This window comes from Streptomyces sp. NPDC002566, assembly GCF_042889585.1.
GTDB lineage: Bacteria > Actinomycetota > Actinomycetes > Streptomycetales > Streptomycetaceae > Streptomyces.
The window spans coordinates 219516-450201 of sequence record NZ_JBIARD010000007.1 but is presented as its reverse complement, the minus strand read 5'-3'; the positions used below and the strand labels follow the sequence as shown (position 1 = coordinate 450201).

The following is a 230686-nucleotide window of genomic DNA, read 5'->3' as shown; positions in this document are numbered from 1 at the left end:
GGAGCACGGTGCGGGGATGGGCTGCCATGAGCCGGGTCAGAGCGGCGGGCAGCAGAAGCCTGCCGCCACTGGTGAAGGTGGCGACGGTGAGCTGGGTGCGGCCGGTGCTGAGCGCGGCGACCTGCTGTCGTGCGTGTTCGAGCTCCGCGGCGACGGATTCCGCGGTGCCGACCATGATCCGGCCGGCCGCGGTGAGGGTGACGCCCCGGGTGGTGCGCGCGACGACCTGGGTGCCGAGACTGCGCTCCAGGGCGGCCACTTGCTGGGAGACGGCCGAGGGGGTGAGACGGAGAGCCGCGGCCGCCTGGTTGAAGCTGCCGTGCTCCGCCACCGCCCGCAGGACCCGGAGCCGCTGCACATCGATCAACAGTTTTCCTTAATACGAAGACAGGAAGTCAGGACTTCTGGTGATGACGATAGATCTCCATGCTGAGGGGCATGCAAGAGATCTGCGTCATCGGCGGAAGCCGGTACTTCGGAAAGCTCCTGGTGGAGCGCCTGCAGGCCGCGGGCCACCGGGTCAGCGTGATCAACCGCGGCTCCGCCCAGCCGCCTGCCGGCGTCGAGCACCTCGTCGTCGACCGCAACGACGAGGCCGCCCTGACGGCCGCGCTCGACGCCCGCACCTTCGACGTCGTGGTGGACCAGGTCTGCTACACGCCGGTACAGGCCGCGGTCGCCGCCCGAGCGTTCGCACGCCGCACCCGGCGCTACGTCATGACCTCCACGATCGAGGTCTACGACCCCGCGACGGCCGCCCTGCCGGCCGTGCCCTCGGGGACGCCCGTGCCGGAGGAGAACGTGGACCCGACCACCTGGCAGGTGGCCATGGACCTGCCCTGGCACGACGACGCCTACCTGGAGGCGCACTACGCCGAGGGCAAGCGGCAGGCCGAGGCCGTCTTCGCCCACGCCGGCGACTTCGCCTTCGCCACTGTGCGCAGCGCCCATGTGCTCGGCGGCGGCGCGCAGGAATTCACCGGCCGGCTGGCGCACTACTGCGGGCGCCTCACCCGGGGCGAAGAGATCACTGTGCACGCGAAGGCGCTGCCCACGGTCTTCATCCACCACGAAGAGCTGGCGGACCTGTTGTCGTGGGCGACCGCAGCCGATTTCACCGGCCCGGTCAACGCCTGCTCCGACGGCCCGCTCGACGTGTACGACCTCGCGGAGATCGTCGCCGCGCAGGCCGGCCGGGAGGCCGTCTACCGGGCGGTCCCAGCGGGTGAGGAGGCTTCGCCGTTCTCCTTCGACCGTCACTACGCCATGAGCAACGCCCGCGCGAAGGCGCTGGGCTTCTCCTTCTCCCGCACCGCCGACTGGCTGCCCGGCGCCGTCGCCGAAGCCCTCGCCGTATCCGCCGCTCCCACCGATTGAGGAACAAGGCCACCATGCAGTACCGCACCATCGCCCACACCGTCGTCAGCGCCGTCGGCCTGGGCGCCATGCCGCTCTCCGTCGAGCACCGCCCGGACGAGAGGCGGGCCATCGCCACGGTCCACGCCGCCCTCGACGCCGGTGTCACCCTCATCGACACCGCCGACAGCTACCACTGGCACGCCGACGAGGCGGGCCACAACGAGCTGCTGATCGCCCGCGCCCTGGCCCGCTACGGCGGCGACACCTCCCATGTCCTGGTGGCGACCAAGGGCGGCCGCGGCCGCCCCGGCGACGGCAGCTGGACCGTCACCGCCACCCCCGCCCGCCTCAAGCGAGCCGCTGAAGCGTCCGCCAAGCGCCTGGACGTCGACGCGATCGGCTTGTACCAGCTGCACAAGCCGGACCCGACCGTCCCCTGGGCGGAATCCGTCGGCGCACTGCGCGAACTTCTCGACGCCGGCACGATCCGTGCCGCCGGCATCTCCAACGTCACCACCGCCCAGATCCGTAAGGCACATCAGATCCTCGGCGACGGGCTCGTCTCCGTACAGAACCAGTACTCGCCCGCCGTCCGCGACAGCGAGCCCGAGTTGCGGCTGAGTGAACGGCTGGGGCTGGCCTTCCTGCCCTGGAGCCCACTCGGCGGCATCTCCCGCAGTTCCCTCGACGGCCCCTCCGGTCCCACCTCCGCCGGCACGGCCTTCCACCGCATCGCCGCCGAACGGGACGTCAGCCCACAGCAGATCGCTCTGGCCTGGCTGCTCGCCCGCTCCCCGGCGGTGATCCCGGTACCGGGAGCCAGCCGCCCGGCCTCCATCACCGACTCCGCCAGGGCCGCAGAGCTCACGCTGAACCCACAGGAGCTGGCGGAACTCGAGGACGTCCGGCCGAGCTGAGCTGAGTCGCGGGCCAGGACACCGGGGCCGGCACCGGCGGGCCCCGCGCACCGGTATCGGGGCCAGGTCCCTCAGGGACCGGCGTCGCCGGCGTCGCCCAGCAGGTGTGTCCAGCTGTCCGCCAGCAGGGCGAGCGCCGCCGCGGAGTCCGTGTGCCAGCCGTGGCGCATCCAGTGCCGGGCCAGCTGGTCCAGCTGGCTCAGCGCCAGGAAGCCCCGCAGACGCCGGGAGGCCGGATCGAAGCGGTCCGCCTGCCGCAGACCCGTCTCGATGTCGGCGACGACCTCGTCGAACCACCGGTCCACCACAGGACGCAGCTCCGGCTCCACCACCGCCGCCTCGTGCGCGGCGAGGACGTACGGGCGGATCCGGGGCCACTGCCGGGCCGTCGCCCGCAGCCAGTCCTCGATGCCGTCCCGGTCGCCCCGGCGGACCACCGCAGCCAGCTCCCCGCCCCCCGGCCCCGTCCCGCGCCCCAGCAGTTCGTCGAGCTCGTCGACCAGCGCCCTCATCAGCGCCGCCCGCGACGGGAAGTACGCGTAGAACGTCACCCGGGTGGTGCCCGCGGCCTTGGCGATGTCGTCGACCTTGGTCCCCGCGTAACCCCGCTGCTCGAACAGCTCCAGCGCCGTCGACAGCAGCAGCCGGCGGGTCATCTCCTTCTGTGCGGCGCGCAGGTTGGCCACGGCAGGCGCTCCAGGTCGACTGCGAAGGGCCCGCTGACCTGCGAGGTAGCGCTCCCGGTGGACGTCCACATCGTACGCCACGGGCCTTCGGCGCCCCGGGGGCCCGCACAGGCGGGCGGGGCACGCCGATGGGTGCGACCGGAACGGGGGACCGGTCGCACCCCCGCGTGCTCTTACGCGCGCGTGCGGACCGGGATCTCCTGCCAGCCGAACGCGATGAAGGACGGCACCTGCCGCAGCCCCTCGGCCCCCGCCGCGAGACTCAGCTCCGGGAACCGTTCGAACAGCGCGGGCAGCGCGGTCAGCGCCTCCATCCGGGCCAGCGGCGCGCCGATGCACCGGTGCACGCCGATCCCGAACGCCAGATGGTCGTCCGCGCCGCGCGCCGCGTCGAACACGTCCGCGTCCGCCCCGTAGTGAGCCGGATCCAGGCCCGCCGCCGCGTACGTCGTGATGATGGCGTCCCCGGCCGGGATCGTCACCCCGCCCACCTCCAGGTCGCTCACGGCGAACCGCAGCGGCAGCGAGGCGATCGACGGGTGCACCCGCAGCGTCTCGTCCACGACCGCGTCCCAGCCGATCTCCCCGGCCCGCACCGCCGCCAGCTGCCCGGGCCGATCCAGCAGCGCCACCACCGCGTTGCCGATCAGATTCACCGTCGTCTCGAACCCGGCGCCGATCACCAGCAGCAGCGTGTACAGCAGCTCCTCGTCGCTGAGCCGGTCCCCGTCCTCGTCGCGCACCCGGATCAGCTCGGTCGTCATGTCGTCCCCGGGGTGCTCGGCCTTGTGCGCGATGAGCCCGCCGAGGACCGTGCCGATCTGCTCCTGCACGAACGCGGCGTGCTCCGGGCTCGGGTCCGAGGTGTCCATGATGGCCGCGATCAACCGGGCCACCGGCTCCCTCGACTCCTCGGGCACACCGAACAGTTCGCAGATGATCCGCATCGGCAGCGGATGCGCGAACCCGGCCTTCAGATCGACCACCGCGCCGTCCGCCGCACTGTCGCCGAGCGCGTCCAGCAGCTCCGCCGTGATCGCCTCCACCCGCTCCCGCAGCGCCTCGGTGCGGCGGTGCGTGAAGCTCGGCGCGACCAGTTTGCGCAGCCGCGCGTGGTCGGCGCCGTACGTGGAGAGCATGTTGACCACGCCCACCCAGCCCAGGATCCACCCCCAGGTCGGGTGCTCGCCGATCTCCGGCCACAGCCGCCAGTGCCGCCGCGGATCCTTGCTGACCCGCGGATCGAGGATCAGCTCCTTGAGCGTGTCGTACCCGGTGGGCGCCCAGGCCGGGATGCCGCCCGGCAGCTCCACCGGGACGACCGCGCCGAGGGCGCGCAGCCGGGCGCTCTCGGCGGCGATGTCGGCGCCCAACGGGTCGATGACCAAGCGCTGGGCGCGGGCGGCGGGGTCGGTGCTGTCGGTCACGGTCACGACGGGACTCCTGACTGGTCGGCGGAGCGTGGGCTGAAACGGACGGGCAGTGCGGTCAGCGAGCGGTGGAACGGACCAGGACGCCAGCTCAGGCGCTCACGGGGCAGCACCGGGTCCAGGTCGGGCAGCCACTGGGTGAGCCGCTCGATCGCCTCGGTCACCAGGAGCAGCGCGTGCTGCCTGACCGGGCAGGCGTGCGGGCCCGCGCCCCACGACAGGTGCGAGGCGTCGTTCGGCAGCCGCCCACCGGCGCCCTCGCGTTCGGAGAAGTGGCCGAGCGCCCCGTACGACACCACCACCGGCACCGCGTCGCGCAGCCACACCCCGTGGAACGACAGCGGGCGGCGCGCGTAGTAGACGCCGTAGTTGGCGAGCGGCGTCTCGTGGTGCATCACCTCCACCACCGCGTCCGTCACCGGGCGGGCGCCGCTGGTGAGGGTGGAGTAGTAGGCGGGGTTGCCCAGGATCCGGGACAGCGTGTTGGACAGCAGGTTCGCCGTCGGCTCGTAGCCGGCGCCCAGGGTGAGGAACACCTGCCAGGTGACCTCCTCGCGCGTCAGCCCGGCGGGATGGTCGAGGAGCCGGCTCGGCAGGTCGTCGCCGCGCTGCTCCGCCTTGGCGGCGATCAACTCCAGCACGTACCCGGCGTACTCCGCCTCGCCCTCGGCCGCGTCGGCGCCGCCCTCCATCATCTTGCCCAGGCCCAGATCGAGCCGGTCGCCCTGGCTGTCCGGGAGGCCGAACAGGTCGTTGAACACCAGCGCCATCAGCGGCCGGGAGAAGTCCGCGACCAGATCGGCCTCGCCGCGCGGCCCGATCCGGCCCGCCAGCAGCCGCACCGCGCGGTGCACCCGCGCCCGCAGGTCGTGCGGCTCCACCAGGTCGAACACGTCGATCAGGGTGGTGCGGTAGCGGAGATGGGCGGCGCCGTCGGCGAACAGGGCGTTGGGCCGCCAGCGCATCATGCCCAGCACCGGCGAGTCGGCGGGGACGGTGGTCTCCCACGCGCGCGGGTCGTGCGAGAACGCCTCCGTGTCGCGCAGCACCTCCAGCGCGGCCCGCCGGTCCGTGACGACGTACGCCGGCACGCCCGGCGCGAGTTCCGCCCAGCCGACGGGGCCCTGGGCGCGCAGCGCCGCGTAGTAGCGGTGCGGGTCCGACGCGAAGCCGTCCTCCCACAGCCGCACGGGCACGGTCCGGGTGAAGTCGTGCCGGTCGGCGGGGCGGGCGCTCACCGGGCCTCCGCCGGGTCGCGGGCGATCAGGTGGTCCACGAGGGCCAGCAGCGCGTCGATCGAGGAGTTCGCGTCCCGCGCGTCGCAGGTCACCATCGGCGTGTCCGCATCCAGGTCCAGGGCCCGCCGCAGCCGTTCCTCGCCGTGGCGGGGCGCGTCGGGGAACGCGTTGAAGGCGACCGCGTACGGCAGCCCGCTCTCCTCCACCAGCCCCAGCACGTCGAACGACGCGTCCAGCCGGCGGCTGTCGACCAGGACGAGCGCGCCGAGCGCCCCGTAGGCGATGTCGTCCCACAGTGAACGGAACCGCTCCTGGCCCGGGGTGCCGAACAGGTACAGCACCACCCCGCCGGGCAGGCTGATCCGGCCGAAGTCGATGGCCACCGTCGTCGTCGCCTTGTCCCGCACCCCGGCGAGATCGTCCACCCGGGCGGACGCCTCACTGAGCGGCTCCTCGGTGTGCAGCGGCCGGATCTCCGACACCGAGTCGATCAACGTCGTCTTCCCCACCCCGAAGGGGCCGGCGACGAGGATCTTCACGAGCGCGCGGGCGGTGTCGGGGAGGTGGACGGGGGTGTCGTGGGTGTCTGAGGTGTCGGGGGAGGCTGCGGTGGGCGTGTCGTCGCCCTGCGGAGGGGTGCGGGGTGGGGTGCTAGGGGTGCTTGAGGGCGCGGAGGCCATCGGCCACTCTCTTCAGCAGGTCGGGGTCGAAGCGTTCGGCGGGCGGGATCGGCTCGCGGGCGTGGACGAGGTCCCGGTCGGCGAGGTCAGCCGCCAGAACGCGCACCGCGGACACCGGCAGTCTGAGCAGCGCCGCCGCCTCGACCACCGTGAGCGAGCCGCCCTCCAGGGCGTCCAGCAGGGCGAGCCCGGCGGGGGGCAGTCCGGCGGGGGGCAGCCCGTCCGACGGCCCGGCGCGACGCCCGCCGGGCGCGGCTCCCGGGCTGCGGGAGAGCACCGACAGCCGCTCCAGCTGGGGGCGGCTGGGCCGGGCCACGCCGCCGGTCGACAGGTACGCGGGCACCAGGGGACGGCCGGCCGGGCGGCCGGTCATGCCGGAGCGGTGTCGTCGGCTCCTCGGGGCGCGGCCGTCATGGCCTTCTCGCCGAGCCGCGCCACCTGGGAGTGCACCCGGTGCGCCAGCAGGTCCAGGCGCACCTCGCCGTCCCCGTAGGCGGCGACGCAGGTGCCGTGATCCGTTGGCACGATCAGGACGTAGCCGTGGTTCGACTCGATGACGATCTGGCGCACCTCGGCGCGCTCGCGGTCGGCGAACGCGGCCGCCGCGGTGCGACACGCCCCCTGCACGGTGCTGGTGATGGCGGCCACCCGCTCGGCCGACGGCTGCGAGAGCGCGTCGGTGTACCCCGTCACGAGCCCGTCCCGGGTCAGCATGACGGCGGCGACCACGTGCGGCACCTGCAGGATCGGCTCCAGCACCCATGCGGTGTCGCCCGTGTTGCGGCTGGTCATCGGGCCGCGCCTCCTTCGTCGTCGGTGGTGGTGTCGTGCTCGTCGCTCACGCCGTCGCGCCCGCCCCCACCGACGTCCGGCTCATCCCGGCCGGCAGGATCCGCCCCGGCGAAGACCGTCGCGGCGGGGCCTTCGCCATCGGCGGGAGTGGCCCTGACCGAGGCCTCGCCGATGCGGTCGGCGTGGGTGGAGGTCGGCGTGCTCGGGGTTACGTGCGTGTGCGGGGGTTCGGCGGGAGTCGTCCTGGCGGGGGCAGCGCCCGTGTGCGCGGTGTCGGCGGGGGCTGCCGTGTGCGGGGGTTCGGCGGGAGTCGTCCCGGCGGGGGCAGCGCCCGTGTGCGCGGGTTCGACGGCAGCCGGCTTGGGCGGGGCATCGCTGGGGTGCGCGGTGTCGGCGGGGGCCGGTGTTGCGGGGACGTCGTTCGTGGGGGCAAGCCAAGGCGTGGCCTCGCCCGTGCGCTCGGTGTCGGCGGGAGTCGCCCTGACCGGGGCCTCGCCCGTGTGCGCGGGTTCGGCGGCAGCCGCCCTGGCCGGGGGCTCGCTGGGAGTCGTCCTGGCCGGGGTCTCGCTCGTGTGCTCGGCGTGGGCGGCAGTCGTCCCGGCGCGGGGCTTGCCCGGCTGCTCCGCGTCGGTGCGAGACGGTGTCGTCGGGGGCTGGGCACCGTGCATCGCGTTCGCCTCGGCGCGGGCCGCCGCTGTGCCGGATTGCAGTGCGCCCAGCGCGGCCGCGGCGTCCTCCGGGCGGCGCGCCGTCCGCTGCGGTTCGGGCCGGCTCGTCCGCTCGGCCGTCTCCGTCGGTTCCGTGGAGACGGCGACCCGGCTGCGGCGGCGGCGCTGCGGCAGCCCGTCGGCGTCGTACGGGGCGTGGTCCTGAGGCGTCTCGGGGACGTCAGCCTCGGGGCCGTAGGAGTGGGTGGGCGCCGCGCTCGTCCTGCTCGCGGTGCGGGTGGTGCGCGGCGCGCTCGCCGCCGGCGGGCGGGCGGCCGGGTCGAGCCGGCTGAGCAGGTGGCTGTCGACGCGCAGCACCGCGCGCACCCCGCCGTACGGGGAGGCGGACGAGACGTCGACGCTCAGGTCGAACTGCCGGGTGAGCCGGCCGACCGCGGCGAGGCCCATCCGGGGCGGGTCGCCCAGGTCGGTCAGCAGAATGGGGGTGTCGCCGGCCACCAGCCGCTGCGCGCGCTCGCGTTCCTCGCGGGTCATGCCGAGGCCCGCGTCGTCGACGGTGACGCACACACCGTGGTGGACGTGCTGGAGACTGACCACGACGCCGGTCTCCGGCGCGGAGTGGCGCAGGGCGTTGTCGAGGAGCTCGGCGACGATGATGGCGACGGGCTCCACCGCGTGCGAGACCAGGGCCGTGCCCGGCTCGAGATGGTTGTGGACCTGCACCCGGTGGTAGCCGGCGAGCCGGGCCTGGCCGCCGGTGACCGCGTCCACGAGGTGCGACTCCTCGCGCGCCAGTCCCACCCAGGCCCCGCACACCACCGCGGTGACCTGGGCCCGGCGCAGCGACTGCTCGTTCTCATGGTCGAGCTGGAAAAGCGTCTGGGCCAACTCAGGATCGTCGTACCGTTGTTGCAGACCGCGCAGGGCGTCCTGGAGCCGGTACAGGGCGGCCTGGATCTCCCGGGTGGCGCCGCGCATCCCGGCCTGTGCCGCCGCGTCGACGCGGGTCCGCTGTTCGACGACCTCCGCCTGGAGCGCCAGGAGCACGTTCTCCAGCGCGACGCCCATGGGCGTCCCGGCGGTCAGCGGCTGGAGGGGCCCCGGCACCTCCACATGCGGATGGGCCACCTGGCGGGCCGCGGCGGACACGCGCCGCGCCGCGAGATGCTCGACCTCCGCCATGAACGACCGGTGTGTGCCGTCGAGTTGCGTGCGCAACACAGCGATCTCGGCCCGCTGCCGGTCCCGTTGCCGGCGTGACCGCAGCAGCCCGCCGCCGAGGGCGAGCGCGGACAGTGTCCCGACGGCGAGGCCGCCGGCCACCAGGTCCGGTAGTTCGATCATCGATTCGGTTCCAGGAAGGGTCGGGCGTGCCGGGGCGGGTGAGGGCAGGGGCCCGGGGTGACGACCGGGTTACCGCAGCACAGTACACACCGTCACCGAGCGATCTTGCCCGCTCCTAAAGGACTTGGCTCCGAAAGTGACCGGTACTTGTTGGGTTCTGCGTCGACTGTCTGGATTGCCGTGTGCCGTAAGCGACTTGACCTGGCCACATTCCGTCCGGAAACCGGTTCGGTCCCCGGCCGGCCGGCAGGGTTCTCAGCCGCCGCCTGACCCACCCCTGGACACCGACAGCGGCGTCTCCGTCTGACGCAGCTCCGCCAGCAACTCGTTCTGGCCGGCGAGGAGTTCCGTCAGGATGCGGCGGGCCGCGCGCAGCAGTTCGGCGACGTCGCCGCCGGCGAGGGCGTAGCTGACGGTCGAGCCCTCGCGGATCGACACGACGATCCCGGAACGGCGCAGCACGGCCAACTGCTGGGAGAGGCTGGACGGTTCGATCTCGATCTCGGAGAGCAGGTCCCGCACCGCGACGGGACCGCCCTGGAGCAGTTCGAGGACCCTGATGCGCACAGGGTGACCGAGCATGCGGAAGAACTCGGCCTTGGCCTGGTAGAGGGGCACCTGCATGGCGATCGCACGCTCCCTGCCGCTTCGTGGTCCTGCGTGGTGTCGATCCTGGCGACTGAGGGCTCCGCACGCCCCGCTGATGCACTGATGTGGATGTGCCGAGTTGCAGAAATCTTCAACTCGCGGGCATGCGAAGCCGTCGCGAACGCCGTCTAGACCTCCAGTTCGGTCTCGATCCGCTTCAACTGGTGGCGGGCCATGGCCAGGTTGGAGCGCTCGCGGTCGAGGACGAGGTAGATGAACAGGCCCGCGCCCTGACGGCCCTTGAGCAGCCGGATGAGGTGGTACTGGCTGCCGAGGGTGATCAGGATGTCCTCGATGTCGCTGGTCACCCCGAGGTGCTCCATGGTGCGGACCTTGGCGCGGATCACGTCGGTGTTTCCCGCCGCCGCCACGTTGAGGTCGAGCTCCTTGCCGCCGCCGAGCGTGCCCAGCGCCATGCCGCTCGTGTAGTCCACGACGGCCGCGCCCAGCGCCCCCTCGATCATGGTCATCGTCTCCTTCAGGGAGATCTCCACATTCGCCAAGGCGACTCCTCCTGCCCGTTGCACGGGACCGGGCTCCTCCGGCCCCGCTCGTGCCCCGAACGTACGAAGCGGGCGGCGCCCGGCGGCGCAGGGCTCCGGGACTGGCGCAAGACGGTTCGAAAGAGAGAGATACCGAGTCGCTTTCTGATCGCGAACACGCGAAAAACGTCCGAACCGCCTGTGCCGCTGCTTGCGGCGGGGCGGGGGAGCGGGCAGGGTTCCGTCCCGTGGCCACCTTGCTGATCGTCCATCACACGCCGTCGCCGAACTGCCAGGCGATGTTCGAAGCGGTCGTCTCGGGCGCGACGGCACCGGAGATCGAGGGCGTCCGCGTGGTGCGCCGCGCCGCCCTCGCCGCCACCGCCTCCGACGTCCTGGAGGCCGACGGCTGTGTGCTGGGCGCGCCGGCCAACCTCGGCTACATGGCGGGCGCCCTCAAGCACTTCTTCGACCAGATCTACTACCCGTGCCTCGACAGCACCCGGGGCCGCCCCTTCGCCTACTACGTCCACGGCGGCAACGACGTCACCGGCGCGGTGCGCGGCATCGAGGCGATCACGACGGGCCTGGGCTGGCGCCGCGCGGCCGAACCCGTCCTGGTCACCGGGGAGCCCGGCAAGGCCGACCTGGAGGCGTGCTGGGAACTGGGCGCGGTGACGGCCGCGGGGCTGGCGCAGTGACCGTCAGCCCGGCGGTCGACGACGTGATACGCGGCCTCCTCCGCCCAAGCCCCCGCGGCGCACGCCCCTGTCAGTCCCAGAGCGGATACGTCACCACCCGCTCGAACTGGGCGGGACGGTCCCCGGGGTACTCCAGGGTGATCCGGCCGTAGCGCTCCACCCCGGCCCGCTTCTCCCAGGACTTCGGCTGGTCCAGCCGGACGACCACCCGGTAGGAGCGGAAGGTGCCCGCGGCGCAGTACGGCTTGCAGTCGTTGACGGCGTTGAAGCCCGTGGCCCGGGCCGAATCCGCGTCCCAGCGGTCCCATTTCAGCGAGAGGAGGCGGCTGTTGCCGTCGCCGCAGGCCAGGATGAAGTCATGGGGCCGCACCTGCGGGTCCCACAGGCAGTCGACCAGGACGGGCGTCGCGGTCTGCCGCGCGGCGGGCGGCGCGACGACGGGGGCGGCCGAGGCCGTGCCGAGCGTCGCGGTGACCCCCAGCGCGACGCCGAGCATCACCGCCGTTCTCGTCCTGTGTCCGCCCATGTCCGCTCCCGCACGCCGTCCGGGAGGCGGCCGTCCGCGTCCCGTGGAGGTTCCGTTCCGACGCTACGACGGCACGCGCACGCGGGCCACTCGAACGGCCCAAGGCCGCCCGGTCCGCACCTCGCCGCCCGGGTGTGCCCGGACGGGCACAGGCGGCGCACAGCGGCCGAAAAGAAGTGCCGGTCAGGGTGAACCCCCAGTGGGCAATGGTCATTTCCAGCCGTTGTCTTGGCAGTCTCATGACAAGAAGAGGCACTCGGTGTCACGCTGCTGCCGGACGTTCACCGTTCCTTCACGCGGACCACGTCCACACCACCCCCCACCTGTCACTCACCCCCCACCTCTCACCCCGCCTCACCCCGCCTTCCTCCTCCGGGCGCCCACAGACCCGCCCGCCTGCCGTGCCGCGCGTCCGGGCCGGATCCGACCCTCCGGCCCGCCCCCGTATCGGCCCGCACCCCGGGCCGACCGTCGCAGAAGGAGAACCCCCGTGCCCCGGCGACACCCCACACTCCACCGGCGCAGACGCGCCGCAGTCCTCGCCGCCACGACCGTGGGCGCCCTGCTCACGTTCGGCGCACCCGCGGGCCCGGCCGCCGCCGCCCCCGCCGATCCCGGCCCGGCCAAGATCAACGCCGTGCCGCGCGACGGCGCCGCCCCCGTCGCCCTCACCCCCGCCCGCCGGTCCGCGCTGGTGCGCGGCGCACAGGCCGCGGCCGGCGCCACGGCACACCGGCTCGGCCTCGGCGACCGCGAGAAGCTCGTCGCCAAGGACGTCGTCCAGGACGCCGACGGCACCACGCACACCCGCTACGAACGCACCTACGCCGGACTGCCCGTCCTCGGCGGCGACCTCGTCGTCCACGCCCGCGACGGCCGCACCACCGTGACCAAGGCGAGCGAGGCCGCCCTCACGCTGCCCTCCCTCACCCCCAAGCAGACGGCCGCGGCCGCCACCGGCCAGGCGCTCGCCAGCGCCGGGAAGGCCGACGTCGCCCGCGCCGAGGCCGGCGCGGCGCCCCGCCTCGTCGTGTGGGCGGGCCGCGGCAAGCCGGTCCTCGCCTGGGAGACGGTCGTCGAGGGCGTCCAGCGGGACGGCACCCCGAGCGAGCTCCACGTCGTCACCGACGCCGCCTCCGGCAAGGAGATCCTCGCCGCCGAGCACGTCCACACGGGCACCGGCACCGGCCAGTACAACGGCGCCGTCGACCTCGGCACCACCCTGTCCGGCTCGACGTACCAGCTCGTCGACCCGGGCCGCGCCGGCCAGCGCACTTACGACCTGAACCGGGGCACCTCCGGCACCGGCACCCTGTTCACGGACGACAACGATGTCTGGGGCGACGGCACCCCGGCCGACCGTCAGACGGCGGGCGTCGACGTGGCCTTCGGCGCCGCGGCCACCTGGGACTACTTCAAGGACGTACACGGCCGCAACGGCATCCGCAACGACGGTGTCGCCGCCTACAGCCGCGCCCACTACGGCAACAACTACGTCAACGCCTTCTGGCAGGACACCTGCTTCTGCATGACCTACGGCGACGGCGCCGGCAACGCCAAGCCGCTCACCTCGCTCGACGTGGCCGCCCACGAGATGAGCCACGGCGTCACCAGCGCCACCGCCAACCTCACCTACGCGGGCGAGTCCGGCGGCCTGAACGAGGCCACCTCCGACATCTTCGCCGCCGCCGCCGAGTTCCACGCCGGCCTCACCGCCGACGTACCCGACTACCTCGTCGGCGAGAAGATCGACATCAACGGCAACGGCACCCCGCTGCGGTACATGGACAAGCCCTCCAAGGACGGCTCCTCCCGCGACTACTGGAGCTCCACCCTCGGCAGCGTCGACGTCCACTACTCCTCCGGCCCCGCGAACCACTTCTTCTACCTCCTCTCGGAGGGCAGCGGCGCCAAGACCGTCAACGGCGTCTCCTACGACAGCCCCACCTACGACGGCAAGGCCGTCACCGGCATCGGCGTCGAGAACGCCGCCGCGATCTGGTACCGGGCGCTGAGCACCTACATGACGTCCTCCACCGACTACGCCGGCGCCCGCACCGCCACCCTCCAGGCCGCCGCCGACCTGTTCGGCGCCTACAGCCCCACCTACCTCGCCGTCGCCGACTCCTGGGCGGCGGTGAACGTCGGCAACCGCATCGCCCTCGGCGTGAACGTCGCCCCCGTCGGCGACCAGACCAGCGGCATCGGCCAGGCCGTCTCCCTCCAGGTGGACGCCTACACCACCAACGCCGGCGCCGCCCTCGCCTACGAGGCGAGCGGCCTGCCCGACGGGCTCTCCATCAGCGGGACGGGCCTGATCTCCGGCGTGCCGACCACCGTCGGCACCAGCGCGGTCACGGTGACCGTCACGGACGCCACCGGCGCGAAGGCCACCCTCGCCTTCGACTGGCGCGTCGCCTACGTCTACGCCTCCTCGGCCCGCGTCGACATACCCGACGCCGGCGCGGCGGTGGAGTCCCCGATCACCATCAACGGCCGTCCGGGCAACGCCTCGTCGGCCACCGAGGTGTACGTGAACATCGTCCACACCTACCGCGGTGACCTCACCGTCGACCTCGTCGGCCCCGACGGCACCGTCTACCCCCTGCTCAACCGCAGCGGCGGCTCCGCCGACAACGTCGACCAGACCTTCGTCGTCGACGCCTCGGCACAACCGGTCGACGGCACCTGGAAGTTGCGCGTCCAGGACCGCGCGTCGATCGACGTCGGCTTCATCCAGCGCTGGCAGCTGACTCCCTGACACAACGTCAACTCGACTGCGGCCGCCCGGGCTTCCCGCCCGGGCGGCCGCCCGGTCCCGCCAGCTCCGCCAACGGCGTCCCCCGGGCCCACAGCCGCAGCCGGGCGCCGTCCATGAGATACGTGCGTCCCTGGCGCGCGGCCCACACCTCGTCGCGGCGCGAGAACGTGCCGCGGTGCACGACCAGCCGCACCCGGGGCCCGGGCCGCGCTCGCGACCGGCACGAGCAGGTCTCCTCCTCGTCCGGCAGCGGCTCGGCCACCGGCCGGAACACCACGTCGAGCAGCAGCCCCCGGCCGTCCCGCGCGGCGAGGTGCGGGACGTCGTGCGCCGACGGCGGCAGCACCCGCCAGCCGTCCCGGCGCAGCATCCGCGCCACCGCGAGCACCAGCGCCTGCGGGTCGAGTTCCGCCAACTCCTCCGCCGTGTACCGGCCGCCGCGCCACCGGGCCGGCCGCCGCGACCGGCGGCCCGCCAACCCGGCCGTCGCGCCCAGCACCACGACGGCCACCACGGGAGCCCACACCCCCACCGCCCGGCCGGCCAGCGCCAGCGCCCCGACCGCCCCGCACACCAGCGCGACCAGCGCGGACAGACCGGGCAGCGCCTCGCGCAGCCGCGGCCCGTAACGGCCCGCCGCGCGCAGCTCGCGCACGGTCCGCCGGCGCCGGGCGCGCGGGGACTCACCCGCCGGCGCACGCTCCGCCTCGTGTCCCCCCAGGGCCGGCACCCCCCCACCCGAGCACCATCCGTGGAGGATTGCTACCCGCACGGTGACGGCGAGCCCCCCGTCCGCCGCTTTCGCGCCACGGCCTTGGCCGAACACAGCCCCCCGTTGTCAGTGGCGGATGTCAAGCTGCTGGTCATGGACGAGGCAGACTTCATGCGGGGCCGGGTCTACGGCGCCGACCACGACGACTCGGGACCCCGCCCCGACCGTGCGTACGCCGAGCTGGTCGGCGGCCCGCTCGACGGGTTGCTGCTGGATGTGACCGACCGCGCCGACGGCGCGCCGCACGAGGTGGCGCTGACGACGGAGATAGGCCGGTACGGGCCGGGCGGCCGCGCCCTGTATGCACGCCGCCCGGCGGACGGTCGCCGTTTCGACTGGCGCGGCGACGCTCCGGGCGCCCCCTGACCTGCGCGATCCGCCCCGGCCGCACGCTGGTGATGCTTCTGGGGCGTAGGAGCAGGAATCCGGGGTAACCGCGCGGACATGAACGGGGTGATGAAGGCGGTGCGGATGGAACCTGTCCCGCCCGGCGAAGGGTTCTTCGGGCCTGACGAGGGCCTGGTGGAGACGACGGCGGCGCTGGACGGCGAGGACGGCTGTATCGCGGGGGCGCGGCATCTGACGGGGGATTTCCTCGCGAGCGTCCAACGCGAACACGGAGTGCCGGTGTCGGCGCGGACCATGGACCTGTCCCAGCTGGTGGTGAGCGAACTGGTGACCAACGCGCTGCGGCACGCGCCCGGCCCGGTCCTGCTCCACCTGCGCGTCATCGGCGCGGCGGTGGAGATCGCCGTCTGGGACAGCGATCCCGGGATGCCGGCGCCGCGCGGCGCCGACCCGACCCGGGTGGGCCAGCACGGACTGGAGATCGTGATGGCCGTGGCCCAGCGCTTCCACGTCGTACGGGAACCGGTCGGCAAACGGATCGTGGCACGCCTGGACCTGCTCGACGGGCTGTGAGCGGCAAACAGGGGCTCAGCGGGCCGGGGCGGCCCCCCGCTCGACGACGCGGAAGGTCGCCCGGCCGAGGGCGAGCACCCCGTCGGACAGCGGGGTGCACCGAACGCCGCCCTTGCCGCGCAGAGCCCGCTGCGCGCCGGGGCCCACGGTCACCTCCATCCACGCACAGGGGCGCGCCGGCCGGTTGACGCCGAACGTCACGGGACCGTGCCCGGTGTCGAGAACGATCGTCGAGCCGACGTACGCGTCGATGTCCACGCCGCGCAGCAGGACGTTGCGGCGTGTGTGCCGCAGGTCCGCGCCCTCGGCGATGTGGTGGGGGAGGTTCTCGGCGGCCATCAGCGTGACGGCCGCGTCGCGGTGCGCGGCGCGGCCGTAGTAGCGGTCGCCGACGAGCCCGAGACCGCCGCGGACCCGCACGGACGCCACCAGCTCGTCGTCCGGGCCGTCCGCGGGTCCGTCCGAGGGCCGCCCGGCGAGCCGGTGCACCGGCGACACCAGCAACTGCACGACCTCCACCTCGACCGCGCCGTCCGCGCGCTCCATGTCCACCATGGCGTCAACCCTAGAGGGCGTCGACGCGGGCCCGCCGCCGACGGGAGGAAGGGTGCGGGGTCCGTCGGCGGCGGGTGCGGCGGCTCAGGGGCGCCAGGGCAGGGTGGTGCAGTTGGAGCCGGCCGGCCTGCCGCTCAGCCGGTCGGTCAGCCAGGACAGCGCCTCGCCCTGGTCGGCGAGAAGCGGGGTGACGTGGTTGAGGAGGCTGTTGCCCAACGGCAGCAGAGCGACCGACTTGTACGTGACGTCGACGCCCTTCGCGCACCAGTCGACGGCGAGCCGGCGCGCCTGGGCGTGCGGCACGAGGTCGTCGGCGAGGCCGGTGGCGACCCGCACCGGGGACGTGGGCCGGCCGGCGCCGATGCGCTGGTCGGCCAGGAACGCCTTGAGCAGCGGCTCGGAGCGGATGATCGCGCCGATGGGCTGTCCGTCCGTGGTCCAGGTGCTGCTGCGCACCCCGCTGTAGGAGAACAGCGCCTCGCCCACGCACATGGTCGACAGGTCCTTCAGGGCCGCCTTGCCGACCGCGTTGAGATGCGCGTCGGCGATCGGCCTCAGCTCCGGGTCCGACTGCATGAACCCGTTGATCGACCAGCCCAGCGCCCCGGCCAGGCCGCTGCCGTCGATGGCGTCGGTGACGGCGGCCAGGTCCGCGGGCGGAGCGCCGGCGTAGGTGCCGGCGAGCGGGACGTCGGGCGCGTAGGAGGGCTGGAGTTCGGCGGCGGCCGCGGTGGCGCCGCCTCCCTGGCTGTAGCCGTACAGCGCCACCCGTGAGTCGTCCGTGAGCGAGGTTCCGGGCAGGGAGCGCGCCGCACGCACGGCGTCGAGCACGGCGTGCGCCCCGTCGACCCGGTTGACGTAGGTGTGCAGCCGGTCCGTCGCGCCGAGCCCGGCGTAGTCGGTGACCACGACGGCGACGCCCTGGGCGAGCAGGCGGTACATCGCGAGGATCTCGTAACCCACGGACAGTGTCTTGCCGTTGAGGAGCAGCGGGTGCTGCAGGCCGAGGGAGGCGGAGCACTGGTCGCCCTGGCCCATGGTGCCGGGGGCCACGGCGACGAGCGGCCGGGGGCCGGCGCCCCGCCAGGCCGCGCTCGGTTCGATGTACGCGCCGGTGACGGCGACGGGCGCTCCGTTCGAGTCGGTGGACTTGTACATCAGCCGGGTCGCCCTTCCGGGCAGCGGACCGTCGAGGCCCGGCAGGCTCAGGGCGAGCGGCAGCCGTTCGCTGCGGACCAGGGCGCCGTCGGCGGCGGGCAGCGAGGCGGGCGGGTTGTAGAAGACGGGGATGGTGACACCGCGCGAGACGACGGCCTCGTCGGACGGCGACGCGGCGGCGGCCGGGACGGCCGTCGCGCCGAGACAGGCGGCGACCGTGACGGCCGCCGCGAGCAGGCGGGGGGAAGCGGGCATGGCGGACCTCCGGAGGGGGAGAAGGGAGGCCGAGCCTTCCTCTGCGGCTCGGGTGGGGCGGCGGCCCGGTGGGGGTGGGGCCGCCCGGCACGCGTTCGTTTCCGAATGCAGGCATTCGGCTCACTGCTGTTGGACGAACTGTCAGGACCGTAGCGGCAGCGGGGTTACCCGGGGTACTGGCCGGTAGGTTACGGTTCGGTAATATCGCTGTGATCGTCATGTCACATGACTCTGCGTAGATCCATCCGGCGGACGTACCCGCCGCTGATCGAGTGGTGACGGCCCGGGCGGGGGCGTACGGTCGAACGGTGGACCTGACGGCGGGCTGGAACCTCCCGCCGCTTCCTCCCCCAGGGGCCCGCACCCGAGCGGGCGACACGTCATGAGCAGCGCTCCGCAGCACACTTCCGCGACCGACACCGCCGCCCGTCAACAGGGCGGCGGCGCAGGCGTGATGGCGCTGCTGGTCATCGCCTCGTGCCAGCTGATGGTGGTCCTCGACATCACCATCGTGAACATCGCCCTGCCCGACATCCAGCGGTCCCTGGACTTCTCCACCACCAGCCTGTCGTGGGTCGTCAACGCCTACACCCTCACCTTCGGCGGGCTGCTCCTGCTCGGCGGCCGCGCCGGCGACATCCTCGGCAGACGGCGGGTGTTCGTCTTCGGAGTGCTGCTCTTCGTACTGGCGTCCCTGCTCGGCGGGTTCGCCCAGAGCGAGGCCCAACTCCTCGGCGCACGCGCCCTGCAGGGCGTCGGCGGCGCCATCGCCTCGCCGACCTCGCTCGCCCTGATCAGCACCACGTTTCCCGAAGGACCCGAACGCAACCGGGCGTTCGGGGTGTTCGCGGCCGTCTCGGCGGGTGGCGGCGCGATCGGGCTGCTCGCCGGCGGCATGCTCGTCGAATGGCTGAACTGGCGCTGGGTGCTCTTCGTCAACGTCCCCATCGGCCTGCTCATCGCGCTGGCCGCGCCCCGCTGGATCAAGGAGTCCGAACGCCACCCCGGACACTTCGACGTCACCGGCGCGCTGACCTCCACCGCGGGCATGGTCCTGCTGGTGTACGGCTTCATCCGCGCCGCCCAGGACGGCTGGCGCGACCCCCTCACCCTGGCGTCGTTCGCCGGCGCGGTCGTCCTGCTCGCGCTGTTCGTCCTGGTCGAGCGGCGTTCCAGGCAGCCGATCACCCCGCTGCACATGTTCGCCGACCGCAACCGCGCCGGCACCTACGGGATCATGCTGTGCCTCGCCGCCGCCATCTTCGGCATGTTCTTCTTCCTCACGCTGTTCGTGCAGAACGTGCTGGACTTCAGCCCGCTGCTGGCGGGCGTGGCGTTCCTGCCGGTCAGTGCGGTGATCGCGGTCGGCGCCGGGCTCGCCTCCCGCTTCCTGCCGGTGTACGGGCCCAAGCCCTTCATGGTGCTGGGCGCCGTCCTGGCCGCCGGGGGCCTGGCCTGGCTGACCCTGACCGACGTCCACTCCACCTACGCGGGCAGCGTCCTCGGCCCGATGCTCGTCTTCAGCCTCGGCATGGGCATGGAGTTCGTCTCGCTGACCCTGATGGCGCTGTCGAACGTGCCTACGCGGGAGACCGGCGCGGCCTCCGGACTGCTCAACGCCATGCAGCAGGTGGGCGGTTCACTCGGACTGTCCATCCTGGTCACGATGTTCGGCACGGCCAGCGGCAACGAGGCGAAGCGGCAGGTCCCCGCCTTCCTCGCCCAGGCCACGCCGGTCGAGCGACTGCGTTTCAGCCGCACCGGCGAACTCCCCCCACCGTGGGCCGACGAGGTCCTCACCGCCGGCGTCTCGGCGGCCTTCGTGATGGCGGCCGTCTTCACCCTCATCGCCGCCGTGATCGCCGTCGTCGTCATCCAGGTACGCCCGTCCGACCTGGAACGACTCAAGGGCGACACCCCGGGCCCGCTACCGGGAGCGTGACCCCGACCGGTGGGCTCGCGCATCACTCCGTCATGGGCAGGCACTCGGCGAGCAGGTCGACGACGTCCCGCCAAGCTCGCTGTGCGTGCTGAGGGTGAAAGCCGACCCCAGGAAGCACGACGTGGTCGACCGGTGGGTGATGGAAGGCGTGCAGAGCGCCGCCGTAGACCACGAGGCGCCAGTCGACGCCCGCAGCCTGCATCTCGGCAGTGAACGCCTCCCGTTGCGCGGGCGGCATGATCGGGTCTTCCGACCCGACCCCGGCCCACACCGGGCAACGAATGCGCGCCGTCTCGCCTGGCCGGCCCGTGGTCAGGCCGTTGACTGTCGCGATCGCGCGCAGGTCGACGCCGTCGCGCCCGAGTTCCAGCGCGATCGCGCCCCCGGTGCCGTAGCCGACGGCGGCGATCCGGTCCGGGTCGGCCCGCGGCTCGGCGCGGAGCACGTCGAGCGCCGCGTGGCCGATGCCTCGCATCCGGTCGGGGTCAGCGAGCAGCGGCATGCAACGGGCCAACATCTCCTCGGGGTCGCCCAGATAGCGCCCGCCGTGGAGGTCGAAGGCCAGGGCCACGTATCCCAGCTCGGCGAGCGCATCGGCCCGGCGGCGCTCGACGTCGCTGAGTCCCATCCCCTCGGGCCCGACCAACACCCCGGGCCGGCGGTCGACACCGGCCGGGAGCGCGAGATGCCCGATCATCGTCAGGCCGTCGGCCGCGTATTCGATCGTGTGCGTCGTAACCGTCGTCATGTGCTCGGACTGTAGTGATCGTCGAGCCCGGTCGGACCGGTGTTCTGCCGCCGGCAGAAGGCAGGCGGGCGGCTGGGCGAGGGGGTTCTTCGAGCCAGGTGGCCTGCCTGAGCCCTGGTCGCCGGCAGTCCTACCGCGCTTCGAGCGCGGCGCCGCACCGTCATGGGAAGCGCGGTCGAGAAAATCAAGGTCTGGTTCCGGTTTGTCCCTCGCGAGGGGTGGTTCCCACAGGACACCGAGGGACTGTGGGCAACGAAGCTCGGCGATGACACGGCCAGTGTGCAGAACGCTTCTCCTCGAGCCTGACCTGGCGCGGGGCCACTCTGTTCGAGCTGGGACTTGTCATGTCGTCTCGGGCTTGGTGCGGCGGGCGTAGGCGCGGGCGGCGCGGGCGCGGTCGCCGCAGCGGGTGGAGCACCAGTGGCGGCGGCCGTGGCGGAGCAGGTAGCGGTTGCAGGGTGGGGAGCCGCAGGCGGTGAGACGCTGCGCGTCGGGACCGGTGAGCAGGTCGGCGGCGTCGGCGGCGAGGGTGGCCATGGCGTGCTCGACGATCGCGGTGGTGGGGTGGGGAGTGGCGCGGTAGGGGCCGGTGCTGTCGTCCCACTGCAGCAGGGGAGCGGTGGGGACGCGGGTCATGGCGTCGTTGATGGCGCTGATCGCTGCGGGCAGGGCGGGCAGGCCTGCGGTACGGGAGGCGAACAGCGACCTGATCTGTTCGCGCAGCGAGCGCAGCTGTGATGCGCACATTTCCCGCATGCCGGCGTCGACGGGGGCCAGGCCGCGTTCGGTGAGCCAGTGGTTGGCCTGTGCGGGGGTTCCCAGGAGGTCGAGCGTGTGGCCGCCGGGCATCGCGATGGCGCTGTTGGCCAGGGCCAGGGAGAGGTGGTCGGCCTCTCCCTGCGCGGGCGGCACGGCGGGTTCTGTGATCACGGTCTCCCTCATACCTCTCATGTTACGGCTTGCCCCTTTCCGTGAGACGGGGCTACTGTCCTCTCACGGTTCAATCGAATCCATCCGTGAGGTGTTCTTCATGTCTTCGTCAGTGGTCGACCAGTTCCCCGTCCGTGTGTTCGGCGGCCCGACCGCCCTGTTCGAGTACGGCGGCCTGCGCTTCCTGACCGACCCGACCTTCGACGGCCCCGGCGAGTACGTCACGCCGGGCGGCCCGACCCTGGTCAAGACCGCCCCCTCCGCCGTCACTCCCGCCGGCCTCGGCCCCATCGACGTGGTCCTGCTCTCGCACGACGAGCACGCCGACAACCTCGACCACTCCGGCCGGGCCCTGCTCGCCGATGTGCCCCTCACCCTCACCACGCCCAGCGGCGGCGAGCGCCTCGGAGAGAAGGCTACGGGCCTGGCCGACTGGCAGTCCGTCGAACTCGACCGCCCCGGCGGCGGCACCGTCACCGTCACCGGCGTTCCCGCCATTCACGGCCCCGGCACCCGCGAGCAGGTCGAGCCGCTCTCCGGCCAGGTCGTCGGCTTCGTCCTGACCGGAGAGGGCCTGCCGACCGTCTATGTCAGCGGCGACAACGCCTCGCTCGACGTGGTCAAGGAGATCGCCGAGCGCTTTGCGCCCGTCGACACCGCCCTCCTCTTCGCCGGAGCCCCGCGCTTCCCCATGCTCCTCGACGGCGGGCTGATCGTCCTCGACAGCAACGGGGCCTGTGAGGCCGCCCAACTCCTCGGCGCCCGCCGCGTGGTGCCGGTCCACTACGACAGCTGGGCCCACTTCACCGAAGGCCGCAACGAACTGGAAGCCGCCTTCGCCGCCGCAGGACTGGCCGACCGCCTCGACTGGGGCCGACGCGCCTGAGCCGCCCCGGCGTTCGTGTCCGTCGTCTGACACCTCGAGTGCCGCGATGTCGGCGCTCTGGGCGATGCGTTTCGTCACGCACCCTCCTCGGAGGTGAAGGGTGTCCGGTAGCTGGGCGTGTTGGTGCGCAGGCCGAGCCGGAGGGTGAGCCGGATTCGTGTGGAGGCGGGCAGGTGGACGGTCAGGAAGGCGCTGTCGCAGGACTGCTCCGCCTCGGTGACCACCGGTTCCGTGTGCCCGTAGTCGTACATGTCCCCGATCCAGCCGTCGTCCGCGCAGGTCGTGTACCGGACAGCGATGATGGTGTGCTCGGCGAAGGCGCCCGCCTGGACGATCACCGTGCGCTCCGCCTCGGGGGCGAGGTTCACCAGTTCGACGGTGGTCGCCTCGGGGTCGATGGAGGTGACCAGGGCGGCCACGTCCGGGGGGAGGCCGGGGCGGCGGGCGCCGGCGTCGTGGTAGCGCAGCCGGGCCTGTTGGAGGCCGCCGTTGTACAGCACCTGGGGGCCGCCCCAGGTCAACTGGACGAGGGCCTCGGTGGCCACGGGGTTGCACTGCTGCCACACATGGATGTCGGCCTCGGGCACGTTCAGGTCGCGGTAGCGGTCGATGCGCCGCAGGCGGTGGCGGACCTGCGCCTGGGCGGTGGCGAGGATCCGCTCCGGGTAGCCGGGGTCGTCACCGGCGAGGAAGGCGAACCACGCCTTCTCGTGCCCGGACTCCTCCTTGGCGCGGAACGGCCGGACGGTGCGCCAGTCGATGCCGTCGGCCTCGCGCAGCGCCTCCAGCCGGGCGCGGTCGGCGTCGGAGGCCGTGTGGTGCCACAGGGCCACCGGGACCGGCGCGGTGGCAGGATTGTGGTCGAACCAGCCCGAGTCCTTGTGCCGGAAGGGGAGGTGGAGCGTGGGTGTGTGGATGTCGGGGCCCAGCTCGACCGCCCACTTGGAGGGGAGACTGGAGTCCGCCTCGGTGTGCGGCATCACCTTGGCCTGTCCGATGAGGGTGTCGAGCGAGGTCGCGACCATGGAGAGGTAGTCGTCGTCCCCGGTGACCGTGGCCGCCGCCAGCGCCGCCACACAGGCCGCGTGGCCCACGCTGTGCCAGCCGTGCGGCCAGGACCAGCCGTAGTGGCCGCCGTACCAGCGGCCCTCCAGCAGGCTGCCCACGACGCCGTCCGGGCCGGCGTTGTCCGGGAGGAGACCGCCGTTCGCCTCGGTGCGCTCCCGCCACACGCCGACGTACTCGACGATCCAGTCGCGGTAGCGCTCCTCGCCGGACAGGATCCAGGCGTTGAGGACCAGCCCGGCCGCGGCGAGGTTGACCGCGGTGTCGCCGACGCCCATCCGGTCCCGCATCTGCGCGCCGAGACGCGGGTCCGCGGAGAGCGGGTACGGGCCGCCGGCGGCCTCGGGGATCCAGTCGAGCGGGAAGCCGTACGTCTGCGCTTCCTTGAGCAGCCAGGGATAGACGTCGCCGTCGAACAGGCCTGTGCGGTCGGGGTCGCTGCCGTTGTGCGCGCGGGTGATGACGCGGTGGGCGGGGTCGTAGTTGCCCTTGGCCGGGTCGACGTACAGCTCGGCGAAGCGCAGGGCGCGCTCGGACCAGCGCTCGGGAGCGGCCATGCACAGGAAGTAGAGCAGCAGCAGGCTCTCGCCTTGGTGGAACCAGTCGTAGCCGCGCTCGAACTCGTCGCGCAGCATGTCGAGTTCGGTGAGCTGCCGGGTCACGCCCTCCCAGTGCTTCTCACTGGCGGGCAGCAGGTCGTCGGCGCCGCCGAGCAGATACAGCTGGGGCCAGTTGAAGAACACCTCGTAGAAGTCGTCCACGCCGTCGCGGGTGGTCAGCGGGCCGGAGTAGTTCAGGCGTCCGTCCGGGCCGGTGAAGTCGCGGGCGAAGCGCCGCCAGGCGTGGTCGAGGAGGTCGAACAGGGACCGCTGGGCCACCGCCCAGCCGGGTGGTTCGAGCAGCGGCACCTCCGCCTCGATCTCGGGCGGCCCGGCCGGATCATCGCGGGGAGCGTCCTCGGCCGGGGTGCCGTCGGCAGGGCTGCAGGGCATGGGGGATCTCCGTTCGGGTGGGCGGCGGGGCGGCGCACGCCGGGGACGGACGGCCGGGACGGGCCGCTATTCCTTGCTGGCGCCGGCGAGCATCCCGCTGACCAGGAAGCGCTGGGCGAAGAGGAAGACGACCAGCACGGGAGTGATGGCCACGAGTGTCGCCAGAGCCAGCTGCGGCCGCTCGATCGCGAGGGTGCCGACGGCCGGGTTGAAGGACGGCACATTGCTGAGCAGGGTTCCGACGCCGACCTGGATGGGCATCTGGCTGCTCTCGGGGAGCATGACGTAGGGCAGGAAGTAGTTGGTCCAGTTGGCGACGAAACTGAAGAAGCCCACGAGCGCGACGACCGGGGTCGCCAGCGGCAGCGCGATGTGCCAGAAGACGCGGAACTCCGAGCAGCCGTCCATACGGGCCGCCGCCAGCAGGTCCCTGGGTACGGCGGTGGTGAAGTAGATGTAGGTCAGGTACACGCCGAAGGGGTAGAACGAGTACGGCAGGATGATCGACCACATGGTGCCGATCAGGTGCACCGCGTTGATCTCCAGGAACAGCGGGACCACCAGTGTGGCGTTCGGCATGAGCATCACGACCAGGGTCGCGATCAGCAGGGTGTGCCGGCCGCGGAACTCGGTCATGGCCAGGGCGTATCCCGCGGGAATGGCCACAGCGAGTGTGATGACCAGCGAGATCACCGCGTAGAGGGCCGAGTTGCCCAGCCATTGCAGGACGGCGTCGTCCTGGAACGCCGTGAGCGCGTCCCAGTTGGCCTTCAGCGTGTGCCAGGACCCGAAGGACAGCGGGTTGTCATGGACCAGCTGCTGGTCGGTCTTGGTCGCCGCGAGGACGAGCCACACCACCGGCAGCACGAAGAAGGCGAGGAACGCGGCCAGTACGGAGCCGGTCAGCAGCCGGGAGGCCACGTGCCGAACGGGCCTGCGGCGGTGCGGCGGCTGGTGGTGAGTTCGGCTCGTGAGGGGCGCTTCCCGCTCCCGGCTCGCCGTTGCGGCGACTCGACTGCCGGAGGTCTCAGTCGGCATCGAAGAACCCCGACCGTGCGACGAAGAGGGCGGCGGCCGACAGGCTGACGACCAGGAGCTCCACCGAGACCGCGGCGGCGCCGTTGATGTTGTTCATCTGGAAGGCGAAGTCGAACGTCAGCTGGTTCAGCGAGTAGTCGCGTCCGGCCACGCCCACACTGGCGAGGGAGAGCAACTGCGGCTCCACGAAGAGCTGGGCGCCGCCCGCGAACGCCAGGATCACCATGTACACGATCCACTTGCGGAGCATGGGGATCTGCACGTGCCAGGCGGTCTGCCAGGCGCCCGCGCCGTCGATGCGCGCGGCTTCCATGACGTCCGTGGGAATGTTGTTGAGGGCGCCGTACATGACGACGATCCAGCCGCCCGCGCCGGTCCAGAACGCGATGACCGTGAACAGCAGGGGCAGGTTGCCGGGCGCGATCACCTCGCCGAAGGTGTGGAACCCCAGCGCGCCCAGCAGCGAACTGACCGGGCTGACCGTCGGGTCGAGCATGAACAGCCACACCAGCACACTCGCGGCACCGGCGAGCGCTCCCGGGATGTAGTAGAGGAAGCGCAGCGCCTTGCCGGCGGAACCCGAGGCCAGGCGGTGCAGCAGCAGCGCCAGCGCCACCACGAACACCACCAGGGACAGCAGCCAGAAGGCGAGGTAGACGACGACGTGGCCCACGGCGTCCATGAAGCGGAAGTCCTGCGCCGTGGTGACGAAGTTGGCGAAGCCGGTGATCCTGCCACCGGCGTCGGTGAAGGCGAAGTAGATCGCGTACGCGGTCGGAAGGACGCCGAAGGCGACCAGCAGGACCACGTAGGCGGCGACGAAGGCCATGCCGGCCCGGCTCTGCCGGGCGGCGCCTCGGCGGCGCCGGTGGGCAGAGCCGGACGGGGAGTGGGTGAGGGTCACTGGGAGACCTTGTATCCGTTGGACCGGGCGTACTTGACGATGGAGTCCTGCCAGGCCGGCAGCATCGAGACGACGCTCTTGCCCTGGGTCAGGCCGGGCTTGACGGTGGCGGCCCATATCGCCTCCTGGCTGAACTGGCCCGAACCCCAGCCCGGCCAGACCTGCGAGGAGGCGTTCTTGAGGGCGCTGAGGTCGGTGGCGAAGTAGCCGGAGGCGTGCTGTCCCTTCAGCCAGTTGTCCGCCGCCGGCGCGTAGGCGGGGAAGCCCGGCGCCTTCTCGCCCTGGTAGGCGTTGTCGGTGGTGACCCACTTCAGGAAGTCGGTGGCGGCCTTGATGTGCGCGGAGTGCTGGGACAGCAGCCAGGTGCCGCCGCCGACGTTGCCCGTGGACGGCGAGGTCTCTCCCTGCCACTGGGGGATGGGTGCCGCGCCGATCTGCTTGGCCGGGGTCTTGAAGGTGCCCTGGAACAGCGCGCCGCCGTACCAGGCCGGGCCCGGCATGAGCAGGATTCTGTCGGCCTTGTTCTTGCCGAAGTCGGTGCTGAAGACACCGCTGATCGACATGGACTTGTTCTCGATCAGCACGTCCAACAGCCTGGCCATCTTGGTGCAGGCCTCGCTGGAGGTGTTCACCGACACCGACTTGGGGCCGGTGATGTGGTTGGCGCCGCACTTGCTCGCCCACAGGTAGATCTCGGGGGTGAAGGTGTCGCCCGCGTCGCCCACGAGGTAGCCGGGGTGCTCCTCGGCCACCTTCTCGCCGAGCTTCTGGTACTCCTCCCAGGTCGTCGGCACCGTGTAGCCGAACTTCTTCAGCAGGGGGGCGTTGTACCAGAGCACCGCCTGGGAGAGGTCGTTGCGCAGGCAGTAGAGGGTGCCGTCGACCGTGCAGACGTCGTTGGCGCCCTTCGCGAACTGCCCCAGGGCCGACTCGGGGATCAGGCCCTTGTTCAGCGGAGCGGCGAAGTTCTGGTCGACCGCCCAGGTCACCTCGTTGTTCTGGGAGCTGAAGACGACGTCCGGCCAGCCCTTGCCGGTGCGGTTGAACAACTGGACCTTGGTCTGGAGGTAGTTCGAGCCGTTCGCGTCACCGTCGTAGCTGACGATGTCCATCTTCACGTCCGGGTGCTGCTGCTGGTACAGCTTCGCGGCGTCCATGCGGGTCGCGTCCACCCAGACGGTCAACGCACCCTCCTTCTGCGGCACTTGGGCGAAGCCGTCCTTGTTCGTCTTACCGGCGGTGCTGCCGCCACAGGCGGTCAGGGTCAGTGCCGCGGTGGCCGCGCAGCCGGCCAGCAGCGCCGCGCGTCTTGTGCTGGGCGCTCTCTTCGGGCCGGTCGAAGGCATGGTGACGGTCATGAGTGACTCCACTGGGTTCGCAGCTGCCCCGAGCGGGTCGGGGGTGGCGGCGGCTCGGACGGGCCGACGCCGGGCCGTCCCGGGCAGGTGTCGGACACTGAAGGCGGCTCTTCTACCACCGACATGAAAGAAATTAGCCGTCTTATCAAGTGGAGCGTCAAGGGTGCGTACGGCGTTCTTTTGGCGCACCCAGAGGTAATGGCGGGGTGTTTATGCGCGGTTATGGCCTATATAGGGCTTATGTGAGCTCGAATATCCATGCTTGCGTCATGGATCTTGGTCGAGATGAGTACGACTTATAAATTCCTGCCAGCTACAATGCTGTCTGCTCCACAGCGATCAGCCGCGGTCGCCGCAGCCACCCGGGAGGCAGCACAGATGAACGACACGCCAGCGAACGAAGCGGCCTTGCCGGCTCAGGCCCAGCCCGCTGCGCCCGCGGCGGTGAACGGCTCGGACGAGCGGCGTGACTACCGTCCGGGGTACGAGATCGTGGCGGAGCGGATCCTCGAGTACATCGCCGAGGAGCGGCTGGTGGCGGGTGACCGGCTGCCCACGGAGATCGACCTGGCCCGGATGCTGAGCACCAGCAGGGCGGTGGTGCGGGAGGCAGTGAAGATCCTTTCGGCACTGGGCCGAGTGCGGGCCCACAAAGGCAGGGGCCTGTTCGTCGCGGACGACGAAGGCATGCTCATCACCAGCCGCTGGGGCGGCTTCTTCCGTCCCGTCGACATCAACCACGTACTGATGCTGTTCGAGTTCCGCAGGGTCCAGGAGATGTCCGCCAGCAGTCTGGCGGCCAGCCGCGCCACCCCTTCGGAACTGCGCACCATCGAGGTGGCAGTGGAGCAGTGCCGGCACGGCTTCGTCCACGGCCAGGTCGACGTGTTCAACCAGGCGGACGACGACTTCCACGCGGCCGTGTCCGCTGCCTCGCACAACGCCTTCCTCGTCAGCGCCGTGCGGGACGCGCGACGTCTGCAGCGCCAGTCCAGCGCCATCGGTATCCATGACACGCTCGGCGAGAACACCAGGGCGGCCGTCGAGGAGCACGAGGCGATCTACCGGGCCATCCGTGACGGCCGCCCCGAGGGGGCGGCGCAGGCCACCGCGGCACACCTCGACAGAACCCTGGAGGACTACCGGCGCGAGATCCAGCGGCGCCTGTTCGGATAGCGCTGCGCGTCAGCGCGCCCTGCGCGCCCAGGGCTCTTCTGATGGCGCATCGACGCGGACACGACGTTCGAGTGCGCAACAGCCGGCTGACGCGGTGCCGCGTCAGCCGCTACCGCTGACTCCCGTTCCGAGACCCCCCAGGGGCCCTCAGTCGTCCAGCGCGTCCAGCACCTCGCCGAGGTCGACGAACTTGAAGTTCGTCGCGGTGCGGCCCTCGGCCTCGCCGGCGTCGTCGTGTCCGTCCTGCACCACTAGCAGGCCGCGCGGATACCTGCGCCCCAGCGGCTCGCGCAGTGCCGCCGCGCCGTCGCACTCCTCGGAGCCGTCCGGGCCCGCCGCCCTGGCCCCGACCCGGAAGCCTCCCTCGTACGCGAGGCGGGCGCCGCGTCCGCGGCCGTAGGCGGCGAAGGTGTCGTCGCCCTGGCTGGAGGCCAGCAGGTGGGCGTCACCGCCGTCCGTCCCGGCGACCAGCGTCAGGCCCTCCACGTCCGCCGAGAGCCGCTCGCCCCCGTAGCCCGGGTCGGCGCCGGGCACGCACTCCTCGGTGGTCTCGTCGTAGACCCCCGGAACGCCGAACTCCCGCACCCTGTCGAGGAGTCGGGGCTTACCGGTGAGGTCGGCGGGCACGCGCCAGATGCCGACGTCCTCCTGGGCGGCGTAGAGCGTGCCGCTCGCCGGGTCGACGACCATGCCCTCGACCTGCGGCAGCTCGCCCGGTTCCGCGCACGGCGACCAGGACGTGCCGTCCGGCAGGCGGAAGGACGACGGCAGGGTCAGGGTGCGGACCTTGCGGTAGCCGACCCTGCCTCCCGCAGTGGCGGTCAGTTCGAGCAGGGCGACGGCGGTGCGCTCACGCCGGCTCACCAGCGCGTAGGCGCGGCCGGTGGTCCGGTCGGTCCAGGTGGCGAGGCCGTACGCGGTGCGCTGGGCGTCGATCTCGGTCTGGTCGGCGGAGAAGACCGGCGGGACGGACGGGTCGGTGACGTCGGTGAGGGGGCGGGACGGGGTGCGCGGGTCGATGCGGTAGAAGCGCAGCCGGTCCGTGCCCCGGTCCGTGGTGACCGCCAGGTCGGCCCGGCCGGTGGACAGCCCGAGACCGTGGACGAGGTCGACGTTGTTGAAGCGGCCGGGGGCGTGACCGGGCCCCGGCCGGGCGGGCGCGGCGATCGACTGGACCAGGCGGGCGTCGAGGTCGTAGACCCGAAGGCCGCCCTGCTTCGCGGTGGCGACGACGAGGCTGGCGTCCGGGCGGGCGGGGTTGCGCCAGATCGCGGGGTCGTCGGCGTCCGCGTCGCCGCCGGCCTCGTCGTCGTACAGCGGGGCGGTCTCCGCGCGGGGCGGGACCGTCGGCAGGGCCGGGCCGGTGTGCGCGGTCGCGGGGAGCGCGGCGGTCAGGACGAGGGACGCCGCGAGCGAGGCTACGGCGAACGGTCGCGGAAGAGGTCTGGCCACGTCGACCTTCTTTCGGTAGCGGGCATGACAACACGGTGATCTTGGTGGCGCGGTCCGTCCGTGAGGGGACGGGCGGGTGGCGGACAGGTGCCCGGTGGGGGAACAACTCCCTTGCCGTGCAAGGAGTGTGGGCCTATGCCGTGGAGTGCGCCAGCAGGTAGTCGACGGCCGCGGTGACCTCGGTGACCGTGTGATGCGGGACGGCCAGGCCGTCCGGCCAGGGACGCCCGGCCACCCATATCGTCCTCAGGCCCGCCCGGTGCCCGCCGTCGATGTCCGCCCGCGGGTTGTCGCCCGTCATCCAGTCCCCGGCACTGAGCTGCGTGCCGCAGCGTGCCGCCGCCAGCTCGAACAGCCGGGGGTCGGGCTTGCGGACGTCGATGTCCCCCGAGGCGGCGATGCCGTCGACGAGATCGGCGAGGCCCGTGGCGCGCACCTTGGCCCGCTGGATGTCGGACGCCCCGTTCGTGGCGACGCCCACGCTCCAGCCCCGGTCCTTCAGCCGGGCGAGGCTGTCCAGCACGGCGGGACGGCAGGTGACGGCCGCCGCCATGCGGTCGACGTACACCCGCCACAGGTGCGCGGCCGACTCGCGCAGCCCGAACTCCGCGCGCAGCCGGGCGAAGTCGCCGCGCTCGGCGTGATCGGCCAGTTCCGTCAGCAGCCACCGCTCGATCTCCGGGCCGTATCCGTGGTCGTGACACAGGTCGGCGACGGCGTCCGTGAACGCGGCCGTACGGTCCACCAGGGTGCCGTCCAGGTCGAAGAGGGCGAGACGCATGCGCGAGACCCTACCCCGGTGAACTGCCGTGACTTCAGGCCGGGATGCCGTCGCGGGGAGACGTGTTTGCCGCACGGGGGAGCGGCAACGCGATGTCCATGAGTGAATCGAACGCCGAGACGAACGAAGAGCGAGAGACGAAGAAGCGGACCACCGCGGCCAAGGCCCGGCAGAGCGCCACGAAGGCGACCGCGCCGGCCTCGCGGGCGGCCGACGGCGCGGCGGCGAAGACCGGTGAGGCCGCCTCCGCGGCCAAGCGGGGCGCCGAGCGCGCGGCCGACGCGACGACCGGCGCCGCGCAGAACGCGGCCCGGACCGTCGAGGCGGGCCGCCAGGCGATCGTCGCGACCTCGGGGCAGGTCGCGGCCACGGCGAAGACGGCGTGGACGGTCATCGCCCAGCGCAAGCTGGTCGCGGCGGCCGCCGGCGCCGGTCTGACCGCGATCACCGCCGCCTCCTACGCGGCCGGCCGCCGCTCGGGCCGCCACACCCACGGCCCGATCACCCGCCTCACCGGCGGCCGCATCTGACCCCACCGGGTGAGTTCACAGTTCACTGGTCGGCGGACCCCAACCCCCTGAGGGGCGGGGTCCGCCGTCCGTGTGGCCCCGAGGGCGGCCCCCGCCGCCGACCCGAGCACCCACCTCTCAGCCGAGCCGCCCCCGTCCCCGCGCGGTGAAACCCTCCCCGCTGGGCACGAGCGGGAGTGATCTTCGTCGTCGAGGCCCACCCCGGAGGAACCGCCACCGTGACCGCGCCCACGCGTCCGCTGCCCCCCGCGCCGCGCCGTCGTTTCGATCTCCGGTCGACGGCGCTCTTCTTCGTCATCCTCGCCATCCTGCTGAGCCTCGCCGTCCTGACCGCCCGTACCGCGGCGGCCGCGGCCGAGCGCCGCCCCGGCTGGGCGGTGGCGCTGGCGCTGCTCACGGCCGGGGTGGTCGTGGCCTGCCGTCGCGGCCGCCGGCACTGGTCGGCGCGCAGGATGGTGCGGCGCACCGCCGCAGCCCTCGAACAGGCCGCCGAGACCGCGGCAGGCGAACTGCAGAACACGGCCCCCGAGCCCCCGCTCCCCGCCGCCGGGTTCCGTCCGGCCGAGGAGACCCTCGTCCCGGCCGAGCCGCCGACGGTGATCCCGCGACAGCCCGGCACCGAGCCCACGCTCCTCGATCCCGACCACGAACCGACCGTCGCCGCGGCGACCGTCGTCGACGTCGTGGACTACGACGCCCTCGACCCCGACGAGTTCGAGCAGGCGATAGCCGATCTGTGCCTGCGCGACGGCTGCACGGACGTGGAGGTGGTCGGCGGCGCCGGCGACCTCGGCGCCGACGTCACCGCCGTCGCGCCGAGCGGCCACCGGCTCGTCATCCAGTGCAAGCGCTACGGCGAGAGCCACAAGGTCGGCTCACAGGACCTCCAGCGCTTCGGCGGCACCTGCTTCACCGTCCACGAGGCCGACGTCGCCGTCATCGTCACCACCAGCGACTTCACCGCGCCCGCCGTCGAGTACGCGCAGCAGTGCGGCATCGTCTGCGTCGACGCCCGGGACCTGTGGGCCTGGGGCGCCGGCGCCGGCCCCCGCCCCTGGGAGCCGCGCCCCTGGGAAACGCCCGCCGCCGGGTGCTGAGCCGGGGCGGCTCGGTCCCCGCCGATGGTTCGCCCGCAGCGAAGTGGGCACTTGGCGGTGAGCTGTCGGCGAGCACGGGAGGCTGTTGTGGCGGTTCGGCATCACCTGATCAAGACGGACCCGGCGACGGTGTGGGCCGTCCTGGCCGACGGGACCCGCTACGCGGACTGGGTGGTCGGAACGGCCAAGTCCCGGCCGCTGCGCGGACAGTGGCCGCAGGTCGGCTCGTCGATCGCCTACGAGATCCGGCTGGGCCCCCTCAGCTTCTCCAACGAGACCGAGGTCCGGCGCTGCGAGGAAGGCCGCGAACTGGAACTGGAGGCCAGGGCGGGCGCGCTCGGCACCGCCAGGATCGCCATCGAACTGCGCCCCTGGGGCGAGCACTGCCTCGTCATCGTGGACGAACACCCCCTCCAGGGCGCGGGCGGCGCCCTGCACAACGCCGGCGTCGAGGTGCTGATCCAGGTGCGCCACCGCGCCATGCTGGCCCGCCTTGCCAAGGTCTGCGCCGCCGAGCGCGACAAGGCCGAGGCCGGAGCCGGCGCAGCGACCTCCGGTCACGGCGGCGGCCGCACGGCGTCCCAGGCGGCAGGGCGAGCCGCCCACGGAGGCGTCGATGCCTGACGCCGTCGTGATCGGAGCCGGGCCGAACGGCCTGGTCGCGGCCAACCTCCTCGCCGACGCGGGCTGGAGCGTGGAGGTCCTGGAGGAACAGCCCGAACCAGGCGGCGCGGTCCGCCACGACCGGGGCGTGGACCCGGCCTTCGTCAACGACCTGTTCAGCTCCTTCTACCCGCTGGCCGCCGCCTCCCCGGTGCTGTCGGGCCTGCGGCTGGGGGACCACGGCCTGCGCTGGAGCCGCGCCCCGCACGTCCTCGCCCACCCCCTCAGCGACGGCAGGTGCGCCGTACTGGACCGGGACCTCGACACCACCGCGGCCTCCCTCGACGTCTTCCACGCCGGGGACGGCGACGCCTGGCACCGGCTGCACGGCGTGTGGGACCGGCTGCGGCCGGACATCCTCGGCGCCCTCTTCACCCCCTTCCCGCCGGTCAAGGCGGGCGCACGGCTCGCGCTGCGGCTGCGCGGAGCGGGCGGACTGCGCCTGGCGCGCACCCTGCTGCTGCCGGTGCGGCGCATGGGCGACGAGGAGTTCGGGGGAGAGGGCGGCAGGCTGCTGCTGGCCGGCAACGCGCTGCACGCCGACCTCGCCCCCGAGGCCGCGGGCAGCGGAGGCTTCGGCTGGCTGATGTCCATGCTCGGCCAGACGTACGGCTTCCCCGTGCCCGTCGGCGGGGCGGGCGCCCTGACCGCCGCCCTGGTCCACCGGCTGCGGGCGCGCGGCGGCGCCCTGCGATGCGGGGTGCGCGTGGACCGGGTCGTCGTCCGGGGCGGCCGGGCCGTCGGCGTGCGCACCGCCGAGGGCGAGGCGGTCCCCGCCCGTCGGGCCGTGCTGGCCGACGTGTCCGTCCCCGCGCTCTACGGCCACCTGGTCGAGCCCGAGCACCTGCCGGCCCAGACGCTGGCCGACCTGAAGCGGTTCCAGTGGGACTTCGCCACCTTCAAGGTCGACTGGGCGCTCGACGGCCCCGTGCCGTGGGCCTCCGAGCAGGCCGCGCGGGCCGGCACCGTCCATCTCGCCGACGGCCTCGACGAACTCACCCGCTTCGCCGCCCAGATCGCCATGGGACGCGTCCCGGACCGGCCCTTCGCGCTGTTCGGCCAGATGACGACCGCCGACGCCACCCGCTCCCCGCGCGGCACCGAGTCCGCCTGGGCGTACACCCACGTGCCCCACGAGGTCAGGGCGGACGCCGGCGACGAGGGACTCACCGGCGCCTGGGACGAGAAGGAGCAGCAGATCATGGCCGACCGGGTGGAACGCCAGGTCGAACGGTTCGCGCCGGGTTTCCGCACGCTGATCCGGGCGCGCCGCGTCCTCGGCCCGCCCACCCTCCAGGAACTGGACGCCAACCTCCTCGGCGGCGCCATCAACGGCGGTACGACAGCACTCCACCAGCAGCTCGTGTTTCGGCCCACGCCCGGCGCCGGGCGCCCCGAGACACCGGTGCGCGGGCTGTTCCTCGCCTCCGCCGGCGCCCACCCGGGCGGCGGCGTCCACGGCGCCCCCGGCGCCAACGCCGCCCGCGCTGCCCTGCGCCGCAACCTGCCCCCGGGACTGCCCCGTCTCCAGCGCGCCCTCGCCCACCGCGACCGCACCGGCGACCGCACGCACTCCGCCCGCTGAGGCCGGCACCGCACGTCCCCCTCGGGCCCGCAGTCACCGATCGGAGCGCCCCATGGCGAACATCCCGCCCGCCCGCAGCCCCCTCGCCGACCGCACCGTCGTCGTCACCGGCGCGGCCCGCGGGCTGGGCGCGGCCCAGGCGCACGCCCTCGCCCGGCGCGGCGCACGCCTGGCCCTGCTCGGGCACGAGGGGCCGGCGCTGGAGGCGGTGGCCGCCGAGCTGCCCACGCCCGCGGTGGCCGTCGAGGTCGACATCACCGACGCGGCGGCCCTCGGCCGGGCCGCCGACACCGTCCGCGCCCGGCTGGGCCCGCCGTCCGTCGTCGTCGCCAACGCCGGCATCGCCGAGGGCGGCCCCTTCGAGACGGAGGACATGGACGTCTGGCGCCGCGTCGTCGACGTCAACCTCACCGGCAGCGCCCTGACCGCCCGGACGTTCCTGCCCGACCTGGAGGAGACCGCCGGCTACCACCTCCAGATCGCCTCCCTGGCGTCGATCGGCGCCGCGCCGATGATGAGCGCCTACTGCGCCTCCAAGGCCGGCGTGGAGGCGTTCGCGCACTCGCTGCGGGCCGAGGTCGCCCACCGGGGCGTGGCCGTCGGCATCGCCTACATCAACTGGACCGACACCGACATGATCCGCGACGCCGACCGGTACGCCGTCCTGCGCGAACTGCGCGCCCACATGCCCCCGCCAGCCCGGCACGTCTACCCGGCACAGGAGGTCGCCGAGCGGCTCGCGCGGGCCGTGGAGCGCCGCCGTACCGCCGTCTACGTCCCCCGCTGGCTGCGTCTCGCGCAGGTGACGCGGGCCGCGCTGCCGCCGCTGGTGCTGCGCCGCTGCCGGCGTGCGCTGCCCCGGCTGGAGGCGCGGGAGGCCTTCAGCCGGACGGGCCCGCTCGGCGCGGGCGGACGAGCCGACAGTGAAGCCGCTCACCTGAGCAGCCTGGGACGCAAAGGGTCGATCTGACGCTTACACCTGGGCCGTCCGGGGCACTCGGGGAGCCGATCACTCCGGGAGCCGCACCCCGCGGTGCGGCGGGGGCGCCGAAGCAGGGCGAGGGAGACGAACGTGACGGTGCGCATAGGCGTAGAGGAAGAGTTCCATGTGCTGGACGTGGAGAGCGGGCGGCTCGTGCCACGCGCCGACGAACTTCTCGGCCGGGCGGACAGAGACGGCTTCACCCGCGAGCTCCAGCAGACGGTCGTGGAGAGCAACAGCGGCGTCCACGACACCCTCGACGACCTCTTCAAGGACCTGTCGGGGACCCGGGGCAGGCTGGACGAGGCCGCCTCCTCCCTGGGGCTCGCCGTGGTCGCCGCCGGCACCGTCCCGCTGGCCCGCGTCACCTCCCGCGACGTCACCGCCGACCCCCGCTACCGGCGCATGGTCGAGGACTACCGCCGGGTCGCCGACGAGCAGCTCATCTGCAGCGCGCAGGTCCACGTCGACGTACCCGACCGCGACACCGCCGTGCGCGCCATGTGCCTGGTCTCGCCCTGGCTCGCGCCGCTGCTCGCCCTGTCGGCCAGTTCGCCGTTCTGGCTCGGCGCCGACACCGGTTACGCCAGCTGGCGGACCATGGTGTGGCAGCGGTGGCCCACCGCCGGCCCGGCCGGCTGCTACCGGGACGCCGCCGAGTACGACGCCGCCCTCGCCGAGCTGATCGCCTCGGGCGTCATCACCGACGCCGGCATGGCCTACCACGACGTACGGCCCTCCGCCCACCAGCGCACCCTGGAGCTGCGCATCTGCGACGCCTGCCCCCGGGTGGAGACCGTGGTGCTCGTCGCAGGCCTCTTCCGCGCCCTGGTACGGGACGCCTGCGACCGTCTGGCCCGCCACGACGGGCCGTTGTGCGACGGCCGCCACGACCGGCTGCGCGCCGCCACCTGGCGGGCCGCCCGCTCCGGTCTCGAAGGCGCGCTCGTCCACCCCGAGACCCACCGCGCCGAGCCCGCCGGCACGGTCCTGCGCGCGATGGCGGCCCGGCTGCGGCCCGCGCTGGAGGCCTCCGGCGACCGGAGCATCGTCGAAGCCCTGCTGGAGGAGACGCTTGCCGCGGGCAGCGCGGCCGACCGGCTGCGCCACGCGGCGCAGACCGAGGACCTCCTCGCCAGCATCGACCTGATGGTCGCGGAGACCCGCGGGACCCGGGCGACGCCCCGCCCGCCCAGGGCGACCCGCCCCTCCCGGCCGACCAGGGCCGCCGCCCGGCACGCGTACCCGCACGCCCCCGCGGCGGCCCCGGCAGGAACGCCCGAGCCGTAGGCCCGCGCCCCTGCCCGTCCCGTCCCCCACGACAAGGAGCGTCACTCCGTCATGTGCAGCACCCGGCCTTCCTCCAGGGCCTGTTGTGAACGTCCCGCCCGCCCCGCGACCCGCCCCGGACCGGAAGACTCCGACGATCCCGCGCCGACCGGCCGGGCCTGCGCGCCCGGCCCGCACGACCCCTTCCGAGAACGCGTTCCCCGCCCTGAACGCCAGGGCCTGACGGGACGGAGGGCCGCGCGATGTGCGGGCTGAGCGGCGAGATCCGCTTCGACGGCGGCCGGCCCGACATCGCGGCCGTGGAACGCATGACGGACCGGCTGGCGCCCCGCGGCCCCGACGGCCGCGGACTGTGGTCCCAGGGCCCGGTGGCACTCGGCCATCGCAGGCTGAAGATCATCGACCTGTCCGAGAGCGGCGCCCAGCCCATGGCCGACCCGGGCGCCCGGATCAGCGGCGTCTTCAACGGCTGCGTCTACAACTACCGCGAGCTGCGCGACGAACTGCGCGGCCTCGGCCACCGCTTCTTCTCCGACTCCGACACCGAGGTCGTCCTCAGGGCGTACCTGGAGTGGGGCACCGACTGCGTACGGCACTTCTACGGCATGTTCGCCTTCGCCCTCGTCGAACAGGACACCGGACGCGTGGTGCTGGCCCGCGACCGGCTCGGCATCAAGCCCCTCTACCTCGCCGAGAGCCCGGAGCGCCTGCGGTTCGCCTCCTCGCTGCCCGCCCTGCTCGCCGCCGGCGACGTGGACACCTCACTCGACCCCGCGGCCCTGCACCAGTACCTCAGCTGGCACGCCACCGTCGCCGCGCCCCGGACCGTCCTCAACGGCGTGCGCAAACTCCCGCCCGCCACGGTCCGCGTCATCGAGCCCGACGGCACCCGCCACGACCACCTCTACTGGCAGCCCTCCTACACCCGGCGCCCCGAGCACGCCGCGATGAGCGCCGACGACTGGACCGACGCGGTGCTCGCGGCGCTGCGCACCGCCGTCCGCCGCCGCATGGTCGCCGACGTCCCCGTCGGCGTGCTGCTGTCCGGCGGGCTCGACTCCAGCCTCATCGTCGCGCTCCTCGCCGACGAGGGGCAGAGCGACCTGGCGACCTTCAGCGTCGGCTTCGAGTCCGAAGGCGGCGAGGACGGCGACGAGTTCGCCTACTCCGACCTGGTGGCCGCGCACTTCCAGACCCGCCACCACCAGCTGATGGTGCCCTCCGACCGGGTCTCCGGCGCCCTCGACGCGGCGGTCGCCGCCATGAGCGAGCCGATGATGAGCCACGACACCGTCGCCTTCCACCTGCTGTCCGAGCAGGTCGCCAAGGAGGTCAAGGTCGTCCAGAGCGGCCAGGGCGCCGACGAGGTGTTCGCCGGCTACCACTGGTACCCGGCGATGGCGAACGTGCCGCGGCAGCGTGCCGCCGAGGCCTACATCGACGCCTACTTCGACCGCTCGCACGCCGACCTGGCCGGCATCCTCGAACCCGGCGTCCTGCCGGAGCACGACGTCTCCTCGGAGTTCGTCCGCGCCCACATGGCGGCCGACGGCGCGCAGACCGCGCTCGACGCAGACCTCAGACTCGACACGCACGTGATGATGGTCGACGACCCGGTCAAGCGGGTCGACAACATGACCATGGACTGGGGCCTGGAGGCCCGGGTGCCCTTCCTCGACCACGAACTGGTCGAACTGGCCGCCGCCTGCCCGCCGGAGCTCAAGCTCGCCGACGGCGGCAAGGGCATCCTCAAGGCGGTCGGCCGCAAGGTCCTCCCGCGCGAGGTCGTCGACCGGCCCAAGGGCTACTTCCCGGTCCCCGCCATCAAGCACATGGCGGGCCCGGTGCTCCAGCGCGTCCGCGAAGCGCTGAACGCGCCCGAGGCCAGGGCCCGCGGGGTCTTCCGGCGGGAATACGTCAACGAACTGCTCGCGGCGCCCGACGCGCACCGCACCAGGCGAGGAGCCAACACGCTGTGGCAGATAGCGCTGCTGGAAACATGGCTGCAGACGCACCGGATCCACTGACCGCGGTGGCGGACGGGCCGGGACACGCCGTCGCCGGCACGACCTCGTCCGATCCCCTCACGGCGGACGGGACGAGGTCGTCCGGCCTCCCGCCGACCGGCGCGGACCCGCGCGCCCGCCCCGCCCCCGTCGACGGGCCGGGCGGGCCGGACGGGCCGGGCGGGCCGGACGGGCCGGGCGGGCCGGGCGGGCCGGATTACGGGCTCGGCAACCGCCCGCCGGACGCGCTGGGCCCCGCGCCCGCGCCCCTGCCGCTCCCCGACACCTCCGCCGCGCACGGCGCCCCGCAGCCGCTGCTGTCCCACGGCTGCTGGTACCCCTCGGCCGCCCCGGACGGCCGGCACATCGCGTTCATCTGCGACCGCGCCGGCGTGCCCCAGCTGTGGGCGGGACCCCTGGGCGGGGAGGACGTGCGTCTGCTGGACGCCGACCCGCAACCGGTCACCGAGGTGTCCTGGTCGCCCGACGGACGGTGGATCGCCTACACCGTCGCCCCCGGCGGCGGCGAACTGACCCAGGTGCTGTGCGTACGGCCCGACGGCACCGACCGGCACCTCCTGGCCGGCGGCGAGCCCGGCACCTCCGCACACCTCGGCTGCTGGCAGCACGACGGCACGGCCCTCGCGGTCACCGTCACCGAACCGGCCCCGCCGGGCCGCCCGCACCTGGTGCACCCGGGCCTGCCGGCCCAGCAGGGCCCGCAGCACCGGGGCGCCGCCGCCGACCACGGACTGGAGGCCAGGACCCTGTCGGCATACCTCGTCGACCCCGACGGACTGTCAGCTCCCGTCCTCCTCGCCGCCGAACCCGCCGCGCCCACCCTGCGCGTGTGCGACCTCAGCCAGGACGGCCGGCTCGCCCTGCTGCGCCGGGGCCCGCGCGGCCGCCGCGAGGCCCTCGTCGTCCGCACCCGCGACCTGGCCGTGACCTGCGTGAAGCGGGTCGCCGACGGCGACCCGTGGATCGGCGCCTTCTCACCGGACGGCCGAACCGTGTGGCTGCGCAGCGACGACGAGCGCGAGTACGCCGCCCTCACCGCGATCCGCCTCGACCCCCGGGGACAGCCCCTCGGCGCCACTGTCGTCGCCGAACGCGACGGCTGCGGACTGGAGTTGCTGTACCTCGACCGCGAGAGCCGCAACGCCGCGCTGGCGTGGAACGCCAAGGGCGTCAGCGAACTCGAACTCACCTCGCTGCCCCCGGCCGCGCCGCCCGACGGGACGGTCCTCCCGCTGCGGCCCGTGGACCTCCCGCACGAGGTCGTCACGCGCGTCGCCCCGCTGACCGGCGCCGACGGCCCCGTGGTGGCCCTGTCCGGCTCCCGCCGCCGCCCCGGCATCTGGCACGTGCCGTCCGGCGCGCCCGTGCGCACCCCCTGGTCCTCCCGCGACGAGGACGCCGTCCCGCCGGGCCGGCCGCCCACCCGCCCGGTGCCGATGCACCCCGTCGCACGGGACGGCCTCACCCTCGGCGGCTGGTACTACCGCGCCCCCGGCCGCTCCCCGGGGGAGCCCGCGCCCTGCGTCCTGCATCTGCACGGCGGACCCGAGGAACAGGAACGCCCGGTCCTGCACCCCCTCTACCACGAGCTGATCAGCCGAGGCCTGGACGTCTTCGCCCCCGACGTGCGCGGCTCGTCGGGCCACGGCCGCAGCTTCGTCGACGCCGACCTGGGGGAGGGGCGGTTCGCCGCCATCGACGACGTCGCCGACTGCGCGGCCCACGCCGTCGCCGAGGGCCCGGCCGACCCGCGGCGGCTGGCCGTGATGGGCCGCTCCTACGGCGGCTACCTGGTGATGGCGTCCCTGGTGTGGCACCCGCACCTGTTCCGCACCGGCATCGCCGTCTGCGGGATGTCCGACCTCATGACGTTCTTCGCCGGCACCGAGCCGTGGATCGCCCGGTCGGCCGCCCACAAGTACGGCCATCCCGAACACGACCGCGACCTCCTGCGCTCGCTGTCCCCGATGAGCCGGATCGACGAGCTCCGGGCCCCGGTGCTGGCCGTGCACGGCGAACACGACACCAACGTGCCCCCGGCCGAGTCCGAGCAGTTCGTCCGGGCGGCCCGCGAACGCGGTCTGGAGGCACGGCTGCTGCTCCTGCACGAGGAGGGCCACGACTTCCGCCGCGCCGACAACCGCAGGCTCTTCCGCCGCACGGCCGCCGACTGGATGCAACGCCATCTGACCGGCTGACCATCCGTGGCGGGGCGCCGCGACACGTCACGGCACGTCCGCGTCCGCCCCGTCGACGTCCGACCTGCGGCGCACCACCATCAGCGCGGTGTCGTCGCCGGGGGTGCCGGCCGAGTGGCGGCGCAGGTCGCGGTAGACGGCGGCCGGCACCTCGCCGGGCCGCACCCCGGCCCACACCGGCGCGCGCTCCTCCAGCGGATAGAACGCGCCGGACGGATCCCGGGCCTCGGTGACGCCGTCCGTGCACAGCAGCAGCGTGCTGCCGTGGGGGAACGCGAACCAGTCGACCGTGCGCGGCGTGGGAGCGAGCGCGTCGAGGCCCAGCGGAACGTGCGGCTCGCCCCGCAGCGCCGACCCCGTCTTCTCCCCGTCGAGCAGCAAGGGAGCGACATGACCGCAGTTGATCGCCTGGACCTCGTCCTCGGAGTCGACGCCGAGGACCAGCGCCGTCACGAAACGCTCGCTCTCGCCGACCTGCGCGGCGAAGGAGTTGTGCCGCAGCACCGCCTCCTCCAGCGCGTCCACGACCGCGGTGAGCGTAGGCTCGGCCACCGCCGCCTCCCGGAACGCGCTCAGCACCGCGAACGCCGCGCTGATCGCGGGCAGCCCCTTGCCCTGCACGTCCCCGATGAACACCCGGCTGCCGTAAGGGGAGGCGACCACCTCGTACACGTCGCCGCCCACCCGGCTGTCCTCCTCCACCGGCTGGTAGAGGCCGTGCACGAGGAGCTGGTCCGTCACCAGCGGGAACGGCCGCAGCAACTGCCGCTGCAACGCGGCCGCGGCGGACCGCAGCCGGGCGATCTCGCCCTCGCTGCGCACGCGCTGCGCCGCCCGCGCGATGCTGAGCCCGTTGAAGACGAGCGCGAAGACGACGGTCGCCACCCCGGCGCCGACCGAGTCCTCCGCCCGGTCGAACAGCGCGGCGACGATCGTGAGCGTCACCCACACGGAGGCGACGACGGTCTGCCGTACCGTGCCCCGTCCGGAGAACAGCGCCGGCAGCACCACCAGGAACGGGGCGAGCCGGGTCTCCCGGTCCAGGAAGAGACCGATGACGGCCAGCAGAGCCGTCGTGCCGACCAGCCACCCGAGGACGACCGACCACCGCAACGGCGGCCCGGCCCCGCCCCTCACGGACGAGGCCTCGGGATCCAGTGACGTACCCACCAACCCTCCCGCCCCCGCGATCCTCCGGCGCCCCCGAGAAACGCCCTCCTCACCCATAATCGTCCCAAACCACCCCGAAGACCCACCCGACCCGACCCGAGGCCCGCCGACGGGCCCCACCCGACCGCCCCAGCCACACCACCGGGCCGCCCGAGCCCCGTCGTGGTGGAGTGGACAGGTGATCGTCCTCGCCGTGCTCTTCGCCGTCCTGGGCGCCGCCAGCAACGCCACCGGTACGGCGTTCCAGCGCAAGGCCGCCTCCACCGTGCAGCGCGGGGGCGGCCTCGCCCTCCTGCGCGCGCTCGCGCACCGGCCCGCCTGGGCGATCGGCGTCGCGGGCGTCGTGTGCGCCGCCGTGTTCCAGGCGCTGGCCCTGGTCAACGGGGCCATCGCCCTGGTACAGCCCCTCTTCGTCCTCGAACTGCCCTTCGCCCTGCTGATCGCCGTCCCCCTGCTGCACCTGCGCCTGTCCGCCGCCGCCTGGCGGGCTGTCGCGGCGGTGGTGGGCGGCCTGGCCGTGCTCCTCTTGTCGGCGGCGCCGGAGGAGGTCCGCGAACAGGCGCCCTTGGCCCGCTGGATCCCCGCGCTGACGCTGTGCGTCGCGGCCATGGCCGCCGCTGTCCTCCTCGCCCGCCCCGGCCGCCCGCCCCTGTTCCGCGCGGCCGTCCTGGCGTGCGCCGCCGCGGTCGGCAACGCCCTGACCGCCGCCCTGATGAAGTCCGCCACCGAACGCCTCGCCGACGACGGCCTCGTCGCCTTCCTCACCATCTGGCAGACGTACGCCTTCGCCCTCGCCGGCGTCTGCGCCGTCCTGCTGCTGGAGAACGCCCTCCAGGCCGGCCCGCTCAGCGCCTCCCAGCCGCCGCTCACCATCGGCGACGCGACGATCAGCCTCGTCCTGGGCGTCACCCTGTTCGACGAGCGCGTGCGCACCGGCTGGTGGCTGCTGCCGGAGGCGCTGGGCGCGCTGCTGCTCCTGTGGGGCGTCTTCCGGCTGACCCGCGTGGTGCCGAACCTGGCCGAGGTGGTCAGCTGAGCGCCCGGCGGGACGGCCGCCGCGCCCGGCACACCCCCGCCGACCTGCGCGCGCCCCGCCCCGGTGTGAGACTTGCCGCGAGGACGAGCGGCAGCCGGTGAGGCGGTGATGCGGTGTGTCGGCCGAGGCCAGCGACGAGCGGCTCAGCGAGTTCCTCGCCGACCCCGTCACCTCCACGCTCGAACTGAGCGCGGCGCTCGACCGCTGCACGAAGGCGCTCGACCTCCCGCACGCCGTCGTCTACCTCGCCGACCTGCAACAGCGCCACCTCGTGCCGCTGACCGACGTGGCGCCGCCCCTCTCCATCGACGACTCCCTCGCGGGCTGGACCTACCGCACCCAGTCCCTGCGCGTCCAGGCGCACGGCGCGGGCGGTGTGACCGCCTGGTTCCCCCTGCTCGACGGCGCCGAACGGCTCGGCGTCGTCGCCGTGCACGGGGAGGCGCTCACCGCGCGCTCCCTCACCCGGGGCCGGGCGCTCACCGCACTGCTGGGCATGATGCTCACGTCGAAACGGGCCTACAAGGACTCCTACGCCAGCCACATCCGCACCCAGCCCATGCACCTGCCCGCCGAACTGGTGCGGGCCTTCCTCCCGCCCCGCACCATCGGCGACGGCCGCGTCGTCTCCACGGCGGTCCTGGAACCCGCCTACCAGCTCGGCGGGGACGCCTTCGACCACTGCCTCACCGACACCCGCCTGCACGCCACCGTCGTCGACGCCATGGGCCACAACCTGGCCTCCGGGCTCACCAGCGCGGTCACCCTCGCCGCCTGCCGCAACGCCCGCCGCAGCGGAGCCGGCCTCGCGGAGCTGGTCGCCGGCGCGGACCGGGCGCTCGCCGAGTGGCTGCCCGACCAGTTCTGCACCGCCGTCGTGACCCAGCTGGACCTCGCCACGGGCATGCTGTACTGGAGCAACTGCGGCCACCCAGCCCCCCTGCTGATCCGGGACCAGCGGCCGGTCGTCGACGCGCTGGAGCGCGAACCGGGACCGCCGATGGGCCTGCCCGCGCTGCTGTCCGGGGAGCCGCGCGTGACCCACGAATACCCCCTCCGGCCGGGGGACCGGGTGCTGCTCTACACCGACGGCGTCACCGAGGCCCGCGTCCGCGACGGCAGCCTCTTCGGCCTCGAACGCTTCGCGGACTACGTCATCCGCGCCACGGCCGCCGGGGAACTCGCCCCCGAGACGCTGCGCCGCCTCATCCACTCCGTCCTGGACACCCAGCCGGAGGGCCTGCGCGACGACGCCACCATCCTGATGCTCGAATGGCAGCCGCCCGCCCGCACCTGACCGCACGGACGAACCGCGCCCCCACGGCCGACCGTCAGGCGTGCGACAGGGCGAAGGAGACGAGGAAACCGCAGACCGTGACCAGCCCGATCGCCAGATGCGCGTTCTCGAACGCCTCGGGGATCATCGTGTTGGCGATCATGGCGAGGATCGCCCCGGCCGCCACCGCCGTCACCGCGGCGATCACGGCGGGGGAGAACGCGCCCACCACGGTGTAGCCGAGCACGGCCGACACGGTGCTCGCGGCGGCGATCGCGCCCCAGACCCCGAACACGTACGCCTTGCTCCGGCCGGCCTTGCGCATCCCCGCCGAACTGGACAGCCCCTCGGGCACGTTGCTGATGAACACCGCCGCCACGGTCACCAGGCTCACCGCGCCGCCGTCGAGCAGAGAGACCCCGATCACCGCCGACTCCGGGACGCCGTCCAGCAGCGCCCCCAGGGCCAGCGCCGTGCCGGAACCGCCCTGCTCGCCCTCCGAGGGCTGCGTCTCGCCCTCCGCGGACCCGGAGCGCTTGCGATGCCGCGCGCCCCGGCGGGCCAGCCACAGGTTGCCGACGGTGTACGCCAGCGCGCCGACGAGCGTCCCCACGGCGGCGGGACCGAGCCCGCCCTCGTCGTACGCCTCGCCGACCAGCTCGAAGGAGACCGCCGACAGCAGCACGCCCGCGCCGAACGCCATGACCATGGCGATCACCTTCTGCGGGACCCGCACCCCGTACCCCACCAGCGCTCCCAGCAGCAACGCCGAACCGGCCACCAGTCCCCACAACCCCGCAAGCACCACATCAGACATGCTGGTCCGTCTACCCACGACACCTGCGGGGATTCACCGCTGCGGCGCCGGCCGGTAGGAACTGATGACGTACAGGGCTTCGTCGTCGATGGCGTTCTCCGACCAGTCCAGGGTGATCCGCACGGGATGCCCGTCGGCCGCGTACCGGGCCTCCGCCGTGTCCGCCCCCTCACTGCGGGCCGTGCGCAGCATCTCCAACAGGGCCCCGATGGTGGGCACTCGGCCGGTCAGCTCCCGAGTCCGACGGCGGCTGTCCGCGTCCAGCCCCTCGGCCGACGTCACCGCCCCGTCCCGCACACTCACCCGGAACGTCCCGGCGAGCACCTGGGTCGTCGACGTCAACGTGTAGCTGTAGGCGGCCGGTTCCTCCCACGCGACCTCCGGCCCACCGCTCGCCCCACCGTCCCTCCCGCCGCCCGGCGCACCGGACGAGCCGCAGGCGGCGACGGAGGACGACAACACGGCGATCAGCGCGGCGACGAAGACGGCACGGGTCCGCGGGCGCGCGGCAACGGTCATGACAGCTCCCTGTGTTCGGCTACCGCTGTGACGCCGTCCGGCCGCGAAACGTTCGACTCACTCCGTTGAAGAGCCCGTCGGCGGGTACGCGGACGGCAGAGAGAACGGCCTCACGGGAGGAGACAGGGATGAGCAGCGTCATTCAGCGCATCAAGGAGTTCGCGCGCAGTCCGCAGGGGCGGCGCACCATCGAGCAGGTGCGCCGGCAGGCCGCCGACCCCCGGCGGCGCTCCCAGGCCCGCGGACTGCTCGCCCGGCTGCGCACCCGGCACTGACACCGCTCGCACGGATCGGGTGACTGCCTGTTCTACAGTGACTGCCGTCAGTCAGTTCCGGAGGGATCCGGGAATTCGGGGAGGTAGTCGCCCACCATGTCGACGGAAACGTTTGAGTTCCAGGTGGAAGCCCGTCAGCTGCTGCAGCTGATGATCCACTCGATCTACTCGAACAAGGATGTCTTCCTGCGGGAACTCGTCTCCAACGCCTCCGACGCGCTGGACAAGCTGCGTCTGGCGGCGCTGCGGGACGAGGCGCAGGACGCCGACGTGTCCGATCCGCACATCGAGATCGAGACCGACGCCGAGGCCCGCACGCTCACCGTGCGGGACAACGGCATCGGCATGTCCCGCGACGAGGTGGCGGACCTCATCGGCACCATCGCCAACTCCGGCACCGCCAAGTTCCTCGAACAGCTGAAGCAGGCGGACGACCCGGCGGGCGCCGAGAACCTCATCGGCCGGTTCGGCGTCGGGTTCTACTCCAGCTTCATGGTCGCGGACGAAGTCACCCTCGTGACCCGGCGGGCCGGCGAGAAGCACGGCACCAGCTGGTCGTCCCGCGGCGAGGGCACCTACACCCTCGGCACGGTCGATGACGCCCCGCAGGGCACCGCGATCACCCTCCACCTCAAGCCGGCCGACCCCGAGAACCAGCTCCACGACTACACCTCCCCCTGGAAGATCAGGGAGATCGTCAAGCGGTACTCGGACTTCATCACCTGGCCGATCCGGATGGCCGCCCCCGCGCCCGCGGACACCACGGAAACCGCGGACACCGACGAGCCCGCCGAAGCCCCCGCGCCCGAGACCCTCAACTCGATGAAGGCCCTCTGGGCCCGCTCCCGCGACGAGGTGAAGAGCGAGGAGTACCACGAGCTCTACAAGCACATCAGCCACGACTGGAACGACCCGCTGGAGACCATCCGCCTCCAGGCGGAGGGCACCTTCGAGTACCAGGCCCTGCTGTTCATCCCCGCCCACGCCCCGCACGACCTGTTCACCCAGGGCTACAAGCGCGGCGTCCAGCTGTACGTCAAGCGCGTCTTCATCATGGACGACTGCGAGGCGCTGCTCCCGTCGTACCTGCGCTTCGTCAAGGGCGTCGTCGACGCCCAGGACCTCTCCCTCAACGTCTCCCGCGAGATCCTCCAGCAGGACCGGCACATCCAGCTGATGCACCGCCGGCTGGCGAAGAAGGTCCTGTCCTCGATCAAGGACATGAGGGGCTCCGCGCCCGAGCGGTACGCCACGTTCTGGCGCGAGTTCGGCTCCGTCCTGAAGGAGGGACTGGTCACCGACTCCGAGAACCGCGAAGCCCTCCTCGCCGTCTCCTCGTTCGCCACCACCCACGACAGCGCCGAGCCGACGACGCTCGCGCAGTACGTGGAGCGGATGAAGGACGGGCAGGACGACATCTACTTCATGACGGGCGAGTCCCGCGAGGCCATCGAGAACTCGCCGCACATGGAGGCGTTCCGGGCCAAGGGCATCGAGGTCCTGCTGCTGACCGACCCGGTCGACGAGGTGTGGACCGACACGGTGGGGGAGTTCCAGGGCAAGCGGCTGCGGTCCGTCGCCAAGGGCGAGATCGACCTCGACGCCGGCGCCGGGGACGAGCCCGCCGAGAGCCGCGAGAAGCGGGACGAGGAGTACGCCCCGCTGCTCGCCTGGATGAAGGAGCGGCTCGGCGAGGACGTCAAGGACGTACGGCTGTCCTCGCGCCTCACCGTCTCCCCGGCCTGTCTGGTCTCCGACGCGCACGACCTGACCCCGGCGCTGGAGAACCTGTACCGGGCGATGGGCCAGGAGGTGCCCCGCGCCCAGCGCATCCTGGAACTCAACCCGGAGCACACCTTGGTCAAGAGCCTCGACCAGGCCTTCAAGGGCAAGCCGGAGGACGACACCGCGCTCACCGAGACGACCGAACTCCTTTACGGCCTCGCCGCGTTGGCCGAGGGAGGCCGTCCGAAGGAGCCGGCCCGGTTCGTCCAGCTGCTGGCCGACCGCATGGAACGCGCGCTCCAGGCGGAGTGAACAAGGGGGTCGTCGACGGCGGCCGGACCGGGGCTCGGGCATCGATGTCAGTGCCGTGGTGGAAGATGCGAAGGAAATGAGATCAACTCCGGCCGGGCCGGGTAGGCGGTCTCGTGACCCTGCCACCGGAAAGGCCTCCGTTGATATCGCCCAACCTCCGTTCCGGCGCTCCGCTCAGCCCGGCCGCAGCCGACGTCCTGCGCATCGTCAACGATTCCGGCACGCCCGTTTTCGTGACCGTCCACGCGGACGGACGCCGCAGGTACAGCTACTGGCAGCCGCTGGACGCGCGCACCGGCCGGGGAGGCTGTTACACGGCCCTCCCCACCGCCGAGTGCGACCGGCTGCACTCCGCCGGCCGCATCACCCTCGGTGAGCCCCTCACCGACCCGACGAGGACGATCTACCGGGTCCGGCCGGCCCGCACCCCCGCGCCGCCCGCCCGCGCGGCGCGGACGGCCGCCCGTCCCGCCGCTCGCCCGAGGCCCGAGCGCGGCCGGCTGTGGGCCGCCTGACGGTGGCGGCCCCGGTGCGGCCGGCCCGGGATCAGAGCCCCGAGCCGAACGACTCCGTGGTGTACGCGCACTCCGTGTACACATAGCCGTTCTCCAGCTTCGCCGTGTCCGAGGCGGGCGTGGAGGAGGAGATGCTGGAGCCGTTCGACTTGTGCACGAAGTACGTGGTGCCCGGCGGCAGGCTGATGGTGCGCTGCGGGTAGTTCTTGCCGCCCTCGCACGGCTTGAAGTACGGGCTGACGGTGCTGCCGAGGGAGTAGGCGCGGCAGCCGCCGCACGCCTTCAGGGTGAGACTGCCGGTGACAGGCCCGGTGAACAGGACGGTCACCGCGTCCGGGCTGTCGTTCTTCACCGTGACGGAGATGCTTCCGCCGCTGCGCAGCGTGGGCAGCTTCTTGCCCGCCTCCGGCACCGTCTGGGCGACCTCCGCCGCGATCGCGATCTTCTTCGCCAACGGGACGTTCTTGGCCGCCCTGTTGGCCGTGACGTACTCGTTCATCGTGGTCAGCGCGGCGTCGAAGTCGCCGTCCCGGTACTGGTCCACGCCGCAGGTGTAGGTCCCCGAGGCCACCTGGGCCGTGGCCCGGCCGGCGTCCTTGGCGAGGGCCGCGTCGATCCCCGCCTTCTCGCCGGGCAGCTCGGTGATCCGGGTGGCGAGGGCGCGCAGCCGCTGGACCGCCGTGCACGGATCCGCCCCGCGCAGCCCCTTCTCCTCCCGGACGACGGCGGCGTTCACGGCCGGCTCCACCTTCGCGGCCTGCGCCGACTTCGGGAAGGTGGTGAGCAGTTCGCCGAACTGCGCCGCCCAGGTCGACTGGTCGGCCGCGAGTCCGGCCGAGGCGCACTCGTACAGCGAGGTCGCCAGCCGCTCGTCGGGCCACTTCTCCAGCTCGCCCAGCTCGGTCTTCTTCACCCGGTCGGGGACCGTGCGCAGATACGTCAGCGGCGCGATCGCCGTGCAGTACTCGCGCTGCTCGTAGGGGGCGCCGACCGTGGCGTAGTACGTCTTCATACGGCCGGGCACCCGTGCCGCCGCCCGCGAGTCCGGGTGATCGGCCACCAGGTCCTCGTAAGCGGTCAGCGCCTTGCGGTAGTCGGCCTCGGCCGCGGTGAACTCCTTCTTGCCCGCCGCAGCGACCAGCCGGTCGGCCTCCTCCAGCCGGTCCAGCAGCATCTGCTGCACCGCCTCGTCCCGCTCGGCGTCGTACCAGACCACGCCCCCGGCCGGCACGGCGAGCAGCAGCAGCCCCAGCGCCAGCGCGAGCGGCGCGCGGCCCGGCAGGGCCAGCGGCGTGCGCAGACCCACGCGCGCCCCGTGTGCCGCCGCCAGGACGAGGAACACCGCGTAGGCGACGAGCGCCCCCTCGGGGACGCCGTCCGGGTCGGCCGGCAGCGCCACGATCAGCAGGACGGCGGTGGCGATCCAGCACAGCGCCGTCAGGGCCCAGCGCCGCGTCAGCGCGTAACCCAGGCCCAGACCGCTGAGGTTGAGGACCGCGACCGCGACCGCCCGTGCGCCGTCCGCGGGCGGCGGCGGAGGGGCCGCCGGCATCGGTGGGACGAAGTAGCCGTTGTCGTATCTGCCGTACCCGCCGTCGGACATGGCGGCCTCCCCCGTCAACTCCGCATGCATGTCTGTGACTTGGCAGTGTAAGGGTAGAGGGGGAAAGCCGACAGAGCGGGGCGGAGCACCCGTTGGGGGCGACAACTGCCAGGTCGTGTCCGATCATGCCCAGTCATGATCACTCATGCCGAATCAGGTGGACGCCGACGACACGGACCCCGGACCGCGGGCACGCGACCGGCGTCCGCCGGCCCTCACCGGACGCGGTACTCGTCCCAGAACGGGCCGAGGTCGGCGTCCGTCGCCGCCTGGGCGGCCCGCTTGAAGTCGGCGGTGGTGGAGACGCCGTACCGGTGGTCGCGGACGTAGCGCCGGAGCATCCCCGCCATGGCGTCGGCGCCCAGGACGGCCTCCAGACGCGCCAGGACGCACGGGCCCACCATGTAGACGACGTGGTACTCGTCCCGGTGCTCGGACCAGTAGGCCATCGAGCGGGTCAGCTCGGCCTCCTCGCTCGGCCAGGAGATCTCCGAGCAGTCGAAGTCCTGCCAGCCGTGGAAACGCGCGTTGGCGTACTGGGCGAAACTCTCGTCGAGCCACGGCGCGGCGTACTGGTCGTTGCCCACGATGCCGTACCACCACTGGTGGGCGACCTCGTGGACGACGGCGCCGCCTTCCTCGGAGGTGCCGAGGAGGACCAGCCCGGGATACTCCATCCCGCCGCCGAAGCCGGCGGTCATCACCAGGTCGATCTCGCCGTACGGATAGCGGCCGAACTCCTTCCCGAAGCGGTCCACGGCGGCCACGCCGTCGCGCCGGTTGAGGCGCACGCCCTCGGCCGGAGTGTCCGGCGCCCAGTACGACCGCACGAGCACGCCCCCGGGAGAGGTCTGCGTCGCCGTGCGGAACGGGCCGGCCGCCCAGGCGAAGTCCCGCACCCGGTCGGCGACGCTCAGCGTGACCGTGCGCCCGGGGGCGCCGGGCAGGGTCCGGGTGCGGCCGGTCGCCGGGACCTTCAGGGCCGACGGGTGGTCCAGGCGTACCCGGAAGTCGCCCGCCAGGGAGTAGAAGCTCTCGCCCGTCGCCACGTACGGGTCCAGGTGCCATCCCTCGGCGTCGTGCACGGCGAGCACCGGCAGCGCGTTGCCCAGGAAGCGGAACGCGCCCTCACGTCCGAAGCGGGCGTTGCGCTCGGGCACCGTGACGGACACGTCGAAGGCGACGCTCGCGCGCCCGCCGTGCGCCAGCGGCTCCGGCAGCGCGATCCGCAGGGCGGTGCAGCCCACGCTGAGCGGGCCCGGCGTGCCGCCGCGCACCCGCGACACGTTGACGGGGGAGGGCGCGCCGGCCGTGCCGCACCCGTCCTCGCCGTTGCCCCACAGCCGCACGTACACCTCGCGCAGCGGCCGGCCGGAGGCGTTGCGGAACGACACCCGCTCGTGCCCGGTCCAGCGGGAGCCGTCCGCGTCGGCCCGCAGTGTCACGTCGTAGCTGAGGAGGTCGGGCGTCGCGGCCCCGGCCGCGCTCGCGGCCACCCCGGGTGCGGCGGCCGCTCCGGTCACCGTGGCGGCCACCGCCACCAGCGACGCGAGCAGCACGACGAGCAGACGGTGCAGGGGACTTGACGACCACACAGGTAACGGCGACATGGCAGCGGATCCTGCCACACAACCGCCCCGCCCGACCCTGCCGTGACCGATCGGGGACAGTCCCGGCGCGCCCGGCGCCCCTCCTGCGACTCTGGGACCGGACGGGGACGCCGATGCCTGCTTTCGGATGACTCATCCGTCTGTCGCCGAGGCCGCCGGTCCGGCATCCCGCACGATCGCTTCCGCCGCCCTTCCGCCCACCCCTTCAGCAGTCCGCCCTTCCCAGTCGTCCGCCCGCCCTTGCGTCCGTCCGGAGGCAGCAGTGCACATCCTGCTCGTGGCCAGCGCGTTCAACAGCCTCACCCAGCGCGTCCACGCCGAGCTGCGCGACCACGGCCACACGGTGGCGGTGGAACTCGCCCTGCCGGAAAGCTCGTTGACCGAAGCCGTACGGCGGCACGCCCCCCGCCTCGTCATCGCGCCCATGCTGAAGACGGCGATCCCACGGGAGGTGTGGTCGGCGTACACCTGTCTCGTCGTGCACCCCGGGCCCGTGGGCGACCGCGGTCCGTCCTCCCTCGACTGGGCGATCCAGGAGGGCGTGGACCGGTGGGGCGTCACCGTCCTCCAGGCCGGCGAGGAGATGGACGCCGGCGACGTGTGGGCCTGCGTGTCCTGCGCGCTGCCCCCGGCGGGCAAGAGCGACCTCTACCGCAACGAGGTCGCGGACGCCGCCCTCACGGCCGTCCTGCTCGCCGTCGAACGCTTCGCCTCCGGTACGTACACGCCCCAGCCGCAGGAAGCGGCGGCTCAGGGCCAGGCCGGGCCGCGCACCCGCCCCTATCTCGACCAGCGCGTCCGGCGCGTCGACTGGGCCGAGGACGCCACCGAGACCGTCCTGCGCAAGCTGCGGGCCGCCGACTCCCAGCCGGGCGTGCTCGACGTACTCCTCGGCGGCGAGTGGTACCTCCACGGCGGCCACCCGGAGAGCGAACTGCGCGGCCGCCCCGGCGCACTGCTGGCCACCAGAGCGGGCGCGATCTGCCGGGCGACCGCCGACGGCGCGGTGTGGATCCCCGAACTGCGCCCCCGCCGCGCCCCCGGAGCGCCGCCCACGTTCAAACTCCCCGCCGTCCAGGCCCTCGGCGACCGGCTGCCCGCCCTGCCGGAGGCCGCCCTGCCCCCGCTGCCCGAGGTGGCGCACCCGACCTGGGCGGACATCCGCTACCGGGAGGAGGGGGCGGTGGGCTTCCTGTCGTTCTCCTTCCCCGGCGGCGCCATGAGCACCGCGCAGTGCCGCCGCCTGCTGGACGCCTACCGGCGGGCGTGCGCCCGCCCCACCCGCGTGCTCGTGCTGGGCGGCGCACGGGACTTCTTCTCCAACGGCATCCACCTCAACGTCATCGAGGCGGCGGCCGACCCCGCCGCCGAGTCCTGGGCGAACATCGAAGCCATCGACGATCTCGTCGAGGCCGTCCTGACCACGACGGACCGGCTCGTGGTCTCGGCCGTCGCCGGGAACGCCGCCGCCGGCGGGGTGATGCTCGCCCTGGCCGCGGACGAGGTGTGGTGCCGCTCCGGCGCCGTGCTGAACCCGCACTACCGGCTGATGGGCCTGTACGGCTCGGAGTACTGGACGTACAGCCTGCCGCGCCGGGTGGGCCGGGCGGCGGCCGAACGCCTCATGAGCGAGGCCCTGCCGGTGAGCGCCGCGAGCGCCGAGCGGATCGGCCTCGTCGACCGCGTCGTCGCCGGCGGCCCGGCGGAGTTCGCCGCCGAGGCCGGCGCTCTCGCCGCACGCCTGGCCGCGCTGCCGGCGACCGCGTCCCGGATCGCCGCCAAGAAGGCCGACCTGGACCGCCTGCGGAGCACGACCCCGCTGTCCGAGTACCGCGAGCGGGAGCTGGCCCGGATGCGCGCCATCTTCCACGACCCCGCCGCCCCCTACCACGCCCTGCGCCGCGCCTTCGTCCACAAGGCACGCCCTCCTCGGGCGTCCTAAACCCCTTTCCCGCCCCCGGTTCGGACGTCACCGCAACGGCCCTCTCCGACATCACCACCCGAGCGGTCCGCTGGTACGAAGAACTCTGAGGTCGACATGCAGGCCTTCACCCCATTCCTCCCCAGGAGGCGGTCCCATGACTGAGGCGACGCCGGACACCGTCGGCGCTGCGGACGCCGCAGGCGCGCCCGCCGACGAGGCGCCCCCGATCCACATCCTCTGGATCAACGCCGGTCTGAGCTGCGACGGCGACTCGGTCGCGTTCACCGCGGCCATGCAGCCGAGCGTCGAGCAGATCGTGCTCGGCGTCCTGCCCGGCCTGCCGAAGATCGCCGTCCACTGGCCGCTGATCGACTTCGAGTGCGGTCCGGTCGGCGGCTCGGACACGTTCATCGAGTGGTACTTCAAGGGGGAGCGGGGCGAGATCGACCCGTTCGTGCTGGTCATCGAGGGTTCCATCCCCAACGAGGACATCAAGCCCGAGGGCTACTGGTGCGGCTTCGGCGACAACCCCGAGACCGGCCAGCCGATCACCACCAGCGAGTGGATCGACCGGCTCGCGCCCAAGGCCCTGGCGGTCGTCGCCATCGGCACCTGCGCCACCTACGGCGGCATCCACGCCATGGCCGGCAACCCGACCGGCGCCATGGGCGTCCCGGACTACCTCGGCTGGGACTGGAAGTCGAAGGCCGGCATCCCCATCGTGTGCGTCCCGGGCTGCCCCATCCAGCCCGACAACTTCTCCGAGACGCTCACCTACCTGCTCTACCAGGCGGCCGGCGCCGCCCCGATGATCCCGCTCGACGACAAGCTCCGCCCGACCTGGCTCTTCGGGGCCACCGTGCACGAGGGCTGCGACCGCGCCGGCTACTACGAGCAGGGCCAGTTCGCCCTGTCGTACGACTCGCCGAAGTGCCTGGTGAAGGTCGGCTGCTGGGGTCCCGTCGTCAAGTGCAACGTCCCCAAGCGCGGCTGGATGAACGGCATCGGCGGCTGCCCCAACGTCGGCGGCATCTGCATCGCCTGCACCATGCCCGGCTTCCCCGACAAGTTCATGCCGTTCATGGACGAGCCGCCCGGCGCCAAGGTCTCCAGCAACGCCAGCGGCGCCTACGGCGCGGTCGTGCGCAAGCTGCGCTCGCTCACCGCCAGGACCGTGGACAAGGAGCCCAAGTGGCGCCACACCGGCGACCGCATCACCACCGGCTACCGGCCCCCCTGGTGACGCACCCGCGCCGGTGCGCCCGCTGAACGGCGTCCCCGCACCATCCCGACCACCCCCACCAGCTCCCGCGCAAGCGCAACGAAGGGCACGGCACACACGATGGCACCGACGACGAAGACGCCCGGCGACGGCAGCGGCCTGGTGGAGATGGCCTGGGACCCGATCACCCGGATCGTGGGCAGCCTGGGCATCCACACCAAGATCGACTTCAAGCAGAAGCGGGTCGCCGAGTGCTACAGCACCTCGTCGGTCTTCCGCGGCTACAGCGTCTTCATGCGCGGCAAGGACCCCCGCGACGCCCACTTCATCACCAGCCGCATCTGCGGCATCTGCGGCGACAACCACGCCACCTGCTCGGTGTACGCGCAGAACATGGCGTACGGCGTGAAGCCCCCGCACCTCGCCGAGTGGATCATCAACCTCGGCGAGTCCGCGGAGTACATGTTCGACCACAACATCTTCCAGGAGAACCTGGTCGGGGTCGACTACTGCGAGAAGATGGTCAAGGAGACCAACCCCGGCGTCCTCGAACTGGCCGAACGCACCGAGGCGCCGCACGCCGGGGACCACGGCTACCGCACCATCGCCGACATCATGCGCTCGCTCAACCCCATCGAGGGCGAGTTCTACCGCGAGGCCCTCCAGGTCAGCCGCTACACCCGCGAGATGTTCTGCCTCATGGAGGGCCGCCATGTGCACCCCTCCACGCTCTACCCGGGCGGCGTCGGAACCATCGGCTCGGTGCAGCTGTTCACCGACTACCTCAGCCGCCTCATGCGGTACGTCGAGTTCATGAAGCGGGTCGTGCCCCTGCACGACGACCTGTTCGACTTCTTCTACGAGGCCATGCCCGGCTACGAGGAGGTCGGCCGCCGCCGCGTCCTGCTCGGCTGCTGGGGAGCCCTCAACGACCCCGAGTACTGCGACTTCACCTACGCCAACATGAGCGACTGGGGCCGGCGCATGTTCGTCACCCCCGGCGTGATCGTCGACGGCAAGCTGGTCACCAACGACCTCACCGACATCAACCTCGGCATCCGCATCCTGCTCGGCAGCTCCTACTACGAGGACTGGCAGGGACAGGAGCAGTTCGTCACCCACGACCCGCTGGGCAACCCGGTCGACCCCCGACACCCCTGGAACCAGCACACCATCCCCGCCCCGCAGAAACGCGACTTCGACGACAAGTACAGCTGGGTCATGTCCCCCCGCTGGTTCGACGGCAAGGACCACCTCGCCCTGGACACCGGCGGCGGCCCGATCGCCCGCCTGTGGTCGACCGCCCTGTCCGGACTCGTCGACACCGGGTACGTCAAGGCCACCGGCCACAGCGTCGTCATCAACCTGCCCCGCACCATGACCCGGCCCGAGACCACCTTCGAGTGGAAGATCCCGCGCTGGAGCAACGCCCTGGAGCGCAACCGCGCCCGTACCTACTTCCAGGCCTACACCGCCGCCGTCGCCCTGCACTTCGCCGAGAAGGGCCTCCAGGAGGTCCGCGCCGGACGCACCCAGACCTGGGAGAAGTTCGAGGTGCCCGACGAGGGCATCGGCGTCGGGTTCACCGAGGCGGTGCGCGGGGTCCTCTCCCACCACATGGTCATCCGCGACGGCAAGATCGCCAACTACCACCCCTACCCGCCGACCCCCTGGAACGCCAGCACCAGGGACACCTTCGGCACCCCCGGCCCCTACGAGGACGCCGTGCAGAACACCCCCATCTTCGAGGAGAACACCCCGGAGAACTTCAAGGGCATCGACATCATGCGCGCCGTGCGCAGCTTCGACCCCTGCCTGCCCTGCGGCGTCCACATGTACGTCGGCGGCGGCAAGACGGTGCAGAAGATGCACGTCCCCACCGGCCTGAGCGGACTGGGCGGATGAGCGCCACCGCGGCCCGGCCCGTGAACGCCGAGGAGACCGGCCGCCGGATCGAGGAGGTCCTCGACCGGCTGGCCGGCTCCACCGACCCGGCGGCCGCCCGGGGGGCCGAGGAACTCGTCCGCTCCCTCATGGACTTCTACGGCGCGGGACTCGCCCGCGTGCTGCGCCTGCTCTCCGCGAGCGGCGAACCCCTCGGGACGCTGCTCGGCGACCGGCTCGTCGCGAGCCTGCTCGTCCTGCACGACCTCCACCCCGAGGACCGCGACACCCGCATCGCCCGCGCCCTGGACGACCTCCCCGAACACCCCCTGGAAGTCGTCGGATTCGACGAGGACGGCGGCGTCCTGCGGCTGCGCTCCCGCTCGGGCGGCGGCTGCGGATGTGGCGGCTCGGACGTCCGGAGCGCCGTCGAGGAGGCCCTCGCCTGCTTCGCGCCCGAGGTCAGGTCCGTCGAGGTGCAGGCACCGCCCGCCGAACCCGCCCTGCTCCAGATCGGCGCCCGCCCGACAGCGGCGAAGGCCCGATGAACACGCCCCCGGCGACGACCCGGCCCCCGGGCCTGCGCAGGTTCCTGACCGGGCGCCCGCCCGAGCCCGAACGGTGCGAACTGTGCGCGGTGACCCTCGGCGAGAGCGACCACCGCCACCTCGTCGACACCGAACGACGCGCCCTGGCCTGCGCCTGCACACCCTGCGCGCTGCTCATGGAACGGCCCGGCGCGGCCGCCGGCCGCTTCCGCGCCGTGCCCTCCCGCTACCTCGCCGACCCCGAGCACCGCCTCGACGACCACGCCTGGGAGGCCCTGCAGATCCCCGTCGGCGTCGCCTTCCTCTTCCGCAACGCCGCGCTCGACCGCCTCGTCGCCCTCTACCCGAGCCCCGCCGGCGCCACCGAGAGCGAACTCGACCCCGCCACCTGGACGGACGTCCTCGGCGGCAGCCGTCTCGCCGCACTCCTCGAACCCGACGTCGAGGCCCTGCTCCTGCGCCGCGCCGGGGGCCGCTGCGACTGCCACCTCGTGCCCATCGACGTCTGCTACGAACTCGTCGGCCGGATGCGCCTGTTGTGGCAGGGCTTCGACGGCGGCGCCGAGGCCCGCGCCGCCCTGGACGCGTTCTTCGACGACGTCGTACGGCGCGCCCGGCCCGTCAGCGGGACGGGGGACGCGTGACGGAGCTGTCCTTCGCCTGCACCGGCGTGCGCGCCGACCGCTACGCCGCCGGACCGACCCTCGTCTTCCGGCTCCGCGTCACGGCCACGGGCGGCGTCCGCGTGCACGCCCTCGCCCTGCGCTGCCAGATCCGCGTCGAACCCGCCCGCCGCGGCTACACGCCCGCCGAGGCCGACGGCCTCACCGACCTGTTCGGCGAACGCTCCCGCTGGGGCAGCACCCTCCAGCCGCTGCAGTTCGCGGAAGTGCCGCTGATGGTCCCCGGCTTCACCGGCGAGACCGAGGCCGACCTCGTCGTGCCCTGCACCTACGACCTCGACATCGCCGCCGGCCGCTACCTGTCGGCGCTCACCGACGGCGAGGTCCCCCTGCTGATGCTCTTCTCCGGCACGGCGTTCACCGGCACCCGCGGCTTCCAGGTCGAGCCCGTCCCGTGGGACCGCGAGACGGTCTGCCGGATGCCCGTCGCCGTCTGGCGGGAGATGATCGACCAGCACTTCCCCGGCTGCGGCTGGATCCGGCTGCCCCGCGACACGATGGACGCCCTCCTCGCCTACCGCTCCCGGCGCGCCCTGCCCTCCTGGGAGAGCACCGTGCGCGCCCTGCTCGACGACGCCGGCGCCGCCGGCCCGCCCCCGGCCGACCCGTTCCACACCCTCACCGGCACCACCGGAAGGACGGACCCGTGACCGCGACCGCGTTCGCCCCGCACACCGAGGAACGGTTCGCGCTCGCCCGCCAGGTCGCCGACGCCGTCCTCTTCGAGGGCTACGTCCTCTACCCCTACCGGGCGTCGGCCGCCAAGAACCGGCTGCGCTGGCAGTTCGGCGTGCTCGTCCCGCCCGGCTGGGGCGCCGACACCGAGGAGCACGACTTCCAGCACACCGAGTGCCTGATGGAACCGAAGGCCGACGACACCCTCTCCGTCGAGCTGCGCTTCCTGCACGCTCGCCGGCGCACCGTGCAGCGGCTGCGACCCGACGGCGGCTTCGACACCGTCGACGAACTCCCCCTCGACGACCGGGTCCTGGTGCCCTGGGACGAGGGCGGCGAGGAGCGCGTCGAAGTCGTGGCGAAGGTCGCCGAACTCCTCGGCGACGGCGTCACCGTCCCCTTCGGCCGACCCGCGCGCGAGGAGAGCGAACCGGTCCTCGACGCGGCCGGCCGCACCCTCGGCCGCCTGGTGCGCCGATGCGAGGAGATCAGCGGTGAGCTACGGCTGTCCGCCGTCGAACTCGACGGCCCCTACCGGGTGTCGAGGCTCACCGCCGTCGTCGAGAACACCACCGCCTGGACCCCGCCCGACGGCGGCGGCGACCGCGACGCGGCCCTGCCGCACTCCCTCGTCGCCTCCCACCTCCTCATGGCCCTCAGCGCCGGATCGTTCCTGTCGATGACCGATCCCCCCGAATGGGCCAAAGGAGCGACCGCCGCCTGCCGCAACCTGCACACCTGGCCCGTCCTCGCAGGCGAACCCGGCCGCGGCGACCTCGTCCTGTCCTCGCCGATCATCCTGGAGGACCACCCGGCGATCGCCCCCGAGAGCCCCGGCGCCCTCTACGACGCCACCGAGATCGACGAGATCCTCGCGCTGCGCACCGCCGCCCTCACCGACGAGGAGAAACGCGAGGCCCGGGGCACCGACGAACGGGCCGCCGCCGTCATCGACCTCGCCGACACCATGCCCCCCGAGGTGTTGGAACGCCTCCACGGCGCGGTGCGCGGCCTGCGCGAGGCGACCCGCCCCGCCGCCACGGCCACCGCCGCGCCCGCCTCCGGCGGCTTCCCCGACGAGCACGGCGTGACCCGCCCGGAGATCCCCTGGTGGGACCCGGCGAGCGACCCCGGTTTCGACCCCGCCCGCGACCGCGTCCTCGTCGACGGCCGGTCCCTCGGCGCGGGCAGCCGCGTCACCCTGCGCCCCGGCCTGCGCCGCACCGACGCCCAGGACCTCTTCCTCCAGGGCCGCACCGCGCGCGTAGAGGCCGTCCTGCACGACGTGGACGGCGCGGTCCACCTGGCCGTGACCGTCGAAGGCGACCCGGGCGCCGACATCCGCCGCGAGCAGGGCCGGTTCCTGTACTTCCAGCCCGACGAGATCACCCCTCTGGAGGACGACGCATGAGCCTTCCCCGGCAGCCCGGCGCGCGGACCCTCGTCGCCGGCATCGGCAACATCTTCCTCGGGGACGACGGCTTCGGCGTCGAGACCGCCCGCAGGCTCGCCGAGCGGCCCCTGCCCCCGCACACCGAGGTCGCCGACGTCGGCGTGCGCGGAGTGCACCTCGCCTACCAGCTCCTCGACGGCTACGACACCCTCGTCCTCGTGGACGCCACGGCGCGCGGCGAAGCCCCCGGCACCCTCTACGTCATCGAGCACGACGGCCCCGGCCCGGCCGCGCCCGAGGCCGCCCCCGCGCTCGACGGGCACCGCATGACCCCCGACACCGTCCTGGCGCTGCTGCACACCCTGTGCGCCGGCGCCGGCGGCACCCCGCCGCGCCGCGTCCTGATCGTCGGATGCGAACCGGCCTCGGTGCGCGAGGGCATCGGGCTCAGCGCGCCGGTGGCCGACGCCGTGCCGCGGGCCGTCCGGCTGATCGAGGAACTGCTGCGGGACGACCGGCCGAAGGAACCCGCGACGCGGGCCGCCGCCGGCGAGGCATCCAGGTGAGGAGACACACCATGAAGAAGAACATCATCGTCGGCGCCGCCCTCGTCGCCGTGGGCGTCCTGGTCCGGGAATGTCTCCCCGACATCCGGCGCTACCTGCGGATCCGCCGCATGTGACCACGCCCGGCACCGGCACGCCATCGCACCGCGCGGCGAGCGGCTGCGTCGAACGGCGTACCCGGCAGCCGGCGACGGCGCGCCGGGATGCCGCCCGCCTCCCCCTCGCCTCTAATGGGAGACCGCCCAGGCCGGCGCAGGCCGGCCCGGCACCGGGAGGACCGAGACCGATGCACGAGATGTCCGTCGCACTCGCCGTGATCGACCAGGTCGAACAGGCCGCCGCACAGCACGGCGACGTCACCTCGGTGCGCTCCGTCCGGCTCCAGGTGGGCGAACTCGCCGGCGTCGTGCCCGACTCCCTCTCCTTCTGCTTCGAACTGGCCTGCGCCGGAACCGTGTTGGACGGCGCCGAACTCGTCACCGAAGCGGTGCCCGGCCGCGCCCGCTGCGCGCCCTGCGCACACGAGTGGGCCGTCGGCATGCCGCCGGCGCTGACCTGCCCCCGCTGCGGCGGGAGCGGCGCCGACCTGCTCTCGGGCCGCGAACTGAAGATCGTCAGCGTGCACTGGGAGGACGGCCCGACGCACGCGCGGACCCGCGAACCCGTCCCCGAGGAGTGCTGAACATGTGCCGTGTGGTCGACCTGCGACAGGCCGTGCTCGCCAAGAACGACACCTACGCGCAGACCCTGCGCACCGACCTCGCGGCGCGCGGTGTCGCCGTCGTCAACCTGCTGTCCAGCCCCGGGAGCGGGAAGACCGCCCTGCTGGAGCGCGAACTGACGCTCGCCCGCGAGCGCCGCGTGCCGGTCGCCGCGCTGACCGCCGACCTCGCCACCGAGAACGACGCCAACCGTCTGGCGCGTTCAGGAGCCCCGGTCAAGCAGGTCCTCACCGACGGTCTGTGCCACCTGGAGGCGGCCATGCTCGCCGGCCACCTCCGCGACTGGCTGCCCGACGACACCCGGCTGCTGTTCGTCGAGAACGTCGGCAACCTGGTGTGCCCCGCCTCCTACGACCTGGGGGAGACCCTCCGGGTCGTCCTCGCCTCCGTCACCGAGGGCGAGGACAAACCGCTGAAGTACCCCACCGCCTTCGGCCTCGCCCACCTGGTCGTGGTCACCAAGACCGACATCGCCGACGCAGTCGGCTTCGACGAGGCCGCCTTCCGCGCCCACGTCGAACAGGTCAACCCGGGCGCGGAGGTGCTGCTGACCTCGGCCCGCCACGGCAGCGGGATCGGCGCGCTGCTCGACCGGGCCATGGCGGCGGCCGAGGGCGCGCCCGTCCATGAGCCGGTCATGGCCCGCTGCACCACCGAGCTCACCCACGACCACGCGCACGAACACCACCACGAACACGCGCGCGCCCACGAGGACGGCGCCGACGCCCTCGCCCGCACCCACTCGTGAGCGGTTCCCCGCCCCCGGCGGACCTCGTCGCCTCCACCGAGGCCGGCGACCCGCCCCGGCGCCGGCGCGTCACCGTACGGGGCGTGGTGCAGGGCGTCGGCTTCCGGCCGTACGTCTACGCCCTGGCCACCGAACTCTCCCTCGCCGGGCACGTCACCAACACGCCGGAGGGCGTGGTGGCCGAGGTCGAGGGCGCCGCCTCGGCCGTGGCCCGGTTCTGCGACCGCATCGCCCCGCAGGCGCCCCCGCTGGCCCGGGTGGAGTCCGTCTCCCACCAGGACGTGCCCGTCGAGGGCGGCGGCCCCTTCACCATCCTCGCCTCCCGGACCGACGGCCCCGTAGGCACCCTGGTCTCCCCGGACACGGCCACCTGCGCCGCCTGCCTCGACGAGCTGGCCGACCCCGCCGACCGGCGCCACCGCCACCCGTTCGTCAACTGCACCCACTGCGGCCCGCGCTTCACCATCGTCACCGGCCTGCCCTACGACCGGGCCCACACCACGATGGCCAGCTTCCCCTTGTGCCCCGACTGCGCCCGCGAGTACGCCGACCCCCGCGACCGGCGCTTCCACGCCCAGCCCGTCGCCTGCCCCGCCTGCGGCCCCTGCCTGCGCCTGCTCGTGCCCGGACCGGACGGCACACCGCGGCAGTACCCCGGCGACCCGCTGGCCGAAGCCCGCGCGCTGCTCGCGCGCGGCGCGATCCTCGCCGTGAAGGGCCTCGGCGGCTACCACCTGGCCTGCGACGCCACCGACCGCACCGCCGTCACCCTGCTGCGCCGCCGCAAGAACCGGGGCGACAAGCCGTTCGCCGTCATGGCCCGCGACGCGGCGGACGTCGAGCACCTCGTGCGGCTCGGCCCCGAGGAACGGGACCTGCTGCACAGCGCCGCCCGGCCCGTCGTCCTGCTGCGCCGGCGCACCGGCGCGGCCCGCCCGGCCGGCGCCGCGATGCCCGCCGAAGCCGTCGCCCCCGGCAGCCCCGACCTCGGCGTCATGCTGCCGTACACCCCCGTGCACCACCTGCTCCTCGGGCTGCCCGGCGACCCCGAGGGCCCCCGGCTGCTCGTCATGACCAGCGGGAACGCGGCCGGAGAGCCGATCGTCACCGACGACGCCGAGGCGCTGGAGCGGCTGGCGCACCTGGCCGACGCCTGGCTCGCCCACGACCGGCCGATCCAGGTGCCGTGCGACGACTCCGTGGTCCGCGTCAGCGACGGCGAACCGCTCCTCCTCCGCCGCTCCCGCGGTCACGCCCCGCTGCCCCTGCCCCTCCCGCTGCCGGTCGGGCCGGCCCTCGCCGTCGGCGGCGACCTCAAGAACGCCTTCTGCCTCGGCGAGGGCCGCCGGGCCTGGCTGTCCGCGCACATCGGCGACATGGACGACCTCGCCACCCAGGCCGTCTTCGAGCGCGCCGCCGCACACCTGGCCTCCCTCACGGGGGTGCGCCCCGCGACGCTCGCCGCCGACCGGCACCCCGGCTACCGCTCCACCCGCTGGGCCGAACGCAACGCGGCCGGGCGGCCCGTCGTCCGCGTCCAGCACCACCACGCGCACATCGCCGCCGCCATGGCCGAACACGGGCTGGACGGCGACCGGCCGGTCATCGGCGTCGCCTTCGACGGGACGGGCCACGGCGACGACGGCGCGGTGTGGGGCGGGGAGGTCCTCCTCGCCGACTACGACGGCTTCACCCGGTTCGGGCGCCTGGCGTACGTCCCGCTGCCCGGCGGCGACGCGGCGGTGCGCCGGCCGTACCGGATGGCGCTGTCCCACCTGCGGGCGGCGGGCGTCGACTGGAGCGACGACCTCGCCTGCACGGCGGCCTGCCCGCCCGACGAACTGCGCGTGCTGTCACGGCAGTTGGAACGCGGCCTGAACTGCGTACCCACCTCCAGCATGGGCCGGCTCTTCGACGCGGTGTCGTCCCTCGCGGGCATCTGCCACCACGCGGGCTACGAGGCTCAGGCGGCCGTCGAGTTGGAGGCCGCCGCCCTGCACGCGCCCGCCGGGGACACCGCCGCCTACACCTTCGACCACGCCACCGAGGACGGTGTCGTACGGGCCGACCCCGCGCCCGTCCTCGCGGCGATCGTCGAGGACCTGAGAGCCGGCGCGCCGCCCGCCGTGGTCGCGGCCCGCTTCCACCGGGCCGTCACCGGCCTGGTGCGCCACCTGTGCGGCCGGGCGCGGGAACGACACGGCCTGGACACGGTCGCCCTGACCGGCGGGGTGTTCGCCAACGCCCTGCTCTCCACGGACTGCGCGACGGCCCTGCGCCGGGACGGCTTCACGGTCCTGCGGCACCGCCTGGTGCCGCCCAACGACGGCGGCCTGGCGCTCGGCCAGCTCATGGTGGCCGCCCGCGCCACGGCCAGGACCGCGACGAACCACTGAGCGAACAGCGAGGAGAGGCCCATGTGTCTGGCGGTACCCGGCAGAGTGCTGGACATCGAGGAACGCGACGGCACCCGGATGGCCACCGTCGACTTCGGCGGCGTCGTCAAGGAGGTGTGCCTGGAGTACCTGCCCGACCTCCAGGTCGGCGAGTACGCCATCGTGCACGTCGGCTTCGCCCTGCAGCGGCTCGACGAGGAGTCCGCGCGGCAGACGCTCGAACTCTTCGCCGAACTCGGCATGCTCCAGGAGGAGTTCGGCGACGCATGGGAGACGGCGGCGGCACAGGCGGGCGTGGACCCGGTGGAAGAGGTGAGCAACCCGTGAAGTACATCGACGAGTTCCAGGACCCGGACCTCGCGCGCCGGCTCCTCGACGACATCCACGCCACGGTCACCCGGCCGTGGGCCCTGATGGAGGTCTGCGGGGGACAGACCCACAGCATCATCCGGCACGGCATCGACCAGCTCCTGCCCGACCAGGTCGAACTGATCCATGGCCCCGGCTGTCCCGTGTGCGTGACCCCGCTGGAGGTCATCGACAAGGCCCTGGAGATCGCCTCCCGCCCCGAGGTGATCTTCTGCTCCTTCGGCGACATGCTCCGGGTGCCCGGCACCGGACGGGACCTGTTCCAGGTGCGCGGCGAGGGCGGCGACGTACGCGTCGTCTACTCGCCGCTCGACGCCCTGCGGATCGCCCGGCAGAACCCCGACCGCGAGGTGGTGTTCTTCGGCATCGGCTTCGAGACGACGGCGCCGCCGAACGCCATGACGGTCCACCAGGCCCGCAGGCTGGGCATCCCCAACTTCAGCCTGCTGGTCTCCCACGTCCGCGTGCCGCCCGCCATCGAGGCCGTCATGGCCTCCCCGCAGTGCCGGGTGCAGGCCTTCCTCGCCGCCGGTCACGTGTGCAGCGTGATGGGCGTGGGGGAGTACCCCGAACTGGCCGAGCGCTTCCGTGTGCCCATCGTCGTCACCGGCTTCGAACCGCTGGACATCCTCGAAGGCGTGCGCCGCACCGTCCACCAGCTGGAGCGGGGCGAGCACACCGTCGACAACGCCTACGCCCGCGCCGTCCGCCCCGAGGGCAACCCGGCCGCCCGGGCCATGCTGGAGGACGTCTTCGAGGTCACCGACCGGGCCTGGCGCGGCATCGGCGTCATCCCCGGCAGCGGCTGGCGGCTCGCTCCGAAGTACCGCGACTTCGACGCCGAGCAGCGGTTCGCGGTCGGCGGCATCCAGACCCGGGAGCCGGCCGAGTGCCGCAGCGGCGAAGTCCTCCAGGGACTGCTGAAACCGCACGAGTGCGAGGCCTTCGGCACCCTGTGCACACCCCGCACCCCGCTCGGCGCCACCATGGTCTCCAGCGAGGGCGCCTGCGCCGCGTACTACCTGTACCGGCGGCTCGACCTGACCGCCGGCACGGCCCGGGAGGCGACCCCCGTTGTCTGACACCACCGAACTGCCCGCCGCCGAGCACGCCGAGACGCCCGCGATCGACCCCGCGGCCTGGACCTGCCCGGCCCCGCTGCGTGAGACGCCCCGGGTCGTCATGGGCCACGGCGGAGGCGGGGCGCTCTCCGCGGAGCTCGTCCAGCAGATCTTCGCGCCCGCCTTCGGCGGGGAGACGCTCGCCCAGCTCGGCGACGCCGCCACGCTCTCCCTGGGCGGGGCGCGGCTCGCCTTCTCCACCGACTCCTTCGTGGTCCGGCCGCTGTTCTTCCCCGGCGGCAGCATCGGCGACCTCGCCGTCAACGGCACCGTCAACGACCTCGCCATGAGCGGCGCCCGCGCCGCCTACCTCTCCTGCGGCTTCATCCTGGAGGAGGGCGTCGAACTGAAGACGGTCGGCCGGGTCGCCGAGGCGCTGGGCGCGGCGGCGCGCGCGGCCGGGGTGGAGGTCGCGACCGGCGACACCAAGGTCGTCGAGGCCGGCCACGGCGACGGCGTCTACATCAACACCGCCGGCATCGGCCTCGTCCCGGAGGGCGTCGACCTGCGCCCGCAGCGGGTCGTCCCCGGGGACGTCGTGATCGTCAGCGGCGCCGTCGGCGTCCACGGCGTGGCGATCATGAGCGTCCGCGAGGGCCTGGAGTTCGGGGTGGAGATCGTCAGCGACTGCGCCGCCCTCGGCCCGCTCGTCGAGACGATGCTCGCCGTCACCCCGGACCTGCACGTCCTGCGCGATCCGACCCGGGGCGGCCTCGCCGCCGCGCTCAACGAGATCGCGGCGGCCTCCGGCACGGGCGTGGTCCTCCAGGAGCGCGCGGTCCCCGTCCCGGACGCCGTCGCCAACGCCTGCGCCGTCCTGGGCCTGGACCCGATGTACGTCGCCAACGAGGGCAAGCTGGTCGCCTTCGTCCCCCGCGAGCACGCCGACGCCGTCCTCGCCGCGATGCGGGCCCATCCGCTGGGCGCGGACGCGGTGATCATCGGCGAGGCGGTCGAGTCCCACCCGGGCATGGTGGTCGCCCGCACCGGACTGGGCGGCACACGGGTGGTGGACATGCCGCTGGGGGAGCAGCTGCCGCGGATCTGCTGACCCGAGGACGGGACGGACAGGGCGGACAGGGCAGGGACACGCCCTAGGGGTCCTGCGGGTCCACGCCAGGCCCTAGGGGTCCTGCCGGTCCACGCCAGGCCCTAGGGGTCCTGCGGGTCCACGCCGGTCTTCGCCGAGGCGTCGCGGGTGCCGCTGGGGCGCCGGGAGCGGCCCTTGGGGCCGGTGTCCCGCATCCCCGCCTCGCCCTCGTCGCCGTACTCCTCGCCGCGCTTGCTGTCGCTGCGGACCGTGTCACCCGGAACCGGCTTCGACTCCTGCGCCGACTTCTTCCGCCCGGGGCCCGGCTCGCCGGCGTGCTCCGCGTGGAAGGAGCGGCGGGCGCTGGGGTTGTCCTGCTGCCTCGTCTCGTCCACGTCGGGGGCCCAGCCGTGCTGTCCTTCGCCCTGGTGGCGGCTCGGTCCCTCGCCGTGCGACGGCTCGGACGAACGTGGTTTCTTCGGCATGGGACGACCTGCCTGTTCCGTCAGGGGACGCCGGTGGAGCGTCACCGCGATACGGCAAGTCTCCCACTTAGGGACATATCGGTCATGTCGATGTGATCGCCGCCGGGCCCCGGGCGCTACTGCCGCCGGAAGCCGCTGGTGATGCGCTGCCACGGGGAACGGGTCGCCCCGAAGCCGGTCTCATGGGTCCAGATGTGCGTGCAGGACGGGCACTGCAGGTGCAGCAGGCTGCCCGTGTTCGACAACAGGTAGCGCCAGTGCTCGGAGCAGGTGCGCCGCTCCTCGCACACCCCGCACCCCTGACTGTCGTCGCACCGCGGGCAGGCCACCCAGGCCCGCCGCCCGACGTCGGCCTGCGGATCAAGAGGCAGCACGGCCGCCCCTTCCCGCGGGCAGCACACCGGCCGACACGAGTTCCTCGTACAGCCGCTGCTGCTCCTCGCTGAGGCCTGAGTACAGCATGCCCTCGGCGGCCTCCTCGTCCCGCAGGACGGCGACGGGATCCCACCCGGGGCCGAGAGCGTCCAGGACGTGGGCGCGCCGCCGCATCTCGTGCGCGGCCAGATCCACGGAGAAGCCGACCGGGTCTTCGGGCAGGACGGGATTCTCGGAGCACATGCCCGCGAACGTAGGTAACCCTTCCGGCCCGGGGCAAGAGCCCGTGGGAGAAGTCACAGGAGCCCTGAAGGAGCGTGAGCGCTGTGAACGCCGTGAACGCGGACGGTTTCATCGATCGGCTCGATCCCGACATGTGCGTCGTGACCGCCGCGGCGGGCGGCGAGCGCGCGGGGTGCCTCGTCGGGTTCGCCGCGCAGTGCTCCATGCGGCCCGTTCGGTTCGCGGTGTGGCTGTCCAAGGTGAACCGGACCTACCGGGTGGCCCGGCACGCCGAGTTCCTCGCCGTGCACCTGCTGACCCCGCGGCAGTACGGCCTCGCGGAGCTGTTCGGCGGCCAGACCGGCGACGAGGTGGACAAGTTCGCCGGCGTGCGCTGGAGCGAGGCGCACGGTGGGGCCGTCGTGCTGGACGACGCGTGCGCGTGGTTCGTCGGCCGGGTCGAGCAGCGCGTCGACGCGGGCGACCACGTGGGCTTCTTCCTGGAGCCGGTCGAGTCGGGCGGGGGAGCGGAGGCCGGCGACGAGGAGGGCGAGCAGCAGCGGGGCACGGTGCTCCGGCTCTCCGACGTCCTCACGATCGACCCCGGGCATCCGGTGGACTGAGCCCCCTGCCGAGGGCCGTCACCCGTGGGGCGCGGGCACCGGCCGCCGCAGCAGATACACCGCCGCCGTCGACACGAGGACGGCCATCACCGCGATGAACACCAGCCCCGCGCCCTCCAGGCCCAGCGGTCCCACCAGCAGGCCCACGCCGATCACGGGCACCGAGATGCCCGCGTAGGCCACCAGGAACAGGGTCGAGATCACCGCCGCCCGCCGGTCAGCGGGGGACGCCGCCGCGACCGCCGACAGCGCACCGCGGAACGACAGTCCCTGCCCGGCCCCGCCGACGACCGCGCTCAGCACCACCAGGGCGAACGCGTCCCACCGCAGCGCGCCCGCGAGCAGCGCCAGCCCGGCCAGCAGCAGCGCGCAGCCCAGCGGCAGCGAGCGTCCGACGCCCACCGGGCCCACCGCGAGCTGCCCGGCGGTCGAGGAGAAGAAGGCCAGCGCGACGACCAGGCCGCTCACCGCGTGGTCGTGCACGTCCAGGGACTCGGCGAGGAACGCGGGGCTGACCGACGTGAACACCCCGAACAGCGCGAACCCCGCGAAGGAGGCGGCCGCCGCCGGCCCGAACACCGCCCGCACCTGCGGCGGCAGACCGGGCCGCTGCGGCCGCAGCGCACTCAGCGGCCGCCGCTCGCGCACGGTCTCCGGCAGCCACGCCAGGACGGCGACCGAACAGGCGACCAGGGCGAGATGGACGACGAACGGCAGATACAGCGGCCAGGGCGCGTACTGCGCGAGGATCCCGGCGAGCAGCGGGCCGCAGCCCAGGCCGCCCAGGTTCGCCGCCGTCGCCACGAACGTGGCCCGTGACGCGCCGCCCGGCGGGCTCAGGTCCATCACGTACGCCGTGGCCGCCCCGGTGAACAGACCGGCGGACAGGCCCGACAGCAGCCGCCCCGCGTACAGCCAGCCGAGTCCCGTGGCGCACAGGAAGCAGACGGCGCTGGCCGCCGCGAACCCCAGGCCGGTGAACAGCACCGGGCGTCTGCCCACACCGTCCGAGGCGTTGCCCGCGAGGAGCAGCATGCCGATCACTCCGAAGGCGTACACGGCGTAGACGACGGTCACCGTCAGCTCGGAGAAGTGGAACTTGTCCTGGTACAGCCCGTACAGCGGGGTCGGCAGCGTGGTGCCGGCCATGCACACGGCGAACACGGCCCCACTGAGCACACACTGTGTCCACCCTCGGCGATCACCGTCCATGCCGCCGACGGTAGCGCGCGGGCGCGAGGGGCCGGACCCGGCGCGCCCCGGCCGGGCGGGAACCGGACCTCCGGACGCCGCGAAGGCCCGGCCCCCGGCGGACGCGCGCTCGTCACGGCGTCCGTGCGGGGCCGGGCCTTCCTCGCCGCTGCCGGCGGCCTCCCCGGGATGCCCCGGGACCGGTCAGAGCTGGCCGGAGGAGGCGATGGTGATCTTCGCGGAGGTCGAGCCGCTGCGCGAGCCGAGCGCCTCGATCTTCTTGACGAGGGCCATGCTCTGCTCGTCGGCGACCTCGCCGAACACCACGTGCTTGCCGTCCAGCCAGTCGGTCACGATGGTGGTGATGAAGAACTGCGAGCCGTTGGTGTTCCGGCCGGCGTTGGCCATGGACAGCAGACCCGGCCGGTCGTGCTTGAGGGTGAAGTTCTCGTCGGCGAACTTCTCGCCGTAGATGCTCTTGCCGCCCGTGCCGTCGCCGCGGGTGAAGTCGCCGCCCTGGAGCATGAAGGCGGGGATGACGCGGTGGAAGGACGAACCGGCGTAGCCGAAGCCCTTCTCGCCCGTGGCCAGCGCGCGGAAGTTCTCCGCCGTCTTGGGCGTGACGTCGTCGAACAGGTTGAAGTTGATGCGCCCGGCGGGCTCGTCGTTGATGGTGATGTCGAAGTAAACCTTGATCGTCATACCCCTATCCTGCACGCTCCCACGGTGCCGCCGCACCGCGGGTGCCTGATAGGCCCGCGAATCCACCGAAAAAGCCCCCGATGACATGCGTCTCGCGCTAGTGGGTCATACGGCGTCGCCGCCCGGTCCGTCTGCCGGGTGGACGCCGTATGACGCACTACTTCGGGAGACACCATGCGCCTCGACCCGCGCGCCGCCCTCGCGGTGCTGACCGCCGCCCTGCTCACCGGCTCTGCCGCCGGACAGGCGACCGCCGACGGCTTCCAGGGCCCGCCGCGCGACCGCACGACGGCGGCCCGGACCGCGGCGGCCGACCGGATGTACCACACCTGGGCGACCGACGTGAACCTGCGGGCCAACGAAGCCGACCAGGCGACCTGCAGCCGCTATCCGTCCGTCAGCACCTGCCCGGACGTCCGCCAGCGGGTCCAGCCCCACCACCAGCTCTACGTCTACTGCCAGCAGCGGGGGCAGACCATCGGGGGCAACCCGTACTGGGTCCTCGTCAACGACTACACCGACTCCAACACCGGCTGGCTCGCCGGTTACTACATCGACTACCCGGACGACCGGCTGCCCGACGTCCCCGACTGCTGAGCGGGACGGGGCAGGAGCGTGCCGTCGACACGCAGATCGACGCGCTCGTTGTAGAACGCGACCATGCCCGCGATGCCGGCCACCGCGGGCGTGGGGAAGTCGTACGCCCAGGCGATGTCCTCGTGGGTGAGGACCTCGCCGTCGAACGACCAGTAGTCGCTCGTCGTGCCCTTGTACGGGCAGCGGGTCACCGTGTCCGAGTGGCGCAGACGGGTGAAGTCGACATGTGTGCGGTCGAGGTAGTAGCGGGTCGGCAGGCCGGTCTCGAACAGCTTCACGCAGTGCGGCGCGTCCGCGAGGACGACCCCGTCCAGCTCCACACGCACACCGCTGGAGGAGCGCAGCGCGTCGACGCGGGAGTAGGGGCTGCGGGGGTGGACGAACACCTGCTCGTCCTCCTCGAACCAGGCGTCCAGCGCGTTCCACCGGAAGCGGGCGGTGCCGTGAAGCGCCTCTGGCGCGCCGTCGCCCCACAGGCAGGCCGCGCCCTCGCACACCTCGTCCCCGAGGCGCAGGGAGTGCCGTCGCGCGGGGCCGGGGCCCAGCCGGTCGACATGGCCGTCGTCGGTCAGCTCACCGGCGATGTCCTCGACGGGGATGCTGAACTGGGGATAGGGCGGCCACTCCCACACGTACAGCGCCCGCCGGGTGTCGAAGACGACCCGCCCGCCGATGAATCCCCGGACCCGCCGGGGGACGGGCTCGACATGCCCCACCGGGACGATCAGCCCCGGATGCTTGACGCCCTCGTCCGCCATCGCTGATCCCCTCACGCCGAAGCAGTATCACCCGAAATGCTACCGACCCGACGGCGATCGAGCCCTCACGACGCCCCCGCCACGCCCCAGGACACCGGATTCGCAGGGTGGGCGGCGCGTCCCTCGCCGCCCACCCAACTCGCCCTGCGCCGGGCCGGATCCAGGTCTTCCTACGCGTCGGCGGGGACGGCCTGGGCCGCGTCCTTCTGCGACGACCCGGACGCCTCGGGCGCGTCGGTGGCGGTGTAGAAGACGGACGTCCCCTGCTTGGAGCGGTGCGCGTGGTTCCTGGCGACGAGTCCTTCGAGGGTCGTGCGGATCACCGTCGTCTTGACGCTGCGCTCCGGGTGCGCCTGGGCGAGGGCCGTGGTGACCTCGGCGGCCGAGCGCGGCTCGCTCTGCTCGCCGAGGTGCCGGCGCACCAGGTCGACCAGCGTCGGCTGCTGCGCGGTCTTCGCGGCGGCCGCGGACTTGCCCGCGGGCTTGGCGGAAGCGGCCTTCCCGCCTGCGGCGGCACGGGACTTGGCCGACGACTTGGCCGGCGCCTTGGCCGCGCCGGAACGCTTGCCGACGGCGGGCGCGGCCGCCTTGGCCTCCCTGGCGTTCTTGGTCGCCTTGGCGCCCTTGGACGTCCTCGCGTCGGAGGAGGTCTGCTTGCGGGGAGCCGGAACGGTGACGGCGTCGTCGGACTTCTCCGTCGTGTCCGTGGGAGCGGGCACCGCGTCGATGGCCTGCTGGATGCTGACGAGCACCGCGTGGTTGCGCTGCAGCGCCGCCAACTGCTCGTTGAGCGCGGCGATCTCGCCGGCGATGCGCTCCTGTTCCTTGGTGTTGCGTTCGAGGTCGGAGGTCACCTGAGCGGTGTACTGCGAGGACAGTTCGGTGATGGACGTGTTCTCGGACATGAGGCACACAACCCTTTCCGGTTCGGGGCGGGACATGAGGAACTGCCGCACATGTGTGTCCTCCCGGCTGACGCCGGCGGCAGTGACGGTCGACTCACGAAGCCTTGCCGTAGAGATAGTACGGACAACCGGAGCGAATCGTTCTCCTCTGTCACATCCTTGTCGCCCGCGATCGACCCTGCACCCACCGACAACCCGCCTTCGCCGACTGCGCCGTTGTGCCCGCGCATCACCCCGAAGGATTGCACGCACCCGTGCCGACTCACTCACCGGAGACCGCGCCGGGTTTTGTGCCGCCCGGGGGGCAACCCAGTTCGCTTTCGTTCTGTCTTCAATTGGTGACGGCTCTCAAGTGATCCGAACTGGGGGGAAACCACTCGGTGAACAGCTCTCACAGACCGACAGTCTCTGTGATCATTCCGGTCCACAACGCCATGCCCTACCTGGAGCGCACACTCGCCTCCGTCGCCGGACAGACCATCGGTCTGGAGGCACTCGAAATCATCGCCGTGAACGACGGCAGCACGGACGACAGCGGCGCCGTCCTCGAAGCATGGGCCGCGGGCAAACCGGTGAAGGTCATCCACCAGGAGGCGTCGGGCGGCCCGAGCCGGCCGCGCAACGTCGGACTCGACCACGCGACCGGCACCTACGTCTTCTTCGTGGACGCCGACGACGCCCTCGGGCCCGAGGCGCTGGAACGACTCGTCGCGCTGGCGGAGAAGAACGGCTCCGACGTCGTCCTGGCGAAACTCATCGGCGTCGGCAGACGCGTGCCCCGGCAGGTGTTCGCGAAGACGGTCGACAAGGCCGACCTGTCCAAGGGCGACGTGTACTACACACTCATGCCCTTCAAGCTCTTCCGGCGCAGCATGCTGGAAGAGCACGGGCTGCGCTTCCCCGAGCACATGCGCATCAGCGAGGACCAGCACTTCGTCGCCCGCGCCTACCTGCACAGCGAGGTCATATCGATCCTGGGGGACTACGACTGCTACTACGTCGTCCAGCGGGGCGACGAGGGAAACATCACCGCGAACGGCCTCGACCTGAAGACGGTGCTCGAACAGGCCGACGAAATGGTCGAGTTGGTGACCGGCATGACCGAACCGGGGCCACTGCGCGACCATCTGATCGGACGTCATGTCAGGGTCGAGCTGGTACGCCGCTTCGACCGGCGCTTCCTGGACGAGGACGCCGCCACCCGAAGAGAGTTAGCCAGGCTGGCCCGCCCCTACGCCGAGAAATGGATCAGCCCCGCCGTCACGGCCGCGATGGAGGTCCACGAGAAGCTGATCAGCCACTGTGTGCGCGAAGGACTCACCGACGAACTCACGTCGGTCGTGGAGTGGCAGCTCGCCGGCCGCCCCGGGAAGGCGATCGTGAGGGACGGCAGACTGTACGCGTCCCCGCCGTTCCCGGCCCCCGACTCGCCCCTTCACACGGAACTGTGCGACATCACCTCCGAGGTGCTCGCCGTCAGCCCGCGCCGCCGGGTGGACCGCCTCGCCTGGCACGGTACCGTCCTCGAACTCGCCGGGTACGCCTACCTCGACCAGGTCGACACCGACGACCTCAGCACCGAGATCGTCCTGCGCCACGCACGCACCGGCAAGGAGGTCGCCGTCACCGCCGAACAGGTGCCCTCACCGCATCTGGCGGTCGCCCGCGGCAAGGAGACCTACGACTACGGGCGGGCCTGCTTCCGCGCACAGGTCGACCTCGCCACCGTCGACGGCGGCAAACCCCTCCCCAAGGGCGACTGGCATCTCTCGCTGCGCTGCACCGCACACGGACTGACGGCACGCGGCGCCCTCGGAACGGCCCTCGGCGGCAAGGTCAGCCGGCGGGGCGACGAACACGCGCTGTCCCTCTCCGGGGCCGAGAAGCGCCTGCACACGGCTCGTGTCGGTCCCCGCGACGGAGAACTCGTCCTCCGGCTGAAGCCGGCCCCGTCCGCGGTGTCCGCTTACGCGTTCAGCTTCGGCTGGAAGGCGGCACGCGCAGTCCGCGCCCGCATCAACTGGTAGGGGAGGGCATGAAGCGGGCCGCCGGGCCGCGCGCGGATCGGTCAGGAATCGAGAAGCGGGCGCCGGCGGCCGCGCCTAGCCTGACGAACATGGACATCACCATTCACACGAGCGTTCTGCCGCACGACGATCCGGACGCGTCCGTCGCCTTCTACCGCGACGCCCTCGGCTTCGAGGTCCGCAGCGACGTCGGCCAGGGCAAGATGCGCTGGATCACGGTCGGCCCCGTCGGCCAGCCCAGCACGTCGATCCTCCTGGCGCCGCCGGCCGCCGACCCCGGTATCACCGAGGACGAGCGCCGCACCATCGCCGAGATGATGGCCAAGGGTACCTACGGCTGGATCCTCCTGGCCACCCCGGACCTCGACAAGACCTTCGAGCAGGTCCAGTCCGGCGACGTCGAGGTCGTCCAGGAGCCGACCGAGCAGCCCTACGGCATCCGCGACTGCGCCTTCCGCGACCCCGCAGGCAACCTCGTCCGCATCCAGGAGCTCCGCTGAGCCCCCTTCCGGTCATCGGGCCGGCCGTGACGGCCGGCGTCAACTGAACCCCGCACGGCGGTCGGTGCTCCCGGCCGCCGTGCGCGCGTTCACCCTCCCACCGACACACCTCGACGAGACGGAGTCCCTCCATGTGTCACCCCTCCTGGGGTCCCGCACGCATCGCCGCCCGACACCTCCACGACCTGGCCCGTCTGCGCCGCGTCCGCGACCGCATCGACCGGGAGCACGCGCGGCCCCTGGACGTGGAGGCCCTCGCCCGGGACGCGCACATGCCCCCCGGGCACCTCAGCCGCCGGTTCCGGCAGGCATACGGCAAGTCGCCGTACGCGTACCTCATGGCCCGCCGCGAGGAACGCGCGACGGCACTGAGGTGGCGCGGCACCGCAGGCGTCACCGGAGCCCGACCGGTCAGGAATCGAGAAGCGTCCGCACCGCAGCCGCGCCTAGCGTGACTGTCATGACTTCACACCTCACATCCCTCACCCTCGACGTGGCCGACGTGACGGCCGCCGCCCGCTTCTACTCCGCCGCCTTCGGCCTGGACGACACCCGGATCCGGCTGCGGGCCGCGCAGGCGCCCACGGAAGGGTTCCGGGGCTTCACCCTGTCGCTCACCGTGTCCCAGCCGTCCACCGTCGACAGCCTCATCGACTCCGCGCTCGCCGCCGGCGCCACGGCCCTCAAGCCCGCCGCCAAGTCCCTCTGGGGCTACGGCGGCGTCGTACAGGCCCCGGACGGCGCCGTCTGGAAGGTCGCCACCTCGGCGAAGAAGGACACCGGACCCGCCACCCGGGACGTCGACGAGATCGTGCTCCTGCTGGGCGTCGCCGACGTGACCGCGAGCAAGCGCTTCTACACCGGTCAGGGCTTCACCGTCGGCAAGAGCTTCGGCCGTATGTACGTCGAGTTCGCCGCCGGGGACGCCCCCGTCAAGCTCGCCCTCTACCGGCGCCGCGCCCTCGCCAAGGACGCCGGAGTGCCGCCCGAGGGCACCGGTTCGCACCGCCTCACCCTCACCGGCGGCACCGGGGCCGGCGCCTTCACCGACCCCGACGGCTTCCCGTGGGAGGCCGCGGCGCCGGCGCCGGCGCTGTGACGACCTGCTCCGGCGGGGCCGCTCACTCCTTCAGGGCCCGCTGGAGTTCGCCGGTCACCGCCCGCTCGTCGCGGCCCAGCACCACCTTCTCCAGGCTGTGGTCGTCCGAGCGGGAGAAGCGTTCGGCCAGGGCGACGTCCTCCTCGTCGAGGACGCGCCCGCACCACTCGCCCCGGCCGACGGTACGGTCGTCGAAGGGCACGGCGGCGCCCTCGCCGAGCACGCTCCATCGGCCGGCGCCGCCCTCGCCGGCCTCCCGGCGCAGGGCGAGAAGGTAGGTGTGGCCGGGCTCCAGGCGGGGCGCCTCCGGGGTCGTTCTCTTCACGCGTCCGCCGCTTCGGTACACGTTCCAGCCCGCCGCCACCATGTCGAACCCCTTGTCCACGGCGCGTCCGCGACCGGCCGCGGAGGACCACAGCACCCGGTCCGTGCGGAACGTCACCGTGCGGTCGGTGGCGTACCGGACCGGCCCCGACTTGAACTCACGTCTGTCGACCTCCTGTTCGCGTACGCCGGTGGCGACGACGACATGGTCCGCGGAGGACACCCAGTCCTTCGCCGTGACCGACGGCACCGCGTCATCGGCGATTCCGCAGCCGACCACGGTGCCCAAGCCGTCCTTGCCGACGAGCACGGCGGCGGCGACGCCGGCCAGGGCCGCGAAGCCGGCCAGGGACCGGCTGGTGAGCACGTCTCGAACGTTCACGGAGGACCACCGCTTTCGCGAGGGGACCGGCCGGCTGACGTCCGGCGTCAGCGACCCGTCCGAAGTGACAGGGCGCTGAAGTAGATGATCTTTCGCCCTGTCACGTGGCCGCCGGGACGGAATCCGCACAATGTCACGGCCCGGCCGCAGTCCTTGGAACGGTGCCCGGAGAGGGCCCCGCCCATATCTCCACGCCGCCGGGGCACTCGTCCCCCAGGACACGGATCCCGCGGGAGGGACCGGACGTGACGACGGCCGGCCCCCGGGCTGGAGGCGGCGGACATGGCGGTGAAGCGACTCGGCCTGGTCGTGCACGGCGGGCGCGCCGAGGCCGTGGCGGCGGGCGGTGTGGTCCGTGCCTGGTGCGAGGAGCACGCCGTGCGGTGCACGGACATCGACGTGTGGCGGGAAGGCGCGCGGCGCGGCGCGCGCGAGGAGGTCGAGGCCGCCGGCGATCCCGACCTCGTGGTCACCCTCGGCGGGGACGGCACCTTCCTGCGGGGCGCCCGGCTCGCCGTGGAGAACGACGCACTCGTCCTGGGCGTCGACCTGGGGCGCGTGGGCTTTCTGACACAGGTGTCGGCCGGCGGGGTGCGGTCCGCGCTGGACGCGGTGTGCGAGGGCCGGTTCGGCGTCGACCGCCGGATGCTCCTCGCCCTGCGCGCCTCGCGCCGCCTTGAGGTGCCGCCGGCCATGGAGGCCCTCATGGAGTACGGCCGCGGCCCGCTGCTGCCGCCGCCGAGCGTGCGCCCGGACTGCCGGGTCGACGAGGAGTGGGGCGTCCCCCTCGACGTGACCGCGCTCAACGACGTCGTGCTGGAGAAACTCGCCAGGGACCGCCAGATCTCCGTCGGGGTGTACGTCTCCGGCCGGCTGCTGGCGTCCTACTCCGCCGACGCGCTGCTCGTGGCCACGCCGACCGGCTCCACCGCGTACAGCTTCGCCGCCGGCGGGCCCGTCGTCTCGCCGCGCGCGGAAGCCCTCGTCTTCACCCCGGTCGCCCCGCACATGGCGTTCGACCGGTCCGTCGTCACCGCCCCCGACGAACCCGTCGGCCTGCGCATCCTCGAACGGTCCGGGCAGGCCGCCGTCAGCGTCGACGGCCAGGTGCGGGGCGTGCTCGGCCCGGGGGACTGGATCGGGGTGTACGCCGCCCCACGCCGGCTGCGGGCCGTACGGCTGGAGCGCACGGACTTCTACGGCCGGCTGCGCGAACGCATGAACCTCACCGACGCCCCGGCCGCCGTCGCCGACGGCTCCCCGGCGCCGCTGTGGTCGGTGACCACCCCGCCCCCCGGCGACCTCGCCCACCTCGCCCTGCTCACCGCCCCGGACGGCCCGTCACCACTGCAGTGAGGCCGGTGCCGCGCCGGGCACCCGGGCGGATCGTGCCGGCGTGCACCTCGCGGGCATGCACGCGTTCTCCCCGCTGGACGTGCACTCGGCACGTCCTCTTCCGACATGCCCCGGCGCCGTCGCCGGCCCGCGACCCGCACCGCCGGGCAGGCCTCAGCCGATCCGCTGCATCGCCTTGCGGTGCCGTTCCGCCATCGCGGCCCCCGACTCCCGGCGGGCCATCCTGCGCAGGACGGACGGTGCGAGGAGCAGCCCCGCGACCGCCCAGACGCCCAGCGCGGCCGCCGTCTCCGCGGTCCGCCACGAGTCGCCGACCTCGGCCGCGACCGCAGCCGCCGGCAGCAACGCGGCCCTCAGGCCCAGGCCGAGCCAGTACACCGGGAACACCTGTCCGACGATCTGCAGCCACTCGGGCATCTTCGACAGGGGGTAGTAGATCCCGGAGATCCCGATGAGGCCCATGACCGGGAGCATCAGCAGACCGACGGTGCGCGGGCTCGCGACCAGCGAGCCGATGACGGCGCCGATCGGCAGCGTGGCCAGCAGACCAAGCGGCACTGTCCACAGCAGCGTGAGCAACGCGCCGCCGCCGCGCGGGGCGACCCCGTCGACGAGGAACACGCCCACGGCGAAGGGGAGCGCCATGGACGCCAGCGCCGTACCCGACACCATGACGATCTTGCCGACCAGATGGCCGACCATTCCGTTGGGCACGGCCTTCGCCCGCAGCAGGGTGCCGTCCTCCCGCTCGGTCGCGAGCAGCTGCGCCGTGGTCATCATTCCGGTGAACGCCAGCGTCATCCCGAGCATGCTCGGCAGCATGAACGCGCCGGCCGAGATGCCCGCGCCCTTCAGCGGATCGTTTCTGCCCAGGAACAGCGGCACCATCAGCAGGACCGTCCACAGCACGTAGCCGAACAGCTCCTGCCCGGTGGTGAAGCTCTGCCGCAGCTCCGTCACGCCGCGCCGCAGCCCCACCCTCGCCGCGTACCACACCGGACTCATCGTGCTTCCTCCCCGAAGGCGTGCCCCGCCTGCTCGCCGGCGACCCGGCCGGCCTCCAACTCCCGCACCGTGGTCAGGTACGTGTCCTCTAGGCTCGCCCGGCGCACCTCCAGGCCGCCGATGGCCTCCCCGTGCTCCTCGAAGAGCCGACGGACGAAACGGGTGGGCTCGGCCGTCGACTCCTCGTAGGAGCGCCCCTCCCGCGTCCAGCGCACGGTCGCCTCGGCCGACGCCCGCCGCGACAGCTCCTCGGCGGATCCGTCGGCCACGATCCGGCCACCGGCCAGGATGAGGATGCGGTCGGCGAGCTTCTCCGCCTCCGCGAGGTCGTGCGTGGTCAGCAGAATCGTGGTGTTCTCGTCCGCGAGGCCGCGCACCAGGCCGTGGAACTCGCTCCTGGCCTCGGGGTCCAGGCCGGCCGTCGGCTCGTCCAGGAACAGCATCTCCGGTCTGCCCACGATGCCCACGGCCACGTCGAGCCGCCTGCGCTGCCCGCCGGACAGGGTCCCGACCCGCTTGCCCGCCTGCTCGGTCAGCCCCACCGCGGCGATCAGCTCCTCGACGTCCCACGGCCGCCGGACGAGCTCGGTGGAGTACGGCGCGTAGTACGAGCCGAGGTGGGCCAGCAGCTCCCGCACCCGCCACTTGCCGTGGTCGCGCCATGACTGCAGCACGATGCCCAGGCGCGCACGCCACTGCTCGTCCCCGCGGGCCGGATCGCAGCCGAGGACGCTCACGTCCCCGGCCGAGCGCATCCGGAACCCTTCGAGGATCTCGATCGTGGTCGTCTTGCCCGCCCCGTTCGGTCCGAGCAGCACGACGACCTCGCCGCGCCGGGCCGTGAGGGAAACTCCCTTCAGCACGTCCTGGGTGCGGTAGCGCATCCGCAGATCCCGCACCTCGATGACCGTGTCGCTCGCCGGCGGCGGGCTGCCCCCGGCCTCCGGCGAGGCGTGAGCGGTCGTCATCCATGTCCCCGTTCGTCTTGTGGTCGATACCGGGGACGGCCGAACCGGCGCGGCACGCTGCCTCGTCCTTGGTCGCAGGACGTGTCAACCTCTGCTCCTGACAACGCCGTTGGCGTCCGGAACCGGTCGTTCAGGTCCCCTCGGCGAACACATTACCGAACGGATCAGCGGCGGCTGACCGTCCGCCGCGCTCACGAACCGGTCAGGACCACCAGCCGCTGCGTCGCCCGCGTCATCGCGACATAGCGGTCCACCGCTCCCCGCACGCCGTCGCCGAACCTCTCCGGTTCGACCAGGACCACCAGGTCGAACTCAAGTCCCTTCGACAGGGCGGGAGTCAGTGACCGGACGCGGGGCGTCGCACGGAACGCGGGATCGCCGATCACGCAGGCGACGCCTTCGGCGTGCTCGGCGAGCCAGCCGTCCAGGACCGAGGACAGCTCGGACACCGGACCGTGGGCGACGGGAACCCCGCTGCTGCGGATGGACGTCGGCACGTTGGCGTCCGGCAGCACCGCACGGATGACCGGCTCCGCCTCCGCCATCACCTCTTGCGGCGTACGGTAGTTGACGCTCAGCGAGGCCGACTCGATCCGGCTGAACCCGACCCGCTCCAGCCGCTCCCGCCACGACTCCGTGAAGCCGCCCCGAGCCTGCGCCCGGTCCCCGACGATGGTGAAACTCCGCGACGGGCACCGCGAGATCAGCATCCGCCACTCCGCGTCGGTCAGTTCCTGCGCCTCGTCCACGACGATGTGCGCGAACGGCCCGGCCAGCAAGTCGGGCTCCACATAGGAGAGTTCGTTCTCGTCGACGAGACTCACCTGGGCGTCCTCGCCGCGCAGCATCGTCACCAGGCCCTCGCCGTCGTCGCCGTCGGCGCCGGAGTCGGCCACGGCCGCGATCAGATTGTCGACGACCTGCGTCATCCGCTCGCGCTGGGCGGCGAGAACGGCCGCCTGCCGGCGCTTGCGCCGAGCCGTCTCCGGGTCGCCGAGCCGCTGCCGCGCCGCGTCCAGCAACGGCAGGTCCGACACCGTCCACGCCTGCGGGTCCGCCCGCTGCAACCTCCGTACCTCGTCGGCTTCCAGCCAGGGAGCGCACATCCGCAGATACGCGGGCACGGACCACAAGTCGCCCACCAGATCGGCCGCTTCGAGCAGCGGCCACGCACGGCTGAACGCCGTGAGCAGCTCCCTGTTCTGCCGCAGCGCCCTGCGGAGCAGATCGGGCGAGACGTCCCCTTCGCCGTCCCGCGCCGAGGACTCGTCCTCGTGCTTGTCCACCAGGATCGTGAGCAGTTCCTCCCAGACCTGGCCGCGCGCCTCGTTGTGCGGGGTGCCGGGTTCCGCCGCGGCGAACGCCACGGCCCAGTCGTCGGCCCCGAGACGCACGTCGGACCAGGGGGTGGTGATCGTCATCCCCTCGGTGGGCGGCTCCTCGTAGAACGCGACCGCCTTCTCGATCGCCTTCACCAGGTCCGCGGACGACTTCAGCCGGGCCACCTCCGGGTCGGCCTCCACAGCAGCCGCTGCGCCCTCCGCGACGAGGTCCCGCAGCGTGCACGTCTGCACGCCCTCCTCGCCGAGGCTCGGCAGGACGTCGGCGACATAGGCCAGGTAGGGCCGGTGCGGGCCGACGAACAGCACACCGCCCCGACGGTGGCCGAGACGCGGGTCGGAGTGCAGGAGGTAGGCCGAACGGTGCAGGGCGACCACCGTCTTGCCCGTCCCCGGACCGCCGTCGACGACGAGGGCCCCACGCGAACTCGCGCGGATGACGGCGTCCTGGTCGGCCTGGATGGTGCCCAGCACGTCCCGCATCCGCGCCGAACGGTTGGCGCCGAGACTGGCGATGAAGGCGGACTGGTCGTCGAGCGCGGCGTGCCCGGCGAGCCCGTCCGGGGTGAACACCTCGTCCCAGTAGTCGCTGATCCGGCCGCCGGTCCAGCGGTACCTGCGCCGGCTCGCCAGGCCCATCGGGTTGGCGTGGGTGGCCCCGAAGAACGGCTCGGCGGCGGGGGAGCGCCAGTCCAGCAGCAGCCGGCGCCCCGTGGTCGCGTCGGTCAGGCCGAGCCGGCCGATGTACACCGGCTCGGAGCCGTCCGCCTCGACCATGTGCCCGAGGCACAGGTCCAGCCCGAACCGGCGCAGGGCGCGCAGCCGACCCGTCAGCCGGTGGATCTCCGCGTCCCGGTCCATCGCCTGCCGTCCCGTGCCGCCCGGCGCCCGCCGTTCGGCGTCGAGACGCCCGGTCAGCTCCGCGATCGTCTCCTCGAGACTTCGCGCGATCGCCGCGAAGTGCCGCTCGTCGTCGGCGATCAGCGCGGGGTCGGCCTTGAGGGAGAGACGGTCGGGAAGGTCGAAGGCGCTGGTGGTGGTGGGGGGTGTCACGTCACTGGCTCCGCATCTGGTGCGCGGACGGGGGAGGGGCGATGAAGTGCGACTGAACTGCCCCCCTGTGTCCGCAGGTTCCGGCCTCGGCCGGAGATTCTGCGCCACGAGGGGGGCCTTGCCACAAGCCCCCCGGTGCGCTATACGTTGAGAGTGGAAAGGAGCGACAGCCTCCTTTCCTTTTTTCTTTTTTCGCGCCCGGCTTCGCCGGCCCCTCGCGAGACCGCTTCGAAGGACCCCGCGCTCAAGCGCCCATGGCGCTCTCGCTGTCCGGGTGGAGCGAGAACACCTGATCCAGGCCGACGATGCGCAGGACGCGCAAGGTGTTGGCGGGGACGGCGGCGAGGGCGATGTCGGCGCGGGCGGCCTCGGCGTGGTTGCGGGCGGCTATCAGGGCGCTGATGCCGCTGGAGTCGCAGAACTCCATGCCGCCCATGTCCACGACGAGCCGCTGGCCCGCTCGCAGGGTCAGGGTGGGGAGCAGGTCGCGCAGTCCGGCGGCGTTGGCGTAGTCGAGTTCGCCGCTGATCTCCAGGACGGGACCGGTCGCGGCGTCTCGAGTGGTGATCTTCAGCGGGCTCATCGTGTGCTCTTCGGTGTCCGGTCGGTGTCGGTGTCGGTGTCGGTGTCGGTGTCGGTGTCGGTGTCGGGTTCGGGGTCGGTGGTCGGGGCCGTCGCGGGGGCTCCGAGGGCGAGGAGGGCGGTGTCGTCGTCGAGGCCGTCGCCGAACTCGTTCAGCAGTCCGGTCAGCGCCTGGACGACGGCTCCGGGGGGCCGGCCGGCATGGCGGGCGGCGAAGGCGCGCAGGGCCTCGTCGCCGTAGAGCCTGCCGTCGTCGCCGGTGCGCGCCTCGGTGATGCCGTCGGTGTAGAGGAGGAGGGTGTCGCCCACGCCGAGCGTGGTGGTGGCCGTGGTGAACCGTGCCTGCGGCAGGACGCCGACGAGGACGCCGCCGGGGGTGGGCAGGAAGTCGGCGGTGCCGTCGGCGCGCAGGACGAGGGCCGGCGGGTGGCCGCCGGAGGCGAGGTGGACGGCGACGCCGCCGGTGACCGGGTCGGGTTCGAGGACGCCGAATATGGCGGTGCAGTAGCGCGGGTCGTCGCCGGTGTAGCGCTCGTGGAGCACCGTGTTGAGGGTGGTCAGCGCCGAGACGGGGTCGGCGTCGTGCAGTGCGGCGGCGCGCAGCGTGTAGCGGGTCAGGGAGGTGACCGCGGCGGCCTGCGGCCCCTTGCCGCACACGTCGCCGAGGAAGAACGCGAAGCGCTTGCCGTCCACGGGGAAGACGTCGTAGAAGTCTCCGCCGAGACGGTCGGGCGAGGCGGTGTGGTAGTAGGCGGCCGTCTCCACACCCGGCACCTCGGGCAGCGCGGCGGGCAGCAGGGAGCGCTGGAGCACGGCGAGGGCGTCCTGGAGCCGCGCACCGTCGGCCTCCGCCTGCTTGCGCGCCTCTTCGGCCGCCTTACGACCGCGCAGGAGCTCCTCCTCGTAGGCGCGCCGGTCACGGGCGTCGAAGAGGGTGGTCCGGATCAGCAGCGGCTGGCCGGTGCTGCCGTGCTTGACCACCGCGGAGACCAGGACGGGCATCCGGCTGCCGTCCGCCCGCTTGAGGTCCAGGGCTATGCCGCTGATCTCCCCCTGCATGCGCAGCAACGGGGCGAAGTGCGTCTCGTGGTACAGCTTGCCGCCCACGGTCAGCAGGTCCGTGAACCGCATCCGGCCCACCACCGCGTCCGGCGCCGACCCGAGCCAGTTCAGCAGCGTCGCGTTGATCTTCGCGATCGTGCCGTCCATCAGCGTGGAGAGATATCCGCACGGCGCGCTCTCGTACAGCTCCTCGGCGCTGTCCTCCAGCAGCGAGGCGAAGACGGCCTGCTGGGTCGTCTCGTCGCCGGCTCCGTGCGGTTCGGGCTCCTGCCAGGTACGGCACATCACCGCAGCTCCGCCAGGAAGCCGGTGAGCGCCACGTTGGTGGCCTGCGGCGCGGACAGGTGCGGACAGTGCCCGGTCGCGTCGAGGGTGACCAGCGTGGAACCCGGGATCGCCTCGTGGACGAAGGCGCCCACCTCACGGGGCGCGATGACGTCCTGGACGCACTCCAGCACCAGCGTCGGCACCCGCACCGCCTTCAGGTCGTCCCGCGAGTCCGACAGGAACGTGGTCCGGGCGAAGACCCGCGCCATGTCCGGGTCCGTGGCGCAGAAACTGTTCGTCAGTTCCTCGCCCAGCTCCGGGCGCTCGCCGTTGCCCATGACGACCGGCGCCATCGCCGCCGACCAGCCCAGGTAGTTCGACTCCAGCGACTCGAGGAGCTCGTCGATGTCCTCGGCGCTGAACCCGCCCCGGTAACCGTCGTCGTCGATGTACCGCGGCGAGGGGGCGACCATCAGCAGCGATGCGATGCGCTCCGGCGCCATGCCGGCGGCCAGCACGCCGACCATCGCGCTGACCGAGTGCCCCACGAAGGCCGCGTCGCGCAGATCCAGGGCCTCGCACACCTCCACCACGTCGCGGGCGTAGCCGCTCAGCGAGGCGTACCGGTCCTCACTGAACGCGGACAGGTCGGAGCCGCCCGAGCCGACGTAGTCGAACAGCACCACCCGGTAGTCCTCGGCGAGCGCCGGCACCGTCAGACGCCACATGTTCTGGTCACAGCCGAACCCGTGCGCCAGCACCACCACGGGCCCCTCGGGGTTGCCCGTGACCGTGACGTTGTTCCTGCGCCGAATGTCCATACGAGCCATCCTCGCAGGCGACACCGACAGCCGAACCCCACCCCCCTCCGCCCCGCTCCCTCCCCACGACTCGACCGCGTTGTCAGTGCGGTCCGTTACCTTCGGGGCCATGTCGATCACCGCGCATCCGCGCCACTCGGTGCCCCTGCCGGGCGGGCGCGCACTGGTCAACGGCTTCGCTTACGAGAGCCGTGGGGACGGGCAGCGCCGCGCCCTCCTCATGCACGGGCACGAACTGGAGGTGCACGACGTCCACGAGGTCCTCGCGGGCGAGCGGGCGCCGACCGCCGTCTTCCCCCTGCCGTGGCCGGGCTGGGACCGCGGTGTCCACTCGGTGAGCCCCGACGGCTCGTTCGCGGTGTTCTCGGGGCAGCGCGCGATACGGGCAGTGGGCCGCGGCGGGGAGACGCTGTGGGAGTACCGGCACGGCTGCTGGGGTCCCGAGATCGGTCACCCGCACTCGGGCGACGAACAGGAGGTGTGCCGCGGCCTGGAGCACGGCTCGTGCCGGGTCTCCGACGACGGCGGGCTCGTCTGGGCGCACGTCGTCGGCGCGGAGGCGGACACCGGGGCCGGCGACGGGAACGGCGAGGGAGAGGACGAGAAGACCTGGGGGACCGAGCGCTGGGTCGTCCTGGACGCCCGGGACGGCAGGGAGCTGGCCCGCCTGCCGCTGGACAGCGTGGCCGCCGGTTCGCACCACCTCTCCCACCCGGACGGCGTCCACGTGGGCCTGTGCGTTGGGGAGGGGCAGGACGGCGTCCGGGTGTACTGGGCCCGCTGGGACGGCGAGAAGCTGACCGCCTGGGACGTCGGGACGCCCGCCGACCGCATCCTGGCGGACGTCCACCCCCGGCACGCGGGCTTCCTGACGGTCGACCACTACGGCTCGGACCTGCGCCTGCACGCCCTGGACGGCTCCGTCCTCGCCACGGCGGAGCCCGACCACGCCGGCGATGAGCCGCTCGGCTGGGACTACGGCTGCGGCTTCGTCGACGCCGACACCGTCATCGCCTCGACGGTCGACTCCGACGACGACCCGGACGCCGGCGCCCACTGGCTGCTCGACGCGCGCACCCTGGAGACACGCGGGCCGGTCGACTATCCCGCGAGACCCGCCGACGGCTGGGTGCGCCCGCTCGGCGACGGGACCTGGCTCACCTACGACGAGGAGAGCGAGACCCTGCACCGCTGGAGCGCGTCGGCGTCCTGAAGGGAGCTCACGCTCGTCGGTCGGCGTGCAGTGTGACCTCGATGGTCTTGCCGGTGATCGTCGGTGTGACCGTGACCTCTCGGCTGAGCTGCTGGATGAGGGGCCAGCCGAAACCGCCCGGAGCGGCGGGGTCGCTGCGGGGCACGGTGTGCGGGAGCGCGGGGGAGGCGTCGGTGACGCTGACGGTGAGGACGTCTCCGTCGAGGCGGGCGTCGAAGCCGGCCAGACCGCCGCCGTGCCGTACGGCGTTGGTGACCAGCTCGGTGACGACCAGGAGGGCGTCGTCGATGACGGTCCGGGGCGGGGGAGCGGCGAGGGTGTCCAGGAGCCGGCGTACGCGGGCGCGGGCGGTCGCGGCGGTGAACGGCTGCCGCAGCCGGCCGGCTGCGGGATCCATGGTGGTCACTGCTTCCTCACCCTCCCTCTGGTGCGTGGTCCTCGTGCGGCGCGTGCCCGGTCACGACGTACCGGACCGGCCGCCGCCGTGGGCGCGCACCAGTTCCACGGCGTCCGCGAGGGAGTCGGCGAGGGTGAACGCGCGGGCGGTGTCGGTGAGGTCCAGCAGGCGCCGTACCAGCGGGCTCACTGCGGCGAGGACGAACGGCAGCCCGGCTCGCCCGTGGTGCTGCTGGGCGGTCAGGAGCGAGTGGAGCAGGGAGGAGTCGGCGAAGGTGACCCCGGAGAGGTCGACCACCGTGGCGACGGCCGCTCTCTCGGAGGCCGCCGGTCTCTCCGAGGGAACGGCGAGACTTCGGGCCGCTGTGTCGGCCTCGTCCGCGTCGAACTCACCGCTGACGCGTACGATCAGCACGTTCTCGATCATGTCCACGGTGATCTCGGCTTCGTCGTCCATTCGCGCATTCTCACAGGACGCCGGGCGGGTGAGGAAGCCGGGGCACGGGCTGTCGTCCGATCATGCGAACAGACCGGCGGACGCCGGCCCGGACCCGGCCGGTCACGGGCCGAGCCGGCCGGTCGTCAGGAGCCGTGAGGCGCCCGGGGCGGCCGCGCGGACTCGGTCCGCTCCGGTTCGTCAGTGGTCGCAGCGCCCGCGGTCTCACCCTCGTCGGTGAAGACGTGGGCGGTGCCGGTCACCTCCAGGAGGCGTTCGAGGTGCGCGGGACGGTCGTCCAGGTGCAGTCGGGCGCCCACCGCGGTCGCCTCGCGCCGCACCATGAGCAGGGCGGCCAGGCCGAGCGAGTCGCACAGCGTCATCGCGGCGCACTCCAGACGCAGCTGACGGGGCGGCGGGTCCGCGCGCAGACACGCGCGGGCCGCCTCGGTGAGGTCGTCCGCGCTGTCCCAGTCCAGGTCGCCGGTGATGCGGATGCGGGCATCGCCGGCGGCGTCCACGGCGGTGGACAGGTCGAAGGTGTCGTCGGGTGTCGTGGTCATACGTCGTCGTGGGGTCCGGGGGCAGGGGGACGGGTGCCGCGCCGGCGCAGGGCGGCGCGGCCCAGGGAGAGGAAGTCGAGGGCTCGGGGGAAGTCCTTCAACTCCTCCTGGAGGAGGGCGAGGCCGGGGTCGAGAACCTGGGCGGGCACGCGCCGGGCCTCGAGGATGCCGCCCGTCCAGTCCAGGAAGCCGGTGAACAGCGCGCTGTCGTCGGTGTACAGGGCGCAGGCGAGGAAGTCGACGATGTGCGCGATGTCCTCGGCGGTGCGTTCGCGCTGGGCGTCGGTGTAGGCGCGCATCGCGGGCAGCCGTTCCTCCAGCCCGGCCAGCGTGCCGCGCACCAGCCGCCGCTTGCCGCGCGCCACGAGGGTGTACTCCTGGTCGCTCAGGTGCGGCAGGTCCTCGACGGTCTGCCGGACGGCGCCGGGCGACGGCCGGGTCAGTCCGCGGGCGAGCAGGCCGGCGGCGGCGCGGGCGTCGGGAGCCCAGGCGTCCGCGCCCAGCAGCCGGGCGTAGCGGCCGTCGGCGCCGAAGGCGGCGCCACCGGCGAGCACCGGGATGCCGACCGCCTGCACGGCCGTGATCGCGGTGTGCGCGGTGGGCAGACGGGTGGGGATGGAGGAGGACAGCGCCACGGCGGCGGGCGCGGTCCGGTGCAGATGGGCCATCAGATGCTGGGTGGGGACCTGCGCGCCGAGGAAGTCCACCCGGTGGCCGCGGTGGCGCAGGACCTCGGCCAGCAGCCGGGCCGGCAGCGCGTGCCACTCGCCGTCCACGCACGCCACGGTCACCGTCGAGGCCGTCGCGGAAGCCGGCGCCGCCGGGGTGCGGTGGGCCATGGCGGCGATGATCCGCTCGTGGATCGCCGTCGCGGCGTGCTCCTGAGCGACGGTGAACCGGTCGGCCGCCCACTCGGCGCCCACCTTGTGCTGCACGGCGGCGATGACGTCCAGCAGGACGTCCTCAGCGTCGGCGCCCGCGTCCAGGGCGGCGAACACGGTCCGGCCGGCGGCGAACTCGTCCCGCTCGCACACCGCCTGCCACAGCTCCTCGCGGGCCCGCGCGAGCAGCGCGCCCGCGTCCCTGACCATGGTGGTGTCCGTCATGCCGTGTACCTGCCCGGGGTGTGTCCGTCCACCGCCGTCAGATGCGTGGTGCGGGGCGCGGTGATCGCCAGGACCGCTATGTCGTCGTGCCGGTTGTCGCCGATCCATTCCGAGGTGAGCATCTGGATCCGCTCGACGACGGCCTCGGCGGGCATGCCGGCGCACTCGGCGAGCGCGGCCCTCAGCCTCGCGTCGCCGAACAGCACATCGCCCAGCGGACCGCCCCGCGCCTCGGTGACGCCGTCGGTGAACAGCAGGCACGTCTCTCCGGGTTGCAGGTCGACGTCGACGGTGTGCGCCCTGACGTCCGCCAAGGCGCCGATCAGCGTGCCCGAGGTCGGCGCCTCCCGGACCGTGCCGTCGTTGCGCACGACCAGCGGCGCGGGGTGGCCGGCGCTGGTCAGCCTGAGATGCGTGACGCCTCCGCGCCGCCGGACGGACGCCAGTACCAGGGTGGCGAAGCGGGTGTGGTGGCTGCTGAGCAGCGCCCCGTTGAGCAGGCGCAGCAGATGCTGGTGGTCGTCGGCCAGCGGCAGCAGCGCCTGCAGCGTGCTGCGGATCTTCCCCGTCAGCACGGCGGCCTGCAGCCCCTTGCCGCACACGTCGCCCAGGACCGCCAGCGTCTCCTCGCCGGGACCGGTGCCCGGATGGACGTCGTAGAAGTCACCGCCGACGCGTTCGGCGTCCTGCGAGGCCCGGTAGCCCGCGGCGAACTCCACGCCGTGCACCTGCCGCAGCGTCGGCGGGAGCAGCTCGGCCATGAGCGTCGCCGTGATGCCGCTCTGCTCCCGGTACAGACGGGCCGCGGACAGCGCGGCGCCCGCGCGGGCGGCGAACACCCGTGCGAAGACCTCCTCGGAGGCGTCAAAAGCGGCGTGGTCGTCGCGCCGCAGCAGGATCATCGCTCCCGCGGGGACCCCGTGGCCGGGCAGCGGAGTGACCACCACCGACCCCACGGGCCCGTCGAAGCCGTCCGGCGTCACCCAGGGCGGCAGTGAGGCCGGGTCGATCCACCGGGACGGCACCGGCGGGAACCCCTGCAACGCTTCGGCCAGCCCGGGGACGGCCGCCGGGTCGATCCGCGCCGACCGGTACGCGACCTCGCCGCCGACGCAGGTCGCCACCGGGTGACGCTTACCGGAGGCGGGCGCGATCAGGACGGCGGCGTCGGCCAGATACTCGGCCGCCAGCTCCACCGCCACGTCCATGCACCGCTCGACGTTCAGCGAGGCGAGCAGCCGGCTGGACGCCTCGGCGAGGAAACGGGTGCGCTCCTGCTCACTGCGCAGCGCCGCCTCGGCCAGCGACCGGTCGGTGTCGTCGACGAGCCACCACACCACCTGCCCGTCCGCCCCGGGCGTCGCGTGCGCCTCCAGCGTCCAGGGACCGTGCCGGCCGCGCACGGCGCTCACCGTGTCCTCGCCGCCGGCCAGGGCGATCCTGTGTCCCTCCACGAGCCACTCGGGCGCGACCTGTGCGAGCCGCGCTCCGGGGGCCGCGTCCGGGAAGAGCCGGGCGGCCTGTTCGTTGGCCTCGACGACGAAGCCGTTCGCGTCGGCGACCAACGCGGGATAGGGCGCCCGCATCCACGAAGCACCCACGGAGGACAACAGGCCCTGCGCCGTGCGCGAGGAGCCATCCACACTCGTCATGATCATCGGCCCCGTACTCGGCGGGGCCGGTCACCTTCCCACTGGAGGAATGCCCCACCCTCTCGCACAACGGACCGGCGCATCAACCGGCCCCCCGGTTCTTCACGTTTCGGTCACACGCGGCGGGCCGGGAGGGGGCCGGCGCCGGTTCCACCGGCCCCGGCCCCCTCCCTCTCACCGGGTGTCAGCCCTGGCCGAGGAGCTTCTTCATCTCGGCGATCTCCGCGCTCTGACCGGTGACGATGTCGTCGGCCATGGCCTTGGCGGGTCCGTAGGCGCCCTTCTCCTTCTGGGTGGCGGCCATCTGCACGGCGCCCTCGTGATGCTCGATCATCAGGGTCAGGAACATGGTGTCGAAGTCCGCGCCGGACGCCTTCTCCAGCCGGTCCATGTCCTTACCGTCCATCATCCCGGGCATGTCATGGCCGCCGGACGTCCCGCCCTGCCCCGAGTGGTCCATGCCCGGCATCGAACCGGTGCCGCTGGGAGCCTCCTGCCCCCAGGACCTCAGCCAGCCGGTCATGGTCTTGATCTCCGGGTCCTGCGCCTTCTCCACCCGGGCGGCGAGGTCCTTGACCTGAGCGGAGGACGCCCGGCCGGCGGCCAGACCGGCCATCTCCAGGGCCTGCCGGTGGTGGGGGATCATGCCCTGCGCGAAGGCCACGTCCTGGTCGTTGTGCGCGCCGGCCGCGGCGTCGGCGCCCGCCGAGGACGAGGAGGTCGCGGACGGCGCCGACGACGCGGAGTCGTGGCCGCCGCCGTGCCCACTGCCGTCGCTCCCGCACGCGGCGAGGACGAGGGCGGCGGTGACGGACGCGGCCGCGACGGCGGCCCGACGGGTGAGGGTGGTACGGGTGTTGCGCATGCTGGTACTCCTGCTGTGCTTCAGGGTGTGATCAGGACGTTCCGGCGGGCGCCGCGTCGCAGAGCTGTGGACGTGGCGCCGTGCGGTGTCTAGATCCGCAGGAGTTGGAGTTCCGCCAGGGACGGGGGCGCGCGGGCCCCGTCCGGGGGTGAGGTCGCGTACGAGCAAAGGGTGCTGACGCCTGCCGGCACGGCCGCCGGGTCGGGCACGAGGCCCGGCAGGACCGGCCCGCCGCTCACCGCCCCCGACGCGCAGGTGGGGTCGGCGTGCTGGGCGTGACCGGTGCCGCAGTCCCCCGAGCAGCCGTCGTGGCCTGCGCTGACGACCGTCATCTCGCGCGCGTGCGCGGCATGTTCGTGGAGCCCGCCGCCGGGCGCCAGCGCGTGCATGCCGAACAGCCCCGCCAGCAGCCCGAGCACGAGCAACGCCCGCCACCGCCCGAGGGGCGGTCGCGGGCTGCGCTGGGGCGCGCGGGCTGTCATGGCGCTCATCGTACGCAAGCCGGCGCGGCATTCCTGACGAAGGGTCGGCGTTCGGCGTCTTGCGGCTCTCTGCCGGCCTTGCTCGACCCGGTGGCTGTCAGTGGTAGGCGTGGACGACCGCGTGGCCCTTGCCTCGGCCGATCATCCACTTGTTGACGGGCGTGGTGACCAGGAACGCGATGGCGAAGCCGCCCAGCAGTGCCGACCAGAAGAGGCCGTCGGAGAGCTGGGCGTCCATCGCGCCCGGGGTGACGGCGATGATGGCGTTGTCGACCAGTTCCATGACGGCGATGGAGACGGTGTCGGCGGCCAGTGCCACCTTGATCGCCGACCTGAGGTCGAGGCCGGCCCGGCGGACCGCGAACAACGTGAGCGAGTAGCCGAACACGAACGCGAGCACGATCGCGAGGATCATCGTCGGCACGTTGCCCCACAGCAGGGCCGTGCCGACGGCCATCCCGAGGATCTCACCGACGGCGCACCCGACCAGGCAGTGCAACGTCGCCTTCGCCGCCGTGCTCCATGAGGCCCCGTTTCCCTTCGCGTGGCCGCCGTGATCGCCGCCGTGAGGGTCGGCCGTACGGCCGGTGTGGTCGTGCGCGGTGCCGGTGTGGTGATCGCCGTGAGTCATGGCTTCTCCCGTTCCCATCCCATCGTGCGTGGCTTGGACCTGTTCTTCCACACACGGGAACAGGATACCCCCGGGGGGTATTCCTACTCCGGGATCTCCGTCAGCCGATGATCGGCGCCACCGGCGGGGGAGTGCCGCACAGTGTGTGCACCGCCGTGCGGGTCGCCCGTTCCACGGCCGAGATGCCGTGGGACATGGTCGGGCTGCCGTGGGAGAGGACGGCGACATAGAACGTGCTTCCGTGGGCCTTGACCCGGCCCATGCTGTTGATGGCCCAGCGCTGGGACCGGGAGCGCTGGAGCCAGCCGTTCTTGAGCTGCCAGCGACTGCCTTCCGCGGACACCCCCCAGGCCTGGTCGGGGTCGATCCGCCCCATGAACCCCTGGATCAGGCGGCGTGAGGATTGGCTGAGCGGTGAGCGGTCCTCGAACACGGCTTTCAGCAGGGTGAGTTGATCGGCCGCGGTGGTGCGCGTCAGACCCCAGTGGCCGTCGGGTCCCGGTCGGGTCGAGGTCAGTCCCAGGGTCTTGTTCGCCTCGGCGAGTCCCTCGGCGCCGCCGATACGCCGCCACAGGGCGTCCGCCGAGTCGTTGTCGCTGCTCTGGATCATCGCGGCCGCGGTGGTGGTCTCCCACTCGGTGAGCGACCGCCCCTCGCGCTGGGCGAGCAGCAGCAGGGCCGCCAGGATGTTCACCTTCGCCACGCTCGCCGTGATGTGCGTCTGTGGGCCGTACACCGCTTGCCGGCCGGTGCTGGGCTCCAGCACCGCGACCGACACCTGCGTGCCGCCGTGCGCCCGCACCGGTTCGAGCGACCGGGCGAGCACACTGTTGGCGTCCCTCGGGTTCGGCCTTCGCCGGCCGGGCCCGGACGGTCCGTGCCTGCCGGGCGAGGCCGAGGCCGACGGCTTGCCCTGGGCCGCCCGCGCGGCCGCTCGCTCCTGCGCCGAGGTGCTTGCGTCCCGGTCGCCGGTCGCACCGTCACCGCCGGCGAAGCAGCCCGTGAGTATCACTCCGGCCGCCGAGCAGGCCAGCGCCAGGCGTATCCGCCCCCCGCGCGGACGGGCGCCGCCGTTGCCGCCGGCGGCGGGCGGGACGGAGCCGTGCCCCGTTCCGTGAGACGGGCGGGCGGCGGGGCGCGGAGTCATCGGGAACCTCGATCGCGTGAGGGGGCGGAAGCCGGAGGGGGTGAGCATGCCGACAGTCTTCGCCGGGGTGAGGCGCGCCGCATCCCGGAGCGGTTTCCCCCGAAAGGCGCAACAGGTATGCCGCCGAACCCGCCTGACGCCCCCTCGGAAACCGTGCGCCGCACCCGTGTTCCCCGCCTCGGCCCACCTGCCCGCGCCACCCCTCGGCCCTTCGCGCACTCCTCCGGTCGTGGGCGCCGACACCCGTCCGCGCCACTCTTGCCGGTGAGCGCCGGGCGGCGTTTGGGGGAGTCGAACGGCGTGGCGACGCGCGGGGGCGGGGTCGATGGGATCAGCGCGGCGCAACCACCGCCAGTGGGCAGGAGAGCGCTTGAATGGCGCTCTCCTGCCCGAGATCGGGCAGGAAACTGGATGTTCGGCGGCTCCATCCGTACGGTGAGCGACCATGATCGCCACGAACTCCTCGTGGCCCCCCCCGTGCACGACCACCGACGGAAGGACACGCGCATGCGCCCGCTCCCCACCGGCCCGGAAGCCGTCGTCTTCGACTGCGACGGCCTGCTGGTCGACACCGAGCCCTGCTGGACCGTGGCCGAGACGGCGCTCTTCGCCGCGCACGGCCACCCCTTCGGTCCGGAGCAGAAGGCGCTGGTCCTCGGCCGCACCCTGGAAGGGGCGGCCGAGGTGATGGCCGAGTACTTCGGCCGGCCCGGAGCCGGCCCCGAACTCGCCGCCGAACTCCTCGAACGGGTCAGCGCGGAACTCGCCCGGGGCGCGGCCGCGCTGCCCGGCGCGGTGGAGCTGGTCCGCGCCTGCCGGGCCGCGGTGCCCGTCGCGGTCGCGAGCAACAGTCCCCGGAACCTGCTGGACCGGGCACTGCGATCCGCAGGGCTGGCCGACTACTTCACGCACACCTTCGCCGCCGACGAGGTGAGCCGCCCCAAGCCCGCGGCGGACCTCTACCTGACGGCGTGTGAGGCGCTCGGCGCGCGGCCGGAGCGTTCCGTCGCCTTCGAGGACTCGGCGACGGGCGTCTCGGCGGCCCGGGCGGCCGGCCTCTACGTCGCGGTCGTACCGTCCCTCCCGCACACCGTCCTCGACCACGACTGGTCCGGCCCCACCCTCGCCGACCCCTCCCTGCAAGCCTGGGCCGACACCCTGGCCACACATCCCCCCACCCACCCGCTCCCGTCCGCCCACTGACCGCCACGGCGTCTTCGCGGCGGTGCGTCAGACGAGGTCGCCCGCCTCCCCGCTCCCGGGCGCCGACGCCGAGGAGGGCTGGAGGGCGACGGGAGCGGACGGTTCGCCCTGCTCCCGCTGCCACGTCCAGAGCGCGGACAGACGGTGGTCGATCGCGAAGCCAGGACCGGGCGGCGGTCCCACCCGTTCGATCGCCTCGCCGGCCCGCGGATCGTCCCGCCGGACGAGTACGTAAGCAGCGTTGAGCCGGGTGAGGAAGTCCTCCTCGTCGAGCAGGGCGACGAGGGCGTCTGCGACAGCCCCTGGGGGGCCCGCGCAGACCCCGCAGCCGCCGTCGCAGTTCCTGAGGTCCGCAAGAGTGTCCGCGACGGCGCCCCGCACCGACGCCTCCGGATCCCTGAGCGACTTGACGACGGCGGCTGTGACCGTGTCGCTCTTGTCGTGAGCCAGGCACAAGACCGATCCGGCTTCGGCGCGCACGCCCGGGTCCCGGTCCGCGGCGAGCGCCAGGAGGGCAGTCCGCGCCGTGACGTCCAGAGAAGGCCGCGCGGTGCCGCGATCGAGCAGAAGGGAGGCGGCACGGGCGCGGACGCGCGGATCCCGGTGCCCGACGAATCCAAGTCCCACCCCGGCTGACTCGGAACACATCGTCTCGCTCAGGGTGTACAACAGCTCGGCGAGGACCTCGGAGTCCTCCTCCCCCTCGTCGGCCCACGACAGGAGCAGGTGCGTCATCTCCTGCTCATGGGAGTCCCGTGGCCGGTGCCAGGAGAGCAGGGACATGTTGAGGGCATCGAGGACGAAGAGCCGCGCCTCGCGGGCCGGGGCACGTCGGTACGCCGTCAGGGCCGACCACGTCTGCCTGCTGCGGCGTTGCCTGAAGACCGACTGAACGGACGACCAGTCGACATGGCGACGGTCGCCCGCCCCCACGGCCCGGGCGACCAACTCGTCGACGGGCGTCAGGACGCGGAAGGCCCACTCGAGGTCCGTCAGGATCGCGCCGTGCCCGGCGCGTACCCTGTGGCCGCCGAGCGTCAGCTCGGTCACATGGTCGAACTCGTCGTCCATGACCCGTACGTGTGTCGCCGGGCCGGTCGCGTTCGTTCTCTCCCTGAGCACCTCTTCCGCGCCCCGCTCGTACCAGTCCCGGGTCACGGCGAGCAGCTGTGCTCTGTCGGCCTCAGGCAGGCGCAGCCGTGGCTCGCGGCCCAGCACGGCTGCCACCAGCGAGGGAGAACCGCTGTCGACCGCTCGGAGCAAGGGAGTCGTTCCGTCCGGCAGCCTGCGGTCCTGATCCGCACCGCCCTCGACCAGCACTTTGGCGACGGCGGTGTCATAGCCGGCGACCGCCAGGCACAGCACCGGCAGCCCGTCCTCCGCAGCCGCGTCCGGGGACGCACCCCCCTCCAGCGCGCGTCTCACGGCCTTGGCGTCGCCCCGCCTGACCGCCGTCACGAGCTCCCCGTCATCCATCCGCCGCACTGCCCCCGCCCCTCGTACAAGTCGCGCCGACCGCCCGGCCCCGGTCGCCGTCCGGTCAACGCCCCGGTCGGGGTACGGGTTCCCGCACTGCACCGCCACGTCCAGCAGGAGCAGTCCGGCGGCCAGTGCCACGAGCCCCGGCGCCCCGCCCAGCGAGTCCCCGGTGAGCACCGCCGCCGCGGCGAGGGCGGCCAGGGCGCACCACAGGTTCACCCGGTCCGCGCCCAGCCGGTCCACCCAACGCCCCGCCGCAGGCGCGCAGAACATGCTGCCCGCCCCTATCAGCGCCAGCAGCCCCACCGCCATGCGCGCCCATGCCGTACCGGGGGCCGGCGACCAGGAGAGCCAGCGCGGTCCAGGCGGCGCTGAACCCGCCGAAGACGGTGACCTGGAAGACCACCGAGCGCCGCAACTCCTCCTCGGTGCGCAGCATCCGGGTGAGCCGAGCCCGGGACAGAAGTAACCCCGCCGGCCGCTCCACAGGCCCTCGACGCCGGCGTCCCACCGTCAACTCGCCGCACCGCGCCACCGGATGACCCTGCCGACACATGCCCCCTCACCCGCCCGGGTGAATCACGGGCCCAGTCACGCGGCGCACCACATAACCGGGTCACGTGAGGGGAGAACACCGGCATGCGATGCAGTACCTCTTGACGGAGGGAGGCTGCGATGAGCGCAGTCGTCTTCACAGCTGATTTCGCCTCCGAGCGCCAATGGGTCGCCGGACGCTCCTGGGCCTATCCGGGCGGCGGTCCCACCAACCGGGGCGACAACAAACTCGACTACCTGACCGCGGACCCGTCGTACTCCCGCACCGGCACGTTCAGAGCCACGCGCAGACCCGACGGCCTGTGGGACACGGGCCTGCTGACCACCGAGGGGAGCGCCGACGGGTTCATGGTCCGCACCGGGGACCGCCTCGACGCCCGGGTGCGTCTGCCCACCGAAGTGGGCGCCTGGCCGGCGATCTGGACCTGGCGGGACGGCGACAACGAGGTGGACGTCTTCGAGTACCACCCCGACAATCCCGACCTGCTGGAACTGACCAACCACGTGCGGCCCGCGAACCGCTACCTGCGCGACCGGACCGTCCGCCCCGGCGGAATCGTCGATCTCAGCGTGACCTTCGGCCGGCGCAGCGTCGTCTGGTCGCTGAACGGCAAGCAGGTCTTCGCCGACGGACAGGGCGTCGGCCGCGAGTGGCGCGCTTACCTCATCGTCAACCTCTCGGTGTGCGCGGGCCGTTACCACCCGGCTCCGGGCCCCGCCACCACGAAGATGTCGTACGAGGTGAAGAGCCTCGTGGTGTACCGCACCCTCGACCGGTACTCCATCCCTGCCAGCGACGACCATGACCACGACGGCGAAGGCGACGGCGACACCGACGCCACGAGTCGGGAGACCTCACCGGAAGAGGTCTGAGCCACCGGCTCTCAGGCCGCCGGGCCCTTCCCGTCACGTATCGATTCCCACACCCGCGCGAACAGTTCGGGCAGTGCGCCGGGCAGGAGATCGAACTCCCGCACCTCTCCCCCGTCGGGGCTGAGCCGCGCCCCCAGCACGGGCGCCTTCCATGTCTCCATCGGCGGCAGCGGCTTCTTGGCCCGGGCCCACGGGCCGGGCAGGAACAGCGAACGTCCCGCACGGGCGCGACGATCCTCCACCGCCAGCCCCCGCGAGGCCAGTTCAGCAGCGGCCGTCCTGTGGCGGGCCGGCGTCCAGCCGTTCCAGCGCCGTACGTTGCGGTCCGACGGCACGGGCAGCAGCAGGAGTTGGAGATAGAGGACGGCGGCGTCCTCGGACAGTCCGAGGCCGGCGACGACGTCGGCGACCACCTCGGGGGCGCAGGCCCGCGGATCGGACTCGTAGCGCCCGGCGGGCAGGTCGTCGGCGGTGATGCGCGCCATGACGCGGTCGCAGGGGCCGCCCGTGAGCCAGTCCCAGCGCCGGCTGCCGCGGCTGCCGCGCATCACCCCCGAGTGCAGGATCCTGGCGGGCGAGTCCCCGCCCGCCAGGACCTTGCGCAACTGGCGGACGACCTCCGGCGCCCCGGCACGCACCGGATCGCCGGCCGGAAGGTCCGCGTACGCCCACGACAGGCCCGCGAAGACGGCCTCCACGAGGGTCTCGGAGTCGTAGGCGCTCATGACGTCCCACGCGGTGCGCAGTCGGCGGTGCTCGGGCGGGCACGGCCGGACCCGCAGGTAGAAACCCGACGGCAGGGTGGCCCGGGCCGGGTCGAGGAACAGGTGGCACAGATGGGTCGCCGGCATCCGCGTCCGCAGGGCGACCGCGGCCTGCCAGGTGCCGTACGGCGCGCTCGGGCCGGCGCCGTGCTGCTCGATCCACGCCTCGGCGGTGCGCTCAGCGACACGGGCGAGCCCGCCCGGCTCCCACAGGTCCGCCGGGTCCGCCGGCATCACGTCGGCCAGCAGATCGAGCCGGTCACCGTCGCGGAGCATCTGCAACTCGCCGCGCGCCGCATCGAGTTCGCCGACCTTGTAGCCCAGGACCGCGCGCTCGTGCTCGTCGAGGAACGGGGTGTAGTAGCCGCTCGCCCCGGGGTTTCCCCCCAGGACGAGGGCCGCGGCGGGGCGGCTCAGGCCGGTCGCCTCGCTCAGGGCGACGACGGCGTCCGCGTCCCAGGGGGCGGGCCCCCGCTCCCGGACCAGCTCCACCAGGCGCAGCAGTTGCCCGGGGTCGCCCCAGCCGCGGTGACAGTCCATGACGTCGAGCGGTTCCTCGGGGCGCGGGGCGGCCTCGCCGCCGGGCAGCAGCGCCTCGAAGTAGCGCGTCGTGCGCGCGGCCGGCAGATGCAGGCCGAACGAAGCGCCCCCGTCGTCGCGCACGCTGAACGAGGTCGTTCCGGCGAGCCGGCCCAAACGGAAACGGTAGGCCGGGTCGGCGAACGGCGTCCGCGCCCAGGTCCGCAGGAACTCCAGCAGCACCTCCCGGCGCTCCGGCCTCGTCGCCGGGGCGGCGGCCCGCAGCGCGAGCGCGCCCACGCGCCCTATGACCTCGGTCCAGCTGCCCGCCGCGGTCGGACGGACCTCGGCCTCACCCGGCCCGGGCGCCCAACTGCCCTCGATGAAGCGGCCGATGCGCGTGATCTCGGCGAAGCAGCCCGCGTGCCAGTGGCCCGCCGCCCCGACGAGACCCTGCAGAGCGGCGGGAACGGCGAACCGGTCCCACACGCAGGCGGCTCCGGGGGCGACCGTGTCGATCTCGTTCATGCCCCCGATCATGGCGGACGCCACTGACAACGCCGCCCTCACGGCCCCGCGCGAGGGGGGAAGAGGCGGGCGCGCACCCTCGTCCCGCTAGGATCCCGACCATGCCGCTGACCCTGCAGGACGTGGACCGGTTCGAGAGCGCGAGGCCCCGTCTGGAGGCCATCGCCTACCGCCTTCTCGGCTCCGCCGGCGAGGCCGAGGACGCCGTGCAGGAGACATACCTGCGCTGGCAGGCCGCCGACGTCGAGCGGGTCGAGGTCCCCGAGGCCTGGCTGACGAAGGTGCTCACCAACCTGTGCCTCAACCAGCTCGCCTCGGCCCGCGCGCGCCGCGAGACCTATGTGGGCCGCTGGCTCCCCGAACCGCTGCTGGACGGGGACCCGATGCTCGGCCCGGCCGCCACCGCCGAGCAGCGCGAGTCGGTCTCGTACGCGGTCCTCACCCTCATGGAACGGCTCACGCCGAACGAGCGCGCGGTGTACGTGCTGCGGGAGGCCTTCGACTACCCGCACCGCGAGATCGCCGAGATCCTCGACCTCAGCGAGGCCGCCAGCCAGCAGATCTTCCACCGCGCCAAGAAGCACATCGCGGACGGCAAGGCCCGCGCCGAGGTCGACGAAGCGGCCGCCCGCGCGATCGTCGAGGAGTTCCTGGCCGCCGCCACCAGCGGGCGGACCGAGCCGCTCGTGCGGCTGCTCACGTCCGACGCGGTCGCGGTCGGCGACGGCGGCGGGAAGGTCCCGGCACGGACCAAGGGCTTCGAAGGCGCCCTCGCGGTCGCGAAGTTCATGCGCGGCCTGTTCAAGCCCGCACCCGCCAAGCGCGCCCTCATCGGCGGCGCGGCCGACATGTACATCACGACGGCCAACGGCGGCCCCGCCGTCGTGGCGGTCGTCGAGGGCAGGGTCGTCGGCGTCATGTGCCTGGAGATCACCGCCGAGGGCATCGCGGCGTTCCGCAGCCAGGCCAATCCCGACAAGCTCGCGCGCGCGACCGAGGTGTGGGCCGCCGCCGATCACGGGGAGCCCCTGCTCCGCATGTTCTGACCGCGGTGCGGCCCACCGCCGACATGTGACGTGCTTCACATCTGCTTCCTGTCAGGAAACCGAGGGCTGCCCGGTTCAAGAGGCGAAACCGCGCAAGACCAAGGGCGGACCGCGCAGACAGGAGCACGCACATGCAGCACCGCATCATCGTCCTCGGCGCCGGCTACACCGGAGCGATCGCGGCCGGCCGTCTCGCCAGGCGGCTGCACCGGGACGACGTCCACATCACCCTCGTCAACGCCGAGCCCGACTTCGTCGAGCGGGTGCGGATGCACCAGCTCGCGGTCGGCCAGGAACTCAAGCCCCGGCCCTTCACCGAGATGTTCGCGGGCACCGGCGTCGAGTTGAGGCTCGCCCGGGTCACCGGCGTGGACGTCGACCGCAAGACCGTCGCCGTCGTCGACGCGGACGGCGCCGCAGGCGAACTCGACTACGACACCCTCGTGTACGCCCTCGGCAGCGGCTGGGACGACCTCGGCGTCCCCGGCGCCGCCGAGCACGCCCACGGCGTCGCCGGCCGCGCCGACGCGCTCCGGCTGCGCGACCGTCTGGCCGCCCTGGACGCCGGAGCGCCGGTGGTCGTCGTCGGCGGCGGCCTGACCGGCGTGGAGGCCGCGACCGAGATCGCCGAGGCCCGCCCGGACCTCGACGTCGCCCTCGCCGCCCGCGGCGGCCTCGGCGACTGGCTCTCGGCCAAGGCCCGCGGGCACCTGCGCGAGGTCTTCGGCAAGCTGGGCATCACCGTGCACGAGCACACCGCCGTGACCCGCGTCGAAGCCGACCGTGTCGTCACCGCCGACGGCGAGGCCGTCCCCGCCGCGGTCACCGTGTGGACCACCGGTTTCGCGGTCCACCCGATCGCGCGGGCCACCACCCTGGAGGTCACCGAACGGGGCCAGATCGTGGTCGACGGCACCATGCGCTCCGTGTCGCACCCCGACGTGTACGCCGTCGGCGACGCGGCATGGGCGCCGGGCCCCGACGGAAAGCCGCTGCGCATGTCGTGCGCCTCGGGCGTCCCCGCCGCCTGGCAGGCCGCCGACGCCATCGCGGCGCGCCTGACCGGCGGAAAGGTCCCCGAGCAGTCGATCCGCTACTTCAACCAGTGCGTCTCGCTGGGCCGCAGGGAAGGCCTCATCCAGTACGTCACCGCCGACGACCGAGCCGTCGACGCGGCCCTCACCGGCAGGCTCGCCGCCCTGTACAAGGAACTGGTGTGCAAGGGCGCGGCCTGGGGCGTCGCCAACCCGACCCTCGGCATGCCGGTACGCCGCCGCCGTGTCGTCGCACAGGAGGCGGCGGACCGCAGCGACACGCCGGCGAGGGCGTCCGTCTGATCTCCGGGTCAGATGACGGGGGCGTCGGTCCGGGCGTAGATCAGGCCGTTGCTGGTGCCGGCCGGGGTGACGACCGTGACGGTGACAGGACCCGACGGGCCCGCCGGGGCCACGGCCGTGATCTGGGTCGGCGAGACCACCGTGAACGAGACGGGCGTGGCGCCGAAGCGCACGCTGCTGGTCATGGTCAGGTTGGCCCCGGTCAGCGTGACGACGGCCCCGGCGTGCGTCGGCCCCTGCGTCGGCACCAGAGAGCTCAGCGAGGGCGCCGCGAGGTAGGCGTAGGCGAGGGGATTGCTGGTGCCGCCGGCGGTCGTCACGGTGACGGCGGCCGCGCCGGCCCCGTGCGCGGGGGCGACCGCGGTGATCTGCGTGCTGCTGTCGACGGTGAACGAGGTGGCGGCGATGCCGTCGAACCGCACCGCCGTCGCGCCGAGCAGATCGCTGCCCGTGAGCGTGACCGTGGTGCCGCCCGCCGTCGGCCCGAGGCCGGGGGTGAGCGCGGTCAGCGAGGGCGCGGCGGCGAAGAAGAAGTACGCGCTCGGATTGTCGGGGTTGCTGGTGCCACCGGGTGTCGTCACGGTGACGGCGGCGGCGCCGGCCGCGTGCGCGGGGGTGACGGCGGTGATCTGGGTGGCGCTGTTGACGGTGAACGAGGTGGCGGCGACGTCGTCGAAGCGCACCTCCGTCGCACCGGTGAAGTTGGTGCCCGTCAGCGTCACCGTGGTCCCGCCGGACGCCGGGCCCTGACTCGGCGACAGGCCGGTGACGGACGGGGCGGTGAGGTAGGTGAAGGTGAGGGCGTTGCTGGTGCCGCTGGGTGTCGTCACGGTGACGGCGGCGGCGCCGGCCGCGTGGGCGGGGGTGACCGCCGTGATCTGGGTGCTGCTGTTGACGGTGTACGAGGTGGCGGCGACGCCGTCGAAGCGGACCGCCGTCGCACCGGTGAGGTTGGTGCCCGTCAGCGTCACCGTCGTGCCGCCGGCGGGGAGTCCTTGGCCGGGCGAGATGCCGGTCAGGGTCGGAGCCTGCGTCGCCGCGTAGGTGAAGGAGACCTGCTGCGCGCTGGTGCCCTGGTTGGTGGTGACCGTCACGACGACGGTGCCTGAGCCCGACGGGGCCACCGCGGTGATCTGCGTGCCGCTGTTGACGGTGAATGAGGTCGCGAGCTTCGTCCCGAAGCGGACGGCGGTGGCGCCGGTGAATCCGGTGCCGGTCACGGTGACGGTGGTGCCGCCGGCGGCCGGCCCCTGATTGGGGCTGACCGAAGAGACCACAGGGGCAGCCATGGTGATGTACTCCTTGAGGCAGGCGAACGGGGGAGAGCAGTCACGGACGACGGGCCGGCTCGGGGCGCGGCCGCGTCGGGGCCCGCCCGGGCGGAGGGGGACTGCCGCCCGGACGGGGTTCACCGCCTCCTCGGGGCGGGAGGCTGACGGGCGGTCAGATGCCGGGGCCCGCCACGTAGGTGAAGGCGTCGGTGGCGGTGTCGGAGCCGGCGGGGTTGGTGACGACGACGTCGACCGCCCCGGCGGTGCCGGGCGGGGTGACGGCGGAGAGGGTGGTGGTGTTGATGACGGAGAAGGGCGCCGGGACGCCGTCGAAGGTGACGGAGTCGGTGGTGTCGAGGTTGGTGCCGGTGATGGTGACTGCGGTGCCGCCGGAGGTGGGTCCGGAGGTGGGGGTGACGGTGGTGATGGTCGGGGCGTCGACGTAGGTGTAGCTGAGGCCGTTGTTGGTGCCGCCCGCGGTGGTGACCGAGACGGAGACGGGGCCCGCGGCGGCTCCGGCGGGGACCGTGACGCTGAGGGAGCTGTCGGAGTTGACGGTGGGGGTGGCGGTGACTCCGCCGAAGGAGACGCTGGTGGCGGTGGACAGACCGGTGCCGGTCAGGGTGATGGTGTTGCCGCCGGCGAGGGGCCCGGAGGTGGCGCCGAGGGAGGACTTGAAGGGGGCGCCGACGTAGAAGAAGGGGACGGGGTTGCTGGTGCCGCCGGGGGTGGTGACGGTGACGCCGACGGTGCCGGTTCCCGAGGGGGAGACGGCGGTGACCTGGGTCGGGGAGACCTGGGTGATGCTCGTGGCGGACTTGGTGCCGAACTTGACCGAGGTGGTGTTGGCCAGGTTGGTGCCCGTGATGGTCACCAGCGTGCCGCCGCCGGTGGATCCCTGGTTCGGAGAGATGGGCATGGCAGTACTCCTCGCTGCTCGATGGGGACACACGAGGAACCGGCGAGAGCCCGACGGACGGCGCCACAGGAACACGATCGTCCCGTGGGCCAACAGAAAACCGGCGACAGCCGCCCGTCAGATTTCCCCGGCTCGGGGATGGGCGGCCCGCCGGTTCACACTCTCAAGTCACCCATAGGGCCGACTCAGTGACAAGAGTCCGTCAAGCGCATCACCCGAACGGAGTACTCGCAGGCTCCGTCAACCGCCCCCGCCCTGCCGGATACTCCGTTCGGGTGATGCGAATTGACGGCTCTTGTCTGCGAGTTGGGGCCTATGGGTCACTGGGAGGGCGAACCGGCGGGCTGCCCATCCCCGTGTCGGGGGACGTGAGACAGGCAGCCCTGCCGGTTTCTTCTTGTCCACGCCGAAGACGCGAGGCGTCGCGGGCCATGGGCCCGAACCCTCTCCAGGCGCCTTCACCCACCTCGCCGGTCCCGGCAACCGACCCGCCCTTCGAGCGACGGCCCACCGTCCGCCACCCCGGTGGGCCGTCCAGGCGCCCGCCCCGCGGCCCCCGGGCCGCACGGGCGGGCGCCGCCGGCCACAGAACCCGTTCGTCAGAAGGAGGGGACCGCCCGTGTCCGTCGATCTGCTTCCGTACCCGCGAGCCGTGAGCGTCACCGTCCCCGCAGACCCGGTCGCCGCCATCCCGGTGGGCGACGGTCCCCTCGTCATCGCTTTCGGCCGGGCCGGCCGCGTGGGTTACGTGACGAACTTCGACTCGGGCACGGTCACCGTCCTGGACCCCGTCACCCGGACCGCCACCGCCACCGTGACCGTGGGTTCCGGCCCCTGGGGAGTCGCCGTCAACCCCAACGGGAGCGAGGCGTACGTCGGCAACTTCGACTCCGGGACGGTCAGCGTGATCGACGTCCTGACGAACACCGTCACCGCGACGATCGAGGGGATCTCCGCACCGGTGGGCGTCGCCTTCTCCCTGGACGGCGCCCATGCCTACGTGGTGAGCCAGGACACCGACAGCCTCGTCGTGCTGGACACCGCCACGCGCACCGTCCTGACGACCGTGGCGGTGGGCAGCACCCCCTACAACGTCGTGATCTCCCCCGACGCCGCCCCCTACGTCTACGTCAGCGACTTCGGCAGCGGCACCGTCACGGTCGTCGACATCTCGACGTACACGGTCGCGGCCACGATCGGCGGCTTCGCCAACCCTCGTGGTATCGCCGTCAGCATCGACGGACAGCGACTGTACGTCGCCGACCAGAGCGGCGGCACGGTCAGCGTCGTGGACACCACCACGTACACCGTCGCCACCACCATCGGCGGCTTCGCCGCCCCCGTCGCGATCGCCATGGGCCCCCGTGGAGCGCTGGCCTACGTCACCGAGAGCGGCTCGGGTTCGGTCGTGGCGATCAACCTGGCCACCCACACGCGCGCCGCCACCGTCACCGGACTGAGCGCACCGAGGGGGATCGTCGTCACCCGCGACAGCCGGCACCTCTACGTGGTCGACAACGGCGCCGACACGGTCGTCGTGCTGAACATCCCGGTGCCGGTCTCACCCGACCAGGGCCACACCGGGGGCGGCGACCTGGTCATCCTCAGCGGAAAAGGCTTTCTGCACGCCACTCAGGTGCTGTTCGGAAGCCGCCCGGCCGATTCGTTCACGGTCGTGGACGACTTCACCATCAACGCCGTCAGCCCCGCCGGCACCGGCGTCGTCCCGGTCAGGGTCATCATCGCCGGCGCCACCCACCCCCTCGGCGCCTTCTTCTATCTCGACACCCCGCGCGTCCGCGCCGTCTCGCCCTCCACCGGGCCCAACACCGGCGGCAACACGGTCACCGTCACCGGCATCGGCCTGTACACCACCCGGGAAGTACGCCTCGGATCCACCAGCGTGTACCCGACCGTCGTGTCCGACGCCCGACTCGTCTTCACCGCGCCCCCCGCGCCGCCCGCCCCGCCCGGGCCCAGCATCCGGGTGCCGGTCGTGGTCACCACCCTGGGCGGCGTCGGCAGGGGCCCGACCTACACCTACCTCGACCCGCCCACGACCACGACCCTGAGTTCCTCTGTCGAGGTTCCGGTCGTCGGAGAGAGAGCGACGTTCACCGCGGCCGTCGCGCCCGTCGCCCCCGCCACCGGCACACCCACGGGCACGGTCTGGTTCGACTTCGGCGACGGCAGCGTCCCCGTCACCGCCGTGGTCGTGGACGGGCTGGCGACGGCGACGCACGCCTACTCCGGCACCGGCGGCAGCCCCTACACGGTCACCGCCGCGTACAGCGGGGACGACGACTTCGCTCCGTCGTCGGACACCGCCGAGCAGACGGTCGTGCGTGCGCCGACCTCGACGTCCGTCCTGTCCTCACCGGAGCCCTCCGCCCCCGACGGGGACGCGACCGTCACCGCGCGGGTCATCGTGGCCGCCCCCGGTGTCGGACAGCCCACGGGCACGGTGACCGTCGACTTCGGCGACGGCTCACCGACCGTCGTGGAGCCCCTCGTCAACGGGCTGGCCACGGTCGTCCACACCTACCCGGCCGACGACGCCGACTACACGATCTCCGCCGCCTACAGCGGGGACACCGACTTCGAGCCGTCGGGCGATGTCAGCACCCACCGGGTGCGATCGACGATCCAGATCACTACCACGACGGTGGCCTCCGCACCGGATCCGTCGACGACCTGGCAGCAGGTGTCGTTCACCGCCACCGTCACCGCCGGGTCGGGCACGCCGACCGGCACCGTCCTCTTCGACTTCGGCGACGGCACAGCGTCGGCGCCGGTGCCCCTGTCGCAGGGAGCCGCCGTCGCCACCCATGTCTACACGTCCGGATCCGGCAGCCCCTACCCCGTCCTCGCCACCTACGCGGGCGACGGCGCGACGTTCAGCTCCTCGGTGGGACACGACTTCCAGACGGTGAACCCCTCATCCACGTCCACCACGCTCAGTTCGTCACCCGACCCGTCCGTGACGGGCGAGGCGGTCACCTTCACCGCGACCGTCGCGGCGGACGCTCCGGGGGCCGACGTGCCGACCGGCACGGTGGTCTTCGACTTCGGCGACGGCACACCGCCGGTCGCCGCACGCGTCATCGACGGCACCGCCCAGGTCGCCCACACCTACGCGGCCGCCGGGTCCTACCCGGTCACCGCCGTCTATGACGACGACGACTTCACCGGCTCCTCCACGACGGCCACCCACACCGTGGGCCAGGCTCCGACGATCGTCGAGCTGACAGCCGTGCCGGCTCCGTCCCTGGTGGGGGAGGCGGTCACCTACACCGCCGTCGTCGCGCCCGTCGCGGCCGTCACGCCCTTCGCCCCCGGGGCCGGCGCCCCGACCGGCACGGTGACCCTCGACTTCGGCGACGGCACCACACCCGTCACCCTGCCGCTCACGGACGGCGCCGCCGCCACCACACACGTCTACACGAGCGCCGCCGGCAGCCCGTACCCGGTCACCCTCACCTACAGCGGGGACGCGGACTTCGCCGGCTCCACCGCGACCGAGGACCACAGGGTGCGCCGGACACTGACCCTCACCACCGTGACCGCGGCGCCGAGCCCGTCGGTGGTCGGCGAGACCGTCACCATCACCGTGACGGTCGACCCCGCCGGGCCCGTCGCCCCCGAGACCGGCCCTCCCACCGGCACGGTCGTCCTCGACTTCGGCGACGGCACCCTCCCGGTCACCGCCGCCCTGACCGGCGGCAGCGCCACCGTCACCCACGCGTACACCTCCAGGACCGGCAGTCCGTACACCACGACCGCGACGTACAGCGGAGACGTGGACTTCGTCTTCTCCACCGGCACCGACCTCCACGCCGTGGACCGGGCGCTCACCACCACGACGGTGACCGCGTCACCGGACCCCTCGGTGGTGGGTCAGCCGGTGACGTTCACCGCGACCGTCGCGCCGGCCGCGCCGGGGGCGGGCACGCCGACCGGTACGGTCACCTTCTTCCTGGGGGACGGTTCCACCCCGGCCACCGCCACCTTGACGAACGGCACCGCCACGGTCACCCGGGCCTACACCGACCGCAGGGACGGCCCGGACACGGTCATCGCCACGTACAGCGGCGACACCGACTTCGCGGGCTCCAGCGGCACCACGGTCCACACCCTGAACCGGACGTCGACCACGACGGCGGTGAGCTCGTCGCCGGATCCGTCGGTGGTGGGTCAGCCGGTGACGTTCACCGCCACCGTCGCGCCGGTCGCGCCCGGGGCGGGTACGCCCACCGGCACGGTCAGCTTCGACTTCGGCGACGGCACGAACCCGGTGACCGTCACCCTCGTCGACGGCGGCGCCGCCATCACCCGCCCCTACACGGCCAGGACCGCGAGTCCGTACACCGTCACCGCCACCTACGGCGGGAACATCTCGTTCGCGGGCTCCAGCGGTACGGACACCCACACCGTGAACCGGGCGTCGACGACGACGGCGGTGAGTTCGTCGCCGGATCCGTCTGTGGTGGGTCAGCCGGTGACGTTCACCGCGACGGTGGCTCCGGTCGCGCCGGGGTCGGGCACTCCGACCGGCACGGTGAGCTTCGACTTCGGTGACGGCACCTCGCCCGTCACCGCGACTCTGGCGAACGGCGTCGCGACGGTCACCCGTGCCTACGCGGTCAGGACGGGCAGTCCCTACACGGTGACCGCCACGTACGGCGCGACCGTGAACTTCGCCGGTTCCAGCGGTACGGACACGCAGACGGTGGACCGGGTGTCGACGACGACGTCGGTGAGTTCGTCGCCGGATCCGTCGGTGGTGGGTCAGCCGGTGACGTTCACGGCGACGGTGGCGCCGGTCGCGCCGGGGTCGGGCACTCCGGCCGGCACGGTGAGCTTCGACTTCGGTGACGGCACCTCGCCCGTCACCGCGACTCTGGCGAACGGCGTCGCGACGGTCACCCGTGCCTACGCGGTCAGGACGGGCAGTCCCTACACGGTGACCGCCACGTACGGCGCGACCGTGAACTTCGCCGGTTCCAGCGGTACGGACACGCAGACGGTGGACCGGGTGTCGACGACGACGTCGGTGAGTTCGTCGCCGGATCCGTCGGTGGTCGGCCAGCCGGTGACGTTCACCGCGACCGTCGCTCCGGTCGCCCCCGGGTCGGGCACACCGACCGGCACGGTCAGCTTCAACTTCGGCGACGGCACCTCGCCCGTCACCGCGACCCTGACCAACGGCGTCGCGACCGTCACCCGTGCCTACACCGTCAGGGCAAGCGGCGTGTTCGCCGTGACCGCCGCCTACATCGGCAGCAACGGCTTCGCCGCCTCCAGCGGCAACGACACCCAGACCGTGAACCGGGCCCTGTCCACCACCAGCGTCGTCTCCTCCCCCGACCCGTCGAACACGGGTCAGAAAGTGACCCTGACGGCGACGGTCACGGCGGTCCCGCCGGGAGCCGGCGTCCCGACCGGCACCGTCACCTTCACCCTCGGCAACCGCTCTCCCGTCAGCGTCACCCTCGTCAACGGCACGGCCACCACCGTCCACAACCCGTTGGGCCCCGGCACCCACGCCGTCACCGCCGTCTACTCCGGCAGCACGGAGTTCGCGGGCTCCACCGGCACCGACACGCACACCGTCACGAACTGACCCGGAGGGCGTCCCTTCCAGGCGACAAACGGCCTTCGCAAGCGCACAGTTAAGGAAGGACTACAGCAGCGGAGGCCACCGTGATCGTCCTCGGCATCATCCTGCTCATCGTCGGCTTCATCACCGGCGTATCCATTCTGTGGACCATCGGCATCATCCTCGCCGTGATCGGCCTGGTGCTGTGGGTCCTGGGCGCGGCCGGCCACGCGGTCGGCGGCCGTCGGCACTACTGGTGAGGACCGCGGGAAGACGACCGTGGTCGGGGCGAGCAGCCTCCGCACGTCGTCTGTCGGCCGGGCCGGGCCGCCGGCGTGGACGAAGGGCGCGGGGAGGTGGTCGGTGTGGCGTCCGACGACGGCCCCGACACGCTCTTCGGCCTCGACGCGCTCGATCCGGGGCCCGCGGAGCCGGACACCGGCCGACCGCGGGCCCCGGCCGCGGTCCGGCCGTCCTCCTCCCGTGACTCCGCCGCCGCACGACGCCTGCTGCCCGTCCGTGAGATCTACGCCGAACCCGCCGCAGCCGCCTCCCCGCGCGGCCGGCAGATCCTCGCCCGGTTCCCCGGCGCGCGGGTCGTCGGGGTGGAGTCCCACTGGCGCATCCCCGGACTGCACGGCAACGAGGGCAATGTCGAACGCTGGGTGAGGGTGAAGGGCGAGACGCTGGTCCTCGGCGAGCGCAAGTCGCTGAGCACGCGCCCCAACGGCAGGTCCGCGGACTGGATCGCCCCGGGCGCCTCCAACGGCTGCGCGATGGCCTGCGCCTACTGCTATGTGCCCCGCCGCAAGGGGTACGCCAACCCCGTCACCGTGTTCACCGACATCGACCGGAATCATCGCCCACATCGGCCGGCACATCGCCCGGCAGGGCCCGAAGCCCGAACCGAACCAGTGCGACCCGACGGCATGGGTGTACGACGTCGGCGAGAACGGCGACTGCTCGGTGGACGCCCTGATCAGCGACAACACCGCAGATCTCGTGCACGCCTTCCGGCTGTGGCCGACGGCCAAGGCGTCCTTCGCGACGAAGTTCGTCAACCCCGACCTGCTCGCACTGGACCCCCGCGGCCGCACCCGCGTCCGGTTCTCGGTGATGCCCCCGCAGGACGCCCGGCTGCTGGACCTGCGCACCTCCCCGGTCGCCGACCGGATCGCCGCCGCCGCGGACTTCCTGGACGCCGGGTACGAGGTCCACTTCAACCTCTCTCCCGTCGTCGTCCGCCCCGGCTGGGAGGAGTCCTGGACGGAACTGCTCGACCACCTCGACGACGTCCTGCCCGACCGGGTGAAGCGGCAGGCCGCCGCCGAGGTGATCATGCTGACCCACAACCGCGACCTGCACGAGGTCAACCTCGGCTGGCACCCCCGCGCCGAGGACGTCCTGTGGCGCCCGGACCTTCAGGAGACCAAGCGCTCCGGGAACGGCGCCCTGAACGTCCGCTACGAGGCGCGCGCCAAGGCCCGCGCGGTCGCCCGGCTGCGCGAACTGATCACCGCCCGCGCCCCGTGGCTCCGCGTCCGCTACGCCTTCTGACACGCCGCTCCGCGCGGCTCACAACCCGGTGACCTTGGCGCTCGCCGACACCTCGTAGACCAGGGTGACCGTGCGATGGCCGTCGGGCGGGAGGGGGACGTCCCAGCGGACGATACCGTCCGCGTCGACCTCGGCGGGCGGGGGCGAACAGGCCTCCTTGCGCAGGCGGACCTCGACCGCCGACACCTCGGAGACGGGGATGCGCTCGCGCAGGGTCACCGTCCGCTCGTCCCGCTCCCCGGGAGCCGAGAACCGGGACAGGTGCAGCCGGACCTTGTGGGTGGTCACCGTCCGCTGGGTGAGTCCGGCGGTGGCGTGGGACTCCTCGGCGTGCCGCACCACCCGGTGGTCGTCGCGGCTGCCGAAGGCCAGTTCCACGGGTGCGCCGGGCGCGGCGAAGTCCAGCGCGCCACGGCCGCTGACGCCGCTGCCGCGGACCAGGTCCACCGGCCCGGCGAGCAGCGCGTGCCCGGACAGGTTGTCGAACCGTGCCGTCTGGGTGACCAGCGGGGACAGCTCGGCCGCGCACACGTACTCGCTCCTCGCGGTCGTGCTGAAGGAGGAGAGCGGCAGCCGGTGGGCGCGGCCGTCCGCCGGCACGGAGACCGGCGAGGGGGCGTGCAGCACCCGGGCCTCCCCGCCGTCGGCCAGGCCGGGCAGACCGAGCACCGGGGTGGGACCGAGGTCCCCGACCTCCTCCTCCCGCAGCTCGACGTCGACCGTGCGGCGCTCGGCGGCGGTGCGGTCCTTGAGGGTCAGCCGGTCCTCGCGCAGGGTCGGCGGCTCGGCGGCCAGCGCCGAGCGGGCCGTCGACAGCGTCAGCCGTACGTCCGACCAGTCCTCGCCGGTGCGCTGCCAGACCATCGCGTCGGTCTCCAGCGTCAGCCGGTCCCCGTCGAGCACGGCCCGGTAGGCGGGACGCCACACCGCACACGAGGTGAGATGGCTCAGCCGCAGCTGCGCGGGGCCGGCCACCGCGCTCTCCACGGTCAGCTCGACATGCCCCACCAGCTCGGCGGGCTCCTCCTCGGCGAGGTCCATCGCCGTACGCACGTCCGAGAGTTCGGCGTCGAGAGCGGCCAGCCGGGCCTCGGCGGCGCGCAGTCGCTCCTCGTGCGTGTCGCGCTCGGCGTCCACCCGGTCGAGTTCGCGAGCCCAGCGGGCCCCGTCGGTCTCCCCGAGGCCGGCGCCTTCGCCGATCTCCCTCAGCAGATCGGCGGCGAGCCGGCCGAGCAGGTCAAGGCGGGACCGGAGCCGGTCGCGGCGCTGCCGGAGGGCGACCTGCTCCTCTTCGAGGGCGTGCGCGCGCTGCCGGAGGGCGGAGTCGTCGTCGGCGGCCCCTGGCCCGCGCGGGGTCCAGGCGCGGACGATCCGCGCGTCCAGCACGCTCGCCGGGTGGCCGGCGGTCAGCTCGGCGTGCAGGGTGCGGTCGACGGCCAGCGCGCTGACCGGCCCGAGCCGCAGCCGCCGGACTCCGGCCTCCAGGTCGAGCACGACGGTGCGCTCGACGTGGGCGCGGTCCTCCAGGCAGGTGACGGCGGTGACGGGGAGGGCGATCGGCTTCGGTGCCGTGGACATCGTGGTGTCAGCTCCTGCGGTTGCCGCCGACCAGGGCCTTGCCGGCCGGGAAGCGGATCTCGTAGCCGCCGTCGAGTGCGGTGGCGCCGCCGGCGGGCAAGGTAACCCGCCACACGCGGGTGCCCGGGGCGTGGCGGTCGGGCCCCGTGCCGTCGTCGGGCGTCGTCCAGTCCGCGCGCTCCTCGATCCGCACGTCGGAGTCCGAGGTGACCGGGACAGGTTCGCGGACCTCGACGGTGACGGGCCGCGCCAGCCGGTTGGCCAGCTCCACATGGACCCGGTGGTCCAGCACGGTGACGTTGTTGCGCAGTCCGGACGTCGACTCGTCCAGCGTCGTACGGCGCGTGACGCGGACGCCCTCGGCAGGACCGAGCCCCACCCGGCGCACCCCGCCCGGGGCGAGCGTGGGCAGCGCGGCGGTCAGCAGGAAGTCGTCGTCGACGGTGACCTCCACCGGGCCGGCGAGCAGCGCCTGACCGGTGGCGTTGGACATCACCAGCGTCGCGTACACGGTCGGCTCGACCGAGGGAACGCAGAGGTACTCGGTGCGCAGGCCGACGGGGATCTCGCCGACGGTGACGGTGTGCCAGACGCCGTCCGAGGGGATGTCGGCGCGGGCGGCGGCGTCGAAACGGTGGTCGAAGGAGCCCGCCGACTCGCGGGGCCGCACGGCGTGCCCGGGCAGCGGCAGCGCGGCCACCGCCTCGGCACGGCGGCGGAACTCGGTCGCCACCGGGTCGAAGGGGGCGTCCGGGAACAGCCGGCCCCTGCGGTCGGCCAGGTCGTCGGGGCCGCTGAGGACGAGCCCGGCGTAGTCCAGCTCCGCGCTGCTCGGCTGCGGCGGACCGGCCGCCGGCGGCCGCTGCGGCACCTTGGGCGCGGGAGCGGAGGCGGGTGCGCCGCCGACCGGAGGCCGTCCGGCCGTACGCGCCCTGCCGGGACGGGCGGGGGCGGACCTCTGCATCTCCCCGAAGGCGGCCGAAGGCGCAGCCATGGGGCCGGCGGAGCCGGGCGGCGCGGGCATCACCGGGGGCGGCCCGCCGTAGACGGCGGGAGCCGGCGGCGGGGCGGAGAGCGACGGTTCCGCGGCGAGCAGCGGTTCGTCGAAGTCGGCGTAGCCGGCGAAGGCGTCCCCGCCCACGGGTACGCCCCCGGGCCCCGTGCCCCCGACCGCGAGGGCCGGCGCCGCGTCACGCGTGACCGGCCCGGGGCCGGCCGCGTCGTACCCGGTGAACAGGTCGGCGAGCCCGGCCGGCGGCTCGCGCCAGCCGGACGGCGCCGGAGCGGGCTGACGGCGTCCGATGCGGATCGAGCGGAGCCTCGGCAGATCGGTGCGCCGCCGCAGGTCGGCCGTGGACAGAGAGACCAGGACACCCGTCCAGTCCTCCCCGGTGCGCTGGGCGACCGAGGCGCGCAGCACCAGACGGCCGCTGTCCTCGCCCTGGCGGTGGGTGAGCCGGTAGGCCGGCGCCCAGACGGCCCCCGGCACCCCGTACTCCACCTCCACGTCCACCTCGTCGTCGCCCTCACCGGCGCCGTCGAGAGTCAGGACGGCGCAGACCGTGGACGTGACGTGCGCCGACGGAGCGTCGGTGGAGGCGCGGGCGAGCCGGTCCACGGCGACGGCCAGCTCGTACTCGGCGCGCTGGACCGCCTCCTCGAACTCGACGAGGCGGGCGTGCAGGGCCGTGAGCCGCCGCTCGACGAAGTCGCCGAGCTCCAGCCAGGCGTCGACCGGGGTACGGCGGTGCGGATCGTCGCGTTTGCGGGGCGGGGCCACCGGGTGGAGCGCCTGGATCTCCTCGATCCGGCGGAGCTGCCGGTCCCGGCGTGCCTGCGCCGCCGCGTACGCGTCGCGCAGCTGGTCCACCTCGCGCCGCAGCCGGTCGTGAGTGTCGGCGTCCGCCGGTTCGGCGTCGATCTCGACCCGGGCTTCGACGACCCGCACTCCCGTGCCGCCGAGGACGGCGGCGCGCAGTGAACCGGGGTCCAGCGACCGGGGCAGCCCCGTCACCCGGACCCGCCCGTCCGCGGGCACGCGGCCGCGGGCCAGCCGCCGGCAGAGCGCGCCCTGCGCGTACACCACGACCGAATCGAGGGTGGACCCCCAACTCCGCGTCTCTTCAGCCCTCATGCCCAGCTCCCCGTACCGTCGGACTGCACCACACCCTACGCCCGCCGGTGCCAGGAATCTCTTTCGCGGGCGGGCGGGGGGGGAGTGCCAGCGGTTGAGCGGGGCGACGGTCACTTTGTCGATGTCGGGTGTGCAGGTCGCGGGGTTGCCGAAGGAGACGGTACTGGTTCCGGCCTTGAGCGTGACCGGGACCGGGAGGTACCGGAAGATGGACCAGCTGCAGGAGTTGCGGAACACGACAGACAGCCGTCGGACCACCGCAGCCCGAACACCCGGTAGGGGAGGACGCGTTGACCGCTGTCGTCGGATCCGTCGAGACGTCCCGGATCTGGTCGCACCAGGCACTCGGCCTGCACGCGCTCGTGGACGCCGCCGGGGCGGTGAGGCTGGGCGGGGACGGCGAGGACTGGGCCCGTCTGGTCCCCCTCGTGGAGGTCACCGCCACCGGCCACGGGCGCATGTGGTCGGGGGAACGCTTCATCGAGACGGCCGTCGGCGACCGCCTCATCTACCGCGGGCACGAGACGGTCCACGACGGCGGCTGCGAGCGCACCACGATCCGGCTGTCGGACCCCGTGACCGATCTGGCCGCCGACGTCACCCTGGAGACCGCCGCGGACGCAGCCGCCCTGCGCGCCCGTGTGCGCCTCGTCAACGAGGGCGGCGAGCCGCTGCGGCTGGAGAGCGTCTCCACCCTGACCCTCGGCGGTGTCGTCGACGCGGCCGGCGGCCTCGACGGCCTCACCCTGCACTGGGCCGACAACGACTGGCTCGCGGAATGCCGTTGGCGGCAGGCGCCCTTCCGCGAGCGGGTCGTCCCGCTCAGCCGGTCCGCCCACGGGCACGAGGGCCGCGGCTGCTTCGAACGGTACTCGCAGGGAAGCTGGTCCACCGGCCGCCATCTGCCCCTGGCCGCCCTCACCGACGGGCAGGGCCACGCCTGGCTGTGGCAGATCGAGTCCAGCGCCGGCTGGCGCTTCGAGACCGGCGAACGCGAGGGCGCCGCCTACCTCGCCCTGTTCGGCCCCGACGACGCCCACCATCAGTGGCACCACACCCTGGCCCCCGGCGAGGAGTTCCACACCGTCCCCGCCGTCCTGGTCCGGGCGCGGACGGGCGGTCTGGACGCGGCCTTCGGCCACCTCACCGACCACCGCCGGGCCGTCCGCCGCGAGCACCCCGACCACCGCGCGCTGCCGGTCGTCTACAACGACTACATGAACACCCTGATGGGCGACCCCACCACCGAACGGCTCCTGCCGCTCGTGGAGGCGGCCGGGCGGGCCGGCGCGGAGGTCTTCGTCATCGACGCCGGCTGGTACGACGACGACGCCCAGGGCTGGTGGGACGCCGTCGGCGCCTGGGAACCCGCCCCCCGCCGCTTCCCCGGCGGCCTGCCGGAAGTCCTGGACGCCGTCAGACACCACGGCATGACCCCAGGGCTCTGGCTCGAACCCGAAGTCGTCGGCGTCCGCAGCCCGTTGGCCCGCACCCTGCCCGACGAGGCGTTCTTCCGGCGCGGCGGCCGGCGCGTCACCGAGCACGGCCGGCACCACCTGGACCTGCGCCACCCGGCCGCCCGCGCCCACCTCGACCGGGTCGTGGACCGGCTGGCCGGCGAGTGGGGCGTCGGCTACCTGAAGCTCGACTACAACATCAACATCGGGCCGGGCACGGAGAACGACGGCGAGAGCCCCGGCGCAGGCCTGCTCGGACACCACCGCGCCCACCTGGACTGGATGGCCTCGCTCCTCGACCGGCACCCGCGTCTCGTCCTGGAGAACTGCGGATCGGGCGGCCTGCGCATGGACTACGCCCAACTGGCCGTGGCCCAGCTGCAATCCACCAGCGACCAGCAGGACCTCCTGCGCTACCCGCCCATCGCCGCGGCGGCCCCGACCGCCGTGACACCCGAGCAGGCTGCCGTGTGGGCCTACCCCCAGCCGGAGCACACCCTCGACCAGATCGCCTTCACCCTCACCGGCGCGCTGCTCGGCCGCGTCCACCTCTCCGGTTTCCTCGACCGCATGAGCGAGGAGCAGTTCGCCCTCGTCCGCTCGGCGCTCGCCGTGTACAAGGACCTCCGGCCGCGGATCGCCGAAGCACGCCCCATCTGGCCCCTGGGCCTGCCCGCCTGGGAGGACGCATGGATCGCCCAGGGACTGCGCGGGCGGGACGCCACCCACCTCACGGTCTGGAGACGCGGGGCCGCCGCCGCCCATGCTCCGGGCCGGGACGACGAGCGTACGCTCACCGTCCCCCACCTGCGGGGCGCGCGTCTGCGCCCGGCGGTGCTGTACCCCACCACGGCCGACGCCGGCGCTCGATGGGACGCGGCCTCGGGCCGGCTCACCGTCTCCCTGCCCCGCGCCGACACGGCCTTGCTCCTCGAACTCAGGCCCGCCGCCTCGGAGTGACTCGGGGGCACCGACGCCGGCCCCCGACAGGACGATCGGGAGTCCCGGCACACATGGGTGACGGCGGACCGGCGGGGCCTCAGCCCTTGACCGCCGAGCTGGCGACGCCCTGCACGAACCACCGCTGGAAGAACGCGAAGACGATCAGCACCGGCAGCACCAGCAGCACGCCGAAGGCGAGCACCTGGCCCCAGTCCACGGGCATCTGTCCCTGGAAGACGCTCATCTCCAGCGGCAGCGGACGCACCGAGGGGTCCGACACCATCAGCACCGGCCAGAGGAAGGAGCCCCACTGGGTGAGGAAGGTCAGGATCGCTACGGAGGCGAACACCGGCCTCGACATCGGGACGATGATCGCGAAGAAGGTGCGCCAGGGCCCGGCGCCGTCGATGCGGGCCGCCTCCTCGATGCTGGGCGGGATCGAGCGGAAGAACGTGGCGAACTGGTAGACGGAGAAGGCGTTGGCGACGAACGGGGCGGCCTGGACCCAGACGGTGTTGCGCTGCTCGTTGAGCAGGTAGAACAGCGGGACCGCCACCGCCTCGAACGGGACCAGCATCAGCAGCAGCACCAGCGCGAAGACGGCCTTCTGACCACGCCACCGCAGTCGGCACAGGCCGTAGGCGGCCATGGAGTTGACGATCAGCCCGCCGAGGACGACCACGGTGGACAGCAGCAGCGAGACACCCATGAAGCGCCAGAAGTAGCCGGTGGCGTCGGAGTCGAAGCTGTCCAGGACGGCGGCGTAGTTGTCGAACGACAGGTGCGTGGGCAGGAAGCCGGTCAGACCGCCGAGCACCTCGTCGGACGGCTTGAAGCTGCCGAGGACGAGGTAGAGGACGGGCAGGACGAAGACGAACGCGAGCACGCCCAGGACGGCGTGGTCGAGGATGCGGCGCAGGGGTGCGCGGGTCTGGGCCATGGGGGATCAGTCCTCGTTGCCGGTGCGGACGGCGCGGCGCTGGATGAGGGTCAGGGCGACGACGATCAGGAAGAACACGACGGTGATCGCCGACGCCTGGCCGATGTTGTTCTGGTCGAAGGCGGTGGTGACGGCCTGGTACATCACGGTGCGGGTGGCGTCCTCGTCGAGTCCGCCGCCCTTGACGAGGACGTACACCTGGTCGAAGACGCGGAAGGACAGCACCGAGGTGAGCAGGGCGACGAAGACGAGGGTGCCGTGGATGCCCGGCAGGGTGACGTGCCGGAACTGCTGCCACCGCGAGGCCCGGTCGAGCCGGGCGGCCTCGTAGAGCTCGCCCGGGATCTGCTGGAGGCCGGCGAGGAGGATCACCATCTGGAAGCCCACACCCTGCCACACGGACAGCACGATGATCGAGGCCATGGCGGTGAGCCCGTCACCGAGCCAGTCGAAGGCGCCCCAGTGGCCGAAACTCACGGCGTGCAACGCGGAGTTGAGCAGGCCGTCGCCGCTGCGGGCAAGGATCAGCCGCCAGATGACGGCGACCAGCGCCATGGGGAAGACCACCGGCAGGAAGAACAGGGACCGGTACACGCCGATGGCCTTGAGCTTGCGGTTCAGCAGGATCGCCAGCGCCAGTGCCAGCCCGGTCTGCAGGGGCACCACGAGCACGGCGAAGGTCAGGTTGTTCAGCAGGGCCCGCAGGAACGGGCCGGACAGGTCGGGGTCGGTGAAGATCCGCCGGTACTGCTCCAGACCGAAGAAGCGGGGCGGCAGCGGGGAGCCGAGGCGCACGTTGTAGAAGGAGAGCACGACCGCGTAGACGAACGGCACGCCGACGAAGGCGATGAGACCGCCGAGGGCGGGCGCGGACATCAGCAGCCCGTGCAGCCGGTCACGGTCGCGGCGTCCGGTCCGCGCGGACCCGGTCGGCTTCGGGGGCGGGGCCGCCTTCCGGCCGGCGGGCGCGGCGGGTGCGGGATTCACGGTGGTCACGGTAGAAGTCCTCTTCCGGGCCGGGAGGGCGGGCGTCGGTGGCAGCGCCCGCCCTCCCTGCTGCTGGATGCGGTTACGGCAGCTTGTAGCCGTCGTTGTCCGAGAAGTCCTGGTCGATGGCGCGGGCGGCCTTGGCCAGGGCGGTCTTCGGGTCGGCCCCGCCGTAGACGTCGCTCAGCGCCTGGCTGAACTTGGCGGTGACCGTGGGGTACCCGGCGGTGACCGGGCGGGTCACGGCCACGCACGACGTGTCGATCCGGGAGTCGCCGCACGGCTCGGCGAGCTGGTCGGCGAAGAGCTGGAGCGGGCCGCCCCGCTGGTACAGGGCGCTCTTGGCGAGCGCGGACTTCGTCCCGGGAGGGGCGCCGTTCGCCGTGGTCATCGCCGCGACGTTGGCGTCGTTCAGCAGGGAGTCGAGGAACGCGCCGGCCGCCTTGGCGTTCTTGGTGTTCGCGCCGATGCCCCAGGCCCAGGAACCCTGGCCGGTCTTGGGGCCCTTGCCGAAGTCGGGCATCGGGAGCACCACCAGGTCGTCACCGAGCGCCTTGCTGTAGGCCGGGTACATCCAGTGCCCGACCCAGCTCAGCGCCACACGGCCCTTGGCGAAGGCGTTCTGGTCGGTGTTGGGGTCCGTGTACTGCTTCCAGGACTGGAAGGTCTTCAGCGCCGCCGCCACGGCCGGGGTGTCCAGGGCGCCTTCCGCCTTGCCGTCCTTCAGGAGCGCCCCGCCGGCCGACCAGACGAGGGGGGCGAAGCCGTAGGTGCCCCACTCGTTGGCGAAGCCGCCGCTCTCCTGGAGGTCGAGGCTCTTGCCGTCGGGGTCCCCGGCGGCCAGCTTCTTGACGGCCGCGGTGAACTCCGCGGCGGTCCAGGCGTTCTTGACGCCGGTGGGGTACTTGATCCCGGCCGCGTCGAGCAGCTTCTTGTTGCCGTAGACGCCGAGCCCGGAGTCGTACATGCCCAGGCCGTAGTGCTTGCCGTCGATCTCGCCCTCGGCCTTGATGGCGTCGGTGGCGTTGGCCATGGTCGTGCTGGAGACGTACGTGTCGATCGCGGCGAGCTTCCTGTTGTAGACGAAGTTCGCCATGGTCGGGCCGTCGAACTCCAGCACGTCGGGCAGCTTGGAGGCGTCGGTGGCGGTGATGGTCTTGGTGTAGTCGCTGTCGGGGATCAGGGTCAGCTCGACCTTGATCTTGTCCTGGGAGGCGTTGAACGACTTCACCGCGTTCTGCACGGCGGCCGCCTCGCTCGCCTGGCCCTGATGGGCCCAGACGGTGATGGTCCCGGTGCCGCTGCCCTTCTCTGCGGTGGTCCCGGCGCCGCTGCCGCCCCCGCAGGCGGCCAGTGCGGCCAGGGGGAGGATCAGGGCCAGGGCTGTGCCGGCGGTCCGGCGGGTTCTTGCGCTTCCGGCGTTCACGGTGGGTGCCTCCGGGATGGGGTGCGGGAGAGAGGGAGTGGTGGGGAGGTGCTCGGCGAGGACCGGCCGGCGCCCCGGGCCGTACGGCCCGGTCGGCGGTGTCTGTGTCATGCGGGCCGCCTCGGTGTCTGCTCGTCGTCGGCGCTCGGCTCCTTGACCGTGAGGGGGAGCAGTTCCCAGGCCTCGACCGCGAAGCCGAGTCGGGCGCCGGGCGCGCTGCGGGCCTGGAGCCGCCACGGGCCGTCGCCCGTCGGGTAGAAGCGCAGGGTGAGCACCTGGCCGGTGGAGGTCAGGAACACCTCGGCGACGGAGTGGTCGACCACGACGCGCAGCTCGACCGGCCGGCCGGTGGGACAGGGCATCCGGTGGGAGCCGCCGCGGGCACGGTCGTCCCGCGAGGCGTGGTCGCGGTCGACGACGAGTTCGCCGGCGTCCGGGTCGAGGCGGATGTCGAGGTACTCAGAGCCGTCCGGGGAGGTCAGCAGCCGCAGACCGGCCGCCGCGTCGGAGTCCAGACGGGCCGTCAGGTCGAAGGAGCGGCCCACGCCGCCGAGTTCGACCGGCTGCGCCCCAAGGGCGACGCCTTCGGCGTGGACGGTGTGCTGCCCGCGCAGGGCGAGCAGCTCGGCGGCGGGCCGCTGCCGCAGCGTGCCGTCGGCGTGGACGGAGATCTCGCGGGGCAGGGTCAGCACCCCGGACCAGCCGTCCGCGGCCGCCCAGGACTCCTCACGCGCCTCCCACGACCAGCCCCACAGCAGCCATCGCCCGTCGGGGGCTCGCAGCAGCGCCGGCGCGTAGCAGTCGGGGCCGTGGTCGACGAGGACGGGCGAGCCGGACTCCAGGCGAGGGCCGTGCCCGTCGTCGCGTTCCTCACCGATCAGGGCTGCGACGCAGCGCGGGCCGTCGTCCTCGTTCCACGCGCTGAAGATGAGGGCGCCGGGCCGCCCGGATTCCGCCGGGAGGTACTGGGGGCACTCCCACCCTTCACCGGTGTGCTGCCCGGCGTCGCCGACCGGCTCCGGCTCGCGGGCGTCGAAGGGACCGAGGTACGTCCATGTCTCCAGGTCGGGTGACTCGTACAGCACGGCCGCGCCGCGGCCGTCGGCGAGGGCCGCGCCGACGAGCATCCGCCAGCGGTCGCCGTCCCGCCACACGTACGGGTCCCGGTACATGGTGCAGTCGTCGGGGAGTCCGGGGATGAGCAGGTCCCGGCGCGGGGTGAAGGTCCGGCCGCCGTCGACGGAGACGGCGGTGGTGACCGGCTGGTGCTGGAGTGAGCGGTCCCACCGGTTCGCGGAGTAGAAGACGACCAGCCGGTCGCCGTCGGAGACGGCGTTGCCGGAGAAGCAGCCGTCGGCGTCCTCACCGCCGGGCGTGGGGGACAGGGCGAGGGGCAACCGCTCCCAGCTCAGCAGGTCGGGGCTGCGGAAGTGGCCCCAGTGGATGTCGGCGTGAGTGGCGCCGTTGGGGTTGTACTGGTGGAAGACGTGGTAGTGGCCGTCGTGGAAGACAAGGCCGTTGGGGTCGTTGATCCAGTTCCGGGGTGGACGCAGATGCGCGACGGGCCGGTACGGGTCGCGGGACGCGGTGGACACACATGTGCCTTTCGGTGTGTACGGAGCGAGGGGCTCCGCCGGCATGGCGGCAAGAGGGCGCGACGGCACGAGGACATGACGGCAGGGTGCTGTGACGCGTCAGGTCCTGCACGGGCTCACTGAGGCGTGAGTCATGGACGCACGAAGTCATGGCCGCATGAAGTCATGGAGCATGACGTCACGGACACATGACGTCACGGACACATGACGTCACGGACGCGCGCAGCCACGGAGCATGACGGCGGCAGCGAGGTCCGGCATCGCGCCGGGGAGCGGCGGGACGGCGTTGCCGTCAGCACGCCCGCGACGCCCGCGCTGTTCGAGACTCTCGCCGTACTCGCTGTTCTCGCGGCCGCCGGGTCCAAGTGCCCGCGGCGCCGGGGTGGTTGCCGGGCGGCGTCAGCGGACCGTGCCGGCCCGGTGGTGCGTCGAAATCCTCGGGGGACATGTGTGTACCCTCACTGTGTTCATAGTGCTGACAGGGATGACGACCGGTCACGACGGTCGCCTGTCATGGTGTGAAGTGCTTCGCCGTCCCGGGGTCAGAGTCGGGGCGGCGAAGCGACCGATGCCCGCGCCACCAGCGGGCAAAGCAGCATCTCCTGGGTGTCCGGGCCCGGTGGCCGGCCCGGTGTCTCGGTGAGCGCGAGCAACTGGGCCACAGCCCGTGCCCCCATCTCGTAGTGCGGCAGCTGGACCGTGCTCAGCGCGGGGTGAACGGCCTCGCAGACCAGCTCCTGGTTGTCGAACCCGATGACCGACAGGTCGTCGGGGACGGACAGTCCCAACTCGGCGGCGGCGCGGTAAGCACCGGCGGCCATACGGTCGTTGAAGCAGAACAGCGCCGTGGGGCGCCGCTCCGCCGTCAGTAGGCGCCGTGCCGCGCGGTATCCCGCGTCGACGTCACCGGCGGTCGTGCCGAAGGGCACCGCCGTCTCGGCGGCGACCAGCGACGGGTCGTAGGGGACGCCGACCTCGGCCAGCGCCCTGCGGTAGCCCTCAAGGCGGCCCTGCTTGGCGGGCAGGTCGACGGTCTGCACGGTCACGCCGATCCTGCGGTGCCCGTGGTCGGTCAGCTCCCGCACCGCCGTGCGGCCGCCCTGGACCTCGTCGGGGATGACGAAGGGGATGGCCGGGTCCTCGGCGCGCGCGTCCAGCAGCACGGTGGGCGTCGAGCCGAGACTCGCCGGCACCCGTACGTCCCGGTGGTACATCGCCGCGTACAGCACGCCGTCCACCTGACGCTGGAGCAGCATCTCGATGCTGGTGCGCTCCAGTTCGGCGTCACCGCTGGTGTTCACCAGCAGCAGCACCATGCCCGCGGCGGCCGCGGCCTCCTGCGCGCCGAGGATCATCCGGCCCGCGTGGGGGGTGGTGGCGATCTCGTCGCTGACGAAACCGATGGTCTGCGAACGCCGCATCCGCAGTCCCCGGGCGAGGCCGTTCGGCGCGTACCCGAGTTCACGGGCGACCTGGAGGACGCGTTCCCGCGTCTGCGCGCTGGCCCGCTTGCCCTCGACCCCGTTCAGGATGTGCGACACCGTCGCGGTCGACACACCTGCCGCCGCGGCCACGTCCTTGATCCCGATCCGGCGTGCCATGAAACCTGCCCGAAGTAGTGGATTCCGGGTTGGTAAATCGTTTAGCCAACCGCGTGCACATGAGAGTGCCGACGGCTGGGGCTCCTGTCAATGGCTCGTGAGGTAACTGTTTCGCCCGTGTGTCCTGCGGGGCCGTGCTTCGCGGACCGGCCCTGTTCGGCAGGTTGGGTCCGGTAAGGCAGCCCCACCGAGCACCTTGTCGTCCTGGGCAGCGGACCGCAGGCGGCGTGGGAGCACGCCATGCAGCGCCCCGCCGCAGTCGAGCCACTGCTTCTCATGGATGCAGAGCCGCCGGACTGGCAGCGCCCTTGTCTCGCCGACGCCCGGACCGCCAACCTCCTCGATCCTCCCCAAGTCCTCCACGACGGACGGAAGCTTGCCAGCGCCCGGTCCAGCGCCGGCATGCTCAACTTTCATGCCGCCCACGTCCGCGCGGCCGCTCTGCTTCGCCAGGAGCTCGCACTGCCCGGACCACCCACCGCGACGACCGAAACGACCATCCTGCGCCACCGCACCGCCCAACTCCTCACCGGAGCAGGCGTGGACCAAGCCTTCTCAGCGGCCACAGCAGCCACCTGGCCGGGCACCGGCACAGTGATAGAGCCACTGCTCGACGGGGCGGAAGTCGTTGACGATCAGGAACTGCTGAGCGGGGTCGGCATTGGGCGGCAGCATCTCGGCGGCGCCGGGCTTGCCCGACGCCGCCCAGCGATCGCGATCCGCACCTCAACAGGCGAGGAAGCTGACGATGACTGGCGAGATCGGTGGTGCGGTCCGGACACCGGGACCATGGAGCCGCTCGAAGTCATCATGGGCTGGGTCTGGCACTGTTTGAAGCCCTCGGTCTCCCTGTCAGCAGAAAAGACGTCTCCCCGCGACACGCGGGTCTTCACTCCGATCCGCTGACCCCGCAGGCTCTCTCCTCGCCTATAGGCACGGGGGATTAAACGGTAGTTGGGGGATGTGATCCTTCCATTGACCGCGGGTAAGTGCACCTCTGGTGGATTGGCAAATTTGATTTTTTAGCGAATTCGCATTTCCCTCCAGCCTCCAAATGCGCACCGTAAAGTCATCGCTCCCACTGGCCAGAGTTTTCCCGTCTGCGCTAATATCCAGCGAATGGACGCCCGCGATGTGTCCGGTCAGGGGCCTACCTATCCGCAAAGGTACTGCTGGATTGCGAGCGTCCCACAGGCGAAGATTCGAGTCCTCGCTGGCGGCAGCCAGGTATTTCCCGTCAGGACTGAACAGTGCAGACGAAACAGTTCCGTTAAATCCGGCAAGGGCGGAGATGAGTTTTGGACGCACCGGGTCGCTGACGTTCCACAACCTCACCGTATTGTCGCTCCCGCCGCTGACCAGCAGGCGACCGTCGGGACTAAAGGAGACGGCGCCAACTGGTGCGGCATGGCTAGTCATGCGATTCCCCAGTTGTTTTATGCGGCCTGGATCTGTAATGTCCCATAGTCTCACCGCGACATCATTACTGGCAGTTGCCAGAATGCGTCCTTTTGGACTGAACGCCAGCGCCCAGACACCATCCATGTGGCCATCGATCGGCTTACCTAGTGGCCTGGGGCGGACCACGTCGGTGAGATCCCATAGCCTAACGGTTTTATCTTGGCTGGCGGTTGCCAGAGTGCGTCCATCCGGACTGAACCTTACAGAAGTGACAATATCGGCGTGGCCGAGGAGGGGTTTTCCTATGCGCTTGGGATTGGCAAGGTCAGCCACATCCCACAACTGGACCGTCTTGTCGTAGCTGGCGCTGGCAAGAGTGCGCCCGTCAGGACTGAAAGCGACAGAGACGACAGCTCCGTCGTGACCTGCAAGCGGCTCACCCAACGGCACTGGGTGGGCAGGATCAGCAATATTCCACAATCGGACTGTTGTGTCGCTGCTACCGCTGGCCAACGTACTGCCGTCGGGGCTGAATTCGACGGAGAGTACCGACCCGGAGTGGCCCGTCAGGACCGTCCGGGGGCGACTCCACAGTCGGATTGTCCCGTCCTGACTGGCGCTGGCAATGGTGTATCCGTCGGGGCTGAAGGCGACAGAGCCGACAGGTCCGTCGTGCCCTGCGAGCCACTCTCCCAATGGCATAGGTCCGGAAGCGCCTGATATGTCCCACAAGCGGACCAGTCCATCATCGCAGGCAGTGGCCAGGATGCGTCCGTTTTGGGCGAATGCCACAGACTCAACGATGCTCGGGTGGCTGAGTGCTTTGCCTTTTGGTACGGGGCGGGCTGGAACGCGGACATCCCACAACCGCACATTTCCGTCGGCCCCCGCACTAGCGAGGGTGCGTCCGTCCGGGCTGAATCGCGCGGACCAGACAGGACTACCATGGCCGGTGAGGGGCTTACCTATCGAGGCAGGGTGGATTGGATCCGCTAGATTCCATAGCTGCACAGTCCCGTCACGGCTTCCACTGGCGAGGATACGTCCGTTCGGGCTGAATTCCACTGAGTTGACCTCGTCGGCATGCATGACAATAGGCTTACTCAGCGGCACTGCTTGTGCAGGGTCTGCGAGGCTCCACAAGCGAACGGTCCGATCGGTGCTCGCGCTGGCCAAGACGCGCCCATCCGGGCTGAAGGCCATGGACGTTATGTCGCCGTGTCCCGTCACGGGATTACCCAGCGTTTTGGGGCGCGTCCGCTCACTGAGATCCCACAGCACGATCTTATTGCCTGCGGAACCCGCCAAAATTTTCCCGTCATGGCTGAATGTCACGGAGATGGCCAAGTGGTCCTCAGCGACCTGAAGCCGCCGTAAGCGTTTGGGGTGGCCGGGGCTGCTGAGATCCCACAGCCACACCTTGCCGTCGTAACTCGCGCCTGCCAACGTTTTTCCATCTGGACTAAATTCCACTGAAGCGACTTCGCGGTCATGTTCCAAAGGAATAGATAACGTCCTGCCCGCATCATTGATCAACTGTGTTTGCAGGTCCGCAGTCGGCCGCATGCGGTAGGCGACCAAATCCAGTTGCGCGGCAAGGGAGGGATCTGAAGCACGCAATGCGTCAGCCTCTGCGACAATTTGAAGATAGATTGCTTTGTCGCGCTCAGACCGTGCGGTGTCGCGTTGCTGGAACGCGACAACAGCCGCCATGGAGGCAACCAGGGTAAGTGCGGACAGTATCGCAATCACAGTGCTGCGGCGCCGCCTGCGCCGTCGTTTCTGCCGCACCGAAGCCGCAAGAAAGGCAGAGACATCGGGCGCAAGGGAATTATTCGGAACTGTGGCCGCCCAAGCGCAGGCCGATTCGAGTCGGCTACCGCGGTACAGCGCACCAGTTTCATTACGGTTGCGCACCCAGCCAGCGGTGGCCTCTTCAAGGTCTTGGCGAATAATGTTGCCGGCCCGATCCGCATCGATCCATCCGCTCAGGCGAGGCCAGGCATGTAGAAGCGCCTCGTGAGTGATCTCCACGGTCTCATGGTTCTGGGTCAGCAGGCGCCCTTCGGTGAAGGTATCAATTACCGCCTCGAACATTGCAGGATTGCCGCTCGAGCTCAAGATTTCCGAGCGGTGGACGCGTCGACGAGTATCGTCCACGCCCTCGCCGATTTTGACCAAGCGCAAGAAAAGCACCTGTGCCGCCTGCTTGCTCTCCGGGTCCAACCTGTTGAAGCGGTTTTCGGCAGTGGTAGCAATGGCGTGGCCGATGCCGCCGGTCGCCCGGTAGCCGTCCACGGTGAGGATGTTGCCACTCTTTTGTTGCCAGGTGGCCCGTAGCGCGTGGGCGAGTAGCGGCAGCCTCCCCGCCTCGTACCTTCCTGCACCGCCTATGCCCCCCGCGTCACCGCGGACAGCCAGGCCGAGATCCCGCAGCAGCAGTTCGATCAGACCCGGCTCGATCTCGAGACCCGCGTCCTGCGCAGGATACTGGATCGCTTCACGCAGCCCCTCCTCCGACAAGGGGCCGACAAGCACCTGATCGTTCTGCAGGGCCGCCCGAAGTTCTGGATAGTTGGCGCACTGGGCATAGAAGTCCGACCGCAAACCATAGACGACCAAGGCAGCTGGGTGGCTCCCGCCGTCCCCTGGAGCTGCTAGTGCCGCGAGGACACTGAGGAAGCGGCACCGTTCATCTTCTTCCTCACAGAGGGTAAACAATTCCTCCAGTTGGTCAACAACTATGACTAGCCGCCGAGCCGAGTCTTCCTGGCTGTCCACTTGCCGTTGGAGCGCCTCCCGCACAATCGCAGCGCACACTGTTGGTGGGGCCAACAACATCTCGTCCACTTGGTCAGGACTGCTGCTGATGACCTTGGCGAGTTGCGTTGCTAGCGCGTTTATCGGATGCCCTGTGGGTGTCATCAGCACGGACGGCCATTGCGCCGATCCTGCGACGGGCAGGGCTCCTCGCGCGATCGCCGGCAAGAGGCCAGCCCTGAGCACCGAGGACTTGCCCGCACCGGATGGGGCAACGACCGCCAGCGTGCCCCCTTGCCGGAGTTGTTCGTCGAGGCGAACCAGCAAGTCAGCGATCAAAGCATCACGCCCAAAGAACCACCGGGCCTGCGCCGCGTCGAACGGCAGCAGGCCCGGATAGGGGCATTTCGCTGGCTTAACTCCCGCTTCCACACGCCGTGCCCTGCGAACATCGGCTTGATAGTGCAGGTGCAGATCCCCATCTGATACGTATTGGTCTCTGCCGGCCTGATAGATCCGAGCCTGGTCGGAAGCCTCTGCCTGGAAGTGAGTCCCGTCTCCACCCGTCGGAGACTCGTCGACCGGCCTCATGACTCGGAGATGTGCTGATCACGACCTGCCTGGTATACCCTGCCGCGCCCAGAGGCTGTCGCCTTCGTCAGGAGTGATCCGATTCGAGCGTTCTCGCCGGGGGACAGAGTGGGTGTGAGTGCACTATCGAGGACTCGCCGCAATTCCGGCTCCAGTCCGGGATCATCTCGAAGCATCTGTTGCAGTCTTCGCTGCCAGGCCCCGGTCACAGCCTGCTCAGTGTCTGCATCCCCCGCCTCTCGCGCTGCGAGAATCCGGGTTCGAGTCTCTGTAAGGTCTGTCCCTACTGTTTCCGCCTCTTGGTCCGAACGCACCTGGCGCCACCACGAGACGACAGCGCCCCGGCTTTGCTGCCAAGCATCAGTGGCCATTGCCCCTACTAATGCTGTCGCCGCTGCGAGTGCCAGCTGATCCATGCTGCCCCCTGGGATAGAAACCGCCCCGACTACGCTATGGGCGGCGCGCTTTGATTGCCTATACCTCAGTGCCCCTACAGCAGAGGCTTTGCCTCAGGTTCGAAGGACGACCGACCGCACTCGAACAAGAACGAAGGGCGCACCCCCCCTCTCTGTCAGTGGAGACAGACCTGAACAGCGGAAAGAAGATCCGCGTCGTCGAGGAGGGGAGGAGTCTGGAGAGGGGCGCGCCGGGTCCCCACGACTACCGCGGGCGACTGCACGTCGAGGCTGGCGACGAGCCGGGCGGCTCCCGGCTCACCGTCGAACTGCACACCCAGCACACCGATGACGAGCAGGTCGACCACGGCCTGCGGGAGGCGCTCAGCGCGCCGAAGAACGCGGTGGAGTGCGCTGAGCGCTGACGGGGACGTCGGATTCTGATGCGGGGCCGTACCGGAGAGCGCGGGGCATATGTCCGAAAAGGTGGCGGGAACAGCTTTCCGGGCCTTTTCGACACGGACCGTGTCGTGCGAAGCTGCCGTTGCCGGTTCCTTGGCCCTCCCGTCCGGCACGTCGGCGGTTTACGGTGGAAGGCGCAACCTCTGCCGGGCCTGCGGCGCACCCCGTGCCGCAGCCACGTGCCGGCTCAAGTCGGCACGATGCGGAGGTGTGCCGTGTCCGAAAACAGTTGCTTCTCTCCCCTCGGCGTGGGCGTCGAGGAGTCGTGGCCGGCCCGGACGTGGCTGCGGGACGCCGCCTGCGTCGGCGAGGACCCCGAGCTGTTCTTCCCCCTCGCCGAGCGGGAATCAGATCCCCAGGTCGCCAGAGCGCTCGCGGTCTGCCGACGGTGCCGCGTCCTGCTCGCCTGTCGCTCATGGGCGATCGAACAGGGTGAGGACGCGGGCATCTGGGGCGCCACCACCGCCGCACAGCGCCGCGTCATCAGCAAGGAGGTGCGGGGCGGCGGCCCGGCCCCTCGGGCGTCGTCGGCGTGGCGGTCGACGCACGTACGGGACTGAAGCCCGTACGGGACTGAGCGCCGTAGCGGATGGCAGGCAGGCCTTACGGTCTGCCTGCGTGCCTGCGTGCCTGCGTGCCTGCGTGTCTGCGTGTCTGCGTGTCTGCGTGTCTGCGTGTCTGCGTGTCTGCGTGTCTGCGTGTCTGCGTGGTTGCGTGTCTGCGTGTTTTTAGGTGTTCGCCCGCCCGCCGGTCGAGTCACCCCCGTCGCTGCGGCACCCCGGCCCGCCGTCGGCTCCTTTCGGCGGCGCGTGCCGCATCCGGCGGCCCCGCCCGAGCCGAAGAGAAGGACGGACGCGTACGGAAGGAACGCCCATGCACTGGCTCTTCGGCGACCAGCTCGGACCGCACTTCCTGCTGCCCTCCGAGGACATCGGCCTCACCCGCGACACACCACTGCTGATGATCGAGGCCCGCTCGGTGTTCCGGCGTCGGCGCTTCCACCGGGCCAAGGCCCACCTCGTGCTCTCCGCGATGCGCCACCGTGCGGCCGAACTCGGCGACCGGGTCACCTACGTACGCGCCGACACCTACCGCGAGGGCCTGGCACGAGTGGCCGCCGGGGCCGAGGTGACCGTCCACCACCCGACCTCGTACGCCGCCTTGCGCCTCGTCCGCTCGCTGCCCGATGTGGCCGTGGGTCCCGCGCGCGGATTCCTCGTCCCCACGGCCGACTTCACGACATGGGCGGACGGGCACGGCGGTCGACGGCTGCGGCAGGAGGACTTCTACCGCTGGGTCCGGCGCGGACACGACTTGCTCATGGACGGCGACCAGCCCGTGGGCGGCCGGTGGAACCTCGACCACGACAACAGGCGGCCTCCGCCCCGAGGCGCGGCCGTGCTGCCGGTCGCCGCCCCCTACCGGCCGCGCGAGGACGCCGTGGACGACGAGGTACGCCACGACCTCGACCTCTGGGAGAAGGACGGCGACGTGTCCTTCGTCGGACGCGACGGGCCGCGCCTGTTCCCCGCGACCCGGGCAGAGGCCCGCACGGCGCTGCGGCACTTCGTCGAGCACCGGCTCGGCGCGTTCGGCCCGTTCGAGGACGCCATGCTGGCCGCCGACCCCGCCATGAGCCACAGTCTGCTGTCGTCCTCACTCAACCTGGGCCTGCTCGACCCCGCCGAGTGCGTCGAGTCGGCCGAGGCGGCATGGCGGGCGGGCCGCGCCCCGCTGAACAGCGTGGAGGGGTTCGTCCGCCAGATCGCCGGCTGGCGGGAGTACGTGTGGCAGCTCTACTGGTACTTCGGCGAGGACTACCGCCACTCCAACGCCCTGCGCCACTTCGCCCCGCTGCCCGACTGGTGGAGCGACCTGGACGCGGACGACGTGCGCGCCCGCTGCCTGCGCACGGCCCTCGCCCAGGTGCGCGACACCGGCTGGACCCACCACATCCCGCGCCTGATGATCCTCGGCGGCTACGCCCTCCAGCGGGGCTGGGACCCGGCCGCCGTCACGGACTGGTTCCACCGCTGCTTCGTCGACGGCTACGACTGGGTGATGGTGCCCAACGTCGTCGGCATGTCCCAGTACGCCGACGGCGGCCGTATGACCACCAAGCCCTACACGTCCGGCGGCGCCTATGTGAACCGCATGAGCGACCTGTGCGGCCCGTGCGTCCACCGGCCCGGCGACCGCACGGGCGCCCACGCGTGCCCGTACACGGCGGGTTACTGGGCCTTCCTCGACCGGCACCGCTCCCTGCTGGAGCGCAACCACCGCACCGCCCGTGCCGTGCGCGGCCTGGACCGGCTCGCCGATCTCGACGAGGTCCGACGCCAGGAAGGGGCGCGCGGCGACACACCGCCGTAGAAGCAGCGCCCGCGCGCTGTGGTGTGGATCACCGCAGCCCCGTTGAGTCGGACGCCGGTGCCGATTCCGTACCTTCCCGTGACGCGTCGGACGTGGGCTGAGAAGATGAGGCGCCATGACGGTGGGACGGTGTTCACGCGCGCTGCGGGCCGCTGTGTTCGCGGCCGTCTGCGTGCTGCTCGCGTCCCTGGGCCACACCATGATGTCCGGCGCCACGGTGCCCTGGTGGGCCGCGATCGCGGCGGTGGCGGCGACCGGCGGCACCGCCTGGTGGCTCGCCGACCGGGAGCGCGGGCCGCTCGTGGTCGCCTCCCTCACGGTCGCCGCTCAGGCCGCGCTCCACTCGTCGTTCTCGCTCGCCCAGGCGCTCGCCCTGCCACGAACCCCCGGCGGCCCGTCGCTCGCCCGGCGGTGGCTCGGCTACGCACTGTGCGGCTCGCCCTCGGGACCGGGCGGGGGACACGACCTCGCGTCGACGTCCACCATGGGCGCCTCGATGGGATCCACGACCTCGATGGGACCCATGGGGCCGATGGGATCGGGGTCCTCGGGGGGCACGGACCACGCGATGAGCGCCATGCACGCCATGGGCTCGATGCACGACATGGGCGCCGTGCACTCCCTCGACCACGGCACGGGCGCCATGTCCTCGACCGGCATGCTCGCCGCCCACCTGCTCGCCGCACTGGTGTGCGGCCTGTGGCTGGCCCACGGCGAACGCGCGGCCTTCCGCGTCCTGCGGTCGCTGGCGGGCTGGTTCGTGGCGCCGCTGCGCCTGATCCTCCGGCTGCCCGCGCCCCCGCACCGTCCACGGGTACGCGTCCGCCGGGCCCGCTCGGACCGCGCACCGCGTGAACTCCTCCTCACCTGCGCCATCACTTCCCGGGGTCCACCCGTGGGGACCGCTGTCGCCTGACGACAGCCGGACACCCGAGGCCGTCCACGAAGACGCCGAGCCACCGGCTCCCGCCTCGGGCACCGGCCGCGCCCTTCCGCGCACGGCCGTTCACCCCACCACACCTCACCCGTGACCGGTTCCGCCGACCCGCTCGCCTCCGCGCGCCCCCGGCCCGGAACCGCATCCGGGACTCCGAGAAGGAGAGCCGCCACGTGCTCGCTCCTGCCCTGTCCTCGACGACCCCGCCCTCGACGCGCGACGACCGGAACGGGGAGTCGACGGACGCCTCGATCACGGCCTGGGCGCTCGCCGCCCGCAGCGGTGACCCCGACGCCTTCGACCTCTTCGTCCGCGCCCTGCACCGCGACGTCCGCCGCTACGTCACCTTCCTCGGCGCGGATCCCCAGTCCGCCGACGACCTCACCCAGGACACGTTCCTGCGGGCCCTGGGCAGCCTGCACCGCTTCGAGGGCCGCTCCTCGGCCCGCACCTGGCTGCTGTCCATCGCCCGCCGCGCCGTGATCGACAACTTCCGCCACCACTCCTGCCGGCCCCGCCTGTCGGACACGGAGGACTGGCTGTCGGCCGCCGAACGCGCACAGCCGCGCGACCTGCCCGGCTTCGACGACGGCATCGCCCTCGCCGAACTCCTGGACGCGCTCCCCGCCGACCGCCGCGAGGCCTTTGTCCTCACCCAACTGCTGGGCCTGCCCTACGCGGAGGCGGCCGGCATCAGCGACTGCCCGGTGGGCACGGTACGCTCCCGCGTCGCCCGCGCCCGCACCTCACTGATCGAATGGCTCGACGCGGCAGAGCACCCCCAGATGACCACGGCCGCCTGACGACAACACAAACCCCCCACCCCCGCCGCCCGGCACCGGCGGGGGCCCGCCCTGGCCACCGGGCGTCCCACCGGGGGATGGGAGGATCGTGCCGACAACGCCGAAAGGTGGACCGGCACCTAGAGCGGGACATGAAGTGAGTGCCTCTACGACTCGGCGGGAGTGTGCCTTGGAGATCACCGTCCAGTGGATACGGACGTCGTGGACCAAGCAGTCCCGCGGCGGACAGGACGCCTCGCGCAGGAACGCGGTGCCGGTCGGCTTCGTGCTCCCGTACGCCTGGAACGGCACCTCCGCACACGTGATCCGGATGCAAGAGCGTGACGGCTTCGAGCCCTTCGCCGCCCAGGAGGATCGCCGCAAAGTCGATGTCCGGCTTCGGGAGGACGACGGACGCCTCAGCGTCTTCCCCCGGGTCCAGCCCATGTTCGGCCTGCCTCCCCGGCCGCGACGCCCTCCGGCGGTGCGGCTCGCTCCCGGCCAGTGGGTGCGCTGGCAGCTCAACTACCGCTTCAGCAGCGCGATGGGGATGCGGGGCTGGTCGTACTGGCTCGACACGTTCAACATCGCCTACGGCCCGGTGAAGGCCGACGTGTTCCTGTCCACGCCGACCGTGTCCGTCGACGAACAAGGCCCTCTGCGCTGACCGGCCCGCGCATGCCACGCTCACACGTCGCGACGCCGTACGACGACCACGGCCAGCGCCACAGCCACCAGCGGCCACACCGCGTACACGGCCCACGAGCCGGAAACGGTGGCGGTGTGGCCCAAGGAATCAGGATCGGGCTGCCAGTTCTGGATCAGGCGCTTCCAGGCGGACAGCACCATCGCATGGTTGACGCCCGCCGACCAGCGCTCGCCCTCCGAGAACATGGGAGGCAACATCAGCAGCGTGAACACGCTGGTGACCATGGTCGCGGCGGCGTACCGGAGCAGCACCCCGAAGCCCAGACCGACCAGCGCGCAGACCGGAGCAAGGAGCGCGGACGCCACCGCCGCCCGCGCCACTCCGGGCTCGGTGAGCGGCACCGCGGCGTGCCGCGCGTGGAGGACGGCCTGTGAGGTCACGAACGAGCCGGTGGAGCTCACCGCACCGACCACCGTCCACAGCGCGGCGACGACGGCCGCCTTCGCCAGCACGACCGACCCTCGGGCGGGCACGGCCACCATGGTGACGCGGATGAGACCCGTGCCGTACTCACTCACGACGCTCAGCGCCCCGCCGGCGACGGAGACGAGCGCCAGCGTCCAGTAACCGGCCGGCGGATAGCACACGTAGGGCAGGAAGACCGCGCGCCCGGAGGCGTAGGTGCCGTCCGCGAGGGTCGCCACGGCCGAGGAGCCGATGACGAACACCACGGTGAGGGTGATCGTCCACCAAGTGGACCGCAGAGAACGTGTCTTGATCCACTCGGAGGCCAACAGGTCACGGAACCGGGCGCGGGAGCTGGGGGAGAGGGGCTGCGGGGAAAGGGAGTTGAGGGAAGTCATCGGAGCTGTCCTGCCCGGTGTTCGACGCTGTCGGCGGTGAGTTCCATGAAGACCTCTTCCAACGAGGCCGTGCGCGTGGTCAGTTCGTCCACTCGGATACGGTGCTCAAGCGCGACAGTTCCGATCCGGTCCGCCGCCAGCCCGCTCACGGCGAGCCTCCCGCAGCCCGCGGGGCCTTCCGGCTCGACCGAGGCGCCCGCAGCGGTCAGCAGTGCCGCCAGCTCGTCGGACCGCGGCGTGCTCACCACGACACCGCGGCGCGCGCCGCGAGCCGCGAACTCGCCCGCGGACTCGGCCGCGATGAGGCGACCCCGGCCGATGACGACCAACCGGTCCGCGGTGTTCTCCATCTCCGACATCAGATGGCTGGAGAGGAACACCGTGCGCCCCTCGGACGCCAGCCGCCGGAACAGGCCCCGGGCCCAGTGCACGCCCTCCGGGTCCATGCCGTTCACCGGCTCGTCGAACACCAACACGGGCGGATCGCCGAGCAGCGCGGCGGCGATCCCCAGCCGCTGCCTCATGCCGAGGGAGTACCCGCCGACGCGCCGCCCGGCCGCCTCGCTCAGCCCCACCTCCGCAAGCACCTCGTCCACCCGTTGCCGCGCGATGCCGTTGCCGCGCGCCAGAGCCCACAGATGGGCGCGGGCGCTGCGGCCGCCGTGGACCTCCCCGGCGTCGAGGAGGGCGCCGACGTGCCGCAGTCCGCGCGGACGGCGACGGAAGGGGGTACCGCCCACCGTGGCAGTACCGCTGCCGGGCTCCTCCAGGCCCAGGATCATGCGCAGGGTGGTCGACTTGCCCGCGCCGTTGGGGCCGAGGAAGCCGGTGACCTGGCCCGGCCGCACGGTGAAGGACAGACGGTCCACGGCCGTCTTGTCGCCGTATCTCTTGGTGAGTTCGCTGACTTCGATCACGGCACCAGCCTGCCGAGGCGCCCTCGCCCGGGCATGGGGCCGAGGGCGGCAATCCCGTCGCCGGGATCAACCCGTGGGCGTACGTCCCCGGCCCGATGCCGTGCGGAGGACGGCCGGTTAGTCTCCCGGCGTGAACCCCGCGACGAGAACCAAGACCGCAGCATGGACCGGCGGCGTGTGCTACCTCCTCACGGTCGGCCTGCTGATCGGGGGTGCGCCGCGGGCGTCCGGCACGGTCCACGGTGTCGGCGCGCTGCTGGCCGTGAGCCTGCTCGCCGGCGTCGTGCGGCGCACGCCCCTGCCGGCTCTGGCCATCGCCCTCATCGGATCGACGGTTGTCATCGCGGGCGTCCCGAGCTCCGCCCATGCGGGCGTAGACGCCTCCTACCAGGGCCAGTTCCTGTCGTACCTGGCGGTCGACCTCGTCCTGGGCGTCATCGTCGCCACCTCCGCTCGACGGGCCGCGATCGCCGCCGTGGCGGTGACACTCACCGTGCAGCTCCTCGTGATCGGCCTCTTCGCCCACGGGGACGGTCTGGTCGTCCACGCGGTCATCGCCCTGCTGGCGTTGTCCGCGTCCTGCATGGCGGGGCTGCTGAGCCGTGAGCGCCGCGAGCACGCGGTCGCGTTGCGCGCGCAGGAGGTAGCCGAGGCCGTCACCGCCGAACGGCTGCGCATCGCAAGGGAGTTGCACGACATCGTCGCGCACAGCATCGGTGTCATCGCCATCCAGGCCGGCGTGGGCAGCCGGGTCATCGAGACCCAGCCGGCACAGGCGCGCGAGGCCCTGCGCGCCATCGAGACGACGAGCCGACAGACGCTGACCGGCCTGCGCCGCACACTGGTGTCATTGCGCCGGGCGGATCGGGAGGACCGGGCGGACCGGGAGGAAGGGGATGGCGGGGCTGGTCGAGCGGTCAGGGCCGACAGGGTCGCCCACGTCGAGGGGGCGGGCCGGGGAGCGAGCCGGGCTGGTCGAGCGGTCGGGGCCGACCGCGACCGTCGCGGCGTGCGGGCCGGCCGGGGCGCGCCCCCTCCGGAGAACCCACCGTCGACGCCCGCGCCCGGCCTCGCGGACGTGGAACAGCTCGCGGCGACGACCGCCGACGCCGGCGTACGCGTCGACCTGCGCCGCAGCGGGGCGCAGCGTGCCCTGCCCGCCGAGATCGAACTGTCCGCGTACCGCATCGTGCAGGAGGCCCTGACCAACGTCGTCCGCCACGCGGGCGCCGGACGGTGCAGGGTGACCATCGACTACGGGGACGAGGAGCTGACATTGGAGATCGCAGACGACGGGCGCGGCCTCACCGAGGACGCCTCGGGCCACGGCTTCGGTCTCGTCGGCATGCGTGAGCGGGTCGCCCTGCTCCACGGCCGTATCACCGCCGGCCCGCGCCCCGAGGGCGGCTACCGGGTGGCGGCCAGGCTGCCGCTGCCCGCCCCCGCCGGGCTCGCGGCGGAAGTTCGATGAGCGTCCGGGTGGTACTCGCCGACGACCAGCCGCTGGTGCGGTCCGGCCTCCGTGTGATCATGGCGGACCATCCCGACCTGGAGGTCGTCGGCGAGGCCGCCACCGGCGCCGAGGCCGTGGAACTGGTCAGGGACCTCAGCCCCGACGTCGTGGTGATGGACATCCGCATGCCCGGCATGGACGGCATCGAGGCGACCCGCCGGATCACAGCCGGCCGGTCGGACACGCGCGTCCTCGTCCTGACCACGTTCGACGAGGACGACCACGTCTACGGGGCACTGCGCGCCGGCGCGAGCGGCTTCGCGGTGAAGGACATGTCGCTGGACGACATCCTCGCGGCGGTCCATGTGGTGGCCGCCGGTGACGCCCTGATCGCGCCGGGCGTGACCCGCCGTCTCATCGCCGACTTCGTCGCACGCCCCGAGAGGGTCCCGCGCCGTCCGCCGCGTCCGGTCGCCGGCATCACCGAGCGCGAACGGGAGGTGCTGACCTTGGTCGGACGCGGACTGTCGAACTCCGAGATCGCCGAGGACCTCTTCATCTCGGTGGCCACCGCCAAGTCGCATGTGTCACGCCTCCTGACCAAGCTGGATGCTCGGGACCGGGTTCAACTGGTCATCACGGCCTACGAGTCGGGACTGGTGACCTGCGGTTGAATGAGGCGTGTGAACGAGACTGCCGCTCTGCGACTTCGTCAGGCCGTACGCCGTATCCAGCACGCCGCCCGTGAACGTGCCGCCACCGGCCGGGCGTTGGAGGAGGCCGACGACGTCGCCGGGACGTTCGCCACGGACGGCGCGGTCGGCTTCGACCCGTTCCCCTTCCTCCGGGCGCTGCACGAAGCCGGTTCACGCGCGATGGTCGTCGGCCAGGTCGCCGGCATCCTGCACGGTTCGCTCGAGCCGACCGGCGACCTCGACCTGCTGTGGGACGGAACGCCCGAGCAGGCGCACGCCCTGCGCACCGCCCTGACCGCCGCCGGCTGCACCGAACTGCCGGACCTCGACCGGCCGCAGGCGGCCTACCGGGTGACCGGCGCGGGCGGCGACCTGTGCACGACCGCGCTGCCCTGGGGCGGCCTGGACACCGCCCCCTGCCTCACCCGCGCGCTCACCACCCACGACCCGGCTGGCTTCGCCGTCTCCTACGCCGCCCTGGACGACCTGATCCGGATGCGGCGCTCCCTGGGCCGCCCCAAGGACCACCGGCGCGCGGACGAACTGGAGCGACTGCGCCGCTGACCGGAGGGAAACGAGAGGTCGTCACTTGGCCAACGGGAAGGGCTCGCAAGGGAGATGAGCAGGCAGAGAGCAGTGAAGTTCTGCTGCTACGGTGGCCCGATGGCAGCGATCAAGAAGTTCCAGGTCACCTTCGACTGCGCCGACCCCGAGCGCGTGGCTCGTTTCTGGTGCGAGGTGTTGGGGTACGTCGTGCCGCCGCCGCCCAAGGGATTCGACACCTGGGACGACTACACCCGCTCGCTGCCGCCGGAGGAGCAGGGAGCCTGGTTCGCGTGCCATGACCCCTCGGGTGTCGGCCCGCGCCTGTACTTCCAGCGCGTCCCCGAGGGGAAGGTCGCCAAGAACCGGGTGCACCTCGACGTAGGGGTCGGCACCGGACTCGTGGGTGAGGAGCGCCTCGCCACGCTCAAGGCCGAATGCGCACGACTCGTCGCGCTCGGCGCGGTATGCGTACGCGTGCTGCTCGCCGACGAGGAGAACGAGTCGTGCATCGTCATGCAGGACGTCGAAGGCAACGAGTTCTGCCTCGACTGAGCGCCCTCGACGCCGGCGAGTAGGAAGCCGTCTCGACTTGAGGATCGTCCAAGACGCAGAGCAGGGACAGTAGTTGACCCGTCAGGACGGGGCGAGGACACAGAACTCGTGACCGTCCGGGTCGGTCATGCATGTCCAGGGGACGGCGCCCTGGCCGACGTCGAGGTCGGTGGCGCCGAGGGCCCGCAGCCGATCCGCCTCAGCCACCGGGTCGTCCCCCGGGTACGGCAGCAGGTCGAGATGGACGCGGTCCGGCACGGTCTTCACATCGGGTGCGCGGAGGAACTCCAGATACGGGCCGACACCCTTCGCGGAGCGCAACACCGCCTGCTCGTCGCTGACTTCAAGCATGGTCCAGTCCGTAGCCTCGCCCCAGAACCGGGCCATGGCCCGCGGATCCGCGCAGTCGACCACGATCGCGGCGATGGGTCCGGTGTCCCGGTACACCTCCCGAGGCTCCAGCACGCAGAACTCGTTGCCCTCGGGGTCGGCGAGGACCGTCCACGGCACGTCGCCCTGGCCCACGTCGACGGGCGTCGCACCGAGTGACCTGAGGCGCGCGACCAGTTCCGCCTGATGTGCCGCGGAGGTGGTGGCCAGGTCGAGGTGCATACGATTCTTGGCCGTCGTCTTGGCCTCCGGGACGGGGACCACGTCGATGCCGACGACGACCGGGTCGGGCCAGACGAGGCCGCCGGCCGGTCCGACGTATGTGGTCACGCCGGGGCTGTAGGCGCTCCAGCCGAGCGCCTCCGCCCAGAACCGGCCGACGGCCGAAGGGTCGAGGGCCTTCACGATCACGTGAACGGGTCGGAGCGCCATGCCGTCGATCATAGGCACTCCGCCCCGACCCCGCAGAGCGGCGACGACGTTGCCGCCGCGCCCCTTTCGGCGCTGCGCGACGGGGTGGTGTGGTACGCCGTCGCCGACGGACTCCACGTCCTGGCCGCCGTCGCCGCCGGGTACTTCGCGATCCGGCTCACCGCCATGCAACAACACAGTCCGGAACAGGGGCCCTTCGCAAAGGCTCCCGTCAAGCCGTAGGCGCCGCCGCCGACTTCACCGTCACAGGCGAGGGCCGCATGCCGAGCCACTGTTCCGCGCCCCATGCCTCGAACCGCTCCACCTCGGTGAACCCGAGCTTCGCCGCGAGGCGCATCGAGGCGATGTTGGCGGACTGGGTGGTGAGCACCACCGGCTCGCCGGGAAGGACGCCGTCGAACCAGCCGAGTGCCACCGCGCACGCCTCGGCGGCGTACCCGTACCCCCACGCCCGCGGCAGGAACAGGTAGCCGAGGTCGGCCTTGCCCGCGGCGGCGGGGCGACGGTGCCCGGTCGCCCTCCGGAGCAGGATGTGGCCGATCATCGTCCCGTCGAGATCGACGACGAAACTCCCGGGCCACAGCTCGGGCACCTCCGGCATCTCGCGTTCGAGCTCGTCCCGCGGGCGGGGACCGCCGAGGTAGGTGTGCACCTCGGGTGAGGCGAGCAGGTCGACGAACGTCGCACGGTCCCGCGCCTCGGACTCCCGCAGCACGAGCCGCTCGCTCTTGACCGGCGCGGGCGGCCAGTCCACAACTCCCAGATCTTCCATCGGCGCACGCTAACAGACGCGCAACTGCGCCCGGCTGCTTCTGGATTGATCCGACGATCACCCAACACCGCGTCGTACTCCGATGAAGCGCCGACGGTCCGGCGAAAGCCGTGCTCGGCCACCGGTCTGCCGGACGTCTGAGACGCCATTTCAGTTGGCATGATCTTGCGGCAGGCTTGAGGGTCGCCGTCGCCGATTCGCTGTTCGGCCTGGTTCCTGGTCCGCTGGATGTGAGGCAGACTGCGTATCAGCGGAAGGGAGATGCCGACCTGAGGCTTCTCGGCGGTTGATGCGTCGCGTCCGGCATCTTCGGCTACGGTGCCGGCGATACTCCGTTGCCGGCTGGCCAGGAGTGACCTACGGTCCCGGACATGCTGCCTGTGGTGGAAACGGATGATGAGCGGGACGCTGTCATCCCCGATGAGGGCGTGATGCGTCCTGGGGTGGAAGACCTCTGTGCACGTCTCGGGCTCTCCGGCGCCTCACTGGTTCGCTTCCCTGACGGGTCCCAGCCGGTCTACGCGGTGGGGGACGACCACGTGCTCAAGCTTTTCCCCGGAGCTGCTGCTCAGCACGGAATGGCCGAGGGCCGTGTCCTCGCCCATGTTCAGGGGCGACTGCCGGTGCCGACACCCGTGGTGCGAGCCTCCGGCTCATACGAGAACGGCTGGCAGTACGTTCTGATGTCCAGGCTCCGCGGCGAGAACCTCGCCCACTCCTGGAAGCACGTGCCCCGGAATCATCGTGACCGGCTCGTCGCCGAGATCGGTGAGACCCTGGCGTCGTTGCACTCCCTCAGCCCCGATCCACTGCGGGACGTCCTCGGCCCCGAGGACTGGGGCGGCTTTCTTGACCGCCAGAGAGCCGGCGCGGTGGAACAGCAGCGCGCCCATGGACTGTCGCCGGCCTGGCTGGAACAGATTCCGGAGTTCCTCGCTTCGGTTCCATTGCCACGAACCCCGCAGCCTTCCCTGTTGCACACCGAGGTCATGCAGCAACACTTCCTGGTCGACCCAGACGGATGGCGTCTGACCGGTCTGTTCGACTTCGAACCAGCGATGATCGGTGACCGCGCCTACGACTTCGTGGGTGTCGGCCTGTTCGTCACCTGCGGCGATCCAGGTTTGTTGTCTCGGCTCACCGAGGCATACGGCCACAGCTTCGAGTCACATGAACTCATGGCCTTCACCTTGCTACACGTGTACAGCCACCTTCCCTGGTACATGAGAGAACTGCCCTCACCTGCCGAAGGAACCTTGCCTGCACTCGCAGACGCATGGTTCGGCACGGTGTGAGAGACGAGGCGGGCCCACTCGTTCTTGGCGGTCCGCTCGGCGCATGGCGCGACGACCTCGGTGATGAAGTCGGCCATCCGGCGCACTTCGGCCTTGCAGCACTTCACTTGGCCAGCCTGCGACGACATAGGGGGGTCGCGGCGATGGCTGTGAAGGCGAGGAAGTGTTCCGGCTTGCGCTCGTAAGGCGGTGCAGGCGTCGGCAGCCTGACAGCCAGGACACGGTCCGCTCTACGACCCATCGGTGCCGCCCCAGGTGTCGCGATGACTCGACGCCCATGCGGGCCAGGCGGTGCCGGACACCGCGTGAAGCGAACGATCAGCGCAGATGGCGGAGAGTCGTAGCTCGACAAGCGCAGCACTCACCGCCCCAGACCGCCGCAAGATCACGCCAAGTGAAATGGCGTCTAAGGTCGCCCCCATGACGAGGACCACGCCCCAGCGCCCGCTCGATGTCGAGGCGCTCTTCCCGGAACTGGCCGCCTTTCGGGGGACGACGACCCGGCTCCATCCGCGGCCGGGCACCCCAGGCCTTTCGGCGAGTTCCGTGGGCGGTCCCATGCTGTGGCCGGCGGACGAACCGTGGCCGATGTGCGGCGAGACGCACGGCCGTGGGCGGGGCCTGCGCCCGGCCGACATCCGCCGCTCCCGGCAGATCCTGGCTTCCGCGTGGGAGCGTGAGCAGGATCCCGGCCCGACGGACGAAGAACGCGAGGCATTGGGCGAGTTGAGCCGGAAGCACCGGATCCCCGGGGTCTCCGACACCGACCCGCTGCCGATGATCGGCCTCGCGCAGCTGTACCGCCGGGACGTGCCCGACCTGCCGGCGGGGCCGGACGACTGCGATCTGCTTCAGGTGTTCTGGTGCCCGTTCAACGCGCACGGCCCGAGCCGGTACGACCTGAACCTGCACTTGCGCCGGCGACGGTCATGGGAGGTCGGCGAGGTGCTGACCACGCCGCCGCAGCCGCTGGTCGTCGGGTCCGACGGCTTCGTGCCCGAGCCATGTGTGCTGCACCCGGAGCAAGTGGTCACCTACCCGTTCGCCGGGCTCCTGCCCGAGGAACTGTGCGCCCGGATCGACGCCTGGGAAGACGCACTCGAGGAGGAAGCCGAACAGACGGAGGACGACGGCACGACAGAGCCGTACGCCTACCAGTACGACCTCTCCATCCCGCCGGGCTGGCGAGTGGGCGGCTTCGCCTCCTGGCACGCGACCGACCCGTACCCCATGGACTGCCTGACCTGCACGGCCCCCATGCAACTGCTGCTGACCATCGACAGCTCGGAATGGGACGGCGGCAGCGGCAGCTGGAAACCGCTGGAGGACCGGAGCCGGTCCGGTCGCCGGCACGCCACTCCCACGGAGGTCACCGTGGGCCGCTGGGGCGAACTCAACGTCTTCGCCTGCCCCGGCAACCCTGAGCATCCACACCGCTGGAGCATCCAGTGACTCCTGGCAACCCGGAGCGCCGGCAGTATGAACGGTGCTCGGTCGCTTCCCTCAACTCGCCCGTGCCGCTTCGAAGCGGAGCTGCGCGGCCGGTGTGACCGTGATGGAGCGCCCGGCGTACTGGATGTCCGAGAACGTCGTGTTGTGATGGGCGATGACCTGCGCGGCCGACGGCGCGGCATCGAGCGGGCGTTCCGGCGTGGTGTGTCCGTCTGACACCAGCACGAGGTCGTAACCACGCGAGAGCAGACTGCGGCTGGTGGAGTCGACGCAGTACTCGGTGGCGAAACCGGTGACGATCACCCGACGTACTCCCAGCTCCTCCAGCAGATCGCCGAGCCCGGTGTCGAGGAAGGAGTCCGCGCTGTCCTTGTCCAGCACGACATCGCCCGTCCGAGGCGCCAAGACGGGATGGATGTCGGCGTCGGTCCGACCGGCGGGCAGGTCGTGGAGCCGTTGCCGCAGGTAGACGATCGGCACACCGGCGAAGCGGCACCGCTCGGCGAGGCCGGCGACCCTGCGCAGGCAACTCCCGGCCTGGTAGGCGTCGTCGAGCAAGGCACTCTGCATGTCGATGATGAGCAGCGCTGCATCGGGCATCCCACGAGCCTATCGGCGGCGCCGTCCTGCTGGAAGGCGACGCGTTCGCCGAACTGCTGCGGCAGATCTACGATCGGCCCGAGATGTGGGACGCCGGAGGGATATGACGCAGTGGCGTCGGGGCGATGGCGGCACGGCATCGGGAGCTCGCTCGCTCGGTCGGCAACTGGGTTACAGCGCTGGCCAGTTGTGCCCCGGGTGCGCGCAGCTCGCATGTACTGTCGGGACTCGTAAGGCATGAGACTGTCGGGGAGGGTGTGGCATGTTCGCGGTGATCTACCGGTGGCGCCTGCACGAAGGCAAGGAAGAACAGTTCACTGCTGGTTGGCATCGGGTGACCCAAGCGATGCACAAGCACTGCGGCAGTTACGGATCACGTCTGCACCAGGCCGACGACGGCACCTGGGTGGCGTACGCGAGGTGGCCGGACGCAGCCACTCGGGAAGGTTGCCCCGACGTGGACCCCGAAGGGGAGGCCATGATGAGTGAGGCGGTCGCCGAGTACCTTCCCTCGATCCGCTGTCAGGTGATGGACGACCTTCTCGCGGAGCCCCGCGACTAGGAAAGGCGATGTGTCCGGACCGTCGCTGCTCCCGGCGTTCCCCCGGTACGGCACGCCGTCGGAACACATGTGTGCCACCCGGACTGTGCGCGGCTGCCTGCTCACGCTATCGTCATAGTCAACTAAACACCTAGGTGCTTCGGTGATCACTGGCCGCGGTCGCCGGGGCGCCGGGGTGATGTTGACGAGGGTGGGGCAGCCGATGTCGGACGGCGTGGTTCAGCGGTACGTGGCGCTGGGGGACAGTCAGACCGAGGGGCTCGGGGACGGCGACGACGTCCAGGGCCTTCGGGGCTGGGCGGACCGGCTCGCGGAGCAGATCGCTCGTGACAGCCCGGGCCTGCTCTACGCCAACCTCGCGGTACGCGGCCGGAAGGCCGGCGAAGTGCGGGCCGAGCAGCTCGGCCCGGCGCTCACGATGCGCCCCGACCTGGCCACCGTCGTGGCCGGGGTCAACGACGTGCTGCGGCCGAGCTGCGACGTCGACGAGGTCGCCGGCCACCTGGAGGCGATGTTCGCCGCCCTGACCGCCCAGGGCGCCACCGTCGCGACGCTCACGTTCCCCGACGCCGGCCGCATCACGCCGCTGGCGCGCCCGGTCGGCCGCCGGCTCCTCGCGCTGAACGAGCGCATCCGGGAGGCCGCCGGCCGGCACGGCGTGGTGGTGGCGGAGACGGCCGCGCACCCCGTCGTCACCGATCCCCGGCTGTGGAGCGCCGACCGGCTCCACGCCGGCCCGCTCGGCCACGCCCGCATCGCGGCCGCCGTCGCCCAGGCGCTCTCCCTGCCCGGCAGCGACGACAGTTGGACCCTGCCCCTGCCGGCCGGCGTGGCCAGGGCTTCCGGCCTGCGGGTCGTGGCCGCCGAACTGCGCTGGGCCGGGGCCTTCCTGGGCCCCTGGGCGCTGCGCCGCCTGCGCGGACGCTCCTCCGGCGACGGCCGCCACGCCAAGCGGCCCGACCTGCTCCCGGTGACCTCGCCCGCCGGGGACACCTCCCCGGCGGCGTGAGGAATGCCCCGCTAAACCGCGCCCGCCCGCTGGTCGAGCCGACGCAGCGCCATGTCCCCCCACTGAAGGTTCTCCCGCTCGAACGACATCCCGCGCAGCAGGGTGAGGTACGGGCCGATGCGTTCGGCCTCCGCGAAGTACGCCTCCTCCGAGCGCCCGTCCAGCAGGCGCTGCCGGATCCTCTCGTAGCGGGCGAGCTTGGCGGTGGCCCACTCCATGCGCTCGGTGATGGCCGCGCGGACGGCGTCGGCGTCGCCGGCGTCCAGGCACTGCACCTTGACCATCAGCTCGTCCCGGATCACCGCGGGCCTGCCCGGCGGCTCGGCGGTGTAGGCGTGGACGGCCTCGCGCCCCGCCTCGGTCAGCGAGAACAGCCGCTTGTTGGGCCGCCGCTCCTGTTCGACCACCCGGGCCGTCACGAGCCCCTCGGCCTCCATGCGCTCCAGCTCCCGGTAGAGCTGCTGGGGCGTCGACATCCAGAAGTTGGCGACCGTCGCGTCGAACCCCTTGGCGAGGTCGTACCCGGACGCCTCACCCTCCAGCAGCGCGGCCATCACCGCGTTCCGCAATGCCATGCGCCCACGCTAACAGCACCGTGACTAATCAACGAAGTGACTGTACGGCGCTGGAGCGGACGTCTGCCAGGGCCACGCGGCGCGGTGCAGGCGATCATCGGGGCGTTCGACCATCGGGGCGTTCGAGGTGGTCGGCCCCGGGGCGCCGGACCTTCGGCGACCGGGCCCGCACCATCACGCCGCACCCGCGAACGGCGGTCAGGGCGGTTCGCTGCCGCGTGGTGCAGCCATCCGGATGTTCCGCAGTTCCTGCGGGCGCCGCGGGCCATCGGCCACACTCGTCACGCAACGTACGCACATAGCAACTGAACGCGCTCCATGGGGGTACATGTGGTGACGCTCGAACCTGGACGGTGCGGGCTGCTCTCGCGCACGGACGAGCGGCAACGACTGCGGCGGCTGCTCGCGGACGCCCGGCGGGGACGAAGCGGTGTCCTCGTCCTCCACGGCGAGCCGGGCATCGGCAAGAGCGCCCTGCTCGAGGAGGCGGTGGCGCAGGCCGCCGGGATGGCGGTGCTGCGGACCACGGCCATCGAGATGGAAGCCGAACTCGCCTTCGCCGGACTGGCCGAACTGGTTCGCCCTGTACGCCACTTGATAGACCGGCTCCCTTCCGTGCAGGCGCGCGCCCTGCGCACAGCTCTGGCGCTGGAGGAGGGTGGCGCACCCGACGCGCTGACCCTGGGAGCGGCCACGCTCACGCTGCTCACGGACGCCGCGGCCACCACGCCGGTACTGGTCGCCGTGGACGACGCCCACTGGATGGACGAGGCCAGCACCCAGGCGCTGCTCTTCGCTCTGAGGCGTCTGCAGGCGGAGCCCGTGGCGGTGCTGGTCACGGCGCGAGACGGCCAGGCCTGCCGGTTCACCGAGGCGGGCCTGCCGGCACTGGCGCTCACCGGTCTCGACCCGGCGGCGGCCGCCGCGTTGGTGCAGAAGGTGGCCGGCGTCGACGCCGCCGGCGAGGCGTTCGAACGGCTCTACCGCGAAACCGCGGGCAACCCTCTGGCCCTGCTGGAAGCAGCGCCCGTCTTGCGTGAGCGCGCGTGGCCAGGCCAGGAGGCCGGCGATCCCCTCCCGGTGGGTCCGCGGCTGACCGCCGCGTACCGTGCCCGGTTGGCCGCCCTGCCGGAGGCCGGCCGCCGAGCGGTGACGGTCGTGGCGGCCGGATACACCGACGAGGCCGCAGTACTGGCCGCGGCGCTCAGCCACCTGGCGCTGGACGGCGAGGCCCTGCGGGCGCTCGAGACGGCGAACGTCCTCGACCTGTCCGGCGGCAAGGTGCGGTTCCTGCATCCGCTGCTGCGCGCCGCCGCGTACCACCTGGCGGGCGCCCAGGAACGACGTGCGGCCCACCGGGCCCTGGCCCGGGCGCTAGCCGACCGTACCGGCCCGGTGGACCGCGACCGGCGCAGTTGGCACCTCGCCGCCGCGGCCTCAGCGCCGGACCCGGCCGCCGCGTCCGCGCTGGCCGACACCGCGGCGCGCGCCCGGGAACGAGGCGCCCTGCCCGCAGCCGCCCGCGCCTACGAGCGCGCCGCGGATCTCTCGCCCGTACCGGCCGACCGCGGCCGCCACCTCCTTGCGGCCGCCGAGGCGGAACAGCTCGCCGGCCGGGAGGAACAGGCGTTGGCCCTGGCCGAGACGGCGACGAACGCCACCGACGATGCGGCTGTCCGCGCGGGCGCGACCGCGCTGCGCAGCCAGGTGGCGCTCGTGCGCCGGCCGCCACGCCGGGTGCACGACCAGCTGGTCGACATGGCGGCCGGGCTCCACTCAGCGCAGGCGGTCCCCCTGCTGGTCGCCGCCGCCGGCGCGGCATGCATGGGCGGCGCGGTCGCCCAGGCCCGCAGCACCGCCGACCGGGCCTGCGCGCTCGCCCGCGACGGCGCCACTGCGGTCCTCGACCGATCCGCGGCGCTGATGCGGGCCCACACGCTCGTCCTCGCCGGCGAACGCCGCCCGGCCGCCGCCGTGTTCGACGCCTGCGAGGACTTCCTCGCCTCGACCGACCCGCTCTCCATCGGTGTCGAGGTCACGAGCTTCTGCGCGATGGACCTCATGTGGCTGGAGCGGTTCACCTCCGCGCGCACGCTGCTGGAGCGGGCCGTCCGGTCGGCACGCAGGATCGGGGCCTGTGAGCGCCTCGTCCCCTATCTGACCGTCCTGGCGGACACACAACTGCGCACCGGCTGCTGGGACGACGCCTATGCCCTGGCGAGTGAGGGCGCCGCCCTCGCCGACGAAATCGGACAGCCGGTGCTTCAGGCGTACGCGATCTCCACACTGGCCCGGATCGAGGCCGCCCGGGGCCGCACGGCGGAATGCGACGAGCACGCCCGCCGGTTTCGCGGTCTCCTGGACGGCCGAGGTGCCGAACTGGTCAGTCCCTACCTGGACGCCGCCCTGGGGCTGCTCGAACTGGGCGTCGGCAAGGAAGCCGAAGGCGCGGCCCGCCTGAGCGACCTGCAACAACGGCTGTCGGCTTCGGGGCTGAGGGAGCCGACGGTGCTGCAGCATCAGCCCGACCTCGTCGAAGCATGCCTGGCCTCGGACGATCCCGCCGGTGCGCGCGCCGCCCTGGGCGAGCTCTCGAGCCAGGTCCGGCGGGCGCCGTCCACCTGGGGGCAGGCGGTGAGCGCCCGCTGCCGGGGCCTGGTCGAAGCGGACGAGGGCGCCTTCGTGGAGGCGCTGCGGCACCACGAACGGTTGCCGGATCCCTTCGCCAAGGCACGTACCGAGCTCGCCTACGGGCGGTTTCTGCGCAGGACGCGGAAGCGTGGCGCCGCCCGTCGTCCGCTCATCTCCGCCCGACAGGCCTTCGAGCGCCTTCGCGCAGCTCCGTGGACCTCGCTCGCCGAGCGGGAACTGCGAGCGGCCGGATTCGAGACGCCCGCCCGCCGCGGCGGTGAGCCGGCGGCGATGACCGAACGGGAGACGCAGGTCGCGGTCCTCGTCGCCAAGGGCCACACCAATCGCGAGGTGGCAGCGGCCCTGTTCCTGTCGGACAAGACGGTCGAGTACCACCTCAGTCATATCTACGCCAAGCTCGCCGTTCGGTCGCGAGTGGAACTCGCCGGCCGCCTGGCCGTCGACGCCCACCTCCCCGTATGAGCGGCGCGCCCGCTCCACACGGAGGCACGCCGGCAACACCCTAGGGAAACCACTGATGTGTGCCCGTGCCGTTCCTTCGTAGCGTGCTGAAGAAGCCCACCGCGCATACTCACTTGGGGGAAGAATGCGTGCATCCCCGCGAACCGCACTCTCGCGGCACCTCTGTGCTCTCGGACTGAGCGTGGCGCTCCTGCTGTCCGTGAGCGCCTGTTCGAACGACGACCCGATCGGCTCGCACCGAAGTGCCGCCGAGGAGACGACCGAACCCGCACTGCCGCCTACGGAGGACGTGACCCCACCCGCGCCGGAACCGTTGGATGACACGACCGATTCGGAGCCGCCTGACGCCACGACCGATCCGGAACCGCCTGAGGACACGACCGATCCGGAGCCGTCGTCGCTCGAACCGACAGGGAGTGTTCCGCAGCGTGTCGTGGGCGTCTGGTGCGGTGGCCGGAACGACACCGCCTCGGGTCACTGGACCTACGCGTTCGCCGACGACGGCCGTTTCAGGGCCGCCAACCGCGACGGGGGCTTCTCCGGAGTCGTCGTCACCGAGGGCGACACCATGACCTTCTACGTCCAGGGTGGTCGCCCGGTCCGCTCGACCTGGTCGGTGAGCTACGAGGAGGCGCTCGGCTTCGACATGCTGTACCTCGACGGCTTCAGCTACGTCCCGGGCAGCTGTGATTCCTAGGGAGTGTTCGCACAGGCCGCCGTCCTCGTCGGTCCCCGCCGCCGATGAGCCGCAGGGGCTCCCCGGGCCGCGGAGCCGGCGCGGACGGCCCCTTACGGCGTGGGACCGGGCTGCTCCCCGGAGCCTCGGACGATCAGCCGGGTGGGGACGGTGATGGTGCGGGCCCGGGAGCGGTCGCCGTCCAGGCGGGCCAGGGCGGTCGCCACCGCGCTGCGGCCGATCTCCTCGGGGTCCTGCGCGACGACGGTCAGCGCCGGCTCCAGTGCCTCGGCGAGGGACACGTCGTCGAAGGCGACCACCGCGACCTCCTTGCGCTTGCTGCGGGCCAGTTCGGCCACGATCCCGAGCGCCATGATGTTGTTGCCGGCGAACAGCGCCGTCGGCGGATCGGCCAGATCGAGCAGCCGGGCGGTCTCCGCCTCCGCCCCCCGCTGGTCGTGTGCGCTGGCGACGAGCGAGCGGTCGTAGGGGATGCCCGCTTCCTGAAGCGCCGCACGGTACCCGGCCAGACGCTCGCGGCGGGTGTACAGCCGGACGGGCAGGTCGCCGACGAATCCGACGCGCCGGTGCCCGTGGGCGATCAGATGGGCGACGCCGCCCTGGGCCCCCTCCCGGTTGGAGCTGACGATGCTGTCCGTGGACAGACCGACGCCCGGCCGGTCGAGGAAGACGACGGGCAGCCCCGCCGTACGCTGCGCCTTGAGGTGGGAGTGGTCGGCGCCCACCGACGGCACCACGATCAGGATGCTGACGCGCCGGGCGAGGAACTTCGCCGTCAGGGCGCGTTCGCGGTCGGCGTCGTCCGCGGACGAACCCATGAGCAGGGTCAGTCCCCGTTCGTGGACGCTGTCCTCGATGCCCCGTGCCACGGCCCCGAAGAAGGGGTTGCCGAGGTCGGGGACGACCAGCCCGATGGTGGTGTCCGGGCCGCCGACGCGCATGTTGCGCGCCATGAGGTTCGGCTGGAATCCCAGCGCGGCCACCGCGGCGAGCACCTGTTCCCTGGTCTGCGCCGAGACGGGCCCGTCCTCGTTGAGGACGCGCGAGACAGTCTTCGCGCTGACGCCGACTTCTCGGGCGACGTCGGCCAGGGTGGGGCGGCGGTTCGCTGCCATGAAGGAAACCGTCTCCTGTGAGCCCTCGTGTTCCGGCCTCGGCCTCGGCCGGAAACGGTGAGAGCGGGTGTCGATCTGTCAGGTGGCCTGGACCCCGGCGGCCTTCGCGGCCTTCGAGTCCGCTACGACAGTAGCCCCAGCCGCGTCGACGGTGAGCGCGCCGGTCATGATGGCGACGACCTCCGCCATCGAGTAGTCCGACGGCTTGATCACGGCGGCCCGCCTGCCCAGCCGGTGGACGTGGATCCGGTCGGCGATCTCGAAGACATGGGGCATGTTGTGGCTGATCAGCACGACGGGCATGCCCTTGTCCCGGACCCTGCGGATGAGGTCGAGGACCTGGCCGGACTCCTTCACGCCGAGCGCGGCGGTGGGTTCATCCATGACGACGACGCTGCGGGCCCAGGCGACGGCGCGGGCCACCGCGACGGCCTGCCGCTGTCCGCCGGACAGGGTCTCGACCGCCTGGGTGAGCGAGCGCAGACCGATCTTCAGGTCGGCCATGTGCTCGGCGGCCTCCTGACGCATGCGCTTCTTGTCCAGCACGCGGAAGACGTTGCCGAGGACGCCGGGGCGGCGCAGCTCCCGGCCGAGGAACATGTTCGAGGCGATGTCCATGGAGGCGGCCACGGCGAGGTCCTGGTACACCGTCTCGATGCCGTGGGCGCGGGCGCTCTGCGGACCGGAGAAGGCGATGGGCTCGCCGTTGAGGCGGATCTCGCCCGCGTCGGGGACCAGCGCGCCCGTGAGGGCCTTGATCAGGCTGGTCTTGCCGGCCCCGTTGTCGCCGATGACGGCGAGGACCTCGCCCGGCAGCAGATCGAAGTCGGCGCCGTCGATGGCGGTGACATGGCCGTAGCGCTTGACCAGGCCGCGGGCCTGGAGGACGGGGGTGGGGGAGCCGGTGGCGGTCATCGGGCCTTCTTCCGGGAGATCTGGTCGACGGTCACCGCGAGGATCACCAGGACACCGGTGATCAGGGTCTGGTAGATCGAGGCGACGCCCATCAGCTGCAGGCCGTTGCGGAAGACGCCCACGATCAGTACGCCGATGAAGGTGCCGAGGACCGAACCGCGTCCGCCGAAGAGACTCGTGCCGCCGAGGACCACGGCCGTGATGCTGTCCAGGTTGTCGGTCTGTCCCGCCTGCGGGTCGCCCACGCCGGTGCGGGAGATGAGCAGCAGCGCGGCGACGCCGTACAGCAGTCCCGCGGCGGCGTAGACGCCGATGGTCAGCCGGGAGGTGCGGATGCCGTTCAGCCGCGCCGCTTCCGGGCTGTTGCCCAGCGCGTAGACGTGCCGGCCCCAGCCGGTGCTGCTGAGCAGGTACGCCAGGAGGAGGAACAGGGCGATGGTGACCAGCGAGCCGTAGGTCACGTCGGTGTAGCCGAGCGGGAAGGTCTCACCGAGCGCCGTCAGCGGGCCCGGCAGGCTGGTGACCGTCTGCTCCTCGGAGTAGATGTGGGTCAGCGCGAACGCCACGTTGAGCATGCCGAGGGTGACGATGAACGGCGGCAGCGGGATCTTCTGCACCAACACCCCGTTGAGCAGGCCGAATCCGCCACAGACGACCAGGCCCAGCGCGATGGCCGCGAGAGGCGGCAAGGTGCCCTCGGCCGCCATCCTGGCGATCACGATGCTGCCGAAGGCCATCACCGCGCCGCAGGACAGGTCGATGCCCGCGGTGAGGATGATCAGGGTCTGCCCGATGGCGAGGGTGCCGACGACCATCACCTGCTGGATGATCAGGGAGAAGTTCCCGCCGGTGAGGAACTGGTCGGTCGACAGGGAGAAGAAGGCGCAGGCCAGGAGGAGCGCGGCCAGGGGGCCGGTGGTCGGAGCCGTGAGCAGTCTGCGGGCCGTCGTCGGCGCTTTGAGCTCCGCGTACGGCGAGGAGGCGGTCGGGGGTGTGGACGTGGCTGTCATGCGAAGTCCTAAGTCCTTGTCATCAGACGGAGATCCTTGTCGCCGGGACAAGGGGGGCGGCCGTCACCGCGGGTTGTCGCGGGTTGTCACCGCGGGCCGTCGCCGCGGGTCGTTCCCGCGCGTCGGGCAGGTGTCGGGCCGGCCGCCCCGCTGAGGGGAGTGGCTGTCTCGTGAGGTCCTCGGGCGGACCTCAGCCCCAGCAGTTCTCCAGGCCGAAGGCGGTGTCCTTCGAGGCGACCCCGGCCTGCGCCTTGTCGGTGATCAGCGTGACCCCGGTGTCCGTGTAGCCGGACGCCTTCTTGCCGTCCTTCGCGTACGTCACGACGGCCTTGACGCCCTCGGCGGCCATCTTCAGCGGGTACTGCTGCGAAGTGGCGGCGATCTTGCCGTCCTTGACGGCCTGCGTGCCGGTGCAGCCGCCGTCGACGGAGACGATCAGAACGTCCTTCTCCCGGCCCTTGGCCTTCAGGGCGGTGTACGCGCCCAGGGCGGCCGGTTCGTTGATGGTGTAGACGACGTTGATGTCGGGCGACTTCTGCAGGCAGTTCTCCATCGCGGTCTGGCCCTTGGACTGGTCGCCGCCGGTGTCCTGGGCGCAGACGACGTCCTTCTCGGCGGCGCCGAAGCCCTTCAGGAAGCCGTCGTGGCGCTGGACGCCGACGGACACGCCCGGCGCGAGGTCGAGGGCGGCGATCTTCGCCGTCTTGCCCTTCATCGCGGCCTTGGCGTACTCGCCGATCAGCTCACCGGCCTTGAGGTTGTCCGTGGCGAAGAGGGCGTCGACCGCGCTCTGCGGCTCGGTCGGCGTGTCCAGGGCGATGACCAGGACACCCTTGGCCTTCGCCTTCTCGATCGCGGGCACGATCGCCTTGGAGTCGCTGGGGGTGATCAGGATGCCCTTCACGCCGGCGGCGACCATGTTCTCGATCGCGGTGACCTGCCCGGCGTTGTCGCCGTCGAACTTGCCGGCCGCGGTCATGAGCTGGACGCCCTCCGACTTCGCGGTCTTCTCCGCGCCCTCCTTCATCTTCACGAAGAACGGGTTGGTGTCGGTCTTGGTGATCAGACCGACCTTGACGTCGCCCGAACCGGAGCCGGAGGCGCTCGCCCCGGCACCGGAACCGGGACCGCAGGCCGTCAGGGCGAGGGCCGCGACGCCCGTGGCAGCGGCGGCTCTGATCAGGGAGGAGGGCAGACGAGTGGTGCGAGACATGATCACTCCTGTGGGATGACGAGCGGCACGGGACCGGGAGATCGGAGCGTGCCGCCCCCGGGTGTCAACGCTGACTTATGTCATCGTTGACACTGCATGGCGAGGATGATGGACTCCCTCTCCCGGCAACGTCAATGCCTTGCACCCGTCACAAAACGGCAACGTCCGCGAGCGCCCTCCCCGCGCACCGGTCGACGGCTGTTTCGCGAAGCGCCCGGTCGTCCCGTCCCTCCGCAGAAGGAGCAGCCCATGAGACCGCCTCAGATCACCGTCCTGGGAGAGTGCGTCGCGGACGCCTTCACCGAGCCCGCGCCGGCCGCGAACGAACTCGCGCTGCGCGTCCTGCCCGGCGGCGGACCGGCGAACACGGCGGTGGCACTGGCCCGGCTGGGGACCCCGGCGCGGTTCGTCGCCCGCCTGTCCTCGGACGTGTTCGGCCGTCTCTTCCGGACCCACCTGGAGGCGTCCGGCGTGGACCTGTCGTACGCCGTGCCGGCGGCCGAGCCCAGCACGCTGGCCGTGGCGGAACTGGACGCCCGGGGGCAGGCGGCGTTCTCCTTCCACGCGGACAACACGGCCGACTGGCAGTGGACCGCGGGCGAGTTGGCCCGGGTGGACCTGTCCGGGACGGCCTGTGTGCACACCGGATCGCTCGCGCTGGTCCGCCGGCCCGGCGCGGCCGTGGTCGAGGAGTTCCTGGAGACCGCCGCCGCCCGGGCCACCGTCAGCATCGACCCCAACGTCCGGCCGCTGCTCGTGCACCCCGACGTCTACCGGGACCGGCTCGCGCACTGGTGCCGCCTCGCCGACATCCTGCGGCTCAGCGAGGACGACCTGGAGCTGCTCCTGCCGGGCACCCCACCCGAGCAGGCCTGCGACACCTGGCACGCCGCGGGGGCACGGCTCGTCGTGATCACCCTGGGCGGCGACGGCGCGCTGGTCTCCCTCGACGGCGAACGGCTGCGGGTGCCGGCGACGGCGACGAGGGTGGTCGACACGGTCGGCGCGGGGGACTCCTTCACCGCCGGGCTCCTGCACCACCTCGGGGAGCGCGGAGCCCTCGGCGGCCGGCTGACCGGCCTCACCCTCGACGACGTGGCGGAGGCCGGCCGCTTCGCCGCCCGGGTCGCCGCCCTGACCTGCTCCGTCGCCGGCCCCAACCCTCCGTGGCAGGACCAGTTGACGCGCTCGGCGACCACCGCCGACGCCTGACGGCCCGTACACCGCCCACTGCATCCACTGCTTGGACCGCCCGCCCGTCATCCGAGAAGGACACCGAAGCCATGACGAAATCCCTGCTCGCCGAGTTCACCGCCCGTGAGGGAGCGGAGGACGAGGTCGCCATGCTGATCCGGGACTACGCCGAGAAGGTGCGCGAAGAGGACGGCAACCTCACCTTCGACGTCTACACCAAGTCGGCCGCCCCGCGCGCCTTCTGGATCTTCGAGGTCTACCGCGACGAGGACGCCTTCCGGGCACACCTGAACGCCCCCTACGGCGCCCCGTTCAACGCGGCCCTCACCCCGCTCATCGAGGAGGACGCGTCGGTCCTGACCTTCCTCGACCCGCTGGCGGTGCACCGATGAAGCACCGGTGACGCACCGGAGGGAGGTCGCCGGGGGCACCGCCGGGCCCGCCCTCGGCTCCCGCCCGCTACGGCGGACCGTCCGGCTCGACGCGCGCCGCCACCTGGGTGATGCCTACCCTGGAGTGGCAAGCGCCGGCCCGGCTGGAGGTTGTGTGGGCAGCGGGCGGCGGTTCGGCTCTCCCCAGCACCGGAAGGTGATCCGGCCATGGCCACTGCATCCGCGACCCCCGTACTCGACACCATCGCCGCCATGACGATCGACTCGGTCGAGCGCTGCCACATGGACGACAGGACGCTCATCCTCGCCCGCGTCGCCGCGCTCGTGGCGATGGACGCACCGGCGATCTCGTACCTCGCACACGTCACCCCGGCCGTCAAGGCGGAGTTCACCGTCGAGCAGCTGCAGGACCTCCTCGTCGCCATCGCCCCCGTCGTCGGGACGGCCCGCGTCATGTCGGCCGCCGGACACATCGCCGAGGCGTTCGGCGTCGCGCTCGCACTGGCCGAAGGCGAAGCGGAGGCCATAGCCCAGGCCGAGGCCGAGAGCCGCGGCAGCTTCTGAGCGGGACGGCTGACCGTCCCGCCGAAACCCTTCGACAGGAAGGCGAGTTTCGCCAGTACAGTACGTGTCGTGGACATACCCGACTGGTCCCTCTGGCTCTTCCTCGGCCTGGCCCTCCTGCAGGTACTCGCACTCGTCCCCGTCACCGGCCGGTTGCGTGAACCCGACCCCGCTGTGCGCTCCGAGGCGCGCCTCGACCTGCTGGACATCTTCGGCAGCCTGCTGCTGTTCGGCGGCGCGCTCATGAGCGTCGCCGTGGCGGACTCCTGGCTCTGGCTGTACCTCGTCGGCTTCGCTGTGATGGCCGTCGTCTACGCGGCGAAGGGCGTGCGCTACCTGCGCGCCCGCCGCAGTCCTTCCACCGGTTCATGACCGCTCGACAACCGCTCACCTACGAGCTGTTCGTCGACCTCGCCGTCGCTGATCCGGCTGTCGTCGGTCTCGTCCTCAAAGGCTCCCGGGCTCACGAGGGCATGGTCACCCCGCACTCCGACCACGATCTCTACGTCGTCCTGGCCGATGACGCGTCGACGGGCCTCACCCGGTTCGCGGGCCACCGCACCGCCGAGCTCGACCTCGTCGTCGTCACACTCACCGAGTTCCGCGCGGCCGGGATGCCCGGTTTCGAGCGGTACGCCCTGGCCCGTGCCCGCGTCGTGCTCGACCGTCTCGACGGAGGCATCGCCCGGATTCTCGCCGACAAGGCCCGGCTGGGCGCGGACGAGGCGTTCAGCGATGCCGGCGGCTGGCTCGACGCCTACGCCAACTCCCATTACCGCTCGGTCAAGAACCACCGGTCGGGTCAGGCTCTCGCCGCTCGCCTCGACGCGGCCGACAGCATGCGGTTCCTGCTCGAGCTGCTCTTCGCCCTGGACCGTCGTCCCCGGCCGTACAACAAGTACCTGGAATGGGAGCTGGCCCGGTACCCGCTGCCCGGCTGGGACACCGACGCGCTGCTGCGTGCAGTGGACCGTGTCTCCGCGACCGGCGACGTCTCCCTGCAGCGACGGTTGTTCGCCCTCGTCGAGGCGGCGGCCCGACAAGCGGGACACGGTGAGGTGCTCGACGCGTGGGGAGAGGATCTCGAACTCATGCGGCCACAGTCCTGGTGACCACCCTGCCCGGGGGAGGGTGGTCAGCCCTCCCTGCGCCCGGTCTCAGGGCCGGTGCCGTATGAAACCGATGGTGGCGTAGGCGAAACTCTCGCCCGCCTGCGGGGCCCGGGTCCAGGACCGGGTGGTGAAGGTGCTCAGCCTTCCTCGGGTCAGCGCGAAGCGGGGGAGTGACAGGCCCAGTTCGGAGTGCAGAGCCGCCAACAGGTGTGCTTCCCATTCCAGTTCGGTGCCATCCGAGCTGCACCAGTTCGCCGGGTCGAGGGCGTCCGGTATCGCGCCGGAACGCTGGATCTCCGTACCGCGCACGGTGAACGCGTAGAGCTCCTCGCCCCGTTCGGCCACCGACAAGTGGAACGAGGCCGGAGGGCCGCCGGGAGAAGAGGCTCTCGGGTCGCGCCACACCACCACCGCACGGCCGGAGCCGGAGGCGGCCCGGGCCGGGGACAGGAACCGCCGGTTCAGATGGCGGTCGGAGTGGCCGTCGAAGGCGAAGGACCACGCTTCGGCGGTGCGGCCGACCGCGACCACGGCCCGGTCCTCCCACGGCTGCACGCCCTCCCGCTCGTGGCGGCGGGGCGCGTGCCAGGACACCATGCGCGGATCCGTGGGCGCGCTCAGTTCGGCGCCTTCCTCGCCGATCAGGGCGGGCAGTCGGTCGGGGGCGACGCCCTCCACCCACACGCAGCGGTAGCCCTGGAACGGCTGCCGGTTCACGGCGGGCTCGGTCAGCCAGGCGAGGCCCGGAGGGTCGAGGTCGGGCACCGGCCCGGGAGCGGGTCCCGTCTCCCCGGACCGCGGAGTCGCAAGGATCTCCCGGCCGCGTTCCGGGGTGACCAGCGGGCCGAGGACGGGATCGGCGAGCAGGCCGATCGGGGCGATCAGCGAGGGCCCGGGCGCTTGCCATAGCGGAAGCGCGTCCCGCAGCGCCCGCCACGCGGTGTCGGTGGCACCCCAGCGGGCCGACTCGCGGGCCTCGGTGACGGCACGGCCCCAGGCGCCGCCGGGCGCGTAGCGGTAGGTGCCGTCGACCATCGTGCGCAGCGCGGTCCCGGCGGTGTTCCGGTCGACCCCGCGGGCGGCCATCATCCCGAGCCAGTGGTCCTCCTCGCTCAGCCGTCCACCGTGCGCCGACGCCTCCAAGGCCTGCACGGGAAGGATCTCGGTCAGATAGCGGGGGTCGGCCACCAGGGTGCCGTAGTCCCGTGGAACGCGCGGATTCGACAGGTGCCGGAGCTGGTTCAGCAGGACGCGGCTGTGCGGACGTCCGAAGGACATCGCCTCCTCCAGCAGGAGAAGGGCCTCCTCGTACCGTCCGCGCAGGGCCAGCAGACGGGCCTCCTCGACGCGCGCGTCCTGGGCCCGGGTGGTCGCGTTCACGAAATCGGCGCTCTGCGCCCGGTCGGAGTGGAACCCGCGGTACATCTTCTCCATGTACGCCCGGAACGACGGGTAGCGTTCCGGCAGTTCACCGCTCCAGCCCTTGTAGACGTAGAGCGCCCATTCGCCGTCCTCGTCGCTGTCGCCCGGGTCGAGCAGGGCGTTCGACATGTCGGAGTCCGTCTCCAGTCGCAGCGCCCGCCGCCACATCCCGGCCAGGAGCACGTCCTCCTCGCGCGGGTCGTCGCCGAGTTCCTGCTCGTACAGCGGGGTCATGCCGTGCGGGTCCTGGAACCAGTCGATCTCCGCGACGCCGCCGAGCCGGTAGACGCCGGCCGTCTGGTTCACGCGCCACCCGTCGCTCACGGCCAGGAACTCCCGGTACGAGGGCGGCAGTCGCCGTCCCAGCCGCTCCTCGGCCGCGGTGATCGCCGCCTCGTCCGCACCGGGGCGGCCGAGGGGATCGCCGGCCGGGCCGTGATCCTCGTCTTCGTCGTCCTCGAGTTCCTCCTCCAGGTCCGGGACCCACTCCGCCCGCCAACGCCCAAGAAACTCTTGCCAGTCGAAAGGCTCGTCGCTCATGACCGGATGGTGTCATCCGGCACCGACAAGGGGGCCGGACCCGGCTCGGGCCTAGTGGACCGTGTCCTCGGCACTGACGCGCGGCGGCAGCATACGGTAAGCGACCATGTACGCGAGGTGACGCCGGGTCTCGGCCGCCGTGGCCGTCGGGTTCGCCGAGCGGTGCAGGGCATCGACTAGTCTCGTGGAGGGAGGCGCCTGCCGCTTCCCTGGGTGTCGAGACGGAGGAGAGGCGATGGCGCGGGGAAGAGGGGTGTGGCTGTTCGCCGGGGCCGGGATCGGGGTCTGCGCGGTCCTCGTCGGCCCCAGTGTCCCGGACGGCGGTCCCTTCGCCGCGTCGTCGCCCACCGTCGCCGCCAGGAAAGCCGTGGCCAACCGGGTCATGACGTGGAACCTGTGCAACCCCTGCGGCGAGAACGAGGTCGACCAGGCGGCGGAGATCGCCGCCTACGCCCCCCAGGTCGTCGGCCTCCAGGAGGCGTGCGAACGGGACGTCGAGACGATCCGGGGCTATCTGAAAAGCCGTCACGGACTGGTCTACCACGTGGAGTACGGGGCGGTGCTCCACAACTGGCGCCGTTGTGGGGGAGCGCCGTGGAATCCGGGCGGCTACGGCCAGGCGATCCTCTCCGCGGCGCCGATGACGGACATTGTCAAAGAGGAGTACGCCGACGGGGGTTCCGAGGACCGCGGCTACATGGCGGTCACCACCCGGGTGGGCGACCGCCCGGTCCGGGTGTTCAACACCCACCTCGCCCAGCGGCGTCAGGAGGCGGTCCGCGCGGAGCAGGCCGCCACGCTCGCCGAGGAGGTCGCCCGGCACGACCGGGCCGTCGTCCTCGGCGACTTCAACGCCGTACCGGACACCGCCGAACTCACCCCGCTGTGGAAGCTGGCCTCGGACGCGGACCCCGGGTGCGGCCCCTCAAGGGCGGGTGACTGCGAGCCCACCACGGACTGGCAGAGCAAGTTCGACTACGTCTTCCTGCGCGACATCGCCCCGCTCAGGCGTCACATCGTCCCCACCCCCTACTCGGACCACCACATCCTGTACGCGGACCTGAACATGGCCTCGCGGGGGCGGTGAGACCGTCCCCGCCGGGAGGGGTGCTGAGGAGACGCGCGCCCGTCACTGCCGTCAACTGCCCTGCTAGGGGCATGCGTTAGGGTGAAAGTCCCGCCTCGGCAGTGGAGATCGTCCATCGTCATGAGTTCCTGAGGTTGTGTTGACTTCCTACATCGGCTCCGGTCCGTACTGCTTCTCCAACTCGCTCTGTATGGCGCTGGGGGAAGGCGCGCCGCCGCCGGCTCTCCTCGAAGTGCTCACCGGCTCCCCCTTCGGATTCCAGCTGATCGCCGGTGAAGTGCCGTTGTTCGATCCGCTCGGCTGGGACCCGGAGATCGGCCTCGACACCGCGATCGAGCTGCTCGGCTACACGTGCGAGCGCAGCGAAGGCGACGACGCCGACGCGGCCCTGGCGCGACTCCAGGCGGCGGTGGAGGGAGGCTCCGCGCTGGCCGGCCCGTTGGACATGGGTCTGCTGCTGCACCAGCCCGGCAGCGGTTCCGCCACCGGCGCGGACCACTACGTGGCCGTGCTGGCGGTGGACGAGGACACGGTCCTCTTCCACGACCCGCACGGCCACCCGTACGCCACGCTGCCGACGGCGGTGTTCCTGGAGGCATGGCGTGCCGAGAAGGTCGCCTACATCGAGCAGCCCTACGTGCTGCGCTCGGCGTTCGCGCGCCACCGCGAGGTGACCCCGGACGAGGCCCTGCACGCTTCGCTGCCCAGGGCCCTGGCCTGGCTCGGCATCCGCGAGGACCGCGAGGTTCCCCCCGGCTCCCTGGGCAACGCGCAGGGGCTGGAGCGTCTCGCCGAACAGATCGCCACGGGCGAACTCCCTTCGGACGCAAGGGAGATGCTGGAGACGTTCTCGGTGCGGGTCGGCGCCCGGCGGCTGTCCGACGCAGCCGCGGCCCTGGCCGGCGGCGGACACCGCGAGGCGGCCGGTCTGCTGCACGCCCAAGCCAGGCTCCTGGGCGGCCTGCAGTACCCCCTGGTGACCGGGGACGACGCGACGGTCGTGTCCGGCCTGCGTCGACTCGCCCCGACGTACGACGAACTGCGCGAGACGCTGACCAGGACGGTCACCCCGGACGGACCGGCCGGCGCCGGCCGGTAGCCCGGCCCGGAACGGCACCCGACGGCGGCCCGGCACCAGCCAGCGGCCCGGCACCGGACAGCGGCCCGGCACCGGACAGCGGCCAGGCACCGGACAGCGGCCCGGCACCCGACAATGGCCAGGCACCGGACAGCGGCCCGGCACCCGACAATGGCCAGGCACCGGACAGCCCGCCCTGCATCAGACAGGCCCCGGGCGGCAGCCCGCCCCGGACGGCCCCCGCCTCAACCCTGCGGGCCGGACACGTTCAGCACCTTCGGGCGGGTGTAGGCGAGCAGGCCCAGGTAGCCGTACTCGACGCCCACCCCGGAGCTCTTCGCGCCGCCGAACGGGACGTTGTGCCGCAGGTCGCCGTGGGTGTTGATCCAGACGGTGCCGCAGTCGAGCCGGCCGGCCAGTTCCCGCCCCCGCCGCTCGTCGCCCCACAGTGAGGCGCCGAGGCCGAACTCGGTGGCGTTGGCGCGGGCCACGGCCTCGTCGACGTCGTCGTAACCGATGATCGGGATGACCGGTCCGAACTGCTCCTCCGTCTCCAGCGCGGTGCCGGGCGGCAGATCGGTCACCACGGTGGGCGGGTAGAAGTGGCCCGGCCCCTCGGGGACGGAGCCGCCGGTGAGCACCCGGGCGCCCGCCTCGACGGCGGCGGCGACCAGCGCGGCGACTCGGTCGCGCTGGGCCCCGCTGATGAGCGGTCCGTACTCCGTGGCGGGGTCGGAGCCGTCGCCCACGACCGCTCGGCCGGCCAGGTCCGCAAGCCGCTCGGCAAGGCGGCCGGCCAGCTCCTTCGGCGCGTAGACCCGCTTGACGGCGGCGCAGAACTGTCCGCTGTTGGCGAGAGCGGCGCCGAACAGCGCGGGCGCGATCGCGTCCACATCGGCGCCCGGCAGGACGATGGCCGGGTCGTTGCCGCCGAGTTCGAGCACCACCGGGGTGAAGCGGCCCGCCGCGTGCCGCGCGATGGTGCGCCCGGTCTCGACCGAACCGGTGAAGGAGACCAGCCGGACACCGGGGTGGGTGGTCAGCGACTCCCCGAGGGCGTCGGCCCCGGACACCACGTTGAGCACCCCTGGAGGCAGGCAGTCCTGGAGGACCTCGCCGATCCGCAGAGTGGACAGCGGAGTCTGCGGCGAGGGCTTCAGGACGACCGTGTTGCCGGCCAGCAGGGCCGGGGCGACCTTGCACATGGCAAGGATGATCGGGAAGTTGGACGGCGCGATGGCCGCGACCACCCCGTAGGGCTCCCGTGTCAGGGTGATGTCACAGGACGCATCGCGGACCAGCTGCTCCACCGGCAGGGACAGTTCGGCGGTGTGGCCGAACCACCCCGCCGCGAGCTCGACTTCGGCGAGTGCGGCGCTCAACGGCTTGCCCTGCTCGGCCGAGAGCAGGCGGGCCGTCTCGTCGGCGACCGATGCCAGCAGCTTCCCGCACTCCCGGAGGTGCGACCGGCGCTCGTCCTCGGTGAGTGCCGCCCAGCCGGGCTGAGCGGCGGTGGCGGCCGCGACGGCTTCGTCCAGCTGCGCTGCGGTGCAGTCGGGTGCCTCGGCGAACACCGTGCCGGTGGCCGGGTTCTCGACGGGCAGCCGGCCGGCGGTGTCCACACGGGACCCGCCCACGGTCATGCGGATCGTCACGACGCGGATTCCGCCTTCTCCATGTGCAGCCGCAGGCTCAGCGGACGCATGTCCGTCCATACCTCGTCCACGTACGCGAGGCACTCCTCCTTCGTGCCCTCCTTGCCGACCGCCCGCCAACCAACCGGAATATCCGCTTCCAAAGGCCAGATCGAGTACTGCTCTTCGTGATTCACGACGACTCGACAGGCCGCGGCGTCCTGATTCTGCTCGCTCATTGCGTTTCTCCCCTTGCCCCGCCGTGCTCGCTATAGTGCGCCGGACCGCGGCATCGAAAACGACAGCTGCGATGGTGGATCGAACTTCGGAGGTACGTTACATGAGCCGAGTGGCGCAGGGCGACGGTGTGCCGGACGCGGAAAGCAAAGGCGGCACGGTGCCGGCCGTGTCCTGGCCCGAACGGGCCGAATCGGGTGACTGGCTCGGCGGGGACAAGGCCGTCGTCGTCATATCCGTGGACGTCGACGCGGAATCACCGGTGCTGGCCAGGGGTGAGCACTACATCAACCACTTGACGACGATGTCCCACCAGGCCTACGGTCCGCGGGTCGGCGTTTCCAGGATTCTCGACCTGCTGGAGCGACTGGACGTTCCGTCGACGTTCTTCATACCCGGCGCGAGCGCGGAGCGCTGGCCTTCGGTCGTCGAGTCCGTTCGCGATCGCGGCCAGGAAATCGGCCTGCACGGATTCACCCACCGGCACCCCGTGCACCTCTCCGAGGACGAACAGCGCGCGGAGTTGGAGAACAGTCTCAAAACTTTTGCGAGATTCGGAGTGACGCCTCGGGGATATCGGGCCCCGAACTGGGAGATGACCCGGTACACCCTGGATCTGCTGCCCGAATACGGGCTCGCGTACGACTCCTCCCTCATGGACGACGACCGGCCGTACGTGGTGCTCGCCGGGGCCGGCCGGCAGCGGGTGGCGGAGCTGCCCGTGCACTGGCTGCTGGATGACTGGGAGCAGTACGCCTTCCTGCCCGAGCCGAACATCGGGCAGCTGATCGAAGCCCCCTCCAAAGTAGTTGACCTGTGGACTTCTGAGCTGGACGCGATGCGGGACCACGGTTCGCTGTGCGTCCTGACGGTCCATCCGTTCCTCACCGGACGGCCCTCGCGCCTGCGTGCGCTGGAGAGTTTCATCCGCTTCGCTCAGGGATGCGGAGATGTCCGGTTCTCGACGGCCGGCGAGGTCGCCGACCGTGTTCTCGCGCCGGAGCGATTCATTCCGTAGTCGATAACCGGCCAGTGCGTCCGAATCCCCGGTGCTTATCGCCCCGCTCGCCGCCGCCGGCGCCGGCGGGGCCAGCCGAGAATCGACCGCCGACAAGCCTTGAACCGGAGATCGGCCGTGTGTTTGGATAACGGCCACACGAGCGGCACCGGGGGCGCGGCCACTCTGCTTCAGGGGGTCCTGTCGCCTTCCGTGCGCATTCATTCGGCTGCACCGGGGGATTCACGGGTGCAGGTTCTGTAGGGGGAGCTTGATGAGCTTCGACGATGCGTCGAATCAGGCGCGTCTTGAAGAAGTGACCGACATGGTCGTCGATATCTGGGCCGACGTCCTTGAGATCGACCGATCCACCATCGACCCGCGCGAAAGTGACTTCTTCGCGTTGGGCGGATACTCTCTCCTCGTTCTTCAGTCGATATCCCGGCTGCTGGCCGGACAGGGGATCGGCGAAGAGGACGGCCAGGAACTCGAAGGGCTTCTCCTCAACGAGCTCTTCGAGAACCCCACGGCGGCCGCTCAGGCGGAATGCCTGCTGCGGAACATATCGATACAGGCGTAGCGGACATTGACCAGTCAGGTGAATGACGCTGCATCGAATATTCTGTGGCAACGCGCCCGGGTGACGTCGAAAGACCAATTAGATTTCGTCGTCAAACTGGTCATTGCCTTGGTCCTGATCGCTGCGGGCGCCCTACTGGCACTCTCGCCGTACTGGCCGGCGCGAATCGTGGGTGTGTTCCTGCTGGGCGCCATGTACACCCACACGGTGGAGTTGCAGCACCAGTGCCTGCACCACTCCGCCTTCCTCAACTCCCGCCTGCACCGCGTCGTCGGAATCCCCCTGGGGATACCGCTGTTCGTCGGCTACAGCCACTACCGGATCAGGCACCTCCAGCACCACAAGTACCTCGGAACCCCGCAGGACACGGAGTTCTTCGGCTTCGACACCCGGCAGCCGGTCACCTGGGGCGCCCTGCTGCGCGAGATGTTCAACTTCGGCCGCATCCTCATGGTGTTCGGCGAGATGGCGCGCAGCGTCCGCGGAGCCTGGGCGTACGACATGGGAGAGGTGCCCGAGCGCCGGCGCCGCGAGGTCATGAGCGAGTACCGCGTCATGGCCCTGTGCCTCCTGGCTGCCGTCGCCGCCGCCTGCGCGGGCTTCCACGAACAGGTGCTGCTGCTGTGGGCGCTGCCACTGGCGGTGGCCGTCCCCCTGCACTTCATCGTGGAACTGCCCGAGCACATCCTCTGCGACAACTCCAGCACCGACGTGCTGCGCAACACCCGCACCATCACGGGCAGCCGCTTCAGCACCTGGTACACCAACGGCAACAACCTGCACGTCGAACACCACGCCGCCATGTCGGTGCCGATCAACCGGCTCCCCGAACGCCACCCGGTGGCCTCGGAGATGGCGCTTCACACGCACCGCAGCTACCCCGCCTTCTTCCGCCTGGTCGCCCGCGAGGCGCAGCGCAACCGGAAGGCCGGCCGGGCGGCCGGACACAGCCAGTAGCACCCCGCCGGGCTTGGCGGTCGTACGTCCCTCATGCACGCACGCACTTCGAGCACCACCGATTGGGTACAACGTGGCACGCATAACTCCCCGGAGAGCAGCGACAGTCGTGATGCTGCTCGTCATCGCGCTCACCGGGTGGTCGCTCTACACCCTCCAGCCCCCCGACCCGGCTTCCGCGACGGCTCCCGCGCGGGAGTTCTCCGCCGCACGGGCCATGAAGGACGCCGAGGCCGTCGGCCGTGTCCCGCACCCCACGGGCAGCGCGGGCGCCGCCGAGGTGCGCCGGCACCTCCAGGAGCGGCTCGCCGCCCTCGGCGGCACGGTGTCGGTGCGGACCGGCACCGTCGCCGTGAACGGTGAGGGCACCGCCAAGGTCGGCGAGGTCGCCAATGTCTCAGCCCGCTTCCCCGGAACCGCCTCCACGGGCACCGTCCTGCTGGTGGCGCACTACGACTCCGTCCCCGCCGGTCCCGGCGCCGCGGACAACGGCGTCAACGTCGCGGCGATCCTGGAGGTCGTGCGCGCCCTGAGGGTGGACGGGGCGACCCGCAACACCGTCGACGTCCTCTTCACGGACGGCGAGGAGGCCGGGCTGCTCGGCGCCCACGACTTCGTCGCGAAGAAGGCCGCCGACCCGGCGAAGACGGTGGTGCTCAACCTCGAGGCGCGCGGCGTCTCCGGCCCCTCGATCATGTTCGAGTCCGGTCGACGCAACAGCGGGGTGCTGCCGGCCCTCGGCGACGCCGCCCGGCCGGTCGCGACCTCACTCGCCGACGAGGTCTACCGGCTGATGTCCAACCACACCGACTTCAGCGAGTTCAAGGAAGCCGGGTTCACCGGACTGAACTTCGCCTTCCTGGACGGCTCCGCGCGCTACCACACCAGCGGGGACACGGTCGCCGCCGTCGACCGCTCCAGCGTCCAGCACCAGGGCGACTCGGTGCTGGCCGCCGCGCGGGCGCTGTCCGAGGCGCCCCTCGGCTCCCTGGACGGCGGCGACGACACCTACTTCACGTTCCTCGGCTTCCTCGTCCACTACCCGCAGTCCCTGGTCCTCCCCCTGGCCGCCCTCGCCGTCCTCGCCTACGCCGCCACCGTCTGGTACGCCCGGCGGACCGGCGCGCTGCGCGGCGGCAGCGTCAAGGGCGCCCTGGGCTTCTTCGGCACGCTGGCCGGCTCCTGGTTCACCGCCTTCTGCCTCTGGTCGCTCGCGGTGCTGATCCGTCCGCAGTACGAGAACCTGCTGATGGGCGACACCTACCGGCCCGAGTGGTACAGGGCCGCCTTCCTCACCTTCGGCTTCGCCGCGGTCCTCGCCTGGTACCAGCTGCTGCGCCGGCGGATCCCGGTCCTCGCGCTCATCCTGGGCGCCTGGGGCTGGTTCGCCGTGCTGGCCCTGCTCACCGCCGTGCTCGCGCCGGGCGCCGCGTACCTGTTCACCTGGCCGCTGCTGATCGGCTGCGCCGCCCTGGCCGCCGCGCTGCGCTGGGGTGGCCCGGACGGAGACTGGCAGCCGGTCGCCGCCTCCCTCGCCGCCCTGCCCGCGCTGGTGCTGTTCCTGCCCGTCATCGTGCTGATCTTCCCGACCCTCGGCGTCAGCGCCGCGCCCGTCCCGCTGATCCTCTGCGCCTTCGTGACGGTCCCGCTGACACCGCTGACCGCGGCCCTGCCCCGCCGGGCCCCCCGCCTGACCGCGCTGATCGCAGCGACCGCCGGCACGGCCCTCGCGCTGACCGCGATGGCGGTGGACGGCTTCGCACCCGAGCGCCCGGCCCACACCAGCCTCGCCTACCTGTGGGACGCCGACCGCGCCCAGGGCACGTGGGCGAGCTCCGACGCCTCCCCGCCCGCCTGGACGCGCAAGGCCACCGGTCCTGAGCACGGCCCGGTCGCCGACCGGTTCCCGACCTACCCGCCGGTCCTGCCCTACGCCGCCCACCGCGAGTCCCCCTCGGGCCCCCGCCCGGCCGCCCCCGAGGTGACCGCCCACGCCGAGGCCGCGGTCGGCGGGGTGCGCACCGTCCGCCTCAAGGTCACCCCGGCCCCCGGCACCTCCTACCTCACCCTGATGGCGGACGTCTCCCGGCACACGGTCGAGGACGCCTCCCTGCTCGGTGTGACGGTGGACGGCGGCGTCAACCGCCCCTACGCCGAGGGCCCCTGGAAGTGGGGATTCGCCCTCTACAGCGTCCCCGAGGACGGCGTCGAGATCACCCTGCGGGTCAGCGGCGAAGGCCAGGTCCCGCTCTGGATCACGGGCTACACCCCCGGCCTGCCGCGGTCGCCGGCCCTACCGCCGATGCCCGCCCACCTGACCTGGAGCACCTACGGCGACGCACTGACCGACGTCACCGCCGCGGGCCGCGGCATCCGCGCCTGACGCGCCGTCACCCGAGCGAGCAGGAAAGGGGAACGAACCGCCATGTGCGGAATCACCGGAGCGGTCGCCCTCGGCGAGGCTCCCGCCGTGGACGCCCACGCACTCGACGCCATGACCGCCACACTGCTGCACCGCGGCCCCGACGCCGCAGGCCGCTATCTCGACGCCCATGCGGGCCTCGGCTTCCGGCGCCTGAGCATCGTCGGCCTCCACGACGGCGACCAGCCCATCCGCAACGAGGACGGCACACTCGTCCTCGTCTGCAACGGCGAGATCTTCAACCACCGGGAACTGCGCTCCGAACTCGAGGCCAAGGGACACCGGTTCACCACGAAGTCCGACGTCGAGGTCATCGTGCACCTCTTCGAGGAGCACGGCACGGCCCTCCTGGACCGGCTCAACGGACAGTTCGCCTTCGCCCTCTACGACCGGCGCCGGCGCCGGCTGATGCTGGCCCGCGACCACATGGGCATCCTGCCCCTGTACTACGCGCGGACCGCGGAGCACCTCGTGTTCGGCTCCGAGATCAAGGCCGTTCTCGAACACCCCGCCGTCGAGCGGGCGGTGGACCTCACCGGCCTCGACCAGGTCCTCACCTTCCCCGGCCCGGTCAGCCCGCGCACCCTCTTCCGCGGAGTCAGCAGCCTCAAGGGCGGCGAGTACCTGCTCGTCGAGAACGGGACGGTGCGCACCACCACCTACTGGGACCTCGACTACCCCCTGGACGGTGAGGAGGAGCAGCGAAGCGACGCGTACTGGATCGAGACGCTGCGGGAACTGCTCGCCACCTCGGTGCACCGGCGGCTGCAGGCCGACGTCCCGGTCGGGTACTACCTCAGCGGAGGACTGGACTCCTCGCTCATCGCCGCGCTGGTCCACCGCGGCGACCCGGACGCCCGCCCGCACTCCTTCTCCATCTCCTTCGGCGACGACGGCATCGACGAATCCCGCCACCAGCGCACGATGGTGGACCTGCTCGGGCCGCAGCACCACGAGACGCGCTTCGAGCCCGCCGACATCGAGAGCGAACTGCGGCGCATGGTCCGGCACGCCGAGACGCCGGTCAAGGAGACCTACAACACCTGCTCGCTGGCCCTGTCGCGGGCTGTGCACCGCACAGGCACCCGCGTCGTGCTCACCGGAGAGGGCGCCGACGAGCTGTTCGGCGGCTACCTCGGCTACCGCTTCGACCACGCCGGCCACCGCGACGCCCACGGCACGGGTCTGGAAGGCCAGTTGGAGCAGGAGGTGCGCCAGACCCTCTGGGGCGACCCCGGCGTCTTCTACGAACGCGACTACCACGCCTGGCGGGAGTCCAAGCTCGACCTGTACGCGCCCGATCTCGTCGACGCCTTCCCCGACTTCGACGCCCTGCGCCATCCGGTGGCCGACGGCGCGATGCTGCGCGGGCGCCACCCCCTGCACCAGCGCAGCTACCTCGACGTCAAACTGCGCCTGACCGACCACCTGTTGACCGACCACGGCGACCGGATGGCCCTCGCGAACTCCGTGGAGGCCCGCTACCCGTTCCTCGACATCGACGTGGTCCGCTTCGCCGCCCGCATCCCGGCCCGCCTCAAGGTCCACGCCGGCACCGAGAAGTACGTGCTCAAGCAGGCGGCCCGCGGACTGGTCCCCGAACCGATCATCCGGCGCGAGAAGTTCGGCTTCCGCGCGCAGGGCAGCCCGCAGCTGCTCCGGCAGAACCACGAGTGGATCGGCGACATGCTCGCCCACGACCGCGTCAAGCGGCAGGGCTACTTCAACCCCGACGTGACCGAACTGCTGAAGAAGACCTACACCGAGCCCGGCTTCGAGGTCCATCCGCACCTCGGGGACGACCTGCTGCTGGTCGTCCTCACGTTCGGCGTGCTGCTGGACGCGTTCGGACTGCCCGACCACTCATGACCCACCGGGGCGGCACCGCCGGCCCCGACCGATGGAGGAGAGCACGATGGCGTTCGACCCGATCCACGCCCTGGTGGGGCAGGCCGCGGCACGGTTCCCGGAGCAGGTGGCCGTGCAGACCCCGCTCGGCGACCTGACCTACGCCGACCTCGCGGCCCGCTCGGACCGGCTGGCCCGCGAACTGCGGGCGGCCGGCGCGCGCCCCGGCGCCCTGCTGCCCGTGCTGACCACGGACCGGCGCGAGTTCGCGGTCGCCGTGCTGGGCGCGTTGAAGGCGGGAGCGGTCTTCGTCCCCTTCGACCTGGACGGCCCCGCCCTGCGGCTGCGCGACACCCTCTCCGGTACCGCCGCCGAGTTCGCCGTCACCGGCGCCGACGAGACCGAGCGGATCACCGAGCTGCTCGCCACCGCCCTGCCGCAGGCCCGCCGCATCCCCGTGGACCTCGCCGCGCCCGCCGACGCCGAGCCCCTCGCCGACCCGCACACGCCCGGCCCGGACGACCCCGCCTACCTGTTCTTCACCTCGGGTTCCACCGGCGCCCCCAAGGCCATCGCCGGCCGCATGCGCGGCATCGACCACTACATCCGCTGGGAGAGCGCCCTGCTCGGCGTCGAACCGGGCTGGCGCGTCAGCCAGTTCGCCTCCGTCGCCTTCGACGCGGTGCTGCGCGACCTGTTCGTCCCGCTGACCACCGGCGGCACCGCCGTCGTCCCGCCGCCCGGACTGCTCCTGGACGGCGCCGGACTCGGCCGCTGGATCGACGCGCAGCGACTGGACCTCGTCCACTGCGTCCCCTCGGTCTTCCGCGGGCTGGCCGCGGCCGCCGAGTCCGCGGGCAGCCCCGGCCTCGCCTCGCTGCGCGCCGTCCTGACCGCGGGAGAGCCCCTCGCCCCCGCCGATGCCCGCCGCTGGTTCGCCCGGCACGGCGAGCGCGTCCGCCTCGTCAACCTGTACGGGCCGTCCGAGACGACCATGACCAAGACCTTCCACGTGGTCACCCCGGCCGACGCCGAGCGTGAGCGCATCCCGGTCGGCAAGGCCATGCCCGGAGCACGGATCGCCGTGCTCGACGGCCGGGGCAGACCCAGCCCGCAGGGCACGGCCGGCGAGATCTTCATCCGCACGCCCTTCATGTCCCTCGGCTACCACCTTCGCCCGGACGCCACCCTGGAGGCGTTCGTGCCCAATCCGCTCGGCGACGACCCGGACGACATCGTCTACCGCACCGGCGACTTCGGCCGGATCCTCGCCGACGGCTCCCTGGAGTTCATCGGCCGCAAGGACCACCAGGTCAAGATCGGCGGCGTACGGGTCGAACTCGGCGAGGTCGAGCACCTGATCCGCGCCCACCCCGCGGTACGGGAGGCCGCCGTCGTCCCCGTCAAGGACGCCGACGGCGACATCGCGCACCTGTGCGCCTTCGTGGAGCTCACGCAGGCCGTCGAGCCCGAGGAGGTCGGCGCCCTCCTCGGCGGCAGACTCCCCGCCGTCGCCGTCCCCCAGGTCTTCGTCCCGCTGGAGCGGATGCCGCGCACCATCAGCGGCAAGGTGGACCGGCGCGCCCTGCCCGCCCCGACCCTTCCGCGGCAGGCTTCCACGACGCCGTACGTCGCGCCCCGCACGCCCACCGAGACCGCGCTCGTCCGGATCTGGGCCGAACTGCTGCCGGTGGACGAGCCCGGCGTCCGGCACGACTTCTTCGAGTCCGGCGGGCACTCGCTGCTCGTCATGCGTCTGCTGTCGCGCATCGGCACCGAGTTCGGCGTGGAGATCCCGCTCCAGGACTTCCTGGCCGGTCCGACCGTCGAAGCCCTCGCCGAGCACGTCGAGACCGCCATGCTCACCGGCGGCGACTCGCTCGACGACCTCCTCGACTCGCTCGAAGGCCTGGACGAGGGCGAGGCCGAGCGGCTGCTGCAGGGCGGGAGCGCCTGAGATGAACCCGACGACGACCCCCGCGAACGTGCCGCAGGTCCCCGACGGGGCCACCGCCCCGGACCTGCCGTCCCCCGAGAGCATCCGGCTGATCGAGCGCCAGGTCGAGACAGCGCTGCTCGAACACCCCGACGTCCTCGACGCCGCCGTCGTCCTCCGCGGCGGCACGCTGGAGGACACCCCGCCCGAGACCTGCGTCCGCTGCGGCATGGACGGCCGCTACCCCGGCCTGGAACTGGACGCCGACAGCGGCGTGTGCGGCCTGTGCACGATGTACGAGCGGCACCGTGAGGAGATCCACGGCTACTTCGGGGACGTGGACGCCTTCACCGCCCGCATCCGGGAGCGCGCCCGGTCTGCCGGCTCCGACTACGACTGCCTGCTGCTCTTCAGCGGCGGCAAGGACAGCACCTATGTGCTCCACCAGCTCATACGCCTGGGTCTGCGGGTGATGACGTTCACCTTCGACAACGGGTTCATCTCCAAGACCGCCCTGGACAACGTCGAGAACATCACCGCGGCCCTGGGCATCGAACACGTCACCCGGACCCGCGCGGACCAGAACCGGGTCTTCGTCCAGAGCCTGAAGGAGCACAAGAGCGTCTGCAACGGCTGCTTCCGCTCGCTGCTCGACCTCGCCAACCAGATCGCCTACGAGCGCGGCATCCCCAGCATCGTCACCGGCCTCTCCCGCGGCCAGATCATCGACGAACGGCTGCTGTGGTTCTACCGCCAGGGCGACTTCGACGCCGAGCGCATCGAGAAGCAGCTGACCGTCGGACGGCAGATCTACCACCGGGTCGGCGACCGGACCGCCTCCGGCAGCGACCGCGCCGTCGACGAGGTGGAAGTCGTCGACTACTACCGCTACTCCGACGTCACCAAGGACGACATCAGGGCCCTGCTGGCCGAGACCGCGCAGCTGTGGAGCGCCCCCAAGGACACCGGGTTCTGCAGCTCCAACTGCATGATCAACGACGTCGGCGTGTACGTGCACAAGCTGGAGCGCGGCTTCCACAACTACGAGTCGCCCACCCGCTGGGAGGTGCGACTCGGCCACCTGGCGCGCGCCGAGGCCGACGCCGAACTGCGCACCCCCGTCAACATCCACCGCGTCAAGTCCATGCTCGCCCGCATCGGCTACACCGACCCTGCCGCCCGTGAAGCCCTGGGCGGCCGCCTGGCCGCCTACTACGTGCCCCGGGAGGGCACGAGCGCCGGCGAGAGCGAACTCCGGGCCGCTGCCGCCGCCCGTCTGCCGGAGTTCCTCCTCCCCGAACACTGGGTGCGGCTCGCGGAGATCCCGCGCTCGCGGGGCGTCGTCACCCGCAGGGAACTGCCGGACCCGCTCGACGGCACGGGCAAACGGCTCCAGCTGTCGGCGCACGGCAGCGCCGCCCGCGCCGAGGCCACCGACGCGAGCACCCCGGTGACCGCCGCCGAGCACGCCCTGCTGGAGTCCGGCCGGGCCGGGGCCAGGTCGCTGCTGCTCGACCTCGACCACCGTCCCGCGCTGACCGACGTGCGGCGCGCCGTCCTGGCCACCGTCCTGCACCACGACGCCCTCCGGTCCCGCTACGCGCGCCGCCCGGCGGACGGCCGGTGGCGCCGCACCGCCGCCGCCGCGGCCTCGGCCGTACCCGTCGCAGCGGTCGACCTCACCCGCCGCGCCGGCCAGGACGAGCCCGCCCTGCTGCGCGCGCTGGAGCGCCGCCTGCGCGCACGCCTCGACTCCACAGCCGGCCCCCTGGCCCAGGTGGTTCTCGTCGAACGAGGGGAGCGGCCCTCGCGGCTGCTGCTGGTGGTGCACGACCTGGCCGCCGACACGGCGTCGTGGGAGGTGCTCCTCCAGGACCTGGCCACGGCACTGACCCAGGTCCGCGCCGGAGCCCCCGTCAGCCTGCCGCCGGCCGCGGCTGCCGAGCGTCCTGACACACAGCCGGCCGCGTCCGAGGCCGACGTGCGCACCCCGCCGTCCGCCCCGGAGGGAGAGCCGGTCCGGCTCGACGCCGTCACTCTCTCCGCGGCGGACAGCCGCGCCCTGGCGACCGCACCCGGAGGGACCGTGCTCGCCGTGGCCGCCGCTCTCCACGAGGTGCTCGGCGCCGCGTCCGGCGGCACCGCCCTCACCCTGACCGTCACCGACCACACCGCGACGCACGGCCGGCCCGACCGCCTGGTCGGCGCGGCCACCGCCCCCCGGACCGTGACCCTGCCGGCCGGCGCCCCCGGCCCGGGCCGTCCGGCCGTCGGGCTGACCCACCTCGGGGACACCGCCGTCCCCGTGCCCGAGGACGCACCGTTCCGCGTCGCCGAGATCCCCGGCCTGAGCCCCGAGACGCCCCAGGCCGGCATGCGTCACCCGCTGGAGGTCGTCCTGTCCGAACGCGACGGGGCCCTGACCCTCCACTGGTGGAGCGCCGGAGCACCCCACCGGGAGCCGGCCGGAGACGGAACGCCGCAGCAGGTGGCCGACCGGCTGACGAGCCACGCCCAGAACCTCCAGGAGCACACCCCGTGACCCGACCCACGCCGGACCTGGAACGGCTGCGCCGGCTCTCGCCGGCGAAGTACGCCCTGCTGCTGCGCGCCCTGCGCGAGCGGGAGGCGCCCGCACCCGCCGCCACCGACCGCCCGCTGTCCTTCGCCCAGGAACGCCTGTGGTTCCTCGACCAGCTGACCCCCGGCAGCCCGGTCTACAACATGCCGTACGCCATCCGGCTCACCGGCGCCCTCGACGTCCCCGCCGTCGGCCGTGCCTTCGGCGCGGTCGCGCGGCGCCACGAGACGCTGCGCACCTCCTTCCCGGCCGTCGACGGCCGGCCCCGGCAGGTCGTCGCCGCGCCCGCCGACCTCGACGTTCCCGTCACCGACCTGCGCGGGCTCCCGGACGCCGAACGCGACACGGAGGCCGCCCGGCTGGCCGCCGAACACGCCACCGCCCCCTTCGACCTGGCCACCGGCCCCCTGCTGCGGGTCGCCCTGCTGCGGCTCGGCGACGAGGACTGGGTGGCCCTGCTCAACCTGCACCACATCGTCGGCGACGACTGGTCCATCGGCATCCTCGTCCGCGAGTTCTCCCTCGCCTACGCCTCCTTCACCACGGGCGGCGGCGACCCGCTGCCGCCGCTGCGCGCCCAGTACGCGGACCACGCCCGCCGCCAGCGCGAGCGCTACGGGAAGGAGGGCGCGCTCACCCGCGAACTCGACCACTGGAGCGAGGTGCTGGCAGGCGAGCTGCCCAGCCTGGAACTGCCCACCGACCGCCCCCGCCCGCCGGTGCAGACCCACTCCGGCGCGGTGCTCACCCGGGTGCTCCCCGCCGACCGCACCGACCGCCTCCGCGCCCTGGCCCGCCAGGAGGGCGCCACCCTCTTCATGACCCTGCTCGCCGCCTACGGGGTGCTCCTGCGGCGCTACAGCGGACGCCCCGACCTGGTCGTGGGCACCACCTCGGCCAGCCGGCACCGCCCCGAGACGGAGCCGCTGATCGGCTTCCTCATCAACACCCTCCCGCTGCGCCTGCGCGTCGACGGCGACACCCCGTTCCGCACCCTGCTCGCCGAAGTCCGTCGGCGCGTCCTGGACGCCTTCGCCCATCAGGAAGTGCCCTTCGAGAGGATCGTCGAGAAGGTCCAGCCCGACCGCGACCTCAGCCGTGCCCCGCTCTTCCAGACCATGCTCAACCTGCACAACGCCCGCACGGAGGACGCCGAACTGCCGGGCCTGCGGCTCTCCCGCTACGGCGAAGAGCGCCCCGCCAGCGCCATGTTCGACCTGTCCCTGGACGTCTCCGAGGCCGACGACGGCGGGCTGCGCTGCGACTGGGAGTACAACACCGACCTCTTCGACGCCGCGACGATCGACCGGCTGGCCCGCCACTACGAGCGGGTGCTCGCCGCCGTCACCGCCGACGCCGACCGGACCGTCGCCGACATCCCGCTGCTCTCCGACAGCGAACGCCACGCGCTGCTCACCGAGGCCAACGAGATCTCCGTCGCCGTGGAGCCGGACGAATGCGTCCACCGGCTCTTCGAGGAGCACGCCCGCCTGACCCCTGACGCGGTCGCCGTGGTCGACGGCGACCGGCGCACCACCTACGGCGAACTCGACCGCGGAGCCGAACTCGTCGCCCGCAGGCTGCGCGCCATGGGCGTGGGACCCGAAGTCCGCGTGGGCCTGTGCGGACCCCGCTCGGCCGACACCGTCGCCGCCCTGCTGGGCGTGCTCAAAGCGGGCGGCGCGTACGTACCGCTCGACCCGACCAACCCGGTGGACCGGCTCAACTTCGTCATCGCCGACGCGGAGGTGCGGGTCCTCCTCGTCAACCGGGCCATCGCCGAGGCGGTGCCCGGGCTCGGCGCGGACGTTCCCGTCGGCCTCTTCGACGAGTGGCTCGCCGCCGGCGAGGAGGGCCTGCCCGCCGCCGCGGGAGGGGACGAAGCGCCCGCGCCGGTCGCCTCGAACCTGGCCTTCATCGTCTACACCTCCGGTTCCACCGGCCGCGCCAAGGGCGGCATGATCACCCACGGCGCGCTGGTCAGCGCGTTCCACTCCTGGGAGCGCGTGTACGAACTCGGCACCGTCGTCAAGCGGCACCTCCAGGCCGCCAATCTCGCCTTCGACGTGTTCACCGGCGACCTGGTGCGCGCCCTGTGCTCCGGCGGCTCGCTGGTCCTGTGCAGCCGGGAGGTCCTGCTGGACCCGGCGAAGCTGTACGGGCTGCTCCAGCGTGAGCGGGTCGACTTCGCCGACCTGGTGCCGGTCGTGGTCCGCCTGCTGTCGGGTCATGTGGCCGAACAGGGCCGGCTGCTGGACAACTTCAAGGTGCTCGCCGTCGGCGCGGACATCTGGTTCATGAAGGACTACTGGGCGCTGCACGCCCTGTGCCCGCCCGGCACCCGCCTGGTCAACTCCTACGGCATCACCGAGTCGACCGTGGACAGCGGCCTGTTCGAGACCCCGATGCCCGGCCGCGGCCTCGAAGAGCCCGTCCCGATCGGCCGGCCCCTGCCCAACACCGAGTTCTACGTCCTCGACGACCGCCTCCGGCCCGTGCCCATCGGCGTCAACGGCACCCTCTACATCGGCGGGCTCGCGCTGGCACGGGGCTATGTGGGACGGCCGGGACTCACCGCCGAACGGTTCCTGCCGCACCCCTTCGCCAAGGAGCCCGGCGCCCGCATCTACAACACCGGCGACCTGGCCCGCGTCCTGCCCGGCGGGGACGTCGAGGTGCTCGGCCGGGTGGACCGGCAGATCAAGATCCGTGGCTTCCGCATCGAGCTGGAGGAGATCGAGGCCGTCCTCGGCAAGCACCCCGACGTCCAGGACGCGGCAGTCGTCGTCCGCCTCGACGAGCGCGGCGACAAGCGGCTGGCCGGCTACGCGGTACCGCGCCCGGGCCGCACCGCCGACCCCGAGGACCTCGTCGAGCACCTTCGCCGGCAGCTGCCGTACTACATGGTCCCCTCCACCTTGACCGTCCTGGAGCGGATGCCCCTCAACTCCAACGGCAAGCACGACCGCAAGGCGCTGCCCGCGCCCGCCGAGGCCGACGACGCGGCGGCCCGCACCGGCACCGCGTTGGTGGACCCGGTCGAACGCAGGATCGCCGAAGTCTGGCGCGACGTGCTCGGCGTGGAAGAGGTCACGGCCGAGGACGACTTCTTCGACCTCGGCGGACACTCCCTGCTGATCCCGCGGATCGCCTTCGAGCTCCGCCGCCGCTTCGACGCCGAGATCCCACTGGTCGAGCTCTTCGAGGCCACCACCGTCGGCGCGCAGGCCCGCCTGGTCGCCGGCGCCGGCCTGCGCACCGCCACGGCCGACGACGCGCCCGACCTCGCCGCCGTCCTCGACCCGGCGGTGGCGGTCCCCGACGGCGCGGCCCGCACGCCGGCCCACCCCCCGCGCAAGATCCTGCTGACCGGTGCCACCGGCTTCCTCGGCATCCACCTGCTCGACGCGCTGCTGCGCGAGACCGACGCCGTCGTGCACTGCCTGGTCCGGGACGACAGCGAGCAGGCGGCCCTCGCACGCCTTCGCCGGACCGCCGACGAGCACGCCGTCGAGCTCCGGCACGAGAGCCGCGTCGCGATCGTCCGCGGCGACCTCGGCTCCCCGCTGCTCGGACTGTCCGAGGGCGACTTCGACGCCCTCGCCGACGGCCTCGACGCGATCCACCACAGCGGCGCCCGCGTCAACTTCGTCCTGCCCTACCAGGCGCTCGCCGCGGTCAACGTGCGGGGCACCGAGGAGATCCTGCGGCTCGCCGCCCGGGCCGGCGGCGCCCACGTCCACCACGTCTCCACGGCGGCCGTGCCGGTGGCCGCGGCCGGACCCGACGAGCCGACCGCCGCCACCCTCCAGGGCGGATACAACCAGTCCAAGTGGGTCGCCGAACGGCTCGCGGTCCAGGCCCGGGAACGGGGCGTACCGGTCACCGTGCACCGGCCCGACTACGTCGCCGGGCACAGCGTGTCCGGCCGGGGCAACCCCAAGGACCTGATCTGGGCCATGATCAAGGGCAGTGTCCAGCTGGGCAGTTGCCCCGACGTGACGCTGCCGGTCCACATGGTCCCCGTCGACCTGGTCGTCCGCGCCATGGTGAGTGCCTCCCTGGCAGAGGGCGGCGGCGCGGACCGCGCCTACGACCTGGCCCACCCGCGACCGGTCGCCCTCGGTGAACTGTTCGGCTGGGTGCGCGACTTCGGTTACGACCTGCGCCTCCTTCCGTACGCGCAATGGCTCGCCGAACTCGTGGAGTCCACGCGGCGGTCGGCGGACAACGCCCTCCACCCCTTCGTCGGCGCGCTCAGCGGGGCCATGGACCAGGACCCGGGCGACGCCCCCGGCACGCCGACGGCGCAGAACGCCTACGAGGCGACGGCGGTGGCGTGTCCCCCCGTCGACGAGGCTCTGGTGCGCGCATACCTGGCGCACCTCGTGCACAGCGGCTTCCTGCCCGCGCCCACGCGCGGCGGGCAGCGGAACGAGGAGAACGAATGACCGCGCAGTCCCCTACGGACCGCGACTTCGCCCGGCCCCCGACCGACAGCGTGGGGCGCTGGCTCTGGTCCCACCTGTCCCGGTTCAAGGGACACATCGCCGCGCACCTGACGGCCAGCGTGCTCTGGCACCTGCTGTCGGCGGCGCTCCCGATCGCGATCGGCGTCGCGATCGACGAGGCGCTGGCCGGTGAGCCGGACATGGACCGGTTCACCGGCGTCATCCTGCTCATCCTGGCGCTGGTCGTGATCCGCGGCCTCGCCGGCTTCACCAGCACCTACTCGCTGGAGGCGTACGCCAGCGGCACCGAACGCGACGCCCGCGCCGGGCTCTTCTCCGCGCTGCTGCGCAAGGGCCAGTCGTTCTACGACCGGCGCCCCGTCGGAGACCTGTCCGCCCGGGTCACCGGCGACGCCGAAGCGCTCAACCTGATGCTGTCGCCCGGCGTCGACATGACCGTCGACATGCTGCTGAGCATCCTGGTCCCGGTCGTCACGATCGCCCTGATCGACCCCGAACTGCTGCTCTCGCCGGTCGTGTTCATCATCCTCTTCGTGCTGGTGCTGCTCGCTCACGGACGGCGGCTGGAGCCCGTCTCGGGCCAGGTGAGGGAGGCGTACGGAAACCTCGGCGCCCAGGTCTCCGAGACCCTCTCCGGCATCGAGACGGTGGCCGCCACCGGCAGCGCCGACAGCGCCCGGCGCGCTTTCAGCGACCTGGCCCGCGACTACCGCGACGCCACGGTCCGCCAGGCCGACGTGCAGTCCCTGTATCTGCCGCCGCTGCTGATCAACCTGGCCGTCGCGGGCGCTCTGCTGCACGGCGCGGTGCTCGTGCGTGAAGGCTCCCTGAGCATCGGCGACTTCATCGCCTACCTCGGCCTGATGGGCGCCCTGCGCGCCCCCACCCAGCTGGCCGCGTTCAGCATCGGGCTGCTCTACTACGGCATCGCGGGGGCCCGGCGCATCCTGGAGATCGTCAACGACCGTTCCGACGCCGACGACCGCGAGGGCGGTCACGCCGCGACCGTGGCGGGCGAGGTCCGTTTCGACTCGGTCACCTTCGCCTACGGCGACACCCCCGTCCTGCACGACGTCTCCTTCAGCGTCCCCGCGGGGGCGACGGTGGCGCTGGTGGGGCCGACCGGCAGCGGCAAGAGCACCCTGCTGCACCTGCTCAACCGCACCTACGTCGCCGACTCCGGGCGCGTCCTCGTCGACGGCGTGGACGTCGCCGACTGGGACCTGGAATCCCTGCGCGGCCAGATCGCCGTCATCGAACAGGACGTGGTCCTCTTCTCCTCCTCGATCGCCGACAACCTCGCCTTCGGCAGCGCTCCGGGCACCAGCCGCGCCGACCTGGAGCGGGCCGCCCGGGCCGCCCGCGCCCACGACTTCATCATGGAGACCCCGGACGGCTACGACACCCTCGTCGGTGAGCGGGGCGTCACCCTCTCCGGCGGTCAGCGGCAGCGGATCGCGATCGGGCGGGCCCTGCTGGCGGACCCGCGGATCCTGGTGCTCGACGACTCCACCAGCGCCGTCGACAGCGCCACCGAGCAGGAGATCCAGCAGGCGCTCCGGCGCGCTTCGGCCGGCCGCACCACCTTCCTGATCACCCCGAGGCTGTCCCGCATCCGCTCCGCGGACCACATCATCGTCCTCGACCGGGGCCGGATCGCCGGCCAGGGCCGTCACGAGGACCTCATCGACGGCTGCGAGCTCTACCACCGGATCTTCGCACCGTACCTGGCCACGGCCGCGGCCCAGTCCGCGGAAGGAGAGCGGTGATGGCGCCCATCCTTCAGGGGCTCAACCCGGAGAGCTACGACCGCGCCTACAGCGACGCCGAACTGCTGGGCCGCATACGCCCGTTGTTCACAGAGCGCCGCTGGGTGATCGTCCTGATCGCCGCGATGGTGCTCGGGACGGCAGCCGCGGGCGTGGCCCTGCCCATCGTGCTGTCGATGGTCGTCGACTCCGCGGACTCCGTGAACGAGAGCCTGACGCCGCTGGTGCTGGCGGCCGTCATCTCGGGCGTCGCCGCCTGGCTGTTCACCTTCGTGCAGCAGCGCGCGGTCGGTCGGCTCGTGGGCGACGTGGTGCTGCAGATGCGCGAGCGGGCCTTCCGTGCGGTGCTCCGACAGGACCAGGCGTTCTTCGACACCCACACCACAGGGTCGATCGCCAGCCGTGTCACCTCCGACACCCAGGCCTTCGCCACGCTGCTGACGCTGACCCTCAACGTCGTCGGCCAGATCCTCATGGTCGGGATCATGCTGCTGGCGCTGTTCGTCATCAACTCCGGACTCGCCGTGGTCACGGGCCTGGTCGCGCTCGTCATCGTCCGCGTCAGCCTCGTCTTCCGCCGGGTCTCGCGGCGGGCCTCGCAGCAGCAACAGCGCTCCATGGCACAGATCCACTCCTATGTGCAGGAGACGCTGCGCGGTATCGCCGTGGCCCGCAACTTCCGCAAGGAGAGCTCGACCTACGACGGCCTGGTCGACGTCAACCGGCGCTGGTTCCGGGCCACTCTGCGCATGAACCGCCTCTTCAGCGGCATCTTCCCGCTGCTGCTGACCCTCACGGGCCTCGGCACCGTCGCCGTGGCCTGGCTCGGCGGACGCAACGCCGCCGCGGGCGGGCTCAGCCCCGGCGAGTGGGCGCTGTTCTTCGAGGCGCTGACCATGTTCTGGTTTCCGCTGACCGCGATCGCCTCCTACTGGAGCCAGTTCCAGCAGGGACTGGCCGCCGCCGAGCGCATCTTCGCGCTGGTGGACCGAACCCCCGGCGTCGTCCAGAAGGCGGAGCCGGCCGTGCCGGAACTGAGCGGACGCATCGAGTTCCAGGGCGTGACCTTCGGCTACGGGGGCGGCGAACCGGTGCTCAAGGAATGCGACCTGCTCGTCCGGGCCGGCGAGACCGTCGCGCTGGTGGGCCACACCGGCGCCGGCAAGTCCAGCGTCGTACGGCTCATCGCGAGGGCCTACGAGTTCCAGTCCGGCCGGATCCTGGTGGACGGCCGGGACGTGCGGGAGCTGGACCTCGCGCAGTACCGCGCGCACCTCGGGATCGTCACGCAGACGCCGTACCTCTTCTCCGGCACCGTCGGGCAGAACATCGGCCACGGGCGCGAGGGCGCGGACGAGCGGGAGATCGAAGCGGCGGCCCGTTCGGTCGCCGGCGGCGACTGGGTCGACCTGCTGCCCGCAGGGCTCGACACCCCGACCACCGAAGGCGGACGCAACCTGTCCACCGGACAGCGCCAGCTGATCGCGCTGGCCCGGGTGGTGCTCCAGGACCCGGCGGTGTTCGTCCTGGACGAGGCGACCGCGAGCGTCGACCCGCTGACCGAAGCGCTGGTCCAGGAGGGCCTGGACACGCTGTCCGCCCACCGCACCACCATCGTGGTGGCGCACCGTCTGCCCACCGTGCGCAAGGCCGACCGGATCGTGGTCCTCGACCACGGCGTGGTCGTCGAACAGGGCGACCACGACACGCTGCTCGCGCGAGGAGGGGCCTACAAGGCGCTGTACGACGCCTACTTCCGCCACCAGGAGCCCGACTTCGACGCCGTGGACGCGGCCGGAGACACGGAACGACGGGAGGTGCTCGATGCCACGGCAGGCTGAACACCCGCACGACCGGCCCGACCTCTGGTCGCTGATCGAGGCCGGCGCACAGACCCGGCCGGCGCTGCCCGTCCTGCGGGACGCGCACACCGAGCACACCTTCGGCTCCCTGCACGACGCCGTGGCGAGCGGCGCGGCCGCACTGGCGCACGCCGGGGTCCGTCCGGGCTCCACGGTGGTGCTGCTCTTCGACAACACCGTGGAGTGCGCGGTCGCCTTCCTCGCCGCCGCACGGCTGGGCGCCCGTCTGGTCCCGGCCGAGCCGGGCTCCACTCCGGCCGCCCTGACCGCCCTGCGCGACAGCCTGGGCGCGGACACGGACGACGGATCGGACGGAGCCCTCCTCGTGGGCGCCGACTCCCGCCTCACCGCCCTGACGGAGACCGGCGCGTGGCCCGCGCACCGCACGGCGGGCGCCGCCGCGCGGGCCGGTTCGGGGGAGTGCCCGGCACCCGCCTCCGACGGCGAGCTGCCGTTCCTGCATCAGTACACCTCCGGATCGACCGGCGAGCCCAAGGCCGCCGTGCACACCCAGGCCAACCTGGTGCGCGGGGCACGCGTCTACGCGGACGTCCACGGCTACGGCGAACAGGACAGGGTGCTGCTCGCGGTGCCCCTGCTGCACTCCTTCGGCATGGTGTCCGGCCTGGTCACCTCGCTGCTCACCGGGGCCTGCCTCACCCTGCCGGGGCGGTTCGCGCCCGGCGCGCTGCTGCGCGAGCTGGCGGCCGTACGGGCCACCGTGCTCGTCGCCGCCCCGGTCGCCTACGACCTGCTGGCCCGCTCGGCCGCCGGCAGCCCCGCGGCGACGGAATCCGTCCGGCTCTGCCTGTCCTCGGGCGCGGCCCTCGCCCCGGCCACCGCACAGCGGTTCCACGCCGCGACCGGCCTGCGGATCCAGCAGGTCTACGGCTCCACCGAGGCCGGGATCATCGCCACCCAGCGCGCGGACGACCCGGCCGAGGACCGCGGCGTCGGCCATGTCGTCCCTGGCGTGCGGATCCGCCTGGTCGGCGAGGACGGCCGGCCGGCGCCGGCCGGGCGGCCCGGCTCCCTGCTGGTGCGCACGCCGGCCATGTTCGCCGGCTACCACCGGCAGCCCGAGGCCACCGAGGCGGCGTTCGCGGACGGCTGGTACGCGACCGGCGACGTCGCCCGCACCGACGAGGACGGCCGGCTGCACCTGGTCGGCCGCAAGGACTCCTTCATCAACGTCGGCGGCAAGAAGGTCAACCCGACCGAGGTGGAGGCCGTCGTGGCCGGCCACCCGCTGGTCGCCGAGGCGGCCGTCTGGGGCGAGGAACTGCCCGGCGGGGGAGAGCGGGTCAGGGCCACCGTCGTGGCCGCGGGCCCGCTCACCGCGGGCGAGCTGACCGCCTACTGCCGCGACCGCCTGCTGCCCCACCAGGTGCCCCTGGGCACCGAGTTCGTCGCGGCGCTGCCCCGGACCTCCTCCGGCAAGATCCGGCGCGCCGCCCTGCGCGACCCGCACCACCATCACGGAACACCGGCACGGGGGGACGACCGATGAACGGGACACTGGTACGACTGCTGCGCGAACGCGCCGGCGAACAGGAGACGGACACCGCCTACCGGTTCCTGGCCGACGGCGGCCCGCAGGAGATCACCTACGGCGGGCTGGAGAGCGGGGCCCGCGCCGTGGCCGCAAGCCTCCAAGAGGCGGGCGCCGCGCCCGGTGAGCGCGTCCTGCTGCTCTACCCGCCCGGCCTCGACTACATCACGGCGTTCTTCGGCTGCCTGTTCGCCGGTGCCGTGCCCGTCCCCGCCTACCCGCCCGGCTCCGCGCGCACCGTCGGCCGGCTGGCCGCCGTCGCCCTGGACAGCGGCGCCGCGCTCGCCCTGACCACCGCCGACGTCGTCCCCGTACTGGAACAGGGCGCGTCCGGCACCCCGTTGGCGGCCCTGCGGACCGTGGCCACCGACGCCCTCGATCCCGCGCTCGCGGCCCGTTGGCGAGCCCACGACCCCGCGCCCGGCGCCACCGCCTTCCTCCAGTACACCTCCGGGTCGACGGCCGCCCCCAAGGGCGTGATCGTCACCCACGCGAACCTCATGCACAACGTGGACATGATCAGCCGGGCGTTCGGGGTCACCGCGGCATCCCGCGCCGTGGTGTGGCTGCCGCCGTACCACGACATGGGTCTGATCGGCGGCATCCTCACCCCGCTGTACGGCGGCTTCCCGGTCACCCTGATGTCGCCGATGAACTTCCTGCGCCGCCCCCTGCAATGGCTGCGGGCCGTCTCCGACGAGCGGGCCGACGTCAGCGGCGGCCCGAACTTCGCCTACGAGATGTGCGCGCGCGCCGTCACCGACGCCGACCGCGAGGGGCTCGACCTCAGCTCCTGGAAGGTCGCGTTCAACGGTGCCGAACCCATCCGCCCGGAGACCCTCGACGCGTTCACCGAGGCGTTCGGCGACTGCGGATTCCGGCGCGACAGCTTCCTGCCCTGCTACGGACTGGCCGAGGCCACCCTCTTCGTCACCGGGACCGCCGCCCACCGGGAACCCGCACTGCGCGCCGTGGACCCCGCCGCCCTCCAGGCCGGCCGCGCCGACGCACCCGCCCCCGGCGCCGTCGCGCGCACCCTGGCCGGCAGCGGGCGGGCCTTCGCCGGGCAGGACGTGCGCATCGTCTCGCCCGAGACCCTGCGCACCCTTCCCGACACGGTGGTCGGCGAGATCTGGGTGCGCGGCCTCAGCGTCACCGCCGGATACTTCGGCGACCCGGAGCGGACAGCGCAGTCCTTCGGCGCCGCCCCCGCCGACGAGGAGAGCGCGAGCGGCTACCTGCGCACCGGCGACCTCGGCTTCCTCGACGACGGCGAGCTGTACGTCACCGGCCGCCGCAAGGACCTGATCATCATCCGGGGCCGCAACTTCTACCCCACGGACATCGAACGCGCCGCCGACCACAGCCACCCCGGACTGCGCAAGGGCTGCGGCGCCGCCTTCTCGGTCGAGCACGACGGGGAGCAGGCCCTGGTCCTGGTCCAGGAGGTGGACGGGCGGGCCGTGCGCGGACTCGACGGGGAGCAGGCCGTGGCCGCGGTCCGCGCCGCGGTCGCCGAGCAGTGCGGCGTCGCCCTGCACGACGTGGTCCTGGTCAGACCCGGCAGCATTCCCAAGACCACCAGCGGCAAGATCCAGCGCCGGCTGTCCCGCACGCGTTACATGGCGGGAGAGTTCGAACCGCTGTGGAGCGCGGCCTCCCACACCGTCGACGCGGCGGACCCGGGCGAGCCCGTCGGCGACCGGGCCGCCTTCGCCGCCCTGGACCCGGCCGGGCGGACGCGGTTCCTGCGCGCCCTGCTGGCCGCCCGCGTCGCACGCTCGGCCGGCGTCGCGGCCGACTCCGTCGACCAGGACCAGCCGCTGGCCGCCGCCGGCCTCGACTCACTGGACGCCGTGCGTCTGGCCAACGCGCTCCGGGACGAACTCGGCGTCACCCTGCCGCTGAGCGGACTGCTCGGCGGCGCCACCCTCGCGGAGGCAGCCGAAGCCGCAGTCCTCGACGAAGACCCCCGGGACGCGGACGCCGCCGGCGCGCCGCTCGGCCCACGGGCCGCGCTGACCGCGCTCTCACCCGGCCAGCACGCCGTTTGGCAGGCACACCAGGAGGACCCGGGCGGGGCCGCCTACACGATCGCGATCCCGTTCCGGCTGCACGGCGCGCTCGACGCGGACGCACTGCGGACGGCCCTGTCCCGGCTCGCCGCGCGCCACGCCGTGCTGCGCACCGCCTACCGCGCCCGGGCGGGCGACCCGATGCCGGTCACCGCCGACACCGCCGACGTCCCCCTCACCCTGGCCGACGCCCGCACCTGGGACGAGCAACAGGTCCGCGAGCGCCTCACCGAGGCTGTCCACGAGCCCTTCGACCTCGAACGCGGCCCCGTGCTGCGCGCGCTGCTCCTGACCCGGCCCGGCGACGTCCACCTGGTCCTGCTGACCCTGCATCACATCGCCGGCGACCTGTGGTCCGCGATGCTGCTGACCGACGAACTCGGCCGGCTCTACCGGGAGGAGGCCGGGCGGGCGCCCGAGGACCGCGGCACCCCGGCGGCCCCCGGCGAACCCGCCGGCACCGCCCACGGCTACGCCGACCACGTCGCCCACCGGGCCGCGCTGCTCGCCGGCCCCGAGGGGGAGCGACTGCGCGCCTACTGGCAACAGCGGCTCGCAGGAACGGACGGCGTCCTGGAACTCCCGACGGACGGCCCCCGCCCGGCGGTCGCCGACCACCGGGCCGGACGCCGGGCCTTCACCCTCGCACCCGGGTTCACCGACCGGCTCAGGACGTTCGCCGCGCAGCGCGGCATCACCCTGTACAGCCTGCTGCTCACCGCCTTCCACCTCACCCTGCACCACGCCGGCGGCCAGGACGACATCGTCGTCGGCTCCCCGGCCGCCAACCGCGGCCGCCGCGCCGACGAGGACGTCGTCGGCTACTTCGTGAACCCACTGCCCGTCCGGGCCGTCTTCCGCCCCGACGACACCCCGGCCACCGTGCTGGCCCGGCTGCACGCCGATGTCGTCCGCGACCTCGACCACCAGGCGTACCCGCTTCCGCTGATCCTGGAACACCTCCGTCCGCGCCGCGTGCCCGGCCGCAGCCCGCTCTTCCAGGCCGCCTTCCTCTTCCAGAAGCCGCACACCGGGCAGGCCGCCGCGCCGTTCGTCCTCGGCGGCGGCTCCGGCCCCGTCGCCTGGGGAGGCATGGAAGCCGCCCCCCTGGCCGTCGAACAGCACACCGCGCCCTACGAGCTGACGCTCACCCTGGTGGACACCGGGGCCGGGCTGGACGGCTCGCTGCACTACAGCACCGACGTCTACGCCGGCAGCACGGCCGAGCGTCTCGCCGCACACTTCCGGCAGACCCTCGCCGACGTCCTGGACCGCCCTGACACCCCCGTCGCCGACCTGTGCCCGTCGGACCTGCTGGCCCGGCGCACCGCGGCCCGGGCCGTCGGCACCGCGGCCGGGGACGAAGGCCACACGCCGCCCCGCACCGACACCGAACGCGTTCTGGCCGCGCTCTGGGAGGACCTGCTCGGCGTCGAACCCGTCGGCGCCCACGACGACTTCTTCGACCTCGGCGGGCACTCCCTGCTCGCCGCCCAGATCATCAGCGCCGTGCGCGACGCGTTCGGCGTCGAGGTGCCCGTCCGGGCCGTCATGCAGTCCCGCACCCTCGCCGAGAGCGCCGCGTTCGTCGACGCCCTGGTCTGGGCCCGCGAGAGCGCCCCCGGCCGGAACACCGCCGTCACCGCGGCCGCGGCCGGCCAGGCCGCACGAGAGGAGGGCGAGCTGTGAGCGCGAGCACCGGCCCCGGCGGCCACCTGCTGCCGCTGCCCGGCGGCGACTGGAACGTCTGGCGCCTGCTGGGCGTCCGGGGAGCCGGCTTCCCCGCCGCACGCGTCCTGCGCCTCGCCGCACCGGGCGCGGCGGCCGCCGCGGACCGCCTCGCCCTCGCCCGCGGGCGGGCCGCCGACCGGCGCGAGGAAGCCCTCGCCGCGCTGCGCGCCGAACTGGACGCCCTGCGCGAGAGCGGACAGTGGGAGGACCTCTCCCGCCGCCGGCCCCTGCTGCGGGCCATCTCCCACCTCAACAAAGGCCGGCTGCCCGCCCCGGACCCCGCCCGTCCGCAGTACGCGGCCCTCGCCGAAGCCGAAGAGCAGGCCACCGCCGAACTCGCCGCCGCCCGCGCCGCGTTCGACGCCGACCTCGGACGGCTCTCCGAGGCGCTGCAGGAGGCCGCCGCGGACCCGCTCTTCCAGGAGGCCGTCATCTGGCAGAACCGGGCGGCGTACACCACCGGCATCAGCCGGCTGGCCCGCCCCGGCGGCGAGCGCCGCAACTCCCGCCGCCGCGAACACGAGGCGCTGGCCGCCGGCTACCTTCAGCGGTACTGCGTCAAGAACGACTCCATCGGCTTCTTCGGCCCCATCGGCTGGGGCGCCTTCGTCGAGGACGGCGCACCGCTGGCCGTGCGCACCGAGACGGAGCAGCTCGCCGCCCGTGAGGTGTACTTCGAACAGTGGTGCCTGGACGCCTTCGCCCGGTCCCTGGGCTCCGAGCCGTCCCTGCGCCGCTGGGTCGCCCCTCGCCGGCTGCCCGCCGTACGCCTGGAGGGCCGGGTGCTGCACCGGCCCGCAGGACCGGTCACCCTGCCCGAGACCCAGGTCGCCACCCTGGGCGCCGTCCTGGAACTGTGCGACGGCACCCGCACCGCCCTCGAGGTCGGCGCCATGGCAGCCCGTCTGCTGCCCGGGCTGAACGGCGGTGAGGAGCAGATGACGGGCCTGCTCACCTCGATGTGCGACAGCGGCCTGATCGCCTGGGACCTGGAACTGCCCCTCCAGCCCCAACCCGAGCACGCCCTGCGCCGCCAGCTCGACAGGATCGGCGACGCCCGACTGCGCGAGTCCGCGCTGTCCCGTCTCGACCTGCTCGTCCAGGCCCGGGCGGGCGTCCAGGGCGCCGCGGGCAAGCCCGCCGAACTCGAACGGGCCCTGGAGCACCTGGAGTCCACCTTCACCGAACTCACCGGCAAGCCCGCCACCCGTGCCCGCGGGGAGACCTACGGCGCCCGCACCCTCGTCTACGAGGACACCCGCCGCGCCGGGACGGTCGAGCTCGGGTCCCGGCTGCGTGCCGAACTCGGGCCCCCGCTCAGCCTGATGCTCGACTCCGCCCGCTGGCTGACCCACACCGTCGCCGCCGGCTACCGAGCCGTGTTCGACCGGCTGCACCGCGACCTGGCCGCGGACGGAGCGGAGGTGCGCTTCACCGACTTCTGGCAGGCCGTCCAGCCGCTGCTGCTCGGCCAGGTGCAGCAGCCCATCGAGTCGGCCGTCGCCGAACTCCAGCGCCGCTGGGCGCAGGTGCTCGGCCCCTTCGACGGATCCCGGCGCGTCACCCGCACCACGGCGGAGCTGCGCGAGGCGGTCGCCGAGCGGTTCGCCGCCCCCGACGGCGGGTGGCCCGCCGCCCGCCACCAGTGCCCCGACGTCATGCTCGCCGCCGAAAGCCCCGAAGCCGTCGAACGCGGCGACTACCAGCTGGTCCTGGGCGAACTCCACGCGGGCGCCAACACCCTGCGCAACCTGCTCTTCGTCAACCAGCACCCGCGGCCCGAGGAGCTGCTGGCCGCCGTCGCCGCCGACATCCCCGAGGCCCGGGTCGTCCCCGTGCTGCCGAAGTACTGGCTCTACTCGACCCGTTTCGTGCCGCTGCTCACCTCCGGCAAGGACCACCGGCTGCTGCTCAGCGACGAGTCGTCCTGGTACACCGCCGACGACCGGGCGCTGCCCGTCGGCTCCCTCGTCGTGGAGCGGACCGCCGAAGGGGCCGTCGTCGCCCGTGACGTGGACCGCGGGACCGTCTTCGACATGGTCGACCTGCTCGCCGAGGCGCTCAGCTTCAAGGTCGTCAGCCGCTTCCAGCCGATGGCCCCGCTCGCCCACACCCCCCGCATCACCGTCGACAAGCTGGTGATCAGCCGCGAGACCTGGCGCTTCCACGCCGCCGAACTGCCTTTCGGCGACGTCGAGGACGAGCTGGAACAGTTCACCGCCGTCCGCCGGTGGGCGAGCGGCCACGGCATGCCGAGGTTCGTCTTCGTCAAGGCCGTCCACGAGACCAAGCCGTTCTACGTCGACTTCGACAGCCCGGTGTTCACCAGGGCGTTCGCCCACGCCGTCCGGGCCGCTCCGACCCCCGCCCCCGGCGCCCGACCCGCCTTCACGGTGAGCGAGATGCTCCCCACGGCTGAGCAGACCTGGCTGACGGACCACCAGGGCAACCGATTCACCAGCGAGTTCCGCATCGTCGCGGTCGACTCCCAGCGAAGGGAACCCACGAAGTGTCAGTGACCGACCTGATGGCACGCCTGCGGACGCTCGACATCCGGCTGTGGACCGAGGACGGCCGGCTCCGCTACAGCGCGCCCGACGGAGCCCTCACCCCCGAGCTGCGCGCCGAGTTGCGTGCCGCCAGGGACGAACTGGTCGCCCTGCTCGGCGCCCGCCCCGCCCAGACTCCCGTCACCCGCCGCCCGGCCGCGGGCCCGGCCCCCCTCTCGGCCGCCCAGCGACGGCTGTGGCTCCTGGACCGGATGGACCCCGGCAACGCCGCCTACGGCATGCACGCCGCGGTCCGGCTGCGGGGCGGCCTCGACGTGGACGTCCTGCGCCGCTGCGTGCGGGAGATCACCGACCGGCACGAGGTGCTGCGCACCACCTTCCACGACGTCGAGGGCCGCCCCGAGCAACGTGTCGCCGACTCCCTGGAGATCCCGCTCGAACTGCGCGACCTGCGGCGGCTGCCGCGACAGGAGCGTGCCGAGGAGGTCGCCCGTGCCGGGGCCGAGGAAGCCCGGCGCGGGTTCGACCTGGCGGCCGGCCCGCTGCTGCGCACTGTGCTGCTGCGGTCCGCCGACGACGAGCACGTCCTGCTCCTGACGATGCATCACATCGTTTCGGACGGCTGGTCGGTGTCCGTACTGATCAATGAACTGGTCACGCTCTACACCGCGTTCAGCCGGGGCGAGGCCTCACCGCTGCCACCCCTCGCGGTCCAGTACGCCGACTACGCGGCCTGGCAGGCCGAATGGCTCGCAGGTGACGGCCCCGCCGGTCAGCTCGCCCACTGGCGCGAGCGCCTCCACGACGCTCCGACCGACCTCGCGCTCCCGCTGGACCGGCCACGCCCCGCTGTGCAGACCTTCCGCGCCATGAGCACCGAGGGACGGCTCGCCCCGGAGGTCACCGCCGCCCTCAGGCGGATCGGCCAGGAGGAGGGCGCCACCCTCTTCATGACGATGCTCACCGCGTTCAACGCGCTCATGGCCCGCCACAGCGGACAGGACGACCTGGTCGTCGGCATCCCCGAGTCGGGCCGCAACCGCTCGGAGACCGAGCCGCTGATCGGCTGCTTCGTCAACACCCTCGCCCTGCGCACCGACCTCTCCGGCGATCCGGACTTCCGCACCGCCCTGCGCCGGGTCCGCGACACCGCCCTGGACGCCTACGCGCACAGCGAGATCCCCTTCGAGCAGATCCTCACCGAGCTGAAGACCGAGCGCCGGCTGGACCGCACCCCGGTCTTCCAGGTGTTCTTCAACATGGTCCCGTTCTCACCGGAGACCCTTCGACTTCCCGGCCTGGAAGCGGAGATCGTCTCCGTGCCGGAGACCGGGGCCAAGTTCGACCTGACCCTGTACGTCAGCGCCGACGGCGGCACGCTCACGCTCGTCCACAACGCCGACCTGTTCGACGCGGCGCGCGCGGCGGAGCTGATGGAGCAGTACCGGGCGCTGCTCGCCGCGGTCGCCGCGGACGCCGACCTGCCGCTCGCCCGGTACTCGCTGGTGACCGCCGGGGCCCGGGAGCTGCTGCCGGACCCGCGCTCGCCCCTGCCCGCCGTGTGGGACGGGCCGGTGCACGAGGCGTTCGCGCGGCGTGCCACCGAGACCCCGGACGCCCTCGCGGTCCGCGACCCCGGGGAAGCGCTGACGTACGGCGAACTCGCCGCCCGCGCCCGCGAGATCACCGCACGCGTTGAGGAGAGTGGACTGGGCGACGGCGACCTGGTGGCCGTGCACGGCCCGCGCGGGGCCGCAATGGTGGCCGCCCTGCTGGGCGTGCTCGGCGCCGGGGCCGGCTTCGTGGTCCTCGACCCCGCCGAGCCCGCCGTCCGCCTCGCCGAGCAGATCCGCACCGCGGGCGTACGCGGCTGGATCGCCGTGAGCGCGCCGGGCGACGCCCCGCACGAGCCGGCCCCCGAACTGGAGGCCGCGCTGACCGACACGGCCGTGGTCCGCCTCTCCGCGGCCCCGGGAACCGGCTCCGCCGCGGCCGCGCGAGCGGGGCGGGGGACCGGCACGGTGTGCGGCCCGGACACCGTCGCCTACGCCGCGTTCACCTCCGGCTCCACCGGCCGCCCCAAGGCAGTGCTCGGCGGACACGGCCCGCTGGCCCACTTCGTCTCCTGGTACGCCCGCGACTACGGTCTGACCGCCGGGGACCGGTTCGCGCTGCTGTCCGCCCCCGGCCACGACCCCATGCTGCGGGACGTGTTCACCCCGCTCGCGCTCGGAGCGGCCCTGTACGTCCCCGACCACGCCTCCCTCAAGCCCGGCGAACTCGCGGCCTGGCTGGACGAGCAGCGGATCACCGTCGCCAACCTCACCCCCGCCACCCTGGACTTCATGCTGTCGGGCGCCGAAGCGGTGCGCAACGCGAGCCTGCGGCTGCTGTTCTTCAGCGGCGACCGGCTGCTGGGCGGCCACATCGAGCGGGCCCGCTCCTACGCCCCCGACGTGCGGTGCGTGAACTTCTACGGCGCGACGGAGACCCCGCAGGCGGTGAGCGCCTACGAGGTCCCGGCCCCCGGGTCCCTGGTCCACGCATCTCCCGGCGTCCCGTCCGACGCGCACCCGGGCCTCCCGGCCGAGATCCCGCTGGGCGCCGGCACAGAGGGCGCCCAGCTGGTGCTGCGCAACCGGGCCGGCCTGCAGACCGGCGTGGGCGAGCTCGGCGAGATCCATGTGCGCTCCCCGTACCTGGCCCTGGGGTACGCGGGATCTCCCGAAGCGACCGCCGAGCGCTTCGTGCCGGCGGGACCCGGCGGCGAGCGCGCGTACCGCACCGGCGACCTCGGGCGCTACCGGCCGGACGGCAGCGTCCAGTTCGTGGGCCGTGCCGACCGGCAGGTGCAGATCCGCGGCTTCCGCGTCGAGCCCGGCGAGACGGAGGCTGCCCTGCGGTCCCACCCGGGGGTCGCCGACGCCGTCGTCACGGCGGCGTCCGACGGCACGGGAGTGCGCCTGGCCGCCCATGTGACGCCGGCCGCCGGAACGTCCGTCGCCGGTCTCGATCCACGCGAGCTGCGCGGCCACCTCCGCGGCCTGCTGCCCGACTACATGGTCCCCACGGCCTGGTCGGTGCTGCCGGAACTGCCGAGGCTGGCGAACGGCAAGCCCGACCTGCGGTCGCTGCCCGAGGCGGTCCCGCCGGGCGCCACCGAGGAGTACGTCGCGCCCAGCGGCGCCACCGAGGAGGCACTGGCCCAGATCTGGGCCGAGGTCCTCCAGGTCCCACGGGTCGGCGCCAGGGACGACTTCTTCGAGCTCGGCGGGCACTCCCTGCTCGCCACGGTGATCACTCACCGCATCCGCGAGCAGTTCGGAGCAGAGATCGCCATCCGCTCCCTCTTCGAGGCGCCGACCGTGGCGGACCTCGCCCGCCGCCTCGAGGAGCCCGGCGCCCTGGCGGCCGCGCCGGACGGGCCCGGCATCCGGGCGGTGCGGCGCGCGCCCGCCACGGCGGGGCTGGACGATCTGCTCGCCCGGCTCGGCGACATCAGCGGCGGCGCGCAGTGACGCCGCCGAACAGCACCACGACGATCGGGGGAACCACGGTGAAGTCAGAGCAGTACTACGGACCCGCCGGCCGTGCGGGACAGGACGCACCGGACGTCATCGCGGCGTTCGAGGCGTGGGCGGCACAGCGGCCGGACGCCCCGGCGCTCACCTGGGGCAGCCGGACCTGGACCTTCCGGGAGCTCGACGCCGCCGCCGACCGGGTCGCCGCCCGGCTGCGCGCGGCCGGCATCGGGCGCGACGACCGGGTGGCGGTCCTGGCGGGCCGGACCCCGCAGATGGTCGCAGCCCTGTTCGGCGTCCTCAAAGCGGGCGCGGGCTATGTCCCCGTGGACCCGGGCTATCCCCGGGAGCGCTGCGCGCACATGCTCGGCGACTCCGCGGCGGCGGCCCTGCTGACCCACCGCGAGCTGGTCGGCACCGTGCCCTACGAGGGTCCCGTGCTCCTCCTCGAGGAGCTCGCCCAGTGGCCTGCCGCGTCCGCCGGCCCGCGACCGGCCCCGGTGCCCGAACAGTTGGCGTACGTCATCTTCACCTCGGGCTCCACCGGCCGGCCCAAAGGCGTGATGGTGACCCGGGGCGGCATGTCCGAGCTCGTGGCGGGCCTGGGCGCCCTCGTCGGCGCGGACCGGCTCCACTCGGTGCTGGCGGCCACGCCCACCTCGTTCGACGTGTCCGTGTACGAGATCTTCGTCCCGCTGTGCGCGGGCGGCTCGGTGGTGCTCGCGGACGACGTGTTCGCCGTGTGCGACGCCGACGCGCCGGTGTCGGCCGCGACCGTCTCCAGCGTGCCCTCCGCGCTGGCGCAACTGGCGGCGCTCGGCGGTCTGGCCGGGCGGGCCCGCACGGTGTTCTCCGGCGGGGAGGCGCTGCCCGGACCGCTGGTGCGGTCGATGTTCGACGCCGGGGTCACGGCGGTGTTCAACATGTACGGCCCGACCGAGAACAGCGTGGTGGCCATCGCCGCAGCCGTGACGGGGGAGGAGGCCGCCGTGCCGATCGGTGACGCGCTGCCCGCCGTCGACGCCTACGTGCTGGACGAGGACCTGCGCCCGGTGCCGGACGGCGAGCCGGGGGAGTTGTACCTCGGCGGGCGGCAGGTGAGCCGCGGCTATCAGCGCCGGCCCGGGCTGACCGCCGAGAGGTTCCTGCCCGACCCGTTCGCGCAGGCGCCCGGCGCCCGGATGTACCGCACCGGCGACCGGGTCAGGCGCCGCCCGGGCGGCGGCCCGTACGAGTTCCTCGGGCGCTGGGACGACCAGGTGAAGCTGCGCGGCTTCCGGATCGAACTCGGCGAGGTCGAGCACGCCTTGGCCGCGCATCCCGGTGTGGTGCACGCCGCCGTGGTGGTGCGCGAGGACGTGCGGGGCGGTCCGCGCCTCGTGGCGTACACGACACCGGACGGTCCCGACGCGCCCGCCGCGGGGGAGCTGCGCGAGCACGTCCGCCGCACCCTGCCCGAGTACATGGTGCCCAACGTGTTCGTCGCGCTGGGCGAGCTGCCGCGCACCCCGGCCGGAAAAATCGACCGGAACGCGCTGCCGGCGCCCGCCTCCCGAACCCGCGTCAAAGTCCGCTGAGAGAAAGCCGGTTGACGAACACATCTCTTGGTCAACCGCACTCCGCACGTTATGGTGAACGAGTAATCCGACTATCGAATGGTCGAGTAATCTATGCGTCTCCTGGCCAATGAACGGCATCACTTCGAATTGCGGTTGCTGAGTCTTTTCGGGGACAAGCTGAGGCCCGTCGAGGAATCCTTCGACACCATCGAGAACTTCAAGGACGGGTCGTTCGCCATGGGGCATCTGGGACTGATGCTCTACGCCAACGGATACAACCTGCGGGGCTCCAGCATTCAGTACCGGAACGGCCTGGTGTTCCACGACGGGGAGAACCTGTTCGGGGTCGGCTACTTCAGCAAGGAAGGCCACCTCGCCAAGCACCTCCACATCGTGGCCCCCAAGGGACCGGGCCGCCTGGAGGCTGTGCGCGGTTTCATCGCCGACGTCCGCGAGGCCGGCCTGGCCTCCGAATCGGTGTACGTCCGCCACCTCTCGCCCGAGGACCACGAGCTGTTCCTCGCCGCCGGCTTCGCCCCCGTGACCGCCGACCCCTGGCACCCCGGCGCCCCGGAGGAGGACGAGACCTTCCCCAACCGCGTCTACTACCTGGACCAGCTCTTCGAGGAACTCCCGGACGGCGAGCTGCGCATCCGCACCCTCAAGAACGAGGAGCACCGCAAGTACAAGACCAAGAACCGGCTGGCCTTCCGCCGGTTCGAGAACTTCCTCACGCGCAACGACCACCTCGACTTCCGGATCCGCCCCTACGGCCACACCGCCGAGGAGGCGGCCAAGGCCCGCGGCATCGTCGAGGGCTACTTCGAAGCCCGCCGCGAGCAGGGCACGGTCGTCGGCTCCACGCCCGAGGACTACATGGCGCTGATCACCCAGAAGCCGGGCGGCGAGAACGAGCGGGACTACTTCGCCTACCTCGGCGGCATGGCCGTCGAGGGACAGGACGAGGTGCCCGTCATGTTCTTCGCCGGCGAGCGCACAGGAGAAAAGCGCGCTGCGCTCTACTGCACGATGTCGATGCGCTTCCCGGAGCGGCTCACCGACATGTTCAAGGACCCCACCGGATTCACCGCGATTCCCCAGTACGTCTGGCTGAACGTGTTCAAGCGCATGTGGGCGCAGGGCATTCGCGAAGTCGACGCGGGCGGGTCCGAGGTCAAGGGTCTCGACGACCAGAAAAGGCAGCTCGGCGGCAGGGCGGAGAAGACCCACTGGGTCGTCGGATGACATTCGCACGCCGAACCGGTCCATATCACCAGGGGATATGCAGAATGGAATCGCGCACACCGTTTCACGAATTCGACGTCTGCGTCGTCGGCATGGGATACGTCGGCGTCACGCTCACCGCGGCCCTGCTCTCCACCGGCAAGCGGGTCCTCGGCTACGAGGCCAACCCCGCCGTCGCGGGCGAACTCGCCCAGGGCCGGCTGGTCCTCGCCGAACCCGGCGTGGAGGACCTGATCCGCGACAGCGCCGCCGACGGGACCCTGCACGTCACCGACACCGTCGACGGGCACCGACTGCCCCCGGTCGTCATCGTCTGCGTCGGCACGCCGATCAAGGACGGCAGCACAACGCCCGACCTCGGCCACCTGACCGCCGCGACCGAGTCCATAGCCGCCGGGATCGACGACGACACCCTCGTCGTCGTCCGCTCCACGGTCCCCGTGGGCACCTCGCGGAACCTGGTCCTGCCGATACTGCGCACCCGCGTCGCCGAACCACTGCTGGCCTTCGCCCCGGAGCGCACCATCCAGGGCCAGGCCCTCGCCGAACTGCTGTCGCTGCCGCAGATCGTCGGCGGCCTGAACGAGAACGCGGCCAAACTGGCCGCGGACCTCTTCGCCACGGTCACCGACCAGGTCGTCCCCGTCTCCTCGCTGGAAGCAGCGGAACTGGTCAAACTCGTGTGCAACTGCCACACCGACCTCATCTACGGCTTCGGCAACGAGGTCGCCCTCATCGCGGAGAAGCTCGGCCTGGACGCCATGGAGGTCATCGGCGCCGCCAACCGCGACTACCCCCGCCCGGACATCCACAAGCCCGGCTTCGTCGGCGGCAGTTGCCTGACCAAGGACCCGTATCTGCTGCGCCACTCGCTGGCCGGCCACGGCCATGTGCCCGAACTCGTCGGCGCGGCCCGCACCCTGAACGAGTCCATGCCCCGCCGGGTGGGCGAACGCGTGCTGGCCGCACTGTGGGAGGCCGGCCACGACCCCGCCACGGCCACCGTCCTGCTCACCGGCTTCGCCTACAAGGGCCGCCCGGAGACGGACGACCTGCGCGGCGCCCCCTACGAACCGCTCCTGGAACTGCTGCGCGGCAGGGTCGGCGAGATCGTCGGCCACGACTTCGTGGTCCCGGCCGAGCGGATCGCCGCCCTCGGTGTCAGGCCCGTCACCATCGAGGAGGGCTTCGCCGGCGCCCACGCCGCGCTCATCCTCAACGACCACCTCGGCTACCGCGGACTGGACGCCGAGGAACTGATCCTCAGCATGGCCCAGCCCGCCCTGGTCTACGACACCTGGCGGGTCCTGCCGCCCTCGACGAACGTAATGAGGCTCGGAGTTGCGTAAGAAGGTCCTGATCACCGGCGGCGCGGGCTTCATCGGCCTGCACCTGGCCGAGAAGCTCGTCGCCACCTGCGACGTCACCCTCCTCGACGACTTCAGCCGCGGACGCGCCGACGACCGGCTGGCCGCCGTGCGCCCGCACGTCCGGCTCGTCGAGCACGACCTGACCACCCCGATCCCCGAGGGACTGCTCGACGGGGACTACGCGGAGGTCTACCACCTGGCGGCCGTCGTCGGCGTGGTCTACTCCAACGAGGAGCCGCAGCGCGTCCTGCGGACCAACCTCCTGTCGACGATCCACGTCCTCGACTGGTTCACCACCCTCCCGGACGCCGCCTTCTGCTTCGCCTCCTCCAGCGAGGCGTACGCCGGCAGCGTCGAGGCGGGCGTCGCGGAGGTCCCCACCGACGAGGACGTCCCGCTGGTCGTCTCCGACCCCACCGTGGCGCGCTCCTCGTACGGCTTCAGCAAGATCGCCGGCGAGGTGCTGTGCCGCAACTACGCCCGCGCCCACGGCTTCGCGCTGCGCATGGTGCGCTTCCACAACGTCTACGGCCCGCGCATGGGATACGAGCACGTCATCCCGCAGTTCATCGAACGCCTGCTGGGAGGCGCCGACCCGTTCGCCGTCTACGGGGCCGACCAGACCCGCGCCTTCTGCTACGTGAGCGACGCCGTCGACGCCATCGCCGCGCTGACCGCGCTCCCCACCAAGGAGGCCCTGCTGGTCAACATCGGCAACGACCAGGAGGAGATCGTCATCGAGGACCTGGCCCGCAAGGTCTTCGAGACCGCCGGCCGCTTCCCGGCCACCGACGTCCACCCCGCGCCGCCGCTCTCCCCGGCCCGGCGCCTCCCCGACGTCAGCCGGCTGCGCGAACTGACCGGCCACACGCCGAAGGTCGACCTCGCCGAAGGCCTGCGCCGCACGTACGAGTGGTACGCGCGGGACATCGCCGCCCGCGCCGCGAAGCGGTGACCGCGATGCGCGTCCGCTACGTCCACCGGGGGTACTTCCCGGCGCGCGCGGGAGCGGAACTGATGATGCAGTACCTCGCCGAGGGCATGGCCCGGCGCGGCCTCGACGTCCGTGTGCACTCCGGCCGCATGGACGACGACTCCGCCCGGTTCATGGCGGGCGTCGGGGTCCGCGTCGAGCCCGTGCCGCGGGCCGCGGACCCCGGTGACGACGACCGGCCCGACGTGGTGCACGCCTTCGACGCCTTCCACCCCGAGGACCTGCGGACCGGTCTGGAACTGGCCCGCGCCTGGAACGTCCCGTTCGCCGTCACCCCGGCCTCCGCGGCCGGCGTCTGGCCCGACCGGGAGGCCGTGCTCGACGCCTGCCGCCGGGCCGACGCCGTCTTCGTCCTGACCGCCGCGGAACGGGACCTGATGGAGGCTGAGGGCGTCCCCCCAGGGGCGCTGCACATGGTCACCCAGGGCCCGCATCTGCCCGGCGCCGCGGATCCCGAACGGTTCCGGCGCGAGCGCGGCATCACCGGGCCGATGGTGCTCTTCCTCGGCCGCAAGATGCGCTCCAAGGGCTACACGGTGCTCCTGGAGGCCGCCCGCTCCATCTGGGAACGGCACCCCGACACCCACCTGGTGTTCCTGGGGCCGCGCTGGGACGAGGACTGCCTGGAGCAGTTCGCCGCCCACGCCGACCCGCGCGTCATCGAGGACGGCCTCGTCGACGAGGACGACAAGCACAGCGCCCTGGCGGCCTCGGACCTGGTGTGCCTGCCGTCCACGGTCGACGTCTTCCCCCTCGTCTACGCCGAGGCCTGGGCCTGCGCCAAGCCCGTCGTCGCCTCCGACTTCGCCGGCAGCGCGGACGTCGTCCGGCACGGCCTGGACGGCCTCCTGGCCGCCGCCGAACCCGGGCCGGTCGCCGACGCGGTGTGCCGGCTCCTGGACGACCCGGCCGAGCGGATCCGGATGGGACGGCAGGGCAACGAAAGACTCCGGCGCGAGCTGACCTGGGACGCGACCACCGACCGCGTCCACCGGGTCTACTCCGCGCTCGTTTCCGCACAGCGTCACAAGGAGGGGGCCCGATGAAAGCAGTCGTACTGGCGGGGGGAGAAGGGCGCCGGCTGCGTCCGGCCACCCTGACCGTCCCCAAGCCGCTGATGCCCGTGGACGGCATGCCGATCCTCCACATCATCCTGCGACAGCTGCGCAACGCCGGATTCACCCACGTCACCCTCTCCCTCGGCTACCGCGCCCACATGATCGAGGACAGCTTCGGCGGCCGCCACTGGGAAGGCCTGGAACTCGACTTCCGCCTGGAGACCGAACCGCTGGGCACGGCAGGACCGCTGGCCCTGCTGGAACCGTTCGACGACGCCACCCTCGTGATGAACGCCGACCTGCTCACCGACATCGACTTCGCCGACCTGTGGTCCGTCCACAAGAAGTCCGGCGCGTCCGCCACCATCGCCCTCACCCCGCAGAGCGTCGACATCGCCCACGGCGTCGTCCGCATCGACCAGGACCGCCAGGTCGTCGACTTCCGCGAGAAGCCGCGCATGGAATTCCTGGTCAGCGGCGGCATCTACGTGCTCGACCCCGGCCTGCTGCGCTTCCTGCCGCCCGCCGGCCGCCACGACATGCCCACCCTGCTGGAGACCGCCCGGGCGGCGGGCGAACGCATCGAGGGATACGTCTTCGACGGCGAGTGGCGCGACATCGGCACCCCCGAGCAACTGGAACGCGCCGCCCGCGCCTTCCGCGCCGACCGCGCCCGCTACCTCGGCGCGCAGGGGCCCGCCGCCGACAGCCCCACCCGGAAGGAGACCGTCCGCCGATGAGCGACTGGAAGGTCCCCCTGTACCGCCCCGAGATCGGCGCCGCCGAGGCCGACGCCGTCGCCGACGTCCTGCGCTCCGGCTGGCTCTCCACAGGACCCGTCACCCAGGACTTCGAGACCCGCTACGCGGACGCCCTCGGCGTGCACGGCGCGGTTGCCGTCAGCAACGGCACAGCCGCCCTCCACCTGGCGGTCCTCGCCCTGGGCATCGGTCCCGGGGACGAGGTCGTCATGCCCTCCCTCAGCTTCGTCTCCGCCGCCGCCACCGTCACCCTGGCCGGCGCCACCCCCGTGTTCGCCGACATCGCCTCCGCGCACGACCTGTGCGTGGACGTCGACGACGTCGCCCGCCGCATCACCCCGCGCACCAAGGCGATCGTCGCCATGCACTACGGGGGGTACGCGGCCGACCTCACCGCCCTCGCGGAGCTGGCCCGCTCCCACGGCGTCGCCCTCGTCGAGGACTCCGCGCACGCCCCGGCCACCCGCACCCCGCACGGCATCCTCGGCACCGTCGGCGACATCGGCTGCTACAGCTTCTTCGCCACCAAGAACCTGGCCACCGGCGAGGGCGGCATGGTCGTGGCCCGCGACCCCGCCCTGCTCGCCCGGATCCGCCGGCTGCGCTCGCACGCCCTGACCGCCAGCGCACAGGACCGCCACCGCGGCGGGCCCTCCGTCTACGACGTCGACGGCTTCGGCCTGAACTACCGGCCCACCGAGACGAGCAGCGCCCTCGGCCGCGTCCAGCTCGCCGGCCTGCCCGCCGCGCAGGCCCGCCGCCGGGCCGTCGTCCGGCACTACCGCGAGCACCTCGCCGACCTTCCCGGCATCATCCTGCCCTTCGCCGACCGCCCCGTGGAGGAGAGCGCCCACCACCTCTTCCCCGTCCTGCTGCCCGAGGGCACGAACCGGGCCGAGTTCCAGGACCGGCTCAAGGCGTCCGGCATCCAGACCGGCGTGCACTATCCGCCCAGCCACCTGTTCACCGCCTACCGCGAGCGGTTCGGCACCGGCCGCGGAGACCTGCCCGTCACCGAACGTGTCACCGACGCCCAGCTCAGCCTGCCGCTCTACGCGGGCATGGGCGCCGAGGAGACCGCGCTCGTCGTGGAGGCGGTGAGGCAGGCATGGACGGCCCCGTGACCCCGCCCGGCCGGCTCACCCTCGACGGCGGGACGTTCCGGCGCGACGGCAGCCCCTACTTCGCCGTCGGCTTCAACTACCACCCCTCGCAGGCCGGTTGCGCCTACTGGCGCACATGGGACCCCAAGACGCTGGACGCCGACTTCCGGAGGATGGCCGAACTCGGCTTCAACACCGTCCGGTTCTTCGTCTTCTGGGCCGACTTCGAGCCCGTGGAGGGCGTCTACGACGAAGAGAAGACCCATCGGCTGCGCGAACTGGCCGCTCTCGCGGAACAGCACGGCCTGTACTGCCTGCCCTCCCTGCTCACCGTCTGGATGAACGGCCAGCGCTTCGAACCTCCGTGGCGCCGCGGCCGCGACCTGTGGCGCGACGAGACCATGGCCGAACGCCAGCGCGCCTTCGTCGGACACATCGCGGGAGCGCTGCGCGACACCCCCAACATCCTCGCCTACGACCTGGGCGACGAGGTCATCCACGTCGACTCCGCGGCATCCGCCGCACTCTCCCCGGACGAGGTACGCCGCTGGTGGGCCCTGCTCGCCGACGAGATCCGCGCCGCCGACCCCGCCGCACTGGTCCTCCAGGCCAACGAGGCCTCGGCGGTCACGGGCGGCCACGCCTTCCGCCCCGAGCACTCAGGCCCGCTCGACCTCGTCGGTCTGCACGGCTTCCCGGTGTGGAGCCCCTTTCACATCGAGGCCGTCGACTCGGTCAAGGCCAGCTCCTTCGTGCCCTACCTGGTCCGCCGGGGCCGGGCCCACACGGCCGTCCTCGTCGACGAACTCGGCAGCTACGGCTGCGACGAGGACACGGCCGCCCGGTACCTGCGGGCCACCACGCACAGCGCCTTCGCGGCCGGCGCCGCCGGCACCGCCGTGTGGTGCTGGCAGGACTTCACCACCGAGGACAAGCCCTACGCCCTGCGGCCCAACGAGCGGTTCGTCGGACTGGTCGCCGCCGACGGCAGGCTCAAGCCCGCCATGGACGCCTACCGGGAGTTCGCCGCCCGGGCTACGGGCGAACTCGCCGGCTTCGCACCCGCCCCGGCCGCCGTCGGCGTGTTCCTGCCCGAGGAAGACCCCGGGGACGCCGCCTACCTCGCCGCCGGCGGATCGGGCGAGGCCGCCGGCTTCTACGCCCACCTGCTCCTCCAACGCGCCCACCTGCCCTACGAGTTCGCAAGCCCGGACGCCCTGGACCGATACGCCCTGGTGGTCTGTCCCTCCGTGACCCACCTGTCCCTGCCCGACCAGCAGCGGCTGCGGGCCTACGTGGCAGGCGGCGGCACCCTGCTCTACACCACCGGCGACCTGCTCCACGCCTTCGGCGGCGAAGACCTGTTCGGCGTCCGGATCCGCGACTACACCCTGGACCAGGCCGCCGCGGACTCGTTCACCTGGCAGGGCGTCCGCTACCCGGTGCACCGGACGCCCGGCCAGATCCCGCTCCTGGAAGCGGTGGGCGCCGACGTCCTCGCCGCCTTCCCCTGCGGCGCGCCCGCCCTGACCCGGCATCGCCACGGCCGGGGCGTCGCCTACCACCTCAGCGCGCCGCTCGAAGCGGGCATCAACGCTCCCTACCGGCTTCATGAGGCGCCCTGGCACCTGCTCTACGCGGGCCTCGCCGAAGCCGCAGGCATCGAACGGGAGATCGCCGCCGACGAGCCCGCCGTCGAGACCACCGTCCTGCACCGCGGCAGCGAGCGCTGCGCCGTGGTGGTCAACCACGCCCCCACGAGCGTGTTCACCACCCTGCGCCGGCCCGGCGCCGCACCCCTGGCGACCGAGGTCGCCCTGGAACCCAAGGGCGTCCGCCTCGTCCGCTGGCACGCCTGACCCGCCTCCCGCACCGAAACGGAAACCGCACCCACGTGATCATCGATTCCCATGTCCACGCCGGTGAGTACCACCGTCACTACACCGCCGAGTTCGCGGACCAGATGATGGCGACCACCGGACGGCCGCCGCAGGCGTTGTCCGCGCCCGAGGCCGCGCTGATCGCGGAGATGGACGCCGCCGGGGTCGACATGGCGTTCCTGCTGGCCTTCGAGGTCAGCAGGGTCGAGGGCTTCTCCGTGCCCGGCGAGTTCGTGGCGGGGATGTGCGCCCGCCACCCGGGCCGGTTCGCCGGCTTCGCCTCGGTGGACGCGGGCCGTCCCGGAGCCGCAGCCGACCTCCGCCACGCGGTGACCGACCTGGGACTGCGCGGGCTGAAGACCGCCCCCTGCTACCTGCGCATGTCCCCGGCCGACCCGCTCTGGTACGACGTGTACGCCACAGCCGAGGAACTCGGCGTCCCGGTGCTCGTGCACACCGGCTACACGCCGTCGAAGAAGGCCGACCCCCGCTACTTCTCCCCGCTCCTGCTGGAGCCCGTCGCCCGCGACTTCCCCGGCCTCACCCTGATCCTCGCCCACCTGGGCACCCCCTGGACCGGCCCCTGCGTGGAACTGCTCGCCCGCCACCCCAACCTCTACGCGGACCTGTCCATCTTCGGCTCCTACCGACCGGCTCCGACGGTGGCCGCGGCGCTCGCGCACGCCCGCAAGGAAGGCGTACTCGACCGGCTGCTGTGGGGCACCGACTACCCGTTCGCCACCATGACCGACTCGGTGACCCGGATGGCCGAACTGGCCGGCGATCCGCAGCTGTGGCCCGACGGCGCCCCGCTGACCCCCGAGGAGCACTCGGCGCTGATGGGCGGCACCGCCGCGAGGCTCCTCGGATGACGGGCCGCGGGTCAGACACCGTGCGGGGCGCCCGTCAACTGCTCACCCACCAGGGAGACGAGCTCGGCACGGTGCTCCACGAGATAGAAGTGCCCGCCCGGGAACGACCGTTGCCGAAAGCCGGCGGTGGTCAGCTCCGCCCAGCCGGCGAGCTCCTCGACCGGGCAGGCAGGGTCGCTCTCGCCGCCGAACGCGGTCACCGGCGCGGACAGCGGGGCCGGCCGCTCGGGACGGTACGCACCGATCAGCCGGTGGTCGGCGCGCAGCGACGGCAGCACCAGCGGGAGCAGTTCGGGATCGTCGTAGGCGACCGCGTCGGGCTCGCCGAGCCGGCGCACCGAGGCCAGCAACTCGTGGTCGTCGCGTGGCGCGGACGGTGGAGCCGGCAGCCGGTGCGGCGCCGCCCGGCCCGACACGAACAGCCGCTCCAGCACCAGACCGCTGCGCCGTTCCAGCCGCAGAGCGACCTCGTAGGCCACCGAGGAGCCCATGCTGTGGCCGAAGAACGCCACCGGCAGCCCCAGATACGGGGCGAGAGCCGCCGCGACCCGGTCCGCCAGCTCCTCCATCGTCTCCACGCAGGGCTCCCGCAGGCGGTTCTGCCGCCCCGGGTACTGCACCGCCAGCAGATCCACTTCGGGCGGCAGCAGCCCGCCCCACTCCCGGTAGGAGCTCGCCGCGCCCCCTGCGTGCGGGAAGCAGACCAGCCGCACCCGCGGCGCCCGCGCCGGCTGGTGCCGGAACCACCGCTCCGAGCCCGCGCCGGGCTCCCCTCGCGACACCACGGCGATCCCCCTGTTCCTCGACGACGTCCGAACCGCAGCCTAGCCAGGACCTGTTGGCGCAGGTCCCGTCCCCCTCACCCCGTCCGCCCCGCCCTGTGCCATGCAGGGCCCCGCAGAACCGGCAGGTGACGCCGTGCCCACCACCACATCCCTACGGCCGCTCGCCCTCGGCGAGCTGCACAGCTCGCTGAGCGACCCGGCCCTGACGTCGATGACGCTGCTCAACGAGATCGCCGGCCGCTTCCCCGCCGCGGTCAGCTTCGCGGCGGGGCGGCCGTACGAGGGCTTCCACGAGCCCGAGTCGCTTCAGCGGCACATCGGCGTGTTCCGCGACCACCTGGAGGCGGACCTCGGGCAGAGCCCGGAGCAGATCCGGCGAACGCTGTTCCAGTACGGCCGCACCAAGGGCACGATCACGCACCTGGTGGCCCGGCACCTGGAGGTCGACGAGGGCCTGTGCGTCGACCCCGAGTCGGTGGTGGTCACCACCGGCTGCCAGGAGGCGATGGTGCTGGTGCTCAGGGCGCTGCGCCGGGACGAACGGGACGTGGTCCTCGCCCCCGCTCCCACCTACGTCGGATTCATCGGCGCGGCCCGGCTGGTCGACATGCCGGTGCGTCCGGTGCTCGAAGGCCCCGAGGGCCTCGACCCCGAGGACCTGTCCCGCCAGATCCGCGCGGCGCGGGCCGAGGGGCTGCGCCCGCGTGCCTGCTACGTGGTGCCCGACTTCGCCAATCCCGGCGGGGCGTCGATGCCGCCGCAGCGGCGCCGGCAGGTGCTGCGGATCGCCGAGGAGGAGGACATCCTGCTTCTGGAGGACAACCCCTACTCCATGTTCCAGACGAGCGGGGTCAGACCGCCGACGCTCAAGTCGATGGACGAGCAGCGCCGGGTGGTCTATCTGGGCTCGTTCGCCAAGTCCGCCTTCGCCGGGGCGCGGGTGGGCTACGCGGTGGCGGACCAGCCGGTCGCGGAGGGCAGCGGCGCCGGACTGCTCGCGGACGAACTCGCCAAGCTCAAGAGCATGCTCACGCTCAACACCTCCACGGTCGCCCAGGCGGTCATCGGCGGTTTCCTGCTGGAGAACGGGTGCAGCGTGGAGCGGGCGGTGACCCGGGAGGCGATGGTCTACCGGGAGAACCTGCGGGCCGTCCTGTCCGGACTGGAGGCCCGATTCCCGGGCTCGTCGGCCGACGAAAGGGGCGGTGTCGAATGGAATGCGCCGGGCGGCGGAATGTTCGTGGTTCTCACCGTCCCCTTCCGGGCCGACGAGGAGGCCTTGGAGGAGTCCGCGGAGCGTTTCGGGGTGCTGTGGACTCCGATGCATCACTTCTACGCCGGAGCGGGCGGATTCCGTCAGATGCGTCTCTCCTTCAGCGTTCTGACGCCGGCCGCTGTGAACGAGGGACTCGACCGCCTCGCCGCATTCATCGCCCACCGTTCATGAGAGGCCGCCTCGCCTCAGGTCCGCCAGGCCCGGTCAGCGGTAGAGCTCCGCCAGGCAGGCGTCGGCCAGCGCGTCGAGGCTGGAGACCATGTGCTCCGGCGGCAGGCCGGCGGCGGCATGGGCCAGCGGGAGTTCGGTGCAGGCGGCGAGCACCGGCGCGTCGATCTTGTCCCGGAGGGTCCGCACGGCGTCCCCGAACACGGCGCCGGACTCGGCCGGGCGGCCCGCCTTGACGAGCACGCTGGCATCGTGGACCAGCTCCTGCACCTCGTCGGGCGGGACGAACAGCGGGTAGCCGAGTGCCTCGGAACGGCGCTGGTAGAGGCCGCTCAGCACGGTTCCCGTGGTTGCCGCCAGCCAGCTGCCCCCCGGGCTCGTCCGCATGGCGGCGGCCAGACTGGCGTCGATGATGTGCACCACGGGCACCGGCAGTTCGGTGCGGAAGCGGTCGACGAAGGCGTGGGCGGTGTTGCACGGCACGGCGAGCAGGTCCGCGCCCCAGCCCGCCAGGGTGCGCAGACCCTCGCGCAGCGGGGCGAGCGGAGCCTCGTCGCCGGCGACGAGGGACGCGGTCCGGTCGGGTATGCCGGGCTCCGACAGGAGAATGACGCGGGGGTGTTCCTGATCAATGACCGCCGGCGCTTTGACGGCGAGAAGGCGAAGGAATTCGGCTGTTGCGGAAGGGCCCATTCCGCCGAGAACTCCAAGAGTTCCGGCAGGCGTGCGGAGATTCATGAGGATTTCTCTCGGAGATTCTTCACCAGCGAACTCATGGCGGGATCGTACTATACGCCACGGCCCGTCAATTGCCTTGTGCATGAGTAAAGTTGAGAGATGTGCGAGGGGCCGGGCGGCGACTCTTGCGTGCATGATCACCGATGTGTTTGGATGGCGGCCCCGCCGAATGGACGTGCAATTCGGGGGCCCGGTCAGGAAAGCGAGGTTGCGGCCAGTGACGGAATTACCGCTGTCCCACGCCCAGCAGGGCATGTGGTTCCTCGAGCGGTTTTCAGGCACCTCGTTCGTCGACCCGATGACGTTCCGCCTGGAGGGCGACCTGGACGCCCCGGCCCTGCACTGGAGCCTCCAGGAGCTCGTCCGCCGGCACGAGGCACTGCGCACCCGCTTCCCCGTCACCGGAGGCCGGCCCGCCCAGGAGGTCCTCCCCGCCGACCAGGCCGGCCCGGCGATGCCGCTCACCGACCTGTCCGGACTGCCGAGATCGCGAAGGGAGCCGGAACTGCACCGGCTGCTGCTCGAGGACCAAGGCCGCCGGTTCGACCTGGCGCGTGGACCCGTCGTCCGGGCCGCGCTCTACCGGCTCGGCCCCCGCGAACACGTCGTCCGCGTCACCACGCACCACATCGTCTCGGACGCCGTCTCCTGGTGGTCGGTCCTCTTCCGCGAGCTGGAGCGTCTCTACGCCGCCCGCCGCGCCGGTCTGCCCTCCCCGCTCGAGCCCGTCCGCGCCCCCTACTCCGCCTTCGTCCGCTGGCAGCGGGACTGGTTGGAGAGCCCCGCCGCCGCACGCGAACTCGCCTACTGGCGACGTGAACTCGAGGGCGCGACCCCGTTGCCCGAACTCGACCTCGCCCGCACCGCCGCGAAGGCCCCCGACGGTGCCCCCGAAGTCCGGCGCACTGCCTCCGGCCGCCAGGTCGCCACCCGCTGGCTCACCTTCCCCCAGCCGCTCTACGACGCCCTGCGCGACCACGCCGGGCGCGAGCGCGCCACACCGTTCATGATCCTGCTCACGGCGTTCACAAGCCTGCTCCACCGGCACACCGGCGCCCACGACATCCTCGTCGGCACCCGCGTAGGCTTCCGCGGCCGCCCGCAGTTCGACCACACGGTCGGCTTCCTGGTGAACCTGCTCCCGCTGCGCGTACAGGTCCCCGGGGGCGGCGATTTCGGGGACCTGCTCCAGGCCGTGCGCCGCAGCACCCTCGGCGCCTACGTCCACCGCACCCTGCCGTTCGAGCGCCTGGTCGCCGACCTCGGCCTCCAGCGTCGCGGCAGCCGCCCGGTGGTCAACGTCTGCGTCTCCTTCCAGTCCACCCCCGAGGTGCCCCCGGCCCTCGACGGCCTGAAGGTCACCCTGATCAACCACGACCCGTTCAGCGCCTTCGACCTCGACCTCGGCTTCTACGAGGAGGACGGCGCGCTGCGGGCCCTGCTGACCCACGACCCCGCCCAGTACGACGACGAGGCGGCGCGGAGCCTGCTCGACGAACTCCAGCAGACCCTCACGAGCGTCCTGCGCCCGACCGCCACGAAGGTGTGACCCGATGTCCGACGACCGGAGCAAGCAGAGCGCACCGCTCTCCCTCACCCAGGAACAGTTGTGGTTCCTCACCCGGCTCGACCCTTCGAGCGCCTTCTACAACACCACCGCGACCTGGGACCTGACCGGCCCGCTCGACCTCGGCGCCCTGCACACCGCCCTGGCACGGACCATGGACCGCCAGCACATGCTGCGCACCGCCGTCACCGAACTGGACGGCGTTCCCCGCCAGAGCGTCGAGGACGGCGTCGCCGTGCCCCTGACCGTGTCCGACCTCACCGCTCTGCCCGAGGACGAGCGTGCGCCCGCCGCCGACCGCCTCGTCAGCGAGGAGGTCCACGCCCCCTTCGACCTGCGCACCGCGCCGCTCTTCAGGGTCCGGCTGATCCGAACCGCCGCCGACGAGCACGTCATGGTCTTCGTGATGCATCACATCGTCGCCGACGGCTGGTCCCTCCAGGTCCTCGTCCAGGAGGTCGCGGATCTCTACGCCGCGGCCGTCACCGGCGCCGATCTGGAACTGGCGCCCCTCCCGAAGCAGTTCGCCGACTACGCCGTCCAGCAGCGCGAGCGGCTGGCCGGGCCGCGGCGCGAGAAGCTGGTCTCCTACTGGAGCGAACGGCTGGCCGGCGCCCCGGGCGTCCTGGAACTGCCCACCGACCGGCCCCGGCCCGCCGAGGCGAGCTTCAGGGGAGACCGGCACACCTTCACCGTCCCGCAGCAGACCCACCTGGCGCTCACCGCCCTCGGCCGAAGCGCCGGCGCCAGCCCGTTCATGACCTGCCTCGCCGCGTTCGCCGTCCTGCTCTCCCGCTGGTCGGGACAGAACGACATCCTCCTCGGCACCCCTGTCGGCAACCGCGACCGGGCCGAATGGACCTCCGTGGTCGGCTACTTCGCCGACACCCTCGTCATGCGCACCGAACTCGCCGACGACCCCACCTTCACGCAACTGCTCGCCCGCGTCCGCCGCTCCTCCCTCGACGCCTTCGTCCACCGCGACCTGCCCTTCCGGGCGCTGGTGGAGGCACTCGAGCCCGAACGGGCCCCGCACCGGAACCCCCTGTTCCAGGTCATGTTCATCCTCCAGAACATCCCGCCGCGCCGCCGGAAGGTCGAGTTCGCGGGACTCACCATGGCGCTGCGCGAAGACGTCCGCACCACGTCGATCTTCGACCTGCGACTCGACCTCTTCCAGTCGGAGCACGGACTGCGCGGCCAACTGGAGTACAACACCGACCTGTTCGACCGGGCGACGGTCGAGCGGCTGGCGGGCCGGTACCTCGCGTTGCTCGCGGACGCCTGCGCCGCACCCGACACCGCGGTCTCCGCCCTCTCGCTGGGGGCGCCGCCGCCCGCCGACGACCTCGGCGCCGGATTCAACGACGACCTCGAGGAGGCGTAGCAGCGTGGAATGGGCCACGAAGATAGCCGGGCTGTCCCCCCGGGAGCGCAGGGGACTGGAGGAGCTGATGGCCTCCGGCGCCCAAGGCCTCAACCTGTTCCCGCTCTCCTTCACCCAGGAGTGGGTGTGGTGGAACGCCCGCCTCAAGCCGGGTACCTCCCTCTACAACTCGCCCATGGCGCTGCGCATCGAGGGCGCCCTCGACGCGGGGGTCCTGGAGCGAACCCTCCAGGAGCTGGTCACACGGCACGAAGTGCTGCGGACCAGCTTCCACCACCTGGCCCGCACCGTCGTCCAGGCCGTCGAACCGGTGCCGCCGCGGTTCGAGCTGCCCGTGGAGGACCTCTCCGGCCTCGACCCGGGCGAGCGGGACCGGGTCGTCGAGCGGCTCGCCGTCGAGGAACGCGCGCGCCCCTTCGACCTCACCCTGGGCCGTCTGCTGCGCGGCCGGCTGCTCCGGCTCGGGACGGACGCCCACGTCCTGCTGCTCACCACCCACCATCTGGCCACCGACGACTGGTCGATGCGGATCCTGCTCGGCGAGATCGTCACCCTGTACCAGGCGTTCAGCGAGGGCAAGCCGTCGCCGCTGCCCCCGCTGCCCATCCAGTACGCCGACTTCGCCGTATGGCAGCGCGACTGGCTCGACGACACACGCCTGGAGACGGAGTTCTCCTACTGGGCCGAGCGGCTGGCCGGCGTACCGGTCCCGATGGACATGCCCACCGACCGGCCCCGGCCGGCCACCCGCACCTTCGCTGCCCTGGTGCACTGGTTCGACCTCCCTCACGCACTGTCCGAGCGGGTCCGCGAGCTCTCCCGAGCTGTCGGCGTCACCCCCTTCATGACCCTGATGGCCGCGTTCCAGCTGTGGCTGCACCGCACCTGCGGCCATGACTCCTTCACCACCAGCACCCTCACCGCCTACCGGGACCGCGCCGAAGTCGCGGGCGTCATCGGCGACTTCGGCAACCTCGTCGCCGTGCCCGCGGATCTGCGCGGCACCGGTCTCACCTTCCGGGAACTCGTCGTCCGGGTACGGGACGCGGTCCTGGAGACCCACGAGCACGCCGACGTCCCCGCCCACCGCCTGTCCCTGCGCCTGGCCAAACGGCGCGAGGACAGCCACAATCCGATCTCGCAGGCCATGTTCTTCTCCGTGCACGCCGAGCACAGCATGGCCGCCCTGGAACTGCCGGGTCTGCGCTTCAAGCAGCTCAAGGCCGCCGCCGAACGCCCCTCGACCCCCTTCGACATCGAGCTGCGGCACTTCGAGCAGGTCGACGGCATGCGCATGCAACTGCTCTGCAACGCCGACCTCTTCGACGAGGACACCGTGCCTCGTCTGGCGGCCCAGTTCACCGCCGTCCTGGACGCGGCGCTCAGCGGCCCCGACGCCCCGGTGGCCGGCCTCGACATCGCCGCCCGGCCCCCGGCCGTCCAGCAGGCCGCTGCGCCTCTCGCGGCGCGGGCCGCAGGACCGGTGGAGTCCGTGCGCGCGCTGGCCGCCGACGACCCGAGCCGCCTCGCAGTGGTCACGCAGGACACCAGTCTGACCTACGGCGAACTGTGGGACCGCGTCGCGGACGCACCTACACCGCAGGCCCTGGTCGCCCTCGTCGACGCCCTCGCCGGCACCGGCACCGGAACCGACGCAGAGTGCCCGCCCGGGCTGCTGGAGCAGTGGTCGACGGCACTGGACCTGACCTCGGCGGACCGCTTCCTGCGCACCGCCCCCGCGGGCACCCCCACCGCCGCGCTGGAAACCCTGCTGCCGCTGACCGCGGGCGCCACCCTCTGCCTGGCGCCGCACACCCGGGTCCAGCCGGCCCCCGCCCACCTCCGAGCGACCGTCGCCGCCCTGCCCGGCCCGCTCCTCGCCGGGCTCGCCGCACTGCCCCGCACCCCGCTCGCCGGCCTGCGGGCCGTCGTCGCCACCGGCGGCGACCCCGTACGGCTGCCCGACCTCGTGGGCCTGCGACTCCTGCGGGCCCTCGGCGCCCCCGGGCAGCCGCCCCTGCCGTTCACCGACCTCGGCCCCGGCCATCGCGGCCCCCTCGTCGCCGACCCCGGCGCGATCCTGCTGGACCCGGCCGGCCGGGAGGTCCTCGACGGCTGCGAAGGGCAACTCCACCTCGCGGCGTCCCCCCGCACCGCCCCGGTCGCGACCGGCGTCGCCGCCCGCCGGCTGCCCGGCGACCGCCTCGAACTCCTGGGCCGCCCCGGGGAACACGTCGAGCGCGACGGCTACCGCGTCCGGCCCGCCGACGTCGAATGGGCGCTCACCTCCCACCCCGACGTCCACGCGGCCGTCGTGACCACCGCCCCCGACGGAACGATCACCGCCCACGCCGAGACCTCCGAGACCGACCCCGCCGCGCTGCGCGCCCACCTGCGCCGCCGCCTCCCAGGCTTCACCGCCCCCGACACCCTGACGGTCGGCGAGCGGCTGTCGCTGACCCCCGACGGCCGTATCGACCGGGACTTCGCCCCGCTCTCCCGAGGAGCCACCGCACGATGAGCACGACCAGCGACACCCACGACCGGGACTGGATGGTGCTCAAGGGCGTCCGCCAGCACAACCTGGACATCGCCGAACTACGGCTGCCCCGCCACGGAGTCACCGTCCTGACCGGCGTCTCCGGCAGCGGCAAGTCCTCCCTGGCCTTCGACACCATCCACGCCGAGGGGTACCGCCAGTACCTGGAGAGCCTCTCCGCCTACGTGCGGCGCAAGCTGCCCAAGGTCCCCAAGCCGGCCGTCGACTGGATCAGCGGGCTCAGCCCCACCGTCGCCATCGAGCAGAAGACGATCAGCCGCAACCCCCGCTCCAACGTGGGCACCATCACAGAGATCTCGGACCGGCTCCGACTGCTCTTCGCCCGCGCCGGCCACCACCACTGCCGCACCTGCGGCGGCGACATCCACCCGCGGGACGCCGCCGAGCACCTCGACTGGCTGCGCGAGAACGCCCGCCAGGACCGGCTGGAAGTGGGGCAGCCGCCCGACGGCGACCGGCCGGGCCGCTTCCTCGCCGCCGTCGGCCCCGAATCCGGCGCCGCCGAACTGTCCGCCCTCGGCGAGCACATCGAGTCCGCGCTGCGCACCGGACGCCACCTGGTCGTACGGCGCGGCACACAGACCGTCCGGCACATCAGAGAGGGCTTCTTCTGCGCCGACTGCGGCACCCGGGCCCGCGCCACATCCTCACAGTGGTTCACCCCCAACTCGCCGATCGGCATGTGCGAGGGCTGCGAGGGACTCGGCTTCATCCTGCGCGTGGACCCCGCCCTGCTCGTCGGCGACGAGAACGAGTCCATCCGCTCCGGGGCGCTGACCTTCTTCGGTGACCGCCGCGGCAGCAAGAAGACCTGGTGGCCGGTGCGCGAACTGCCCGACCTGGTCACCCTCGGCGGCGGCAGCCTCGACACGCCCTGGCGCGAACTCCCGCCCGGGCTGCGCGAGGTGATCCTGCACGGATCCTCCGCCCTCGACCTGGCACCCGAACTCGCCGAACGACTGCGGCGACAGCCCTTCGAAGGCTTCACCGGACACATCGAGCGCCTCTTCAGAGAAGCCGACTCACCGGGACGCAAGCAGTTCTACCAGGTGTTCATGTCGGCCATCACCTGCACCAGCTGCTCCGGCACCCGCCACCACGCCGAGGCCCTCGCCGTCACCCTCGCCGGCGTCAACATCGCCGAGGTCAACGCCCTGCCCATCACACGCCTCGGCACCTGGCTGACCACCGTGCGCGGCGAACTGGAACACGGCTTCCTGTCCGACATCGCGTCCGAACTGCTCGAACAGATCGCCGCACGCATCGAGTTCATGCTCGACGTCGGCCTGCACTACCTCTCCCTGGACCGCTCGGCGCCCACCCTCTCGGCGGGCGAGGGCCAGCGGCTGCGACTGGCCCGCCAGCTCGGCAGCGGGCTCGTCGGAGTCACCTACGTACTGGACGAGCCCTCCATCGGCCTGCACGCCAAGGACAACGGCCGGCTCATCGGCATGCTGCGCCGGCTGGCCGCCGCCGGCAACGCCGTCCTCGTCGTCGAACACGACCGCGAGACGATGGAGGCGGCCGACCACCTCGTGGACCTCGGACCGGGCGCCGGCACCCGCGGCGGCCGGGTCGTCGCCGACGGCCCCGCCGCCGACGTCATCGCCCACCCCGACTCCCGCACCGCCGCCTACCTGCGCAACGAGGCCCAGGTACGGTCCCCGCGCGACACCCGCCGGGCACCCGGCGACCGGTGGCTCAGCGTCCGCGGCGCCCACCTGCACAACCTGCGTGACACGGACGCCGACTTCCCCGTCGGACTGCTGACCTGCGTCACCGGCGTGAGCGGCAGCGGCAAGAGCTCCCTGGTGACCCGAACCCTGCAACCCGCGCTGGAGGAAGCCCTGCGCTTTCGGCACCGACCCTCGGGCGCCTTCCGCGACCTCACCGGCTGGGAGCACTTCGAGCGGATCGTCACCGTCACCCAGGAGTCCATCGGCGCCTCCTCCCGCTCCACCCCGGCCACCTACATCGGCATCTTCGACGAGATCCGCAAGATGTTCGCCAAGACAGAGGAGGCCGTGCGCCGCCGCTACTCCACCTCCAAGTTCAGCTTCAACGCCGAACGCGGCGGCGGACGCTGCGACCGCTGTCTCGGCAAGGGCGTCATCCGCATCGAGATGCTCTTCCTGGCCGACGCCAGCGTCGAGTGCCCGTCCTGCCACGGTCTGCGCTACTCGCAGCAGACCCTGGAGATCCACTGCCGGGGCCTCAACATCGCCGAAACCCTGAACCTGGAGGCCGCGCAGGCCCTGGACGTCTTCCACGACGTCCCCGCCATCGCCGACCCCCTGCGGGTGCTGTGCGACGTGGGCCTCGGCTACCTCAAGCTCGGCCAGGACTCCATGACCCTCAGCGGCGGCGAAGCCCAGCGCCTCAAACTCAGCCGCGAACTGATGCGCGGCGGCCAGGGCCGCACCCTGTACCTCATCGACGAGCCCACCACCGGCCTGCACTTCTCCGATGTGCAACTGCTGCTCCAGGTCGTGCACGACCTCGTCGACCGGGGCAACACCGTGATCGTCATCGAGCACAGCGTCGAGTTCGCGGCGGCCAGCGACTGGATCGTCGACCTCGGACCCGGCGGCGGCGTCGACGGCGGAGCCGTCGTGGCCACCGGCCACCCCGAGTCCGTCGCCGCCGAACCCGCCAGCGCCCTGGCCCCGTTCCTCGCCACCCAGCTGTCCCACCTCGCCGCCGCCGGCCCGGCGGAACCGCCGCCCGCCCGGCCGCGCACGCAACCGGCTGCCCAGATCGAGTTCGACATCCCGGCGTCCCGCCCGGGGGAGGAGTCCGCATGAAGGCCCTTCAATGGCACGGCGCGTACAAGGTCCAGGTCTCGGACGACATCCCCGCGCCCACCCTGACCGATCCCGCCGACGCACTGGTCCGCGTGGTCAGGTCCGCGATCTGCGGCACCGACCTGCACCCCTACCGCGGCGAGATCGCCTCGTTCACCCCCGGCACCGTCACGGGCCACGAGTTCACCGGCGTCGTCGAGGAGGTCGGCGCGGACGTGCGCCGACTGCGGCCCGGCACCCGCGTCGTCGCCTCGGACGTCATCGCCTGCGGCGCCTGCTGGAACTGCCACCGCGGCTGGCACTACCAGTGCGAGCGCGTCGGCCTGTTCGGCTACGACACCGTGGTCGGCGACACCGCTTTCGCCGGAGGCCACGCCGAGTACGTGCGCGTCCCCTTCGCCGACGTCGTGCTCAGCCCGATCCCCGACGACGTCGACGACGAGCACGCCCTCCTCATCGGCGACGTCCTGTCCACCGGCTACGCCTGCGCCACCGGCGGCGAGGTACGGCCCGGCGACACCGTCGCCGTCGTCGGCTGCGGCCCCGTCGGCCTGCTCGCCATGAAAGCGGCCGGCATCCTCGGCGCCGCGACCGTCCTGGCCGTCGACCCGCTCCCCGCCCGCCGCGCCCTGGCCGAGGAACACGGAGCGCTCGGCCTGGCTCCCGGCGCCGACCTCGCCGAGCGGGTCCGCGAACTGACCGGCGGGCGCGGGGCGGACGTCGTTCTGGAGGCCGTCGGCACGGACGCCTCGCTGCTCACCGCACTGGAGATCGTCCGTCCGCGCGGCACCGTCTGCGCGGCCGGCGCGCACGCCTCCGAGGCGATGCCCATGCCCACCGGACTCGCCTTCGGCAAGGAGCTGACCCTCCGGTTCGCCGTGGGGGACCCCATCAGCGTGCGCGAACCTCTGATGAACCTGGTGCGCACCGGACGCCTCGACCCCACCTTCGTCATCTCCCACCGCCTGCCCCTCGCCGAGGCCGCCGAGGGCTTCCGCCTCTTCGACCAGGGGCACGCCTCGAAGGTGGTGCTGATCCCGTGACGACCCTGCACGCCCGGGTCGCCCAGCACGCCCGGCTCACCCCCGACGCGCCCGCCGTGCACTGCGGCGACCTGGTAATGGGCTACGGCGAACTCGACCGCCGCGCCGACGCGTTCGTCCCGCTGCTGCGAAGCCTCGGCGTCGGGCCGGAGACCCCCGTGGGCGTTCATCTGCGCCGCTGCCCCGAGCTGCCGGTGGCCCTGCTCGCCGTCCTCAAAGCGGGCGGCTACTGCGTCCCCCTCGACCCCGCCTACCCGCCGGAGCGCCTGCGGTCGGTCATGGAAGAGGTGGCCGCCCCGGTCGTGCTCACCCTGCGGGCCCTGCGAGAGGCACTGCCCCGCCACGAGAGCGCCGTCGTGTGCCTGGACGAACACGACGCCCCGGAGTCCGACAGCCCGGCCCCCCGGCCGCCCGCCGCGGCCCACCCGCAGGCCCTCGCCTGGGCCTCGTACACCTCCGGCTCCACCGGCCGTCCCAAGGGCGTCATGCTCTCGCACGGCCCGCTGGCCTCCCTGGCCGAGGGCATCGCCGACCGCCTCGGGCTCACGCCGGGGGACCGTGTCCTTCAGTTCGCCTCCATCGGCTTCTCCGTGGCCGCCGAGGAGATCTTCTCCACCTGGCACGCCGGCGCCTGCCTGGTCCTGGACCCCGAGGAGTCGCTCGCCGACGCCGCGAGCCTGCACGGCGTCATCGACAAGCAGCGCGTCACCGTCCTGCAGTTGACGCCCGCCTACTGGTACGAGTGGCTGCGCGAACTCGACCGCGACCCCGACGGGGCTCCCGTGCCGCCGAAGTCGCTGCGGCTGCTCGTCGTCGGCAGCGAGCAGGTCGCCGCGGACAAGGTGGGCGAGTGGCTGTCCGGCGGCGTCCGCCTGGTGCAGGAGTACGGAGCGACCGAAGGCACCGTCTCACAGCTGCTCCACGAGGTGACGGCGCCGGCCGCCGAGGTCCGCGCCTGGCCCCGGGTGCCGGTGGGAACCCCGCTGCCGGGGACCGCCGTACGCATCCTCGACGCGGCTCTGCGGCCCGTGCCGGACGGCGAGCCGGGGGAGCTGTACGTCGCCGGGGACGCCGTCTCGCGCGGCTATCTCGCCCGGCCGGGCCTGACCGCGGAGCGCTTCCTGCCCGACCCCTGCGCGGACGCCCCGGGCGGACGCATGTACCGCACCGGCGACCTGGCGCTGCGCCGCCCGGACGGCGCGGTGGAGTTCCTGGGCCGCATCGACCACCAGCTCAAGGTGCACGGCGTCCGGATCGAGCCCGGGGAGGTCGAGGCCGCCGTCGGGGCGTATCCGGGGGTCGCCCGCAACGCGGTGCTGGCGCACAGGTCGGCCACCGGAGCCGACCAGCTCGTCGCCTGCGTGGTCTGGGACGGCGAGCCCGATCCGGCCGGGCTGCGAACACACCTGCGCGGCCGGCTGGCCCCCGGGCTGGTCCCGGCCCGCTTCGTCGCCGTACCGGCGCTGCCCCTCAACCCGAACGGCAAGGTCGACCGGCGCGCTCTGCGAGAGCTCCCGCTCGGCCCGCCCGCGCCCGCGCCCGCCGACGCGGGCCGACGACCGCGTACGCCCGTCGAGGCTGCGCTCGCGGGCATCTGGTCCATGCTGCTCGGCCTGCCGACCGTGGGCGTGGAGGAGGACTTCTTCCTGCTCGGCGGGGACTCGCTGACGGCGACCCGGTTGTCGGCCCACATCCGTGAGGCGCTGGGCGCGGACGTCCGCCAGCACATGGTCTTCGAGACGCCGACGGTCGCCGGGCTCGCCGCCCGGATAGAGGCGGCGCGGTCCGCCGCACCTCTACCCGGCGGGGCCCTCTCCGGACCGCGCACACCACGGTCGGGCAGCGAGCCCGCCGGTAACGCCGTGGTGACCGCACCCGCTACCCCCGCGCAGCGGCAGATGTGGATGGCCCACCGGCTGGAGAGGTCCGCCGCCTACAACGAGCCGCTCGTCCTGCGGCTCGTCGGCCCCCTGGACCCCGCGCACCTTCAGGCAGCGGTGCGCGGACTCCTGAGGCGGCACGGCGTACTGCGCACCACGCTGCGCCTGGTGGACGGGAGCCTGACCCAGTTCGTCGCCCCGCCCGCCGCCGCGGACGCGCACGAACTGCGGCCGGTCGACGTCAGCGCACTGCCCACGGCCGAAGTCGACGCGCGGGTAGGCGCGTTGGTGTCCGAGCCGTTCGACCTCGCCCGCGGGCCACTGGTCCGCACGGCCTTGCTGCGGGTCGGCGCCGAGGAGTATCTGCTCGTCCTGGCGATGCACCACACCGTCTGCGACGGCTGGTCGCTGGACGTGCTCCAGCGGGACCTCTCCCGTCTCTACGGCGAGGCGCTGACCGGCGAGCCCGCCGACCTGCCCGATCTGCCCGTCGCCTACACCGACCACGCGGCGCTGCTGCACACCCTCGAGGACGGCCCGCAGGAGGCGGCTCAACTCGCCTACTGGTCCAGGCGACTCGCCGACGCGCCGGCGGTGACACGGCTGCCCCTCTCACCCGGCGCCGACCCGCTGCACCCCGGCGGTTCGACCCGCACGTTCATTGTCGACCCGGACACCGCCCGCAGGCTGCGCGCCCTGGCGGCCACCGAGCGGGCCACCCCGTACATGGTGCTCCTGGCCGCCTTCAAGGCCCTGGTCCATCGCACCGCCGGGGCCCGGGACATCGTCGTCGGCGCTCTGTCGTCCGGCCGTGAACGCCCCGAACTCGCCCATGTCATCGGCCTGTTCGTCAACACGCTGGCCCTGCGGACCGAGGTGCCCGAGGGGACCACCTTCCGGGAGCTGGTGCGCCGGGTCCGCGTCACCGTGCGGGAGGCGATGAGCCACCAGGACGTCCCCTTCGACCGGGTCGCACGGGAGATCTCCCCGCGGCGCGGCCGTGAGCACAGCCCGGTGTTCCAGCTGATGTTCTCCTTCGGAGGCACCACCGTCAGCGCCCCCGAACTGCCCGGCCTGACCGTGACGCGCGTCGCCGTGGGCACCGGTGCGGCCAAGTTCGACGCGGCGGTGGTCATCGAGGAGACGGCGGACGCGACACTGACGGGCGCCTTCGAGTTCCGCCTGGCCCGCTACGACGAGGAGGACACGCTCCGCTTCACCGAGCAGTACGTCCGGCTGCTGAGGGAGATGGCGAGCGACCCGGACGCCCGCGTGTGACGGGACGCGGCGCGCAAGGGTCGGGTCGCGTTCAGGTCGAACCCTCAGTCAGTCCTCCAGCCGGACCGGCATCAGGATCGAGAAGGCGTCCGCGTCGTCCAGCCGGCGGAGGGCGATCGGCGCGTCGGGGGCGCCGAGCTCCAGAACCAGTCGGTCCCGGCCCCCTGCGGCCAGGGCGTCCAGCAGGTACCGGCGGTTGACGGCGACGCGGTCCGGGTCTTCGGCACCGTCGGCGCAGAGGGCCACCGTGCCGCCGCTCTCCACCTTGAGCACGCTGAGCTCGGGCGCGCCGGCCTCCGTCGTGCGGACGGGGCCGTTCTCCAGGGCCTCGCGGAAGGCCGCCACTTCGACGACGGCGCGACGCCCGTCGGCCTGGGGGAGGAGACGACGGTAGTCGGGGAAGTCATGGTCGAGCCACTGACCGGACGCCTGCCGGTCCCCGGCCTCCAGGGTCACGCGGCCGTCGTCCACGGAGAGCCGCACGCGCTCCTCGCCGTCCAGCAGCGCCCGCATCGCGTCGGCGAGCGGACTGGGCACGATGGCCTGCACCCGGCCGCCGTCGTGCCCGGTGACACCGGCCCGCGCGACGGCCATCCGGTACCGGTCGGTGGCCACGACGTGCAGGCTCCCGCCCTCGACGTCGAACAGGACCCCGCCGAGCATCGGCAGCTCAGGGTCGGTGCCGGCAGCGAAGCGGACCGTGTCCAGCGCGGCCGCCAGCTCGGACGCGGCGACGGACAGGCCGACGGCGGCGGTACGGAGCTTGGTCATCACGTTCTCCCGGTGATCGAGTAGTGCTCGGAGCGCGGAGAACTCGCTGCGGGCGTCGGACAGCCCCTGTTCGAGGCGGCGCAGATGCGCCTTGAGCAGTTCCCGGACCAGACCGGCGTCCGCCCCGGACCAACTCGCCAGCACCAGCCGGATGTCCGGCAACGGCATCCCGGCCCGGCGCAGACGGGCCAGCAGCCGCGCCTCTTCGAGCTGCCCCGGTTCGTACCAGCGATAGGCGCTCACCGGATCCACCCAGGCCGGCACCAGCACCCCGGCCCGGTCGTAGAACCGCAGAGCGCTCACCCCCAGGCCGCTGTCACGGGCCATCTCACCGATGCTGCGCATGTCGTTCTCCACACCCGGAACTCTGACCCCTGCACAAGGTCGAGGGTCAACCCGCCCCCGCAGCGCCCCATACGACCGACCGAGAAGCGCTGGTGCCCCGGCGCGGTGTGCGAGAGGCTGATGGCCGGTGCACAAAGGAGAGGACCTCGATGGAACCGGTGACCGACACATCGACCACCCCCGACCTCCGCGGGAAGATCGCCCTGGTAGCCGGTGCCACCCGGGGTGCCGGTCGGGGGATCGCCGTGCAGCTCGGCGCGGCGGGGGCGACGGTGTACGTCACCGGGCGCACCACTCCCGGGCACCGGTCGGAGTACGACCGGCCCGAGACGATCGAGGAGGCCGCCGAACTCGTCACCGCCGCGGGCGGTACCGGCATCGCGGTGCCGACCGACCACCTGGTGCCCGAGCAGGTCCGCGCGCTGGCCGAGCGCGTCGACGCCGAGCAGGGGCGCCTCGACGTGCTCGTCAACAACGGCTGGGGCGGTGAGCGGCTGTTCGCGTTCGACAAGCCGGTGTGGGAGCACGACCTCGACGACGGGCTGCGGCTGCTCCGGCTGGGCGTGGAGACCCACGCGATCACCAGCCACTTCCTGCTTCCGCTGCTCGTGCGGCGGCCGGGCGGCCTCGTGGTCGAGATGACCGACGGCACGGCCGCCTACAACGCGGCGAACTACCGCAACTCCTACTTCTACGACCTGGTCAAGAACTCCGTGCTGCGCATGGCGTTCGTGCTCGCCCACGAGGTCGAGCCGCACGGCGGGACGGCGGTGGCGCTCACCCCGGGCTGGCTGCGCTCGGAGATGATGCTCGAGGCGTTCGGCGTCACCGAGGAGAACTGGCGCGACGCGCTGACGACGGTGCCGCACTTCTGTATCTCGGAGAGCCCGGCGTACGTCGGACGCGCGGTCGCGGCACTCGCCGGCGACGCCGACGTCGCCCGCTGGAACGGCCGTTCCCTCGACAGCGGGCAACTGGCCCGCGAGTACGGCTTCACGGACCTCGACGGCTCACGCCCGGACTGCTGGCGCTACCTGGTCGAGGTCGCCGACGCCGGCAAACCGGCGGACGCGACCGGATACCGGTGACGAACGGCGACGCGAGCGCGCCGCGCTGCCCTCGGCCCGGGGCGCTCACCGTCGCACGTTCCCGGCCCGCCGCAGGATCCCGTGCACGTCCTCCTCGAACCGCAGCCGTCGCACGACCATGCACCGGTAGCGGATGGAGAACGAGAACGTGGAACGGGACCCCGTACGGTGTTCGACATCGACCCTCACCGCCGTGTCCAGCCTGGGCAGTTGCCCGAACAGGAGCGGGAGCACCCATCCCCACGAGCGGGTGTCGATCGCGTCTCCGTAGACGAGGGCGGCGCACCGGTTCGTCCCCAGCTGGGCATGCAGGGCGCCGCCGAAAGAACGCGCGGACCGCGGACCGTCCCAGTCGACATGCTGACTCAGTTCGCCGGCGTCCGCCCGCACCGCGACGCGGTCGTCGCCGTCGCGGAGCGTGAGCCACTGCACCTGGACGCCCCTGCGGCGGGTCCACGCCCTGGGAGCGCCCCGCACAGCCGCCTCGAGCAGACGGATCACGTCGGCCCGCACATCAGGCGCGAGCGAGCCGAGCCGATCCAGCATCGCCTCACCCTGACCCGTCATACACGCCCCCCGCAGTGTGATCCGACCGGCGGCAGAGTAACCCACGCAACCGTGCGCCGCGTCGCGGCGGGCTCAGCGGCCCACGAAGGTCAGGCTTGTCGCGTCGTAACGGGTGCCGGCTACCTGGTCGTTCGGGGCGGCGGCCTCGATGGCGGTGATGTCGTCGGCGGACAGCTCGACCGTCAGCGCGGTGAGGTTCTCCTCCAGGTACCGCTGCCGCCGGGTGCCGGGGATCGGCACCACGTCGTCGCCCCGGTGCTGCACCCAGGCCAGGGCCAGCTGGCCGGCGGTCACACCCTTGGCCTCGGCCAGCTCGGTCAGCCGGGCCACGATCGCCAGGTTGCGCTGGAGGTTGCCGTCGGCGAAGCGCGGCTGGCTTCGCCGCATGTCGTTCTCGGCCATGCCCTCGAGCGAGCGGTAGCGGCCGGTGAGGAAGCCGCGCCCGAGCGGGGAGAACGGGACGACGCCGATGCCGAGTTCGCGGCAGACGGGGACGACTTCCGCCTCGAGATCGCGAGTCCACAGCGACCACTCGCTCTGCAGCGCGGCGATCGGATGCACGGCGTGCGCCCGGCGGATCGTGGCCGCGCCGGCCTCGGAGAGGCCGAGGTGGCGGACCTTGCCGGCCTGCACCAACTCGGCCATGGCGCCCACGGTTTCCTCGATCGGCACCTGCGGGTCGACCCTGTGCTGGTAGTAGAGGTCGATGTGGTCGACGCCGAGACGGCGAAGCGACGCCTCGCACGCCTGCCGCACGTACTCGGCGTCCCCGCGGATCGCGGTGGGCTCGCCCAGCCGGTTGGCGAAGCCGAACTTCGTGGCCAGCACCACGTCGTCCCGGCGTCCGGCGATGGCCCGTCCGATCAACTCCTCGTTGTGGCCATGGCCGTAGAAGTCGGAGGTGTCCAGGAGGCTGACCCCCAGGTCGAGGGCGTGGCGCAGCGTCGCGATCGACTCGGCGTCGTCCGCGTCGCCGTAGGCGTGGCTCATGCCCATGCAGCCCAGGCCCTGGGCGGAGACGGTCAGTTCGCCGAGGCGCCGGGTGGGAATTGCTGTCATGCTGCTGTCTCCAGAGCTCGTCGTCGGAAGGTCTGCCCAAGACGCTAGGTATTGGAGCGCACTCCATGTCAACCAGCGCCGGACCGGCGGCGCGACCGCACCCGCGAGTGCGTGATGCGTGCCCTCGCTCTGTGCATCCGGCCGCGCCGGCATCTTCGAGCGCAACGCACCGGAGACACGACAGCGTCTACGCCGGACGAGGTGGCCACGGCCTGCCTGCCACCGGCGGCTGACACGCCCGCTCCGCCCCGACCGGCCGCCGGTTCCGGGACACACGGGCCGGCGTCGGCCGAGGTGCCGTGCTGTGGCCGGGGCGAGCGGGAGCCGCCGAAGTCCCTGGGCGGGCTCCGACGGCTCCCACGCACGCAACGGGCGCGTGCCCGCTGCCTGATGTGCCGCGTCTACCGTGCCGCGTGGCCGAAGCGGACGCCGACGGCAGGGAGGCCACCGGAGCCGGGCTGGTAGGTGGTGACAGCGGCGATCGTGCCACCGGGGGTCACGTTCGACATCGGCAGGGCGTACAGGGCGCCGTGGGCGCTCGGACCGTACGGCATGCCGACGTACAGCATGGTGCCGGTGAAGTGGATGCTCGTGCCGACGTACTGGTTGGCGCCCGGGGTCCCCGGGATGCCGTCCCCGTCACCCGGCTCCAGCCACTTGTCGTTGGCGCCCGGCGCCCCCAGGAGCGAGAAGGTGCTGATGGCACCCGCGTTCGCCGCCGTACCGGTCTTTTCGTCCGGGACGCCGACGGCCATCCTCAGCGTCGCCGCCGTACTCACCGCGCGCGGCGCGGTGTTCACGGCGGTCACGGTCGCACCGAAGCGGTCGCCTGCCTCGGCGCTGCCGGACACGTCGTCGTCGGCGGTGCCCGTCGTGTAGGAGTTGAGCTGGGTGTACGTGCCCGCGGCGGTGACACGGAAGGTCTGAACGGTCCCCGTGTCGGCCTTGGTCGCGCCGGCGATGGGGAGGTCCTCACCGGGTGAGCCGACCGCGAGGACGGATTCGGTGGCGGCCGCCGCGCCCGACGGGCGGTAGGGGACCAGAGCCAGGGACGTGCCGAACTGGTCACCGGCCTCGGCGGTGTCGGAGACCGTGTCCAGGTCCTGGTCGAGCCCGAACCGCGGGGTCGGCCTGTTCTCGGCGTTCAGCTTGTTGGGGTCAAAGACCGCCAGGTTGCCCGCGTTCGCGTTCGAACCGATGGCCTCGCCGGGTGCCCCGATGACGATGTGGTTGGCGTCGGCCGCCACCGCGCCGCCGAAGCCGTCGTTGGCCTCCGCCGCACCCGGCACGTCCAGGCTGTCCTGATGGATGGAGACGTTGGTGGTGCCGTGGACGTAGAACGCCTGTCCCGCCTTTGTGAGGGAGCCCAGGGCCTCGCCCGGCTCACCGATCACCACGAAGGGTTCGCCTGCGGCGGTGGTGCCGGCGGCGAGGGCGTGGCCGAGGCGGTCGCCGTTCTCGTTCGAGGATGCGCCCAGCGAGCCGGAGCCGGCGCCCTGCTGGAAGTTGGTGTCCTTCTTGACACCCGTGCCGAGACCGCCCGGGGCACCGTGCAGAATGTCGACCATGCCGGTGTCAGTGGCGCTGCCGAGGTCCTCGGCGGGGGTGCCGACCACCAGGTCGGTGCAGCCGTCCTCGTCGTAGTCGACGGTGGCGAGCGCCTCACCGAACCAGTCGCCGGCCTCGGAGGCGTCCGCCACCCAGCCGAGGTCTTGGGTGATCTCGGCGGTGCCTTTGCCGCCGCCGTACACGACTCGGACGAGACCGGCGTCGGCGTCGGCACCGACGGTCGCCTTGGGGTCGGCGATCGCGATGTCCTCGACGCCGTCGCAGTTGAAGTCGGTGACGCGGGTCGTCCCGACCTTGCCGTTCACCCAGGAAGCAAGATCGTCGACGCGGGCGGTGATGGCGCCGGTGCTGGTCACGGTCGCGTCGATGCCGAAGCAACCTCCCTGGTAGGAGCGGCTGTTGAGGGCGACCAGCTGGTGGGTGCCGCCAGCCGCGCGCACCACGGGGCCGCCGCTGTCGCCCATGCAGGCGGCAGCGCCGTCCTTGCCGGTGACCGTGGCCGTGGTGGCGGTCGAGGAGTCCACCGAGAACGCGCCGGTGTGCAGCCTCAGGGGTGCCCATTCGGTCTTGGTACGGCCGTACCCGGCGAACTGAAGCTCTTCGCCCGCGGTGGGCGCGGCGGTGGCCAGGGCGATGGGGGCGACGTTGGTGACCGGCCGGTTCAGGCGGGCCAGGACGACGTCGCGATCGGTACGCGGGACGAGCTCGACGACCGTCCGCACGGCGCCGTCCGCGCCGGAGAGGTCGGAGCGCCCGATGATCGCGGTCGTCTGCAGTGCCGGCTTGCCGGCGGGCACGGCGAGGCTCGTCGCCGGGTTGTCGACGAAGCAGCTTGCCGCGGTGAGCAGCCACTCGGCGTCGACCAGGGTGCCGGAGCAGCCGCGGGTGCTGCCGCCGACGTTCAGCTGCGCGGTGTAGGAGTAGGCGGGGTCACCGGAGGTGACGGGCTTACCGGCCACGGCGGAGGCGGGAGCGGCGCACAGCGCGACCGGGACCGATATTAAGACCGCGGCGAGCGCGGACAGACGTAGGGGTCTGGTGTGTGGCATCGACATTTCCTCGGTGAGGGATTCGCCGCATCCGGTGCGTTCCGGAAGCAGCTGTTGCATCTGCGTGAACTGATGCTTGCGGTGATGATTTCCACGAGCATATAACTACGCTCCTGTTCGTCCGCGCTCTCGCCGACTGCGGCCAAGTCGTCCTCGAAGACGTTGATTTCAGCAGCCCGCCGGGGGTCCGGATCAACCCGCTCGCGCAGCTCGGTCCCGCCTCATGATCCCCGCCAACGCCTTCGGTGACGCACTGTGTCACGGGTCAACCGCACAGGTCCGCGTGAAGAAGACCGAGTACCGCCTGTCGTGGTCGCCGTCGGCCCGCCCCCCGTCACTCCGAGCGCGCCCGTCCGGCCGATTCCAGCGTCGCGGCCAGGAAACGGCGAACCGTCTCCAGCTCGCCCGCGTCGAACCCCTCCGCGACCTCCACCACCCCGCCGATCACCGGCCCGAAGAAGGCCCATCCGAGTTCCTTGGCCCTGTCCTCCACCTCCAGCAGCACGCGTCGCCGGTCGGCCGTGTCCCTGCTGCGGCGGACCAGGCCGAGCCGCTCCAGCCGGTCCACCAGGGCGGTCGTCCCGGCCGAGTTCAGACGCAGTTGCTCGCCCAGCCACCCGGGCGTGGCCCGCGTGCCGTCCCGCGCGGCGTCGAGGAGATGGATCAGCGCCCGCACATCGGTGGGATGCAGGCCGTGCCGCCCGGCGAACTCGGCTCCGAGGAGGTCGAACTCCACGGTGATCGCTCGCAGCAGGTGGACCAGCCCCATCGCCGGGCTCTGCTCGTCCATGCGTACTCCCTGTCGGCTCAGGCCTATTATCTCGCTGAACGAGAGTATCGCTGAGCGAGAGGAATACGCCCGTGTCCCTGCCCGCCTTCGACCGCGCCTACGACGAACTGCTCGCGCGCTGGCCCGAGTCCACCGAGGAGCGCGACGTCCCCACGCCGTACGGGCGCACCCGGGTCCATGTGTACGGCCCGCCGGACGGCAGCCCCTTGGTGCTGCTCCCCGGCGGTTCCGCCACCGGCCTCGTCTGGTTCGCCAACGCGCCGGCCCTGGGGGAGCGGCACCGGGTGTACGCGGTCGATCTGGCGGGAGACGCGGGCCGCACCGAACGCCGGGGCGCGGCGCTGAGGAACGCCGACGACATGACGGCCTGGCTGGACGCGCTGCTGGACGGGCTCGGGCTCGCCCGCATCCACCTGTGCGGCCACTCGTACGGCGCCTGGCTCGCCGCCAGGTACGCCCTGCACGCGCCGCAGCGGGTCGACCGCCTCGCCCTCGTCGACCCCACCCAGATCTTCGCCGGATTCCGCCTCGGCTACCTGCTCCGCGCGCTGCCCACCCTGCTCCGCCCGACCGAGGCACGCGCCCGCGCCTTTCTGGCCTGGGAGACGGCCGGCACCCACCCCGACGAGACATGGCAGCGTCTCCACGCGCTGGCCGCCACCGTCCCCGACCGCAAGTTCGTCACCGGCGGCCGCCCCAGGACCGCGGGCCTGAGCATGCCGGTCCTGGTCCTGCTCGGTGAGCGCAGCCGCGCCCACGACGTCGCGAAGGTCGCCGACCGGGCCCGCCGGACTCTCCCGCAGGGCGAGGTGGCGTTGCTTCCCGGAGCGACCCACCACTCCCTGCCGCTCACCGACCCGAAACGGCTGAACGACCTGCTGACGGACTTCCTGAGCTGACCCCCTGGCACCGGCGCCTGCGTGTCACAGGCCGGCGAACAGGCCGTCGAGCGGGACCGGAACGCGGTCGGGTTCGAGCGCCTCGACGAGGACCCGGCCGTAATGGATCTTGCGGCCCTTCTTCGTGCCGAAGAAACGCCTGAACTGCCGCTGCGGCGAACGGCCTTGCTGAGCGGGCTGGCGCAGGAAGGTCCGCAGGGGACGCATGTCCCCTTCCTGCTCGACGAGTTCCGCCACCCGCGCCACGCCCAACGCGCGGATCAGTTCGTCCTCCAGGTCCGCCGCACAGACGAAGAAGCCCTCCTGCGGGGCGCCGGCCTGCTCGAAACCCCGGGCGTAGTAGGGGCGTTCGGCCTCGTCGCACAGTCCGGTGAGACGGAGCCCCAGGCCGGGCGCACCGAGGAGCCGGGCGTAGCGTCCCACGCTCATCGCACCGCCGATCGACAGGACGCAGACCCCTTCGGCCGCCAGGTCCCTGCCGCGTCTTCCCGCCAGCGCTT

The 230686-nt window shown here is 72.5% G+C and carries 190 protein-coding genes and 3 pseudogenes (2 of these 193 only partly in view); 109 read left to right on the top strand and 84 right to left on the bottom strand.

Translation table 11 applies throughout. From position 1 onward, the window contains the following. Positions 1–367 carry the 5' portion of a LysR family transcriptional regulator gene (locus ACFYXA_RS28795; RefSeq protein WP_389038205.1) on the bottom strand. The gene continues 542 nt to the left of window position 1, outside the view, so 367 of the gene's 909 nt are visible here — the first part of the coding sequence; the start codon lies at positions 365–367; its stop codon lies beyond the left edge, outside the window. A gap of 71 nt (positions 368–438) precedes the next feature. Between ACFYXA_RS28795 and ACFYXA_RS28790 the strand changes: the two genes are divergently transcribed. Beyond that, positions 439–1377 carry an NAD-dependent epimerase/dehydratase family protein gene (locus ACFYXA_RS28790; protein WP_389038202.1) on the top strand — a complete coding sequence of 313 codons (939 nt, stop codon included), beginning with the start codon at positions 439–441 and terminating at the stop codon, positions 1375–1377. A 14-nt stretch (positions 1378–1391) separates the two neighbouring features. Then, complete coding sequence (locus ACFYXA_RS28785) at positions 1392–2276, top strand: aldo/keto reductase (RefSeq protein ID WP_389038200.1); 885 nt, start codon at positions 1392–1394, stop codon at positions 2274–2276. A 71-nt stretch (positions 2277–2347) separates the two neighbouring features. Here the strand turns inward: ACFYXA_RS28785 and ACFYXA_RS28780 are convergent, their stop codons facing one another. From ACFYXA_RS28780 to ACFYXA_RS28740, 9 genes are all read right to left on the bottom strand, one after another. Continuing rightward, positions 2348–2962, bottom strand: a complete 615-nt coding sequence (locus ACFYXA_RS28780; RefSeq protein WP_389038197.1) for a TetR/AcrR family transcriptional regulator — start codon at positions 2960–2962, stop codon at positions 2348–2350. A gap of 173 nt (positions 2963–3135) precedes the next feature. After that, positions 3136–4395 (bottom strand): cytochrome P450, encoded by a 1260-nt coding sequence (locus ACFYXA_RS28775; RefSeq protein WP_389038194.1) that lies wholly within the window; start codon positions 4393–4395, stop codon positions 3136–3138. Next, positions 4392–5630, bottom strand: coding sequence for a cytochrome P450 (locus ACFYXA_RS28770; RefSeq protein ID WP_389038191.1), 1239 nt, complete (start codon positions 5628–5630; stop codon positions 4392–4394). Before ACFYXA_RS28770 ends, ACFYXA_RS28775 begins: the two co-directional genes overlap by 4 nt. Further along, entirely contained in the window at positions 5627–6310 is a 684-nt protein-coding gene (locus ACFYXA_RS28765) for an ATP/GTP-binding protein (protein WP_389038188.1), read from the bottom strand. Before ACFYXA_RS28765 ends, ACFYXA_RS28770 begins: the two co-directional genes overlap by 4 nt. After that, positions 6282–6683, bottom strand: a complete 402-nt coding sequence (locus tag ACFYXA_RS28760) for a DUF742 domain-containing protein (protein WP_352250821.1) — start codon at positions 6681–6683, stop codon at positions 6282–6284. The genes ACFYXA_RS28765 and ACFYXA_RS28760 overlap by 29 nt, the downstream gene beginning before the upstream one ends. Next, positions 6680–7102, bottom strand: coding sequence for a roadblock/LC7 domain-containing protein (locus ACFYXA_RS28755; RefSeq protein ID WP_351099423.1), 423 nt, complete (start codon positions 7100–7102; stop codon positions 6680–6682). The genes ACFYXA_RS28760 and ACFYXA_RS28755 overlap by 4 nt, the downstream gene beginning before the upstream one ends. Then, positions 7099–9114 (bottom strand): ATP-binding protein, encoded by a 2016-nt coding sequence (locus ACFYXA_RS28750; RefSeq protein WP_389038184.1) that lies wholly within the window; start codon positions 9112–9114, stop codon positions 7099–7101. The genes ACFYXA_RS28755 and ACFYXA_RS28750 overlap by 4 nt, the downstream gene beginning before the upstream one ends. Positions 9115–9369: 255 nt before the next feature. Then, positions 9370–9738, bottom strand: coding sequence for a metalloregulator ArsR/SmtB family transcription factor (locus ACFYXA_RS28745; protein ID WP_351099429.1), 369 nt, complete (start codon positions 9736–9738; stop codon positions 9370–9372). Between the two features lie 152 nt (positions 9739–9890). Beyond that, positions 9891–10265, bottom strand: coding sequence for a hypothetical protein (locus ACFYXA_RS28740; RefSeq protein ID WP_352250816.1), 375 nt, complete (start codon positions 10263–10265; stop codon positions 9891–9893). A gap of 227 nt (positions 10266–10492) precedes the next feature. Here ACFYXA_RS28740 and ACFYXA_RS28735 point away from each other — a divergent pair, with 227 nt between their 5' ends. Beyond that, positions 10493–10945 carry a flavodoxin family protein gene (locus ACFYXA_RS28735; protein ID WP_389038179.1) on the top strand — a complete coding sequence of 151 codons (453 nt, stop codon included), beginning with the start codon at positions 10493–10495 and terminating at the stop codon, positions 10943–10945. Between the two features lie 70 nt (positions 10946–11015). On the opposite strand, the gene ACFYXA_RS28730 is transcribed toward ACFYXA_RS28735, so the two are convergent. Further along, a complete protein-coding gene (locus ACFYXA_RS28730) occupies positions 11016–11471 on the bottom strand; it encodes a hypothetical protein (protein ID WP_389038176.1) in 456 nt (151 codons plus the stop codon). A 490-nt stretch (positions 11472–11961) separates the two neighbouring features. Between ACFYXA_RS28730 and ACFYXA_RS28725 the strand changes: the two genes are divergently transcribed. Beyond that, on the top strand, positions 11962–14232 hold the full coding sequence (locus ACFYXA_RS28725) for a M4 family metallopeptidase (protein WP_352250811.1): 2271 nt from the start codon (positions 11962–11964) through the stop codon (positions 14230–14232). Positions 14233–14239: 7 nt separating this feature from the next. On the opposite strand, the gene ACFYXA_RS28720 is transcribed toward ACFYXA_RS28725, so the two are convergent. Continuing rightward, positions 14240–14962 carry a hypothetical protein gene (locus ACFYXA_RS28720; RefSeq protein ID WP_389038173.1) on the bottom strand — a complete coding sequence of 241 codons (723 nt, stop codon included), beginning with the start codon at positions 14960–14962 and terminating at the stop codon, positions 14240–14242. 135 nt (positions 14963–15097) lie between these two features. Here ACFYXA_RS28720 and ACFYXA_RS28715 point away from each other — a divergent pair, with 135 nt between their 5' ends. Beyond that, entirely contained in the window at positions 15098–15370 is a 273-nt protein-coding gene (locus ACFYXA_RS28715) for a hypothetical protein (RefSeq protein ID WP_351099447.1), read from the top strand. Between the two features lie 78 nt (positions 15371–15448). Then, entirely contained in the window at positions 15449–15925 is a 477-nt protein-coding gene (locus ACFYXA_RS28710) for an ATP-binding protein (protein ID WP_389038170.1), read from the top strand. 15 nt (positions 15926–15940) lie between these two features. On the opposite strand, the gene ACFYXA_RS28705 is transcribed toward ACFYXA_RS28710, so the two are convergent. Together ACFYXA_RS28705 and ACFYXA_RS28700 are read right to left on the bottom strand one after the other, a co-directional pair. Beyond that, a complete protein-coding gene (locus tag ACFYXA_RS28705; RefSeq protein ID WP_389038167.1) occupies positions 15941–16480 on the bottom strand; it encodes a molybdenum cofactor biosysynthesis protein in 540 nt (179 codons plus the stop codon). 84 nt (positions 16481–16564) lie between these two features. Next, positions 16565–17893 carry a lipase family protein gene (locus ACFYXA_RS28700; RefSeq protein WP_389038164.1) on the bottom strand — a complete coding sequence of 443 codons (1329 nt, stop codon included), beginning with the start codon at positions 17891–17893 and terminating at the stop codon, positions 16565–16567. Between the two features lie 382 nt (positions 17894–18275). On the opposite strand from ACFYXA_RS28700, the gene ACFYXA_RS28695 reads away from it, so the two are divergent. Continuing rightward, entirely contained in the window at positions 18276–19835 is a 1560-nt protein-coding gene (locus tag ACFYXA_RS28695) for an MFS transporter (RefSeq protein ID WP_389038161.1), read from the top strand. A 22-nt stretch (positions 19836–19857) separates the two neighbouring features. Here ACFYXA_RS28695 and ACFYXA_RS28690 read toward each other — a convergent pair whose 3' ends face one another. Both ACFYXA_RS28690 and ACFYXA_RS28685 read right to left on the bottom strand, forming a co-directional pair. Further along, the gene (locus tag ACFYXA_RS28690; protein ID WP_389038159.1) at positions 19858–20583 is read right to left on the bottom strand and encodes a dienelactone hydrolase family protein; all 726 of its coding nucleotides are present in this window, start codon (positions 20581–20583) and stop codon (positions 19858–19860) included. Positions 20584–20925: 342 nt separating this feature from the next. Continuing rightward, complete coding sequence (locus ACFYXA_RS28685; protein ID WP_389038156.1) at positions 20926–21525, bottom strand: CGNR zinc finger domain-containing protein; 600 nt, start codon at positions 21523–21525, stop codon at positions 20926–20928. An 88-nt stretch (positions 21526–21613) separates the two neighbouring features. On the opposite strand from ACFYXA_RS28685, the gene ACFYXA_RS28680 reads away from it, so the two are divergent. Beyond that, complete coding sequence (locus ACFYXA_RS28680; protein ID WP_389038153.1) at positions 21614–22399, top strand: MBL fold metallo-hydrolase; 786 nt, start codon at positions 21614–21616, stop codon at positions 22397–22399. Positions 22400–22473: 74 nt separating this feature from the next. On the opposite strand, the gene ACFYXA_RS28675 is transcribed toward ACFYXA_RS28680, so the two are convergent. The 4 genes from ACFYXA_RS28675 to ACFYXA_RS28660 all read right to left on the bottom strand — a co-directional run bounded on the left by ACFYXA_RS28675 (position 22474) and on the right by ACFYXA_RS28660 (position 27756). Continuing rightward, a complete protein-coding gene (locus ACFYXA_RS28675) occupies positions 22474–24456 on the bottom strand; it encodes a hypothetical protein (protein ID WP_389038150.1) in 1983 nt (660 codons plus the stop codon). A 66-nt stretch (positions 24457–24522) separates the two neighbouring features. Beyond that, on the bottom strand, positions 24523–25377 hold the full coding sequence (locus tag ACFYXA_RS28670) for a carbohydrate ABC transporter permease (protein ID WP_389038147.1): 855 nt from the start codon (positions 25375–25377) through the stop codon (positions 24523–24525). Between the two features lie 106 nt (positions 25378–25483). Further along, positions 25484–26398: a carbohydrate ABC transporter permease gene (locus ACFYXA_RS28665; protein ID WP_389038144.1), complete on the bottom strand. Its 915-nt coding sequence runs from the start codon at positions 26396–26398 to the stop codon at positions 25484–25486. Then, on the bottom strand, positions 26395–27756 hold the full coding sequence (locus ACFYXA_RS28660) for an ABC transporter substrate-binding protein (protein ID WP_389038141.1): 1362 nt from the start codon (positions 27754–27756) through the stop codon (positions 26395–26397). The genes ACFYXA_RS28665 and ACFYXA_RS28660 overlap by 4 nt, the downstream gene beginning before the upstream one ends. Before the next feature lie 378 nt (positions 27757–28134). Between ACFYXA_RS28660 and ACFYXA_RS28655 the strand changes: the two genes are divergently transcribed. Then, the gene (locus ACFYXA_RS28655; protein WP_389038138.1) at positions 28135–28932 is read left to right on the top strand and encodes a FadR/GntR family transcriptional regulator; all 798 of its coding nucleotides are present in this window, start codon (positions 28135–28137) and stop codon (positions 28930–28932) included. Positions 28933–29079: 147 nt separating this feature from the next. Here the strand turns inward: ACFYXA_RS28655 and ACFYXA_RS28650 are convergent, their stop codons facing one another. Both ACFYXA_RS28650 and ACFYXA_RS28645 read right to left on the bottom strand, forming a co-directional pair. After that, positions 29080–30384, bottom strand: coding sequence for a phytase (locus tag ACFYXA_RS28650; protein ID WP_389038135.1), 1305 nt, complete (start codon positions 30382–30384; stop codon positions 29080–29082). 133 nt (positions 30385–30517) lie between these two features. Further along, positions 30518–31165 (bottom strand): HAD family hydrolase, encoded by a 648-nt coding sequence (locus tag ACFYXA_RS28645; protein ID WP_389038132.1) that lies wholly within the window; start codon positions 31163–31165, stop codon positions 30518–30520. Positions 31166–31257: 92 nt separating this feature from the next. Between ACFYXA_RS28645 and ACFYXA_RS28640 the strand changes: the two genes are divergently transcribed. From ACFYXA_RS28640 to ACFYXA_RS28605, 8 genes are all read left to right on the top strand, one after another. Further along, positions 31258–31695, top strand: coding sequence for a hypothetical protein (locus ACFYXA_RS28640; protein ID WP_351099473.1), 438 nt, complete (start codon positions 31258–31260; stop codon positions 31693–31695). A gap of 218 nt (positions 31696–31913) precedes the next feature. After that, a complete protein-coding gene (locus ACFYXA_RS28635) occupies positions 31914–32792 on the top strand; it encodes a restriction endonuclease (RefSeq protein WP_389038129.1) in 879 nt (292 codons plus the stop codon). A gap of 87 nt (positions 32793–32879) precedes the next feature. Then, entirely contained in the window at positions 32880–33416 is a 537-nt protein-coding gene (locus ACFYXA_RS28630; protein WP_352250778.1) for an SRPBCC family protein, read from the top strand. Next, the gene (locus tag ACFYXA_RS28625) at positions 33409–35040 is read left to right on the top strand and encodes an NAD(P)/FAD-dependent oxidoreductase (RefSeq protein ID WP_352250776.1); all 1632 of its coding nucleotides are present in this window, start codon (positions 33409–33411) and stop codon (positions 35038–35040) included. The genes ACFYXA_RS28630 and ACFYXA_RS28625 overlap by 8 nt, the downstream gene beginning before the upstream one ends. Before the next feature lie 52 nt (positions 35041–35092). After that, positions 35093–36010: an SDR family oxidoreductase gene (locus ACFYXA_RS28620; RefSeq protein WP_389038125.1), complete on the top strand. Its 918-nt coding sequence runs from the start codon at positions 35093–35095 to the stop codon at positions 36008–36010. 102 nt (positions 36011–36112) lie between these two features. Beyond that, positions 36113–37312: a glutamate--cysteine ligase gene (locus ACFYXA_RS28615; RefSeq protein ID WP_389038122.1), complete on the top strand. Its 1200-nt coding sequence runs from the start codon at positions 36113–36115 to the stop codon at positions 37310–37312. Between the two features lie 242 nt (positions 37313–37554). After that, positions 37555–39339, top strand: coding sequence for an N-acetylglutaminylglutamine amidotransferase (locus tag ACFYXA_RS28610; protein WP_389038119.1), 1785 nt, complete (start codon positions 37555–37557; stop codon positions 39337–39339). Continuing rightward, positions 39312–41537, top strand: a complete 2226-nt coding sequence (locus tag ACFYXA_RS28605) for a S9 family peptidase (RefSeq protein ID WP_389038116.1) — start codon at positions 39312–39314, stop codon at positions 41535–41537. The genes ACFYXA_RS28610 and ACFYXA_RS28605 overlap by 28 nt, the downstream gene beginning before the upstream one ends. Before the next feature lie 27 nt (positions 41538–41564). Here the strand turns inward: ACFYXA_RS28605 and ACFYXA_RS28600 are convergent, their stop codons facing one another. Further along, the gene (locus ACFYXA_RS28600) at positions 41565–42707 is read right to left on the bottom strand and encodes a PP2C family protein-serine/threonine phosphatase (RefSeq protein WP_352250766.1); all 1143 of its coding nucleotides are present in this window, start codon (positions 42705–42707) and stop codon (positions 41565–41567) included. Positions 42708–42885: 178 nt separating this feature from the next. Between ACFYXA_RS28600 and ACFYXA_RS28595 the strand changes: the two genes are divergently transcribed. Beyond that, complete coding sequence (locus ACFYXA_RS28595; RefSeq protein ID WP_352250764.1) at positions 42886–43743, top strand: DMT family transporter; 858 nt, start codon at positions 42886–42888, stop codon at positions 43741–43743. 115 nt (positions 43744–43858) lie between these two features. Continuing rightward, positions 43859–45040 (top strand): PP2C family protein-serine/threonine phosphatase, encoded by a 1182-nt coding sequence (locus ACFYXA_RS28590; RefSeq protein WP_389038113.1) that lies wholly within the window; start codon positions 43859–43861, stop codon positions 45038–45040. A 34-nt stretch (positions 45041–45074) separates the two neighbouring features. Here ACFYXA_RS28590 and ACFYXA_RS28585 read toward each other — a convergent pair whose 3' ends face one another. Then, positions 45075–45836 carry a ZIP family metal transporter gene (locus ACFYXA_RS28585; protein WP_389038110.1) on the bottom strand — a complete coding sequence of 254 codons (762 nt, stop codon included), beginning with the start codon at positions 45834–45836 and terminating at the stop codon, positions 45075–45077. A gap of 33 nt (positions 45837–45869) precedes the next feature. Next, complete coding sequence (locus ACFYXA_RS28580) at positions 45870–46355, bottom strand: DUF6174 domain-containing protein (RefSeq protein WP_389038107.1); 486 nt, start codon at positions 46353–46355, stop codon at positions 45870–45872. Positions 46356–46483: 128 nt separating this feature from the next. Here ACFYXA_RS28580 and ACFYXA_RS28575 point away from each other — a divergent pair, with 128 nt between their 5' ends. The 3 genes from ACFYXA_RS28575 (at position 46484) to ACFYXA_RS28565 (ending at position 49182) form a co-directional block, all read left to right on the top strand. Continuing rightward, a complete protein-coding gene (locus tag ACFYXA_RS28575) occupies positions 46484–46630 on the top strand; it encodes a hypothetical protein (protein ID WP_352250756.1) in 147 nt (48 codons plus the stop codon). A gap of 96 nt (positions 46631–46726) precedes the next feature. Beyond that, on the top strand, positions 46727–48667 hold the full coding sequence (gene htpG, locus ACFYXA_RS28570) for a molecular chaperone HtpG (RefSeq protein WP_389038103.1): 1941 nt from the start codon (positions 46727–46729) through the stop codon (positions 48665–48667). Positions 48668–48807: 140 nt separating this feature from the next. Beyond that, the gene (locus tag ACFYXA_RS28565) at positions 48808–49182 is read left to right on the top strand and encodes a hypothetical protein (protein ID WP_389038100.1); all 375 of its coding nucleotides are present in this window, start codon (positions 48808–48810) and stop codon (positions 49180–49182) included. A gap of 31 nt (positions 49183–49213) precedes the next feature. Here ACFYXA_RS28565 and ACFYXA_RS28560 read toward each other — a convergent pair whose 3' ends face one another. Continuing rightward, the gene (locus ACFYXA_RS28560; protein ID WP_389038097.1) at positions 49214–50785 is read right to left on the bottom strand and encodes a hypothetical protein; all 1572 of its coding nucleotides are present in this window, start codon (positions 50783–50785) and stop codon (positions 49214–49216) included. Positions 50786–51000: 215 nt separating this feature from the next. Then, positions 51001–52395, bottom strand: coding sequence for a M1 family metallopeptidase (locus ACFYXA_RS28555; RefSeq protein ID WP_389038094.1), 1395 nt, complete (start codon positions 52393–52395; stop codon positions 51001–51003). Between the two features lie 262 nt (positions 52396–52657). Between ACFYXA_RS28555 and ACFYXA_RS28550 the strand changes: the two genes are divergently transcribed. The 15 genes from ACFYXA_RS28550 to hypE all read left to right on the top strand — a co-directional run bounded on the left by ACFYXA_RS28550 (position 52658) and on the right by hypE (position 67697). Next, positions 52658–54337 carry a hydrogenase maturation protein gene (locus ACFYXA_RS28550; protein WP_389038091.1) on the top strand — a complete coding sequence of 560 codons (1680 nt, stop codon included), beginning with the start codon at positions 52658–52660 and terminating at the stop codon, positions 54335–54337. A 136-nt stretch (positions 54338–54473) separates the two neighbouring features. Next, the gene (locus tag ACFYXA_RS28545; protein WP_352250972.1) at positions 54474–55562 is read left to right on the top strand and encodes a hydrogenase expression protein HypE; all 1089 of its coding nucleotides are present in this window, start codon (positions 54474–54476) and stop codon (positions 55560–55562) included. A 99-nt stretch (positions 55563–55661) separates the two neighbouring features. Beyond that, entirely contained in the window at positions 55662–57446 is a 1785-nt protein-coding gene (locus ACFYXA_RS28540) for a nickel-dependent hydrogenase large subunit (RefSeq protein ID WP_352250970.1), read from the top strand. Further along, positions 57443–57973, top strand: a complete 531-nt coding sequence (locus ACFYXA_RS28535; RefSeq protein WP_389038087.1) for a hypothetical protein — start codon at positions 57443–57445, stop codon at positions 57971–57973. The genes ACFYXA_RS28540 and ACFYXA_RS28535 overlap by 4 nt, the downstream gene beginning before the upstream one ends. Next, complete coding sequence (locus ACFYXA_RS28530; RefSeq protein WP_352250967.1) at positions 57970–58617, top strand: DUF5947 family protein; 648 nt, start codon at positions 57970–57972, stop codon at positions 58615–58617. The genes ACFYXA_RS28535 and ACFYXA_RS28530 overlap by 4 nt, the downstream gene beginning before the upstream one ends. Beyond that, positions 58614–59306, top strand: a complete 693-nt coding sequence (locus tag ACFYXA_RS28525) for a DUF6084 family protein (protein ID WP_389038084.1) — start codon at positions 58614–58616, stop codon at positions 59304–59306. Before ACFYXA_RS28530 ends, ACFYXA_RS28525 begins: the two co-directional genes overlap by 4 nt. Beyond that, positions 59303–60742, top strand: coding sequence for a hypothetical protein (locus ACFYXA_RS28520; protein ID WP_389038081.1), 1440 nt, complete (start codon positions 59303–59305; stop codon positions 60740–60742). Before ACFYXA_RS28525 ends, ACFYXA_RS28520 begins: the two co-directional genes overlap by 4 nt. After that, positions 60739–61290, top strand: a complete 552-nt coding sequence (locus ACFYXA_RS28515; protein WP_389038078.1) for a hydrogenase maturation protease — start codon at positions 60739–60741, stop codon at positions 61288–61290. The genes ACFYXA_RS28520 and ACFYXA_RS28515 overlap by 4 nt, the downstream gene beginning before the upstream one ends. An 11-nt stretch (positions 61291–61301) precedes the next feature. After that, positions 61302–61406, top strand: a complete 105-nt coding sequence (locus tag ACFYXA_RS28510; protein ID WP_389038075.1) for a DUF6893 family small protein — start codon at positions 61302–61304, stop codon at positions 61404–61406. A 170-nt stretch (positions 61407–61576) separates the two neighbouring features. Beyond that, entirely contained in the window at positions 61577–61972 is a 396-nt protein-coding gene (gene hypA / locus ACFYXA_RS28505; RefSeq protein ID WP_389038072.1) for a hydrogenase maturation nickel metallochaperone HypA, read from the top strand. Positions 61973–61974: 2 nt separating this feature from the next. Continuing rightward, a complete protein-coding gene (gene hypB / locus ACFYXA_RS28500; protein ID WP_389038069.1) occupies positions 61975–62760 on the top strand; it encodes a hydrogenase nickel incorporation protein HypB in 786 nt (261 codons plus the stop codon). After that, on the top strand, positions 62757–65156 hold the full coding sequence (gene hypF / locus ACFYXA_RS28495) for a carbamoyltransferase HypF (protein ID WP_389038066.1): 2400 nt from the start codon (positions 62757–62759) through the stop codon (positions 65154–65156). Before hypB ends, hypF begins: the two co-directional genes overlap by 4 nt. Positions 65157–65177: 21 nt before the next feature. Then, entirely contained in the window at positions 65178–65483 is a 306-nt protein-coding gene (locus ACFYXA_RS28490) for a HypC/HybG/HupF family hydrogenase formation chaperone (RefSeq protein ID WP_351094137.1), read from the top strand. Beyond that, positions 65480–66607, top strand: a complete 1128-nt coding sequence (hypD, locus tag ACFYXA_RS28485; protein ID WP_389038063.1) for a hydrogenase formation protein HypD — start codon at positions 65480–65482, stop codon at positions 66605–66607. The genes ACFYXA_RS28490 and hypD overlap by 4 nt, the downstream gene beginning before the upstream one ends. Then, the gene (gene hypE / locus ACFYXA_RS28480) at positions 66600–67697 is read left to right on the top strand and encodes a hydrogenase expression/formation protein HypE (RefSeq protein WP_389038061.1); all 1098 of its coding nucleotides are present in this window, start codon (positions 66600–66602) and stop codon (positions 67695–67697) included. Before hypD ends, hypE begins: the two co-directional genes overlap by 8 nt. Positions 67698–67798: 101 nt before the next feature. On the opposite strand, the gene ACFYXA_RS28475 is transcribed toward hypE, so the two are convergent. From ACFYXA_RS28475 to ACFYXA_RS28465, 3 genes are all read right to left on the bottom strand, one after another. Beyond that, on the bottom strand, positions 67799–68161 hold the full coding sequence (locus ACFYXA_RS28475; protein WP_389038059.1) for a hypothetical protein: 363 nt from the start codon (positions 68159–68161) through the stop codon (positions 67799–67801). 116 nt (positions 68162–68277) lie between these two features. After that, positions 68278–68535, bottom strand: coding sequence for a hypothetical protein (locus ACFYXA_RS28470; protein ID WP_352250947.1), 258 nt, complete (start codon positions 68533–68535; stop codon positions 68278–68280). Continuing rightward, positions 68522–68779 carry a DUF6400 family protein gene (locus ACFYXA_RS28465; RefSeq protein WP_389038056.1) on the bottom strand — a complete coding sequence of 86 codons (258 nt, stop codon included), beginning with the start codon at positions 68777–68779 and terminating at the stop codon, positions 68522–68524. Before ACFYXA_RS28465 ends, ACFYXA_RS28470 begins: the two co-directional genes overlap by 14 nt. A 131-nt stretch (positions 68780–68910) precedes the next feature. On the opposite strand from ACFYXA_RS28465, the gene ACFYXA_RS28460 reads away from it, so the two are divergent. Next, positions 68911–69381 carry a flavin reductase family protein gene (locus tag ACFYXA_RS28460; protein ID WP_389038284.1) on the top strand — a complete coding sequence of 157 codons (471 nt, stop codon included), beginning with the start codon at positions 68911–68913 and terminating at the stop codon, positions 69379–69381. A gap of 18 nt (positions 69382–69399) precedes the next feature. Here the strand turns inward: ACFYXA_RS28460 and ACFYXA_RS28455 are convergent, their stop codons facing one another. Together ACFYXA_RS28455 and ACFYXA_RS28450 are read right to left on the bottom strand one after the other, a co-directional pair. Further along, positions 69400–70593 carry an MFS transporter gene (locus ACFYXA_RS28455; RefSeq protein WP_389038053.1) on the bottom strand — a complete coding sequence of 398 codons (1194 nt, stop codon included), beginning with the start codon at positions 70591–70593 and terminating at the stop codon, positions 69400–69402. Between the two features lie 183 nt (positions 70594–70776). After that, complete coding sequence (locus ACFYXA_RS28450; protein WP_351094124.1) at positions 70777–71274, bottom strand: peptidylprolyl isomerase; 498 nt, start codon at positions 71272–71274, stop codon at positions 70777–70779. A 174-nt stretch (positions 71275–71448) separates the two neighbouring features. On the opposite strand from ACFYXA_RS28450, the gene ACFYXA_RS28445 reads away from it, so the two are divergent. Beyond that, complete coding sequence (locus tag ACFYXA_RS28445; protein ID WP_352250942.1) at positions 71449–71871, top strand: hypothetical protein; 423 nt, start codon at positions 71449–71451, stop codon at positions 71869–71871. Here ACFYXA_RS28445 and ACFYXA_RS28440 read toward each other — a convergent pair. After that, complete coding sequence (locus ACFYXA_RS28440) at positions 71832–72629, bottom strand: DUF427 domain-containing protein (RefSeq protein WP_389038281.1); 798 nt, start codon at positions 72627–72629, stop codon at positions 71832–71834. The two genes, ACFYXA_RS28445 and ACFYXA_RS28440, sit on opposite strands and share 40 nt — an antisense overlap. Before the next feature lie 170 nt (positions 72630–72799). Then, positions 72800–73534 carry a hypothetical protein gene (locus ACFYXA_RS28435; protein WP_352250940.1) on the bottom strand — a complete coding sequence of 245 codons (735 nt, stop codon included), beginning with the start codon at positions 73532–73534 and terminating at the stop codon, positions 72800–72802. 410 nt (positions 73535–73944) lie between these two features. Here ACFYXA_RS28435 and ACFYXA_RS28430 point away from each other — a divergent pair, with 410 nt between their 5' ends. The 4 genes and pseudogenes from ACFYXA_RS28430 to ACFYXA_RS28415 all read left to right on the top strand — a co-directional run bounded on the left by ACFYXA_RS28430 (position 73945) and on the right by ACFYXA_RS28415 (position 77160). Then, positions 73945–75561, top strand: a complete 1617-nt coding sequence (locus ACFYXA_RS28430) for a glycosyltransferase family A protein (RefSeq protein WP_352250938.1) — start codon at positions 73945–73947, stop codon at positions 75559–75561. Between the two features lie 89 nt (positions 75562–75650). Beyond that, complete coding sequence (locus tag ACFYXA_RS28425) at positions 75651–76061, top strand: VOC family protein (protein ID WP_351094116.1); 411 nt, start codon at positions 75651–75653, stop codon at positions 76059–76061. A 131-nt stretch (positions 76062–76192) separates the two neighbouring features. Next, positions 76193–76459, top strand: a pseudogene (locus ACFYXA_RS28420) (AraC family transcriptional regulator); the annotation flags it as partial. Positions 76460–76521: 62 nt separating this feature from the next. Then, positions 76522–77160 carry a glyoxalase gene (locus tag ACFYXA_RS28415; protein ID WP_389038046.1) on the top strand — a complete coding sequence of 213 codons (639 nt, stop codon included), beginning with the start codon at positions 76522–76524 and terminating at the stop codon, positions 77158–77160. 22 nt (positions 77161–77182) lie between these two features. Here the strand turns inward: ACFYXA_RS28415 and ACFYXA_RS28410 are convergent, their stop codons facing one another. Beyond that, on the bottom strand, positions 77183–77866 hold the full coding sequence (locus ACFYXA_RS28410; RefSeq protein ID WP_389038044.1) for a hypothetical protein: 684 nt from the start codon (positions 77864–77866) through the stop codon (positions 77183–77185). Positions 77867–78148: 282 nt separating this feature from the next. Between ACFYXA_RS28410 and ACFYXA_RS28405 the strand changes: the two genes are divergently transcribed. Continuing rightward, the gene (locus tag ACFYXA_RS28405; protein ID WP_352250930.1) at positions 78149–79222 is read left to right on the top strand and encodes an NAD(+)/NADH kinase; all 1074 of its coding nucleotides are present in this window, start codon (positions 78149–78151) and stop codon (positions 79220–79222) included. Positions 79223–79375: 153 nt separating this feature from the next. On the opposite strand, the gene ACFYXA_RS28400 is transcribed toward ACFYXA_RS28405, so the two are convergent. The 6 genes from ACFYXA_RS28400 to ACFYXA_RS28375 form a co-directional block, all read right to left on the bottom strand. After that, the gene (locus ACFYXA_RS28400; RefSeq protein WP_352250928.1) at positions 79376–80227 is read right to left on the bottom strand and encodes an ABC transporter permease; all 852 of its coding nucleotides are present in this window, start codon (positions 80225–80227) and stop codon (positions 79376–79378) included. Further along, positions 80224–81195: an ABC transporter ATP-binding protein gene (locus ACFYXA_RS28395; RefSeq protein ID WP_389038040.1), complete on the bottom strand. Its 972-nt coding sequence runs from the start codon at positions 81193–81195 to the stop codon at positions 80224–80226. The genes ACFYXA_RS28400 and ACFYXA_RS28395 overlap by 4 nt, the downstream gene beginning before the upstream one ends. A gap of 191 nt (positions 81196–81386) precedes the next feature. Further along, positions 81387–83588 carry an RNA polymerase recycling motor ATPase HelR gene (gene helR, locus ACFYXA_RS28390; RefSeq protein WP_389038037.1) on the bottom strand — a complete coding sequence of 734 codons (2202 nt, stop codon included), beginning with the start codon at positions 83586–83588 and terminating at the stop codon, positions 81387–81389. 244 nt (positions 83589–83832) lie between these two features. Next, positions 83833–84171, bottom strand: coding sequence for an STAS domain-containing protein (locus ACFYXA_RS28385; protein WP_389038034.1), 339 nt, complete (start codon positions 84169–84171; stop codon positions 83833–83835). Next, positions 84168–85517, bottom strand: a complete 1350-nt coding sequence (locus ACFYXA_RS28380) for a PP2C family protein-serine/threonine phosphatase (protein ID WP_389038030.1) — start codon at positions 85515–85517, stop codon at positions 84168–84170. The genes ACFYXA_RS28385 and ACFYXA_RS28380 overlap by 4 nt, the downstream gene beginning before the upstream one ends. Beyond that, positions 85517–86320 carry an alpha/beta fold hydrolase gene (locus ACFYXA_RS28375; protein WP_389038027.1) on the bottom strand — a complete coding sequence of 268 codons (804 nt, stop codon included), beginning with the start codon at positions 86318–86320 and terminating at the stop codon, positions 85517–85519. Before ACFYXA_RS28375 ends, ACFYXA_RS28380 begins: the two co-directional genes overlap by 1 nt. 109 nt (positions 86321–86429) lie before the next feature. On the opposite strand from ACFYXA_RS28375, the gene ACFYXA_RS28370 reads away from it, so the two are divergent. After that, positions 86430–87533 carry a hypothetical protein gene (locus ACFYXA_RS28370; RefSeq protein ID WP_389038024.1) on the top strand — a complete coding sequence of 368 codons (1104 nt, stop codon included), beginning with the start codon at positions 86430–86432 and terminating at the stop codon, positions 87531–87533. A 7-nt stretch (positions 87534–87540) separates the two neighbouring features. Here the strand turns inward: ACFYXA_RS28370 and ACFYXA_RS28365 are convergent, their stop codons facing one another. The 9 genes from ACFYXA_RS28365 to ACFYXA_RS28325 all read right to left on the bottom strand — a co-directional run bounded on the left by ACFYXA_RS28365 (position 87541) and on the right by ACFYXA_RS28325 (position 94811). After that, positions 87541–87930, bottom strand: a complete 390-nt coding sequence (locus ACFYXA_RS28365) for an ATP-binding protein (protein WP_389038021.1) — start codon at positions 87928–87930, stop codon at positions 87541–87543. Between the two features lie 60 nt (positions 87931–87990). Continuing rightward, positions 87991–88386, bottom strand: coding sequence for an STAS domain-containing protein (locus ACFYXA_RS28360; protein ID WP_389038018.1), 396 nt, complete (start codon positions 88384–88386; stop codon positions 87991–87993). Between the two features lie 125 nt (positions 88387–88511). Further along, positions 88512–88928: an STAS domain-containing protein gene (locus ACFYXA_RS28355; RefSeq protein ID WP_389038015.1), complete on the bottom strand. Its 417-nt coding sequence runs from the start codon at positions 88926–88928 to the stop codon at positions 88512–88514. Beyond that, positions 88925–90034: a B12-binding domain-containing protein gene (locus tag ACFYXA_RS28350; RefSeq protein ID WP_389038012.1), complete on the bottom strand. Its 1110-nt coding sequence runs from the start codon at positions 90032–90034 to the stop codon at positions 88925–88927. Before ACFYXA_RS28350 ends, ACFYXA_RS28355 begins: the two co-directional genes overlap by 4 nt. Then, positions 90031–91686, bottom strand: coding sequence for a PP2C family protein-serine/threonine phosphatase (locus tag ACFYXA_RS28345; RefSeq protein ID WP_389038009.1), 1656 nt, complete (start codon positions 91684–91686; stop codon positions 90031–90033). Before ACFYXA_RS28345 ends, ACFYXA_RS28350 begins: the two co-directional genes overlap by 4 nt. 184 nt (positions 91687–91870) lie before the next feature. Then, positions 91871–92551, bottom strand: a complete 681-nt coding sequence (locus ACFYXA_RS28340; protein ID WP_389038006.1) for a DUF305 domain-containing protein — start codon at positions 92549–92551, stop codon at positions 91871–91873. 89 nt (positions 92552–92640) lie between these two features. Further along, entirely contained in the window at positions 92641–93033 is a 393-nt protein-coding gene (locus ACFYXA_RS28335) for a DUF6153 family protein (protein ID WP_389038003.1), read from the bottom strand. A 97-nt stretch (positions 93034–93130) separates the two neighbouring features. Continuing rightward, a complete protein-coding gene (locus ACFYXA_RS28330) occupies positions 93131–93664 on the bottom strand; it encodes a DUF4396 domain-containing protein (RefSeq protein ID WP_389038000.1) in 534 nt (177 codons plus the stop codon). 100 nt (positions 93665–93764) lie between these two features. Further along, a complete protein-coding gene (locus ACFYXA_RS28325) occupies positions 93765–94811 on the bottom strand; it encodes a serine hydrolase (protein WP_389037997.1) in 1047 nt (348 codons plus the stop codon). A gap of 507 nt (positions 94812–95318) precedes the next feature. Between ACFYXA_RS28325 and ACFYXA_RS28320 the strand changes: the two genes are divergently transcribed. Beyond that, positions 95319–96014 carry an HAD family hydrolase gene (locus ACFYXA_RS28320; RefSeq protein ID WP_389037994.1) on the top strand — a complete coding sequence of 232 codons (696 nt, stop codon included), beginning with the start codon at positions 95319–95321 and terminating at the stop codon, positions 96012–96014. 27 nt (positions 96015–96041) lie between these two features. Here ACFYXA_RS28320 and ACFYXA_RS28315 read toward each other — a convergent pair whose 3' ends face one another. Next, a complete protein-coding gene (locus ACFYXA_RS28315) occupies positions 96042–97805 on the bottom strand; it encodes an ankyrin repeat domain-containing protein (RefSeq protein ID WP_389037992.1) in 1764 nt (587 codons plus the stop codon). Between the two features lie 363 nt (positions 97806–98168). Here ACFYXA_RS28315 and ACFYXA_RS28310 point away from each other — a divergent pair, with 363 nt between their 5' ends. Continuing rightward, positions 98169–98921, top strand: a complete 753-nt coding sequence (locus ACFYXA_RS28310; RefSeq protein WP_352250894.1) for a beta-glucanase — start codon at positions 98169–98171, stop codon at positions 98919–98921. A gap of 11 nt (positions 98922–98932) precedes the next feature. Here ACFYXA_RS28310 and ACFYXA_RS28305 read toward each other — a convergent pair whose 3' ends face one another. Then, the gene (locus tag ACFYXA_RS28305) at positions 98933–100732 is read right to left on the bottom strand and encodes a hypothetical protein (RefSeq protein WP_389037987.1); all 1800 of its coding nucleotides are present in this window, start codon (positions 100730–100732) and stop codon (positions 98933–98935) included. Between the two features lie 101 nt (positions 100733–100833). On the opposite strand from ACFYXA_RS28305, the gene ACFYXA_RS28300 reads away from it, so the two are divergent. Both ACFYXA_RS28300 and ACFYXA_RS28295 read left to right on the top strand, forming a co-directional pair. After that, positions 100834–101778 (top strand): RNA polymerase sigma-70 factor, encoded by a 945-nt coding sequence (locus tag ACFYXA_RS28300; protein WP_389037984.1) that lies wholly within the window; start codon positions 100834–100836, stop codon positions 101776–101778. 131 nt (positions 101779–101909) lie between these two features. Further along, positions 101910–103115, top strand: coding sequence for an NAD(P)/FAD-dependent oxidoreductase (locus ACFYXA_RS28295; protein ID WP_389037981.1), 1206 nt, complete (start codon positions 101910–101912; stop codon positions 103113–103115). 8 nt (positions 103116–103123) lie between these two features. On the opposite strand, the gene ACFYXA_RS28290 is transcribed toward ACFYXA_RS28295, so the two are convergent. Both ACFYXA_RS28290 and ACFYXA_RS28285 read right to left on the bottom strand, forming a co-directional pair. Further along, on the bottom strand, positions 103124–104404 hold the full coding sequence (locus ACFYXA_RS28290) for an IPT/TIG domain-containing protein (protein WP_389037978.1): 1281 nt from the start codon (positions 104402–104404) through the stop codon (positions 103124–103126). Between the two features lie 154 nt (positions 104405–104558). Then, complete coding sequence (locus ACFYXA_RS28285; RefSeq protein WP_389037975.1) at positions 104559–105305, bottom strand: IPT/TIG domain-containing protein; 747 nt, start codon at positions 105303–105305, stop codon at positions 104559–104561. Positions 105306–105924: 619 nt separating this feature from the next. On the opposite strand from ACFYXA_RS28285, the gene ACFYXA_RS28280 reads away from it, so the two are divergent. The 3 genes and pseudogenes from ACFYXA_RS28280 to ACFYXA_RS28270 all read left to right on the top strand — a co-directional run bounded on the left by ACFYXA_RS28280 (position 105925) and on the right by ACFYXA_RS28270 (position 112461). Further along, positions 105925–110928, top strand: a complete 5004-nt coding sequence (locus ACFYXA_RS28280) for an Ig-like domain repeat protein (protein WP_389037972.1) — start codon at positions 105925–105927, stop codon at positions 110926–110928. 80 nt (positions 110929–111008) lie between these two features. Continuing rightward, the gene (locus ACFYXA_RS28275) at positions 111009–111164 is read left to right on the top strand and encodes a DUF6131 family protein (protein ID WP_352250882.1); all 156 of its coding nucleotides are present in this window, start codon (positions 111009–111011) and stop codon (positions 111162–111164) included. A gap of 105 nt (positions 111165–111269) precedes the next feature. Further along, a pseudogene (locus ACFYXA_RS28270) lies at positions 111270–112461 on the top strand (spore photoproduct lyase family protein). Between the two features lie 18 nt (positions 112462–112479). Here the strand turns inward: ACFYXA_RS28270 and ACFYXA_RS28265 are convergent. Continuing rightward, positions 112480–114039: a DUF4139 domain-containing protein gene (locus ACFYXA_RS28265; protein ID WP_389037968.1), complete on the bottom strand. Its 1560-nt coding sequence runs from the start codon at positions 114037–114039 to the stop codon at positions 112480–112482. Between the two features lie 7 nt (positions 114040–114046). Continuing rightward, positions 114047–116173 (bottom strand): DUF4139 domain-containing protein, encoded by a 2127-nt coding sequence (locus ACFYXA_RS28260; RefSeq protein ID WP_389037965.1) that lies wholly within the window; start codon positions 116171–116173, stop codon positions 114047–114049. Between the two features lie 290 nt (positions 116174–116463). Here ACFYXA_RS28260 and ACFYXA_RS28255 point away from each other — a divergent pair, with 290 nt between their 5' ends. After that, the gene (locus ACFYXA_RS28255) at positions 116464–118590 is read left to right on the top strand and encodes a glycoside hydrolase family 36 protein (protein WP_389037962.1); all 2127 of its coding nucleotides are present in this window, start codon (positions 116464–116466) and stop codon (positions 118588–118590) included. 79 nt (positions 118591–118669) lie between these two features. On the opposite strand, the gene ACFYXA_RS28250 is transcribed toward ACFYXA_RS28255, so the two are convergent. The 5 genes from ACFYXA_RS28250 to ACFYXA_RS28230 all read right to left on the bottom strand — a co-directional run bounded on the left by ACFYXA_RS28250 (position 118670) and on the right by ACFYXA_RS28230 (position 125121). Then, entirely contained in the window at positions 118670–119512 is an 843-nt protein-coding gene (locus tag ACFYXA_RS28250) for a carbohydrate ABC transporter permease (RefSeq protein WP_352245792.1), read from the bottom strand. Between the two features lie 6 nt (positions 119513–119518). Then, complete coding sequence (locus ACFYXA_RS28245) at positions 119519–120508, bottom strand: sugar ABC transporter permease (protein WP_352245791.1); 990 nt, start codon at positions 120506–120508, stop codon at positions 119519–119521. A gap of 73 nt (positions 120509–120581) precedes the next feature. Next, a complete protein-coding gene (locus tag ACFYXA_RS28240; protein ID WP_389037956.1) occupies positions 120582–122036 on the bottom strand; it encodes an ABC transporter substrate-binding protein in 1455 nt (484 codons plus the stop codon). Next, complete coding sequence (locus tag ACFYXA_RS28235) at positions 122033–123520, bottom strand: glycoside hydrolase family 32 protein (protein ID WP_389037953.1); 1488 nt, start codon at positions 123518–123520, stop codon at positions 122033–122035. Before ACFYXA_RS28235 ends, ACFYXA_RS28240 begins: the two co-directional genes overlap by 4 nt. A gap of 542 nt (positions 123521–124062) precedes the next feature. Further along, complete coding sequence (locus ACFYXA_RS28230) at positions 124063–125121, bottom strand: LacI family DNA-binding transcriptional regulator (protein ID WP_389037950.1); 1059 nt, start codon at positions 125119–125121, stop codon at positions 124063–124065. A 240-nt stretch (positions 125122–125361) separates the two neighbouring features. Here ACFYXA_RS28230 and ACFYXA_RS28225 point away from each other — a divergent pair, with 240 nt between their 5' ends. Continuing rightward, a complete protein-coding gene (locus ACFYXA_RS28225; RefSeq protein ID WP_389037947.1) occupies positions 125362–126027 on the top strand; it encodes a hypothetical protein in 666 nt (221 codons plus the stop codon). A 21-nt stretch (positions 126028–126048) separates the two neighbouring features. On the opposite strand, the gene ACFYXA_RS28220 is transcribed toward ACFYXA_RS28225, so the two are convergent. Continuing rightward, positions 126049–129873, bottom strand: coding sequence for an NACHT and WD repeat domain-containing protein (locus ACFYXA_RS28220; RefSeq protein ID WP_389037944.1), 3825 nt, complete (start codon positions 129871–129873; stop codon positions 126049–126051). Positions 129874–130447: 574 nt separating this feature from the next. On the opposite strand from ACFYXA_RS28220, the gene ACFYXA_RS28215 reads away from it, so the two are divergent. The 6 genes from ACFYXA_RS28215 (at position 130448) to ACFYXA_RS28190 (ending at position 135489) form a co-directional block, all read left to right on the top strand. Beyond that, the gene (locus tag ACFYXA_RS28215) at positions 130448–130693 is read left to right on the top strand and encodes a hypothetical protein (protein ID WP_389037941.1); all 246 of its coding nucleotides are present in this window, start codon (positions 130448–130450) and stop codon (positions 130691–130693) included. Positions 130694–130945: 252 nt separating this feature from the next. Beyond that, on the top strand, positions 130946–131290 hold the full coding sequence (locus tag ACFYXA_RS28210; RefSeq protein ID WP_389037938.1) for a WhiB family transcriptional regulator: 345 nt from the start codon (positions 130946–130948) through the stop codon (positions 131288–131290). A gap of 313 nt (positions 131291–131603) precedes the next feature. Then, positions 131604–133103, top strand: a complete 1500-nt coding sequence (locus tag ACFYXA_RS28205; protein WP_389037935.1) for a cryptochrome/photolyase family protein — start codon at positions 131604–131606, stop codon at positions 133101–133103. Between the two features lie 115 nt (positions 133104–133218). Further along, positions 133219–134019, top strand: a complete 801-nt coding sequence (locus tag ACFYXA_RS28200) for a hypothetical protein (protein WP_389037931.1) — start codon at positions 133219–133221, stop codon at positions 134017–134019. A gap of 194 nt (positions 134020–134213) precedes the next feature. Further along, on the top strand, positions 134214–134843 hold the full coding sequence (locus ACFYXA_RS28195; RefSeq protein WP_389037929.1) for a sigma-70 family RNA polymerase sigma factor: 630 nt from the start codon (positions 134214–134216) through the stop codon (positions 134841–134843). 169 nt (positions 134844–135012) lie between these two features. Next, on the top strand, positions 135013–135489 hold the full coding sequence (locus tag ACFYXA_RS28190; RefSeq protein WP_389037926.1) for a hypothetical protein: 477 nt from the start codon (positions 135013–135015) through the stop codon (positions 135487–135489). 20 nt (positions 135490–135509) lie between these two features. On the opposite strand, the gene ACFYXA_RS28185 is transcribed toward ACFYXA_RS28190, so the two are convergent. Together ACFYXA_RS28185 and ACFYXA_RS28180 are read right to left on the bottom strand one after the other, a co-directional pair. After that, positions 135510–136334 (bottom strand): ABC transporter permease, encoded by an 825-nt coding sequence (locus ACFYXA_RS28185; protein WP_389037923.1) that lies wholly within the window; start codon positions 136332–136334, stop codon positions 135510–135512. Beyond that, complete coding sequence (locus ACFYXA_RS28180) at positions 136331–137251, bottom strand: ABC transporter ATP-binding protein (RefSeq protein WP_389037920.1); 921 nt, start codon at positions 137249–137251, stop codon at positions 136331–136333. Before ACFYXA_RS28180 ends, ACFYXA_RS28185 begins: the two co-directional genes overlap by 4 nt. Before the next feature lie 130 nt (positions 137252–137381). On the opposite strand from ACFYXA_RS28180, the gene ACFYXA_RS28175 reads away from it, so the two are divergent. From ACFYXA_RS28175 to ACFYXA_RS28160, 4 genes are all read left to right on the top strand, one after another. Beyond that, positions 137382–138722, top strand: coding sequence for a sensor histidine kinase (locus ACFYXA_RS28175; protein WP_389037916.1), 1341 nt, complete (start codon positions 137382–137384; stop codon positions 138720–138722). Next, positions 138719–139378, top strand: coding sequence for a response regulator (locus ACFYXA_RS28170; protein ID WP_389037912.1), 660 nt, complete (start codon positions 138719–138721; stop codon positions 139376–139378). The genes ACFYXA_RS28175 and ACFYXA_RS28170 overlap by 4 nt, the downstream gene beginning before the upstream one ends. Before the next feature lie 9 nt (positions 139379–139387). Further along, entirely contained in the window at positions 139388–139963 is a 576-nt protein-coding gene (locus ACFYXA_RS28165; protein ID WP_389037909.1) for a hypothetical protein, read from the top strand. Between the two features lie 99 nt (positions 139964–140062). Further along, entirely contained in the window at positions 140063–140497 is a 435-nt protein-coding gene (locus ACFYXA_RS28160) for a VOC family protein (protein ID WP_389037906.1), read from the top strand. An 81-nt stretch (positions 140498–140578) separates the two neighbouring features. On the opposite strand, the gene ACFYXA_RS28155 is transcribed toward ACFYXA_RS28160, so the two are convergent. Both ACFYXA_RS28155 and ACFYXA_RS28150 read right to left on the bottom strand, forming a co-directional pair. After that, positions 140579–141319 carry a VOC family protein gene (locus tag ACFYXA_RS28155; RefSeq protein WP_389037901.1) on the bottom strand — a complete coding sequence of 247 codons (741 nt, stop codon included), beginning with the start codon at positions 141317–141319 and terminating at the stop codon, positions 140579–140581. A gap of 211 nt (positions 141320–141530) precedes the next feature. Continuing rightward, positions 141531–142091 (bottom strand): GNAT family N-acetyltransferase, encoded by a 561-nt coding sequence (locus ACFYXA_RS28150; RefSeq protein ID WP_389037896.1) that lies wholly within the window; start codon positions 142089–142091, stop codon positions 141531–141533. Positions 142092–142462: 371 nt separating this feature from the next. Here ACFYXA_RS28150 and ACFYXA_RS28145 point away from each other — a divergent pair, with 371 nt between their 5' ends. Continuing rightward, entirely contained in the window at positions 142463–143386 is a 924-nt protein-coding gene (locus ACFYXA_RS28145) for a phosphotransferase family protein (RefSeq protein ID WP_389037893.1), read from the top strand. A 103-nt stretch (positions 143387–143489) separates the two neighbouring features. Here the strand turns inward: ACFYXA_RS28145 and ACFYXA_RS28140 are convergent. After that, positions 143490–143698: pseudogene (locus ACFYXA_RS28140) on the bottom strand (IS5/IS1182 family transposase); the annotation flags it as partial. Positions 143699–143806: 108 nt separating this feature from the next. On the opposite strand from ACFYXA_RS28140, the gene ACFYXA_RS28135 reads away from it, so the two are divergent. Further along, a complete protein-coding gene (locus ACFYXA_RS28135; RefSeq protein WP_389037890.1) occupies positions 143807–144838 on the top strand; it encodes a hypothetical protein in 1032 nt (343 codons plus the stop codon). Between the two features lie 51 nt (positions 144839–144889). Here ACFYXA_RS28135 and ACFYXA_RS28130 read toward each other — a convergent pair whose 3' ends face one another. Continuing rightward, complete coding sequence (locus ACFYXA_RS28130; protein ID WP_389037887.1) at positions 144890–145438, bottom strand: isochorismatase family protein; 549 nt, start codon at positions 145436–145438, stop codon at positions 144890–144892. A 262-nt stretch (positions 145439–145700) separates the two neighbouring features. Between ACFYXA_RS28130 and ACFYXA_RS28125 the strand changes: the two genes are divergently transcribed. Both ACFYXA_RS28125 and ACFYXA_RS28120 read left to right on the top strand, forming a co-directional pair. Beyond that, positions 145701–146000: an antibiotic biosynthesis monooxygenase gene (locus tag ACFYXA_RS28125; RefSeq protein WP_389037883.1), complete on the top strand. Its 300-nt coding sequence runs from the start codon at positions 145701–145703 to the stop codon at positions 145998–146000. Between the two features lie 202 nt (positions 146001–146202). Beyond that, on the top strand, positions 146203–147009 hold the full coding sequence (locus ACFYXA_RS28120) for an SGNH/GDSL hydrolase family protein (RefSeq protein ID WP_389037879.1): 807 nt from the start codon (positions 146203–146205) through the stop codon (positions 147007–147009). Between the two features lie 11 nt (positions 147010–147020). Here the strand turns inward: ACFYXA_RS28120 and ACFYXA_RS28115 are convergent, their stop codons facing one another. Beyond that, the gene (locus tag ACFYXA_RS28115; protein ID WP_351094023.1) at positions 147021–147584 is read right to left on the bottom strand and encodes a PadR family transcriptional regulator; all 564 of its coding nucleotides are present in this window, start codon (positions 147582–147584) and stop codon (positions 147021–147023) included. A 333-nt stretch (positions 147585–147917) separates the two neighbouring features. Between ACFYXA_RS28115 and ACFYXA_RS28110 the strand changes: the two genes are divergently transcribed. Both ACFYXA_RS28110 and ACFYXA_RS28105 read left to right on the top strand, forming a co-directional pair. Further along, positions 147918–150698 carry an AAA family ATPase gene (locus ACFYXA_RS28110; protein WP_389037873.1) on the top strand — a complete coding sequence of 927 codons (2781 nt, stop codon included), beginning with the start codon at positions 147918–147920 and terminating at the stop codon, positions 150696–150698. Between the two features lie 433 nt (positions 150699–151131). Further along, a complete protein-coding gene (locus ACFYXA_RS28105; protein ID WP_389037870.1) occupies positions 151132–151395 on the top strand; it encodes a hypothetical protein in 264 nt (87 codons plus the stop codon). Positions 151396–151487: 92 nt separating this feature from the next. Here the strand turns inward: ACFYXA_RS28105 and ACFYXA_RS28100 are convergent, their stop codons facing one another. The 4 genes from ACFYXA_RS28100 to ACFYXA_RS28085 all read right to left on the bottom strand — a co-directional run bounded on the left by ACFYXA_RS28100 (position 151488) and on the right by ACFYXA_RS28085 (position 155648). Beyond that, positions 151488–152510, bottom strand: coding sequence for a LacI family DNA-binding transcriptional regulator (locus ACFYXA_RS28100; RefSeq protein WP_352245769.1), 1023 nt, complete (start codon positions 152508–152510; stop codon positions 151488–151490). 78 nt (positions 152511–152588) lie between these two features. Continuing rightward, positions 152589–153425 (bottom strand): ATP-binding cassette domain-containing protein, encoded by an 837-nt coding sequence (locus ACFYXA_RS28095; RefSeq protein ID WP_351094019.1) that lies wholly within the window; start codon positions 153423–153425, stop codon positions 152589–152591. Beyond that, positions 153422–154435: an ABC transporter permease gene (locus ACFYXA_RS28090; RefSeq protein ID WP_352245768.1), complete on the bottom strand. Its 1014-nt coding sequence runs from the start codon at positions 154433–154435 to the stop codon at positions 153422–153424. The genes ACFYXA_RS28095 and ACFYXA_RS28090 overlap by 4 nt, the downstream gene beginning before the upstream one ends. Positions 154436–154625: 190 nt before the next feature. After that, positions 154626–155648, bottom strand: coding sequence for a sugar ABC transporter substrate-binding protein (locus ACFYXA_RS28085; protein ID WP_351094013.1), 1023 nt, complete (start codon positions 155646–155648; stop codon positions 154626–154628). A 249-nt stretch (positions 155649–155897) separates the two neighbouring features. On the opposite strand from ACFYXA_RS28085, the gene ACFYXA_RS28080 reads away from it, so the two are divergent. From ACFYXA_RS28080 to ACFYXA_RS28060, 5 genes are all read left to right on the top strand, one after another. Continuing rightward, complete coding sequence (locus ACFYXA_RS28080) at positions 155898–156860, top strand: carbohydrate kinase (protein WP_389037862.1); 963 nt, start codon at positions 155898–155900, stop codon at positions 156858–156860. Positions 156861–156931: 71 nt separating this feature from the next. Beyond that, on the top strand, positions 156932–157234 hold the full coding sequence (locus ACFYXA_RS28075) for a putative quinol monooxygenase (protein WP_389037858.1): 303 nt from the start codon (positions 156932–156934) through the stop codon (positions 157232–157234). A gap of 207 nt (positions 157235–157441) precedes the next feature. Further along, entirely contained in the window at positions 157442–157798 is a 357-nt protein-coding gene (locus tag ACFYXA_RS28070) for a carboxymuconolactone decarboxylase (RefSeq protein WP_389037855.1), read from the top strand. Positions 157799–157867: 69 nt separating this feature from the next. Next, positions 157868–158170, top strand: coding sequence for a hypothetical protein (locus ACFYXA_RS28065; RefSeq protein ID WP_389037852.1), 303 nt, complete (start codon positions 157868–157870; stop codon positions 158168–158170). Further along, complete coding sequence (locus tag ACFYXA_RS28060; protein ID WP_389037849.1) at positions 158167–158910, top strand: hypothetical protein; 744 nt, start codon at positions 158167–158169, stop codon at positions 158908–158910. Before ACFYXA_RS28065 ends, ACFYXA_RS28060 begins: the two co-directional genes overlap by 4 nt. 45 nt (positions 158911–158955) lie before the next feature. Here the strand turns inward: ACFYXA_RS28060 and ACFYXA_RS28055 are convergent, their stop codons facing one another. Continuing rightward, entirely contained in the window at positions 158956–160872 is a 1917-nt protein-coding gene (locus ACFYXA_RS28055; RefSeq protein ID WP_389037846.1) for an SMI1/KNR4 family protein, read from the bottom strand. 235 nt (positions 160873–161107) lie between these two features. Between ACFYXA_RS28055 and ACFYXA_RS28050 the strand changes: the two genes are divergently transcribed. Together ACFYXA_RS28050 and ACFYXA_RS28045 are read left to right on the top strand one after the other, a co-directional pair. Further along, positions 161108–161959 (top strand): endonuclease/exonuclease/phosphatase family protein, encoded by an 852-nt coding sequence (locus tag ACFYXA_RS28050; protein ID WP_389037843.1) that lies wholly within the window; start codon positions 161108–161110, stop codon positions 161957–161959. Positions 161960–162098: 139 nt separating this feature from the next. Further along, entirely contained in the window at positions 162099–163058 is a 960-nt protein-coding gene (locus tag ACFYXA_RS28045; protein ID WP_389037840.1) for a hypothetical protein, read from the top strand. Positions 163059–163282: 224 nt separating this feature from the next. On the opposite strand, the gene ACFYXA_RS28040 is transcribed toward ACFYXA_RS28045, so the two are convergent. Together ACFYXA_RS28040 and ACFYXA_RS28035 are read right to left on the bottom strand one after the other, a co-directional pair. Then, entirely contained in the window at positions 163283–164692 is a 1410-nt protein-coding gene (locus tag ACFYXA_RS28040; protein WP_389037837.1) for an aldehyde dehydrogenase family protein, read from the bottom strand. Next, positions 164689–164910, bottom strand: a complete 222-nt coding sequence (locus ACFYXA_RS28035; protein ID WP_352245758.1) for an MbtH family NRPS accessory protein — start codon at positions 164908–164910, stop codon at positions 164689–164691. The genes ACFYXA_RS28040 and ACFYXA_RS28035 overlap by 4 nt, the downstream gene beginning before the upstream one ends. A gap of 101 nt (positions 164911–165011) precedes the next feature. On the opposite strand from ACFYXA_RS28035, the gene ACFYXA_RS28030 reads away from it, so the two are divergent. The 23 genes from ACFYXA_RS28030 to ACFYXA_RS27920 all read left to right on the top strand — a co-directional run bounded on the left by ACFYXA_RS28030 (position 165012) and on the right by ACFYXA_RS27920 (position 206563). Continuing rightward, positions 165012–165926: a polysaccharide deacetylase gene (locus ACFYXA_RS28030; protein WP_389037833.1), complete on the top strand. Its 915-nt coding sequence runs from the start codon at positions 165012–165014 to the stop codon at positions 165924–165926. A 253-nt stretch (positions 165927–166179) separates the two neighbouring features. Continuing rightward, positions 166180–166485, top strand: coding sequence for a phosphopantetheine-binding protein (locus ACFYXA_RS28025; RefSeq protein WP_352245756.1), 306 nt, complete (start codon positions 166180–166182; stop codon positions 166483–166485). A 60-nt stretch (positions 166486–166545) separates the two neighbouring features. Beyond that, entirely contained in the window at positions 166546–167442 is an 897-nt protein-coding gene (locus tag ACFYXA_RS28020) for a fatty acid desaturase family protein (RefSeq protein ID WP_389037829.1), read from the top strand. 112 nt (positions 167443–167554) lie between these two features. After that, positions 167555–169825, top strand: coding sequence for a M20/M25/M40 family metallo-hydrolase (locus tag ACFYXA_RS28015; RefSeq protein WP_389038278.1), 2271 nt, complete (start codon positions 167555–167557; stop codon positions 169823–169825). 42 nt (positions 169826–169867) lie between these two features. Further along, positions 169868–171733 (top strand): asparagine synthase (glutamine-hydrolyzing), encoded by a 1866-nt coding sequence (asnB, locus tag ACFYXA_RS28010; RefSeq protein WP_389037826.1) that lies wholly within the window; start codon positions 169868–169870, stop codon positions 171731–171733. A gap of 46 nt (positions 171734–171779) precedes the next feature. Continuing rightward, the gene (locus tag ACFYXA_RS28005) at positions 171780–173669 is read left to right on the top strand and encodes an amino acid adenylation domain-containing protein (RefSeq protein ID WP_389037822.1); all 1890 of its coding nucleotides are present in this window, start codon (positions 171780–171782) and stop codon (positions 173667–173669) included. 1 nt (position 173670) lies between these two features. After that, positions 173671–176190, top strand: coding sequence for a condensation domain-containing protein (locus ACFYXA_RS28000; protein WP_389037819.1), 2520 nt, complete (start codon positions 173671–173673; stop codon positions 176188–176190). Next, the gene (locus ACFYXA_RS27995) at positions 176187–180680 is read left to right on the top strand and encodes an amino acid adenylation domain-containing protein (RefSeq protein WP_389037816.1); all 4494 of its coding nucleotides are present in this window, start codon (positions 176187–176189) and stop codon (positions 180678–180680) included. Before ACFYXA_RS28000 ends, ACFYXA_RS27995 begins: the two co-directional genes overlap by 4 nt. Beyond that, positions 180677–182470 carry an ABC transporter ATP-binding protein gene (locus ACFYXA_RS27990; protein WP_389037813.1) on the top strand — a complete coding sequence of 598 codons (1794 nt, stop codon included), beginning with the start codon at positions 180677–180679 and terminating at the stop codon, positions 182468–182470. Before ACFYXA_RS27995 ends, ACFYXA_RS27990 begins: the two co-directional genes overlap by 4 nt. Then, on the top strand, positions 182470–184311 hold the full coding sequence (locus tag ACFYXA_RS27985) for an ABC transporter ATP-binding protein (RefSeq protein ID WP_352245749.1): 1842 nt from the start codon (positions 182470–182472) through the stop codon (positions 184309–184311). Before ACFYXA_RS27990 ends, ACFYXA_RS27985 begins: the two co-directional genes overlap by 1 nt. After that, entirely contained in the window at positions 184295–185842 is a 1548-nt protein-coding gene (locus ACFYXA_RS27980) for a class I adenylate-forming enzyme family protein (RefSeq protein WP_389037809.1), read from the top strand. The genes ACFYXA_RS27985 and ACFYXA_RS27980 overlap by 17 nt, the downstream gene beginning before the upstream one ends. Next, a complete protein-coding gene (locus tag ACFYXA_RS27975; RefSeq protein ID WP_389037806.1) occupies positions 185839–189648 on the top strand; it encodes a condensation domain-containing protein in 3810 nt (1269 codons plus the stop codon). Before ACFYXA_RS27980 ends, ACFYXA_RS27975 begins: the two co-directional genes overlap by 4 nt. Then, positions 189645–192209: a lantibiotic dehydratase gene (locus ACFYXA_RS27970; RefSeq protein WP_389037803.1), complete on the top strand. Its 2565-nt coding sequence runs from the start codon at positions 189645–189647 to the stop codon at positions 192207–192209. Before ACFYXA_RS27975 ends, ACFYXA_RS27970 begins: the two co-directional genes overlap by 4 nt. Beyond that, positions 192200–195718: an amino acid adenylation domain-containing protein gene (locus ACFYXA_RS27965; protein ID WP_389037800.1), complete on the top strand. Its 3519-nt coding sequence runs from the start codon at positions 192200–192202 to the stop codon at positions 195716–195718. Before ACFYXA_RS27970 ends, ACFYXA_RS27965 begins: the two co-directional genes overlap by 10 nt. A 38-nt stretch (positions 195719–195756) precedes the next feature. Beyond that, entirely contained in the window at positions 195757–197298 is a 1542-nt protein-coding gene (locus ACFYXA_RS27960) for an amino acid adenylation domain-containing protein (protein ID WP_389037796.1), read from the top strand. A gap of 135 nt (positions 197299–197433) precedes the next feature. Continuing rightward, positions 197434–198525 (top strand): hypothetical protein, encoded by a 1092-nt coding sequence (locus tag ACFYXA_RS27955; RefSeq protein WP_352245743.1) that lies wholly within the window; start codon positions 197434–197436, stop codon positions 198523–198525. A gap of 44 nt (positions 198526–198569) precedes the next feature. Continuing rightward, positions 198570–199874: a nucleotide sugar dehydrogenase gene (locus ACFYXA_RS27950; protein ID WP_389037792.1), complete on the top strand. Its 1305-nt coding sequence runs from the start codon at positions 198570–198572 to the stop codon at positions 199872–199874. Continuing rightward, positions 199867–200850 carry an NAD-dependent epimerase/dehydratase family protein gene (locus ACFYXA_RS27945; protein ID WP_351093962.1) on the top strand — a complete coding sequence of 328 codons (984 nt, stop codon included), beginning with the start codon at positions 199867–199869 and terminating at the stop codon, positions 200848–200850. The genes ACFYXA_RS27950 and ACFYXA_RS27945 overlap by 8 nt, the downstream gene beginning before the upstream one ends. Positions 200851–200855: 5 nt before the next feature. Further along, positions 200856–201935 carry a glycosyltransferase family 4 protein gene (locus ACFYXA_RS27940; RefSeq protein WP_352245805.1) on the top strand — a complete coding sequence of 360 codons (1080 nt, stop codon included), beginning with the start codon at positions 200856–200858 and terminating at the stop codon, positions 201933–201935. Then, positions 201932–202687, top strand: coding sequence for a sugar phosphate nucleotidyltransferase (locus ACFYXA_RS27935; RefSeq protein WP_352245740.1), 756 nt, complete (start codon positions 201932–201934; stop codon positions 202685–202687). The genes ACFYXA_RS27940 and ACFYXA_RS27935 overlap by 4 nt, the downstream gene beginning before the upstream one ends. Further along, positions 202684–203832: a DegT/DnrJ/EryC1/StrS family aminotransferase gene (locus ACFYXA_RS27930; protein ID WP_352245739.1), complete on the top strand. Its 1149-nt coding sequence runs from the start codon at positions 202684–202686 to the stop codon at positions 203830–203832. The genes ACFYXA_RS27935 and ACFYXA_RS27930 overlap by 4 nt, the downstream gene beginning before the upstream one ends. Then, a complete protein-coding gene (locus tag ACFYXA_RS27925; RefSeq protein ID WP_352245738.1) occupies positions 203817–205670 on the top strand; it encodes a beta-galactosidase trimerization domain-containing protein in 1854 nt (617 codons plus the stop codon). The genes ACFYXA_RS27930 and ACFYXA_RS27925 overlap by 16 nt, the downstream gene beginning before the upstream one ends. A 35-nt stretch (positions 205671–205705) precedes the next feature. Then, entirely contained in the window at positions 205706–206563 is an 858-nt protein-coding gene (locus ACFYXA_RS27920; protein WP_352245737.1) for an amidohydrolase family protein, read from the top strand. Positions 206564–206574: 11 nt separating this feature from the next. Here the strand turns inward: ACFYXA_RS27920 and ACFYXA_RS27915 are convergent, their stop codons facing one another. Beyond that, positions 206575–207345 (bottom strand): alpha/beta fold hydrolase, encoded by a 771-nt coding sequence (locus ACFYXA_RS27915; protein ID WP_352245736.1) that lies wholly within the window; start codon positions 207343–207345, stop codon positions 206575–206577. 103 nt (positions 207346–207448) lie between these two features. Here ACFYXA_RS27915 and ACFYXA_RS27910 point away from each other — a divergent pair, with 103 nt between their 5' ends. After that, positions 207449–208795: a PLP-dependent aminotransferase family protein gene (locus ACFYXA_RS27910; protein ID WP_389037781.1), complete on the top strand. Its 1347-nt coding sequence runs from the start codon at positions 207449–207451 to the stop codon at positions 208793–208795. A gap of 33 nt (positions 208796–208828) precedes the next feature. On the opposite strand, the gene ACFYXA_RS27905 is transcribed toward ACFYXA_RS27910, so the two are convergent. After that, the gene (locus tag ACFYXA_RS27905; protein ID WP_389037778.1) at positions 208829–209485 is read right to left on the bottom strand and encodes an aspartate/glutamate racemase family protein; all 657 of its coding nucleotides are present in this window, start codon (positions 209483–209485) and stop codon (positions 208829–208831) included. A gap of 262 nt (positions 209486–209747) precedes the next feature. Here ACFYXA_RS27905 and ACFYXA_RS27900 point away from each other — a divergent pair, with 262 nt between their 5' ends. From ACFYXA_RS27900 to ACFYXA_RS27875, 6 genes are read left to right on the top strand one after another with little or no spacing between them, the layout of a single operon-like run. Then, on the top strand, positions 209748–211079 hold the full coding sequence (locus ACFYXA_RS27900) for a condensation domain-containing protein (RefSeq protein WP_389037775.1): 1332 nt from the start codon (positions 209748–209750) through the stop codon (positions 211077–211079). 4 nt (positions 211080–211083) lie between these two features. Then, positions 211084–212484, top strand: coding sequence for a condensation domain-containing protein (locus ACFYXA_RS27895; RefSeq protein WP_352245732.1), 1401 nt, complete (start codon positions 211084–211086; stop codon positions 212482–212484). 4 nt (positions 212485–212488) lie between these two features. Next, positions 212489–215005, top strand: a complete 2517-nt coding sequence (locus tag ACFYXA_RS27890; protein ID WP_389037770.1) for a condensation domain-containing protein — start codon at positions 212489–212491, stop codon at positions 215003–215005. Continuing rightward, on the top strand, positions 215002–217848 hold the full coding sequence (gene uvrA / locus ACFYXA_RS27885; RefSeq protein WP_389037767.1) for an excinuclease ABC subunit UvrA: 2847 nt from the start codon (positions 215002–215004) through the stop codon (positions 217846–217848). The genes ACFYXA_RS27890 and uvrA overlap by 4 nt, the downstream gene beginning before the upstream one ends. Further along, a complete protein-coding gene (locus ACFYXA_RS27880) occupies positions 217845–218891 on the top strand; it encodes an alcohol dehydrogenase family protein (protein ID WP_389037764.1) in 1047 nt (348 codons plus the stop codon). The genes uvrA and ACFYXA_RS27880 overlap by 4 nt, the downstream gene beginning before the upstream one ends. Continuing rightward, the gene (locus tag ACFYXA_RS27875; RefSeq protein WP_389037761.1) at positions 218888–222049 is read left to right on the top strand and encodes an amino acid adenylation domain-containing protein; all 3162 of its coding nucleotides are present in this window, start codon (positions 218888–218890) and stop codon (positions 222047–222049) included. Before ACFYXA_RS27880 ends, ACFYXA_RS27875 begins: the two co-directional genes overlap by 4 nt. 48 nt (positions 222050–222097) lie before the next feature. On the opposite strand, the gene ACFYXA_RS27870 is transcribed toward ACFYXA_RS27875, so the two are convergent. Beyond that, positions 222098–223165 carry a MerR family transcriptional regulator gene (locus tag ACFYXA_RS27870; protein WP_389037758.1) on the bottom strand — a complete coding sequence of 356 codons (1068 nt, stop codon included), beginning with the start codon at positions 223163–223165 and terminating at the stop codon, positions 222098–222100. A 149-nt stretch (positions 223166–223314) separates the two neighbouring features. Here ACFYXA_RS27870 and ACFYXA_RS27865 point away from each other — a divergent pair, with 149 nt between their 5' ends. After that, positions 223315–224253, top strand: coding sequence for an SDR family oxidoreductase (locus tag ACFYXA_RS27865; protein ID WP_389037755.1), 939 nt, complete (start codon positions 223315–223317; stop codon positions 224251–224253). Positions 224254–224298: 45 nt separating this feature from the next. Here ACFYXA_RS27865 and ACFYXA_RS27860 read toward each other — a convergent pair whose 3' ends face one another. The 4 genes from ACFYXA_RS27860 to ACFYXA_RS27845 all read right to left on the bottom strand — a co-directional run bounded on the left by ACFYXA_RS27860 (position 224299) and on the right by ACFYXA_RS27845 (position 229287). Further along, complete coding sequence (locus ACFYXA_RS27860; RefSeq protein ID WP_389037752.1) at positions 224299–224799, bottom strand: hypothetical protein; 501 nt, start codon at positions 224797–224799, stop codon at positions 224299–224301. A gap of 93 nt (positions 224800–224892) precedes the next feature. Continuing rightward, a complete protein-coding gene (locus ACFYXA_RS27855) occupies positions 224893–225879 on the bottom strand; it encodes an aldo/keto reductase (protein WP_389037748.1) in 987 nt (328 codons plus the stop codon). A gap of 401 nt (positions 225880–226280) precedes the next feature. Continuing rightward, entirely contained in the window at positions 226281–228497 is a 2217-nt protein-coding gene (locus tag ACFYXA_RS27850; protein WP_389037745.1) for a trypsin-like serine protease, read from the bottom strand. A gap of 334 nt (positions 228498–228831) precedes the next feature. Further along, the gene (locus tag ACFYXA_RS27845) at positions 228832–229287 is read right to left on the bottom strand and encodes a MarR family winged helix-turn-helix transcriptional regulator (RefSeq protein ID WP_389037742.1); all 456 of its coding nucleotides are present in this window, start codon (positions 229285–229287) and stop codon (positions 228832–228834) included. A 71-nt stretch (positions 229288–229358) separates the two neighbouring features. Here ACFYXA_RS27845 and ACFYXA_RS27840 point away from each other — a divergent pair, with 71 nt between their 5' ends. Then, entirely contained in the window at positions 229359–230186 is an 828-nt protein-coding gene (locus ACFYXA_RS27840) for an alpha/beta fold hydrolase (RefSeq protein ID WP_389037738.1), read from the top strand. Between the two features lie 24 nt (positions 230187–230210). Here ACFYXA_RS27840 and ACFYXA_RS27835 read toward each other — a convergent pair whose 3' ends face one another. After that, positions 230211–230686, bottom strand: the 3' portion of a protein-coding gene (locus ACFYXA_RS27835; protein WP_389037735.1) for a TOPRIM nucleotidyl transferase/hydrolase domain-containing protein. Its footprint extends 142 nt past the window's final position; only the last 476 of its 618 coding nucleotides appear in the window; its start codon lies off the right edge, out of view; its stop codon occupies positions 230211–230213.

Coding starts and splice junctions, on each gene's coding strand:
- ACFYXA_RS28790 (WP_389038202.1), top strand. CDS start 439: ATGCAAGAGATCTGCGTCATCGGCGGAAGCCGGTACTTCGGAAAGCTC.
- ACFYXA_RS28785 (WP_389038200.1), top strand. CDS start 1,392: ATGCAGTACCGCACCATCGCCCACACCGTCGTCAGCGCCGTCGGCCTG.
- ACFYXA_RS28765 (WP_389038188.1), bottom strand. CDS start 6,310: ATGGCCTCCGCGCCCTCAAGCACCCCTAGCACCCCACCCCGCACCCCT.
- ACFYXA_RS28760 (WP_352250821.1), bottom strand. CDS start 6,683: ATGACCGGCCGCCCGGCCGGCCGTCCCCTGGTGCCCGCGTACCTGTCG.
- ACFYXA_RS28755 (WP_351099423.1), bottom strand. CDS start 7,102: ATGACCAGCCGCAACACGGGCGACACCGCATGGGTGCTGGAGCCGATC.
- ACFYXA_RS28750 (WP_389038184.1), bottom strand. CDS start 9,114: ATGATCGAACTACCGGACCTGGTGGCCGGCGGCCTCGCCGTCGGGACA.
- ACFYXA_RS28745 (WP_351099429.1), bottom strand. CDS start 9,738: ATGCAGGTGCCCCTCTACCAGGCCAAGGCCGAGTTCTTCCGCATGCTC.
- ACFYXA_RS28730 (WP_389038176.1), bottom strand. CDS start 11,471: ATGGGCGGACACAGGACGAGAACGGCGGTGATGCTCGGCGTCGCGCTG.
- ACFYXA_RS28715 (WP_351099447.1), top strand. CDS start 15,098: ATGGACGAGGCAGACTTCATGCGGGGCCGGGTCTACGGCGCCGACCAC.
- ACFYXA_RS28710 (WP_389038170.1), top strand. CDS start 15,449: ATGAACGGGGTGATGAAGGCGGTGCGGATGGAACCTGTCCCGCCCGGC.
- ACFYXA_RS28705 (WP_389038167.1), bottom strand. CDS start 16,480: ATGGTGGACATGGAGCGCGCGGACGGCGCGGTCGAGGTGGAGGTCGTG.
- ACFYXA_RS28700 (WP_389038164.1), bottom strand. CDS start 17,893: ATGCCCGCTTCCCCCCGCCTGCTCGCGGCGGCCGTCACGGTCGCCGCC.
- ACFYXA_RS28695 (WP_389038161.1), top strand. CDS start 18,276: ATGAGCAGCGCTCCGCAGCACACTTCCGCGACCGACACCGCCGCCCGT.
- ACFYXA_RS28690 (WP_389038159.1), bottom strand. CDS start 20,583: ATGACGACGGTTACGACGCACACGATCGAATACGCGGCCGACGGCCTG.
- ACFYXA_RS28685 (WP_389038156.1), bottom strand. CDS start 21,525: ATGAGGGAGACCGTGATCACAGAACCCGCCGTGCCGCCCGCGCAGGGA.
- ACFYXA_RS28680 (WP_389038153.1), top strand. CDS start 21,614: ATGTCTTCGTCAGTGGTCGACCAGTTCCCCGTCCGTGTGTTCGGCGGC.
- ACFYXA_RS28675 (WP_389038150.1), bottom strand. CDS start 24,456: ATGCCCTGCAGCCCTGCCGACGGCACCCCGGCCGAGGACGCTCCCCGC.
- ACFYXA_RS28660 (WP_389038141.1), bottom strand. CDS start 27,756: ATGACCGTCACCATGCCTTCGACCGGCCCGAAGAGAGCGCCCAGCACA.
- ACFYXA_RS28655 (WP_389038138.1), top strand. CDS start 28,135: ATGAACGACACGCCAGCGAACGAAGCGGCCTTGCCGGCTCAGGCCCAG.
- ACFYXA_RS28645 (WP_389038132.1), bottom strand. CDS start 31,165: ATGCGTCTCGCCCTCTTCGACCTGGACGGCACCCTGGTGGACCGTACG.
- ACFYXA_RS28640 (WP_351099473.1), top strand. CDS start 31,258: ATGTCCATGAGTGAATCGAACGCCGAGACGAACGAAGAGCGAGAGACG.
- ACFYXA_RS28625 (WP_352250776.1), top strand. CDS start 33,409: ATGCCTGACGCCGTCGTGATCGGAGCCGGGCCGAACGGCCTGGTCGCG.
- ACFYXA_RS28620 (WP_389038125.1), top strand. CDS start 35,093: ATGGCGAACATCCCGCCCGCCCGCAGCCCCCTCGCCGACCGCACCGTC.
- ACFYXA_RS28610 (WP_389038119.1), top strand. CDS start 37,555: ATGTGCGGGCTGAGCGGCGAGATCCGCTTCGACGGCGGCCGGCCCGAC.
- ACFYXA_RS28605 (WP_389038116.1), top strand. CDS start 39,312: ATGGCTGCAGACGCACCGGATCCACTGACCGCGGTGGCGGACGGGCCG.
- ACFYXA_RS28585 (WP_389038110.1), bottom strand. CDS start 45,836: ATGTCTGATGTGGTGCTTGCGGGGTTGTGGGGACTGGTGGCCGGTTCG.
- ACFYXA_RS28580 (WP_389038107.1), bottom strand. CDS start 46,355: ATGACCGTTGCCGCGCGCCCGCGGACCCGTGCCGTCTTCGTCGCCGCG.
- ACFYXA_RS28575 (WP_352250756.1), top strand. CDS start 46,484: ATGAGCAGCGTCATTCAGCGCATCAAGGAGTTCGCGCGCAGTCCGCAG.
- htpG (WP_389038103.1), top strand. CDS start 46,727: ATGTCGACGGAAACGTTTGAGTTCCAGGTGGAAGCCCGTCAGCTGCTG.
- ACFYXA_RS28560 (WP_389038097.1), bottom strand. CDS start 50,785: ATGTCCGACGGCGGGTACGGCAGATACGACAACGGCTACTTCGTCCCA.
- ACFYXA_RS28555 (WP_389038094.1), bottom strand. CDS start 52,395: ATGTCGCCGTTACCTGTGTGGTCGTCAAGTCCCCTGCACCGTCTGCTC.
- ACFYXA_RS28545 (WP_352250972.1), top strand. CDS start 54,474: ATGACTGAGGCGACGCCGGACACCGTCGGCGCTGCGGACGCCGCAGGC.
- ACFYXA_RS28540 (WP_352250970.1), top strand. CDS start 55,662: ATGGCACCGACGACGAAGACGCCCGGCGACGGCAGCGGCCTGGTGGAG.
- ACFYXA_RS28535 (WP_389038087.1), top strand. CDS start 57,443: ATGAGCGCCACCGCGGCCCGGCCCGTGAACGCCGAGGAGACCGGCCGC.
- ACFYXA_RS28530 (WP_352250967.1), top strand. CDS start 57,970: ATGAACACGCCCCCGGCGACGACCCGGCCCCCGGGCCTGCGCAGGTTC.
- ACFYXA_RS28515 (WP_389038078.1), top strand. CDS start 60,739: ATGAGCCTTCCCCGGCAGCCCGGCGCGCGGACCCTCGTCGCCGGCATC.
- ACFYXA_RS28510 (WP_389038075.1), top strand. CDS start 61,302: ATGAAGAAGAACATCATCGTCGGCGCCGCCCTCGTCGCCGTGGGCGTC.
- hypA (WP_389038072.1), top strand. CDS start 61,577: ATGCACGAGATGTCCGTCGCACTCGCCGTGATCGACCAGGTCGAACAG.
- hypB (WP_389038069.1), top strand. CDS start 61,975: ATGTGCCGTGTGGTCGACCTGCGACAGGCCGTGCTCGCCAAGAACGAC.
- ACFYXA_RS28490 (WP_351094137.1), top strand. CDS start 65,178: ATGTGTCTGGCGGTACCCGGCAGAGTGCTGGACATCGAGGAACGCGAC.
- ACFYXA_RS28475 (WP_389038059.1), bottom strand. CDS start 68,161: ATGCCGAAGAAACCACGTTCGTCCGAGCCGTCGCACGGCGAGGGACCG.
- ACFYXA_RS28465 (WP_389038056.1), bottom strand. CDS start 68,779: ATGTGCTCCGAGAATCCCGTCCTGCCCGAAGACCCGGTCGGCTTCTCC.
- ACFYXA_RS28460 (WP_389038284.1), top strand. CDS start 68,911: ATGTGCGTCGTGACCGCCGCGGCGGGCGGCGAGCGCGCGGGGTGCCTC.
- ACFYXA_RS28455 (WP_389038053.1), bottom strand. CDS start 70,593: ATGGACGGTGATCGCCGAGGGTGGACACAGTGTGTGCTCAGTGGGGCC.
- ACFYXA_RS28450 (WP_351094124.1), bottom strand. CDS start 71,274: ATGACGATCAAGGTTTACTTCGACATCACCATCAACGACGAGCCCGCC.
- ACFYXA_RS28445 (WP_352250942.1), top strand. CDS start 71,449: ATGCGCCTCGACCCGCGCGCCGCCCTCGCGGTGCTGACCGCCGCCCTG.
- ACFYXA_RS28440 (WP_389038281.1), bottom strand. CDS start 72,629: ATGGCGGACGAGGGCGTCAAGCATCCGGGGCTGATCGTCCCGGTGGGG.
- ACFYXA_RS28435 (WP_352250940.1), bottom strand. CDS start 73,534: ATGTCCGAGAACACGTCCATCACCGAACTGTCCTCGCAGTACACCGCT.
- ACFYXA_RS28425 (WP_351094116.1), top strand. CDS start 75,651: ATGGACATCACCATTCACACGAGCGTTCTGCCGCACGACGATCCGGAC.
- ACFYXA_RS28415 (WP_389038046.1), top strand. CDS start 76,522: ATGACTTCACACCTCACATCCCTCACCCTCGACGTGGCCGACGTGACG.
- ACFYXA_RS28405 (WP_352250930.1), top strand. CDS start 78,149: ATGGCGGTGAAGCGACTCGGCCTGGTCGTGCACGGCGGGCGCGCCGAG.
- ACFYXA_RS28400 (WP_352250928.1), bottom strand. CDS start 80,227: ATGAGTCCGGTGTGGTACGCGGCGAGGGTGGGGCTGCGGCGCGGCGTG.
- ACFYXA_RS28395 (WP_389038040.1), bottom strand. CDS start 81,195: ATGACGACCGCTCACGCCTCGCCGGAGGCCGGGGGCAGCCCGCCGCCG.
- ACFYXA_RS28385 (WP_389038034.1), bottom strand. CDS start 84,171: ATGAGCCCGCTGAAGATCACCACTCGAGACGCCGCGACCGGTCCCGTC.
- ACFYXA_RS28380 (WP_389038030.1), bottom strand. CDS start 85,517: ATGTGCCGTACCTGGCAGGAGCCCGAACCGCACGGAGCCGGCGACGAG.
- ACFYXA_RS28375 (WP_389038027.1), bottom strand. CDS start 86,320: ATGGACATTCGGCGCAGGAACAACGTCACGGTCACGGGCAACCCCGAG.
- ACFYXA_RS28370 (WP_389038024.1), top strand. CDS start 86,430: ATGTCGATCACCGCGCATCCGCGCCACTCGGTGCCCCTGCCGGGCGGG.
- ACFYXA_RS28365 (WP_389038021.1), bottom strand. CDS start 87,930: ATGGATCCCGCAGCCGGCCGGCTGCGGCAGCCGTTCACCGCCGCGACC.
- ACFYXA_RS28360 (WP_389038018.1), bottom strand. CDS start 88,386: ATGGACGACGAAGCCGAGATCACCGTGGACATGATCGAGAACGTGCTG.
- ACFYXA_RS28355 (WP_389038015.1), bottom strand. CDS start 88,928: ATGACCACGACACCCGACGACACCTTCGACCTGTCCACCGCCGTGGAC.
- ACFYXA_RS28350 (WP_389038012.1), bottom strand. CDS start 90,034: ATGACGGACACCACCATGGTCAGGGACGCGGGCGCGCTGCTCGCGCGG.
- ACFYXA_RS28345 (WP_389038009.1), bottom strand. CDS start 91,686: ATGACGAGTGTGGATGGCTCCTCGCGCACGGCGCAGGGCCTGTTGTCC.
- ACFYXA_RS28340 (WP_389038006.1), bottom strand. CDS start 92,551: ATGCGCAACACCCGTACCACCCTCACCCGTCGGGCCGCCGTCGCGGCC.
- ACFYXA_RS28335 (WP_389038003.1), bottom strand. CDS start 93,033: ATGACAGCCCGCGCGCCCCAGCGCAGCCCGCGACCGCCCCTCGGGCGG.
- ACFYXA_RS28330 (WP_389038000.1), bottom strand. CDS start 93,664: ATGACTCACGGCGATCACCACACCGGCACCGCGCACGACCACACCGGC.
- ACFYXA_RS28325 (WP_389037997.1), bottom strand. CDS start 94,811: ATGACTCCGCGCCCCGCCGCCCGCCCGTCTCACGGAACGGGGCACGGC.
- ACFYXA_RS28320 (WP_389037994.1), top strand. CDS start 95,319: ATGCGCCCGCTCCCCACCGGCCCGGAAGCCGTCGTCTTCGACTGCGAC.
- ACFYXA_RS28315 (WP_389037992.1), bottom strand. CDS start 97,805: ATGGCGGTGGGGCTGCTGGCGCTGATAGGGGCGGGCAGCATGTTCTGC.
- ACFYXA_RS28310 (WP_352250894.1), top strand. CDS start 98,169: ATGAGCGCAGTCGTCTTCACAGCTGATTTCGCCTCCGAGCGCCAATGG.
- ACFYXA_RS28305 (WP_389037987.1), bottom strand. CDS start 100,732: ATGAACGAGATCGACACGGTCGCCCCCGGAGCCGCCTGCGTGTGGGAC.
- ACFYXA_RS28300 (WP_389037984.1), top strand. CDS start 100,834: ATGCCGCTGACCCTGCAGGACGTGGACCGGTTCGAGAGCGCGAGGCCC.
- ACFYXA_RS28295 (WP_389037981.1), top strand. CDS start 101,910: ATGCAGCACCGCATCATCGTCCTCGGCGCCGGCTACACCGGAGCGATC.
- ACFYXA_RS28290 (WP_389037978.1), bottom strand. CDS start 104,404: ATGGCTGCCCCTGTGGTCTCTTCGGTCAGCCCCAATCAGGGGCCGGCC.
- ACFYXA_RS28285 (WP_389037975.1), bottom strand. CDS start 105,305: ATGCCCATCTCTCCGAACCAGGGATCCACCGGCGGCGGCACGCTGGTG.
- ACFYXA_RS28265 (WP_389037968.1), bottom strand. CDS start 114,039: ATGTCCACGGCACCGAAGCCGATCGCCCTCCCCGTCACCGCCGTCACC.
- ACFYXA_RS28260 (WP_389037965.1), bottom strand. CDS start 116,173: ATGAGGGCTGAAGAGACGCGGAGTTGGGGGTCCACCCTCGATTCGGTC.
- ACFYXA_RS28250 (WP_352245792.1), bottom strand. CDS start 119,512: ATGGCCCAGACCCGCGCACCCCTGCGCCGCATCCTCGACCACGCCGTC.
- ACFYXA_RS28240 (WP_389037956.1), bottom strand. CDS start 122,036: ATGACACAGACACCGCCGACCGGGCCGTACGGCCCGGGGCGCCGGCCG.
- ACFYXA_RS28230 (WP_389037950.1), bottom strand. CDS start 125,121: ATGGCACGCCGGATCGGGATCAAGGACGTGGCCGCGGCGGCAGGTGTG.
- ACFYXA_RS28225 (WP_389037947.1), top strand. CDS start 125,362: ATGCAGCGCCCCGCCGCAGTCGAGCCACTGCTTCTCATGGATGCAGAG.
- ACFYXA_RS28220 (WP_389037944.1), bottom strand. CDS start 129,873: ATGAGGCCGGTCGACGAGTCTCCGACGGGTGGAGACGGGACTCACTTC.
- ACFYXA_RS28205 (WP_389037935.1), top strand. CDS start 131,604: ATGCACTGGCTCTTCGGCGACCAGCTCGGACCGCACTTCCTGCTGCCC.
- ACFYXA_RS28200 (WP_389037931.1), top strand. CDS start 133,219: ATGACGGTGGGACGGTGTTCACGCGCGCTGCGGGCCGCTGTGTTCGCG.
- ACFYXA_RS28185 (WP_389037923.1), bottom strand. CDS start 136,334: ATGACTTCCCTCAACTCCCTTTCCCCGCAGCCCCTCTCCCCCAGCTCC.
- ACFYXA_RS28170 (WP_389037912.1), top strand. CDS start 138,719: ATGAGCGTCCGGGTGGTACTCGCCGACGACCAGCCGCTGGTGCGGTCC.
- ACFYXA_RS28160 (WP_389037906.1), top strand. CDS start 140,063: ATGGCAGCGATCAAGAAGTTCCAGGTCACCTTCGACTGCGCCGACCCC.
- ACFYXA_RS28155 (WP_389037901.1), bottom strand. CDS start 141,319: ATGGCGCTCCGACCCGTTCACGTGATCGTGAAGGCCCTCGACCCTTCG.
- ACFYXA_RS28150 (WP_389037896.1), bottom strand. CDS start 142,091: ATGGAAGATCTGGGAGTTGTGGACTGGCCGCCCGCGCCGGTCAAGAGC.
- ACFYXA_RS28145 (WP_389037893.1), top strand. CDS start 142,463: ATGCTGCCTGTGGTGGAAACGGATGATGAGCGGGACGCTGTCATCCCC.
- ACFYXA_RS28135 (WP_389037890.1), top strand. CDS start 143,807: ATGACGAGGACCACGCCCCAGCGCCCGCTCGATGTCGAGGCGCTCTTC.
- ACFYXA_RS28130 (WP_389037887.1), bottom strand. CDS start 145,438: ATGCCCGATGCAGCGCTGCTCATCATCGACATGCAGAGTGCCTTGCTC.
- ACFYXA_RS28125 (WP_389037883.1), top strand. CDS start 145,701: ATGTTCGCGGTGATCTACCGGTGGCGCCTGCACGAAGGCAAGGAAGAA.
- ACFYXA_RS28120 (WP_389037879.1), top strand. CDS start 146,203: ATGTCGGACGGCGTGGTTCAGCGGTACGTGGCGCTGGGGGACAGTCAG.
- ACFYXA_RS28115 (WP_351094023.1), bottom strand. CDS start 147,584: ATGGCATTGCGGAACGCGGTGATGGCCGCGCTGCTGGAGGGTGAGGCG.
- ACFYXA_RS28100 (WP_352245769.1), bottom strand. CDS start 152,510: ATGGCAGCGAACCGCCGCCCCACCCTGGCCGACGTCGCCCGAGAAGTC.
- ACFYXA_RS28095 (WP_351094019.1), bottom strand. CDS start 153,425: ATGACCGCCACCGGCTCCCCCACCCCCGTCCTCCAGGCCCGCGGCCTG.
- ACFYXA_RS28090 (WP_352245768.1), bottom strand. CDS start 154,435: ATGACAGCCACGTCCACACCCCCGACCGCCTCCTCGCCGTACGCGGAG.
- ACFYXA_RS28085 (WP_351094013.1), bottom strand. CDS start 155,648: ATGTCTCGCACCACTCGTCTGCCCTCCTCCCTGATCAGAGCCGCCGCT.
- ACFYXA_RS28080 (WP_389037862.1), top strand. CDS start 155,898: ATGAGACCGCCTCAGATCACCGTCCTGGGAGAGTGCGTCGCGGACGCC.
- ACFYXA_RS28075 (WP_389037858.1), top strand. CDS start 156,932: ATGACGAAATCCCTGCTCGCCGAGTTCACCGCCCGTGAGGGAGCGGAG.
- ACFYXA_RS28070 (WP_389037855.1), top strand. CDS start 157,442: ATGGCCACTGCATCCGCGACCCCCGTACTCGACACCATCGCCGCCATG.
- ACFYXA_RS28060 (WP_389037849.1), top strand. CDS start 158,167: ATGACCGCTCGACAACCGCTCACCTACGAGCTGTTCGTCGACCTCGCC.
- ACFYXA_RS28055 (WP_389037846.1), bottom strand. CDS start 160,872: ATGAGCGACGAGCCTTTCGACTGGCAAGAGTTTCTTGGGCGTTGGCGG.
- ACFYXA_RS28050 (WP_389037843.1), top strand. CDS start 161,108: ATGGCGCGGGGAAGAGGGGTGTGGCTGTTCGCCGGGGCCGGGATCGGG.
- ACFYXA_RS28035 (WP_352245758.1), bottom strand. CDS start 164,910: ATGAGCGAGCAGAATCAGGACGCCGCGGCCTGTCGAGTCGTCGTGAAT.
- ACFYXA_RS28030 (WP_389037833.1), top strand. CDS start 165,012: ATGAGCCGAGTGGCGCAGGGCGACGGTGTGCCGGACGCGGAAAGCAAA.
- ACFYXA_RS28025 (WP_352245756.1), top strand. CDS start 166,180: ATGAGCTTCGACGATGCGTCGAATCAGGCGCGTCTTGAAGAAGTGACC.
- ACFYXA_RS28015 (WP_389038278.1), top strand. CDS start 167,555: ATGCTGCTCGTCATCGCGCTCACCGGGTGGTCGCTCTACACCCTCCAG.
- asnB (WP_389037826.1), top strand. CDS start 169,868: ATGTGCGGAATCACCGGAGCGGTCGCCCTCGGCGAGGCTCCCGCCGTG.
- ACFYXA_RS28005 (WP_389037822.1), top strand. CDS start 171,780: ATGGCGTTCGACCCGATCCACGCCCTGGTGGGGCAGGCCGCGGCACGG.
- ACFYXA_RS28000 (WP_389037819.1), top strand. CDS start 173,671: ATGAACCCGACGACGACCCCCGCGAACGTGCCGCAGGTCCCCGACGGG.
- ACFYXA_RS27990 (WP_389037813.1), top strand. CDS start 180,677: ATGACCGCGCAGTCCCCTACGGACCGCGACTTCGCCCGGCCCCCGACC.
- ACFYXA_RS27985 (WP_352245749.1), top strand. CDS start 182,470: ATGGCGCCCATCCTTCAGGGGCTCAACCCGGAGAGCTACGACCGCGCC.
- ACFYXA_RS27980 (WP_389037809.1), top strand. CDS start 184,295: ATGCCACGGCAGGCTGAACACCCGCACGACCGGCCCGACCTCTGGTCG.
- ACFYXA_RS27975 (WP_389037806.1), top strand. CDS start 185,839: ATGAACGGGACACTGGTACGACTGCTGCGCGAACGCGCCGGCGAACAG.
- ACFYXA_RS27950 (WP_389037792.1), top strand. CDS start 198,570: ATGGAATCGCGCACACCGTTTCACGAATTCGACGTCTGCGTCGTCGGC.
- ACFYXA_RS27940 (WP_352245805.1), top strand. CDS start 200,856: ATGCGCGTCCGCTACGTCCACCGGGGGTACTTCCCGGCGCGCGCGGGA.
- ACFYXA_RS27935 (WP_352245740.1), top strand. CDS start 201,932: ATGAAAGCAGTCGTACTGGCGGGGGGAGAAGGGCGCCGGCTGCGTCCG.
- ACFYXA_RS27930 (WP_352245739.1), top strand. CDS start 202,684: ATGAGCGACTGGAAGGTCCCCCTGTACCGCCCCGAGATCGGCGCCGCC.
- ACFYXA_RS27925 (WP_352245738.1), top strand. CDS start 203,817: ATGGACGGCCCCGTGACCCCGCCCGGCCGGCTCACCCTCGACGGCGGG.
- ACFYXA_RS27910 (WP_389037781.1), top strand. CDS start 207,449: ATGCAGGGCCCCGCAGAACCGGCAGGTGACGCCGTGCCCACCACCACA.
- ACFYXA_RS27905 (WP_389037778.1), bottom strand. CDS start 209,485: ATGGGCCCTTCCGCAACAGCCGAATTCCTTCGCCTTCTCGCCGTCAAA.
- ACFYXA_RS27895 (WP_352245732.1), top strand. CDS start 211,084: ATGTCCGACGACCGGAGCAAGCAGAGCGCACCGCTCTCCCTCACCCAG.
- uvrA (WP_389037767.1), top strand. CDS start 215,002: ATGAGCACGACCAGCGACACCCACGACCGGGACTGGATGGTGCTCAAG.
- ACFYXA_RS27880 (WP_389037764.1), top strand. CDS start 217,845: ATGAAGGCCCTTCAATGGCACGGCGCGTACAAGGTCCAGGTCTCGGAC.
- ACFYXA_RS27870 (WP_389037758.1), bottom strand. CDS start 223,165: ATGCGCAGCATCGGTGAGATGGCCCGTGACAGCGGCCTGGGGGTGAGC.
- ACFYXA_RS27865 (WP_389037755.1), top strand. CDS start 223,315: ATGGAACCGGTGACCGACACATCGACCACCCCCGACCTCCGCGGGAAG.
- ACFYXA_RS27860 (WP_389037752.1), bottom strand. CDS start 224,799: ATGCTGGATCGGCTCGGCTCGCTCGCGCCTGATGTGCGGGCCGACGTG.
- ACFYXA_RS27855 (WP_389037748.1), bottom strand. CDS start 225,879: ATGACAGCAATTCCCACCCGGCGCCTCGGCGAACTGACCGTCTCCGCC.
- ACFYXA_RS27850 (WP_389037745.1), bottom strand. CDS start 228,497: ATGCCACACACCAGACCCCTACGTCTGTCCGCGCTCGCCGCGGTCTTA.
- ACFYXA_RS27845 (WP_389037742.1), bottom strand. CDS start 229,287: ATGGACGAGCAGAGCCCGGCGATGGGGCTGGTCCACCTGCTGCGAGCG.